The organism is Gordonia namibiensis NBRC 108229 (assembly GCF_000298235.1).
Taxonomy (GTDB): Bacteria; Actinomycetota; Actinomycetes; order Mycobacteriales; family Mycobacteriaceae; genus Gordonia; species Gordonia namibiensis.
Genome location: NZ_BAHE01000022.1, coordinates 1 through 162,705, shown reverse-complemented (window position 1 = coordinate 162,705; position 162,705 = coordinate 1). Strand labels below are relative to the sequence as shown.

Below are 162,705 nucleotides of genomic sequence, written 5' to 3'. Positions count from 1 at the left end.
GACGCCGTGGCGCCCGCACCTGCACCGGCTCCCGCGCCGGGTACCTCGGCCGCGCCGACCCAGCAGGCTGTCGCGGCCCCGACCGCGCTCACGCCCGGCCAGCTCAACACCAAGGTGAAGACGGTCATGAACTCGCGCGGCAACCGTGCCGCGCGTGCCGCCGAGCTCCAGGGCGGCGAGCGCGCCCTGCGTCAGCTCGACGCCGTCGCCCAGGCGATCACCACCTACGGCAACGTCGGACTCAGCTACCAGATGGTCGGTCCGGTGCAGGTCAGCGGCACCAAGATGACCGCCCCCCTGCAGATCAGCGTCGTCGGCCGGGGCAGCCAGAACCGTGCGATGACCTGGGTGTGGAGCGGCGACAAGTGGAAGCTGTCGAACAGCAGCGTCTGCCTCATCGCCAGCTTCGTCCTGCTGCCCTGCTCGCTCTGACCTCGACCGTTCTGGAGAACTGACGTGAAAACACGACTTCGTCTGGGTGCGCTCCTCGCGGGTGCGCTGATGTCCGCCGGCCTCCTTGCCGGATGCTCGAGTTCGGATGAGTCGACCGGTGGTTCGGTGCAGCTGAATCTGCCCGACGGGCGCTCGGTGACGATCCCGGAGACGCCGAAGCGCATCGTGACCCTGGGTGACCAGTGGACCGACGTGGCGCTCTCGTTCGGTGTGACCCCGGTCGGTTACTACGACTACTCGAAGTCGGCCACCGGCGAACTGCAGCCCTGGTACGGCCAGAAGCTCGCCGACTCGACGTTCATCGACCCCACCAAGGGCGACGACGCGACGTCGATCGCCAAACTCGACCCGGACCTGATCTTCGCTCCCGGATTCGCCTCCGACAGCCCGGAATTCGAGCAGATCTCCAAGCTCGCGCCGACGGTCAACGCGATCAGCGGCCAGGAGATCGACCCCTGGCAGGACATGGTCACCGTCATGGGCACCGTGCTGCACCAGCCCGACAAGGCGACCGAGATCATCGACGACACCAACGCGAAGGTCGCCGCCGTCGGCAAGGAGTTCCCGAAGCTGGCCGGCAAGACCTACGCGTTGGCCTTCATGTACGGCAACGACCAGCTGTCGGTCCTCGGCGACCCGAACGACGGTGCGGCAAAGCTGTTCACCGAGTTGAAGATGCAGATGGCGCCGAAGCTCGTCGCCGAGTACCACCGCACCCGCAATCCCCGGTTCGGGCTGAGCACCGAGAACATCCCGATGCTCGACGCCGACGTGCTGGTCGTCGCCACCGCGACGCCGGAACAGGCCGAGACCCTCAAGAAGCTCCCGGGTTACAAGAATCTGAAGGCGGTCAAGAACGGTGCCGTGACCTTCATGACCCAGTCGCAGATCACCGGCCTCAACGCGCCGACGCCGAATTCGGTGCCGTACGTGCTGGACCTGCTCAAGCCGAGCTTCGCAGCCGCGACCAGCTGACACGCAACACGATTCGGCCCGACCCACTGCTGTGGGTCGGGCCGTTTTGTGTTCGGTGATCTCGGCCGGCGCAGATGTCGCGCTTCGTATCGGTGCGCGACACGAAGCGCGACATCTGCAGCGACAGCAAGGGTTCAGCGTCTAGCTGACGACGTCGTCGAGGTCGTCAGCGCCGAAGGCGGTGAACGCGGTGTCCTTCGGGAGGCGGTACACCTCGCGGCCCGTGACGGCGTTGAGGATTCGGGCGTTGCGCACCGCGCCGATGTCGAGGTTGGGGGCCGAGACGCCGACGGCGTGCTCCTCGGCGTTCGCGACGAACAATCGGTTGGCCAGTGCGGGTTCGGCTTCCACCTGGTGAGCGGCTCCGATGACGAGCCGGCCGCGCGAGTCACGGTGCAGCCGTGAATCGATGGGGTCCAGGAACGGCGTGGGCCGGGGCTGGTAACCGGTGCAGGCGATGACCATGTCGGTGGTGTGAGCGAGCTGGGTGCCGGTGTCGAGGTGGCGTCCGCGGACCCTGAGCTTGCCGTCGGCGAGGGTGTCGATGGCGTCGACCTCGGTGGAGATGCGCAACTGGACCGGATTGAGCTTCTCGCGCAGCTGGCGCTGGTACATCAGCTCGTGCACCCGCTCGAGGGTGTCGCTGGAGACGCCCTTGTGGAACTGCCAGTGCTGCGGGCGGATCCGATCACGGGCCTCCTCCGGCAGACTCTGGAAGTAGTCCATGTACGCCGGGGTGGTCATCTCGAGCGACATCTTGGTGAAGTCGAGCGGGGCGAACCACGGCGTGCGGGTCCACCAGCGGACGGACGGACCGCCGCGGAGATTGGCCTCGAGTAGGTCGATGACGATCTCGGCGCCCGACTGTCCCGATCCGATGACGGTCACCGTGTCCGCGGCATGGGCCTTGTCCTGGTGGTACAGGTAGTCGGAACTGTGGACGACCGCCGAGGAGTCCGACGACAACGAATCGGGCACAAAGGGTTCGGTACCGACGCCGACGACGACGTGGCGCGCGGTCACGGTCGAGGTGATGCCGCCGGAGACGATCGTGACGGCGAAGGCGTCGGCGGCGTCATCCCAGGTGACCTCGGTGACGGTGGTGCCCCATCTCAGGGTGTCGAGCCGGTCGATACACCAGCGCAGGTACGCCTCGTACTCGACGCGTGTGGGATAGAAGTTCTCCCGCACCAGGAACCGGTACATCCGGTCGGTGTCGGCCATGTAGTTCAGGAACGACATCGGATGCGTCGGGTCGACCAGGGTCACCAGGTCGGACAGGAAGCCGACCTGCAACCGGGCCTCGTCGAACATGAGGCCCGGATGCCAGCGGAACTCGTCGCGGGAGTCCACGACGAGCACGTCGAGGTCGTCGACGGTCGATGCCAGCGCGGCGAGCCCCAGGTTGAACGGACCGCAACCGATCGCAAGGACATCCACGTTCTCTACACGGGTCATTCCGACACCTTCACCATTTCTTCACTGTGGGCCTGGTCGCTCGCGACCGAGGTGCTCTCTGATTCCACTTCGATTGCGAGACGGAGAAGTTCGTCGAACAGTTCGTCGATGTCACTCTCGGCGGTCTCCGGGTTCAGAAGGGTCAGCTTGAGGCAGGTCCGGGGTTCGTCCTCACCGGGGACCCGCACCTGGGTGCGTCCGATGAGCGCCTTGCCGTCGGTGATGAGGCGGCGGCGCAGTTCACCGTTGACGGCGTCGAGGTCGGCGCAGCGGTAGCGGAAGACGATGGTGGTCAACGTGACCGGTGCGATCAGCTCGAGCTGCAGCTCGGTGGCAACTCGCTGTTCGGCGTACACGGCGAGGTCGTTACACCGGTCGAGCATCCCACCGAGTTCGCGGCGCCCGTACGCCAGCAACGTCGCGGCGACCTTGAGGACGTCGGGTCGACGGGTGGTCTGCAGGGTCTGCCCGAGTAACCCGCTGTAACCGGCCTCGACGTCGTCGTCGGGGTTCAGGTAGGCCACTGAACGGTTCAGCGACGCGAATCGACCGGCGTCGGAGAGCAGCATGAGGCTGGCCGCGGCAGGCTGCCACCCCACCTTGTGCAGGTCCAGGGTCACCGAGTCGGCGCGGTCGATGCCGGACAACAGCCCGGACAGGCGGTCGGAGAACAGGGTGCCGAAGCCGTAGGCGGCGTCCACGTGCAGCCAGATCTCGTGACGTTCGGCGATGTCGGCGATATCGGGCAGCGGGTCGACGGTGCCGAAGTCGGTGGTTCCGGCCGTGGCGACGATCGCGAGCGGGGTCACGTCGCCGGCCTTGCGGACCGCGCTCTCGAGCGCCTCCGGGATCATCCGGTGATGTGCGTCGACCTCGACGGGGACCACCGCCGACTCGCCGAGTCCCAGTGCGGCACAGGCGCGATGCACCGAGAAGTGGGCAACGCGCGAACAGAACACCACCGGCCGGCGCAGTGCGCTGACGCCGTCCTGGCGGACGTCGATGCCCCGCCGGGCCGCGGTGTGATCGCGGGCGATCATGAGCGCCAACAAGTTCGAGATGGAGCCGCCCGGACTGAAGACGCCACCGGCCCGTGGGCCGAATCCGGCCATGCGGGCCAGAGACTGAACGGTCCAGGTCTCCAGGGCGAGGGTCGCGGGACCCGAATCGTAGGTGTCCAGGGAGGCGTTGGTGGCGCTCGCCAGTGCATCGGCGGCAACCGCGACCGACAGGGGTGCCGGCTGCAGATGAGCCGCGGTCAGCGGGTGGGTGAGGTCGAGTCCGAACTCGGCGACCAGGCGCGCCATCCGCGACAGGGCCTCGGACTCGCCGATCCCGGATTCGGGGATTCCGGGCGTGCCCAGCGATCCGGTGACCGCCGCGAGAACCGACACCGGATCCCCGGTTGGCAACGGTGCGCCGTGGTGGTGGTCGGCGACCGATTCCGCTGCTTCGGTCAGGCCACGACCGATCTCCGCCCAGCCCGTACCCGGTCGCGCGAAACGAGAAGCGGTCCACGCAGAGTCGCGGTCTTCGGTCACTGATCTACCCCCTGGACGTGCGGTGGTCGTGTGGTGGAGTGAGGAGCCGTGTGGGTGTCGGTCGGTCACGCCGGGACCCGCCTGTCGAGCTCGGCGACGAGTTCGGCGACCGTCGTCCCCAACGCGGAAGGGATGAGATCGACGAGTGTGGTCAGCACCCCGGTGGCGCGTGCGGCGATGTGATCGGGAACGACCCCCGGCTGGTGATCGACCTCCACGTGGGTGAAGTGGTCGTCGGCCTCGAAGGCGATCGACAACGGGTAGTTGGCGATCCCGTTGAAGACCGAACGGCAGGTGACCGGGGCGTCGTCGCGTTGGGCGATGCCGCGTAGCGGAGCGGGCCGCACCGAGGCCATGATCTCCATGATCGGGAACCGTCCACCCTGCTGACGGAGCGCGGTCAGGATCGGCCCGAAGTCGGTGCCGGAATATTCCATCGCCCGATAGATCACCGTGCCCGCGTCGCGCAGGGCCTGCTCGACGGTCCCGGTCGGATCGACGCGGAACCGCATCGGGATGATGTTGCCGCAGTAACCGATATGCTGCGGCGACTGTGGTCGTCGTCGGTTGTCGGCCGGGACGACGAGCACATGGTCGGGTGAGCCGGTCAGCGCATAGGCGGCCAGCGAGCACACTCCGATGAGCAGCGCGTTGGGGGTTGCGCCGACGGTCTGGGCGACTCGGTTGAAGGCGGTGAGCGACCCGCCGTCGACCGGGGCGGTCACCTTGATGCCCGCGCGGTCGTCCATGGGGGACAGCCAGCTCTCCGCGGCGCTCTCGGTGGGCAGTTGGCCCGAGAGCGGGTACCGGACGTCCTCGGCCGCCCACGTCGACAGCGCATGCCGCACTGCGGAGTCCGCTGCCTCGGTTGCTGGGGTGGCATCCGGGGTCGTGGGCCGGGATTCGGCGTCGGCGTCGGCGACCCACTCGCCGGACACGAGCGTGCCCAGCAGTGACGGCCAGGAGGTGTCGTCGACGGCGAGGTGGTGGACCACCAGGATCACCGTCACCTGCCCGTTGCACCCCGACACCCGAAGCCGCAACGGCGCGTCGACGTGTAGGTCGAACGGGGTACGAGTCATCCGGGTGGCCACGGTGTCGGTATCGGCCGACTCCCCCTCGACGTCATCGACGCCCCAGGTCCAGACCGAATGCGCTGCATCCCAATGCCCTTCGCGTTGCACCCGGACGCGGTGGGGTACGCCCTGGTCATCGACCTCGACGACCGACTGCAACACCTCGAAACGCTCTACGAGCACTTCGGCCGCGGCGACGACGGACTCGACGGTGCGGTCGCCACCGAACTCGAGGACGAGACCGATGTTGTGCGAGACCGATTCGGGGTCGAGTTCGTAGATCTTCCACATCCGGCGCTCGGCGATGCCGAACTGTCCGAACGAGGCCGAGGTCTCGGGGGCCGAATCGGTACCGGACCCGGCTGCCCCGGACAGCGTGGCACCGGACTCCGCGATCCGCCGGCGCAGCAGTGTGAGTCGCGCTTCGGTCAGCGTGGGCACGGTTCCCCCTTCGTCGGAATGGCAGGCGAAGTGGCCTGGTGGGTGGTGTCGTCGTCCGGTGCGCGTAGGGCCTCCCAGTCGCGGGCGACGGGGATCAGCCGGCCGTCGGCCCACAGGGGGGCCTGGTCCTGGAAATGTTCGGAGGCCGGGTCGCCGGAGGCGCCGAGCGGAACCACCCAGCGGCTTGCGTGTGGATCATCGAGGTCCCAGACGTAGCGGGCTGCGGAGCCGGTGATGCAGACGTGGGTGCCGACCGCGGATGCGTTGGCGAAGACGCACTCCGAATCCCCGGCAAGGGGCAGCGGGGTGGGTCGCAGCGTTGCGAACAGCCCCGGGTGGCGGGGCGACGCACCGACGAGATCGAACCCGTGGATCGGGGCGAGCACATGCACGGTGCCCCAGTTCGGAACGTGCCCGATCGTCTCGATGCGAGTGACGACGGCGTCGAGCGCACCGACTGCGACCTCGTCGATGTCGACGCCGATCAGCGCGCAGTTGGCGATGACCGTGGTGATCGCGCTCGCGAGGCGGGGTTCCGGTACGAACCACGGCTGGAACACGGCGGGGAAGCCGTGCGGGCCGCGCAGCGGCGCCAGGACATCCGTGCGCGCAACACCGAGCACGAGCTGGCTGCGGAACTCCGCGAAGAGATATGCGTCGGGGCTGTCGGCGGCCATGGTGCGATCCCAGGCGAGGATGCGCTGCCGGATGTCCTCGGCGGCAGGGGTGTTGCCCACGACGCGGGCGAGGAGTTGCTGCACCACCGCGGCCTGCTCGAGGACGACGTCGCGGTGGATGTCCGCGCAATCCTCGGGATCAACAGTGTCGAGGGCATCGAGGCGGGCGGTGATCCGGTCGGCCCGGAACGCCTCCACGCACTCGGTTGTGATCGGTTGCAGCGCGGGCGTTCCGGAGATCCGCTGGTTCGCGGTCACGCTCACACCGCCGTCGGCGACCGTCGCGTCGAAGTCCGGGTCGCCGAGCGAACCGGTTTCGTGGCCCCGCCACTGGTATCGCTCGTCCCAACCGGGAACGGGGAGCCAATAGTTCTCCGGGGCGCGGACGGGAACGCGGCCGGCCACATGGGTGACCGTGGTCCCGTCACTATGTGCGATGACGGCGCGGTTGACCGGTTCGACCCACGTCGAGAGCGCGGCTTCGACGTCGTCGATCGTCCGGGCGAACAGCAGGTCGAGCGGGGCGTCGAAGGTGACGTCCTCGGAGAGCAGCGGCGACCGGAGGCTGATCGTGAACGGCTCGTCCGGGCCGCCGAACACGACGGCACCGTTGTGGGTGGTGATCACCTCGACTGCAACGGGTTCGGAGTCGCGGACGCCGATGTGCTCGGTGTGGACGGTGGCCGGGACGTGGTTGCCTCCGGGGGCCTCGACCAGAAGCGTTCCGTCCCCGTCACGGGTCAACCGCTCGACGTAGAGGTCCTGGTAGTCGGCCATCGCATTCGTGATGCCCCAGGCGATCTCGGGGCCCTGTGCGAAGTGTGGGACGCCGGGGACACCGGCGAAGGCGAAGCCCACGACGTCGAAGGGCTGTGCCGGATCGGTCGAGGCGAGATGGAACTGCTCGTAGATGCCGGGCAGCTCGAGGAATCGGTGGGGATCACCGGCCACGATCGGGGATCCGGTCGTGCTGCGCGCGGCGGACACTCCCCACGCGTTGCTGCCGGACATCGGATCACCCAGGTCGACGGTCTCGCCGACGGGGGCGTCGGCGGCCGGAGCGGGCCGGGTGAGATCGAGGATCTCGCGTACGAACTGCTCGTCCGGCATCGGCGGCACGGTCGGATCGTTCTCGCTGCCCTCGAACGCCCAGAACCGCAGCGCATCCGGTCCCGTGGTCCGGCAGGCGTGCAACCGGAACAGTTTCGTGGTGAATCGGCCGAACAGCACGTGGTGCATGATGAAGACCGAGATCGGCGTCCACGGCCGCCACGGATCCGGCTGGTGTCGGAGTGCCTCGAGTTCCGGCGCCGAAGCCACGGTTTCGGTGTCGGACAGAGTGCTGTTCACGCCGCCGGCATAGGCGCGCAGCAGGCTGCGGGTGCGGTCCGAAGATGCGTGGTACATCTGCTCGGCGACCGCGTCGAGACGGGCGCGCCGCGCGAAGGTGTCCCACTCGACGCAGGAGTCGCCGAACACCTCGGCGGTACGCCCCTCGGCGCGCAGCCGCATGAACTCGATCTGCCAGCGGCGGTCCTGCCCGCAGGCGCGACCCTGTCCGTACAGTGCGTCGGTCGCCGTGGCGGCCAGCACGTGCGGGATGCCGTGCGCATCGCGCAGGATCTCGGGGGTGGGCGTTCCGGAGGTCGTGACGGTCATCGTCGTCCCCGATCGGCGACGGGATTGACGAGCATGTGTCCGGCGTCGATGAGCGAGGCGTAGGAGTCCTCGATGTCGACCATGCGCTTGTTGTTCCGCAGCTGCAGACCGTTCATGTGTACCGCGCCGAATTCCGGCGCGAACAGATCCCATTTCGCGAACTGGTCGTCGAGATCGGGGTGGGCCGCGACGAACTCGCGCAGACTCTCGGCCACCAGGTCCCAGAACTCCTCGTCGGTCACCAGACGGTGGGTGTGGAGGACCTCGGCCAGCGGCCGCAGGTAGTCGTCGAAGATGTCCGAGAGGATCCCGAGGTTGCGGATCTCGTCGGGTTCGGTGGTGAGGACGCGGGCACAACTCTCCGGGAAACCGGCCGGCTCACCGAAGACCGACACCTCCTCACCGATGTCCTTGAGGATCGCGCGGACCGGGATCCCGTTGTCGAGGACGAGGATCAGGTTCTCGCCGTGGGGGGAGAACTTCAGTTCATACCGGTAGAGCAGGTAGGCGATCGGGTGGAGATACGTCCGCAGGTAGCGCCGGACCCACTCGGCGGCCGGAATACCCGATCGTGCGATGAATGCGCCGACGAGCGGGTCGCCGTGGTGGTCGAGGTGCAGGAGAGCGGCCATCGTGGAGAGCTGCTCACCACGTACCAGCGCGACGGGGCTCTGACGCCACAACGCCGAGAGGATCTTGCGGTACTCCGACCCCGGCTGGGTGATCGGGGTGAAGGTGGGGCTGCGGTAGCCGATGGCCGCGACCTCGAAGATCATCTCGAACCCGATGGCGGCCAGGTAAGGGTCGTCGGCGACGAGCCCGCGGACCCAGTTGTTGATCAGCGGGGTGGTGCGCATGTAGTCCGCCGACATGCCCCGGGTGAAGCCCATGTTCACGATCGACAGCGCGCCCTTCACGTAGTGACGGGTGGGCGTGGTCGCGTTGAAGACCGTGCGGATCGACTGCTGCGCCTGGTAGAGATCGGGGCTCTCGCCCACGAACACGATGCGGCGGTCGGCGAGATCCGCCGAGTAGAGCTTCCGGACCTTCTCCGTCCACTGCCACGGATGAACGGGCATATAACGGTAATCGTCGGGTTCACAACCGGATTCGCGGAGGACGGCATCGAACTCCGCCAGGGTCTCGGTGCCGAGTTCGTCGACGAGCATGGCGTCGTAGTCGACGCCGGTCACCGTCGCGACATCGCAGTCCTCGCGGCGGGCGGCGACCCAGACGAGCCGGAAGTGGTTGCCGACCTCCGGTGCGTAACGGTCGATGTCGTCGGCGCTGAAGCCGAGGCGCCCGGCGTTCGCCACGATGCACGGGTGACCCTCGGTCATCGTCTTCTCGATGGTCTGAAAGTCCGCATGCGCGAGATCGGTTGCCGTGATGCGTCGTTCGTCAGGCCGGTCGGCGCTGATCGCGAGAGTGTTGATGAACTCCTCGAGGTACTCCGGCAATGCCTGTGGACCGATGCCGAGCATCGGGGCGAGGTCGACGACCAGCGCGACGGCGTCGACGGGCAGTTCCTCCCCGTCGCGCACACGGCGCAACGAGGTCTCCTCGATGGCCCAGTTCTCCAGGGAGAGGACTTCGGCACGGAAGTGGTACTCCGTGCGGCCGTCGGCGGAACCGACCAGGTAGCGACCCGGGCCGGTCTCGACCGGACGCAAGGCGCGTTCGTGGGAGAACTCGGCCAGGATCTTCCGCGCGATCCGGCGGTGATACACCTGCCGATACGACACGGTGGACTGCTGCGCGGTCCGTACCGGGCGGATCTGTTCGATGGTCAACGGAACTACGCCCCCAGGTCCGTCACCTCGACGGAGCCGACGCTGGTGCCGTCGGCGGTGACGCGGAGGAAGTCGTCTCGGGTGCAGTAGCTCAGGTGCGCGGTCTTGTTGCCGACCGGGTAGTCGCCGTCGACCCGGAAGCCCACGCTCGCGTTGAGGCGGTGGACCGCGGTGTTGCGGACATCGGGTTCGACGACCACCCGCGCGGCACCGACCTCGAGGATCGCCGTCCGCATGATGTGCAACATCACCGCGCCGGTGAAACCGGGCAGCGCCTGCTCGGAGTGGGCCACGAGGAGGTGCATCCCGATGTCGCCCTCGGCGTGGACGTAACCGCTTGCCGGGTCGGCGAGTTCGCTGGTCTGCGGGTCGTACAGTTCGAACAGGAACTGCGGCCGGCCGTCGTGGTAGCCCAGACGCATGCCGTAGGGCGTGCCGGCGGTCGCCGCTGCGGTGTCCCGGATCATCTTCTCCACGTCCGCGACGGAGCTCTCCAGCATGTCCCAATACTTGGCCTTGGGATGGGTCAGCCACCCGTGGACCGTGACGGCGTGCGACTCGTCGTCGAGATCGACCGAGTGCAGGTCGTACGTGCGTGCCGGTGAAGTGGTCATGATGCCTTTGCTGTCGGGGTGTCTGGTGGATGCGGCCGGGCCGGTTGCGTCAGGTGCCGGCGAGTTCGACATCCACCTGTTCGTCGGAGAGGGCCACGACGTCGAGGAGGATCTCGGCGACCCGCGCGACCCGGGGGCCTTCGAGGGCGGTGAGCCGCTCGGCGAGGCCCGCGATCGTCCGGTGGCCGAAGATGTCGGCCACCGACAGGCGCGGTGCGTCGAGCCAGGTACGGGACAGGGCCACGAGCCGGGTGGCCTGTACCGAGTCGCCGCCGAGCGAGATGAAGTCCTCGGTGACGCCGATCGGCCGGACGGGCAGGACCTCGGAGAAGATCACGACGAGCGCCTCCTCGAGCGGGGTGCGCGGTTCGACGACCTGCGGGCCGCCCTCGGCGGTGTCGACGAGAGCCGCCAGGGCCTTGCGGTCGTATTTGCCGTTCGCGGTCAGCGGGAGGGCGTCGAGGACGGCGATCGACCGCGGGACCATGTGCGGCGGAAGGGACTCGGCGAGACCGGCGCGGATCGTGTTCTCGTCGACCTGGGTTCCGGCGACGACGGCGGCATGAAGATCGCGGCCGTCGGACCAGGCGACCGCCGAGGCGACCTCGTCGAGGGCGAGAAGTCCGGCCTCGACCTCGCCGAGCTCCACGCGGTAACCGCGGACCTTGACCATGTGGTCGGCGCGGCCGAGGAAGTCGAGGAACCCGCCGGGCAGGTACCGGGCGAGATCTCCGGTGCGATACCACTTCTCGCCGTCGTGGTGGACGAAGCGATCGGCCGTGCGCTCGGGATCGCCGCGATAGCCGTCGGCGACACCGGCGCCGCCGATCCACAGCTCGCCGGGTACGAGGTCGGGGCGATCGCGGCCGGTCTCGTCGACGACCCGGCAGCGGACGCCGCGCAGCGGGACACCGTAGGGCACGAACGCCATTCCGGCCGGGACGTCGTCCGCCTCGCAGATGGTGGAGTGGATGGCGGTCTCGGTGGTACCGCCCAGGCCGGCGACACGGCAGTCGGGGAGTTGCGCGGCAACACGTTCGAGCAGGGAGACGTCGACCTTGTCGCCGCCCATGATGATCATCCGCATCGAGGCCGGCAGTGAACCGAGATCGAGGATCATCCCGAGGATCGACGGCACGCAGTTGAGCACGGAGACCGAGTGTTCGGCGAGGAGGCGCACCCAGTCGTCGACCTTGGTGCGCTCGTCGTCGCCGGGTACGACGACCGCGCCGCCGACCGCGAGGAGTCCGAAGATGTCGAAGACGGAGAGGTCGAACTCGAGTGAGGAGACCTGCAGGCTGCGGTCACGGGTGTTGATCGAGTAGCGGTCGACGAGGTCGGTGATGGTGGCCACCGCGGCGCGATGAGGGACCTGAACGCCCTTGGGCAGCCCCGTCGATCCGGAGGTGAACAAGATGTAGGCCAACTCCTCGCCGGTGACCTTCACCGGGACCACCGGTACCGCGGTGCGTGCCGTCTCGAGGTCGATGACGGCGGGGGTGTCGGAATCCGCCCAGGCGTCGGCGTCGGCGGTGAGCACGGCGTGCGGTCGGGCGATGGCGACGATGCGATCCCGACGGGTCGCGGGCTGTGTCGGCGCGATCGGTACGTAGGCGGCGCCGACGGCGAGGACGGCGAGTGCGGCGACGATCTGGTCGCCGCCCTTGGGCAGGTTGACGACGACGGTGTCGCCGGTGCGGACGCCCGCAGCCGTGAGCGCGCCCGCCACACGCAAGGCCTCGTCGGTGAGGTCGCCGTGCGTCCAGGTGCGAGTGTCGGTGATGACCGCCGGGGTCGAGGATCGCTGCGCCGCGCGAGCGAAGACGGTGCCGTGCAGGGTCCCGTCGAAGGTGTCGGAGTCGGGCAACGGTTCTTCGACCGAAAGCCGCTGTGCGCGAACGTCATCGTCGACCGGATCGGGCGCCGGGACATCCCATTCGCCGTCGACGAGCAGTCCGAGGAGCCGGACGTAGTAGTCGAACATCGCGCGGGCGGTGGTCTCGTCGAGGTCGGACACCCGGACGTCCCAGTTGAGGAGGAGACCGCCGGCGATCTCGGTGACCTGCGCGTCGAGCAGCACCTGCGGGCCCTGCGACACGATCCAAGCGGGGTCGCCGAGGACGTCGGTGGCCTCTGGAGAGAACAGGTCACCGAGTCCGAGCGCACTGGTGAAGACGACCGGGGAGACCACGGATTCGCCTCGGGCCCGGCCGAGTTCGCGGAGCACGTCGAGACCGCTCATCGATCCGTGGGCGGCGGCGTCGTGCATCGCCGAACGCATCTGGCGTGCGCGGTCGGCCAGGGTCGCCGAGCGGCTCAGGTCGACGTCGACGAGGATCGACGACGTGAAGTCGCCGACCACGCGCTCGACGTCGGCGTGGATCTGGGGACGATCGAACAGCGGAACAGTCAGCAGGAAGCGGGAATTCGCCGCATGGGTGCCGACCGACTCGGCGAAGGCCGCCGCCACCGCGGCCGCGGGGGTCACCCCTCGACGATGGGCGTGTTCCTCGAGGCGCTTCCACTCGGAGGCCGAGACGGAATGGTGCAGGCGGACGCTGCGGGGTTCGACCTCGCCGCGGGCGGCGCGATCGTCGAGCGGCAGCTCCGGTGGCCCGGGCAGGTGCGGGATCCGCTCGCGCCACCAGGCGAGGTCGTCGTCGCGGATCTCACGGGAGGTCCGGTCGGCGGTGATCGTCGCGAAGGTGACACCCAGTTCGGGCAGCGTCTCCCCGCGGTAGAGGCGAGCGAGGTCGTCGACGAGGACGCGATAGCTCATGGCGTCGGCCGCGATCATGTCGACGTCGAGATGCACCCGGGTGGAGTCGTCGGGCAGCAGGCTCAGTTCGGCGCGGATGACCGCACCCTCTTCGACCGGGAGTGTGCGATGTGTTCCATGGGAACGCTTTTCGGCGAGGATCGCCTCGATCATCTCGGGCGGCTGGTTGCGCAGGTCGTGGACGGCGATCGCGTCCGGGTGCGCCGGCCCGACAACCTGGGTGCCGTCGGGGAGTACGCGGATCCGGAGCATCGGATGACGCTGGAGCAGTTCACCCATGGCGGTGGTGAAGCGGTCGGGATCGACGTCGTGGCCGTCGAACTCGATGTAGAGGTGCGCGGCCACATTGCCGAACGCATGGCTGTCGGATCGCCCGATCCAATAGGCGTGCTGCATCGGCGCCAGAGGGAAAGGTGAACTGGGATCGACGATTTCCGGCGATGTGCTCGTCTCCGCGGGAGTCGACGATCCGCCGAGGAGGGCGGTCCAGGCGTCGAGGGTGGGGGAGGCGGCGAGGCGGGCGAAGTCGATGTCGATGCCTCGTTTGCGCCAGGTGCCTGCCAGTCGCATCATGCGCAGGGAGTCGAGTCCCTGGGCGATGAGGTCCTGGCTCGGGTCGAGGGACTCGGGTGTGACCCCGAGCGCGGCGGCGATCTCGCCACGGATATCCGGCAACTCGGGCGCTTCGCTCTGAGGGGAGGCGGCTTCGGGAACCGACGGAGCCGGCGCGGCGTCGGCGGCGATCATCTCGGTCCAGGCGTCGAGGGTGGGGGAGGCGGCGAGACGGGCGAAGTCGATGTCGATGCCGCGCTTGCGCCAGGTGCCTGCCAGTCGCATCATGCGAAGGGAGTCGAGTCCCTGGGCGATGAGGTCCTGGCTCGGGTCGAGGGACTCGGGCGTGACACCGAGCGCGCCGGCGACCTGGCTCCGGATCTCGGCGGGGCTGACGAGGTCCGCGATGGGGTCAGTCATCTCAGAATTCGTGGCCACAGCCGATTGCCTCTCGCGGTTCGGGAACGTCTTTACTCGAGCAAAATACGCAATTTAGGGTAGGTTATACTAACTACTTGCTGGTTGAAACGCCTGCATCGCCTTCAAACTTAGGTAAGCCTAAGTTAGTGAGCGTCGACTGGCTAGATGATCTGGGTCACGCCATAGTTCGGCCGCTGCCGACCCCTTGCGCGCTATGAAGATTAGGCTAACCTACCCAAGGGCTGCGAGCTGAGTCCGGTCCCAGCGACCCGTGATCGACGAGCGGGCCGGACGCATCCACACGAACACGACGGCCGACTCCTGGGGTCGGAGAGAACGGGGAACGAACATGTCGCAGAGCAGCGTGGTCCTGGAGGAAACAGGGTCGACCAACACCCTCGCAGCAACCGTCCGCGAGGCGATGCTGGCCGGGGACACCACGCTGTCCGTGCTCGACTCCGAATCCGGCGAATGGGTGACCGCGCCCTGGCGCGAGGTCCACGCACGCGCCGAACAGATCGCGGTGCAACTCCTCGCCGACAGTGACCTGCACGAGCCGCTGGCCGTCGGCCTCATCGGCGATCCCACCGTCGACCTCATCGCCGCGATCCAGGGCGCGTGGCTCGCCGGCGTCCCGGTGAGCATCCTGCCCGGGCCCATCCGCGGAGCCGACGAGAGCCGTTGGGCGGAGACCACCTACGCGCGCTTCGTCTCGATCGGCGTCGGCACCGTCCTCGGCAGCGGCTCCCAGCTCGATCTGCTCGCCAAGGTCGACGGGCAGCTTCGTATCGCTCGAGTCGCCGAATTCGGGATGGCCGCCGACACCACCGGCTTCGTCGCCCGCAACGTGAACGCCAACACCGTTGCCGTTCTCCAGGGCACCGCCGGGTCGACCGGTGATCCGAAAACCGCGGTGCTCACGGCATCGGCGGTCTACTCCAACGCGATCGAACTGGTCAGCCGCCTCGGCCTCCACCGCACCCGCGACACCGGCTTCACCTGGCTGCCGCTCTACCACGACATGGGACTGATGTTCCTCCTCGCCGGCATGACGACGGGCATCTCCGCCTACGTCGTGCCGAACACCGCATTCGCGGCCGCACCATTCAAGTGGATGCAGTGGCTGACCGAGACGAAGGCCACCGTCACCGCCGCCCCGAACTTCGCCTACGACATCCTCGGCCGCTACGGAAAACTCCTGCGCGACGTCGACCTGTCGAACCTCCGTGTCGCGATCAGCGGCGGCGAACCCATCGACGCCGACGCCTTCGACAAGTTCCTGGAGGCCACGGCGCCGTTCGGCTTCGAGCGCTCGGCCGCGGCTCCCGCCTACGGAATGGCCGAATCCGCCTGCGCTGTGACGATGCCCGCGGTCGGCGAAGGCGCACACTACGACGAGGTCACCGTGACCCCGCCCGGCGGTGGCGAGCCCATCCGCCGGCGGTACGCGATCCTCGGAAAGCCGCTGGGCGGCATGCAGGTTCGGATCGTCGAACCGAATGTGGACGTTCCGGTCATCGACGGGCGTTCGGTGGGGCACGTGGAGATCCGAGGTACCTCGATGATGCGCGGTTACCTTGGCGGCCCCGACCTCGGTGCAGGGGAATGGTTCGCCACCGGAGATCTCGGTTACCTGGTCGACGACCGCCTGGTCATCTGCGGTCGTGCCAAAGAGGTCATCATCGTCGCCGGACGCAACCTGTTCCCGATCGAGATCGAGCGTGCCGCCGCAGAGGTCGCGGGTGTGCGCCGGGGTGGCGTGGTCGCGATGGCCCGCGGTGAGGGCTCGTCGCGACCGGGTTTGGTGATCCTTGCCGAGTACAAGGGTGCGGATCCGGAAAAGGCTCGCGCCGAGGTCAACTCGGAGGTGGCATCGGCGTGCGGGATCATGCCCGCCGACGTGATCTTCGTGGCGGCCGACTCGGTCCCGCGCACCACCTCGGGCAAGATCCGTCGCCTCGAGACCCGGCAGATGGTCGAGGACGGCGCGTTCGAGATCATCGGACAGAAGTAAGTGGGTCAGGTTGCGACGAAAGGTCGAGGCTGGCAGGGCGCTGTCCTCAAGCTGCTCGGCGGCGACGACTTCGAGCTGACCGTGACCGGCACCGAGGTCGTCACCGATCACTATGTGCGCCTGGAGTTCACCGGGGGTGGCCTCTTGGCGAAGCGGGCGCTGCATCCGACGATGTGGATTCGGATGTGGTTCGACGACGCCGGGAAGCTCCATCAACGCGGGTACACCCTGGTCGATGCCGATCCCGCCGCCGACACCTTTGGTATCGAGTTCGCGATCCACGACGGTATCGCCGCCCGCTGGGCGCAGCATGCGGAGGTCGGGGACACGATCACCGCCACCGTCATGGGTTCCAAGTTCACGATGCCCGGCGATGGGGTCCGTGGCTGGATCATCGCCGGCGACCCCGCCTCGCTCCCGGCGATCAACTCGTTACTCGATGCCATCGAGGCGTCCGATTGTCCGCAGACTCCCGCGACCCTGTGGCTGGAGTATCAGCACGAGAGCGACAAGACGCTGCCCCTGCGGGCCCGTGCACAGGACACCGTCCATTGGGTCGCGCGTGAGCACGACGGAGCCGCACTCGTCGACGCGGTGCGCTCCTCGGCGGTCCCCGCGGCAGACCACTTCGGTTGGGTCGCACTGGATTCGGTGAGTACCCGCGCGGTTGCGGCGTCGCTGAGAAATGACTACGGCATCCCCAAGAAGTCGGTCAAGGCCCAGGCCTATTGGATTCCGGGCAAGTCCTTCGCCTGATCCTCTGCTTGGGTGGGAAGCGAGCCACGAATCCGCTCCCTGAGGTGCGAGCGAAGCGAGCCACGAATCTGTTCCCTGAGGTGCGAGCGAAGCGAGCCACGAAGGGCTCGCGACTCGACTCACCAGGCCTTCGTGGCTCGTCGCTTGCGCTCCTCGCACCTCAGGCAGCGGATGGGTTGCGCTCCTCGCGCCTCAGGCAGCTAGGGGAGTCAGCCGATTTCGAACACCACCGGAGCATGATCGCTGGCGCCCTTGCGTTTCCGCGCGTCGCGGTCGATGTGTGCGCCCAGAACGCGGGTGTCGAGCGCGGGTGAGCAGAACGCGTAGTCGATGCGCATCCCCTCGTTGCGGGGGAACCGCAGCTGCGTGTAGTCCCAGAAGGTGTAACCCGAGGCGTAGGGGAGGGCGGAGTCGACCAACCCGACGTCCAGGAAGCGCTGCACTGCAGCACGTTCCGGTGGTGTGACGTGGGTTCGTCCGTCGAAGCACTCGCGGTCCCAGACGTCGTCGTCGGTCTGCGCGACGTTCCAGTCACCGGCCAGCATCATCTCCGCGGCCGGGTCATGGGCCAGACGTAACGCGATGTGGTCGGCGAGGGCGTCGAGCCAGCGGAGCTTGTACTCGTAGTGCGGGTCCTCGGGTGTCCGCCCGTTGGGCACGTACAGGCTCCACACCCGGATGCCCGCGCACACCGCGGAGATCGCGCGGGCCTCCCGGATCGGTTGGTTGTCGACCGGATAGGTGGGTACCCCGTCGAAGGCGATCTCGACGGCGTCGAGTCCGATCCGCGACGCAATTGCCACACCGTTGTAGGCGCCCTGCCCGACATGGGCGACGTCGTAACCGGACGCGAGGAAGCTCATCAGCGGGAAGGCGTCGTCGTGGCACTTCGTCTCCTGCATGGCGAGGACGTCGACGTCGGTGTTCTCCATCCACTCGACCACCGCTTCCGAGCGAGCGCGGATGGAGTTGACGTTCCACGTGGCGAACCGCATTCAGCGCTCCCCGAAGTTGTCGAGGTCGGCGACGGGCACACCGGCGCCGTCCCAGCGTGCTCGCACAGCCGAGACCTGCGAGGCCGACGTCGACAGGATCAGTGCAAAATTCCGGCCGACCCCGCGATAGTGATCGCGGTAGAAGTCGATCGAGTCGGCGAACCAGGTGAAGGTCGCGTCGTCCTCTTCGAGGAGGCGGTGAGCCTGCGTGATGTGGGTGATGATCGCCGCCGGTGTGCGTCCGGCGGCGTCAGGGGTGTCGAGATCGCGCATACAGTCGTCGAACGCATCTCGGTTGCGGCCGAAGTGATCCGGGAAATCCCAGACGCGCGCAAAGGTGGAGTACATCGTGCCGGTGGTGGTCGCCGCCGTACCGCTGATGGTGCGCAGACGGGTGTCGGGGCCGAGATCGGGCAGGTCCGCGACCACCGTGAGCCCGACGGCCGGGCCGTCGTGTCCGGCGGCGTCGAGGAAGCGGCGGAGGTGCGCGCCGGAATCGTCGTGCGAGGTCATGACGGTCCTCGAATCAGGATGAACGATCGGTAGTGATCGGCTGTGTACCAGGCGGTTCCGTCGCTTCCGGTGACGATCCGCTCGGCGTCGCGACTGCGACCGGGCTCCTTGGGGTTGACGTCCCATTCCCGGTAGGCGACCCGGCGGCCGTCGGCATCCGTGACCGGCAGACGACGCTCGTTGTTACGGAAGGTGATCCCGCCCTTTGTTCCCGGAGCGCGGGCGGCCTCCGGCCATTCACCGGCGTCGATCAGGGCGAGCGTGCGCGTGACGCGGGCGGGGACGGCCGCAGTTGCAGGTGCCGTGGACGTTTTCTTCTTGCTCGACCGTGCTGCGGGCTTGGGCGTCGTGCTCTTCGAAGCTGTGCTCTTGCGGGCCGTCGACGTGGGAGTCGTCGTCTTGACCGCAGACGTCCGGACGGTCGAACTCTTCGACGAGACGGCACTGGAGGATTCGTCGGCCCCGGAGTCGCCGCCGCTGTTGATGAACCAGGTGATCGCGAACACGAGCGCGATGACCACGAATGCCACGGCGGTGATCGCGGCCTGCCGACGGCGTTGGGCGACGGTCGGCGTCGAGCGTGAACGGCTTGGCATCAGGGTTCCTGGGGTGCGGCGGCGGAGGGGGTGTCGAGCGTGACGTAGCGGTAGCTGTGGTGCAGACCGAAGCCGAGCCGCCGGTACCAGGCGCCGGCGAGGCGGTTGGTGGTCTCGACCTGCAGGTAGGCGTGATCGGCGCCGTGTTCGGCACCCCACGCGACCAATTCGGCGAGGACCTGCGAGGACAACCCCGTCCGGCGTCGCTCCGGATCGGTCCACAACGCCGACAGGCCGAGCCATCGTCGACCATCCGGGGACTCGGTGACCACGCCGCGACCGATCGCGACGGCCGCCGATGACTCGGCGTCACGGATCGTGGCGAAGACCGGCGGCCCGTCGCCTGCGGTCACCACCTGCCGCACAGCGTCGGTGTGGTCGAGGTCGGTGTCGTCGCCGGCACGGTGCCCGGTGTAGGCGGTCAGCCAATCGGTGTCCGGATGGTCGGCGAGATGGACTGTGTCGGAACGGTATTCGGTCAACCGCTCCGTCAAGGGCGCCATCGCGGAGGTGAGCATCTGCACCTCGATGTCCTCGGTGCCTCCGACGGTGGCGGCCTTCAGCAGCCGCTCGGGAAGTGCGAGGAGGGGCGGGAGTTCCCTTTCGGCGTACCACTGCGTGATCCGGGCGAGCGTCGTCGCATCCGGGTGGGCCGACATGTCCAGTGGGATGGCGGAGTTCGCGCGACGGGTGAACCCGTGTCCGGCGCGGACGAACCATCCGGCGATCCACGCGGTCTCCACGCCCGGCCAGAATCGGGCCGCGACACCCTCCAGGGTGCGGATCTCCTTGTTACGCACCGGCGTCGCCGAGAGGAGCTTCACCGAGGTGATGGCAGTGGCCGGGATCGAGACCACCTCGCCGTCGCGTTCGAGGCGGAGCGGGTCGGTGTCGTCGAGCAGGATGCCGGTCACATCCGATTGCGCCGCATCGGGATTGCCGCGCCAGTCGGCGGGAGTCGCCTCACCGAGCAGATAGCGCACGACGACGCGGTCGCCGATCACGGCGCCCGACTTCGTCGTGTGCGGTTGGGACACTGTCGTCCGGTGTGACCTGATCAGTGGCGGTCAGTCGTCGTCTTCGTCGTCGTGCCCGAACGGGTCGGCGACGGCGCCCGGCAGCCAGGTCAGTCCGGGGACTCCCCACTTGTTGCGCTTGATGGCCTTCTTCGCGGCACGCGCATTCCGGCCGACGAGAACGTCGACGTAGAGGAACCCGTCGAGGTGGCCGACCTCGTGCTGCAACATCCGGGCGAAGAAGCCGTTGCCCTCGATGACGACCTCGGCGCCGGTGCGGTCCACCCCGGTGACGCGCGCCCAGTCGGCGCGGCCGGTGGGGAACTGCTCACCCGGCACCGACAGGCAACCCTCGTCGTTGTCGTCGGGATCGGGCATGGTCTCGGGGATCTCGGAGGTCTCGAGGACCGGGTTGATCACCTCGCCGCGGCGGCGGGTCGCCATGCGGTCACCGTCCGGGCAGTCGTAGACGAACATGCGGGACCCGACCCCGACCTGGTTCGCGGCCAGACCGACGCCGTGTGCGGCGTCCATGGTGTCGAACATGTCGTCGAGGAGGGTGATGACCTCCTGTGACGGACGGCCGTCCGCGTCGAGTGGGACCGGGGAGGTGGGCTGGTGCAGCACCGGCTCGCCCACGATGCAGATCGGGAGAATCGCCATGTCGATCACCCTATCGCTGCTCAGGGCCCCGGAACGACTCCGGGTACGGCGTCGCGGACGGCATCGCCCGCCGGACCGGGGATGCCCGGGAAGAGGGTCGACTGCCAGTCGAAACCGTCGACGGGGTCGCTGACGACTCGACCGGCGCAGCCGCCGCGCAGGGACGTGACGACCCGCGAGACGATCGTCGGGTCACGCATCTCGATGGCATGGTCGAAACCGGTGTTGGCCAGCGGAACCGGTGAGTAGGCGCGGCATTGAGCGGTGCCGTCGAGCCGGCCGTCGGTCCACTCGCCGTCACTCTGGACCACCGAGTACCGGGTTGGCCCGGGGGCGTCGGGGCCCGCGTTGAGCCGCTTGATCGCGTCGGCGTACATGCAGGTGTCGTAGCCGGCGTCGCGCGGCTGCGAGCATCCGCCGGGGGAGCCGTACTGGGCCGTGCCGATCGCCACGTACTCGCCGACCAGGACTGCGCCACCGAGGAACTTCAGATAGTGGCGCGCGCCGAGACCGCCCGCGCTGTGCGCGACGATGTCGATCGACTCGGCGTCGGCGGCGAGCGGATCGACGACGTCCTTGATCAGGCGGGCGTCGTCGGCCACGTTCTTCCCGCCGGCGTGCGCGTACACGACACGGTGTCCGGCGGCCCGGATCGCGTCCGCGAGCGGGCGGAAGGTCTCCTCGTTCTGACCCTCGTCGGCGTACAGCTGCTGACCGGGGACGATCACCACCACGCGGGTGCTCGGTCCGCCCGGTTCAGCCGTCGTCGGGGCGGCGAGTACCGTCGACGCGGCGAGTGCCAAGGCCGTCATCCCGACCCCACCGGACAGAGCGGTGAGACCGCGTGTGAGCACTGCGAACATCCGATTCCCCCGGATCGACGCGAACGTGGTGAGGCGAGGCTAACAGCGACAGCTCACACACACTTCCGACCGACCGTGCGTCGTGGCGAGTCACAGCGCGATCGGACGGTGAGACCGTGGTTAGATTGTCTCCGAACCACACCGTTGTGATTCGTCGTCGTGTCCCGGTTGTCCGATTCGGATTCGGACAATCGGTCCGGCACATCAGCGGCGGTGTGAGTGTCATCAGGTTTATCGGTGAGGGAGTGAGATGGACGGCGCAACCGCGCGTAGCCAGAACGACGGCGATCAACCCACCCCCGACAACGGAGCCCAGCTCGACCCACACGAGGTCGGCGCAGACGGCTTGACGCGCAGGGAACACGACATCCTGGCCTTCGAGCGGCAGTGGTGGAAGTACGCCGGTGCCAAGGAAGAAGCCATCAAGGAATTGTTCGGTCTGTCGGCGACCCGGTACTACCAGGTGCTCAACGCGCTGGTCGACCGTCCGGAGGCGCTGGCAGCGGATCCCATGCTCGTGAAGCGACTCCGCCGTCTGCGTGCGTCGCGCCAGAAGGCCCGCGCAGCGCGCCGTCTCGGCTTCGAGATCACCTGAGACGCTGACCCCGGTCAGCCACCCGAGGTGCGTTAAGGTCGTCGGTGATGAATGCAGACCGTGAGCCCAATCGCCTGCCGCTGCGCGCGGGGGCGATGATGCTCTTCGCAGTGGCCGTCGTCTTCATCGGGCTCGGCTGGCATTCCGCGGCAACGTCGGGAAGCGAACCCCAGGCCACGGAGACCACCGCGACCGCCACCCAGACACCCGCCTCAACCACCTCGTCGTCGACCTCGGCGGCGTCGACGACGAAGCGGGTGTGCGTGATCAACGCCGGCCAGGTGTCCGGACTCGCCTCGGATGTGAGCGACCTGCTGAAGGAGAAGGGCTACACGATGGCCCAGCCCGGCAACTACACCGCCGGCGGGTTCAGCGAGAACACGATCTTCTACGACTCGGACTCAGACAAGGCCCAGGCCGACGAACTCGCGGAGGCATTGGGCGGCACGGTCTCCGTCGAGGAACGTCCCAGTTCGTTCACCCGGTGCAAGGGCGGGGTCCCGGTGATCGTGGTGACCGCGGTCAGTGGATCGTGACGTACGCGGCCGGACTATCGTCATAGCAATCACACAACTTCAACGCGCGCGGTGTAGTCGTCGCGCACCGTTGGGCCGACGCCCAGTGAACCGCCCCGAACCGGGCGCAGCCCCGGTGACAGTGATCAAGGAGTGACATGTCCGGACGTTCGAACATCACCGCGTCGCGCGCGCTCGCCGCGCTGGCTTCCGCGGGCCTGATCGGGCTGGCCCTGGCCGGTTGCAGCCCCGACCAGAACCCCACGGATGTCCCCGGCACGACGCCGCCGGTGGTCTCCGACAAGCCGCTGCCCCCGGGCGCTGCCGACGACGTCGACGGTGAGCCCAGCGGTCAGATCGCGGTCGCCGAGATCAAGGACACCTCCGGCGATGTCGTCGGCGAGGCCACCTTCTCGGCCGAGTCCCAGAGCGACGGTCCGGTCACGGTCAGCGTGCGCGTCACCGACGGCGACCTCCCCGCCGGTTTCCACGGCATGCACATTCACGAGAACGGCACCTGCGACGCCGGTTCCGGTGGCGCACAGGCCTTCACCTCGGCGGGCGGACACCTGCAGGTCGACGGCAACACCAGCCACCCGTCGAGCGGTGACCTGGTCTCGATCAACATCCTCGAGGACCACACCGGTCGTACGGTCACCACCACCGACGCGGTGAAGCTGGAGCAGATCTTCGGCAAGGCCATCATGATTCACGAGAAGGCCGACAACTTCGGCAACATCCCGGCCGACAAGTACCCGGGCGGACCGAAGGAAGACACCCTGAAGACCGGTGACGCCGGCTCCCGCATCGCCTGCGGCGTCATCGAAGAGAAGAGCTAGGCCCCGCGGTCCGGCAGCGATCGCGGCCGTCCATGTCACCGATCGAGTTCGACGGATCGCCGACCCCCACACTCGGGGTCGAATGGGAATTCGCGCTGACCGACAAGGTCACCGGCGATCTGTCGAACTCGGCGGCAGCGCTCTTCGCCTCGGTCGAGGAGCATCACCCTGAACGTCTGGGGAAGATCCACAAGGAGTTGCTCCGCAACACCGTCGAACTGGTGACCGGCGTCTGCCGGACCACCGGAGAGGCCGTCGCGGACCTCACCGACACGCTCGGCGTGGTCCGCGTGCTCACCGAGGAACTCGGCGTCGACCTCTACGGCGCCGGCACCCACCCCTTCGCCGAGTACTCCACGCAGCTGTTGACCGAGGGTCACCGCTACGCCGAGCTCATCGAGCGCACCCAGTGGTGGGGTCGGCAGATGCTCATCTGGGGCGTCCACGTCCACGTCGGGATCAGCCACCGCGACAAGGTGCTCCCGATCCTCGACTCCCTGCTGAACTACTATCCGCACCTGCTGGCGCTGTCCTCGTCGTCGCCGATGTGGGCCGGCCAGGACACCGGCTACGCCAGCAACCGCGCGATGATGTTCCAGCAGCTCCCCACCGCGGGACTGCCCTTCCAGTTCGAGACGTGGGACCAGTTCGAGGCCTTCGTCGCCGACCAGAAGACCACCGGCATCATCGACCAGCTCAACGAGATCCGCTGGGACATCCGCCCGTCACCGCATCTCGGCACCATCGAGGTCCGCGTCTGCGACGGCATGACCAACCTCGGTGAGCTCTCCGCGATCGTCGCGCTGATCCACTGCCTCGTCGTCGATCTCGACCGCCGGTTCTCGGCGGGGGAGACCCTGCCGACGATGGCACCATGGCTGGTCCAGGAGAACAAGTGGCGCGCAGCGCGATACGGCCTCGACGCCATCGTCATCCTCGACGGGCAGTGCCGGGAGGAACTCGTCACCGACGATCTGCACCGGCTCCTCGAACGCCTCCAGCCGATCGCTCGCGACCTCGGATGCGTCGACGAACTCGCCGGCGTGGAGCGCATCATCGCGCAGGGCGCCAGCTACCAGCGGCAACGCGCGGTGTACCGCGACACCCATTCGATGCGTGACGTCGTCGCATCGGTTGTGTCCGAGCTGGACTGACCCTTCGATACGCCCCTCCGCAAGCTTCGGGGCTACTCAGGGAGCAGAGGGTAAGCGCCCTCCGCAAGCTCCGGGGCTACTCAGGGAGCAGAGGGTAAGCGCCCTCGGCAGGCTCCGTGGCTACTCAGGGAGCGGGGGAGGAGCCCTGCGCAAGCTCCGGGGCTACTCAGGGAGCGGGGGGTAAGCGCCCTCGGCAGGCTCCGTGGCTACTCAGGGAGCGGGGGAGAGCCCTGCGCAAGCTCCGGGGCTACTCAGGGAGCGGGGGGGGGGTGAGAGCCCTCCGCAGGCTCCGTGGCTACTCAGGGAGCAGGGTCAATCCCGGTCGGGTGACTCCAGGTCGCGCTCTTCCATGAGGCCGTCGCGGGCGCGCTGCTCCTGGTAGGCGAGGCGACCGATCCGGTGTGCGACCACCGGCGCAGTGATCAGGGCGAAGAGTCCGGCCAGGATGAGCATGCCGCTGTCGACGTTGTCGCCGAGGCGGACCACCGCGCCGATCAGGATGCACAACAGACCGAAGGTCTGCGGCTTGGTTGCGGCGTGCATGCGGCTCAACGTGTCCGGGAACCGCACCAGGCCGATGGCCGCGGTGACGGCCATGAGGCAGCCGGTGAGGATCAGCGTCCCGCTGATGATGTCCACAATCATTTCTGCACCGTCATGTCTGGTCATCCCGCACTCGGAATCGGGCGATCGCCACCGATCCCACGAAGCTCAGCAGCGACAGCGCGACGATGGCCGGCACGACCGTCGAATCGAGGCTGTAGGCCGCCCACACACCGAGACCGCACATGCACAGCGCGATGAGGACGTCGAGCGAGACCAGACGGTCCAGCGTCGACGGTCCGCGCAGGATGGCGACCATCGTCAGGATGGCGGCGACGAGAAGCATCGTCGCCGCGATCGTCCACACGACGCTCATGATTCACCTCGTTCCGGGCGGGAGGTCTCCGTCGTCGCGGCCGGGATGTCCGCCGACTGCGCGCCGGTGACCGGTTGGATGGGCCGCACGTGATGGAAGTCCTCGTCGATGCCGTGGTACGGGCTGGGATGCCATTCGCTGTCGCGCTCGAAGGCCTTGATGAACATGCGCTCGACGTAGGCGACCTGGTCGTAGAACGCGCGCACCTTCTTCTCCGACCGGACGTCGAAGACGTGGACGTACAGCATGCGACGGCGGTGGTCGATCTCGAGCACCATCGTGCCGGGCACGAGGTTCAGGTAGTCGACGGCCAGGGTGAGGACCATGTCGGACTTGATCGCGACCCGCACGCGCACGACGGCCCCGAGCGGCGGCCGGCCGGGGCGGATGGCCATCCAGCCGATCTGCAGGCTCGAGACGAAGAAGTCGACGACGAGCCGGACGACGAGCTGGGCCACCGAGAGCGGGTGGATACGACCCTCGACGGGGACACGCGGTAGCGGCAGCACAGTGAGCACGGCAACCGCGAGGACCACTCCGCCGATGATGTTGGCCCAGGAGACGGTGCCCCACAACAACACCCAGACAAAGGTCAGCCAGGCGATGGTCCACAGCCGGACGCCGACCTCACGGCTGTCGCTGCCGAGCCACTTCGGCAGGCGTGTGTGATTGCGCAACCACACCAGCGCACTGACGAAATGCCAGAAGATGAACAGCAGTGACACCCGCCAGGTGTTGATCACCAGCGACAAGACGGGTCCCTTGGTGGACACCACCGGCGCGCGTCGTTTCGGTGCCGTGGTCCGAGCACTCTGTTCGGGCTTCCCGGTGGGCTGTTCTCCGGAAGTCATCGTGATTCACCTCCGCCCAATACGGCCTCGACATACACGCCGCGGTGGACGACGTCGGTCGCGGCGCTGTCGGTGAAGTCGAAGATCGGTCCGGCCCACACGGTGAGCACCAGACCCGCGAGGACCATCGCGAACGTGGGGAGAACCATCATCGCCGGCATGCGGCCGACGTCCTCGCGTTCGGAGAAGGCGCCGTCGTCGCGTTCGTCGATCAGTGCGGACGGTCCCTGGTCGGCGAGCTCGCCCTCGGGGGCGTCGGCACGCGGCCGCCAGAAACCCTTCGTCCAGATGCGGGCCACCACGTACAAAGTGAGGAGGCTGGTGACGACCGAGCCGGCCACCAGAATCCAGGCGAGCACCGATCCGTTCTGGGCGCCGGCCTCGAGGAGCGCGACCTTGCCGATGAACCCGGAGAACGGTGGGATGCCGCCCAGGTTGAGCGCCGGGACGAGGAACAGGATGGCGAGGACGGGGCTGGCGATGAGGCCGCCGAGACGGCGCAGCGACGCCGATCCCGCCTGGCGTTCGATGAGTCCCACCACGAGGAACAACGTGGTCTGGACGAGGATGTGGTGGGCGACGTAGTAGATCGCCGCCGACATCCCCAGTTCCGACGACAGGGCGACGCCGAAGACCATGTAGCCGATGTGGCTGACGAGGGTGAACGACAGCAGACGTTTGATGTCGGACTGGGCGATCGCACCGAAGATGCCCACGATCATCGTCAGCAGACCCGCGACCATCAGCACCGTGTCCATCGACCCGCCAGGGAACAACAGGGTGTGGGCGCGGACGATCGCGTACACGCCGACCTTGGTGAGCAGGCCCGCGAACACGGCGGTGACCGGGGCCGGTGCGGTCGGGTACGAGTCGGGCAGCCACGTCGACAGCGGGAAGACCGCGGCCTTGATGCCGAATGCCACGAGCAGCACGGCGTAGAGCGCGTTGCGGGTGCCGCTGGAGACGTCGTCGAGCCGGACCGCCATCTCCGCGAGGTTCAGCGTGCCCGTGGTCGCATAGGCGAAGGCGATGCCGGCCAAGAAGATGAGCGACGACACCATCGACACCATCACGTACGACGCACCGGCTCGGACGCGTTCCTCGCTGGCGCCGAGCGTGAGCAGCACGAAGCTCGCGGTGAGGAGCACCTCGAAGGAGACGTAGAGGTTGAACAGGTCGCCGGCGAGGAAGGCGTTGCAGACACCCGCGGTCAGGATGAGGTAGGTCGGCAGGAAGATCGATGTCGGCTGCTGGGCTGTGCCGTCGCGGATACCCTGACCGATCGCGTACACGATGACGCAGAGCAGCACGATCGTCGAGACGACCAGCATCAGGGCGGCGAGCTGGTCGACGACCAGCGTGATACCGAGTGGACCGTTCGGGAAGCCCTTGTCACCCCAACCGCCGATGGCGACCGCGAAGGTGCCGTGTCGGTCGGTCAGGAAGAGCAGCAGACACGACGCGATGAAGGCCACGGAGATCGCGGCGATGGCGACCACGCGCTGGAACCGCGGGCTGCGGCCGAGCAGCAGCGACAGCGCAGCGGCGCCGAGGGGGACCAGCGTCGGCAGCGTGATCAGGACGGGAATCCAGGACGGCTGCGGAATCATCGGTCACCCCCTTCGGAATCGTGTTCGGCGTCGTCGGTGTCGACCTGCTCCCCGGAGCTCCCGATGACCTTCGGGTCGTCGGACTCGTCTTCGGGGATCTTGTCGCCCACGAGGTCGGGGTCGTCCTCGAGGTCGTCGGACCCGATCTCGTCGATGACGTCGGAGTCGGTCGGCATGATGTCGGTCTCGTGCAGTGCCGCGTGCCGTTCGGCGACCTCCTCGGGGGAGAGGGGGTTGCCCGAGTCGTCGAAGTAGTCGCCGCTCGCGGTGTCGGACAGGGTGACCGGGTCGTCGCTGCGGTCGCGGTCGGGGGCCGTGTCGAGGGTGCCGGTCTTGATCTTGACGTCCTCGACGTCGTCCTCGAGGTCGTCGTCGTCGCGGTTGATCACGAACAGCCGGTAGACCAGGGCGAGCACGAAGGCCGCGACGCCCATGGTGATGACGATCGCGGTCAGGACCATTCCCTGGGCGAGCGGGTCGGCGTCGGCGGCACGGTTCTCCGACGATCGGCCCAGGATCGGCGGGTTACCCATCCCGCCGGACACCACGATGATCAACAGGTTGAGCGAGTTGCCGGCCAGGAGCAGACCGAACAGCATCCGGACCAGGCTGCGTTCCATCAGCAGGTACACGCCGCAGGCGGCCATGATCCCGACGACGAGGAGGAGCGGGAGGTTGGTGCTCATCGGGCCACCTCTTCCTCTCCGGTCGGAACGTTCTCGGCGGTCGGTTCGTCGGATTCGGCCGGGATCGCTGTCGGGTCGTCCTGGATGCGGGCGGGTGTGCGTGCCATCGTCGTCTCGACGTCGAGGCGGGCGCCGAGGCTGCGCAGCACGTCGAGCACCAGGCCGATCACGATGAGGTAGATGCCGAGGTCGAAGAACAGCGCGGTGACCAGCTTGATCTCGCCGAGGACCGGGACGGTGATCTCGAAGACCGCCGACGAGAGCGCGGGTGCCCCGAAGAACATCGAGGTGACGGCAGTGGCCGCGGAGATAGCCAGACCCGCACCGAGGATGCGGCCCGGTTCGATGGGCAGGGCCTCACCCAGTTCGTAGCGGCCGCCCGCCAGGTAGCGCAGCACCAGGGCGAGACCCATGGTCAGACCGCCTGCGAAGCCGCCGCCGGGCGAGTTGTGGCCGGCGTAGAAGAAGTAGACCGAGAGGATCACCATCGTCGGGAACAGCAGTCGGGTGGTGGCCTCGAGGACCATCGACCGATGCCGTGGATCGCGCAGACCCGAGCCGAGCAGCCAGGTCGTGCGGTCCGGTGGGATCTGATCCTCGTCGTCATCCGGGTCGCTGCCGCTGATACCCGCCTGCAGGCGGGCCGCGTCGGCGACGCGTGGAGCAGCGCCGAAGCGTCGGTTGCGGAACACCATCGAGGCGACGCCGGTCGCGGCGGCGATCAGCACCGACACCTCGCCGAGCGTGTCCCAGGCGCGGATGTCGACCAGCAGGACGTTCACCGCGTTGGCGCCGTGGCCGTACTTGTAGGCGGCCTCGGGGAGGTCGACGTGCAGCGGTTCGGTCGAGCGTGCAGAGGCCGCGTACAGGCCGATCACGACGAGCATGGCGCCGAAGGCGAGACCGATGAGCGCGCGCAGGGGCTTGAAGCCGGTGGCGTGCCGCTTCTCGGGTTCGGCCGGCAGTTTGCGCAGGACGAGCACGAAGATGACCAGCGTCAGCGTCTCCACCAGGAACTGGGTGAGCGCGAGGTCGGGGGCACCGTAGAGGGCGAAGAGCATGCCGCAGCCGTAACCGGTGATGCCGACGAGCAGCGTCGCGGCGAGGCGGTTGCGCAGGACGACCGCCGCGATCGCCGCGGCGATCATGATGCCGCCGATAACCAACTGGGGCGCGGTGGCGGCGTAGTCGATCTGCAGTTGGTCGCGGGCGCCGACGAACAGCACGATCGTCGGCAACAGGATCGCCGTGCAGAGGATGATGCCCTGGGTGACCGGCAGCGAGCCGCGCTGGGTGTTGCGCGTGAGCAGCAGCGAGATGGTGTCGGCCGACCGCAGCGCGGCGTCGTAGATGCGGTCGGCGTTGAGCACCGGCCGGAAGCCGAAGACGCGGTCGCGGATCCTGCGGATGCCGAGGAAGGCGATGACGCCGCCGACGATCACGATGATCGAGAAGATCACCGGGAGTCCGAAACCGTGCCACAGAGCAAGGTGTTCGAGCTCGTGCCCGTAGCTGTTCAGGGTCTCGGCGTAGGGCTCGAAGAGGCCGCCGATCGGCCCGCTGACGAATCCGGCGATTACACCGGCGACCGCGAGGACGACCGGGGAGATGTAGAAGGCCCAGGCGGGGGCGTGCATCTTCGCCACGGCCGGGCTGGGGGTGTTGCGGACCTTGCGTCCGAACGCACCCCACAGGAAGCGGAGCGTGTATGCGCAGGTGAGGATCGATCCGACCAGCAGGACGATGTCGACGGTGTGGGCCTGCCAGGAGTCGAGGGCCCCGGTGTCCCAGACCGACGCGAAGGCGGTCTCCTTGCCGATGAACCCGAAGGTGAACGGGATGCCGGCCATGCTGGCGCCGGCGAGCGCCGCGGTGGCGGCGAGCACCGGCAGGCGATGTCCGAGGCGCGCGAGCTTGCGGATGTCGCGGGTACCGGTCGCGTGGTCGATGATGCCGACGACCATGAACAGCGACGCCTTGAACATGGCGTGTGCGACGAGCATGGCGAGACCGGCCATGGCCACGTTCGCGTCGCCGATGCCGACGAGTACGGCCATGAATCCCAGCTGGGACACGGTGCCGAAGGCGAGGATGAGCTTCAGGTCGAGTTCACGCAGTGAACGCCAGCCGCCGAGGACCATCGTCAGCGCACCGAGGCCGACGACGGCGATCTGCCAGCTGGCGGTGGCCGAGAACCCGGGGGCCAGGCGAGCGATCAGGTAGATGCCGGCCTTCACCATCGCCGCGGCATGCAGGTACGCGCTGACCGGGGTGGGGGCGGCCATGGCGCCCGGGAGCCAGAAGTGGAACGGGACGATGGCCGACTTGCTGAGCGCGCCGATGAGCAGCAGGACGATCGCGATGTCGACGTAGACGCCGGTCGGCGGTGCCGAGACGATCTCGGAGAGCAGGTAGGTCCCGGACCGCTCGCCCAGCATGATGATGCCGACGAGCATGGCCAGACCGCCGAACGTGGTGACCAGCAGGGCCTGGGTGGCCGAGCGGCGGGCCGTCGCGCGGACGTTGTAGAAGCCGACGAGCATGAACGACAGGACGGTCGTGAGCTCCCAGAACACGTAGAGCACGAGCATGTTGTCGGCGATGACCAGGCCGAACATGGCGCCGGCGAAGGCGACCATCTCGCCGCCGAACAGTGCGACGCGCGGGCGGGCGTCGTCGAAGTAGTGGGCGCAGTAGCAGAGTACGAGGGCGCCGACGCCGAGGATCAGGACCGACAGGATGGCTGTGAGGGTGTCGAACCGGGTGACGATGTCCATCTGCAGCGACGGAACCCAGCTCACCGTCTCGACGACGGCGTGGTCGGCCTCGGGGGCGGGCCAGTGGGAGATCACCCAGATCAGGGCGCCGAGGGGCGCGAGCGCGAGGATGTAGAAACCTCGGGTGCCGATCCAGTGGATGACTGCGGGCGCAATCAGTGCGCACACTGCCAACGCAGCCAACACAGAAATCAAAAGGGCACTCCGTCTTTCTCCCGGCGGGGTGTCACGGGCGATCACCCGCGGGGACTACTTTACCGTTGCCCGTATGTTCCGGTTCGACTGGCTCTGGCGCCTACTTGTGGTACTCGCATCGATCGTCATGGTCGGAGGCGTCCTGGCGGGGTGCGGCGACGAGGAACAAGCAGGTCCGGACGGTGTCCCGCTGCCTTCTGACTTCCCGGTCACACAGGTGCCGCTGATCGACGGTCACGTGCTCTCCGCCAGTGGTACCCGGGCCGACGGCTGGGAGGTCACCGTCCAGGGACCGGCGAACGCCGGTAACCAGCTCGAGGCGGCGACGAAGAAGCTGACCGACGCCGGCTTCGTCGAATCACATCGTTCGACCGAGGGCGGACAGTCCGTTGCCGTGCTGTCCGCGGCCAAGGGCGGATCGACCTACTGGGTCCAGATCGGGGCCTCGCCACAGGCTGCCGGTGGCGGCGCGTCGGTGTTCTATCTGGTCAACGCCGAGTAGGTGCTTGCGTCGAGGCCTGACCGCAGGGCCTGTGGGGACTCTCAGTCCAACCGACGCTCGGCATAGGCCCGGAGGTTCTCCACCTGGTCGGGGTCGAGCGACGGGCGGACCCGGCTCCTTGCCTCGGCGACGTCGTCGGCGGTGACTGCCGCGGCGTTGATGTCGCGACGCATCGCCGACAGTGCGGCTTCGCGGAGCAACGCCGAACAGTCGGCGGCGGAGTAACCCTCGAGGTCGGCGGCGAGCTCGTCGAGGTCGATGTCGGCGAGGGGGACGTCGCGGCCGCTGGTCCGCAAGATGTCCCCGCGGGCAGCGGCGTCCGGCGGCGGCACGAAGACCAAGCGCTCGAGGCGTCCGGGCCGCAGCAGTGCCGGGTCGATGAGGTCGGGCCGGTTGGTCGCGCCGAGTACGACGACGTCCTGCAGTGGTTCGACGCCGTCGAGTTCGGTGAGCAGCGAGGCGACCACACGGTCGGCCACCCCGGAGTCGGTGGACTGCCCACGACGCGGCGCGAGCGCGTCGACCTCGTCGAGGAAGATCAGCGACGGCGCCGACTCGCGGGCGCGGGCGAACAGGTCGCGGACCGCCTTCTCCGACGAGCCGACCCACTTGTCCATCAGCTCGGCACCTTTGACGGTGTGCACCGACAGCTGCCCGGACGCGGCGAGCGCGCGGACGACGAAGGTCTTGCCACATCCGGGAGGACCGAAGAGCAGCACACCGCGCGGCGGGTCGACGCCGAGCCGGGCGAAGGTGTCGGGATGCTGCAGCGGCCACAGCACCGCCTCGGTCAGGGCCTGCTTGGTCTCGACCATGTCGCCGACGTCGGCGAGGGTGATCGAACCGAGTGCCACCTCGGGAGAATCCGACCGGGACACGGGCCGGATGACGTCGAGCGCGCCGACGAGATCCTCGGTGCGGAGGGCCGGTTCGGACTTGCCGGCACTCGCGCGGGTCGCGGCACGCAGGGCAGCCTCACGGGTGAGTGCGGCGAGGTCGCCGGCGACGAAACCGGGGGTGCGGGCGGCAACCGAGTCGAGGTCGAGGTCGCCCTCGGTGGGCACGGTCGACAGGATCGCCGACAACAGTCGTGCGCGTGTCGCGGCGTCGGGCAGGCCGATGATCAGTTCGCGGTCGCACAGCGACGGGTCGCGCAGGCGCGAGTCGAGGCGAACGGGTTCGGCGGTGGTCGCGACGAGCGCGATCCGGCCGTCGGAGATGCCCGAGCGCAGCTCGTCGAGGATGAGGGTGGCGACCGGTTCCGGTTCGGACGGCAGCAGGGCGTCGATGTCGGTGATGAGCAGGACCCCACCGGTCGCCCGGGCGCGGGCCACCGCGTCGGCGACCGTGCGCAGGCGGGTGTTGGGTTCGGTGGCGCCGGTCGTCGGGCCGTCGACGGTGACGAGGGTGCGCTTGGCGCAGACCGATCGGACCAGCGTCGCCTTGCCGCCGCCCGCGGGCCCGGTCACCAGGACGCCGAGGCGCGGTGCGGCGCCCAGGGTTCGCAGGACATCGGGCTCGTCGAGCGTGATCGCCAGCCATTCGGTGAGCTTGGTGATCTGCGAGTCGACGCCGACCAGTTCCGACACCGGCCGGACCGGGACGTCGGGTTCCTCGACCGGGACCACCCCGACGGGCGTTGCGGTCGTCGTCGGTGACGGTGAACCGACCGGCGCGTCCGGCACGATGCCGAGGGCGCCCGGGATACGCGGGGAGCCGGCGCGGTCGCCGAGTGGGGGCACCTCGCCGGCGGTCGTCGACCACAACACGGCGGTGTTGGTCTGGACGCTGACGGGCGAGCCCGGATCGGTGCCGGTGACGGTGAGCAGCTCGGTGGTCCAGGTGATGCCCACCGAGCGGGCGAGGGCGCGCGTCGCCTCGGTCGCGGCGAGTTCGGGTCCGAGGTCACGGGGCAGCAGCGACACCGCGTCGCCGACCGAGAGCACCTTGCCCAGCAGCGCGCGTCGGAGCGTGGACTCGGTGATCGACTGCGTGGCCAGCACCGAACCGTTCACGACGACCCGGCTCGCGCCGTGCACGACGACCGGCGCGAGGACGACCGAGGCGTTCTCCTTGACCCCGGCGTTGGAGAAGAGGATCTCGTCGAGCAGCGCGACCCCGGTCGGCGCCGACGATTCGGTCGCCGCGACCACCGCGGCGGTCACACGGGCGCCGGTGATCGACACGGCGTCCCATTCGCGCAGGGAGAGCGCGGTCAGCACCTCGGGGTGGACCCGGATGATGCCTCGGCGTGCCTCGGCGGCGGAGGTGTTGAGCCGCGCGGTCAGCGTCAGGGACACCTGTGAGCTCATTCGGTCTCGCTTTCGGTCTGATCGGCAACCGGCTCGGAGGACTGCGTGGCGACCGGCGCGCCGGTGGGTCGGTTGAGGCCCAACCTGCGCTGCGACTTCAACACCGGGCGTCGTCGGCGGCCACCCGGCGCGGCCTTCGACGCCTTGCGCTGTGCACGCCGTTCGGAGGGCTTCTCGTTCCAGTACTCCGGTCGGGAGGCCACCCAGCGCCGCGACCGCCAGGCGAACGGGATGTGAATCGCGTAGGCGAGGATGCCGATCATCATCAGCACGTACGGGTAGGTGAGCAGGAGGGCGGCACAGACCGCGACGAGGACCAAGAGGCCGGCGATCGCGCGGGACGGGATCGACGCGGTCTTGAAGGACGCGGTCGGGACGCGGCTGACCGCGAGGAAGGCAACCAGGACGAGCCAGCCGCCGACGGCCGGCAGCGAGGTCCACCAGCCGTCGCCGAACTGCTGGGCCAGGCCGATCGGAAGCAGCGCACAGATCGCGGCCGCGGGCGCGGGGATGCCCACGAAGAAGTCCCGCGTGTACGCGGGCGCCTCGTCGTCGTCGAGCAGGGTGTTGAACCTCGCCAGCCGCAGCACGATCGCACAGCAATAGATGAGCGCGAGTGCCCAGCCGAGATCCTGGCCGTCAAGCAGGAAGAAATAGACGATCATCGCCGGTACGACGCCGAAGTTGATGGCGTCGGCGAGGGAGTCGATCTCGGCACCGATCCGACTCGTCGCACCCATGAGGCGGGCGACCCGTCCGTCGATCCCGTCGAGAAAAGCCGCGGCCACCAACAGACCCATGGCGGCGTCGATGTCGCCGGTGGTCGCCGACCGCATCGCCGTCAGTCCCGCGCAGATCGCGAGGATCGTCAGCGACGACGGGATGATGATGCGGCCGGCCTGAGCCTGCTTCCGGAGGCGACGCCGCTCGGGTTCGCGCGGTTCCGCTGGTGTCGGGGCGTGGGCCTGCGCCTGGCGTCGCGCCGACCGTGCGGTGGGGTTCTTGGAGGGCCGGCGGATTCCGGTGCCACCGACCCGGCGCCCGGCGGGGCCGTCGGATGAGTTCGCAGCTTGGGGGTTCACGGGCCGGATCAGAGGTCGAGGTGGGCGAAGGGGGTCTCGCCGCCGACGGCGCGCTGACCCACCGAGACGCGGGGCGTGGTGCCCTTGGGGAAGTAGACGTCGACCCGGGAACCGAAGCGGATCAACCCGTAGGTGTCGGCGAGCCGCAGGGTGTCGCCGACCTTCGCGTCGCAGACGATACGGCGCGCGATGAGTCCCGCGATCTGCACGACTGCGAGGTCGGGTCCGGCGTCGCCGCCGGTCTTCGTCGTACGGATGGTCATGGTGGTGCGCTCGTTGTCACGGCTGGCCTCGGGCAGGTCCGCAGACAGGAACGCGCCCGGAGTGTGCTTGACCGCGGTGACCGTTCCGGCGATGGGCACACGCTGTACATGGACGTCGAAGATCGACAGGAAGGTCGAGACGCGGGGCAGCGGATCGGTGCCCAGACCGGCTTCGGCCGGTGGGACGGCCTCGTCGACGAGTGCGATCGTGCCGTCGGCAGGTGCGACGACCACGCCCGGCTCGGTCGGCGGGACACGACTCGGGTGCCGGAAGAACGCAGCACATGCGCCTGCAGTCAGAGCCGCGGGTCGCGCGATCCAGCGGTGGCGGCGTCCGAGGAGTGCGACCGCCGCGGGGGCGGCGACGAACGGGATACCGGCCGGATGGATCGGCGGGACGGTCTCACGGGCCAGGTCGAGGAAATGGGCGACACGACCGACGTTGCCCTCGTCCGGACGCGGACGTCTGGCCACGATCTACCTCCTGTTGTGCCCGATGCGGGCCGCTCGATGAATGTGGCGCACCACGGGTCGGGTACGACTCCGGTCCAGCTTAGAGCTCAGCGCAGGACGAGCACGTCGACTGCGGATCCGACGGCCAGACCGTCGACCTCGGTGGGCACGTCGATCAGTGCATCGGCTTCGGCGAGGAAGCGGAGGTGATGGGAGCCGGGCGGGCCGATCGGGTCGACGACGCCCGATCCGTCTTCGTCGGTCCGGAGGACTCCACGGAGGAACTGCCGCTTGCCCTGCGGTGACCGGATGTCGGCACCCAGTCGGGCGGTCACCCGACGTCGCTGTGGCGGCAACCCCATCGCGGCACGGAGTGCCGGCCGGATGAAGACCTCGAAGGACACCAGGGCACTGACCGGGTTGCCCGGGAGTGTGATGATCGGCACGGTGGGCCCGGGCGTTCCGTCGGGCCGGTCGGATGCGGTGTGGTGACCGCACCCCTGCGGCATGCCGGGTTGCATCGCGACCTTCACGAACTCCACCGAACCGGTGGCCGACAGCGCGTCCTTCACGACCTCGAAGGCGCCCGCGCTGACACCCCCGGAGGTGATGATCAGGTCGGCCTCGCCGGCGACCTGATCGAGCCGTGCGAGGAAGTCGCCGGTGTTGTCCGGCACGAAGTGCACGTGCCGGCCGATCGCCCCGGCCTCGATGGCGGCGGCGGTGAGCATCGCCCCATTCGACTCGTAGATCTGCCCGTGCCGCAACGGTTTTCCGGGTTCGACGAGTTCCGAGCCGGTGGACAGCACAACAACGTGCAGTGGGCGGGCGACGGTGATCTCGGCGATCCCGAGCGCGGCGAGCAGCCCGACCTGCGGTGCTCCGATGACAGTGCCGGCAGGTAGTGCACGCTCGCCCCGCGCGATGTCGGAACCCGCACGTCGGAGGTGTTTTCCGGATTCGACCGGTGCCGTGAAGGTGACCGTCTCCGCGGCCGCCACCGGGCCGACGACCGCGTCGGTCAGTTCCACCGGGACGATGGCGTCGGCGCCGGCCGGCGACGGGGCGCCGGTCATGATGCGGTGCGCGGTTCCGGGTGTCAGTGCGAGGGCGTCGGTGCGCCCGGCCGGGATGTCCGCGGCGACGGGCAGCGTGACGGGGGAGTCAGGGGAGGCGCCCGCGAGATCGTCGGCGAGGACGGCGAATCCGTCCATGGCCGAGTTGTCGAAACCGGGCAACGACAGCGGCGCGTCGACGTCGTCGAACGTCGCCCTGCCCAGCGCCTCCGACAGGGACAACCGGACGGGAACGGGTGGGCCGAACAAGGCGGAGACGACGGCCTGATGCTCTGCGACGGTACGCATGCGCTCAGGATGCCAGGTGAGTCGACGCGTCCGGTCGGGGTACCCGGTTCGAGGGATGCCTGCACTGCGTCGCCGGGGACCGCAGACTACATTCGTGCGCATGGCATTGGGTCTGCTTCTCGACATCGACGGGGTGATGGTCACCTCGTGGAAGGCTCTGCCCGGCGCAGTGGAGGCCGTCTCCCGACTCGCCGACCGCAAGATCCCGCGGATGTTCCTCACCAACACCACCTCGCGCTCGCGCAACGAGATCGCGGAGTTGTTGAACGACTGCGGGTTCTTCGTCGATGCCGACGAGATCCTGACGGCCGCGAAGCTGACCGCCGAATACGTCGGGACCACCTTCCCGGGTAAGCGGGTGTGGGTTCTCAACCAGGGCCCGATCGCCGAGGACATGACCGGCGTCGAGCTGACCGACGACCCGGCGGACGCCGAGGTCGTGGTGCTCGGTGGGGCAGGCCCCGTGTTCACCCACGATGCGTTGTCGAAGGTCCTCGAGATGCTGCTCGACGGAGTGCCCGTGATCGCCATGCACCGGTCGATGACGTGGTCGACGGCCGACGGGCTGTCGATCGACACCGGGGTCTACCTCGAAGGGCTCGAGAAGGCGTCGGGCAAGAAGATCAAGGCGATCGGCAAACCGTCGCCGCTCGGATTCCGTGCCGCCACCGACATGCTGGGACTCGAGCCCACCCAGGTGGTGATGGTCGGCGACGACATGCACAACGACGTCCTGGGTGCGCAGGCGTCGGCGCTGATCGGTGTGCTGGTGCGCACCGGCAAGTTCCGCGAGGAGGCGCTCGATGCGCTCGCGCGTGACGAGTTCGGGCCCTACCCGGACCACGTCATCGACTCGGTGGCCGACCTCCCCGAGCTGATCGACAAGATCAGCGGAACCTGACGGGCGTCACCGGTTCTCAGACGCGGTCGAGCTGGCTCTCCGCGGCGCGCTTGATCTTGCCGAGGGTCTCGGCCATCCCCAGTTTGAGTTCGGCCTCGAAGGAATCGGCACCGCCGAACAGCTTGTCGACGAGCAGCGACGACACCTTGGTGGTGGAGCCGTTCACCTCGCGGCGCTCGGTCACGGTCACGCCCGACCCGTTCGGGGTGATGGCGTAGCTCCAGACGGTGTGGTTCTCGGCCACGCGGAAGGCGATCTCCTGGTTGGGCGTGAAGCGCACGACCTTGGAGGTGGTGGGCCACACCAGCGGGCCACGGCGGTTGATGTTGATGGTCTTGGTCCCCAGGCCGACGGTGCCCCCGCGGATGATCATCTTCTTGCACTGCGGGCTCCACTCGCCCATGCGCTGGAGATCGGAGATCACCGACCACACCTGCTCGGCGGATGCGTCGATGTCGATGGACTCTTCGATGAGTGATGCGGTCATGGTCGCCAACACTATGGGCTTGTTGGCGCACCGTCAATAGGTTGTTGGCGGACCGTCAATAAGGCTGGGTCGCGCCTCCGAAACGGGCTCAGACCAGCAGTGTCATACCGATGACGGCACCGATGCCGACGAAGACCGCGGCGGTGATCCAGCCGGCGGGATGCTCGTCGTTCTCCAGCAGCAGCGTGCCGAGCTTGCCCGGGGTCAGCCAGTCGATGAGCACGAACGACCACATCATCACCGCGATCGTCAGGACCACATATGCGACGGTGTAGAGCAGCGCCCGCCACAGCTCGAGGAGTTCGGTGTCGATGACCGAGCAGACCAGCACGATCGACAGGCCGATGACCATCGAGGTGGTGAGGATGACGGCGTTGCGGTTGTGGTCGATCCACACCAGCTGCCGCAGCCGGCCCGGGGTCACCAGGTCGAGCGCCACGAAGCCGACGACGAGCAGGGCGATCCCGACCAGGCTGAACGACGCCCCAGCGGCCAGATTGTCACGCAGCAATTCCATCCGAGTCCCTCTCTCCTCACCGACGTTCGCAGATGAACACTATCGGTGGGCAGGGCAACGGGGTGGGAGGCGAAGCTCATCCCTTGCTCCCTGAGGTGCGAGCGAAGCGAGCCACGAAGGGCTGGTGACGATTTCTCACCAGGCCTTCGTGGCTCGTCGCTATCGCTCCTCGCACCTCAGGCAGCGGGGGGCGGCTGGCTATGTCAGCCGACGCTGAGCATGTCGTAGGACGCGAGGTTCTTCGACAGCTTGGTGACGTGGGCGTCCGCGTCGCCGAGGGTGTGGCTGATCGCGGTCAGGCGGCTGACGTAGTGCGCGATCGGGTACTCGGCGGTCATGCCGATACCGCCGTGCATCTGGATGGCCTCCTGGCCGATCAGGCGTGCCGAACGCACGGTCTGCAGCTTCACGCGCGAGGCGATGGCCGCGTCGGCGATACCGTCCGAGAGCGCGACCGTCGCGTACAGCACCATGCTGCGGGCGAGCTCGAGCTGGACGTACATGTCCGCGGCGCGGTGGGTGAGCGACTGGAAGGTGGCCAGCGGAACGCCGAACTGCTTGCGCGACTTCAAGTATTCGACGGTCAGCTCGAGGCTGCGCTCCATGGCGCCGAGGGCCTCGGCGCACAGTGCGGTCTGGATGCCGATCTCCGCGTTGGCGATGAGCTCGGTTGCGTCGCCGCTGCCGAGGCGGGTGGCCTTGGCGTCGTTGAACGTGAACTCGGCGCCGCGTCGACGATCGTGGGTGCGGTACGCGGTGCGGGTGACACCCTCGGCGTCGGCGTCGATGAGGAACAGACCCACCTCGTCGCCCACGCGTGCCGAGACGATCAGCTTGTGTGCGGAATCGCCGTGTCCGACAAGCGTCTTGGTGCCGTTGAGCACGCCCTCGGCGGTGGCGGTGGTGGCCACCGCGGCCAGCGGCCAGCGGTCGCCGGGCTCGTTGTGGGCGAAGGCCATCAGCAGCTCACCGGAGGCGAGACCGCCGCGCAGCTCGGCGCGGGTCGCGTCGTCGGCGGCGTCGAGCAGCGAGCCGGGGACCAGCACCGAGTCCAGGTACGGCTCGGGGGCGAGTGCGCGACCGAGTTCGGTCATCACGCTGGTGAACTCGACCGGTCCGGCGTCCATGCCGCCCTCGGACTCGGGGAAGGTCAGGCCGAGGATGCCGATCTCCGCGAGTGACTTCCACACCTTCTCGCTGTAGCCGAGATCGGTGTCGGTCACCTTGCGGAGGGTCTCCACGTCGTAGGTCTTGGTGAGGACCTCGCGCACGGTGTCGCGCAACATCCCCTGTTCTTCGGAAAGCTCGAAATCCATTGTCGTCCTTGGTCTGTGAAGTCGAAGTGAGGTCGGAGGGGCCGGCGGTCAGAGACCGAGGACCGCCTTGTCGATGATCTGGCGCTGGACCTCGGAGGAACCGCCGTAGATCGAGACCTTGCGGTAGTTGAGGTACTCGGGTGTGGCCAGCTGGGCCCACTCGGGTGCGTCGACCTGGGCGCTGCCGTTCGGCGCGTCGGCGGCGACCTCGGCGACCGGGAGCGAGTCCGGGCCGGCGATGTCGGAGAGGAGCTCCTTGGCGGCCTGCTGCAGCTGGCTGCCCTTCAGCTTCAGCAGCGACGAGGCGGGGTTCGGCTTGCCGTCGGCCGACGACGCGGCCACGCGCAACTGGGTGACCTCGAGGGCGAGCAGTTCGTTCTCGATCTCGGCGAGGCGCGTGGCGAACAGCGGGTCGTCGAGGAGGGTCCCGTGGGCGGTCTTGGTCTGTGCGGCAAGACGCTTCGCGCGGGCGAGGTTGGTCTTGGTGTAGCCGACGCGGGCGATGCCGCTGCGCTCGTTGCCCAGCAGGAACTTGGCCTGGGTCCAGCCGCTGTTCTCCTCGCCGACCATGTTCTCGGCGGGCACCTTGACGTCGTTGAAGAAGACCTCGTTGACCTCGTAGCTACCGTCGATCAGCTGGATCGGGCGCAGTTCGATGCCCGGGGTGTCCATCGGGATCAGGAACATGCTGATGCCGGCCTGCTTCTTGACGTCCGGGTTGGTGCGGGCGAGCAGGAAGATCCAGTCGGCGTACTGGCCCAGCGTGGTCCAGGTCTTCTGACCGTTGATGACGTAGTGGTCGCCGTCGCGGACCGCGCGGGTCTTGAGGGATGCGAGGTCGGAGCCGGCCTCGGGCTCGGAGAAGCCCTGGCACCACCAGATGTCGAGGTTGGCGGTCTTCGGCAGGAAGCGTTCCTTCATCTCCTGCGAGCCGAACTGGGCGATGACCGGGCCGATCATGCCGGCGTTGAACGGCAGCGGGTCGGGGACGAACGCCAGGCTCATCTCCTCGCGGTAGATGTGGAACTGGATCGGGGTCCAGTCCTTGCCGCCCCACTCGACCGGCCAGTTCGGGGTGTGCACGCCGTGCTCGTTGAGGATGCGCGCCGAGGTGATGATGTCGTCGGGGTAGTTGAGCTTCCCCTCTTCGTTCCGCTTGCGGAGGTCCTCGGGGACCTTCGCGAAGATGCTGCGCAGTTCCTCGCGGAACGCCTCTTCCTCCGGACTGAACTTCAGGTGCATGGGTTCTTCTCTACTCCTGTCGGGGGTTGCCGGGTGTTCGGCGACACCAATCACGGACCGTCTACCTGGGAGAACCCTGAGAGACCGGCCGCTGACTAAGCGCTTGCTTAGTGATATCTTGCACTATGCCGCGCATCAGAGGCGGTGTCAATCGGCTGGAACAGGCGCGAGGTCGCCGAGTGAACGAGGGGGTGGACGTGGTCTCGTCAACGGAACCGACGACCCGTGCGCAACCGGTCGCTGCCCGACAGCGGTTGTTGCTCGCCGCGGTCGAGGCGTTCGCAGCGAAGGGCTTCAACGCCACGACGACCCGTGACATCGCCAACGGCGCGCAGATGAGTTCGGCCGCGGTCTACGTGCACTTCCGGTCCAAGGAGGAGCTGCTCTTCGAGCTCTCCGACGCCGGGCATCGACGCATCCTGGCCATGATCGACGAGGTCGACGATCCGACGGCCCCGCCCGGAGAACGACTCGAGACGGTCATCGGCGCCTTCACCGAGCACCATGCGCGCGAACACGTGCGCGGCCGCGTCGTGAACTACGAACTCGCATCGCTCGCCCCCGAACACCTCGAGCCGGTCATGGAACTGCGTCGGGAGATCACTCGGCGAGTGCGTGCCATCGTCGACGCCGGGATCGAGAACGGCGACTTCGACGTGTCCGATTCCCAGGCCACCACCAACGCGATGCTGTCGATGGGCATCGACCTCGCACGCTGGTACCGCGCCGAGAACTCACTCCCGCCCGAGAAGATGGGCGAGTTCTATGCGCAGCTGGCCACCCGGATGGTGGGGCTGCGGGACCGGGGCTGATCTCGGCGTCCGTTCAGGACTCGCCGACCGCCACCGGCTCCGTCGCGTCTTCCGGTTCAGGAGTTGCCGACTCGGTCCTGGCGGCGGCGCGCCGCATGACGACCGCCAGCCCCGCCCCGAACAGTGCGACGGCGAGGACGTAGCCGACGTATCCGATGACCGTCGCGCGTAGCCCGATGTGGGACACGACGATTCCCGCGATCACGGCCGGCATGCTGAACGCGAGGTAGCTGGCGACGAACACCGAGGAGTAGACCTGTCCGCGCTGGGCGGGAGGTGTCGCGGCGGTGATGTTGTCCATGGCGCTGAGGAAGGTCGCCGCCCAGCCGGAGCCGGCCACGAGCGAGCCGAGGATGTAGAGCGGCAGGATCTCGGTCAGGACGCCGGACAGCGAGATCAGGACGCCGATGGCGAGGGTCGGGTAACCGTAGGCCTGTTTGAACGTCGCCGGTCGTCCGGTGATGAACAGCGAGGTGATCGTCGCGCTGGCGAAGAAGGTGAAGAGGATGAGCCCGGCCTCACCGTGGTTGGTGACCCCGAAGACCCGTGCGACGACCGAGGAGCCGAGCGACAGATACAGCCCGCCGAGTGACCAGGTGGCCACCAGGGTGGGTACCGCGGCGAAGAACACCGGGCGGACCTCGCGGGGCACCCGAACCTGGGGTGCGAGAGTCGTGGCCAGGTGCCGGCGCGAGGTGAAGCCCACGCGTTCGCGGGTCTCCGGGACCACGAGGAGTGCGATCAGCAGCGCCGCGAACAGTCCGAGAATGACCTCGTAGACCAGAATTCGGGGCGCGGGTGCGTACTCGACGAGCAGTCCGGCGACACCGACACCGGTCGCGAGACCGAAGGCCGGGGCGGCGCCGATGATCGTCGAGCCGAGTCGGGCAGTGGGCTGGAGGTCGACGGTCGTCGCGGTGAGCGTGCCCATGGCCGCGCCGGTGGCGAGGCCCTGCAGCGCGCGTGCGGCGAGCAATGTCCCCACGTCCCCGGCGACGACGAAGAGCACCATGCTGACGATCAGCAGGACGAGTGCGACCGCAAGCACCGGGCGACGGCCGATGTGGTCGGAGAGCGACCCCACCGTCAGCAGACTCAACAGCATCGTGACCACGTAGACCGCGAAGACCAGGGTCAGGGTGAGCGACGAGAAACCCCAGAGCTCCTGGTAGACGGGGTACAGCGGCGACGGAGCTGCGGAGGCGAAGAGCACCATCACGTACGTGGCCGCGATCAGCCAGAACGCGCGGTGGGGATGTAGCGGCGCCATGTCGTCTCCTTAACGCAAATGCAGTTGCATTTAGAACGACGATAGCCCCGGATTCCTTCCAAAAGCAATCAGATTTGCAATAATGGCCGCATGGCTATGGGCAGCGCAACACCGCAGGCGGACACCGCGGACGCGACAACGCGCGCGAAGAGGCCCGGCGGTCGGAGCGCTCGCGTCCAGTCGGCGGTGTACGCCGCCGTCGGGCAACTCGTCGGTGCCGGCCAGCGCGACACGATGACGATCCCCGAGGTCGCCGACCTCGCCGGCGTCAACCCGACCAGCATCTACCGCAGGTGGGGCTCGATCGACGCGCTCCTGGGCGAGGTGGCGGTTGCCGCACTGACGCAGGGTGAACCGCTGCCCGACACGGGCGTGCTCCGCGACGACATCGCCGAGTGGGCGCGCGTGATCGCCGCCGACATCGGCCGGCCGAAGCGGCGGGCCTACCTGCGTGCGATGGTCGCGGCGCGCGACGACGTCGTCGAGGTGTGCCCGTGCTGGGAGATCCGCCGCGAGCAGGCCGAGGAGATGATCGCGCGGGCGCGCGAGCGCGGCGAGGCGACGCCGTCGGTGCGGCAGCTCCTCGACCATGTGATCGCACCCCTCTACCACCACGCGGTCTTCGGTCTCGCGGTCGACGACGCCTACGTCGCGGAGCTGGTCGACGATGTCGCCGCGATGCTGGGAGCGGCCCCGGGGTCCGCCGGAGGGCGATAGGGTCCGGGCATGAAGAAGGTTCACGCGTTCACAGACGACGCACTCGGTGATCTCGACGCCGTCGGCATCGCCGACGCCATCGCCGCCCGGGAGATCTCGGCCGCCGAGGCTGTCGAAGCGGCTCTCGCCCGGATCGACGCAGTTAATCCCCAGCTGAACGCGGTCGCCTTCGACGACCGCGAGCGTGCCCGCAAGCGCGCCGTCGACAACGACTTCCCGTCCGGATCGTTCGTCGGCGTGCCGTCGATCATCAAGAACAACACCGACTTCGCGGGCCTGCCCACCTGCCACGGGTCGGCTGCGGTCGCGCCGAACCCGGCCTCGGCGAACGAGGCCTTCACCAACCAGTTCCTGGCGACCGGCGTGAACCTCGTCGGGGCGTCGAACATGCCGGCTTTCGGGCTGACCGCGACGACCGAGTACGTCGACCGGGAGCCGACCCGCAACCCGTGGGACACCGACTACTCCGCCGGTGGCTCCTCCGGTGGTTCGGCCGCCCTCGTGGCGGCGGGCGCGCTGCCGATCGCGCATGCCAACGACGGTGGCGGATCGATCCGGATCCCCGCTGCCGCATGCGGTCTCGTGGGACTCAAACCGAGCCGGGGTCGAACCGCGCCGGCGAAGCAGACCGAGGATGCGCCGATCGACCTGGTGTGCAACGGGATCGTGAGCCGGTCGGTGCGGGACACCGCTCGCTTCCTCGACGACTCGCAGGGCTTCCGTCCCGGTCCCGGCCTGCCGCCGGTCGGTCTGGTGGAAGGGCCGGGGGAGAGGCGGCTGCGGATCGCGCTGATCACCGAACCGATAACCGGCCAGCTGCTCGACCGCGACACCCAGCGGTGCGTCACCGAGGTCGCCGAGCTCGTCGAATCTCTCGGTCACCGAACGGAGATGGTGCCGCTACCGGTCGACCGCGCCTACATCCGGCAGTTCATCGACTACTGGTCGCTGCTGGCCTTCGCGCTGGACCGTACCGGTAAGCGGTTGCACGACAAGGGCTTCGATCGTAAGCAGATCGACCCGTTGACCCGCGGTCTGTCGCGCAACGCCCTGCGGCACCTCTACCGCATGCCGTCGTCGATCCGCGGTCTCCGACGCTCCACCGCCGCGTTCCGGTCGCTCCACGAGCAGTTCGACGTGATCCTGTCGCCGACGCTCGCACACCTGCCGCCGGAGATCGGTTACCTCGACCCGGGCATCGACTTCGGTGAGGCGATGGACCGTCTCACGCGCTACGTCGCGTTCACGCCCGCGAACAACACGTCGGGCACCCCGGCGATCAGTCTGCCGCTGGGACAGGCGAAGTCGGGACTGCCCGTGGGTATCCAGTTCTCCGCCGACCTCGGTGACGAGCGGACCCTGCTGGAACTCGCGTTCGAACTCGAGGCGGCCCGGCCGTTCGCGCGGATCCAGGACGCCTGAGCGCTGGAACTCAGTCGCTCCGGACTGCCCTCCGCAAACCCACCACGAATGGCCAGGTCCACCACCTTTCGAGGTGGTGGACCTGGCCATAAGGGGTGGGTTTGCTGCGAAGGCTAGTGCTGCACGGCCTTCTCCGCACCGATGCCGGTGAGGGAGCGAACCTCCATCTCCGCGTTGCGTTCCGGGGTTCCGGCGTCGCTCGGCGAGGTCAGGGTGCCGATGATGCCGAGGACGAAGGCCAGCGGGATCGAGACGATGCCCGGGTTGGCCAGCGGGAACCAGGCGAAGTCGGCGCCGGGGATCATCGCGGTCGACGAGCCGGAGACGGCCGGCGAGAAGACGATCAGCAGGATCGTGGAGATCAGGCCGCCGTACATGCTCCACAGGGCGCCGCGGGTGTTGAAGCGCTTCCAGTAGAGCGAGTACACGATCGTCGGCAGGTTCGCCGCCGCGGCGATGGCGAAGGCCAGGGCCACCAGGAATGCGATGTTCTGACCGTTGGCCAGGATGCCGAGCACGATGCCGAGGACACCGAGCACGACGACGGTGTACCGCGAGACGCGGACCTGGTCGTCCTCACTCACCTTGTTGCGCTTGATGACCGACGCGTAGATGTCGTGGGCGAACGAGGCCGACGCGGTGATCGCCAGGCCGGCGACGACAGCGAGAATCGTGGCGAAAGCGACCGCGGAGATGATGCCGAGGAGTACCACACCGCCGAGTTCGAAGGCCAGTAGCGGTGCCGCGGCGTTCTGTCCGCCGGCGGCGGCGAGGATCTTGTCCGGTCCGACCAGAGCGGCCGCGCCGTAACCCAGGATGAGGGTGAACAGGTAGAAGGCGCCGATGAGCGCGATCGCCCAGACCACCGACTTACGAGCCTCTTTCGCGGTCGGCACGGTGTAGAAGCGCATCAGCACGTGCGGCAGGCCCGCGGTGCCGAGGACCAGGGCGATGGCCAGCGAGAGGAAGTTGATCTTGGACTCGAGCGAACCGCCGTACTGGGCGCCGGGTGCGAGAACGTCACGCGAGGCGACCTTTTCGCTGCCGGAGCTGCTGATGGCGTCCTGTGCGGCACCGAGGATCGACGACAGGTTCATGCCGAACTTGGCGAGGACGATGAAGGTCATGATCGCCGCGCCGCTGATGAGCAGCACCGCCTTGATGATCTGCACCCAGGTGGTGCCCTTCATGCCGCCGATGAGGACGTAGACGATCATCAGCGCGCCGACGACCGCGATCACGATCGACTGGCCGAGACGGCCCTCGATGTCGAGCAGGAGGGCGACGAGGCCACCGGCACCGGCCATCTGGGCGAGGAGGTAGAACAGCGAGACCGCAAGGGTCGAGATGGCCGCCGCGAGACGGACCGGCCGCTGCTTCAGGCGGAAGCTGAGGACGTCGGCCATCGTGAACTTGCCGGTGTTGCGCAGCAATTCGGCGACGAGCAGCAATGCGACGAGCCACGCGACGAGGAAGCCGATGGAGTAGAGGAAGCCGTCGTAGCCGTAGACCGCGATGGCGCCGGCGATGCCGAGGAAGCTGGCTGCCGACAGGTAGTCGCCGGCGATGGCGATGCCGTTCTGCGGGCCGGAGAAGCCACGGCCTCCGGTGAAGAAGTCCGCGGCCGAATTGTTGTTCTTGCTGGCCCGGATGACGATGTACATCGTGATCGCCACGAATGCGGCGAAGATCGCGATGTTGGCGACCGGGCTGCCGACGGTGGCGGCGAGCGTGGTGGTGTGGACGGAGGTGTTCACAGCGACGGGCCGCCTTCCATCTCGTTGCGGATGGCCTCGGCACGCGGGTCGAGTTCGCGGTTCGCGAAGCGTACGTACAGGCCGGTGATGACGAATGTGGTCACGAACTGGAGCAGTCCGAGGATCAGGCCGAGGTTGATGTTGCCCCACACCTGGATTGCCATGAAGTCATGCGCGAAGGCGCCGAGCAGCACGTAGATCGCGTACCAGATCAGGAAGAACGCGGTCATCGGGAAGATGAACTTGCGCAGGCGCGCCTTCAGCTCCTGGAACTGAGGGCTGTTCTGCATCTCGATGAACTGTTCGCCCGACGGCGCATGCGGTGGTGCCGCTGCTGGTTGGTCGATGTTCGACACGCTGTCCTCCAAGTCGATGGGGCCACGCGGCGGAGGCCGCTGTGATGGCACTTCGGGGAACAGCCTGATTGAGGCGCAGATCACACCGCAATCGGTGTCGTGGGTCACACGCCGAAGGTCGTCGACTGTGCGACGGGCGGTCGATCACATCCGACGAACGGTGAACGGTCAGGCGCCGGGAAGCCGGTCGACGCCCATCCCGACGCGTTCGGGGACGTGCATCCGCGCGAAGGTACGGGCGAGATCGCCGGGCAGCCGTCGTCGGGTCGCAAGGCTGACCAGCACCATCGTGCCGAAGGCAAGCGGCACGGTGACCGCGCCCGGATAACCGACCAGTGCGGCCGGCCAGCCGCCCAACACGTCGTCGTCGATCACCCCGGCGATCGCCAGGGAGGTGGCCGAACCCGACGACACCCCGCCGACGATCAGCCCGGCGATCGCGCCGGCGGACGTCAGGCCCCGCCACCAGATGCCGAGGACGAGCAGAGGACACAGCGTCGACGCGGCGACGGCGAACACCAGCCCGACGGTCCGGGACAGTTCCAGTGATCCCGCCGCCAGCGAGAGCGCGATGGGGATGGCCCCGCCGATGACCGCGGCGATACGGAAGTCGCGGACGCGTCCGCGGAAGACATCGGTCGCCAGCGCCCCCGCCACGGACACCAGGAGACCCGACGACGTGGCCAGGAACGCTGCGATCGCGCCGGCCGCCACCAGCGCGGCCAGGATCTGCCCGGCCAGGCCCCCGATGGCGGCGCTCGGCAGCAGGAGGACCGCGGCGTCGGATGTACCGGTGATCAGCAGCTCGGGCACGTAGAGACGCGCGAACACCCCGAGGAGGACGGGGAACAGGTAGAACAGCGACAGCAGTGCGATCGCGGCGAGCGCCGTTCGACGCGCCGTGCGGCCGTCCGGATTGGTGTAGAAGCGCACGAGGACGTGCGGCAGACCCATCACGCCGAGGAACGTCGCGAGGATCAGGGAGAGCACCCCGAACAGCGGATGGCGCCCGCCGAGACCGCCCCCGGGCGCCACCCAGTCCGACCCGTGGACCGGGGCTCCCGCCACGACCGGGGTGGCCGCGCCGGCGTCGAGGAAGATGACGGAGTCGGCGGAGATGACATGACCACCGGGGGACGGGATCGGGGCGTCGACCACCGGCGAACCGTCGAGCGTGCCGGTGACACGTACTCCCTTGGTCTCGGCGACGGTCACCGAGACGTCGGTGGTGACGTCGACGGTGGTGGCGGTCGTGACCCGCGGCGGTGCGGGTTCGCCGACACGCGCCGGATCGTTCGCGAACACCCCGATCAGCACGAGGGTGGGAATCGCGATGGCGGTCAGCTTGAGCCAGTACTGGAATGCCTGCACGAACGTGATCGACCGCATCCCGCCGCCGACCACGTTCACGATCACGATCAGCCCGACGCCGACCACGCCCGTCCAGACGGGTGCGCCGAGCAGGATGTTGAGCGTGAGTCCCGCGCCCTGGAACTGGGGGATGAGGTACAGCACGCAGACCACGACCACGACCACCATCGCGGTCTTTCGCACGACCGTCGAGGAGAGCCGGAACTCGGCGAAGTCGGGCACGGTGTAGGCGCCCGAACGACGCAGTGGTGCAGCGACGAACAGGAGTAGGCCGAGATATCCGGCGGTGAACCCGACCGGGTACCAGAGCGCGTCGGCGCCGTACTTCGCGACGAGTCCGGCGACACCGAGGAACGACGCCGCCGACAGGTACTCGCCCGACACCGCAGCGGCGTTCCATCGCGACCCGACGGCGCGTGAGGCCACCAGGAAATCCGACGTCGTGCGGGAGAACCGGCCGCCCCAGGCCCCGACCACGATGGTGGCGACGGCCGCGGTGAACAACCCCACGGCGGTCAGCACGTCGACGCCGCTCACGTCCCACCCGGATCGCCGGCGTCGTCGTCGACGAGACTCATGAAGTCACGTTCGGCGTGTTCGGCCAGCCGTACGTACAACAGCCCGGTCAGGTACAGCACCGGATAGGCGAGGAGTCCGAGGACGAGCCAGGTGATCCGGATGCCGAAGACGGTCGTCTCGGCCACGTTCGGGAGCAGCACGGCGAGCAGCGGGATCGCCACCACGACGACGAGCAGACTCCCGCCGAGACGCAACGCCAACCCGAGTTGTGCGCGCATCAGGCCGCGCACCAGCGCGTCGCCGACCTCGGTCTGTTCCTGGACCTCCACCCGGGTGCGCACCATCCGGGCGCCACGCCGAGAGGCGAGAACGACGCGCTCGCGTTGCGGATTCTCAGACATCGCCGCGACCGGCGGGGGAACGGTACTGGCGCAACGGGTCCCGGATGAGCCGGTCCTTCAGGTCGCGGACCTGACGACGGCTGACGGGCAGCTCCACCGCTTCCGACGCCCCGTTCGCGCGCACGCTGACGACGGTCCCGCCCCCGGTGGTCCGCAGGCCGGTGACCATCGGCAGGGCCACCAGATAGGACCGGTGAACCCGGGCGAATCCCTTGTCCTGCCAGCGTGACTCGAGGGTCGACAGCGGAATGCGGACCAGGTGGGCGCCGGAATCGGCATGGAGTCGGGCGTAGTCGCCGACGGCCTCGACCCACGAGATCGAATCACGCCGGACGAGCGAGGTCACCCCGCTCATCTCGACCGGGATCACCTCGTCGGAGGCGGCTCGCGGCTCACCCGGAGGCGTCGGGGTCGGACTGCCCTCGGCGGGCTTGGTACGGGCGTCGAGGCCGGCGCGGACCCGGCCGAGCGCCTGGGCGAGTCGTTCCTCGCGGAGCGGCTTCAGCAGATAATCGACGGCGCCGACCTCGAAGGCGTCGACCGCCTTGTCCTCGTGTGCGGTGACGAAGACGATCGCGGGAGGCCGCGCGTACTTGGCGAGAACGCCGGCGAGTTCGAGTCCGGACAGGCCCGGCATGTTGATGTCGAGGAAGATCGCGTCGACCCGGCGGGAGTTGAGTTCGCGAAGGGCGCCGGTCGCATCCGTCGCGGCGTACACCTCGGTGACGGCCTCCTGCCGGTCCAGGAGGTAGCGGAGTTCGTCGAGAGCAGGGGGTTCGTCGTCGACGGCGAGCACCACCAGCCCGGACATCCATCTCCTCCCGACTGCTGCGCTGACGCGCGACTCCCGCCGACCGCTGCGCTGACGCGCGACGACGGACATGAGGATCGTACCGCGTGGGCCGCGTCACAGACCGGAACCGGCCGTCTCCTTTGACAGCTGATTCACAGGCAAAAAGTCCGGTCGGGTGGGTGTGCCCGTCGGCTGTCTCGATACCCTGTCCACGACCATCCCGACGTCAGACGGACTCACCGAGGAATTCGCTGCACAGCGTCGCCTCGATGCGTTGGACGCAAGATAGGAAGAAAGTCACTGTGTTCTCCCGGTTCAAACCCAAGAACGATCTCTTCTACGGGTTGTTCACGTCCTCGGCCCAGTGCCTGGCCGAGGGGACCAAGACCCTCACCGGCCTATTGGAACCCGAACCGGACTTCGAGGAAATCGCGCGCCGGATGGTCGACCTCGAACACGACTGCGACCGCATCACCCACGAGATGTTCCGCACGGTCAACTCGAGCTTCATCACGCCGTTCGACCGCTCCGACATCTACGTCCTCGGATCGAGCCTGGACGATGTCATGGACCACATCGAGGCAGCGACCCACCTCATGGCCCTCTACGGCGTCACCGAGCTCCCGCAGCACCTGCGCGAGATGATCGAGATCCTCGACACCTCGGCGAGCGTGACCGCCGACGCGATGCCGCGGCTGGCCGGCATGAAGGATCTCGAACGGTACTGGATCGAGATCAACGCCCTCGAGAACCGCGCCGACCACACCTACCGGACCTTCCTGGCCTACCTGTTCGACGGCCACCTCGATGCGCTGAGCGTGATGAAGCTCAAGGACGTCGCCGACGAACTCGAGGATGCGGCCGATTCCTTCGAGAAGGTCGCCAACATCGTCGAGACCATCGTCCTCAAGGAGTCGTGACACACCCGTGTTCGCACTTCTCGTGGTGATCGGTCTTGCCATGGCCTTCACGTTCACCAACGGTTTCCACGACTCTGCCAACGCGATCGCGACCTCGGTGTCGACCCGCGCCCTGACGCTCCGCGCGGCGCTGGCGATGGCCGCCGTCGGCAACCTGGTCGGTTCCTTCTTCGGCGCCAAGGTGGCCAGCACGGTCGGCTCCGGCATCATCGACCTCAAAGAGGGGCCGGACGCGCTGATGCTCGTCGGGTGCGCCCTCGTCGGTGCCATCACCTGGAACCTCATCACCTGGTGGTTCGGCCTGCCGTCATCGTCATCGCACGCGCTGATCGGCGGCATGGTGGGCGCGGCCCTGGTCGCCGGGGTCACCGTGCTCTGGGCCGGCGTCGTGGAGAAGATCCTGCTGCCGATGGTGCTCTCGCCGCTCGCCGGCTTCGTGCTGGGCGCCGCGGCGATGCTGGCGATCATGTGGCTGTTCCGCAACGCCTCGCCGGCCATCACCGGACGGCGCTTCCGGCACGCACAGACCGTCTCGGCCGCGATGATGGCGTTCGGTCACGGCATGCAGGACGCGGCCAAGACGATGGGCATCGTGGTGCTCGCACTCGTCGTCGCCGGATACCAGGACGACTACTCGATCCCGCTGTGGTGCTTCCTGCTGACGGCTGTGGTCCTGGCCGTCGGTACGGCCACCGGCGGCATGCGCATCATGCGCACGCTCGGCCGCAAGATCATCGAGCTCGACCCGCCGCAGGGCTTCGCCGCCGAGGCCACCGCCGCCTCGGTGCTCTACGTCGCCTCGGCCGGCCTGGGTGCACCCATCTCGACCACCCACGTGATCTCCTCGGCGATCATGGGCGTGGGTTCGACCAAGCGCACCAGCGCCGTCCGGTGGGGCACCGCCGGCAACATGGCCGCCGCGTGGGTGACCACCTTCCCCGCGGCCGCCGCTTTCGCCGCTGCCACGTTCCTGCTCGCGAAGATGGTCTTCTAGCTCTCACGCCCGGATACCCGCCCGGAACTTCGGCACCCGCATGCCCACCTTGGTCCCGGCGCCCACCGCGGTCTCGACCACCAGCCCGTAATCGTTGCCGAACGCCGCGCGGAGGCGATGGTCGACGTTGGTGAGCCCGACGTGAGCGCCCTCGCTGTGGTCGAGGGCGTCGAGTGCGCCGCTGCGCAGGAGTTCGGGGTCCATGCCGACGCCGTCGTCCTCGACGGTGATGACGCAGTCGGTGCCCTCGTCGGCCGCGGTGATGATGATGGTGCCGCCGCCCTTCGACGCGAGTCCGTGCCGGACCGCGTTCTCCACGAGCGGTTGCAATGCGAGGAACGGTACGACGACGTTCAGGACCTCCGGCGCGACGTGCAGCTTCACGTCGAGGGAGTTGCCGAAGCGGGCCCGTTCGAGGGTGAGGTAGCGGTCGATGTTGCGCAGCTCGTCGGCCAGCACGGTGTACTCGCCGCTCGCGCGGAACGAGTAGCGCGTGAAATCGGCGAAGTCGAGGACGAGTTCGCGGGCACGGTCGGGGTCGGTGCGGACGAACGAGGCGATCGTGTTGAGGGCGTTGTAGATGAAGTGCGGACTGATCTGCGCGCGGAGCGCGAGCACCTCGGCACGGTCAAGGCGCGCGCGGGAGGCATCGAGTTCGGCCAACTCGATCTGGCTCGACACATAGCGGGCGACCTCGGCGACGGCGCCGAGCATGCCCGGCCCCGGACGGCGGGTCGTGGCGACGACGAGAACGCCGACGTTGACGTCGCTGGCGACGAGTGGCTGCGCGATGAGGGCCCGTACCGGCGACTCCGCGCCGCACGGGTCGGACACCAGGACACGTCGCTGGTCACCGGTCGCCGACGCCGCTGCCTTGGCGGCCTCGTGCAGCATGTCGGGGTCCCAGATCTCGTCGTCGTCCGGCTCGTGGGCGAGGCGCCGCGGCTCGTCGTCGAACAGGGCGACGGCCTCGGCGGAGGTCAGCGTGCGCAGGTGGGGGAGTGCCTCGGCCGCCGACTCCTCGGAGAGCCCGGTGCGTAGCGATCGCGCCGCCAGAGACGCGGTGTGCAGCGCCATGTGCACGGCGCGTTCGGTCGGTGTGGTGACCTGACGCCGCGTCCGGACCAGCGCGACGAGGCCGAGCACCATGATCAGCAGCAGGATCGACCCGACGATGGCCACTTCGCTCGACATGGTGTCACCCTAGTTGACATCGCAGGTCAGAGACGGCGCGTTCGGCCGCCGTGCATCGGTGTGGCCGGTGTCGCGAATCGTGTTGGGGCGCGCGACTATACGCGACTCCTGCGACGGGACTCGTTCAGTAGATGGCCCATTCGCCCTGCGCGTACCGCAGGATTCGCGGGTCCATCAGGGTCGACGGGGGAAGGTCGAGTGGTTGCCGGTCGAGCGGGAAAACGGTCGCCGCGGTGAGCTGTTCCGCACTCAGGAACCGCAGCGGCCCGGGGGCGTCGACGGTCGGGCTGATCGGCCCGTCGGCACCCGCGAGGTGGAAACCCCAGTCGCCGAATGCCGGGACGTCGACGTGGTAAGGGGTGGCCGGGAGCCCGGCCTCCCTCATGGTGGAGGCGATGCACCAGAACGACTTCGGCGCGAAGTACGGCGAACCTGCCTGCACGACGGCGCGGCCGTGCGCTGCGAGGTGTGCGCGCACGAGTGCGTAGAACTCGGTGGAGTACAACTTGGCGGTGGCGGAGTCGTCGGGATCGGGCATGTCGACGATGATCACGTCGAAACGGCGGTTCGTCTGCCGCAACCAGCTGAAGGCGTCGGCGGTCACCACCTCGGCCCGACTATCGGTCATCGACCCCTGGTTGAGCGAGGTCAGGCGGGAGTCGGTGCGTGCCAGCCGGATCATCTCCGGGTCGAGTTCGACGAGCGTCACGTCCTGCGCATCCGGGTAGCGGAGCACCTCACGCAGCGCCAGACCGTCGCCGCCACCGAGCACGAGCACCGAGGACCGGTCACCCGACATCGCCGGATGGACGAGTGCCTCGTGATACCGGTGCTCGTCGATCGAGGAGAACTGGAGGTCGCCGTTCAGGAAGAGGCGGATGTCCGGGCCTGCGCCGGTGGACCTCTCGGTGATCACGATGTCCTGGTAGGCGCTGCGGGCGGCGGCCACGATCGGGTCGCGGTAGAGGGCCTGCCGGGCGGTCACCTCGAACCGGGCGGACAGCATCAGGCCGGCCACGAGAGCCGCGACCACCGCCAGCGCCCCGGCGGACAGCAGGGCGAGTTGGCCGCGGCCCAACGACTTCCGGAAGATGACCAACACCAGGAAGCAACCCGCGGCCGCGTTGACGAGTCCGACCACGAGCGCCCCGCGCAGCTGACCGAACAACGGCAGCAACAGGAAAGGGAAGCAGAGACCGCCGATCAGCGCGCCGATGTAGTCGACGGCGAACATGTCCGCGACCGCCGCGCCCGGCTCCTGGCGTCGAATCCGTTGCAGCAGCACCATCAACAACGGGATCTCGGCCCCGATCAGGACGCCGAGGACGAAGGCCACCACGATGAGCGCCGGCGTGTACAGCTCCAGGTAGGCGAAGGCGGCGTAGAGGGCCATCACCGACAGTCCGCCGAGGAGGGCGAGCAGCAACTCGATGACCGCGAATGCGGCCACCGAGTGCGGTTGGAGCGGTTTCGCGGCGAGGGATCCGACACCCATCGCGAACACCATCACCGCGAGGACGATCGACGCCTGCGTCGCGGTGTTGCCGATCAGGAAGGAACCCAGCGACACCAGCGCCAACTCGTACACGAGACCGCAGGCGGCGCAGACGAACACCACGGTCAACAGGGCGGACCGCGCGAAACGTGGTCGCGCGGACAGCGGTTCGGTCGAGGTGTCGGTGAGCGTCACGGAAAGTCAGCTCTCACAGGAGCGCGTGCTCACAGGATGGAGGCGGCGATGATGACCGCGACCCCGATGTGGGCGATGCCCTGCACCCATACCGCCGGGTGGCTTTCCGGGTGGACGAGGATCTCGCCGAGCTTGCCGGGGGTCAGAGCGTCGATGACCAGGAAGGTCACGCCCATCACGATCAGGCCGATCGCGGAGTAGACCACCGTGTAGGTGAGGCCCTCGAGCAGGCGACCCTCGCTGGCGACGATTGCGGCGGTCACGATGATCGCCACCGCCAAGAGGTTGGATCCCACCAGGATTCCGGCGTTGCGGTTGCGTTCGGCCCAGAGCTGGTGACGCAACTTGCCCGGGGTCAGCAGGTCGACGATCGCGAACGACACGATCATCACGATCACCCCGACACCCGCGTAGGCACCTGCGGCGTAGGCGTTCTCGGTCATGTCAGCGAGCATGGTCATCTCCGTGGGTTCGGGCCGTGGTTTCGGTCTGGGGGATCGGTCGCGAGAACTGGGGTCCGGGCGTCACTTGCCGCCACCTCCACTGCCGCCACCGCGATTGCTGCTGCCGCTGCCGGAATAACCCGGCGTCGGAACCCAGAAGGCGCCGACGTAGTTGTGGTACCGGTTGTAACCCGACCGGTAGTCACGGCTCAGCATCACGCGGGTCTGGTTGGCGGCGTAGGGGAACAGGGCGACCATGTAGTCGCGGTACTGGAGGAACTGGGTGCCCGCGACATTGCCCGTCCCCGATGCGCCGGCGCGCTGATCGGTGGGGCGTTCGGCGTCACGGATGTCCTCGGCGACCTCGGTGGGGGTGCCCTCGGCGACGTAGGCGTCCACGTCCCCCTCGTCCAGGGCGGTATTGCGTTCGTAGTTCTGGGAGATGAAGTCGCGTGCCGACCCGCCCAGCCCGCCACGCAGGGCACGGGCGCCGCACGCGCCGAGCAGCGCGAAGATCGTGATCACCACGATGACGCCGATGATGATGTTGCGGATGCGGTTGAGCCGGCGGCGCGGGTCGGGCTGCGGTTGGCCGGGCGGGGGCGGATATGTCATGCGCGCATCGCTCCGCGGTGGATCACGCTGGTCGTGATGACCACGTCACCGGCCTGCGGATAGGTGTGCCAGGTGTGCCACGAGATCTGTTCGGCCGTCGATTCGGAGACGATCGCGGTCACCGCGTGGGGGTTGCCGGGGAACACACCCATCACGCTCGGGTTCCCCGACGCCATCTGTTCGGTGACGCGGACTCCGAGTTGTTCGACGAGCGCGGCCATCTGATCGTCGGTGGCACGCTCGATGCGGGAGCTGAAGAGATAACCGCTCTGCTGGAAGGTCTCCGGCAGCGCCGAGCTCACGTCGGGCAGGCATGCGACGGTCTCGCAGATGCGCTGGGCGCCGTCGTCGACGACGACCTGATGGCTCGCGCCCAGTAGGCGGACCGACACCGTGATGCCGTCGATCTCCCCGTCCTCCCGGGCGAGCGGCTCCTGCAGCGGGGCGTCGAGCGAGAAACCGAGCTGGTCGGCGCTCGTGTCCGCGTATGCGACGGGAAGGTGGGCGACAGTTGCGCCGGGCTGTTCTGACATGTGTCTCGCAGTCCTTCGCCGCTCAGATGTTCTGGTCGGAGGGGTTGCTGGGGAAGATGCGGTAGTCGGCGCGGGTGAGGAGTTCGCCGCGCGCACATTCCCAACCGCTGCCGTAGTCCTCGAACGACAACCGCTCGTTGCCGGCCTGATAGTCGTGGTAGGCCATCCGGCCCGACGCTGCGACGCCGGTGGTGCCCGCCGAGGTGAACCGGGCGGTGCCGGCCTCCTCGGAGTGGTAGCGGCGGCCGTCGACCTCGACCGTGCCGGGTCCGGGCTCGACGACGACGCCGGACAGTTCATGCCACAGCACGACCTCGAGGTCGGGATCGTCTTCGACCGAGATCCAGGCCTTGCTGCCGAGTCCCGTGTCGAGGAAGTTCTCTGTCCAGGTGTATCCGTCCTGGGTCAGCCGCACGGTGCCGCGGACCGCATAGGTCTCGCCGCGCAGCTCGACGAGGTCGCCGGGCTTGAGTTGGCGTGGGTCGCCGTAGACGGAGTCGTCGTCGGCAGAGGAGAACGGGTCCCCGGGCCGGTACGTGCGGTTGCGGAGGGCGTCCGCCTCGGCTTGGCGGGCCTTGCGGTTGCCCAGGTAGTTGAAGATGGCGACCACCGCGATGATCGCGAGCAGGGCCACGACGATGATCAGCAGGAACTCCACTTCGCCGACACTATCCGGATACTCCGGTGCCGTCAGCCGGGTTCGGCGAGGTGAATGACCCCGGAATCGATGACGCCGAGGTGAATGACGACGTCACCAGTCCGCGCGGGCATCGACGTCGCGCAGCAGGTCGATCACCGGTGCGAACTGCTCGAGTACCGGTTCGAGAACCGTGATGTAGCTGATCCCGGTGCGGTCCCGCAGCCTCACGAGCCGTGCGGCGATGTCCGACGCCGAGCCGATCAGGACCGACGGGAGTCCGGCGAACTCGTCGGGCTCCATCGTCAGCCCGTATTTCGCGATCAGCTCGTCGACGACCGTCCCCGGGTCGTCGGTGACCACGACGATCTGCATCAGCAGATTCCATTCGATGTCGTCTGCCCGGGCGCCGGCCGCGGCGCGGGCGAAGGCGACCCGTTCGTCGAACTCGGCCGCCGGCAACGGTTCCAGATCGCCGTCACGTCCCGTCCGCGCCGCGGTGAACCCGACGATGTCGGCCTGCTCGGTGGCCATCCGGAGCACCCGGTCGCCGTTCCCGCCGAGGAGTAGCGGCACGCGCTCCTGGACGGGGCGCGGCGTGTGGCCGGGATCGTTCAGCAGCGACGTAACCCGGGTCACCGTCTCGGCCAGGTGATCGACGCGGCGGCCCGCCGGCCGGAATTCGATTCCGGCCGACTCGAACTCCTCTTTGACGTAGCCGGTGCCCAGTCCGAGCTCGACGCGACCGTCGGAGAGCTGGTCGACGGTCGCCACATCGCGGGCGAGCAGCGCCGGGTTGGTGAACGCCGCGTTGAGGACGAACGGGCCCACGCGGAGTCGTTCGGTCGCGGCGGCCGCCGTCGCGAGTGCAGGCCAGGGGCTCGGGATGCCGAGGTGGTCCGGGACCAGCAGGACGTCGAAGCCGAGCTGTTCGACGTGCCGCGCGCGCTCTTTCCAGGACGAGCTGGTGTCCACGGCGAGCATGTTGACCCCGAACCGGAACGGCCTGTTCGCGAGAGACATGTCCACAACCTAGCCAGGGGCTCGGCGGCCGGCCAGGTGGATGCGGTGGAGTCCGGGCCGGTGCGACCTTGCACTCGCCAGGGGCGAGTGCTAAAACGGACGTTGGCACTCGCGAGCTGTGAGTGCCAGGTCGGGACGGTGAGATCGGTACCGAATGACACACCGGTCGTCCGTCGCGGGCACCGAGTTCCGGCCATACGAACCTAGTGTCACCCCCTTCGGAGGATCACTTACCCATGGCCAAGCAAATCGCGTTCGACGAAGAGGCCCGTCGCGGCCTCGAGCGGGGCCTCAACAGCCTCGCCGACGCCGTCAAGGTGACGTTGGGACCCAAGGGTCGCAACGTCGTTCTGGAGAAGAAGTGGGGCGCCCCCACGATCACCAACGATGGTGTTTCCATCGCCAAGGAGATCGAGCTGGAGGATCCCTACGAGAAGATCGGCGCCGAGCTGGTCAAGGAAGTCGCCAAGAAGACCGACGATGTCGCGGGCGACGGAACCACCACCGCCACCGTCCTGGCACAGGCTCTCGTCCGTGAGGGTCTGCGCAACGTCGCTGCCGGCGCCAACCCGCTGGGTCTGAAGCGCGGCATCGAGAAGGCCGTCGAGGCTGTCACCGAGTCGCTGCTGAAGAGCGCCAAGGAGGTCGAGACCAAGGAGCAGATCGCTGCCACCGCGGGCATCTCGGCCGGCGACCCCTCGATCGGCGAGCTCATCGCCGAGGCGATGGACAAGGTCGGCAAGGAAGGCGTCATCACGGTCGAGGAGTCCAACACCTTCGGCCTGCAGCTCGAGCTCACCGAGGGCATGCGCTTCGACAAGGGCTACATCTCGGGGTACTTCGTCACCGACGCCGACCGTCAGGAAGCCGTCCTCGACGACCCGTACATCCTGCTCGTCTCGGGCAAGGTCTCGACCATCAAGGACCTGCTGCCGCTGCTGGAGAAGGTCATCCAGGCCGGCAAGCCGCTGCTGATCATCGCCGAGGACGTCGAGGGCGAAGCCCTCTCGACCCTGGTCGTCAACAAGCTCAAGGGCACCTTCAAGTCCGTCGCCGTCAAGGCTCCGGGCTTCGGTGACCGCCGCAAGGCCATGCTGGCCGACATCGCCATCCTCACCGGTGGCGAGGTCATCAGCGAAGAGGTCGGCCTGTCCCTCGAGGGCGCCGGCATCGAGCTGCTCGGTACCGCTCGCAAGGTCGTCGTCACCAAGGACGAGACCACCATCGTCGAGGGCGCGGGCGATCCCGACGCCATCGCCGGTCGCGTGGCCCAGATCCGTGGCGAGATCGAGAACAGCGACTCCGACTACGACCGTGAGAAGCTGCAGGAGCGCCTGGCCAAGCTGGCCGGCGGTGTTGCGGTCATCAAGGCGGGCGCGGCCACCGAGGTCGAGCTCAAGGAGCGCAAGCACCGCATCGAAGATGCCGTGCGCAACGCCAAGGCTGCCGTCGAAGAGGGCATCGTCGCCGGTGGTGGCGTGGCCCTGCTCCAGTCGGAGCCGGCCATCGACGCACTCTCGCTCGAGGGTGACGAGGCCACCGGCGCCAACATCGTCCGCGTCGCTCTCTCGGCTCCGGCCAAGCAGATCGCCGTCAACGCCGGCCTCGAGCCGGGCGTCGTCGCCGACAAGGTCCTGAACTCGCCCACCGGCACCGGCCTCAACGCCGCCACCGGTGAGTACGAGGACCTGCTGGCCGCCGGCATCAACGACCCGGTGAAGGTCACCCGCTCGGCGCTGCAGAACGCAGCCTCGATCGCGGCTCTGTTCCTCACCACCGAGGCCGTCGTCGCCGACAAGCCGGAGAAGAACGCCGCACCGGCCATGCCGGGCGCCGACGAGATGGGCGGCATGGGCTTCTGATCCAGAACCTCTAGCTCCACCAGCTCTACAGCACACGAACCGGCCCACTCCCTTGCGGAGTGGGCCGGTTTCGTCTGTCCGTGTTCGAGTCGTCGGCCGGAATGGCGCGCGACAGAAGGGGGTTGAAGACCACATGGCTTCTCCCATCACCGTCGACATCTGGTCCGACATCGCCTGCCCCTGGTGCTTCATCGGGAAGCGCCGCTTCGAGGCGGGTCTCGCCGAGTTCGCCGGACGTGACGACGTCGAGGTGACCTACCGCAGCTACGAACTCGCACCGGACACGCCGGTCGACTTCGAGGGCTCGGAGATCGACTTCCTGGTCCGGCACAAGGGAATGCCCGCCGCCCAGGTCGAGGGGATGCTCGAGCAGGTCCGCGGGATCGCGGCCGACGTCGGCCTCGACTACGACTTCGACAACCTCCGGCACACCAAGACCTTCAAGGCTCACGAGGCGCTGCACTTCGCGCGCGCCCACGGCAAGCAGTCGGAGTTGGCGGAACGGCTGTTCCAGGCGTACTTCGAGCAGGGGCGGCACGTCGGCAGGCCCGCCGATCTCGCCGACCTGGCCGCGGAGGTCGGGTTGGACCGCGACGCCGTGCTCGCGGCGCTCGAATCCGGCGACCATGCCGAGGCGGTCGCCGCCGACATCGACCAGGCGCGCGCCTACGGGATCAGCAGCGTCCCGTTCTTCGTCTTCAACGGCAGATACGGCGTGTCCGGCGCGCAGCCCGCCGAGACCTTCACCCAGGTCCTGGAAAAGGTGCACGCCGACTGATCCTCGTGTGCGAACTGCCGGGTTTGGGTAGGCACCTTCGATGCAGACGTTCCTGCCCTACCCGGACTTCCGGCGGTCCGCCGAGGCCCTCGATCCCGCGCGGCTGGGCAAGCAGCGGGTGGAGACCCTGCAGATCCTGCGTGCCCTGGAGCTGTTCGACTACGGCTGGGGCAACCACCCGGCGGTCACGATGTGGCGCGGGCACACTCCCGCTCTCGTCTCCTATGGCCTGGCCTTCGTCGACGTCTGGCGTCGTGAGGGACGCGCGGACACCACCGCTGCGATGATCGCCGAGTTCGCACCGGAGGTGGTGGGCGCCTCCCAGTCGGATCTCGCCGACGCCGGTCTGATGCCGCCGTGGCTGGGCGACGACCGCCTCCATCGGAGCCATCGGTCGGCGTTGCTGCGCAAGGATCCCGACTTCTACGTCGCTGAGTTCGGCGACGTCGCCGACGACCTCCCGTATTTCTGGCCCGAACCGCCGGAAGCGGCGCCGGACCGGAATGACCGTGATCGCACGGTGTGGATCATCCGGCCGTCATCGAAGGAGCAGTTCGACGAGTTCCGTCGGCGCGACATCGTCGGCCTCGGAACCGAGTCCGGTGTCGACGTCGACGCCGCGACGGCCACTGCCGACGGGCTGCGCGCCCTGCTCAAGGAGTGCAGCCCGGGACGGCGACCGGGCAAGGACCTCCGCGTACTGGCGTCCTTCGTCGACGACCTGACTCCCGGCGACGAGGTGGCAGTCGTCGATGCCGACGACCCGACGGTGCTCCCGCTCGGGGTCGTCGAGAGCGAATACGAGTTCACCAGGCGTGGAAAGACTCTCGCTCCCCATCGACGGCGTGTTCGGTGGACCGGCACGGTGGCACGGTCGTCGGTGATCCCGCCTGCACTCCTGCAGAATCCACGAAGGATGTTCCCGGTCCAGGTGAACGCCTAGAAAGGCGACACACCGTGGGGTCGTCCGATCGGTCGAAATTTCTTCGCCGGCACGCGCAGGGAACGGTGAGACATTTCTGTGGAATCTATCTCAGCGTTGACTGACTGATTAGCAGAATCCCCGGTCACAACGATTTCGTCGGAGATGGACAATTGTCCTAATGATCACGAATTCATGATTGCCGAACGTTATTTCGCGATGACAGACCGGCGAATCGTGTCGAAAACGCGGAAGAAACCGTTGTTGTCGTTGCGGGTGAGTATCGTCGCGAAGTATTCGGATCGATACCTGAGCGTTGGGAATCTGTTGTCGGGCAGATACGACGTTTTACGACATATGAAGGGACGGAGATGTCCGTGACGCGCGGAAACCTCCAGCGGCGAACGGTTCGGGCTTTTGCCGCAGTCATCGTAGTCGTTCTCTCGCTGGCGATTTCTGCCACCGCGGTGGCAGATACCGGGGTGAAAGCGGAGCGGGCCGACCTGCTCGCCCGAGCGATGGCGGAAGGACGGGCCCTTGACCTGACCGTGCACTCACCGTCGATGAACCGTGATGTGCCGGTTCGCGTGCTCGTCGCGGCGGACACGTCGGTGCCCCGTCCGACGCTCTACCTGCTCAACGGCTCCGGTGGCGGGGAGGGTGACGCGCACTGGTTCGTACAGACCGACATCGTCAAGTTCGCGGCCGACAAGAACGTGAACATCGTGGTGCCGATGAGCGGCGGCTACAGCTATTACACGGATTGGGTGAAGGTCGATCCCAACTTCGGTATCAACAAATGGACGACGTTCCTCACCAGGGAGCTGCCTCCGGTCATCGACCAGAAGGTGAACGGTAGCGGGGCCAACGGCATTGCCGGGATCTCCATGGCAGGAACATCGGTGCTCGCTCTGGCCGAGAGTGCGCCGGATCTCTACCGCACGGTGGCTGCGTACAGCGGATGCGCCGAGACTTCCACCCGGCTCGGTCAGTTGGCCGTCCAGGCGGTGGTCGGCGAAAGGGGAGACGTCAGGAACATGTGGGGGCCGGTCGGTGGTCCGGGCTGGCGTGATCACGACCCCGTGATCAACGCTCACAAACTCCGTGGCAAGGCGATCTATGTCAGCAGCGGCACCGGCCTGCCCGGGAGGCACGATCGCTTGGCGAACGAGGCGATCGACGGCGACGTGGCCGAGTACGCCAGGATCGTCGGTGTGGGCGGCCCACTCGAGGCGGCGACCTATTACTGCACGCAGAACCTCGACAAGAGGCTCAAGCAACTGCGCATCCCTGCCACCTTCGACTACGAGCCCGGGACGCATTCCTGGCCGTATTGGCAGGACCAGCTGGCAAAGTCGTGGCCGATGCTCGAGCGGGCTCTGACCCGCTGATCGGCCGGCTGGGCTCTGATGAGGCGTGTTCATCTGCAACGATGTGTCGCGTGACTGTGACACCCGGTGCGCCGAGCCCGATCGGCAGCCTCCCGAATCTGCGTGACCTCGGCGGCTGGCGGACCGCCGACGGGCGAGTGGTGCGGTCCGGGCTGCTGTTCCGGTCGACGGACTTCTCGTCGCTCGCCGACTCCGACGTCGCCGCGCTCGAGGCGCTCGGCCTCCGCACGGTGTACGACCTCCGGTCGGTGCACGAAAGGGAGGCCATCCCGGACCCGTCCCTGCCCGATGTCACCGAGATCGGGCTCGATGTGCTGGCCGATGCGCAGATGTCGATCCCGGCCAACATCGGTGCCGTACTCGCGGATCCGGCCGTGGTCGCCCAGGCCGACAAGGTCCTGGCCGGTGGTAAGGCGCGGGAGATGATCTCGGGCACCTACCGCGAGATGATCACCCTGCCGAGCGCGACGGCCGCCTATTCGGAGTTCTATCGCGGACTTCTCGGCGACGCACCGAGCCCGATCCTCTTCCACTGCACGACCGGCAAAGACCGCACCGGCTGGGCCGCCGCCGCATTCCTCACCCTCGTCGGCGTGGGGAAGGAGGACGTCTACCGCGACTACCTGCTCACCAACGAGCGGCTCATCCCGGCGCTGAAACACATCTTCGACGGTTTCGCGGCTGCGGGCGGCGACCCGCAGCTCCTCGTCGGGGTGCTCGGTGTCGACGCGGGTTACCTCGACGCGGCCTTCGACGAGGTCCGGACCCGGTTCGGGGGCATCGAGGGGTATTTCAGCGAGGCGCTCGGCATCGGTACCCGCGAGCAGGACAAGATCCGCGAGCGTTTCCTCGTCGAGGGCTGATCGGGTCTACCGGAAGACGATGCATGTGGTCGTGCCGTGCGCGACCAGTTTCCCGTCGTCGGAGTACACCTTTCCCTCGGCCGTGGCCGTGGTGCGTCCGGCGTGGATGACGGTGCCGACGCCGGTCAGCTCACCGGCGTCGACGGCGACGGTACGGATGTAGTTCACCTTCAGTTCGAGCGTGGTGTAGCCGACGCCGGCCGGAAGCGTCGTGTGGACCGCACAGCCCATGACCGAGTCGAGCAGGGTCGCGCAGATTCCGCCGTGGACGGTGCCGAGCGGATTGGCGAAATCGGGCTGCGGGGTCACCGCGAAGGTCACCGTGCCCTCCTCGATCTGTTTGGGAACCATGCCCAGGAGTCGGCCGATGCTCGGCCTGTCGGTACCGGCCCCGCCCTCCTGCCAGGCGCGCAGCAGTTCCAGACCGGACATGGCGGTCGGATCGGTGGATTCGGTGGAAGTCGTCATGACTATGCATGGTTGCATAGAAGCCGACACTTATGAAGACCTGCATACTTGCTTGGTCGCGCGTTCGGAGCCGCGCGGCTATGTATAGTTGCATAGACCACCCGGAACGAGATGAAGGAGCAGGTCATGGCGCCGCATTCCGCCGAATCCGTCATCTCCGGATCGGATGAGCGTGGCCCCCGGGAACGGATGATCGTCCACGCCGCTGATCTGATCGGCCGCGACGGCGTCGCCGCGACCTCTATCGGCGACGTCATCTCCGCGAGTGCCGCGCCCCGCGGGTCCATCTACCACCATTTCCCCGGCGGCAAGACGCAGCTCATGACCGAGGCGGTCCAGTACGCGGGAGACTTCATCGCCGAGCGGCTCGCGCGGCGGGCCACCCTCACCCCTGCTGAGACGGTTCGCGAGATAGGCGGCGTCTGGCGGCGCATGCTGGTCAACACCGACTTTCAGTTCGGCTGCCCGGTCATCGCCGGCGGCCTGGCACGGAGGGGCGAGCCCCAGGTGGCCGACGCCGCAGCCGAGATCCTCCGTCGCTGGTCCGATCTCATCACCGCCCGGCTCGTCGTCGACGGCGTGGACAGTGAACGCGCCGATTCGCTGGCGAATCTGATCGTGGCCGCCATCGAGGGAGCGGTTGCACTGTGCCAGACGCAACGCAGCGTCGACCCGCTCGATCGTGTGATCGCCGAACTGGCCGCGCTCTGCGATGCGGCGGTCTACCGGTAGGCGCTTGTCGCCCTTACGCCGTTGGCTTGTGGCGAGCTCCGTAGTAGGTTCACGGTGGCGCCACCTCGGTGGCAGTACGCCGTGAAAACGACGCTGGGCCGAGTTCGGGAGGGGACGCGATGACGCCGGTCTTCCGGCATGTGCTGGGCTCGGACTTCGACCGCCTCCATCCCAACGTCGCCTGGCGTTACGGCATCGACTCCACCTCCGGAGTCGCCCAGATCTGCCACGGGATGTACGAGTCGGTGTACGTGTCGTCGGCGATGCCCCCGCCGGCTCTCTGGCATTACGCCAAGCGGAACGCCCTGCCGTCCAAAACCAGTCGGATGGTCCCGTTCACCCAGGCCTACTACTGCTACGTCGACGAACTCGAGCGCGAATCCCTGGCGGTGCTGCGGACCTTCCAGTACACGACCGGTCCGCGCAAGCTCAACTCCCTCCTCGTCGCGGGACACACCGGCCTCGTCGACTACTTCGGCGACGGACCCGAGTTCCTCTATCCGATCCAGCCGTCGGTGACCCCGGCCGGCGAGCTGCTCCTCGAGAGCGGGCCGATGCGGTGGCTGGGACGTGGACCGAAGGTGGGCATGAAGGGCCTCTTCACCGCGCAGATGAAGTACATCGAGGGATGGGACGAAAAGCGCGAACGCTTCCGTTGCGACATGACGGTACGGAACCCGGTCATCGGCGAGATCATGCATTTCCGTGGATGGTTCACCGCCGTGGACCAGGCGTGCACACTGCGCGACATCCCCGACGAGGCGTGGCCGGTGAATCTCGTCGACCGGGAGGGCTGACTCCCCTCCGCGTCCCTGTGGGGGCGTCCCGGGAGGGCTGACTCCCCTCCGCGTCCCTGTGGGGGCGTCCCGGGTCGCCCGACCAGCACGGATCTCGCCGGAGCGCGGTTCGGTGTGTGCCCGCGGAAGCCGGACGGTAGGTTCACCCCCATGGCAGTCTCCGCGAACATCGAATTCGACGTATCCGCCCCGGCCTCGGTGGTGATGGAAGTACTCATGGACATCGAGTCCCTCCCGGATTGGTCGGGCCCCCACAAGGAGGCCGAGATCGTCGACGAGTACGACGACGGCACTCCGAAGACGGTGCGCATGGTGGTCACCGCGGCCGGCATCTCCGACGAGCAGACCTGCACCTACGAGTGGACCGACACGACCTGCGAGTGGCACCTGCTCGAATCGAATCAGCTCAGCGAACAACACGGGAAGTACACCGTCACCGCCACCGACAAGGGCTCGCGTGTGCATTTCGACCTGGCCGTGGACCTCAAGATCAAACTCCCCGGGCTGATCGTGAAGCGGGCGCAGAAGATGGCCGTCGACACCGCCCGCAAGGGGCTCACCGCCGAGGCGGAGAAGCGCGCTGCCGGCTGATCCGAACCGCGTTAGAACCGGGCCGGCGTCATCCGAACGTGTAGACCCGCCGATCCCGCGGGTGGCCCGCGCAGGCCGCGGGTACCCTGGGATCGTCATCAGCCGAGCCGTTGCATCATGGAGGCCAAATCCCTTGAAAATGAACAAATTTGCCGTCCGGGCGTTGGTCTTCCTGGCGGGCGGCGCCGGTTGTGTCGCATTCGCCGGGTTGTCCGGTGAAGGGGTTGCGTCGGCTGTTCAGTGCACGGTGTCGAACGGGCACCAGATCGAACGGGTCGTGGGTGCGAGCGGTTGTGGCGCCAAGGCCGGACCGGGTAGCCGGGCGACCGCTGAGGACCGCAGTGGCAACGGCACCGCGATCTCCGTGTCGGACAACGGCGGCAACGCCTCGTCGTACAACCTCCAGCCGGGATCGTCGGCCCTGGCGGGAGCCAACTCGCGCGGCGTGGCGTACTCGGTGACCACCGGTCCCAAGGCGCTGTCGATCGCGCAGGCACGGCGTGGCGGTACCACCGTCGCGATCGGCGGCTGGGGAGGTCAGGCCTACGCCGGACCCGACGGCGCGGTGTGCAGCGGCGGCTTCGCGGCGGCTGTCGATTCGACCACCGGAAAAGCCTGCCTGCACTCGGGTTCCATCGATCTGCGCAACTGACCGGTCGGTTCGTCCGCCGATCTGAGACCGATCCCGCCCGACGCGGCGCGTCGTTCACCGGCGCGTCGGGCGTGGTCCACCCGGCCGTCCTATCGTGGGGATCGTGACCGACCTCCACGACGCAGACTCCCACGTCGGCCCGGACTTCAGTGTCCTGAACGGACGAGAGGCGCTCCAGCAACTCGTCGACCTGCACGACGTCACGCAGTTCACCGTGAACGACGACGATGACGACGACCCGGTCCTGCTGACGCTGCCGCATCGCAACGTGGTCGACACGTGGCGTCAGGACTATCCGTACGAAGAGCGCATGAGCCGGCGCGAGTACGAGGTCACCAAACGTCGCCTTCAGATCGAGTTGCTCAAGCTCCAGAAGTGGTCCAAGCAGACCGGGCAACGGCATCTGCTGGTCTTCGAGGGTCGCGACGCCGCCGGCAAGGGCGGCACGATCAAACGCTTCAACGAACACCTCAACCCGCGCGGAGCACGCGTGGTCGCCCTGGAGAAGCCGAGCGAGCGCGAGGCGACCGAGTGGTACTTCCAGCGCTACGTCCAGCACCTCCCGGCCGGCGGCGAGATGGTCTTCTTCGACCGCTCCTGGTACAACCGGGCCGGCGTCGAACGCGTCATGGGTTTCTGCAATCCGCAGCAGTACACGCAGTTCATGTCGCAGGTCCCGGCCTTCGAGAAGATGCTCGTCGACGACGGCATCAACCTGGTCAAGTTCTGGTTCTCGGTGACCCCGCTCGAACAGCGCACCCGGTTCGCCATCCGCCAGATCGATCCCGTCCGGCAGTGGAAGCTCTCGCCGATGGACCTCGCCTCGCTCGACAAGTGGGACTCCTACACCGAGGCCAAGGAGGCGATGTTCGCCGCCACCGACACCGACCACGCGCCGTGGACGGTGGTGAAGTCCAACGACAAGAAGCGCGCCCGCATCAACGCGATGCGACACGTGCTCAGCCTCTTCGAGTACGACGGCAAGAACCACGACTTCGTCGGCCGGCCGGACCCGCTGATCGTCGGACGTGCCGCCGACGTCGTCGGGGAGTAGCGGGCAGGAAGCAGCGGTCGGGGGCTCGGTAGCCTCGTGGGGTGCGAAGCTTTCTCAGTGCTCTGATGACGCTTGTCGCGATGGCGGCGACCGTGCTCGCGGTCCCGGCCCTGTGGCTGGACCTGCGCATCGTCGACCAGGACGGATTCGTCTCGACCGTCGCGCCGATGGCCGAGAACCAGAAGGTGAAGGACTACCTCGCCGACGAGATCGCCGCCCAGGCCACCGCTCGCACCGATCTCCCGATCGCGGGTGCGCTGGTGCGTCCCCTGGCCGCGCAGTACACCGACAGCGAGCAGTTCCGCCTCGACTTCGCCGACGTCGTCGGACAGCAGCACGCCTGGCTGTTCACCGAACCCGCACCGGGCGAGGACACGTCGGTCATGCAACTCGACATCACCGCGATGATCAACCGGGCCCTCAACCTGACCGGCACCCCGAACGCGATCTCGGGCCCGGTCGTCGTCGAATTGACCAACGGCGCTTCGGGTCTGGAGGCCGGTAGATACGCCGAGGTCGGCAACCAGATCACCGTGCTCGCCCGGATTTCGGCAGCGGTCGCGGTCATCACGGGACTCCTCGCCCTCCTGCTCGCCCACCGCCGTGGCACGGTCTTCGCCTGGCTCGGGTTTGGCGCCGTCGCGGCCGCGGTGGCGAGCTGGGCCATCGGCCTGTTCTTCGCCGACCGCGCCAAGCAGGAGGTCGCCGGCGCCGAATCCTCCGGTCGGCAGGTGGCCGAACTGATCATCGACGGGGCCTACTCCGATCTCACCCAGGTCGCGCTGATCGTCGGCGGGGTGGGCGTCGCGATGATCGTCGTGGGGTTCATCGGCCGGATGATCTTCGCGGGTCGGCGATAGACGCCGATCTCGCAACTCCTCGAACAAGAAAGAGTGCTCCCCATGTCGACGACCGGTACCGAGCGTTTCCAGCTGGGACTGTTCTCCGCCAACTGTTCCGGCGGTCTCGCCGTCACCAAGATCCCCGAGCGATGGTCGGCGTCCTGGGAGGACAACCTGCGGCTCGCGCGGATCGCCGACGAGGTCGGTATCGACTTCGTGCTGCCGATCGCCCGGTGGATCGGTTACGGCGGGGAGACGAACTTCCACGAGAGCGTGCTGGAGCCGATCCCGTGGGCCACCGCCATCCTTGCGACGACGACGCGGCTGCGGGCCTTCGCCACCGTGCACACCGCGTTCAACCATCCGGTCGTGACCGCCAAGCAGATCGCGACGATGGACCAGGTGGCCCCCGGGCGCGCCGGCCTCAACGTGGTGGCGGGCTGGAACCAGCCCGAGTACGAGGCGATGGGTTCGGAGTTGCCCACCGACCACGACGCGCGATACGAGATGGCCCAGGAGTGGTTCGACATCGTCGCCGACCTCTGGTCGCGTGAGGGACGCTGGGACCACGAGGGCAGGTTCTGGAATTTGCGTGGGCTCGAGGGGGCGCCCAAGCCGGGCGGTGGCCGGGTCCCGGTTCTCAATGCCGGTTCCAGTGCGCAGGGAAAGGCTTTCGCGGCCCGCAACGCGGACCTGGTGTTCACCATCGTCGGTAGTCCGGAAGAGGGCGCCGACGTCGTCAAGGCGATCCGCGCGGACTCCGCGGCACTCGGCCGCACCGCCGGCGTCGTCTCACCCACCCATGTGGTGTGCCGCCCGACTCGCGCGGAGGCGCAGGAATTCCTGCACTACTACGCCGAGGAGAACGCCGACTGGGAAGCCGTCGACAACCTGATGACCTTGCAGGGCATGCACGCCCAGTCGTTCACCAAGGAGATGCTCGCGACCTTCCGCAGTCGCTTCGCCGCGGGCCACGGCACCTGCCCCATGATCGGCACACCCGACGACGTCGCCGACGAGATCGCCAAGTTCGCCGCCGCCGGATTCGACGGCATCACCATGTCTTTCGTCGACTACGCAGGTGAACTGGAGTACTTCGCCGCCGAGGTGATGCCGCGACTCGAGAGCCGCGGCATCCGGGTGAACACCCCCGCTCCCTGAGCCCCGAGGGGTCAGTGCCCCGCGAACGCCTCGGCGAGCCACCAGGATCCGCCGTCGTTGGTGATCTTGGCATCGATGACGAGCGGCCCGGACGGTTCGGGGGAGTCCAGTGAGGCGACCCAGCGTCGGACCTCGTCGAGGTCGTCGAACCCGGCGACGGTCACCCCGGTCGCGCCGTGACCACGGGCGATGGCGGCGATGTCGACCTCCGGGAAGGTCACGGTCGTCATGTCGGCATCGCCGAAGTGGTGCACCTCGGCGCCGTACGCGGAGTCGTTGTAGACGATGACGACGAGCGGGAGCGCCAGGCGGACAGCGGTTTCCAGTTCGGAGATCGCCATGAGGAACCCGCCGTCGCCGGTACCGAGGACGGGTAACCGGGTGGGTTGGGCGATCGCCGCGCCGATGGCCGTGCCCAGTCCGAGGCCGACCGACTGGAAGGCCTGCGTGAAGCAGAAGCCGAACTCGTCGGGCACCGACAGATGCGTCGACGGATAACCCATGAAGTTGCCCGAATCGATCGACAAGACGCGGTCTGCGGGCAGGATCTCGTCGAGGGCGATGCTCAACGCTCGCGGGTCGATCCGTCCGTCGACGGGGTCGGCGGTGACCGGGACGTCCTGCCACCGCGCCGACCGGGCGATCCGGTCGGCCACCTCGGCGGTGCGGTATCCGTTGTGCGGCAGTGGGTTTGACGAGAGGGCAGTGAGGGCATCGGCGGCGGTGGCCGCACAGTCACCGACCACGCCGACGTCGGCCGGGCGATGCGCGCCGATCGCCTCGACCTCTACATCGACCTGGGCCACCACGGTCTGATCGCCGATGAGCCGGCCGTGCCGCATGGTCCACATGTTGAGTGCGCAACCCCAGCCGACGATGAGGTCCGCATCGCCGATGAGCTCGGCGACCGTCGGCGACGAGAAACCGCCGGAGATGCCCAGCGAGAAGGGCTTTCCTTCGAACAGTCCGTTGGCCACGGCCGACGTGGCGAGGAGTGCACCGCTCGCTTCGGCTAGCTCCGCGATCTGCCGACCCGCATCGCGGCCACCTCGCCCCGCGACGAACACCGGTCGGCGGGCCGCGCGGATGGCGTCGACGAGCGCCGCCACCGACGCGGCGTCCGGCCGGACACGCGGCGCCGCAGTCGAAGCGACGATCGGACCGGTGATCTCGGCGGGCGCCGCGGCCACGTCGATCGCGACGTTGAGGACGACGGTCCGGCGCCGGGTCACCGCGGTCCGGTAGGCCCGGGTCACATCCGCGACGACGGTGGTCGGACCGTAGACGCGGTCGCTGACCGCGCCGACGCTGGTCGCCAGCGCTTCCTGGTTGATCCGGAAGTTCGACTGCAGTGCGGAAGCCGGGGCGTCGGCGCTCAGCACGATCATCGGAGTACGACTCTTCGCCGCCTCGCCGATACCGGTGACCGCGTTGGTCAGACCGCAGCCCTGATGCACGGTGAGGACGCCGACCCGTCCCGACATGCGGGAGTAGGCGTCCGCCATGGATGCCGCGCCACCCTCGTGACGTGCTGCGGTGAACCCGACCCCGCCGGCACGCAGCGCGTTGGTCATCACGAAGTTGCCGCTTCCGACAACCCCGAAGGCATGGCCGACCCCCAGGTCGGCGAGAACACGGCCCACGACGTCGGCGACCGTGGGACCGTACGTGGTCGCTGTGTTCGTCACGCCGGTCAGCTCTCGACGATGGCGAGGACCCGCGACGGGCTGCCGGTGCCGCCGACGATCGGGAGCGGGCTGACGACGACCACGGCGCCGGTGGCGGGCAGCGAACCGAGGTTTCGCAGCGAGGTCAGGCCGTACTTGTCGTTGCCGAGGAAGTGGTAGTGGACGGGGAAGGCAGGGTCGAAACCGCCTGCGAGACCGGCGTCGACGCCGACGGTCTCGACACCGAGCCCGGTGATCTGCCGCTGCGTGGCCAGCCACTCGGCGCATTCGACCGAGACGCCGGGGGTGTGCGAACCGGTCTCGTCGGTGTTGAGGAACTCGGCCTCCGACCCGCCGCGTGACTCCCAACCGGTGCGCAGCAGCAGCCAGGCCCCCGGCAACAGTTCACCGTGCTCGGCCTCCCAGGCCTCGACGTCGGAGACCTCGAGGAGGTAGTCGGGGTTGTCGGCGACCTTCGCGGTCAGGTCGAGGACGGCTGCCGGACCGATCAGCCGCTGCACCGGGATCTGCGAGACGTCGTCACCGTCGCGACCGCTGATCCAGTGGATCGGCGCGTCGAGGTGGGTACCGATGTGCTCACCGGTGTGGATGTTGTTGTGCCGCCAGTACGGTCCGGGTTCGTTGTAGGCGCTGACCTCTTCGAGGCTGAAGTCGATCAGATTCGCGAACGGGGCCGGCAACCGCAGGGCCGGGGTCGAGCTGGACAGCGGGGTGGTCAGGTCGATCACCCGGAGGGATCCGTCGGCGAGGCCGGTGAGGAAACCGGACAGAGCGGTGGCGGTCATGGCGGGGGTCCTTTCGCGATTGTCCTTTTCACGGACTGCGACTGATGCTACGACCGCCGTGGCGCTACTTGCGGGCACCCCGCCAGTTCATGCCCCAGCCGTAGGCCTCGTCGACCTTGTCCTGCGCACCGCGGATGTAGCGCACCTCGCGGTTGATGACGAGTTCGCCGCCGCGGTTCTCCAGCAGCGCGATGGCGCACGAGATGGCGGACTGGTCGGCCTCGTCGAGGCGGACCTCGATCTGCGGGCCGCTGACCGGTGACAACGTGACGACGCCGTTGGCACTGGCCCAGTTCGGCGTGCCCTCGTAGATGTAGGCGAAGATCAGGATTCGACGGATCCGGTTGGTCGCGGCGAGGTCGATGTACATGTTCTCGCCGCCGGAGCCGCTACGGTCATCGCCGTCGAGGTAGATGATCGGCTGTCCGTCGCGGGGAGCCTGGAACGAATTGCCCAGCGCCTGGACAATTCCCTTGCTGCCGTCGGTGAACTCCCACAGGCAGGCGAGGTCGAGGTCGATGCCCTTGGGCTTGCGGAAGAAGCCGCCGCCGGAGGAGTTCGCGGTCCAGCTGAGGTTCACGCGCACCTGGCCGGTCGCCGCGCCCTGCTTGCTCAGCGAGATGCTCGGCGCCGACTTTGTCAGCGTGATCTTGGAGAGTGACACCGGCTGGGCCGGCGGGGTGGATGCAGGCGGGGTCGGAGGTTGCGGCGGTTGGGCTTTCGGGCGCTTGGTGTAGTCGATCCCCATCGGGTTTCCTCATCTCGTCGTGCGCGGCATCGTCGTCGGTCGCGTGATCTGCTGTCCAGGGTAGTAGAGCAGCGTCCTCAATCCGTCTCGGGAGCGAGCGTCCGCCACAGGAACTCGAATGCGAGCGCGGACTTGAACGCGGCCTGCTTGTTGTCCGCGGCACCGCCGTGACCACCCTCGATGTTCTCGTAATAGAGAACGTCGTGGCCCGTTTCCTCCAGCCGCGCAACGAGTTTGCGGGCGTGGCCGGGATGGACGCGGTCGTCGCGGGTGGAGGTGGTGACCAGGATCGGCGGGTACGCGGCGTCGGGTTCGATGTTCTGGTACGGCGAGAACGGCTTCATGAACTCCCACTGTTCGGGATCGTCGGGGTCGCCGTACTCGGCCACCCACGACGCGCCGGCGAGGAGCAGGTGATAGCGCTTCATGTCGATCAGCGGGACCTGACACACCAACGCGCCGAACAACTCCGGGTAGCGGGTGAGCATGACACCCATGAGGAGGCCGCCGTTCGAACCGCCTTGTGCGCCCAACTGTTCCGGGGTGGTGAGTCCGGCATCGACGAGGGCACGGGCCACGGCGGCGAAGTCCTCGTACACCTTGTGGCGTCCGGCCTTCTGCGCCTGGGTGTGCCACGACGGACCGTACTCTCCGCCGCCGCGGATGTTGGCGATGACGTAGATGCCGCCGCGTTCGATCCAGTTCTTGCCCGACAACGACAGGTAACCGGGGGTCAGCGAGTTCTCGAATCCGCCGTAGCCGTAGAGCAGGGTGGGGCCGCTGGTCACGTCCCGACGGCGGATCACGAAATAGGGGATCTGTGTCCCGTCGTCCGAGGTCGCGAAATGCTGCTCGGCGACGACCGATTCGGAGTCGAAGTACGTCGGGCTCCGCTTGATGACCTGCGGCGTGGAGCCGTTGCTGTGCAGCAGGCTCGGCGGGTCGGTGAACGAGGTGGCCATCCAGAACACCTCATCGCTCTCGTCCGGGTCGGTGTCCAGCACCGACACGGTGGCGAGGTCGGGGAGCCCGGGAAAGTCGATGACGTTCCAACTGCCCAGCTCGCGCACCTCGACCCTGGTGTGGACGTCGTGCAGCGTCACGATGATCAGTTGCGAACGCGTGTAGGCATAGTCGACGAGGCTCGTGTGGGCGTCCGGGGTGAACAGCACGGTCGCATCGCGGCCGCCGGCGCGGTAGTCGTCGTAGTCGAAGGCCAGCAGGGTGCCCGGTTCGTGGGTCGTGCCGCCGACCGTCCACTCCGACCGCGTCATCACCAGCAGCCAATTCATCCGCACACCCGCATGGGCATCGGTCGGGACGTCGACGAGTTCCGGTTCGCCGTCGCGCAATTCGTACATCAGCGAGTTGAAGAAATCCGTCGAGCGCGAGATGAAGTGTCGCTCGAACCCGGGGGTGTCGTCGTAGATCGCGTGCACCGAGACATCGCTCTTCTCACCGGCGAAGACGGTGGTCGCGGCCTCCAGCGGGGTGCCCCTCGACCAGCGTTTCACCACGCGGGGGTAACCGGAGTCGGTCAACGATCCGACACCGTCCGGTTGTTCGCCGAAATCGGTTCCGACATAGACGGTGTCGCGGTCGATCCAGCGCACGCTCGACTTGTTCTCCGGCAGCGTGAAACCGTCGGTGATCCACTGCCGTGTCGGGATGTCGAACTCGCGGATCACACTCGCGTCGGCGCCGCCCCGGGACAGCGAGACCAGCGCTCGTTCGTACTCGGGACGGAGCACCGTGGCCCCCGACCACACCCAGTTCTCGTCCTCGGTGTGCGCGAGTTCGTCGACGTCGAGGATGATCTCCCAATCGGGTGTATCGGTCACGTAGGACTCCAGCGTCGTCCGCCGCCAGAGCCCGCGGGGATTGGCCGCATCGCGCCAGAAGTTGTAGAGGAACCCGCCGCGGCGTCGGACGAACGGGATCCGGTCGTCGGTGTCGAGGATCGCCAGAGCTGATGCCTCCATGTCGCGGAAGCGGTCCGACGACAGCGTCTCGACGGTCGGTTCGTTGTGGGAGCGTACCCAGGCCAGCGCATCGTCGCCGGTGACGTCCTCGAGCCAGAGGAACGGATCGTCGGTGTCGGTGCTGGTGGAGATGCCGTCGGCCTGCTCGGTCATGGCGTCCAACTTACGCGGGACGGCTGCCGGTCACCGAGGATGCAGGCCCCGCTCACGTCACGTCTGTGCCCGTCCTGGCCGAAATCGTGCCGGTGAACCACGGAACGTGCATGTCAGGGCGTCCTTCGCGGTATCTTTCTCCCGCGAGGATGAGGAGATCCGCATGCCCACTTTCGATTCGGTCCCTGTCCGACGCTCCGCCGGCTCCACCGCAGGACGACGCCCACGACACCACGGTCCGAGATGGGGGCGCGTGTCACTCGCGGCCTGCTCGGCCCTCTCGATCGTCGCCCTCGTCGCGGCCTGCGACACCGCCTCGTCGGGTACCGGCAACCCGCCGACCGAACCGTCCGGGGCATCGGCGCTGGCGAACCCCAATGCCGTGGACGCGGTGCCGTTGCCCGAGGGCTCGGTGGACAAGGCCGTCGGACAACTCGACGGACTCGTCGGGTCGTTGATGTCGTCGACGGGGCTGCCCGGTATGGCGGTGGCCGTGGTGTCGGGCGGAGAGACCAAGTACGCGAAGGGGTTCGGGGTCAAGGATCTGACCACCGGTCAGAAGGTCGACCCCAACACGGTGTTCCAGCTGGCGTCCGTGTCGAAGTCGGTCGGGTCCACGGTGGTCGGGGCGGCCGTGACCGACAAGACCGTCGCCTGGGACATGCCGATCGTCGAGGGGCTGCCGTGGTTCGCCCTGTCCGACCCGTACGTCACCCGCACGGTGACCGTCGCGGACATGTACTCGCACCGATCCGGTTTGCCCGATCACGCCGGCGACAAACTCGAGGACATGGGTTACTCGCGAACCGAGATCCTCCAGCGGCTCCGCTTCATGCCCCTCGATCCGTTCCGGATCAGTTACGCCTACACCAACTTCGGTGTGACCACCGGCGGTGAGGCCGTCGCCGCGAAGGTGGGCAAGGACTGGCCGACGCTGTCTCAGGACCTCATCTACGGGCCGCTGGGCATGACCAGCACCAGTTCCCGCTACGCCGACTTCGAGAAGCGCGCCGACCGGGCCGTCGGGCACATCAAGATCGACGGGAAGTGGGCCAAGACCGACATCCCCCGTGATCCCGACGCGCAGACGCCTGCCGGCGGTGTCAGTTCGACGGTCAACGACATGGCCACCTGGCTGAAGATGGTTCTGGCGCAGGGCAAGCACGAAGGCGCGGAGATCGTCGCCCCGGATGCGCTGCTGCCTGCGACCTCGCCGCAGATCGTGTCGAACCCGCCGGCGAGCCCGAACGTTCGCGCCGGTTTCTACGGTTACGGGTTCAACGTCGGCGTGACCACCGACGCGCGTACCCAGTTCAGTCACGCCGGCGCGTTCGCGTCGGGAGCCGGCACCGCCTTCTCGATCCTGCCGTCGGCGGACACCGCGATCATCGTGCTCACCAACGCCGCCCCGATCGGTGCGGCCGACGCGCTGGCGGCGGAGTTCATGGATCTGGTGCAGTACGGCGAGATCCGCAGTGACTGGCGTGAGCTCTACGGGAAGGCCTACGCCGAGATGAGCCAGCCCGACGGTGAACTCGTCGGCAAGCAAGCGCCGGCGAATGCGGCACCGCCACAGCCTCTACCGACCTTCGTGGGAACCTACGCCAACACCGTCTACGGGCCGACCGAGATCGTCGAGCGCGACGGCAAACTCGTCCTCGAGATGGGGCCCGGCGGCGTCCGCAAACACGAACTGACGCACTGGGATGCCAACACCTTCACGTTCCCGCTGCACAACGAGAACGCCCAGATCGGCACCGTTTCGAAGGTCACCTTCGATGGACCGAAGATGACGATCGAGTACTACGACGACGAAGAGAGCGACGGGGTCTTCCTACGTAGCTGAGGCAGCTGTCGCGTATCGGGGCGGTGAGCGCCACGACACGCGACAGCTACCGCGGGCGTCAGCTCGCCGAACCGCTCACCGTCGGTGAGATCGCCAGCGGATCGGGCACCTCGCCGGTGCGGATCGGGCAGCGCGTGTGCGAGTAGATCGTCGGCATGCAGAGGTTGCAGTGCACGCACTTCGACGTCGTCGTCGGGTCCGCGGCAATCCGCAGCGGCAGATCCGGCTCCCGCAGGATCGCGCGGCCCATCGCCATGAACTCGAAGCCCTCGGCCATCGCGGTGTCCATCGAGGCCCGGTCGGTGACGCCGCCGAGCAGGATCATCGGCAGGTCGACGGCCTTCCGCAGTTCGCGCGCGAGCGGTAGCAGATAGCCGTCGTGGTACTGGTAGCGCTTGAGGAAGATCGGTGCGAAAGCCTTGAGTCCGTATTTCATCGGACCCGAGAAGGCGGCGGCGAACTCCTTGCGCGGGGCCTCGCCGTGGAACAGGTACATCGGGTTGAGCAGCGAGCTGCCCGCAGTGGGTTCGATGGCGTCGAGATGGCCGTCGGACTCCAGCAGCTGCGCCACCTGGCATGCCTCGTCGACGTTGAAGCTGCTCAGCTTGGCGCGGCCTTTCGCACGTGCTTCCGGCGACCGTTCGATGTCGGGCTTGCCGACGCCGTCGTAGGTGTTGAGCTTCACCCAGATCGCGGCCTCGTCGCCGACTTCCTCTCGCACACTCTCGACGACCTCGCGTGCCATGCGGGCGCGGTTGACGAGGCTGCCGCCGTAAGCGTCGCGGCGGTGGTTGAGCAGGGGAGACAGGAAGCTGGAGATGAGATAGTTGTGGCCGCAGTGGATCTCGAGTCCGTCGAAGCCGGAGTCGACGGCGATGCGGGCGGCCTGCCGGAACTTCACCCGCAGTTCGGCGATGTCGGAGACACTCGCCTTGTGCGTCAGGGACATCCCCATCGGTGCGGGGATACGGCCCGGCCCCCAGGCCTTCGCCCGGTTCGACACCGAGTTCGCGACCGCGCCGGCATGGCCGAGCTGCGCGGCGGCGAGTGCGCCCTCGGAGTGGATGGCGTCGGTCAGCTTGCGCAGACCGGGCATCGCCTCGGGGCGCATCCAGATCTGGTGGCGGTCGGTGCGACCCTCCGGTGAGACGGCGCAGTAGGCGACTGTGCTCATCGCGACCCCACCGGCCGCGACCTCGCGGTGGAACTCGACGAGTTCGTCGGTGACGAGTGCGTCGGGCGTCATTCCCTCGAAGGTGGCGCACTTGATCAGTCGGTTCCGCAGGGTGAGTGGGCCGAGCTTGGCCGGGCTGAACGGTCCGGCGTCGGGGCTGTCCACGTCGGTTCCTCTCATTCGTTTTCTTTCTCGGACGGGCTGGGATCTGGTGGTGCAGACAATCCCGCGGTGACGAACCCCGCGAGGGCGTCGACGGCCTGTGCGTCGAGCGGCTCGGTGCTGCCGAAGCGCAGGAGGATCAGCTGGAAGGCGAGTGCCCAGCGACGGCGTGCCGCGCGGGCGGGGAGTCCGGGGATGGCGTCGAGCAGGATGTCGGCGAACGGGTCGAGCCCGAACCAGCGGGCGGTCCAGTTGACGTTGGGATGGCTGAGCACGAACCGCGACAGCAGGCGCAGGTGCAGGTGGCCGGTCGGATCGGTCTGGAGTTCGACGAAGGGCGCGAGCAGCACGTCCACGATGTGCCGCACGGAGTCGGACCCGGGATCGATCGACGACATGGCGTCGGACCAGCACGGGGCCAGCCGTGACTCCAGCAGAGCGATGGTCAGATCGTCCTTGGTCCCGAAGTGATAGTGGACGGCGGCGGGGTTGGCGTCGGCGGCGGCGCAGATCGCGCGGACGGACACCTTGTCGTAGCCGTCGGCCAGGAAGAGGCGCTCGGCGACGGCGAGCAGGGCCTCTCGGGTGCCGGTCGACCCGGCCCCGGACGGCGTCGAGTCGGTGGTCTGGGTCACAGGTGGGATGAAACCACAGATCAAACAGCGTTTCAAACAGTGATTGAATCCGCCGAGAAGTTACCGGAGAGTAGTGGGACGGACTGCGGCGATCAACAGAGGAGACGTAGGGTGGCTGTCGTGGCTGAACACTTTCAAACAGTTGTATTGGGTGCAGGTCCAGGTGGGTACGTAGCCGCGATCCGGTCGGCTCAACTGGGCATGAAAACCGCCGTCATCGAGGAGAAGTACTGGGGCGGTGTGTGTCTCAACGTCGGATGTATCCCGTCCAAGGCGTTGCTGCGGAACGCGGAACTCGCGCACATCTTCAACCACCAGGCCAAGACCTTCGGCATGAGTGGTGACGTGTCCTTCGACTTCGGCGCGGCGTTCGACCGCAGCCGCAAGGTGTCGGACGGCATCGTCAAGGGCGTCCACTACCTCATGAAGAAGAACAAGATCACCGAGATCGACGGCTATGGCGTGTTCACCGACGCCAAGACCATCAAGGTCGGCGATCGCGAGATCACCTTCGACAACGTCATCATCGACACCGGCTCGACCGTGAAGCTGCTCCCGGGCGTCGAACTGTCGGAGAACGTGGTCACCTACGAGACCCAGATCCTCACCCGTGAGCTGCCCGAGTCCATCGTGATCGTCGGCGCGGGCGCCATCGGCATGGAGTTCGGCTACGTGCTCGCCAACTACGGAGTCGACGTCACCATCGTCGAGTTCCTCGACCGCGTCCTGCCCAACGAGGACGCCGACTCGTCGAAGGCCGTCGCCAAGGAATACAAGAAGCTCGGCGTGAAGCTGCTGACCTCCACCAAGGTCCAGTCGGTCACCGACAACGGCGACAGCGTCACCGTTACCTACAAGGACGCCAAGGACAAAGAAGGCGAGCTGACCGTCGACAAGGTCCTCATGTCCGTGGGCTTCGCCCCGCGCGTCGAGGGCTTCGGTCTCGAGAAGACCGGTGTCGAGCTCACCGACCGCGGCGCCATCGCGATCGACGATTACATGCGGACCAACGTCGAGGGCATCTATGCCATCGGTGACGTGACCGCCAAGCTGCAGCTCGCGCACGTCGCCGAGGCTCAGGGTGTCGTCGCCGCGGAGACCATTGCGGGTGAAGAGACCATGACGCTCGGCGATTACCGCTTCATGCCGCGCGCCACGTTCTGCCAGCCGCAGGTCGCCTCGTTCGGCCTCACCGAGGCGCAGGCCAAGGACGAGGGCTACAACGTGAAGGCCACCACGTTCCCGTTCAGCGCCAACGGCAAGGCGCAGGGCCTCGGCGAGACCGCCGGCTTCGCCAAGCTGGTCACCAACGCCGACACCGACGAACTGCTCGGCGGACACCTGGTGGGTGACAACGTCTCCGAGATGCTCCCGGAGATGACCCTCGCCCACAAGTGGGACCTCACCGCCAAGGAACTGGCCCGCAACGTGCACACCCACCCGACGATGTCGGAGGCACTGCAAGAAACGTTCCACGGCGCGATCGGGCACATGATCAACCTGTAGGCCATGTTCTCGAAGTGAGGGATTCGTACCGTATTCCGGTACGAATCCCTCATTTTCTTTGGGCCTATCCGGCGGGTGACAATTTCGTGCCAATTCCGCGGCGCAAATCTGCGCACGACCCCGCGACCTGCTGTGACGTTCGCTGTCTAATGTCAGGAAAACAATGAATACACGGTATAAACAAAGACTATGACGACAACCATCCTTCACAATGCTCGCCTGATCGACGGGACGGGTGCCGATCCGATCGCCGACGCTGTCGTCGTGATCGACGACGGCAAGATCACCTACGCCGGAGCAGCCGACGGCGCCCCGCAGATCGACGAGTCGACGAAGCCCGTGAAGGTGGATGTCGGTGGCAACACCGTGACCCCCGGATTCTTCGACTGCCACGTGCACCTCTCCCTGCCCGGAACCAAGGGCTCGCCGATCATGGCCGCGATGGTGCCGCCCTCATACCGCTTCTTCGAGCTCATCGACCGGCTCAAGACCACCATCGAAGCCGGTGTCACCACCGTCCGTGACCTCATGGGCATCGACGTGGGCGTTCGCGATGCCGTCGCCCACGGTCTGGTCGCCGGCCCGCGCCTGCTGGTCGCCGACAAGATGCTGAGCCAGACCGGTGGCCACGCCGATTTCCACATCCCGTCGGGCCTCAGCGGAACCAGCCTGATCGGCGGCGAGCTGGTCGACACCGTCGACGAGGCGCGCAAGGCCGTCCGCGAGTTGCTCCGCAGCGGCGTCGATGTCATCAAGGTCGCCTCCAGCGGCGGTGTGTCCTCGCCGAGTGACGATCCGGACTGGCTGGGCGCCCGCACCGAGATCGTCGCCGCGCTGGTCGAGGAGGCCGAGAACTACGGCGGACGCAAGGTCGCCGCGCACGCGATCGGTTTCCTCGGTATCCAGGCCGCCGTCCAGGGCGGCGCGCACTCCATCGAGCATGGTTACGCGCTCACCGATGAACTTCGTACGGAGATGGTCGAACGCGGCCAGTTCCTGGTCCCCACCTTGATCGAGACCCTGAAGCCGGACACCGCGACGCCGCAGGCGGTGGCGAAGTCCGAGAAGTGGCACAAGCTGGCCCACGAGTCCATCGCGGCGTCGATCGAGGCCGGTATCAAGGTCGCCGTCGGCACCGACGCCGGTCTGGTCCCCGATCACGGCGCCACCCTCGGCGAGCTCGGCTGTCTGGTCAAGTTCGGCGGCATGACCCCGATGCAGGCGATCGTCGCCGGCACCAAGACCTCGGCCGAGCTCTGCGATGTCGCCGACAAGCTGGGCACCCTCGAGGCCGGCAAGCTCGCCGACGTCGTCGTCGTCAAGGGCGATCCGCTCGCCGACATCGATTCGCTGGCCGACCACGACAACATCCTGCTCGTCCTCAAGGAGGGCAAGACCGCCTCCAACCGTGGCGGATACGCAGTCTGATCAACCCTCGCCGGACACCTCGGCAAGAGCCGGTGACCTGTTGGTCACCGGCTCTTGCCGTATCCGATGGGGGCTCGTTCCGATTTGTTCGCCGACGATCGGAATGCTCCGGGGAATGGTTCGACGCTTTGTTCCGGTCATTCTCGGCGAATTCGACGAGAAACGAACACTGCCGAGCGGGCTACGCTCGGAACGGTGAGTGCCGTCGAGCGGGTCCGGGAATGGGAGTTGCCGTGGCAACTCGACGTCCGGGGCACGGTCGGCCATCTCCGGCGCGGCGCCGGTGACCCCACGTTCGTCTACGGCAACGACGGGTCGATCTGGCGCGCCGTGCAGACCCCCGACGGTCCCGGCACCGTGACTCTGCGCATCGACGGTTCGCGGGTGCTGGGACGCGCGTGGGGACCCGGCGGCGACTGGCTGCTCGAGCAGTTGCCGGACTTCCTCGGCGCGTCCGACGAGCCGGAGGCGATGGCGGTGCACGACGATGTGGTCGCCGGACTCGTCCGTCGGTCGGCGGGCCTGCGGATCGGCCGCACCGACCGGGTGTGGGAGGCGCTGGTACCGGCGATCCTCGAGCAGAAGGTGGTCGGGGCGGAGGCCTTCCGTGCGTGGCGGTACCTGGTGCGGCGCTTCGGCGAGCCTGCACCGGGCCCGGTACCCGGCACGATGCGTGTTCCGCCGCCGCGTGCCGCGTGGGCAGACATCCCCTCGTGGGAATGGCATCGCAGCGGCATCGAACCGGTGCGGATGCGCACGATCCGCGGGGCGACCGCTATGGACGTCGAACGTCACCACGATCGTCTCCGGCTCCTTCGGGGAGTGGGGCGGTGGACCGAGGCGGAGACGCGGGCCCGGGCCGTCGGTGACACCGATGCGGTGTCGGTCGGCGACTATCACATCCCGACGCTGGTGGGCCTGACCCTCATCGGTGAACCGGTCGACGACGCGGGCATGCTCGAACTACTGGAACCCTATGCCGGGCAGCGGCGTCGGATCATCAGGATGGTCGAGCTGCACGGCGTCCGGCGAGAACGGCGCGGACCGCGGATGACGGTGCGCGACTACCGGTCCTTCTGAACCGGAACGACAGTGCGAGACCACCGAGCGCGAAGATGACCAGCGCGACCGCGCCGCAGTAGAGCAGCCCGCCGGTGGGCCCCCACGGAGGCATGAAGGCGAGTTCCTGTCCGGTGCCGAAGGTTCCGTTGAGGAAGGGCATGTACTGCTGCAGCGTGTAACCGTCGGGCACCAGGCTGATCGCGTTCTCGATGACATACGTCCAACCGAGCAGTGCCACAACGGTTCCCGCCGGATGCCCGATGATCGCCGCGAGTCCGATGCCGATCCCGACCGCGAACACCGCGAAGACCGGCACCGTGACCAGGAAGCGGACACCCTCGGGCGAACCGATGTCGACGCCGCTGTACACCTTCGGGAAGAAGGTGGGCAGGCTCGCCATCACCAGCGCGACCAGGGCGGCGCTGCACAACGCGGCACCGACGCCGTAGGCGATCCACCGGGACACCAGGCCGGTCCAGCGGCGCGGGTAGAGGTGGCGGGTGAGTTCCCCCAGCGCGCCGCGCTCGGCGGTCGCCTGGGCGTAGGCCGCGACGACGGCCCAGATCATCACGGTGAAGGTGATGACCCAGTAAACCGAGTTGGTCGTGGTGACCGAGGTGACCTGGATGCTCCCCGAGATCGACGCGAACCGTTCGGCGACGGTGGCGACGCCGAGGGTGATGACGAGGGGAAGCAGGACCGCCCCCGGGATCAACCCGTAGAGCAGGATGCTGCGTGCACCGCCGACGCGGGTGAGTTCGGCGCGTGCGCCGCGTCCGATCTGTCCCGCGACGGCCGTGAGGGTGGCGGTCATGCGGTGACTCCTGCGGGGGTCTGACCACCGACTGTGGCGAGGTAGGCCTCCTCGAGATCGGCTGAAACACCGACGAATTCGGCCAGCGGCGCGTCGGCGGCGATACGGCCGGAGTTCAGCACGACGACGCGGTCGGCGGTGCGGGCCACCTCGTCGAGGTGGTGTGAGGCGATGAGCAGACGCCGGCCGTCGTCGGCGAGATCTCGGAGAAGCCCGCGTAGCCAACGGATGCCGTTGATGTCCAGGCCGTTGACCGGCTCGTCGAGGACGAGGGTGCGCGCATCGCCCAGGAGGGCGGAGGCGATTCCGAGCCGCTGACGCATGCCGAGGGAGTAGTCGACGACCCGGCGGCCGGCCACGTCGGTGAGTCCGACGAGGTCGAGGACCTCGGCGACTCGACCGGTCGGGATTCCGCCGGCCCGGGCCAGCCAGGTCAGGTGGCGCCGTGCGCTGTGGCCGGGGTGGGCGGCGTCGGTGCCCAGATGCATGCCGATCACCGTGGGTGGCGCATCGAGTTCGCTGAATCGCTTGCCGTCGATCAGGATTCGGCCCGCCGCAGGATGTATGACGCCGCAGATGGTCCGGAGCAGCGTCGTCTTGCCGGTGCCGTTGCGTCCGAGCAGATAGACCAGCTCACCGTCGTCGACGCGGGTGGTGATGTCGTCGAGAACGGCCTGCCCGCCCATTCGGACGGACAGGCCGCTGATGTCGAGCACGGCTACTAGGAGTTGCAGTAGATGTTCAGGCCGACGGTCTTGACGCCCTGGCACAGCGAGCTCGCCGCGAGCTTCCAGTTGCCGTCGAGCTTCTTGAACTCGATGGTCATGCGGATCGTGGGGCGTCCGGCCGAGCCGCTGTTGAGCGTGGCGGTGACGCTGTTGCCCTTCTGGACCAGCGGACCGGTCACCTCGTTCCAGCCGCGGGGCGCACGGAAGAGACCGAGCGAGTACACCGTCTTGGGGACGATCACGGCGTTCATCCCACCCTCCACGTTGGCGGCCTTGGCCTGGTCCGACGCCGGGGTCTCGACCAGGAACTCGACGATGTCGTTGAGATCGGCGAGCGTCGGGCGGTCGGTGGTGACCTTGAAGTTCGGCGGGAAGGTCTTGGCGGCCGAAGCACCGCCGGTCGCCGCGACGAGCCCGACGACGGCCACGAGCGTCGCGAGCAGCGTGATGGTCATCCTGCGGATGAGATGCATGACGAGAGTCCCTCCTGTTCGACGATGGTCGTTCGCCACCGCCTTTGGAGAAACTTAATCCTTCAAATTAATTAAGGCAAGCCTCACCTGAGTGGGGTCTCGAAGTGGTTTGCGGTGCGCCGCAACGGCGCCAGCCGCAGCACGATCTCGCAGTCGCCGCCTGCCGGGTCCGGGGCGACGGTGACGGCATATTGCGAACTGAGGGCGGGGGAGCTGGCGGCGAGTGCCTGCTCGATGACGCCGCGGGCGACTCCTCGGGCGACCTCGGGGTGCGTCCGGGCGATGTCCTGCAGCGGGCACGAGCAGAGTCGTAGTTCGTGAGAGCCGAACGCGCTCATGACGTTCGAGACCTGGAATCCCAGCGCGCCGAGAGTGTCCGAGGCGACGGTCACCGGGTCGGGCAGATCGGCGGTCGGCGCCGGGCGCGCATGCTCCTCGGCCCACAGGCGGCCGGCCTCGGCGCCGGCATGTTCACGAGCGGCCCGCGTGCTGCCCAACTGGCCCAGGAGATGGCCCAGCAGTGCGCCGGTGGGCGCCCGGCGGACGAGCTGATAGCCGACGCGGGGACGGCCGACGCCCGGCGTCGGAACGGTCGTGGTCTCGACCCGCCCCTCCTCGACCAGCTTGGCGAGGTGGAAACGGGCCGTGGTCACGTGCAGGTCGAGGCGCGTCGAGATCTCCCCGGCGACCATCGGTTCGACCGATTCGGACAGCAGGGCCATGATCTTGTCGCGCTGCTTGGTCGCCATGGCTGGTCCTCTCGATCTCGACGCGCCCCGCGTGCTTCAGCTCCCGGAGGGTTGCTCCCCAGTGGGATTCTCCAACACCACCAGTGTGACGACCGCATCGGTCCGTGCCACGAGCGCGTGGGGGATGTTGGCGTTCACGTGGATCGCCACGCCCGTCTCGAGGCGGGTGGTGGATTCCTCGACGGTGAAGTCGATCTCGCCGGTCTGGCCGATGACCAGGATCGGGCGGCCGGCGCAATGGTCGGGCATCGTCTGACCGGCCAGGAACGACAGGCGGATGACGTTGCCGCCGTCGTTGCGGGCGAGAACGGAGATGTCGGGACGATCGCCTGCCTTGCCGGTGTTGTCGGCGAGGCCGGTGATCACGGTAGAGTCGCTCATCTCGCGGTCTCCGGCTTGGTGGCGATGACTTCGATGGCGGCCATGTGCGACTTGTACTTGGTGAACGTCGCACGCATGGCGAGGACGCGCTTGCGTGCATCGCCGTCGCGGATCACGTTGCCGACGAACTTCAATGCCCCGACGAGTCCCTCGTCGGCGATCACGCGACGCGGCTCGAGCAGTGCCATCTTGGCGAACTTGACCGTCGTGACCTCGAAGCCGGCGTCGGTCAGCAGCTTGCGCCACTCGGCTTCGGTCAGCGGACGGGCGTTGACCTTGATCGATCGCGCCAGCGACTTGCGGATCTCGGTCTTCTCCTCGTCCGGAAGGGTGTCGGGATTGATCGCGAGCTCATGGATCGCGTACCGGCCGCCGGGGCGCAGCACACGGAACGCCTCCTCGACGATCTTGGCCTTGTTGCGGTCGGACTGCATCGTCAGCATCGCCTCGCCGACGGCGACGTCGGTACTCGAGTCATCGAGTCCGGTGGCCGACGCGTCACCTGCGACGACCCGGCCGCGCTCACCGATGACGCCCTTGGTGAGGACGACGGCGTCCGGATCGTCGTCGACGCCGACGTAGCTCTTCGGCGATCGCTCGAGGATCGCGGTGGCCGTCTTGCCCAGGCCCGGTGCGATCTCGAGGACATCGGAGCCGCTGATGCGGGCGTCGTCGAGCAGGCTCTCGGTGAGCTCGAGTCCGCCCGGACGCAGGACGCGTTTGCCGAGTCGGGCGAGGAGCCAGTGGCCCGGCATGTCCTCGGTCTTGCGCTGGCCGAACGGCAGCTGATCCCCGGACGTGGTTTCGTTAGTCATACCTAACCTCCCTATTTCGAGGAGGACTTTACTGCAAATCCCCGGCAGTGCTCACCGGCCCCGGTTTCACGCCCAGGACGTACTGTCCGTGACCGGTGATCGTCTGCTCGACGTTGGCCGCGCCCGCGGCGCGCAGGCGGTCGGTGATGGAGTGCTCGTCGAAGATACGAAAGCCGGTCAGTCCGACGACCCGCTGGACGCCGGGCAGTGATGTCACCTCGGTCGTGACGGAGGTGAAGATGACGATCTCGCCGCCTGGTCTGGTGACCCGCACCAGCTCGTCGACGACGGGGAGTGGATCGGGGATGAGGTACAGAGCTGCCAGGCAGGTCACGACGTCGAAGGTGTTGTCGTCGAACGGGATCGCGTGGGCGTCGGCGCGGAGGAAGGCGGCGCGCTCGACGACGTTGGTGCGGGCCGCACGGGCCAGCATCGGGGCGGAGAAGTCGATCCCGATGCAGCGTCCGTCGCCGGTCAGTCCTTCCGCGATGAGACGCGTGTAATTGCCTGGGCCACAGGCAACGTCGAGGACGAGTCGGTCACCGGGGCGGGACAGGTAGGCGCGGAGTGCGCGGTCGTAGTCCTCGGTGGCACGCCCACCGAGACTGAACAACCTCGTGAACGTCGGCCGCCAGAGGTTCTCGTAGATCTCGGCGAACGCGGCGTTGCGCATCAGGCGCTGGCTGATCGACTCCATCACTCATCCGTCGTCAGGTGTGGTGGTCGCGCTGGATGCGCAGCGTGTGGATCGTCGTGGCCAGGCTGTCGTATTGGCCGACGAGCAAGGTGAACTCGATCAGCCGGCGATCGTCGAGATGCCGTGACAGTGCGGCCCAGGCGATGTCGGAGACGTCCTTGCTCTCGACCAGTTCGTCGACCGCGCGGAGGATGGCCCGCTCACGGTCGCCCCATCCGGCGTCGGGACCTTCGAGGATGCGCTCGAACTCGGCGTCACCGATGCCCGCCCGGCGTCCCAGTCGTCGGTGATGATCGAGCTCGTACTCACAACCGCGGAGATGTGCGACCCGGATGATGATCATCTCGGAGTCCTTGCGCGGCAACGTCCCGAAGGGCATCAGCCGGCCGCTGTAGTGCAGCCAGCCGCGGAACAGTCCCTTCGTCCGGCCGAGCGTGGAGAAGATGTGTGCGTCGTCGACGCCGATGACGCGCGCGGCTCCACGCGCGAAGGCGAAATTGAAGGGTCCGAGATCTCGGAGACCACCCGGTGAGACTCGCGGTGCGCTCATGGGGCCACGGTAGACTACGGCCACTATGACTAACAGCACACGAACGTTCACAAGTGTCGAGGAGCTCAAGGCGGCGATCGGCGAAGACCTCGGATCGGGCGAGTGGCTGGAGATCACGCAGGAGCGGATCGATGCATTCGCCGACGCCACCGGTGACCACCAGTGGATCCACACCGATCCCGAACGCGCGAAGTCGGGTCCGTTCGGTACCACGATCGCGCATGGCTACCTCACCGTGTCGCTGCTACCGATGCTCGCCGGCCAGATCTTCACCATCGAGGGCCCCAAGCTCTTCCTCAATTACGGCATGAACAAGCTGCGCTTCCCGAACCCGGTGAAGGTGGGCGCGCGTATCCGCTCCAACGCGGTGATCACCTCGATCGAGGAGACCCCCAAGGGCGTCAACATGGTCGTGACCAACACGGTCGAGATCGAGGGCGAGTCCAAGCCTGCATGCGTCGCCGAGAACCTGCGCGTCCTCGTCTACTGATCCACCCCTGACCGTCTCGCGGCGCTCGGCCTCAACCGGCCGGGCGCCGCGTGCATTCGTTCGGGGCCGGGCGGCCGGCCAGTCGGTTGTTCAGCCAGTCGAGCGCGACCGGGAATCCGAGGAGGGCGCCGGTCAGGTGTTCACCGAAGATCTCCCGGTAGGCGGCGGTGGCGCCGTAGCCGCACTGCTGTCGGTAGAGCGCGCGTGCGCCCGCCGCGGGAATCCACCACTCGTGGGTGCCGTGGTAGATCAGCAAGGGCACCAACGACTTCCGGTCCGCCATCGCGGTGAGCCGATAGATGCGTTCGGCGACAGGCGAGTGGAACGGGTCCGGGTCGCTCGACATCAGCTGCATCGGCATGAAGGTCCCGCCGCCCAGTGCCTCGGGGATGACGCAGACGTTCTTCAGCGGTGAGGTGGCCAGCCATCGCGCGGGGCGGTTGGCCAGCGCGAGGATCTCGGTGCGTTCGCGGGCGATGCCGAAGGTCGCCGCGTGGAACAGCCCGGTGGCCAGGTTCGCGTTCATGCTCCCGACCAGCATGCGGAAGTCCGCGGGAACCCCGCCGAGTGCGGCGCCGACGATCCGGTCGGACAGTTCGGGGGCGTAGTCGCCGGCCAGGTTCGACGCCCCGTGCGTCGCGATTGCACCTCCCGAGTAGCCCGCCAGGGCGATGCGACTGTGCCGCAACGTTTCCGGGCGTACGGTCAGGCCGGCGCGGATGGCGTCGAGGATGACATGCCCGGCCACCACGGGTTCGGCGTACGCCATCCGCGGCCCCTGATGGTCGGGGACGAGGACTGCATGGCCGTCGTTCAGGGCGAGCTGGGTGGCGGGCGGGATCAGGTCGGTGGGGTTCGTCGCGATCGAGAAGCCGTGCGCCAGCGTGTATCCGGGGGTGCAGGCGGCGCCGAGCGAGTCGATGGGGAGATTGTTGACCAGCAGGGGGCGGGGTCCGCGGGCGGGACGGTTCGGGATCAGCAGTGTCGCGGTGCCGAAGATCGGGGCGCCGGTCGCATCGGTGGTGGCGAACTTGATCAGGGTGGCCGACCGGAGGGGGACGGTGACGACCGGACCCGCGGTGGCCCTGACGTCGCGGACCGCGATGACCCGACCCGGTCGCATCGTCGACAGGTCCGCAGGCCAACGGTCGAACAACGGATCACCGGTGGGCGAGGGCAACAGCGCCTCCCGCAACTCCAGTGTGCGGTGGTCGAATCCGGCGGCCCGTGCCCGCGGCGGGATGTCTCGCAGTCGCGGGACCGGCGGCGGTGGCACGGCCGCGTCGACGGCCTCGGCGACCGGCGGCGGGACGGGCATCATGTTCGGCGGTTCACCGGGAGCGGACCCCGGCGCCACCGCGCACCAGACAACCACGAGTCCGGTGGCGATCCCCGAGATCAGCGTCCGGCGACCGGTCCGGTGTCGTCGACCGTTCGCGGTTGTCGCCATCGGGTGCCTCCGCAGCGTGTGAGTGCCTCGTCGCCTCACTGCGGTCGACACTAGGACAAGCGACCAGGTGTCGATGTCCGGCGCCCCGATGGTCGTTTCTTCGAGATCGAACCGTGATCCGAATTGGGCCGGACGATGGATTCTCCGGCGATGATCGGGGTGTGTCCTGCCGATGCCCGTGAGGCCGTTTAGCATGACGGAATCCGGACCGGAGGAGCGAGTCGGGCTGACCACTGGGGGTGAGCTCACCCGGAATCGCCCGCATGACAGGAGTGTTGGCGATGCATTCGATGGGCAGGTGGCGACCCCTGACGCTGCGCGCGACGGTGGTCGTCGGCGTCGCCGCGGCCGTGCTGGTCTCCGGTCTCGGGGGGATCGGGTCGAACCCCGTGGCAAGTGCCGAGCCCCCGAACCTGACCGCCATCCCGCCGAACATCCCGGGCGAGATCGATGCGGTCGTGCCGCCGCCCCCGGTCAAGAAGCTCGAGCGCATCCCGCAGAGGTCGAGGATCGAGGGTGGTTCTCGCGAGCTCCAGGAACTGCGTGAGGCCGTCATGCCGTCGCCGGTGGGTGACCGGTTCTTCGATCACTGGCCCGCCGACCTCGCCGGACGCAAGCCCGGCGACCTGATCGCGACCCGGGACGTGACGCCGGTGGCCGGCTTCCTCGTCACGGTGCCCCTGCGTTCGGCGAGGCAGGTCAAGTTCCGCACCACCGATGCCACCGGCGGACCGCTGTTCGGCACCGCGACCCTGTTCGTCCCGCGCAAGCAGTGGACGGGCCCGGGACCGCGGCCGGTCGTCATCAACAACACACCGATCGTCGCACTGGGAACCACCTGCACGCCGGGCTACACGTTCTCCCACGGCTACAACGACGACACCAACAGCACCGACCTGTTCCCGCCGTTGACGCAGCTGGCGCTCGACCGCGGATACGCGGTGATCGTGCCCGACCACACCGGCGCCCGAATGGCCTACGCCGAACCGTATGTGGGCGCCCATGTCGTCCTCGATTCCGTCCGGGCGTCCGCGAAACTGGACCCGAAGGAGTTCGGCCGGGGACCGATCGTCATGAACGGATACTCCGGTGGCGCCATCGCGACCAACGCGGCGTCGAGACTCGCCTCGTCGTATGCACCCGATCAGGCCGGGCGGTTCGTCGGCGCGGCCATCGGTGGAGTGCCGGCGGACTATCGGGCCCTGGCCGGCGCGATGAACGCCAACCTGGCCTCCGGGGTCTACCACTCCGCGATGCTGGGTGTGGCCCGGGAGCGTCCCGAGATCCTGGAGATGTCCAACCATGCCGCCCGTTGGCTCGCGACGTCGCCCCTGCGCGATCTGTGCACGGGTGACATGGGCATACTCGGCGTCTCCCACGTGCCCACGCAATTGCTCTCGGCTGACCCGGACCCGTTCCATTCGCCGGTCGCCGAACACATCTTCGACGTCACCTCGATGTCGGGGATGAAGGCGACGATGCCGCTGCTGATCTACCACGGGACCTACGAATGGTGGATTCCCGCATCCCAGGCGCGGGCCCTGTTCGCCGAACAGTGCAAGCTCGGTGCGACCGCGATCTACCGGGAGTACCCGGCCGAGCACATCACCGCGGTGTTCACCTCGTTCGGTGACGTGGCGACCTGGCTCGACCGTCGACTCCAGGGAATCCCTGCCCCGAACGAGTGTCGCTGAGCATCAACGATTCTCGGTGATCGCCATGTACGGCGACACCGTGGAGGAGTGCTCGTTGACGCGCAGGGTCGCGCCCAGTGCCGGGAACGCACGCTGTGCGCAGTTGGTGCGCTCGCAGACCCGGCAACCCGCACCGATCGGGGTCACGTGCGCCTGCGGGCCGATCTCGAGGCCGTCGGAGTAGATCACCCGGCCGGCATGGCGGAGCTCGCATCCCATGCCGATGGCGAAGGTCTTGCCGGGTTGCCCGTAGCGCGCCGCACGTCGTTCGACGGTCCGCGCGACCCAGAAGTAGTTGCGGCCGTCGGGCATCTCGGCGATTTGGGTGAGGATCTTGCCCGGCGAGGCGAACGTCTCGTAGACGTTCCACAGCGGGCAGGTGCCGCCGCTGGAGGAGAAGTGGAAACCGGTGGCGGACTGGCGTTTCGACATGTTCCCGGCGCGGTCGACGCGAACGAACGACCAGGGGATGCCCCGCAGGTTGGGGCGCTGCAGTGTCGAGAGCCGGTGGCAGATCGTCTCGTAGGACACCGCGTAGAACGCAGACAGTCGCTCGATGTCGTAGCGGAAATCCTCAGCGGCGCCGTGGAACTGGCTGTACGGGAGGACGACCGCCGCCGCGAAGTAGTTCGCCAGTCCGAGCAGCGCCAGCGACCGGGCGTCCTCGCTGGTGAAGTTGCCCTGGTCGACGAGTTCGTCGAGCAGGTCGTGGTACTCGAGGTAGCAGAGCTCGCTGGCGAGCTTGAAGGTCCGCTGTCCGGCGGAGAGCGCGGCGGAGAACTCGAGCCTGCGCTCCTCGGCGTTCAGGCGGTGGAGGGTGTAGTCGCCGAGGTCGACGCGACGCACGATGCTGATGCCGTGCACGTTCTCGATGCGGTTCATGATCTCGCGGCGGATGTCCGCCGAGTGCATACGCATCCGGTTCGTCATCTCCTCGGCGGCGATGTCGAGCTCATGGATGTAGTTGCGGCGCTGGTAGAAGTAGTCGCGCACTTCTTCGTGCGGCGCGCTGATCGTGCCGCGCATGCTGCGGTCGCCGCGTTCGTCGGTGGCCGCGGCGAGCTGATCGGTCGCGATCCGGTAGCGCCGGTGCAGGTTGACCATCGCCTGCGCGATCTCCGGATGTGCCGCGACCATCGTGCTGATCTGCGAGGCGTCGTGCGCGCCCGGCGCGGCCTCGATGTCGTCGTCGAGCAGCACCTCACGCAGTTCGGCGACGAGTCGGAGATCGTCCTGGGAGTCGAAGAACCCGGCGTCGACGCCGAACGCCTCGGTGATCTTGCGCAACACCGAGGGTGTCAGCGGTCGGGCGTCGTGCTCGATCTGGTTGAGGTACGACGCGGAGATCGACAGCGTCTGTGCAAGGGCCACCTGCGACAGTCCGCGTTCGGAGCGCAACTGGCGCAGCCGGGATCCGACGTAGGTCCTGCTCACTTGCCACCTCCAGAACAGGTGATGCCGGATCGATGATCCTCTACAGGGTACGGTGACCGCGTGCGCTCACCCGACGGCCGACTCCGCACCCCGATGCGGGTGACGGTCGGGGCGTTCGCGCTGGTGACCGGGATGATCGCGGTCACCGGGTGCTCGACCGGGTCCGCCGAGGCGCCTGCCCCGCGCACCCCGGCCGACCTGTTGCTCCCGGCATCCGACCTGCCTCCGGGATTCACCGCCGAGACGCTCTCCATCGACGACCTGGTCGCGGGGAACCGCGCCGGCATCGACGCCGCGCGCACCACCCGCGTCGCCCCCGAGTACTGCGCCCCCACGGCCGACGCGGACCTCAACGGGGAGCTGACCGCGGACAACTCAGCGGTGCTCGCCGCTCGAGGTGGCAGCGGGGTGCTCGTCGAACTGGTCACCAAGGCGCGACGCGACATCGACGCCGACCGACTCGCCACCACTGGGCGCTGTGCGCGCACCACCACCGAGATCACCACCGGCAACCTCGCCGGCAGTCGTGTGGTCACCGAGTACACCGAGATCCCGCCACCGGAGGTCGACGGCGGCCCCGGGGCCGGCGAGCAGATGCTGCTGACGCGGTCCGAGGTCACCACGACGCTGCCCGACGGTGGTGTGCGACGCCAGATCGGCTTCGCCGGATACGCCGCCGTGGACCGTCCGTCGTCCGGTCCGGTCACCGTCCAGTTGACGGTGTCGGGAGCTGCGACCCCGGCCGCTGATCCACCTCCCGAACCGACCGAACCGGTCGACTCCGCGGCCTTCGCGGAACTCTTCGACGCGGCCGTCGGTCGGGTCACCGCTCCCTGATCCGGTACTCGAGCGGACCCGACCGACCGCCTACTCGGTGTGAGTGTCGTCACTATGTGCTCCGTCTCCGCCAGGCGAGGTACCCGGAAATTCGCGCGCCGCTGCGCAGAAGTGTGCTGTACTCGGCAGTAGGAAATCCCAGTACGCGCGTACTTTTTACGATGAACGACCCCAGTCTTCACACGTGAAGATTTGCAAACTTTGCAAAGCGTCGTCAAAAAATAGCCCGGATTTACAGTCGTCGAGGGTTGGACCTGCAGGTTTGTCCTGTGGCACTCTTGCTTCAGGCACCACAGACGAAAGCCCAAGGGTTCGCAAAGTTCGGCCGACACCGATGCCGGACACGCGAGTACGACGCTCTCGGGAACGAGTCGGATGTCTGTCAGCACTCCAGGCCTCGGCGGCGCGCCGGGCCGGTCGTCCCGATCCGACCCGGTCGAGACGAGCAGGACAACGAAAGCGAAGCAGCCAATGAGCAACGTCGGAAAGCCCCGCACCGCCGCGGAAATCCAGCAGGACTGGGACACCAACCCCCGCTGGAAGGGCATCAAGCGCGACTACACCGCCGAGCAGGTAGCTCAGCTCCAGGGTTCGGTCGTCGAGGAGCACACCCTCGCCCGCCGTGGCGCCGAGATCCTGTGGGAGGGCGTGACCAAGGGTGACGGCTCCTACATCAACGCTCTGGGCGCCCTCACCGGTAACCAGGCCGTGCAGCAGGTCCGCGCCGGCCTGAAGGCCGTGTACCTGTCGGGTTGGCAGGTCGCCGGTGACGCCAACCTGTCCGGCCACACCTACCCCGACCAGTCGCTGTACCCGGCGAACTCGGTTCCGAACGTCGTTCGTCGTATCAACAACGCGCTGCTCCGCGCCGACGAGATCGCCCGCGTCGAGGGTGACGACTCGGTCGACAACTGGCTCGTCCCGATCGTCGCCGACGGTGAGGCCGGCTTCGGTGGCGCCCTCAACGTCTACGAGCTGCAGAAGGCCATGATCGCCGCTGGTGCCGCCGGTACCCACTGGGAGGATCAGCTCGCCTCGGAGAAGAAGTGTGGCCACCTCGGTGGCAAGGTGCTGATCCCGACCCAGCAGCACATCCGCACCCTGAACTCGGCTCGCCTGGCCGCCGACGTCGCCGGTGTCCCCACCGTCGTCATCGCGCGTACCGACGCCGAGGCCGCGACCCTCATCACCTCCGATGTGGACGACCGCGACAAGCAGTTCATCACCGGTGAGCGCACCGCAGAGGGCTACTACCACGTGAAGAACGGCATCGAGCCGTGCATCGAGCGTGCGAAGTCCTACGCTCCCTACGCCGACATGATCTGGATGGAGACCGGTACCCCGGATCTCGAGCTGGCTCGCAAGTTCGCCGAGTCGGTCAAGGCCGAGTTCCCGGACCAGCTGCTGTCCTACAACTGCAGCCCGTCGTTCAACTGGAGCAAGCACCTCGACGACAGCACCATCGCCAAGTTCCAGAACGAGCTGGGCGCCATGGGCTTCACCTTCCAGTTCATCACCCTGGCCGGCTTCCACTCGCTCAACTACGGCATGTTCGACCTTGCCTACGGTTACGCCCGCGAGCAGATGACCGCCTTCGTCGACCTACAGAACCGCGAGTTCAAGGCAGCCGACGAGCGTGGCTTCACCGCCGTCAAGCACCAGCGTGAGGTCGGCGCCGGCTACTTCGACAGCATCGCCACCACCGTCGACCCGAACACCTCGACCGCAGCTCTCAAGGGCTCGACCGAAGAGGGCCAGTTCCACTAGGAACCGACATCGGTCGCACCACGGTGTGACTTCGATCAGTGGCTGACAGATGACCCGGGGTGAGCAGGTCTCCCGACCCGCTCACCCCGGGCTCGTCATACCCACACCTTTCCGGTGCCGCGCGTTTTCAGGAGCCGACCATGCCAACGAGCCGAACCCCGGAGGTCCATCGGACCGCCGAGAAGACCTGCCGAGTCGGCGTCGTGGGAGCCGGACAGATGGGTGCCGGGATCGCCGAGGTGTGCGCCCGGGCCCAGGCCGACGTCCTGGTCTACGAATCGACCAGGGATCTTCTGTCGGCGGGACGCACCCGCATCCTCAGTTCACTCGACCGCGGCGTGTCGAGTGGCAAACTCACCGAGCGCGAACGCGATCAGGCGGCCGACCGCCTCTCGTTCACCTCCGATCTCAACGACTTCGCCGACCGGCAGCTCGTCTGTGAGGCCGTCGTCGAGGACGAGGCCGTCAAGACCGCGATCTTCGCCGACCTCGACAAGATCGTCGACGATCCGCACGCCGTCCTCGCGTCGAACACCTCCTCCATCGCGATCATGAAGCTGGCCGTGGCGACTCAGAACGCCGGCCGCGTGATCGGTCTCCACTTCTTCAATCCCGTACCCGTGCTCCCTCTGGTCGAGCTCGTCACCACCCCGGTGACCGCTCCCGAGGTGACCGCTCGGGCAGAGACGTTCGCGCATGACGTTCTGGGCAAACAGGTGATCCGTTCCGCCGACCGCTCGGGTTTCGTCGTCAACGCCCTGCTCGTCCCCTATCTGCTCTCCGCGATCCGCATGGTGGAGAGCGGTTTCTCGACGGTCGAGGACATCGACAAGGCCATGATGCTCGGTTGCGCCCATCCGATGGGGCCGCTGAAACTCGCCGACCTGGTGGGACTGGACACCGTCAAGGCCATCGCCGACAAGATGGTCGAGGAGTTCGACGAGCCGCTCTACGCGCCGCCCCCGTTGCTGGTGCAGATGGTCACGTCGGGTCGCCTCGGCAAGAAGGCCGGGCGCGGCTTCTACGAGTACGAGCGAGTTCTCGCCGGCAAGAGGTGAGCTGGGCCACAGGTGTTAGCAGAATGCTTGCATTTGCTAGCACGGCGTGGATACTGGACTACGGAAACACCAATACCGATGGCGCCGCGGTTCCCTAATCTCGCGCGGTGACGAGCTGGAAGATCATGGCGGCTTGCGACATCGCGTCGAACCGACGACAAACCGACATGCGCCCGGCGATGATGCCGAGATCAGCGAGACCGCATGTGCTGCAGCGCGATTGGTGCCAACAGAAGGAGTCACCAGTGACCACCACCCGTAATTACGCCCCGCTCTACGCCGCAGTCGGCGCCGGCGACTACGCCTTCGCGCAGGTCACCGAGAAGCTCACCGAGCTCCGTGAGCGCACCGAGGCCGCCGCCGAGACCGCTCAGACGCGTCTCGAGGCTCGCTACACCGAGACCAAGGCCCTCATCACCGAGCTGCCCGAGACGGCCAAGACCCGCATCGAGACGCTCTCCGAGGAAGTTCCGTCCGAGATCGACGAACTCCGCGGCAAGCTCACCGCCGACGAGCTCAAGAAGCTCGCCGACCCGTATGTCGAGAAGGCCACCGACTTCTACAACACGCTCGCCGAGCGTGGCGAGGCCACCCTCGAGCGCCTGCGCAAGAAGCCGGTCGTCCAGGAGAACCTGACCCGGGTGGAGAAGGTCTACAACGACGCTGTCGACCTGACCGAAGACGCACTCGGTGTCGTGTCCTCGCAGACCCGCCTCGTCGGTGAGCGCGCCGCCAAGCTGGCCGGTCGCGTGAGCGAAGAGGTCGAGGACGTCGCCGTTGCCATCGAGGAGATCGGCGGCGACATCAAGGAGCAGGCCGACGACGCGGCCAAGGAGATCGACGGCGCCGCAGGCACTGTCGAGGCCAAGACCCGCACCGCCGAGGCATCGCCGGCCAAGAAGGTCGCCGAGGCCAAGGACGAGCCGGTTCCCGCCGTGAAGAAGGCTCCGGCCAAGAAGTCGCCCGCCAAGAAGGCTCCGGCCAAGAAGGCGACCACCGCGAAGTAAGCACTCGCGCAAGTCGATACGACGCCCCCGCTACCCGGCGGGGGCGTCGTTGTGTTCTTGCTCAGGTGGCTCCTTCGCGCTTATCCGATTCCCTCCCGCGGGTGCCAGCCGATAAGCGCGAAGGAATCGGTCCCGCCACAGAGAAACCGTCACGCGGGAATGGGCCTCGACGGCACCAGATTCAGCTTCTCGAGCCAGGGTCGCAACAGCCCCACGACGGCGCCCTTCTCGAGATCCGTCCACGTCCATCTGACGACGATGGCGCCGAGAGCGCGCAGGTCATCCTCACGGCGCTTCTCCTGCATCACACAGTCTTCGATGGTGGTCCCCGGTTTGCGCAGACGCCCGTACTTGACCATTCCGTCGAACTCGCCGATGAGCCGCTCGTCCCAGTCGAAGTCGGAATAGTAGGTGCCGCGGCGTCCGCGGAACTCGTGCTGGAGTCGCGGTATCGGCAGACCCGCTTCGATCATCTGTGCGCGACTCCAGGATTCGGCCACGGTCTCGGCCAGGGGATCGCCGAGCTTCAATGCCCGCCGCGCAACGCGCACACCGCGGCGTCGACGATCCGCCAGGATCTGTGCGATCTTCTCGGGGCTCGCATCGGATCGTAGTGCCTGATCGAACGCGGCCAGTGCCTGTGCGAAGGTACCGCTCGTCGCGACGTCGACCGCAGTGCGTTCGAGGGTCGTCACCAGAATGCCGTCGACCTCGACGATGTCGTCCTCGCCGGCCGGAGCCGCGTGGACGTGGCGATGCCCTTGTATCGAGCCACCCGACTTCTTTCCGCTCACCACATGTACGTACTCGATGTCCGGTTTGAGGAGCGGCAGACCGTGGACGGCGGCAGCCGACGCATGACTCAGCGGCATCGTCTGCGTATCGGCATCGCCGACGGTCGCGACCGCGATCGCTTTGAGCCGGTGCAGCCGTTGGGCACCCTCATGCCCGTCGAACTGCGCCGACGCCGGTACGAACACGCCCGGGACGAGACGTATGAGATCGCGGCGGCGGACGGCGGCCGCGAGCTCGTTGTCGGAGATAGCGGCGTCGAGCGCGGCGGCCCTCCTGAGGAGACCGTACTGATCGAGTGGATAGACCATCACCCTTCTTTGACGCACTGGAGCGCCTCTAGGCTCCCGTCGATTTCATCGCCTTCCCGCGTGAGCCTTTCCGTCCCGCGGGACGCCTTCCCTTCCGCTTATCGGCTAGCGCCCGCGGGAGCGAATTCATCAGGCGGGAGGGAAAGAGCTCAGCGGGAGGGGGAGCGGATCGTCAGGACCGCGAGGGCGCCGTCGTCGGAGCGGTAGGTGTGGGAGACGTCGGAGATCCACTCGATGGACTCGCCGGGGCCGGCAGAGCGCTCCTCGCCGACGCGTCCGGCGACGAGATGTCCACTGGCGACGAGGATGTGCTCGACGACGCCGGGGCCGTGGGCGGGGGATTCGCGGACGCCACCGGGTGTGACGTGCAGCCAGAACACCTCGGTGGTGGTGCCGTCGGCGTGATGCTCGACGTGGAGGAGTCGGGCGGCGAGGTGTGGGCTCGTACCCTCGACCCCGGTCTCCTCGCCGAGTAGCGCGGTGAGCGGCACGCCGAGCGGTCCGGCCACCGCGTAGAGGGTGTCGAGTGTCGGATTGCGCTGTCCGGCTTCGAGTTCCGACAGCGATCCCTTGCCGATGCCGGCTTCGCGGGCCAGCGCGGACAGGCTCATGCCGCGCTGCTCGCGCAACGTCGAGATCCGGGTGCCGACCATGCGTCGACGCTCGTCGCCTGCCGTCATCCCGGTCGGCCTTCCATGGTCGGTGGTGTTCTGTTTACGGAACGATACCGCTATGCTCGCCCCATGACCAGTACCGCGCCGTCGACTCGTACCGAGCCGGTCATCGCCGGTGTCGTGACCTCGCTGGTCGGATTCACCTCGTCGTTCGTGGTGGTGGTCACCGGTCTGCGTGCTGTCGGCGCGACGCCGGTGCAGGCGGCCTCCGGTCTGCTCGTGCTGACCGTGATGTTCGCGGCCGGGACGATCCTGCTGTCCTGGCGGACCCGGCGGCCGGTCACCCTCGCGTGGTCGACGCCGGGCGCGGCGCTTCTCGCCTCGATGGCCGCCTCCTATGAGGGCAGCTGGTCATCGGCGGTGGGTGCGTTCCTGATCGTCGGTCTACTGGTCCTGGCAACGGGATTGGTGCCGGCGCTCGGCGATCTGATCGGGCGGATCCCGACGCCGCTCGCCCAGGCGATGCTCGCCGGTGTACTCCTCACGCTGTGTCTCGCGCCCATGCAGTCGCTCGGGGATCAACCCTGGTCGACGATCCCGATCCTCGTGGTGTGGTTGCTCGCGATGCGCTGGCTGCCGCGGTGGGCGCTCCCGCTGGCATTGGTGACCGCATTGATCGTGATCGGCGTGAACCTCGCCGTCGACGGCTACGACGGGTGGGCAGCCGAGACGTGGTGGCCGCGGTTGGCCTGGACCACCCCGACCTTCGACGCCGCCGCCGTCATCGGCATCGCGATCCCGCTCTACATCGTCACGATGGCCTCGCAGAACGTGCCCGGCGTCGCCGTGCTCAAGTCCTTCGGTTACGAAACGCCCTGGCGCCCGGCGATGTTCGTGACCGGCGCAGGGACGGTCATCGGCGCACCGTTCGGCGGGCACGCGATCAACCTGGCCGCGCTGTCGGCCGCGCTCGCCGCGGGGCCCGAAGCGGGTTCCGATCGCTCACGACGCTGGATCGCCGGAGTCGCCACCGGGTCGACGAGCCTCGTCCTCGCAGCGCTGTCCGGCGCGCTGGTGGTCATCACCGCCATCTCGCCGGAGGGATTGCTGGAAGCAGTTGCCGGACTGGCACTTCTCGCGACCTTCGTGGCAGCGATCATGGGCGCGTTCGAACAGGTCGAGTTCCGGATACCGGCCGCGCTCACGTTCGTCACGGCCGCATCGGGTGTGACCTTCGCCGGGATCGGCGGCGCATTCTGGGCGCTCGTCGTGGGCCTGGTGTCGTGGGGAGTGCTGCGGCTGGGTGGTTTCGATACGGCTCGTCGCTAACGCTCCTCACCTACTCAACCACCAGTTCCGGCTCGTCGCCGGCGCTCCTCACCTACTCAACCACCAGTTCCGGCTCGTCGCCGGCGCTCCTCACCTACTCAACCACCAGTTCCGGCTCGTCGCCAGCGCTCCTCACCTACTCAACCACCAGTTCCGGCTCGTCGCCGGCGCTCCTCACCTACTCAACCGGCAGTTCCGGCTCGTCGCTAGCGCTCCTCGCCTACTCAACCACCAGTTCCGGCTCGTCGCCGGCGCTCCTCACCTACTCAACCACCAGTTTCGATGGCCGAGTAGCGCCGACCGAGCGTAGCGAGGGCGCCGCGTATCGAGGTCAGTCGCTCGCGGCGAGCCGCTTCTTCTCGGCCTCGACGTCGAAATCGGCTTCCGGCCAATCGAGTTCGAGGCCGGCGAGGGTGGTGGTGAGCAATTCGCAGACGGCGAGCCGGGCAAACCATTTCCGGTTGGCGGGGATCACGAACCAGGGGGCCGAGTCCTTGTCGGTCAGCTCGAAGATGTCCTGGTACGCCTCGAGGTAAGCGTCCCAGTGGGCGCGCTCGTCGATGTCGCCCGGGTTGTACTTCCAGTACTTGTCCGGACGGTCGAGACGTTCGGCGAGACGCGCCTTCTGCTCGTCCTTCGACACCACCAGGCAGCACTTGATGATCGTGGTGCCGCCGGCGACCAGTTCGGATTCGAACTGGTTGATGATGTCGTAGCGCTTCTCCCACTCCGCCTTCGGGACGAGGTTGTGCACCCGAACGGGCAGGACATCTTCGTAGTGCGACCGGTCGAAGATCCCGATCCGTCCCGCGGGTGGGAGGGCCTTGTGGATGCGCCACAGGAAGTCGTGCTGCAGTTCCTCAGGGGTCGGTTTGCCGAAGCCCTTGATGCTCAACCCCTGTGGGTCGACGAGACCACCCACGTGCCGGACGATGCCGCCCTTGCCGGCCGTGTCCATACCCTGCAGAACCAGCAGAACCGAGCGGTGGTCACCGGAGCGACCGTTGGCGTACAACAGCTCCTGGAGGTCGGCAAGATCCTGTCCGCGAGAGGCGAGGAGCTCGGAGCCGGACTCCTTGTCGCCGTCGAATCCCGGCGTCGACTCGGGGTCGAAGGAGGCGACCGGTCCGACCGCGCTCGCGCGCAGGGCCTCGGCGGCGGGAGTGAACCAGCCTTTGCTCATGACACGTCCTCTCGCGACTCTGCTCGATCGACGACATCCGGGTCGGTGTGCGGCGGGAACAGCGGCCCGCCGCCGAATGCGCTGCGATGCGAATCCGGTGGTGTGCCATCGTTGTTGACGATCCCGTAGCGGGCGCCCAGTTCGGCGGTGACGAGGGTGTGGCCGTTGTGCGCGGCGAGGTCGGGGTCCTGCGCGAGGCGGGAGATCACGCGACCCACGAATTCCGGATCCTCGGCTCGCTGCAGCGAGAAACCGGCGAACTCGTCGATCCCCAGCGACAGCAGCAGCTCGGTGCGGATCAGGCCCAGCCACAACGAGATCGCGCTGACCCCGGTGCCTTTCAGCTCGACGGCCATGTCCGCGGCCATCTTGTCCAGCGCGGCCTTGCTCATCCCGTACAGCACCGAATGCAGGTGGCCGCGGGAACCGAACGACGAGATGTTCGTGATCAGCCCCCGTCCGGCCTCGGTCATCATTCGGGCCGCGTATACCGACGCGACGTAGTGCGCGCGCAGACCCACGCCGATCAGGGTGTCCCAGTCGTCGACCGGGCGCTTCCAGAACGGGTCCGAGAACCCGCCGAAGCCCTTCGGCGCCGCCCACGCGTTGTTGACGAGGAGGTCGAGTTGCCCACCGGAGGAGGCGATCTCGACGAACACCGCGGCCACCGCGGCATCGTCGGTGTGGTCACACGCGAGGGCGATGGCCCCGTCGGGTCCGGTGCCGTGGCGTGAGGTGACGTAGGTGGTCCAGCCGTCCTCGACGAGCGCGCGGGCGACCCCCTGGCCAACGCCCCGGCTGCCCCCGGTCACCAGCGCGACCCGACTCATGAGCCGCCTGCCGCGTCGGACGGTGTCTCACGCGCGGGTTCGGTCAGCGGCGGGGGAGAGGCGAGGAAGGCCTCACGCGAGCCATCGACGGCGGCGACGCCCACGACCGCGCTCCACACCATCATGGTCAGGTAGTCGACGACCTGGTCGGCGTCGAGCGTGCGGCTGGTCATCCACCAGTCGACGACGTGCTGGATGCCGCCGACGAGGGCGTGCGACCACAGTTCGGCGCCGGTGGTGTCCGCACCGCGCTCGGTCATGCGCATCACGATGCTGCTCATGACCAGTTGCGCGACCAGACGGACCGAGTCAGCGGGAGCCGGCGACGACGTGGGCGAGCTGGCGAGTGCGAAGCGGTACAGGTTGGGTTCGTCGTCGACCGCATGGACGTACACCCCGATGATCGTGTGGGTCAGCGTGTACTCGTCGACGTCGTCGGAGATCGCCTCCGTCAGCCGCGGCCAGATCGTGTTCTCGAAGAAGCGCACCGTGGTCGCGACGCCGAGGTCGCTCTTGTCGGTGAAGTACCGGTAGAGGACGGTCTTGGACACCCCGATGTGGGCGGCGATCTCGTCCATGCCGACATCGGCGCCGAGCTCGCGGACCGCGGCGATGACACCGTCGGTCAGTTCGGTGCGGCGGGCGAGTTTGTGCTTCTCCCAGCGCTGCTTGCGACCGTCCGGCTTGGCGCCGGTCTCGGTGACGGTGGTCAGGACCTGTTCGAGTCCGCGCGTCACGTTGGCCGCAGCCGCCATCGCTGCACGCGCCGCAGCTGCGGGATTGGGGCGGTTGGCCATCACGACGCCAGCGTAGTCGGTTGATGGGTGACACTGGTGCCATGGCATCGACAGTCATCGAAGGAGTCGCCGGGCAGCCCGAGGGCAAGCCCTCGGCGCCGTCTGCCCCCGGATTCGGTGCGGACAGCGCCGGAGACGCCGGCCGGCGCAGGGATCTCCGCAGGATGAAGGCGGTCGCGACCGGCTTCCTGATCTTCGCGGCGGTCGTCTACCTCTTCACCCGTTATCTCGAGCACCGCGACGGCGAAGACGTCGCCGCTTGGGTCGGCTTCGTGCAGGCCGCGTCCGAGGCCGGCATGGTCGGCGCGCTGGCCGACTGGTTCGCGGTGACCGCGCTCTTCCGGCATCCGCTCGGCATCCCGATCCCGCACACCGCGCTGATCCGCAAGAAGAAAGACGACATCGGCGACCAACTCGGCGGCTTCATCGAAGAGAACTTCATGACGCCCGAGGTCGTCGTCTACCGCGCGCAGCAGATCGATCTGCCACGACGGCTGTCGACGTGGGTGGCCGACCCCCGCAACGCCCCGCGGATCTCCGGCGAAGCGGCCCGGGCGATCCAACTCGCGTCGGAGATGCTGCGCGACGAGGACGTCGAGCAGCTCATCCAGGCTGCACTGAAGTGGGTCGCCGAGCCGCAGTGGGCGCCGCCGACCGGCCGCATCCTGGAACAGCTCATCGCCGAGGACCGTCTCGAACCGGTCTTCCAGATGCTCTGCGATCGCGCGCACGAATGGGCGATCGGCAGCCAGGACCTCATCGACCGCGTGCTCGACCGGGACGGCCCGCAGTGGACGCCGAAGTTCGTCAACACTCTCGTCGGCGACAAGATCCACCGCGAACTCGTCGAGTTCACCTACAAGGTGCGCTCCGACCCCGACCATGAAATGCGCCGGGCGATGCACGAATTCGTGGAGAAGTTCGCGAACGACCTGCAGAACGATCCCGAGATGATCGCCAAGTTCGAGGCCATCAAGTTGGAACTGGTGGGTCGCGACGAGGTCACCGGCGCGGCGTCGACCGCCTGGAAGACCGGCAAGGCCGTCATCGAGCAGATGCTCGACGACCCGAACAGCACACTGCGCAACACGTTGTCGGACTCGATCATCCAGCTCGCGACGAGGATTCGCGACGATCGTCCGCTGCAGGAGAAGATGAACGGCTGGGTCGCGCGGGTCGCGCACCACATCGCCGCGAACTACTCGCAGGAGATCATCTCCGTCATCACCGAGACCGTGCGCGGTTGGGACGCCGACGACACGAGTCGCAAGATCGAACTCCAGGTGGGACGCGACCTCCAGTTCATCCGGATCAACGGCACCGTGGTGGGTGCGCTCGCCGGTCTGGCCATCCACACGACGTCGGTGCTGATCTTCCATTGACGCCGAATCCCGGTGATCCGTCTGTGATCCGACATCCTGTATTAGCTGTGTGCTTGCACGTGCTAGCAGTGAAGCCGATACTTGGGAAAGACGATCGACCCTGGAACGGAGCGTGATGAAGCGCGACAAGGACGAGGCTGCCCTCGACGCCGTCGTGGACGGTGAGGCCGAGTCCGGCGACTCCGCGGATCAGGTGTCCGACGACGGTGACGGCACCACGACGATGGCGGTCGAGGCCGTGGAGGCCGTCGCGACGGCTGCGCAGGACGCGGTGGCGAATGCGGCGCAGGACATCGGCGCCTTCATCCGGTCCCAGCGGGTGGCCGCCAAGGTGTCGCTCCGGCAGCTCGCCGAACGTGCCGGGGTCAGCAATCCGTACCTCAGTCAGATCGAGCGAGGACTCCGGAAACCCTCTGCGGACGTCCTCGCCCAGATCGCCAAGGGTCTGCGGGTGTCCGCGGAAGTGTTGTACGTGCGCGCAGGAATTCTCGAAGAACGCCCCGCGAGCCCGGTCCGTGATGCTCTCATCGCAGATGACTCGATCAACGAGCGTCAGAAACAGATGTTGCTGGAGATCTACGAGTCCTTTCGCAAGGAGAACGCGATCTCCTCGACTGGTTCCGAGAAAGACGAGTTCCGAGAAAACTGAGGCAGGAGACCTGAATGAGCGAGAACCCGTTGACGACAGCCGTGGGACAGGTGGCCGCCTTGCTGGCCGAGGTCCGGGAGCGCGGGGAGGCGGCGAGCGAACAGGCCCAGTCGAAGCTCGCGGAGACTGTCGAGAACACCCAGTCGAAGCTCGCGGAGACCGTCGAGAACACCCAGTCGAAGTTGGTCGAGACGGTCGGCTCGACGCAGGCGAGGATCTCGGGTTCCCGGGACGACGCGCAGGCGAGGATCGACGAGGCGCTCGCGACCGCGCTGGCGCTCTTCGAGGAGGCCAAGTCGAAGCTGTCGACGCTGCCGGTCGAATTGCCCACCGAGATCGAGGAATTGCGCACCCGGTTCTCGCCGGACGAACTCCGTAAGGTCGCCGAGGCCTATCTCGCCGTCGCGGCCGGGCTGCTGACGTCGCTGTCGGAGCGGCGCGACGAGGCCGTCGGAAAGCTGTTGTCGCAGCCGGTCGTCGGGGAGAATCTGCCGAAGCTGGAAAAGGTCTACAGCGACGCCGTCGGTCTCACCGAAGAGGCGCTGGGGACGATTTCCGAGCAGACGCGCGCGGTGGGTGAGCGTGCGCTCCGGCTGGCCGGGCTGGCCGACGGCAGCGCTCCCGACGGGACGGTCCGCGACGCCAGCGCCGACGCACCGGTGCGAGCCGTTGCGGCGCCGGCTCCGGCCCCGGCGACCAAGGCCCCCGCCGAGGCGACCCCGGCCACCAAGGCTCCTGCGGACAAGGCCCCGGCGAACAAGGCTCCCGCGAAGAAGGCGCCTGCGAAGAAGGCCCCGGCCGCGAAGGCCCCCGCAGAGAAGGCACCGACCAAGCAGTCGGCGGCGAAGAAGGCCCCAGCCAAGACGACCCCGGCCAAGACGACCCCGGCCAAGAAGGCCCCTGCGAAGACGGCACCGGCGAAGAAGGCAGCTGCGGTGAAGGGTGCCGCGGAACGAGCTGCGGCCAAGAAGGCCCCGGCCCGTAAGGCCGCCCCCGCCAAGGCGACGAAGGCCACGCCGACCAAGGCGGCCGCCAAGAAGACTCCGGCCGCGAAGAAGGCCGCCGCGGCGAACAAGGCGACCGCAGCCAAGAAGACGACTGCGAAGAAGGCCCCCGCCAAGAAAACGCCCGCCAAGAAGGCCACTCCGCGCGCCGACTGATCGCTGCGCGCACGTTCCGCTCGTGCGTGGCGTCGTGGGCTGCTGCGGCAATCGGGGCGCACGGGACTAGAGTGTTCGGCGTGGACGTCTTCAGCGTGTTGGCCTATGGGCAGAGTCTGATCATGTTGGTCCTGACTGTGGTCGCAGGGATCGCGGCGGTCGTCGCGCTGATCCACGCGGCCATTCAGCGGCCCGATGCGTTCCCGGCGGTCGACCGGCAGAGCAAGGTGATCTGGGTGGCGATCCTGGCCGCCGCATCGCTGTTCATCTGGTTCTTCGGTGCGGTGAGCTTCCTGGGCATCATCGGCGTGGTCGCGATGCTCGTGTACCTGGTCGACGTGCGCAAACGTGTGGACGACATCCAGGGCAAATCCTGGTTCAGCAAAAAGGCCTGATGCATCGTGGCGGAGTATCGGATCAACGACCTCGCCGAGGCGTCGGGGGTCAGCGTTCGCAACATCCGGGTCTATCAGGACCGCGGACTGCTTCCGCCACCCACCATCCGCGGCCGTGCGGGCTGGTACTCCGACCAGCACCTGGTGCGGCTGAACCTCATCTCCCGCATGCTCGAACGCGGGTACACCTTCGCGACGATCAGCGAGCTGCTGCATGCCGCCCACCACGGCATGCGCGTCGAACAGATCCTGCGCGGGTCGCCGAAGGGCGGCCGGTTCCGCAACTTCAAGCGTGCCGCGACGATCACCATCGCCGAGCTGAAGAAGACGCTCAATGCCTCGGATCGGTCCATCGCGCTCAGCCAGAAACTGGGTCTGTTGGCCAAGGACGGCACGCATTACGCGATCCGCAACCCCGAGCTGCTCGAGGGGGCCGAGGTCCTGGTGAAGGCCGGTGTCGACCTGGAGTTCCTGCTCGACCGCTGGGTTCGGGTCCAGGACGACCTCGAGGACGTCGCGAAGAGCTTCGTCTCGATCATCACCGACACCTACTTCGACGAGAACCTGCCCGACCTCGGTGAGCAGGGTGTCAGCAAGATGGCGGACCTCATCCAGACCGTTCGGCCGATGGCCCACGAGATCGTCGAGACGACGTTCCGCCGGGCTCTCGACGAGCAGATCTCCCAGGCGATCGGGCGGGCGGCGACCTACTTCGATGCCGCCACCGGAGACGAAGAACCGGACTCCACGACGCCGGATTCGGCCGGTGACCAGCCGGGCGCCGGCTATGAGACAACGAATATTGGTACATTGAACACCGAGACGGGGCGCTGAACGAGGCGCCCCCGCACGGAGTCCCGATCTGAGGGGTTCCACGTAGCGAGGAGTGCCGGTGAAGCGGAAGTCATTGGTGAGTGTCGGCGGGGTCGCGACCGCCGTGGGTGCGGGCGTGATCGGCCTCGGGGTCGGTACGGTGCTCGCGGGGATCACCCGGGATGCGCTGCGGACCTCGACCGCGGTCGACGACGGCCCTGACGATCTGCTCTGCGAGCCCGAGATCGCCCCGCTGCGGCAGACTGTCCGGACGGCCGACGGCACGGCGCTGAACGTCGAGGTCTACGGTGCCGACGACGACGATCCCGCGGGCGACGTCATCGTGATGGTCCACGGCTGGACCTGTAACACGGCCTACTGGTACCCGCAGATCAACCACCTCATCACGCCCGACGCCGGTGACCGTCGCGTCGTCGTCTACGACCAGCGCGGGCACGGACGCTCTGAACGGGGGCGTGCCCGGCCGACGGTGGCGATGCTCGGACAGGATCTCGACGCGGTGCTCGAGGCCGCCGTCCCGAGTGGTCGTCGGGCAATCCTGGTGGGGCACAGCATGGGTGGCATGACCATCATGTCGTGGGCCGCTCAGTTCCCGGAGAAAGTGGGCGCCAAGGTGTCCGCCGCGGTGCTCGTGTCGACGGCGGCCAACGCCGTGATGGAGAACCACGGACTCGTACCCGTTGATCTGCCCGCGTACGCGCGGCCGTTCACCCCGGTCGTCACCAAGGCGATCACCTCGGTACCGGTTCCGATCCCGAAAACCCAGTACGGCGTGAAGTTCTCGCACTACATCGCCCTCGGTCCCAACGCGCGCAAGTCGCATGTCGACTTCGTCGACGAGATGGTCGGTTCATGTCCGCCGCGTGCGCGGGCCGGATGGGGTTCGGCGATGGGCAAACTGGATGTGACCGCAGGACTCGAGGCGCTGACGGTGCCCACGGTGGTGGTCGTCGGCACCGAGGACCGGCTCACCCCGCCACGGCACGCCGAGCAGATGGCAGAGGTGCTGCGCCGCAACGGTTCTCTGCGCGATCTGGTCGTCTACGAGGGTGTCGGGCACATGTCGAGCATCGAGGCGGCGGAACGCTTCAACGAGATGCTCGACGAGTTGGTCGCCGACGTGTCACGGACCGCGCAGCGGGCCGGCTGAATCACGGCGCCCGACCGGTCATCAGAGCGCGCAGTTGACGAAGACCGGCTCGGGTCGCAGTGTGACGCCGAAGGCGTCGAGAACGCCGTCACGGACCTCGCGCGCCAGTGTGAGCAGCTGCTCGGTGGTGGCCGAACCCCGATTGGTCAGCGCCAGAGTGTGTTTCGTCGACAAGCGGACCGGGGCGTCGGCCGATGGGTAGCCGCGACCGAAGCCGGCCCGTTCGATCAGCCAGCCCGCCGACAGTTTGATCGCGGTGGGGGCGTCGGCGTCCGAGGTGTTCGGTTGCGGGCCGGCGGGGTAGGACGGGATCGCCACATCGGCGCCGACCCTCGCCGCGATCCGTTCGAGAACAGCGGGGGCGTCCCCACCGTCGACGATCGGGTTGGTGAAGAACGAACCGGCACTCCAGGTGTCGAAGTCGTCGGCGTCGAGGACCATGCCCTTGCCGCGACGCAGGCCGAGGACCGCCGCGCGGGCGGCGGCGGCGTCGACGCGATCGCCGGGTTCGACGCCGACCGTCGTGGCCAGCTCGCGGTACCGGATCGGCTGGCTCGCGCGATCCTCGTTGAGCCAGAAGGACACCGCGACCACCACGAAGTCGTTGCGGTGCTTGAGGTTACTGGTGCGGTAGCCGAGTCCCAGCTCGGTGGGGGAGACCCAGCGCAGGTTGCCCGACCGGCGGTCGAGGACCTGGACCGACCGCAGGATGTCGGCGACCTCGACCCCGTAGGCCCCGACGTTCTGCACCGGCGTAGCTCCGGCCGCGCCGGGAATCCCCGACAGGCACTCCAGCCCGCCGAAGCCGGCCTCGACGGTCGCGGCGACCAGGTCGTCCCAACCCACGCCGGCGTCGGCGACGACGTGGGAACGGCCTGACTCGCGGCCCGAGCCGAACTCGATGCGGCTGCTCGCCAACACGACGGCGGTGCCGTCGAAGCCGGCATCGCCGATGACGAGGTTGGACCCGCCGCCGATCACCAGCACGGGTTCGGACCGTTCGTCGAGCTCCTGGATGGTCTCGACGATGCTGCGCGTGTCCGGGCAACGCACGATCTCGCGGGCGGGGCCGCCCAGACGCAGGGTGGTCAGCTCGGCGAGGGGTGCGCTCAGCGGCGTCTGCGTGTCGGTCACGCGTTAAACGTTAACCGGCGACCGGTAGCGTTCTCTTCATGGCGAGCAAGCTGCAGCACTCGGTGTCCTATCCGTTCTCCACCGAACGGCTCTGGGCGCTCTACACCACCGAGCAGTACTGGCACGATCTGGTGGAGCGGATGAACTCCGGGCACGGCCACGTCGAGAAGGTGGACATCGCGGGCGACACCGTGACCGTCGAGATGAATCAGGGCATCCCCGCGGAGAAGCTCCCGTCGGCGGTCACCAAGATCATGCCCGGCGATCTGCGGATTCCGCGGAAGAACACATATCGGCTGGTCGGGGGCCGGATCGAGGGCGAGATCCACGCCACGGTCGAGGGTGCCCCGGTGCCGGTGAACGTGAACGGGACCATCACCACCGCCGGTGATCCGGCCGCGAGCGACTGCTCTGCCGAGGTGTCGGTGAACCTGCCGATGTTCGGCGGGAAGATCGAGAAGGCCGTGGTCAGCGAGCTGGCCGGACTGCTCGATCACGAGCGTGGGCACACCGTCGATTGGGAGTCGGAAAATCCGCTGACGTAGCCTGGTCGTCATGGCACGACGGCTCAGCTACTCCGCTCGCTACACCCACCCCGCGGAGAAGCTCTACCAAGCGCAGAGCATCAAGCAGTACTGGGACGACATGATGGCGGGATTCCAGATGATCTCGCCACACTGCGAGGTCGCCTCCTTCACCTCTGACGAGACCGGGATCAAGGTCGTTCTCAAGCAGACGATCGGTCGCGACCAGCTGCCTCCGCTCGCGCAGACGGTGATGATGAAGGACATGGTCATCACGCGTGAGGAGACCCTCGGTCCGTTCGACCCGGACAACACCAAGGGCACCTACAACGCGTCGATCCCCGCGGGTCCGGGCAGCCTCAACGGCTGGCAGGAACTGTTTCCCACCGACGACGGCTGCACGATCCGCCGGACCAGTGAGGCGAAGGTCTTCGTCCCGTTCGTCAACGGCAAGCTCGAGCAGATGATCCTCATCAACCTGGTCGATCTGTTCCGAGCCGAGGCCGAGTACGCCAAGGACTGGATCGACAAGAACTTGTGAGTCGAACCCCCGGGCAGCAGTCCGGGCGACGACTGTCGAACAGCCCGATCGGCCGGGTGACGCGCGGGACGACCAACATCAACCGTCTGCGCCGGGTGGATCGATGGATGACGCATGAACCGGCCGTGATCGCCGCGCTCGACGTCGCGCACCCGCTGGTTGTCGACCTCGGTTACGGCGCACGCCCCGACACCACCGTCGAGATGGCCGGCCGGCTCCGCCGCGTCGCCCCCGATCTGGAGATGGTCGGACTCGAGATCGACCCGGCACGCGTCGTCGACCCGCGCGACGGTGTCCGGTTCGCGGTCGGCGGCTTCGAGATGGCGGGTCTGCGTCCCCGGGTGGTGCGCGCCTTCAACGTCCTACGCCAGTACGACGAGACCGAGGTCGACGCCGCATGGTCGCGGCTGCGGGCGGCCCTGTCGCCGGGCGGGGTGATCGTCGAGGGCACCTGCGACGAGATCGGGCGGCGCTGTACGTGGGTGCTGCTCGACGATGCGGGGCCGGTCAGCCTGACGCTCTGCTGGGCGCCGGAGCATTCCGAACGTCCCTCCGATCTCGCCGAGCGTCTGCCCAAGGCGCTCATCCACCGCAACGTGCCCGGTGAGAAGATCCACGACCTGCTCGTCCTCGCAGACCAGTGCTGGGATTTCGCCGCCCCGCTGGCGCCGTACGGGCCGCGTGTCCGCTGGCGTCGTGCACTGGACCTGCTGCGCGAGCGTGGCGTCGACTGCGTCGTCACCCGCCGTCGGACGTCGGACAACGTGCTGACCGTCCCGTGGGAGGCCGTCGCCCCGTCGGAGTAACCGCGGAGGAAGTCGGCGGTATCGCCGGTGGCGGGCACTACTGTGGCGGCTATGCGTGTGGCGATGGCTCAGATCAGCTCGACCGACGATCCGGGCGAGAACCTGGAGACCCTACGTGCGGCGACGCAGGACGCTGCGTCGCGCGGGGCACGCCTGGTCGTGTTCCCGGAGGCGACCATGTGCCGCTTCGGCGTTCCGCTGAAGCCGGTGGCGGAGGATCTCAACGGGCCGTGGGCGAGTGCGGTGTCGGAGGTCGCGGCGTCGGCGGGTGTGACCGTCGTGGCCGGGATGTTCACCCCGTCGGACGACGGGCGCGTGTTCAACACGGTGCTCGTCGCTCACCCTGACGGGTCGCGGCAGGGTTACGACAAGCTGCACCTGTACGACGCCTTCGGGTTCCGGGAGTCCAAGACCGTCGCGGCCGGTTCTGAACCGTTGACCTTCGAGGTCGACGGCGTCACCGTGGGGGTGGCCACCTGCTACGACATCAGGTTCCCCGCCCTGTTCACGAATCTGGCACGACGCGGCGCGCAGATCGTCGTCGTGCCGACGTCCTGGGGCGCCGGCCCCGGAAAGATCCAACAGTGGCAGGTGCTGGCGACGGCCAGGGCCCTGGATTCGACGACGTTCGTCGTCGCCGTGGGGCAGGCACTCCCTCCGGACGAGGCGGTCGCCGCCTCGGGTGCGCCCACCGGGATCGGACACAGCCAAATCACAGACCCCTTCGGTACCGTGGTCGCCGCGTACCCGGAGACGGTCGGTGTCGATGTCCACGACCTCGACCTGGACCTGGTCGAGAAGGCTCGTAAACAACTGGCGGTCCTCGCCAACGAGCGAGAGCTGCCTGCCGGCGGTGCGGTGCCCAGCAAGGTCGCACCCACCGGCGAACGGCTTCGAGAGTCCGACGACCGAGGACGGAATCCATGAGCGACAACAAGACTCCCGGTGATGACCCCCGCGACCAGGGCGAGTCGCACGATCCCACCGGAACCGCAGGACCCCCAGAGTCCACCGACAACACCGGAGCCACCGAACCGGCCGGCGACGACTGGCGCCCGGTGGAGGACGCCGACCCCGCCGGGGTGGGTACAGGTGTGCCCGAGACGGGCGTTCCCGAGTCGGGGGAGACCGAACAGTTCCCGACGACCCCGATCGCGCCCGGGGCACAGGCGTATTCGAGCGTGCCGCCCTCGGAGGCCGACACCACTGACCTGAGCGGTGGGCTCGGTCAGCCGGGCACCGCGCAGTTCGCGCCGGGGGAGACGCCCTACGGCGACGACTCGAGCGAACCCCTTCAGACGCCGGGCAGCGGTCCGGTGCTGACGTCGCCGCGAAAGCGACGCAGCACCAAGAAGATCGTGGCGCTCAGCACCATCGCCGTGCTGCTACTGGTGGTCATCGGTGCGGTCGGCAGCGAGCTCTACCTCCGCCACAAGGTGACGAACTGCCTCGAGGAGTCGTTCAGCGGTCTCACCGGCGTACCCACCTCGGTGTCGCTGAGCCGCAAGCCGATCATCCTGCAGGGCAGTGGCGACGTCCCGTACGTCCAGGTCGACACCAAGGACGGCTCCGATCCGCAGGGCGTGCGACTCCACATGCGCGCCGACGGCATCTCCGGTGACAGCAGCACCACCGACATCCGCAGCCTCAGGGGCGACGGCTTCATCCCCTTCGAGCGGATCGTCGAACTCAGCAAGGAGGGTGCTCCCGCCGGGGCCGGCGGCCAGAGCACCGGCAACGGCGCGAGCCCGGTCGGTTCGGTCGAGGAGATCACCGGCAACGCGGCCGACGGCACCTTCGAGGTCCAGGCCGGTTTCCCGGTCATGTTCTTCTCCGTCCCGGTCTCGGCGACGATCAAGCCCGTTCTCAAGGGCGGCCGGGTCGAGTTCGAGGTCGTCAAGGCCAGCGCGCTGGTGTTCGGCATCCCGCCGGACTTCGCACAGCAGATCGTCGACCAGGTCACCACGTCGGCACTCGGACCGTTCTTCGACGAGGTCCAGGTCGATCAGCTCCGGGTCACCGACACGGGTCTGGAGTTCGCGATCAGCGGCTCGGATGTCCAGCTGACCAACGAGATGACCGGCAACGACCAGCAATCGGGCTGCTCGGTCTGATCGGCGTCCGTTCGACTATCGGCGTTCTCCCGGCGGGGCGATGCGGTGAATCCAGATCGTCGGCCCGCCGGTGAGTGTGAATTCGCCGCGAATCGGTGCGTCCCACCTGCGGACGTAGACCTTCGACATGGTGGCGTCGGCGGTCCCGGCGACCACCGGTAGATCGTCCCGGCGCCCCATCTCGACGACCTCGTCGATGAGGCAGGCCAGGGTGCCGCCGCGTCGGTGATCGGGATGCACGAGCGCGAAGAGGATCTCGACCGCGCGATCGTCGGTCACGGCGTCTTTCTGAGTCCGGCGCAATTCGGTGAATCGCTCCGCGAACCCGTCGAGTGCTCTGACGAAATGACGAATTCGTGCCATGAGTTCGTCGTCGACACCTCCGGCCGGGCGGGTCGGATAGGCGAGAGCGATCAGGGCGATCAGAGTGCCGGTCTCGTCGAATACACCTCGGAGTCCGTGAAAGTTCTCGGCGACGAGGACTTCGCCGTACCACCGATAGGCCTCGGTCGGTGCATCGTCACCGAGTAACCATTGATACATCGGGGTTTCGCGCAGACCGTTCTCGAGCAGGTCGAGTGCACTTTCCCGATCGGACTCCGTCAGCGGGCGAGAGCCGTTCCGGGATGCCTGGATGCCTTGCGTCACCGCTACATATCAGCACACCGGCGAAACCGGTGCGGTGTTCTTCCGCCGCGTTCGGTCGGTGGGCGAGACGACGATATGTAGACTTCACAACCGCCTGGCGAACCTTTCCGGTATGTGAGGCAGCAATGGATCGGCGACCATATCCGACGCCGATTTCTTCCTGTTCCCGTCGAAGTCCGGAGTTGGTCTCGCCCGATGCCCGTCGCACCGTCGTTGAAAAGAGGTCAGGTGCGAGCGCTCGTCGGTCTCGTCGGCACCGCGCTGAAGGCGTCACCGTGGGTGGTCGCGGGATTCGTCGTCTTCCAACTCGCCAGCGTGTTCACGTCGTTGGCCCAGCCGGCGCTGAACGCTGCGATCATCGACGACGGAATCCTGCGCGGGGACGTGGGGACCATCAAAGTCGTGGGTGTGCTGATGGTCGCGGTGGCCGTGGTCAACCTCGCGGTCTCGCTCGGTGCCACCTACCTTGCCTCCCACCTGTCGGCGAGGTCTGCACGAGATCTGCGCTGCCGGGTCAACGGCCGGATCGGCTCGTTTTCCGACCATCAGGTCGCGCGGTTGGGCTTGTCCAGCCTCTTGACCAGATCCACCGGCGACGTGGGACAGATCCAGGGCTTCCTGTTCATCTTCCTCACGATCGTCGTGACCGCGCCGCTCATGCTCTTCGGTGCGTTGGTGCTCTCCCTGTCGCAGGCGTGGCAGATGGCCCCGGTGATCTTCGTGGCCGGGCTGATCCTCGTCGCGCTGGTCGGGGTGCTTGTGCGCCGCATCGTCCCGTGGGCCGCACGCCTGCAGCGTCGAGTCGACGTCATCAACCGCGTGCTGCGCGAACAGCTGCGCGGGATAGCGGTGATCAGGACGTTCCGGCAGGAGACCCGCGAGCGCGCGCGATTCTCGGTGGAGAACGACGAACTCACTGACGTCGCATTGAGGCTGGGACGGACTCAGGTACTGCTGCTCCCGACCGTCACCGTGGTGTCCAATCTCGCCGGGGTCGCGGTGGCCGCACTGGGCGCGATCTTCGTCGACCGCGGCCAGATGCAGATCGGCCAGATCGCGGCCGCGGTCGGATATCTCAGCCAGATTCTGCTCGCCGTGTCGTTGCTGACCGTGATCGCCGGCGTCATCCCGCGCGCGGTCACCAGCGCGGGCCGCATCGTCGAGGTCCTCGACACCGAGGTCCTCGAACCCGGTGACGCCGTGGCCGGGGCGGCGTCGACTGCACCTGCGGTGGTCTTCGACTCCGTCTCCGTCGGCTTTCCCGGCGCTGATGCCCCCGCTGTCGACGCCGTCTCGCTGACGTGTGCCCCCGGAACGGTCACCGGACTCCTCGGCGGAACCGGCAGCGGGAAATCGACGTTGCTGTCCTTGCCGCTGCGGTTCGCCGACCCCGACTCGGGCGTCGTCAGGTGGGATGGCGCGGACGTGACCGGGCTGGCACCGGCGTGGGTGCGCGCGCGGACCGCGTTCGTCGGACAGGGTGCAGCGCTGGTGACCGGCACGATCGCCGACAACCTGCGGATCGGTCGTCCCGACGCCACGGACGGCCAACTGTGGGAAGCGCTCGAGGTGGCCGCGGCGCGTGATTTTGTCGAGGCGCGGCCCGAGGGTCTCGAGGCTCGCGTCGCGCAGGAGGGCCGCAACTTCTCGGGGGGCCAGCGACAGCGTCTGGCGCTGGCCCGCGCGATCCTCCGACGTCCCGCGCTGTACGTACTCGACGATCCCTTCAGCGCCCTTGATGTCGACACCGAGCGCGAGGTCATCGCCAATCTGCGACGAGCCCACCCGGGGGCGACGGTGCTGATCGCGGCCCAGCGGGTCTCGGCGGTCCGGCACGCCGACACCATCGGCGTGCTCGAGGACGGCCGTCTCGTTGCCGTCGGCACCGACGAGACCCTCCGTGTCGAGAGCGAGATCTACCGCGAGATCGCCTACGCACAGGCGGTGACCAATGTCTGACGTCCGGCGAGACGGCTCGCTTCGGTGGCTGCTGCGGCAGCTCCACCTGGGTCGGGGACGCGCCGTGACGATCTCGCTGTGCGCGATCGTGGCGTCGCTGGGAGCGGTCGTCGGACCGATCCTGTTCGGTGTGGTCACGAACGTGATCGTCGACGGGACCACCGGCGCCGACGGCATGGACTGGCGACGACTCTGGACGGTGCTCGGCGTGCAGGCGGCCATCTATGTGGTCGTCGCCGGCCTCACGTTCGCGCAAGGTCAGATGCTGACCATCGCGGTGCAGCGATCCGTGGCCGGACTGCGTGCACGCATCGAGGACAAGATCCATCGGCTCCCGCTGCGCTACTTCGAATCGAACAACCGCGGTGTGCTCGTCAGCAAGCTCACCGCGCACACCGACAACGCCGCCACGGTGATCGCTCCCGTGCTGGTCACCGTCCCGACCAATGTGCTGACCCTTCTCGTGGTCACCGTCGTGCTGTTCGTCGTCTCGCCGCTGCTGGCGGTCATCGCGCTCGTCGCGGCGCCGGTGTCGGCGGCGGTGTCGATCGTCATCGCGCGTCGGGCACGGCCGTTCCTGGAGACCCGGTGGACCACCACGGCGGCGCTCACCGGCCACATCGAGGAGGAGTTGAGCACGCGGCGCATGCTGCAGGCGTACAACGCCGAACCCTTGGCCCGACGCCGCTTCGATGCCCTCAACGAGAAGCTGTTCGTGTCGACGCGCTCTGCTCAGTGGGCCGCCGGCACCCTCGGACCGATCCTGACCGCGATCAACGCCGTGGTGTTCCTGATCCTGGCGGTCCTCGGCGGGATCATGGTCGTCGACGGCACCCTGAGTCTCGGCGCCGCCCAGGTGGCGGTGATCTTCGCGCAGCAGTTGTCGTCGGCCGTGCGTGAACTGGCCGGATTCGTCACCAAGGTGCAGTCGGGCACGGTCTCGGCGGGAAAGGTGCGCGAGGTGCTCGACGAGCCGGAGGACGGTGCGTCGGAGACCGGCGAGGTGGAACCGGACCGCGCCGGGCGTCACCGTCGACCGCCGGAGATCGTCTTCGACGAAGTCGCCTTCGCCTACGACGAAAGCACGCCGGTGCTCGGCTCGGTGAGTTTCCGGATGGAGCCGGGGACGACGACGGCGATCGTCGGCTCGACCGGGGCGGGCAAGACGACCATCACCAACCTGCTGCAGGGCTTCTACCGTCCGACCGGCGGTTCGATCATCATCGACGGCGACGACACGCTCGACCTCGGACCCCAACGGGTGCGCGACAGGATGGCGGTCGTGACCCAGGAGCCGTGGCTGTTCACCGGGACCGTACGCGAGAACATCGCCTACGGGATGTCCGAAGACGACGCGGTGGACCGTGCGGTCCACGACGGTCACCTCGACCAGATCGTCGCGGCGCTGCCCCAGGGCCTCGATACCGTCATCGGCCAGGAATCCGAGAACCTCAGCGCGGGCGAGAAGCAACTCGTCACCGTCGCCCGGGCCATCGCGGTCTCGCCCCGCATCCTCATCCTCGACGAGGCGACCAGCGCCGCAGATCCCCGCACCGAGTTGCTCGTGCAGCGGGCGCTGCAACGTCTGCGTGCCGATACGACGACCCTGCTGATCACCCACCGGATGGCGACGGCCGCGCTCGCGGACCAGATCGTCGTCCTCGAGGAGGGGACGATCGTCGAATCGGGAACGCATCATGACCTGATCGGTGCCGGCGGGGTCTATGCGCGGCGCTGCGGCGTCGATTCGGCATCGCGTGCCTGAACAATCACCACAGGTCAGGGACCTTTTGCGTGCGTAATGATCGCTTTTCTGAAACGAATTGCCGAATTCGTCTCGTTTGAACAAACGCTTGACCCACTCGTCGGAATGGGTGGAATCGAAACTTACCGAGCGGAAAGTTACGGTAACGGAGGTTGGGGCACATTTTTGTCGATACGCCACCGAAACGTTGCATCGACGTTGCTAATGCTGATTCTTTTGCGGAGTTTAATGGACGATCGTCCCACTAGATTCCATTGTTCGTATTAGTGCAGGCGTTTGAGCTGGACTTTTGTGACATCGGCTGATGGCAGAAAGGAATATTCGTGACAAGTCCTCGGAAATAATGGAGACATTGTCGAGACGGATATGTAATCTCTGTCGCGAGTCGCCGCACTGGTGGGAGCAGGCGCTCGAATCGACACTTTCCCCCATGAACGAAGGAGTTCCCCCATGAGCTTTGGAATTGGCGATGCAATCGAAGGTGCCGTCACCGACGCGATCACCGAGGCGATCCTCGGCGTGTTCACCGGCTCGATCGAGGGTTCCTCCGAGTCGTAGTTCGACGGTCTTCTCGAATCGCCTCACGGCCCCGGCTGTGAGGCGATTCGCGTTGACGGGGCGGTGGCGCCGGCAGGATTGGCGCCGTTAGGGAGTCCGGGCAGGTGAATGATCCGCCGTGCGGGTCCGCCCGGTGGCTCGACACGATACGGTCCATCTGACAGAACCACGCCCGCCCGGGGCCAAGCGGGACTCGACGAGGAGGAATGTATGAACCAGCGTCTGCGCAGGTGCGGCGCCGCGATCGCGGTCGCTCTGGGCATCGGGCTCACGATGTCGGCCACCGGTACGACAGGCGTTGCAGCGGCGGCACCGAGTCTCGTGAGCGCGGGTTCGCCCACCGAGCGGGTCACCGACATCGTCGTGCACTCGGATGCGATGAAAAGAGACATCCCGCTGACGGTGATCAAGCCGGCCGACGAGTCCAAGCCGCGCGGTGTCCTCTATCTCCTCAACGGTGCGGGCGGCGGTGAGGACGGCGCGAACTGGCTCGCTAAGACCGACATCGTCGAGTTCACCAAGAACAAGAACCTCTACGTGGTCATCCCGAACCAGGGCCGGTTCAGCTACTACACCGACTGGGAGAAGCCCGATCCCGAGCTCGGTCTGTTCAAGTGGTCGACCTTCCTCGGCAAGGAATTGCCGCCGGTCTTCGACGCCAACTTCAACACCTCCGGGCGCAACGCGATCGGCGGGATCTCCTCGTCGGGAACCTCGGTGCTCAACCTCGCGATCGAACATCCCGGCCTGTACAAGGCCGTCGGTGCCTACAGCGGGTGCCCGACGACCGCCGACCCGTTCGGGCAGAACAACATCCGGCTGGTGGTAGAGGCGCGCGGCGGCGGCGACGCCAGGAACATGTGGGGGCCGTACAACGGGCCCGGATGGCGCAAGCACGATCCGGTGATCAACGCCCACAAGCTCCGTGGCACCAAGCTGTACATCTCCAACGCAACCGGTCTGCCCGGTGAGTACGACAACCCGGCGTACGTCAAGAAGGTCGACAAGCTCGCCGATCAGATCGTGGTCGGCGGCATCATCGAGGGCAGCACCATGACCTGCACCCTCCAGCTGGTGAACCGGCTGCGGCAGTTGAACATCCCGGCGACGGTCGATCTGCCGGCCACCGGCACCCATTCCTGGGGTTACTGGGAAGACCAGCTGCACCGCTCGTGGTCGTTCTACGAGCGCGCGCTGAACTAGTTGAAGATCACGGTCTTCCGGCCGTGCACGAGGACGCGGTCCTCGAGGTGCCAGCGCAGTCCGCGCGACAGGACCAGCGTCTCGATGTCGCGCCCCTGACGCACCATGTCGGTCACCGAGTCGCTGTGATCGACCCGGATCACGTCCTGTTCGATGATCGGTCCGGCGTCGAGATCGGCGGTGACGTAGTGGCACGTCGCGCCGATCAGCTTGACGCCCCGGGCGAAGGCCTGGTGGTACGGGCGGGCACCGATGAAGCTCGGCAGGAAGCTGTGGTGGATGTTGATCGCGCGGCCGGCCCAGGCTTCGCACAGTTTCGGCGGCAGGATCTGCATGAACCGTGCGAGGACCACGGCATCGGGCTGGTAGCCGTCGACGATCCGGGCGAGTTCGGCGAAGGCCTCGGCCTTGCGCTCACCGAACGGGATGTGGTGGAACGGGATCTCGAAACGTGTTGCCAGCTCTTCGAGTTGGGGGTGGTTGCCGACGACGGCCCGGATCGTCGCCGGTAGCTCGCCACGGTGCGCACGACCCAGAAGGTCGATGAGGCAGTGGGTTTCCTTGCTCACCAGCAGCACCACGGACTTGGTGTCACGGGTGTCGGTGAGGCGCCACTCGGTCTCGGGGCCGAGTTCGTCGGCGACCTCGGCGGCGAACCGCGCGCGGAGTTCGTCGGCGGTGAACGACACCTCGTCGGCGCGGATGGCCTGCCGGGTGAAGAACCAGCCGGTGTCGTCGTCGGAGTGGTACGCGGCCTCGGTGATCCAGCCCCCGACATCGGTCAGGAAGGTCGAGATGCGGGCGACGATGCCCGTGCGGTCGGGGCAGCCGAGCGTCAGCACGTAACGATGCTCGGTCTGGTCGGTGGGGGTCAGCTGTCCGCTTGTCACGACCCTCAGTGTGCCAAGCTCGTCGATGTGACGAACACGGACCTGCGGCGTAGCGACGTCGCCGCCATCATCGACCACACACTCCTCAAGCCCGAGGCCACCCGCGCCGACGCGGAGGCCGCGGTCGCCGAGGCCGCCCGGCTCGGCGTTTTCGCGGTGTGCCTGTCGCCGTCGATGCTCCCGATCGACACCGGTGACCAGCGGACCTGCGTGGTCGCCGGCTTCCCATCGGGTAAGCACCACTCCCTGGTCAAGGCCGCCGAAGCCCGGCTTGCGGTGGACTCCGGGGCGAATGAGGTCGACATGGTGATCGACGTCGGTGCCGCAGTCGACGGTCGGTTCGACGAGGTGTTCGCCGACGTCCTGACCGTGCGTGAGGCGGTCGGGGATTCGACGCTGCTCAAGGTGATCATCGAGTCCGCGGCGCTCCTACAGCTCGCCGGCCCCGACACGGTCACCGAGGTGTGCCGCCGTGCCGAGCAGGCCGGCGCGGGAATGGTGAAGACCTCCACCGGTTTCCATCCCGCCGGCGGCGCGAGTGTCGAGGCGGTGCGGCTGATGCGCGCCGCCGTCGGCGCCCGCGTCGGGGTCAAGGCGAGCGGTGGCATCCGGACGGCCGAGTTCGCCGCCGAACTCATCGCGGCCGGCGCGACCCGTCTGGGGCTGTCGTCGTCGGCGGCCGTGCTGGACGGTTTCCCCGAGTAGGTCAGCCGACCGGTGCCGGTTTCTGTTCGAGATCGGCCATCACCAGGCTTGCGTTCGCCGCGGCGCCGGCGGAGACACCCTCGCCCATCGCGACCGTCACCATCGCGTGAATGGTGGTGGTGTTACCCACCGCCCACACACCCGGAACGTCGGTCTCACCCATGGGCCCCGTCTCCACGAGCCCGCCCGCGGGTCCGTCGGTGAGGGTCCCGCCGAGACGCTCGAACAGCTCGCCGCGCACCACGAACCGGGGAGACACCACGACCGCATCGACGTCGAGCACGGTGCCCTCCGACAGCAGCACGCCGCCGAGGCGTTCGGAGTCTGCATCCTCGCGAACCAGAACCCGTTCGACGGTGTGGTCGATGATGTCGATGTCGGACGCAACCAGATGCGACCGATCGTCCTCCGACAGTGCGTCGGGAGCATGGGCGATGACCGTGACCTGATCGCTGAGCTGCCCGAACATGAGGGCCTGATGGGCCGACATGGGCGCGGTGGCGATCACGGCGATCCGCTTGCCGCGAACCTCGTAGCCGTGGCAGTACGGGCAGTGGAGGACATCGCGCCCCCAGAGCTCCGATACCCCGTCGATGGCGGGCAGCTCGTCGACGAGGCCGGTCGCGAGGATCACGCGGCGCGCGGTCACCGTGTCTCCCGAGTCGACGTCCAGGGTGAACCGGTCGCCGTCGGGGTCGCGCCGCGCGTCGACGACGGTGCCCGAGCGGATTTCGGCGCCGTACCCGATGGCTTCGGCACGCCCGCGAGCCAGCAATTCGAGTGGTGAGATCCCGTCCTGGCCGAGAACGTTGTGGGCGCCCGCGGCCGGGGCGTTGCGGGGCACTCCGGCGTCGATGACGACGACCTTGCGCAGTGAACGTGCCAGGATCGTGGCAGCGCTGAGGCCGCCGGCGCCACCCCCGACGATCGCGACGTCGTATTCGGTGGCCGCGGAGTCATTTCGATCGGTGCGGGGGTCTGTCATGACAGCTCACTCTCGAGGGGTCGGGTGTCGGACGGGGCGTCCATGAGGCCGGCGGAGCGCGGCCGGGTGATCCAGAGGTGACGGCCGGCCGTGAAGGTCAGGTCGGTACGTCGGTGGACTGAGCGGGGACTGCGCTCATCGATCAGTTCGTCGAGGACGGAGAGGTCGGCGGGGTCGAGAACGTCTGCCAGACGGTGCCGGAACTGGCCGAACCAGTGCCGGGCATAGCGCGCGACCGCCTGACTCGGGCCGCCGGGCCCGACGCGGATGGTCCGACGTTCGAGTACGTCGTGACCGGCTCGGTCGAGCGCGTCGGTCCAGTCTACGAGCGCTTCCCATCCGGCGGTGGCCGCCGCGGCGTGGCAGCGGTCCTCGATCCCGCGCAACTCCGAGTTCTCGGACGTGAAGCGCGGGAGGCCGTCCATCTCGATGATCGCCACGACGCCGCCCGGGGCCAGCACGGAGGCCGCCGCGCGCAACAGTGCCGTGGGGTCGGCGAGGTGATGCAGCGACATCGAGGCCCAGAGAACGTCCGGGGAGTGCAACGGTGGCAGGCCGTCGTCGAGGTCGGCGACCACCGTGGCCACCCGTGCGGCGAAACCGCCCGCGGCCGCCCGTTGCTCGACCAGCGCGGCCATCTCGGTGGAACTGTCCACCGCGAGGAGCTGCGCATCGGCGAAGTTGCGTGCGAGCGCCTCGGTGCCGGTGCCGGTTCCCGCGCCGAGATCGACGATCCGCTGCGGTGCTCGTCCGAGGCTGCGGGAGATGGCCGCGGCGGCGTCGTCGACGTGATCGCCGAGGAGCTTGGCGTCCAGGTCGAGCACCGAAGCCAGGTGCACCTGGTCGTGGTGGTGCTCGTTGTGATCGTGGGAATGGGTCATGAGATCGACGGTAGCGCGCCTATGCCTAAACGGCATACCATCTTGCCTATGACGCAAGAACTCGATGCGGTGGTCCGGCAACGCATTCGTGGACTCCGACTCGCCAAGGGTTGGACTCTCGATGCGCTGGCCGCACGGTGCTACCTGTCCCCGTCGACGCTGAGCCGCATCGAGACCGGGCATCGCCGGGTCGCGCTGGACCAGTTGGTCCCCATCGCGCGGGCCCTGGGGACGACGCTGGATCAGCTCGTCGAAGCCGCCGACGACACCGACGTCGTGATCCGTCCCCAGGCGCACGCCGCCGAGGGGATGACGATGTGGCTGCTCTCCCGGGAGAACAGCCCGCAAGGGGTGACGGTCGCGAAGATGCGCTTCGAACGCGAACAGCCGCTCGGTGACCTGCGGGTTCATCCCGGACGTGAGTGGTTCACGGTGCTCGCCGGCACGGTGCGGCTGCTCCTCGGCGACCGCGCGATCCTCGTCCCGGAGGGGGACGCCGCGGAGTTCTCGACCATGATCCCGCATGCGATCTGCGCACACGACGGTCCCGCCGAGGTGCTGTCGATCATGGACCATGCGGGCGAGCGCGCCCACATGCCGTCCGCGGCGGCCGTAGGCGACGACCCGCAACCGTGAGTCGTCAGCTCCGTGAACGATCACCGCAGATCGGTAGGCTTGTGCGGGTGATGACTTCTCAGGCCCCGGTGAACCGACGCGCTGTGCTCGCCGCGGCCGGGGTCGGCGTACTCGGTGTCGCGATCGCGGCGTGTACGGGTTCCGATGCCGGCCCGGGCGGCCGCGGCGGCAAACCAGACGAACCGAAGGTCCGTCTGACCTTCACCCCTCCGCTCGACGGGGAGGCGCCCAGCCCGATCGCCGAGATCTCGGTGCAGGCCGAGGACGGCACGCTCAACCCCGACGTGAAGCTGACGAACCCCCGCGGGCGGGTGGTCAACGGGCGGCTGTCGGAGGACCGCACGAGCTACACCATCGCCGAGCCGCTGGGGTACGGCACCGAATACACCTGGAGCGGAACGGCTCTCGGGACCGACGGGAAGACCGTGCCGGTCACCGGCAGCTTCACCACCCTCGAACCGTCGAGTCAGCTGAACGTCGTGGTCAACATCGGCGACGGCCAGGAGGTCGGCATCGCCGCGCCGATCATCCTGAAGTTCAACGGCACCGTCGAGGACAAGGAGGCGGTGGAGCGTGCGCTCACCGTCACGACGACGCCGCCCACCGAGGGATCGTGGGCGTGGCTCGGCGAGGACAACGGCTCACGCGTCCACTGGCGTCCCCGCGAGTACTGGGCTCCCGGCACCAAGGTGCACATGGACGCCAAGCTGTACGGCCTCGACCACGGTGGCGGCGCCTATGGGGCCGCGGACGTGACGAGCGACTTCTCGATCGGCCGCGCGCAGGTCGTGAAGGCCGTGGAGTCCTCGCACCGCATCGTCGTGGTGCGCGACGGCGCCGAACTGATGTCGTTGCCCTGCAGCTACGGCGGCGGCGACCTCGACCGCAACGTCACCCGTTCCGGTATCCACGTGGTCACCGAGAAGTACGAAGAGTTCTTCATGAGCAACCCGGCCGCCGGTTACTTCAACCTCCGGGAACGCTGGGCCGTGCGCATCTCCAACAACGGCGAGTTCATCCACGCCAACCCGGAGACGGTCAACGTGCAGGGTGCCGCGAACGTCACCAACGGGTGCATCAACCTGTCCGAGGCCGACGCCGAACGCTACTTCCGGGTGGCCGTCTACGGCGACCCGGTCGAGGTCTCGGGTACGCGAATCCCGTTGTCGGAGGCCGACGGTGACATCTACGACTGGATCTTCGACTGGGAGACCTGGCAGGGCATGTCGGCGATCAAGGGCGAGGTGACGGAGTCGTCGGTGCCGGCGACGCCGAGCGGCGCCCCGACCTCCAACGTCCCCGCACCCCGCTAGCCGGTCTTGATGTTCCGTCGTGCCGACGCCTGATCGCGCGGCTTGAGCACGATCTGGTCGAGGTTCACGTGCGGCGGGCGGGACGCGACGAAGCCGATGACCTCGGCGACGTCGTCGGCGGTCAGCGGGGTCAGGCCCTCGTAGACGGCGTCGGCGCGTTCCTGGTCGCCCTCGAAACGCACGAGCGAGAAGTCGGTCTCGACCATTCCCGGGCAGATCTCGGTGAGTCGCACCGGCTCGCCGAGCAGTTCGTAGCGCAGGGTGCGGTGGGTGATCGCCTGCGCATGCTTGGCCGAGGTGTAGCCGGCGCCGTTGTCGTAGGCCTCGAGTGCGGCGACGGAGGTGATGGCGACGATCAGTCCGTCCCCGGATGCGATCAGTGCGGGGATGAGGGCCTTGGTGATCCGCAGGCTCCCCATGACGTTGGTCTCCCACATCCAGCGCCAGTCGTCGAAGTTCGCGTTGGACACCGGGTCGAGGCCCTTGGCGCCGCCGGCGTTGTTCACAAGCACGTTCACGCGGTCGAGGCCCTCGACGAACGCGGCGACCGAGTCCTCGTCGGTGACGTCGAGCTGCTTTCCGGTTCCGCCGATCTCGGCGGCGAGCGCCTCGACGCGATCGACGCGTCGTGCGCCGAGCACCACGTGGTAACCCTGCTTCGCGAGTTGACGAGCAGTGGCGGCACCGATCCCGGAACTCGCGCCGGTGACGACGGCGATCGGTCGCTGGTCGGTGGTCTGGGCGGTGGCGGTGTCAGGGCTCATGGGCCCACCTTACGACGCCTACCGCACCTCGCCCATGAGGCTGCCGTGCGCCTCTGCGTGCACTCGCGCACTGCTACATTCGTCGCATGCGTGGGGGAGTGATCCCGGCGGCGCTGCAACTGACGTCCACTCCGGCGGCCGCGGTGTTGCACGCGATCCGGGTCGGTGGACCGGTGACCAGGGATCAGCTCGCCTCGACGACCGGGTTGTCCGCCGCGACGATCAACCGGCAGGTCCATGCGCTCGCCGCCCACGGTCTCGTCGCCGAACGGCCCGATCTCGCGGGACCGAAAACCATTGGCCGGCCCAAGAACCCGCTGACCATCGACCGGGATTCGCTGTGCGTCGCCGGACTGCACATCGGTGCGCGGCGCTCGGTCCTGGTCATCGCGGATCTCGGTGGACGCACGTTGCACAGCCACGCCGTGCTCACCCCGTCGGGTGACCAGCAGGAGGCGATCGAGCAACTGTGCACGCAACTCGCCGAGCTCGCCGGCCGGTTCAGCGGACGCCGCCTGCTGTGGGGTGGGGTGGCGCTCGGCGGTGCGGTCGACGCGGAGACGGGTGTGGTGGATCACCGAGTTCTCGGGTGGCATCAACTCCCGGTGGGCGAAACCCTTGCGGGCCGACTCGGCACCCCGGTGTCGGTGTGTGAACACGTTGAGGCGATGGCCGCAGCAGAACTGTTGCTGGGCGGGCCGCGGGACGCGACCGGCACCGGACTGTTCTTCTACGCCCGCGAAACCGCAGGCATGGCAATGACTCTCGAGGGCCGGGTGCACGTCCCGGAGCGAGGGGCCGGGACAATCGCGCATCTGCCCGTCTCCGCGCCGGTGCTCGCCCCGGGACACACCCGCGTCCGGTTGCAGAACGTCATCGGCGACGACGCCGCACTGGCGGCAGCCCATCGCCTCGGCATCGATCCGGACTCGTCGCGCATCGTCGACGAACGCGCGCGGGTGCTCGGAGAGGCGGTCGCGATGATCCGCGACGTGATCAACCCGGACACGATCGTCGTCGCCGGCGACGCGTTCGCGGCGCATCCGCACGGGCTCGCACCGGTGCAGGCAGCATTCGACGAGGCCTCGACACTCGACCGGCCGCTGGAGATCGCGCCGTCGAGATTCGGTGTGCACGTACAGGAGAGCGCCGCGGTCGTGGTTGCGCTGAGTGTCATCTACGCCGATCCGATCGCCGCCGTCGCCACCCTCTGACGGGCAGACCGTCTCCGAGCGGGAACCGCCCTGTGTGCCGTGCTGGGCTTCATCACCTACGGTGGGGGCATGACCCTGCCCCGCGATGTTTCCGCACGCCTCGAGGTGAGCATCGACGACCCGACCGAACTCGAGATGCAGATCACGGTGGCGAAGCTGCCCGGCCTGCAACTGGCCGAGGAACTCAAGATCGAGCTGGACGGCAGCCCGGTCGACGTCGAGGAGCTCGTCGCCGACCACGGGTCGCGCATCCACCGGATGCAGCTCGGCCGTGGACTGCTGACCATCGACTACACCGCCGAGGTCCTGACGGCTGCGAACCCGATCCCGGTGGAGAGCACCGACCGGTCGCGATACCTGCGTCCCAGCCGATATGCCGAGTGCGACAAGTTCTTCGGCTTCGTGGCCGGTCAGTTCGACCTGTCGTTGCCGGAGGGGGAACTCCTCAATCAGGTGGCGACGTTCGTCGAGCAGCGGCTCAACTACATCCCGGGTGCCAGCGATCCCATCGACGGAGCAGCCGACACCCTGCTCGCCGGGGCGGGCGTGTGCCGCGACTACGCACACCTCGTCGTGGCGCTGTTGCGTGCGCTGAACATCCCGGCGCGGCTCGTCGCCGTCTATGCACCCGGATGTTCACCGATGGACTTCCACGCTGTTGCCGAGGCGATCATCGACGGCGAATGGGTGGTCGTCGACAGCACGCGCCTGGCCCCGCGGCAGTCATTGGTACGTATCGCCACCGGGCGCGACGCCGCGGACACCGCATTCCTCGACAATCACCGCGGCACGATCACGCTCAACAAATACGAGGTGACCGCGACCGTTCGCGGTGAACTGCCCTACGACGACGCGACCGCCCGGGTCATGATCGGCTGAGCCGGTTCAGGCGTCGAGCGCGGCTCGGCGTTCGGTGGCCACGTGATCGAGGACGGCGGCGACGTCGTCGGTGTCCTCGATGCGGAATCCGGCTGCGGTGGCACCTTTGCCGACCTTGATGCCGATGTCTCCGACCTCGGGCCGCAGGTGCGCGAAGGCCTTCTCGTCGGTGACGTCGTCGCCGAGGTAGATGACCACATCGCAGCCGAGCTGCTCCCGCAGGGTGTCGAGCGCGTGTCCCTTGCTGGTCTCGATGACCGCGAGTTCGAGCACGCTCTTTCCCTCGGTGGAGTGCACACCCTCCCAGGAGCCGGGACCCGACCGTGCGGCCTCGAGTGCCGCCACGGCGTCATCGGGATCGGCGTTGCGTACATGCAGCACGGTGCTCGCCGGCTTCGTCTCCACCGTCGAACCCGGGAAACGTGCTGAGATGTCCCGCAATTCGCCGATGATCCGGACGAGGAGGGCGCGTGCGGTGTCGGTCACCTCGACCGCGAACCCGGTGTCGAACTCGCTCCCGTGGCTCCCGACCAGCGTCACCGGTGCGCCCAGGCCGGACAGGCTTGCGAGGACGGCGAGTTCGCGGCCCGAGATGACCGCGACCTCGGTGTCGGACAATGCTGCGGCCGCCTCGAGCGCGGTGATCGATGCCGGATTCGGGATCGCGTCCTCCGGGCGTGACACGATCGGCGACACGCAGCCGTCGTAATCCGACGCGACGAGGAGGCGTCGTGCGCGCGCGGCCGTGCCGAGAGCCTCACGCAGATCTGCGGGAATCCCGGTGTCGCTCATGAATTGTCGAGGGAGTCTTCGACCAGGTGAACACCGCGGTTCGGTTCCAACTCGGTCTCCGAGTTCTCCCCGAGCGTGCCGAGGAAACTCCGGGCCCACTTGTCGACGTCGTGGGCGAGCACCTGACGGCGCAGCGCACGCATGCGGCGTCGTCCTTCGTGTTCGCTCTGGTTCACCGCCGCCACAATCGCGTCCTTGACGCCGTCGAGATCGTAGGGGTTGGCCTGATAGGCCGAACGCAATTCAGCTGCGGCGCCGGTGAACTCGCTGAGGACCAGCGCACCGCCCAGATCGCTGCGGCAGGCGACGTACTCCTTGGCGACGAGGTTCATGCCGTCGCGCAACGGTGTCACCAGCATGACGTCGGCGGCGACGAAGAAGGCGATCAGCTCGTCGCGCGGCACCGGCCGGTGCAGATACTGGACGACCGGCCGGCTCACCGTGTGGCTGTGGTTGCCGTTGATGTTGCCGACCAGCTGTTCGATCCCGGCCCGCATCCGCTTGTAGCTCTCGACGCGCTCCCGGCTCGGCGTGGCGAGCTGGATCATCACCGTCTCGGACGCGTCGAGCCGCTCCTCGTCGAGCAACTCCGAGATCGCCTTGAGGCGGACGTCGATGCCCTTGGTGTAGTCGAGCCGGTCGATGCCGAGCATGATCGTCTTGGGGTTGCCGAGTTCGCGGCGGATCTCCGCGGCCCGGTCACGGATCTTCTTGGTCTTGGCCTTCGCGGCGAGCTCGCCGGAATCGATCGAGATCGGGAATGCGCCCACCCGCACGGTGCGGAAGCCGACCTGCACCACTCCGAAGCGCGAGCGGACGCCGACGGTGCCCTTGCTGGTGGCCTGGCCGGCGAGCCGGCGGGCGAGGAACAGGAAGTTCTGCGCACCACCGGGGAGATGGAAACCGATCAGGTCGGCGCCGAGCAGGCCTTCGACGATCTCGGTGCGCCACGGCATCTGCATGAACAGTTCCACCGGCGGGAACGGGATGTGCAGGAAGAAGCCGATCTTCACGTCGGGCCGCAGCATGCGCAGCATCTTCGGGACCAGCTGGAGCTGGTAGTCCTGCACCCACACCACGGCACCTTCGGCGGCCGCCCGCGACGCGGCCTCGGCGAACCGCCGGTTCACCTCGACATAGGTGTTCCACCACTCGCGGTGGTACTCCGGCTTGACGATGACGTCGTGGTAGAGCGGCCACAGCGTGGCGTTGGAAAAGCCCTCGTAGTATTCGGCGATCTCCTGTGTGGACAGGGGCACCGCATGGATGTCGATGCCCTCGATGTCCGGGGGATTGTCGTCGGAATCAGGGATACCCGACCAGCCGACCCAGGCGCCGGTGTTGGCGCGCAGGATCGGTTCGAGCGCGGTCACGAGGCCACCGGGACTCCGCTTCCAGTTGACCGTGCCGTCGGGCAGGACCTCCTTGTCGACGGGCAGACGGTTGGCGACGACGACGAACTCGGCGCCGTCGTGCGGAGCAGCCCGGTTCGGCCCCTCCCCGGACTCGTTGTCGTGGAAGGGGGCGGTCCCGGTTCCAGCCGGTCGCGGCGTCACCGGATCAGGCGTTCTCGCCCGGCGCGATCCCCAGCATTGCGAGCAGCATCCGGCACTCGTCGGCGTCGGTGGCGTAGGCGGCCACGACGCGACGCGCCGAATTGGCGGTCTCGTCGGCTACCGGTTCCAGTTCTTCGTCGGCGATGTCGGTGGTCTTCGCGGGCATGTGAGTCCCCTCGTAGTGCGTGCGGTGTCGCGGTGTGGCTCGAGGCCGTGCGGGCTGGAGCGGCCGATGGGTGGCGCGCCCGATTCGCCATTCTACCCGGGTCGCGGGGGTGCTCAGAACCGCCGCGGTGGGGGCGGCCACCGACGGTTCTGGCGGATCGTGCGGCTCTCCCGTGCCTCGCGCTGTGCGAGGAGGCGGCGCCGCAGACTCCAGTCGGGTCGCGGCGGTAGCTGGGGGCGGCGCAGCGACCGGGCGACGAACTCACCGAGGGTGACGCCGGCGGCCAGCGCGCAGCCGATGGCGAGGGCGTTGGCGATCCAGGTGAAGCCGCTGAGCGTCTGCTCGCTGAGGATTCCGTACAGGCCGCGGTAGACCGCGAGACCCGGGAGCAAAGGGGTGATGCCGGCGACCGCGACGACGAGCGGCGGCGTCAGCGCGCGACGGGCCAGGAGGCCACCGACCAGGCCGACGAAGGCCGCGGCGAGTCCGTTGGCGATCACGTCGCCGACGGTGGTGAAGGTCGCCGACGCCGCGACCGCGGTGCCGATGAGGCCGCCGAGGAAGGCGACTCCGAGCGCGCGGGTCTCGGCATAACTGGCAACTGCGTAGGCGCAGGCGGCGAAGGCGCCCGCGACCACCCGTACCGGCAACTCGACGGCCTCGAAGCTGGTCGAGGTGGTGATCGTGGGCAGGAAGATTCCGCCGGCCTCGAGCAGTCGGATCGCGACACCGACGCCGGCGATGATGCCGCCGGTCATGAGCAGGAGTTCGAAGAAGCGGGCGACGCCGGTGATCGGGGCGCCGGTGATGGCGTCCTGCACCGAACCGACCAGCGACAGTCCCGAGAGCAGGACGACGATGCCTGCCGCGATGACTTGTGAGGGCGCGATCTGGACACCGAGTGTCTCGGCCGCGCCGAAGACGAGGGCCGCCGGGACGACGGCGATGAACCCGCCGGTGAGCTGCTGGAAGAAGATCGGCGTACCGATCCGGTTCAGGTTCCGGTTGATGACGACGATCGCGACCGTGGTCAGGAATGCCAGTGCGGCGACGAGGTATTGGCCGCCGAGCAGGACGGAGATGCCCGACGCCATCGCGCCCCAGGCGACCGTCGCGACCCAGTGCGGGTACGGGTGTGGGGCCGTGATGATCTCGTCGACCATGCGGTGAGCGGTCGCCGGCGTGATACCGGAGTCGCGGATGCGCCGGACGAGGCGGTCCACCTGGGCGAGCCGGGTGAAGTCCATCGAGCGGTAGTAGACCTGCTCCATCGTGGTGATCGGCGGGAGCGTCGCGCCGCGTCGCGCGCTGACGACGATCGTGTTGTAGGTGACGTCGACGTCCACGTCCTCGAGGCCGTAAACACCTGCGACGAACTTGATCTGGGTCTGCGTGTCGATCGCGCCGGTACCCGAGTCGAGCAGGACCGCGCCGATCTTGGTGGCGAGGTCGAGGACCTCGGTGATCGCCGCGACGTCGAACGGTTCGATCGGCTTGCGCGGCGACACCATGATGCTGCCGGGTTCGATCGTGTCGATCGTCGCCTGCCGGGTTCCGGTGAGTCGACGAAGCGCACGGCCGATCTGTTCGCGCACGCAAGCCTCCTTGTGTCAGTCGAGCATTCGCGTTCGGTCGGAAGTCGTGGGTCATCGGTGACTGCCGCTTCGATCTTGGCACCGAATCGATCTCACATGTGAACTACCCAGACACGGCCGATGTCACGCGGAGTTGTAGGTACTCCACCGCCCTCTAGGATCGCGGCATGTCATCAGTGCAGATCAACGGTCCCCTCGAAGGTCACACCCGCAGTGCGACAGTGGCCCCCGGCAGTCTCGTCTTCACCGCGGGCGCCGCGCCGATCGACGAGCAGGGCGTCACCGTCGCCCCGGGGAACGTCAGCGAACAGGCACGGCAGTGCATGGCGAACCTCGAGGCGGCGCTGGCCGAGGCCGGTGCATCGCTGTCCGACGTCGCCAAGGTGACCGTCTTCGTCGCCGAACACCTCCAGGCCGACCTCGTGGTCGCCTGGGATGCGGTGACGGCGGCCTTCGGCGAGCACAAGCCGGCCGGCAGCCTGCTCGGGGTCTCGGTATTGGCCTACGACGACCAGTTGGTGGAGATCGAGGCGGTCGCCGCGATCCCGGGCTGACCGGGTCCGCTGGGACCGTCGCATGCGCGGTGGATATACTCGCGCACGCACGCCTCCTTAGCTCAGTGGTAGAGCACTCGCCTTGTAAGCGAGCGGTCGTCAGTTCAATCCTGACAGGGGGCTCCACGAGGGCCTCGGCCCGCGGGGGGAGCCAGATGACGAACGGTCACACCAGACCAGAGAGTCGATGGTCCTCGCCGCGGCCCGGGGCCTCTCCTGTCTCCGGGCCCGTTCCGTCCCCGTCGCGACACCGCGGCCGCACACCGTGGTGGCTGGTGGGTTTCGCCGCGGCAGTGGCCCTGCTGGTCGCCGAGATGGTCGTCTTCGCGGTGCGTTCGGACGAGCCGGAGGAGGAGACGCCGGTCGACGACGCGGCCGTCGTCGAGTACGCCCGCCGGATGATCGTCGATCTCCTGAGCTATTCGCCCACCGACACCACGCGCGTCGAATCGGCGCTGGACCGGTTGTGCGACGACTCGCCCGACGCCGGTTCCGCAGCGGGGCTCGTCGAGCAGCTGCGGAACTCTGGCGCCGGGTCCGAGGTCAGGGAATCGTCGATCGGTCAGATCGTCGCGCACACTCCGGACGGTGACCGGGTGGTGTCCTTCCGGATCATCACCCATGTCGGTGCGTTCGGCCGTCCCGCGGAGAAGACGAACCACGATCTGGTCACCGTCCGGCCCGAACCGACGATGTGTGTCTATCGCCTGGAGATGGTCACCAGATGACGGCGAGTCCGGCGGCGAGCAGCGACAGTGCGCCCGCCGTCCAGAACAGCGCCCGCGGAACGGGTTCGCCGGTGCGCTTCTGACGAGCGCTGCCGATACCCAGGATCGCGCCCAGCACGAGCAGGATCACCAGCTTGATGGCGATCTTCGGGTAGTTGAGTTCGATTCCGGCGGGCCACGGTGCGGCCAGTGCCAGACCGGTGAGCAGCGACAGCCCGATGCCGTAGTCCATGACCCGGGTGAAGCGGAACTCGCGGGCGGCCACCTGTGAGAACCAGGCACCGAAGGTCACGGCGAAGCCGACGATGTGGAAAAGAATTACGACGTGGCGTAGTACATCCATGCTCGTACTCTACCCAGCAGGTCCTCGACATTCCCGTCACGCGGGAACGTGTGCCCGGAAACGAACTGTCGGTGCAGGATGTACGGATGGAGCACGATGAACCGGGTACCTCTGCCGTGGCCGAGACGACCCCGACTCCCACCGGCGCGGAGCCGCTCGCGCGTACCGCACTCGGTACCTACCGCGGGGTCGCCGGCGACCGCGCCGACGTCTGGCGCGGAATCCGGTATGCGAGACCTCCGCTGGGCGAACTGAGATGGCGTCGCGCCCGGCCACTCACGCCCGACGAGGACGGGAGTCGGGATACCGTCGTCGACGCTTTCTCGTTCGGGGCCGTCTGCCCGCAGGAACTCAATCCCGCGGTCCGGCTCGGCCCGGATGTCGTGATGGACGAGGACTGCCTCTACCTCAACGTGTGGACGCCGCCGGGTGCCTCGACCCATGCCCACGACGCCGTCGCGCTGCCGGTCATGGTCTGGCTGCACGGCGGGGCGTACGTCCTCGGGTCGGGTAGCCAGCCGTACTACGACGGTGCGGCGCTCGCGTCCACCGGTGACGTGGTGATCGTGACGCTGAACTACCGGCTGGGCGTCCTGGGGTTCGCCGACCTGTCGTCGATCGATCCGCGCTTCGAGTCCAACGTCGGGCTCAGCGACGTCCTCACCGCGCTGGCGTGGGTCCGCGACCACATCGCGGCCTTCGGCGGGGACCCCGACAAGGTGACCGTGTTCGGCGAGTCGGCGGGCGCCGGCCTCGTCACCGCGCTGCTGACGATGCCCGCCGCCGAGGGGTTGTTCGGCCGGGCCATCGCCCAGAGTTCGCCGGTGACGTCGATGTACGGCGCCGACCGGGCCGCCCGCGTCGCGCGCATGCTGCTCGACGCCGCCGGGATCGAGGACACGGGTGACTCGGCGGCGGTGGTGGGTCAGCTCGAATCCCTGGAAGCCACAAGGTGTTCGACGCTCACCACCGAACTGTTCGCGAAGGTGCCCACCGAATCGCCCGGCACCATCGCCTTCGCCCCGGTCGTCGACGGCGACCTGCTGCCCGACCATCCCCTCGACGCCTACCGGGACGGTCGGGCACTGCCCGTGCCGCTGATCATCGGGACCAACCGCGACGAGGCGAATCTCTTCAAGTACATGAAGTCGCCGCTCATGCCGATCACCGCCGAGGAGATCGAGCGGATGTTCGCCGGCATGCGCGAGGAGTATCCCGACATCGTGTTACCCGAACGCGCGCAGGTGCTCTCGGCGTACTCGGGTCTGCGGCCGAAGGTCACCGGGCTGGGCGTGGCCCGCGACGTCGCCTTCCGCATGCCGACGCTGTGGCTCGCCGACGCCCACGCGCGCCGGGCTCCCGTCTACGTGTACCGCTATGACTGGACCACCAGGATGTTCCGGCTGCTGGGCCTCGGTGCCGCACACGCCACCGAGGTGCCCTATGTGTGGGGGAACCTGGGTGCGGGTCCGCGGGACATCACCTTCCTCCTGGGCGGCCGCAAACACGGAGAAGCCGTGTCGCAGAGACTGATCCGCCGCTGGACGTCCTTCGCACACGGTCGCGCACCCGACACCGGGTCGCCCGGCGACGAGTGGCCCACCTACGACACCGGCCGCCGTCCCGTGTTGCGCATCGACGCCGAGGACCGGGTGGTGCAGAACCTCGACGGCGATCTCTGGGAGGCCTGGGGTGATGAGGTGCTCAGCTTCCGCTGAGCGTCAGTCGCAATCGCCCTTGAGGTAGGCGTGGGGCAGGTACGCCGCCCGTTGCGCCTCGGTCATGGGAACCGTGTTCGCACAGACCCATTCGCGGGCGTCGGGAACGTCGAGGGTGTGCACATAGACGCTGCCGGTCGTGTCGCCGCCGGCGAGGATCTCGTCGTCCGCGGGCAACCGGACCGGGACCTGCCACGTCGTGGTGGTGTCGGTCGAATTGAGCAGCGTCCCCACCGACTGTCGATCGTCGAGTGTGCCGTCGTCGCCGAGCGCGAAGCTGATCAGCTCGTGCGTGGATGTGCCGACTGCGATCCGGTTGGGCGACATGGACAGCGTGTTGGCGAACATGTCCTCGTGGCGATCGATCAGTTCGGGCTCGCCGGCGGTGTCCGTCGTCGGTAGTCGCCAGGTGGACAGGTCGCGGGCCGCGACGACGAGGACCTCCCCGTCATCGTCGAAGGCCGCCTGGGTGACGGGGGTGTCGTCGGAGATCACCGTCACCGGGTCGGGGTTGCCGGACCCCAGGTCGTAGAGGTAGATCCGCTTGTCGTCGGAGGTCACCGCGGCGCGGGTGCCGTCGGGACTGAAGGCGACGCTGCGGATGAGGTCGGCGGGGCCGCGCAGGGGAGCGCCGATCCGACTCGGCGAGGTGGGATCGGATGTGTCCCACAGTGCGATCGTGGTGTCGGTGTCACCGGTCGCGAGGACGTCGCCGGTGGGGGCGAAGGCGACCGGGAACGAGTACCGCGTCGAGACGGGCAACCGGGCCGCGGCCCGTGGGGTGTCCGGGTCGCGGATGTCCCACAGTTCGACGAGACCGCCATTGTTGTTGGCCGTCGCCGCGAGGGTGCCGCGTTCGTTGACCGAGACGCGCGGGTGGTCGTTGACCCGCCGCTGGATGGGAGTGCGTGAACGCAACGACATCTCGCCGTCGTCCAGGGTCCACACGTTCAGGGTGGTGTCCGAGCCGACGGTCGCGAGGATGCGCTGCGCCGGGTCGGTGGCGACCCCGCTGATCGTGCCGCCGCGGTCGGGGACCGAACGGTCGGGCAGAGACCAGACGTCGATCGTCCCGTCGGAACGCCCGGACACCAGGTGCTCACCGGTCGGGTCGAAGGTGGCCGAGAAGGTACGGACCGAACCCTGCTCCGACGCGGTCTGCAGCGCCCACTGGGCCGTCGGTGAAGCCCGGTTTGTCGTGTTCCACACCCGCACCATGCCGTCGGCGCGGGCCGAGGCGACCTGCGAACCGTTCGGGTCGAAGGCGATGGACCAGGAACCCGCGGTCGCGGTCGGGAGCGAGGTGCTGAGCGGCAGCGGGGACTCCGGTTCGGTCACATCCCAGAGTTGAGCGTTCGGGCTGTCGCCGGTGACGGCCAGGGAACGGCTGTCCGGGCTGAATGCGACCGCGTGCGTGATGCTGGGGAAGCCGGTGATCGGCTCGCCGACGGGTGTGGGTTTCTCGCCGGTGGTCCACAGCCGTACGACGCGGTCGTCCCCGCCGCTCGCCAGCAGCTGCCCGTCGGGGCTGAAGGACAGTGTGCGTGCGGCGGCGCCGTGGCCCCGGAGCACGGCGGTTTCGCGCAGGGTTCCTGTCGGAGGCACCGCGAAAACGGTGATGGAACCGTCGTCCGACGAGGCGGCGAGCGTCCGGCCGTCCGCGGAGAAGCGGGCCATGTAGACGGTGCCGCGACCGAGCGATGCCGTGTCGCGCAGCACTGGGCGACCGGGGTCGGCGAGGTCCCACATCCGGACCGCGCCGTCGCCGCTCGAGGTGACCAACAACGGTCGGGTGGGGTGGAAGGCGGTGGAGGTGACGTAGTTGCCGAAGCCGCGCAGAATTGCCACCTCGCGATACCTCGGGGTGGCGTCGGTGCTCTCCCAGATGCGGACCGTGCGGTCGCCGCTCGCCGAGGCGAGGTGGCGGCCGGTCCGGTCGAAGGCCAGGTCGTAGACCGGTCCGGTGTGGCCGGTGACCTGCGTCGCGAGCGGGCTGGTGGCCGCGCCGCGCAGATGACCGGCGATCGTCGGGTCGTCGGGGTAGAGCTGATGGGCGACGAGCAGCAGGCGCGCGGCCAGCGACGGGTTGGAGTGCTCCGTGCTGTCGATGTGGGACAGCAGGGCCGCCCGTTCCGCGGCGTTGCGCTGTTGCCGGAGGTCGTGCGCCTGCCGGAACCCGAACACCGCGATGATCGACGCCGAGATCGCAAGGATCACGATCACCGCGACGGCACCCAGCTGCAACAGCCGGCGGCGTCGTTGCATCGCGACCGCGGAGTCGAGGAACTCGTCGTTCTCCCTGCTCAGCAGGTGTACGTAGTTGCTGCGCAGCGCTTCGCGGTGGCTCTTGGCGTCGTCGAGTCGCGAGCCGGTGTAGAGGAATGAGCGGCTGCGGCCGTTGGCCACCCACGACTGGGTGTCGGCGTCGAGTTGTTGCCACCAGACGTGGGTGTCGGAGTCGTCGGCGATCCAGGTGGCGAGACGCGGCCACGCGGTCAGCACCACGTCGTGCACGAGCATCACCGACTCCGCGGACACCGTCAGCAGGCGGGCCTGCGCGAACTCGTCGATGACGGTCGAGACCTCCGGCGGGAAGCGGCTGCTGAGGGTCGAGGTGGACAGCGGCACGCGCAGCGCGATCCCGGCCGGACCGACGTGGACCATCGACAGCAGGACCGCGCGGGCGAGGTCGCGATGTTCGGGGGCGATGGCCTCCCAGGCGGCCTCCGCCGTGTCGGCGACGGCGCGTGCGATGCCGCCGGTCGCGCGATAACCGGACAGCGTCATGCGGTTGCCGGAGCGTCGTGCCCAGGTGGCCTGCAGGACGTGGGCCAGCAACGGAAGCCGACCGGCGCGATCCCCGACCGTCGACGCCTCGTAGAGGTCGGTGATCATCACGTCGGCAAGGCCTGCCTCGATGCGCCCGCCGGCGAGGCGGACCGGGGCGGTGATGACCTCGCGGAGCTGCGTGCGCGTCATCTCCGAGACGATCACGCAGCGGTGCTGCCAGGCATCGGCCAGCACGGGGTACTCCACGCACTGGCTGAAGAAGTCCGCGCGGATGCCGACCACCACGACGGTGTCGGCGGAGAGTTCCTCGACCTCGCGCATCGTGGTCGAGCGCAGCTCGTCGGGGAGCGAGAAGACGTTCTCGAACTGGTCGATGACGACCACTGCGTCGATCTCGCCGTCGACGGGTGGGGCGATGGAGAGACCGTCCGGGGTGACCTCGGCGAGGCGCGGGGTCGAGATCCGCGGGTCGCGGGCCAGGCCGGCACGCAGCAACGACGACTTCCCCGAGCCCGACACCCCGGTGACGACGACCAGCCGGGAGGCCGGGGACAGCGGTGCGGGCTCCGAGCCGGCGGTGAGAATCGTGTCGACGAGCGTGCCGACGAGGTCGTCGCGTCCGAAGTACAGCTCGCTGTCGGCGGCGGTGAGGGGCGCCAGTCCGGCGTAGGGGCGGGAGTGCTGGGCGGGCGGCTCCGGGGTACCCGGCGCCTCCTGATTCAGGTGTCGGTCCCACAGGTCTCTCCACTGGGGGATCGTGAGGACCTCGACGACGCCCGCCGCCACCGCGCGGGACGTCAGCCAGACGAGGAGAGGTTCGACGGTCGCGAAGTCGCGGGGGAGGTGTCGGCCGTTCCGCCAGTCGCTGATCCGCTGCGCGGAGACCTTGGCCCGGGCCGCCGCCGCTCGGAGGGTAGGGCGTCCCGCTTGCACGAAAAGGCGCGCGAGCGCTTCACCAAAATCCACTCACCCGACTCCACGCTCTGACCGTCCGACTGATCGACCGGTCCATCATGCGACACGCGACCCCGGTGCGCCACTGCCGGCGGGGCGATGGTGGCGACGGCCACGTCGGGATCGAGTCATCAGGTCATCTGACCTGAACGCCTCCGGAACTGGGTTCGGCCGTGTCCGGACCGGATAGTCCGTTTGCCCGCTGACCTCGGTGTTCGTCTCTCGTTCCGGACCGGCGCTGTACTCCGGTCGCGGGGTGGGGTCTCCTTGGTGGGCGTTCCTGACGGGGGTCGGGAGCGCAAGGATGCGTTGGTCGCAGGACACACGGAGGTGTTCTCAGGCACTGCCCGTCGGGGGCTGTGTGTCGTCCGGCCCACGCAACCGGGCGGGTGCCGGGCACCGGGTCGATGGGGGTCGGCCGGTCTCCGGCACCCGCTTCCCCTCTTCTTCTCCGGGCTCGCCGCTGTTCCCGGATCCTCGCGTCGGCTCACTAGGATCGCGGCATGCCAGTGCGCCCCCGCATCACCGACACCGCGCGCCGATCCCGGTTGATGCGCCGCATGCACCTCGACGCCGCGTCGCGGGCCGGGTCCGTCGTCGAGGCGGCCGCGACGATGGTCGGTCTCCACGCCACCACCCCGTCGACGGTCTATCTGTCCGCGTGGGCGCGGGTCGACGGTCTGACCCGTGCCGATATCGACACCGCGCTCTACGACGACCGGAGCCTCGTCAAACATCTCGCGATGCGGCGAACTCTCTTCGCCTTCCCTCGTGACGTCCTCGCCGAGGCGATCGGCGCGCTCGGGCCCCGGATCACCGCCTCCGAGCGCACCAACATGCTTCGCGATCTGCGTCGCAGTCCCGACGTCGACGACCCCGAGGGTTGGATCGACACCGCGCGGGACGCGGTCCTCACCGAACTCGCCGGCGGTGAGTCGCTCACGTCGACCGAACTGCGTGCCCGGTTGCCCGTCCTGGAGGGCTCGATCACCTTCGGTGAGGGCAGGTCGTGGGCGGGGAAGAGTCACTTCGGCCCGCGGGTGCTCAACATGCTCGACGCATCCGGAGACATCGTCCGCGGACCCAACCGACTCGACTGGCATCTCTCCCGCCCGGCGTGGACGTCGATGAAGGTGTGGCTCGGCGAGACCCTGGATGCGCCGAGTGTGCATGACGGTCACCGGGCGCTCGTCGAACGCTGGCTGCGCACCTATGGGCCGGGGACCGAGACCGATCTCGTGTGGTGGCTCGGCTCCACCAAGACCGCGGTGCGGGCCGCGCTCGCCGATCTCGGCACCGTCGAGGTCGATCTGGACGGGGGCGGCATCGGACATGTGCTGCCCGACGACCTGGGCACCGACGAGGACTGCGAGCCACAGGCCGTGCTGTTACCCGAACTCGACCCCACGACGATGGGCTTCAAGGAGCGGGCCTTCTATCTCGGCGACCACGGTCCGGACATCTTCGACTCCGTCGGCAACGGCGGACAGACCGCATGGTGGGACGGCCGGATCGTCGGCGGCTGGTATCGCCGCGACGACAATTCGATCGCGATCCACCCGCTCGAGCCCCTGCCCGCCGACGCCCGGAGGAAACTCGACGAGCGGGCCGAGGAGCTCGCGGCATGGCTCGGCGACGGATCGATGAAGATCGGATACGCCGCGCCGTACATGCGGAAACGATGAGTTGAGGGCGATGAGTTGAGCCCCGAGCCGCGGTCTGCCTCTGCGGAAAACCCCGCGTCGAGCGAAAGGCACCGCGATGAGCGATCGACTCCCACCTGTGACCGACCATGACACCTGGGCGAAGGCCCTCGACGAACTGCGGGTCCGCGAGAAGGCGGCCACGCGCGAACTCGACGCGATTGCAGCACAGCGGCGGCGGCTGCCGATGGTCGAGATGCCCGAGTACACCCTGACCGGGCCCGACGGGCCGATCCGTCTCGTCGACGTCTTCGACGGTCGATCCCAGTTGATCGTCTACAACCACATGTGGTTTCCCGGTGAGACCTACCAGTGTTCGGGATGCACCGGATTCACCATGCAGTTCGACCGGCTCGACTTCCTCGGTGACTACGACGCCCGGTTCGTCATCATCACCCACGGTCCCTTCGACGAGGCCCTCGCCTACCAGAAGCGCGTCGGCAACCGCATGGACTGGTACTCGTCGGAGGGCACGACGTTCTCCGCCGACGTCGGCGCGGGGCCGGGCGAGGGATTCGCCGTCAACGTCTTCCTCCGCGACGGCGACAAGGTCTACCGCACGTGGCACACAACCGGCCGGGGGGTCGAGCAGCTCGGCTACACCTTCTCGCTCATCGATGTTCTCCCATGGGGAAGGCAGGAAGAGTGGCAGGACTCGCCCGACGGCTGGCCCCAGAGCCCCACATATTCACGGTGGCGTGAATCGGAGACCATCGCCGCCGCCTACGGTGACCCCGGCGCGTGATCCGCGGGCGACGCCTCCCCAGGTCAGGGCTCACAGCAACCTCCCAGCATCCGACCAGTGACGTGCCAGCGGGTTCTGCGACAGTAGGAGGGTGACCGGACCAGCCAGAAACGACGACGCGCGCGGCGCGAAGGTTCTCGTCGTCGACGACGAGGAGAACATCCGCCAGCTGCTGTCGGTGTCGCTGAAGTTCCAGGGATACGACGTCGACACGGCCGCGGACGGACCGGCCGCGATCGACAAGTGCCGCAGCAGCAAACCCGACATCCTGATCCTCGACGTGATGATGCCGGGCATGGACGGCTTCGGACTGTTGCGTCGTCTGCGCGCGGACGGGGTCGAGGCGCCCGCCCTGTTCCTGTCGGCGCGCGACTCGGTGGAGGACAAGGTCAACGGTTTGACGATCGGCGGCGACGACTACGTCACCAAGCCGTTCAGCCTCGAAGAGGTCGTCGCCCGCCTGCAGGTGTTGCTGCGCCGCAGCGGTTTCGGTGAGGAGCAGCAGGCCTCGTCCCGGATCACCTTCGCCGACATCGAACTCGACGACGAGACCCACGAGGTCTTCAAGGCCGGCAAGCCGGTACAGCTCTCGCCGACCGAGTTCACCCTGCTGCGTTACTTCATGGTCAACGCCGGCACGGTGCTGTCCAAACCCCGCATCCTCGACCATGTCTGGAACTACGACTTCGGCGGCGAGGTCAACGTCGTCGAGTCCTATGTCTCCTACCTGCGTCGGAAACTCGACAATGGCGAGAAGCGTCTCATCCACACCCTGCGCGGCGTCGGCTATGTGATGCGCGAGCCGCGCGACTGATGACCGCGTCCGAGGCCCGCAGACGCGGTGTGCCACTCCGGTTCTCCCTGGTTGCTCTCACGCTCGCGCTCGTGGTCGTCGGGTTGCTGGCCTCCGGGGTCGCGGTCACCTCGTCGATGCGCCAGGACCTCATCTCCCGCGCCGACGAGGGACTGGTCAACGCCACCCGCACCTGGGCCGATCCGCGCTCGCCGGCCAACGAGCCGCGCCCCGGTCCGCCGGGGCCGCGTCGTCCGCCGTCGCCGTACTACGTGGAGTCGATTCTCCACGGGCCGGCCGGTCTGTCCACGGTCAACGTCTACAACCAGTTCGACCACGCCCCGGACCTCGACGGACTCACCGGTGACAATGTCGGCCCGGTCACGGTCGGATCGGTGGAGTCCGGCGGCCCGCAGTGGCGGGTGATCAAGCGCAGCAACCAATTCGGCACGTCGATCGTCGCCACACCGATGTCCGACATCGACGCCACGATCAGCCGGCTGATCTGGTTGCAGTTCGCGATCGGTGCCGTGGTCGTGGTGCTCATCGGGGTGCTCAGCTACCTGCTGGTGCGGACGAGTCTCCGTCCCCTCCGCAGGGTCGAGGAGACGGCACATGCGATCGCGGCGGGCGACCTCACTCGACGGGTTCCGCTGGCCGCACCCAACACCGAGGTCGGTAGCCTGTCGGATTCGCTGAACACGATGCTCGGCCAGATCCAGCACGCCTTTGCCACCACGGCGGCCTCTGAACGGCAGGCCCGCGCCTCCGAGGAGGAGATGCGACGCTTCATCGCCGACGCCAGCCACGAACTGCGCACCCCGCTGACGTCGATCAAGGGATTCGCCGAACTCTATTCGCAGGGCGGCGTTCCCGACGTCACCGACGCGATGCGCCGGATCAACGACGAGGCCGGCCGGATGAACGTGCTCGTCGAAGACCTGCTGATGCTGGCGCGTCTCGACGTGCAACGCCCCATCGCCACCGCGCCCGTCGACCTGCTGAGCCTGGCCGCAGATGCCGTCCAGTCAGCGCGCGTCGCCGCCCCCGAGCGCGACATCGAGCTCGAGGTGACGACCGGCGACCAGCCGCCGCTGGTCTCCGGAGACGGGCCGCGACTCCTGCAGGTGCTGCGCAACCTCATCGGCAACGCGATCAACCACACGCCGGCGGAGGCATCGATCACGGTCGGGGTCTCGGTCGACACCGGCGCGAACGGCACCTCCGAGGCGGTGCTCACGGTCGCCGACACCGGACAGGGCCTGACCCCGGAGGACGCGGATCACGTCTTCGAGCGGTTCTACCGCGGCGACCAGTCACGCCACCGGGGGTCGGGCGGCGGAAACGGCTTGGGACTGTCCATCGTCGCCGCGCTGGTCGAAGCGCACGGCGGCCGGGTCGGTGTCGATTCGACACCCGGTGAGGGCGCAACCTTCTGGGTACGACTGCCGCTGTCCATCGCTCCCTGAGTAGCCCCGGAGCTTGCGGAGGGCGTCAGTTCCTGCTCCCTGAGTAGCCCCGGAGCTTGCGGAGGGCGTCGGTTCCTGCTCCCTGAGTAGCCCCGGAGCTTGCGGAGGGCGTCGGTTCCTGCTCCCTGAGTAGCCCCGGAGCTTGCGCAGGTCGTCAGTTCCTGCTCCCTGAGTAGCCCCGGAGCTTGCGGAGGGGCGTATCGAAGGGTCAGATCAGGCGCCGCAACCTGGCGAACTCGGCCACGTCGGTGCGGAACTGGTCGAGGGTGACGAGGGTGTACATGCCGTCGATCTGGCGGGTGGCCCACAGCTGGTGGATGCGTCGGAGATCGGATTGCCGTGACTTCCAGCCGATCCCGTCGATCACCGCGAGTACGAGCTGGGTGGGGAGGCGGACCTCGGCCATCTCCTCGATCTCGCGCACGGCGTCGGTGAGCTTCGAGCCGGTCGAGTCGAAACCCTTGGCTGCCACCACGATGTCGGCGGAGTTGGGGTCGCCCACGATGAGGTCGGCGGGGGCGGTGCGCCCGTTGCGGCCGACGAACCGCGATCGCGTCGTGTAGTCCAATCCGAGATCGCGTGCGATGTCCTCGATCTCGTCCTCGATGCGACGGCCCGATGCGCCGGCCCGGGTCGCGGTGGCCCGGGTCCCGGCGCGCGCCACGAGGATGTCGGCGAAGGTGTAGGTGCGTTCCATCTGGGCCCGCAGCATCCGGACGAGGTCGAACTCCGCGTCGAGCCAGGTCACCAGGTCGACGGGCTGGGTGCGCGCCAGTCCGTGCCATCCGCTGGTGTCGAACCGGTCGCGCAATGCGTTCTTGAGTTTCTCCTGCGACAACCCGACCGCGAGCCCGAGCACCGGGACGTCGTTGGGGTTGTCGCGCACCCACGCGGCGAGACCGGTGATGTCGGTGTCGAGGAGTCCGCCGAGGCTGGCGGTGGCCTCGACGATCCGCTCGGCCTCCGGGGTGGAGGCGGTGGGGTCGACGTGAGAGGTCAACCGTCCCAACGACTTCAGGTAGTCCTCGAAGTCAACTGCGTCACTCATGTGTTCGGCGTCAGTCCCGTCCGATGAACAGGAACTCGCTGACGTCACGACGGGTGGCGGCAGCGTGCGTGCCGAAGCTGTACTTGTGGTCGATGGCGATCACCTCGACCGAGGGCTTGACCTTGCCGAGCAGGTCGACGATGCGGTCCTTGCCCGGCAACGCATTCGACGAATACGACAACACGATCGCGCCTGCGTCCTCGAAATGTTCGAACGTCCGCAGCAGTGCGTCCTCGATGGTCCGTTTGTAGGCGAACGGCGTGAAACGCTTGGGCAGCTTCTTGGTTTTGGTGTTCTCCATGATGGTCATGCCGCGCCAGTACGCGGAGAGGCCCTCGAGGAAGTGATAGCGCTTGATGTAGTCGTTGTCGTCGGTGGGCGGCGCGTACGGAGGGTCGAGGTAGACGAGGTCCGGCGGCGCCGACCACGGCAGGTCGAGGTCGAAGATGTCGCCCTGGACGCTTCGGTTGCTGCAGCCGTTGCTGAACACAGTGCCGTTGTAGTCGGCCGCCGCGCGCAGCCGGAAGTGGTCGCGCAGGGACATCGTGAGGTCGCGGCGCCCGTCGGCATAGCGGGTGGAGTCGGTGAAGGTGAACACCCCGCGCGGCTGCTTGCGGGCAGCGGAGAGAACGAGCGCGGAGATGGCCAGGTCGCGGCGGTATCCACGCAACGCATCGATATGCGACCAGGCCGAGTCGAGGAATGCGCGGTCCTCTGCGGTGAAGTACAAGCCGTCGAAGGTGCTGGAGATGTAGTCGCGGTCGTCGGCGGCCGGCCCGCAGATCTGCTCGACGAGGTCCGGTTCGAGGCGGACGCTCGAATTCGCCACCGAGGCACGCGTGATGACGTGCGGGAAGTGGAGGAAGTCGTTGCTGAGGACTTCGAAACCCTGGGCCTTCAGCAGGTAGGACACCACGCCCGACCCGGAGAACGCGTCGACCGCGGTCGACCCGCCGATCTCGGCGAAGGTGCGCTCGAGGTGGGGGAGGAGCCGGTACTTCGATCCCATGTACCGCAGCCGCGGGAACCGCTGTGCGCGGGCCAGGACGTCACTGGATCCGACAGGTCTGCCGGTGCTGCGTCCCGATCGGGAGGATTCTGGCCCACTCACACCGAAAAGAATGTCATGGACCCCCGACAGCGCCGTGGAGAACACGGTTGCGGCAGGTGGTGCCGAACCCCACAACATCTAGACTCGGGCGCATGGCATCGGTCTTCAGCATGATCATCAACGGCGACATCCCGGGTCGATTCGTCTGGAAGGACGGCGAGGCCGTCGCTTTCCTGACCATCGAGCCGGTCACCCCCGGCCACGTACTGGTGGTGCCGCGCAACGAGGTCGACCACTGGGAGCAGATCGACAGCTCGCTGTTCGCCCACCTCAGCGGCGTCGCCCAGAAGGTCGGCCAGGCCGTCAAGGACGCCTTCGACGCACCGCGCATCGGTCTGCTCATCGCCGGCCTCGAGGTTCCCCACGTGCACATCCACGTCTTCCAGGGACTCTCGCTCGAGACCTTCGACCTCGCCAACGCGAACAAGAACGCCAAGCCCGAGGACCTCGACGCCGCGGCCGAGAAGATCCGCGCCAGTCTGCGCTCGCTGGGCTACGGCGAGTACGTCGCCGACTGACCCCTCTCGTGCTCCCTGAGGAGCGAGCTTGCGAGCGTCTCGAAGGGTCAGACCGTTCGGTGGATCAGCAGCGGTAGGACCGCGCCCGCCCCGGCTTCGCGGAGTGCCGCGGCCGCCAGGGTGATCGGCCAGCCGGAGCTGTTGGCGTCGACGACGAGCATCACGTTCTGTCCGGCGACGTCGGGCGGGTCGCCGAGGTGGTCGCGCCAGTAGGCGGCCTCGACCGCGCCGGTCGCGTCGGTCGGCGGGTCGCCCATGCGGACGGGGAAGGTTCCGCCGCCCCTTTTCCCGACTGTGCGCAGGTGCTCGGCGAGCGTCTCGGCCAGGTTGGTGCCGGTGAGGCGGAGAGACACGATGACGTCGGCGCGGACACCCGTCTCGCGGACCCAGGATGAGAGTGTCGCGACGGCGGCGTCGCCGAGTTCGGCCAGTGCACGCTCGTCGCCGTTGCGGGCGGCCGCCAGCACCTCCACCCATTCGGGTGCGTCGGCGTGCGCCAGGACGCGGCCCGGTTGGGCGAGGAGGTCAGCGGGAATCCTTCCGCGGCGGCCGAATTCGCCGCCCGGCCACATCTTCCGAGGATCGAGCGTAGATGCCTTGCGGCGCAGCGTCGACGTGACGGTGCGGACCACCTCGGCATCGACGGTGTCGGGGAGTCCCTCGCTCAGTTTGCCGCGGCAGACCGAGCAGCGGCCGCAGTCGGCGGCTTGCGGGTCGTCGAGCGATTCGGTCAGCAGCCGCATCAGGCAGGTGCGGCCGGCGATGTAGGAGCGCATGATGTCGGCCTCGCGACGACGAACGGCGAGTACCCCGTCGTAGTGTGCGGCGTCGTAGGTCCAGGGCTTGCCGGTGGCGACCCAGCCGTCCGGGGTGCGGTCGGTGATGCCGTCGACGGCGAGCTGCTTGAGCATCAACTCGATCCGCGTACGACGGAAGCGGGTGGCGGCCTCGAGCTGGATGGGCGACTGCGGTTCGTCGGCGGCCTCCAGCGCCGCCAGCAGGTCGCGCATCTTGTCGGGATCGGGGATGGTCGCGGTGGCGAAGTGATCCCAGATCCGGTCGTCGGTCTGCGAGGCCAGCAACATCACGACAGCGTCGTCGAGGGCGCGCCCGGCACGACCCACCTGCTGGTAGTAGGAGACCGGCGAGGGCGGCGAACCGACGTGCACGACGAAACCGAGGTCTGGTTTGTCGTAACCCATCCCGAGGGCGGAGGTCGCGACGAGCGCCTTCACCTTGTTGTGCAGCAACGCGTCTTCGAGCTCATGCCGGCGGTCGGCATCGAGCTGGCCGGTGTAGGCGGCGACGTCCACCGAATCCCCGTGTACCGCCCGGATGGCCTCGACGAGCCGGTCGGCGTCGGCGACGGTGAGGACGTAGACGATGCCCGAACCCGGGAGGTGGGGCAGGGCCTGCGCCACCCAGCCGTATCGCTGCACGGGCGAGAGTCCGTCGAGGACGTTGAGGTGCAACGACTTTCGGGCGAGCGGCCCGCGGAGGACGAGTGTGGGCGCGTCGGAACCGGAGTCGAGCTGCGCGGCAACGTCCTCGGTGACGCGCGCGTTGGCGGTCGCGGTGGTCGCCAGGACCGGCGTCGTCGGGTTGACCGAGCGCAGTACATCGGCGACACGACGGTAGTCGGGCCGGAAGTCGTGGCCCCAGTCGGAGACGGCATGCGCCTCGTCGATCACCAGCAGCCCGAGATTGCCGGCCAGCGCGTCGAGCACGCGGCGGCCGAAGCCGGGATTCGCCAGGCGTTCCGGTGAGACGAGCAGGACGTCGAGGTCGCCGGCCCGCAGCTGCGCCTCGATGGCCGACCACTCGTCGACGTTCGACGAGTTCAGCGTCGCCGCGGACAGGCCGCCGCGAGCCGCTGCGGCCACCTGGTCGCGCATGAGCGACAGCAGCGGGGACACGATCAGCGTGGGTCCGCCGCCACCCGCGCGGATGATCGCGGTGGCCGACCAGTAGACCGCCGACTTGCCCCACCCGGTCGCCTGAACCACCAGGACCCGCGCGCCGGGACTACCGGGCTCGCCACCGGCCAGTGCGGTCACGGCGCGCAGCTGGTCCTCGCGCAGCTGGGCACCCTCACCGGCCAGGCTGGTGATGACCCGATTGGCGGCGGTCAGCTGGTCAGGGGAGAGGGTGGGAGCCATGAGCCCAATGTAGTGGCGACGCCCGACACCACCGGTCGGCGGTGCACAGCGGCGACGACCCGGTCCGATCCGTTCACAGGAACCTCGCAGCGGGGTTCCAGAGAGGTTCGAGGGTACGGACCGATCGTGGTCCTCATGATCCCGCAAGCACCGCCGGGCCGGACGGCGCAGGTGTACACGCTCGCCGACAGCTCGGTGTCTACCCCGGTCCTCGACATCGTCGTCCCCGTCTACAACGAACAGGCCGACCTCGCGTCGTCGGTACGCCGCCTCGCCGACCATCTGCGGCGGCACGTGCCGTATTCGGCGCGCATCACCGTCGCCGACAACGCCAGCACCGACGACACGCTCGCGATCGCCATCGGATTGGTCGACGGGCTCGAGGGCGTCCGCGTCGTTCACCTCGAAGAAAAGGGGCGTGGTCGTGCGCTGAACGCGGTCTGGCAGCGCAGCGACGCCGAGATCGTCGCCTACTGCGACGTCGATCTGTCCACCGACCTCAACGCGCTGATGCCGCTGATCGCCCCGCTGGTGTCGAAGCATTCCGACATCGCGATCGGCACCCGGCTCAGCCGCTCCTCGCGTGTGGTCCGCGGACCCAAGCGGGAGTTCATCTCCCGCTCGTACAACCTCATACTCCGAACGGCCATGGGCGCCAGGTTCTCCGACGCGCAGTGCGGATTCAAGGCCATGCGCACCGACATCGCCCGCCAATTGCTGCCCTTCGTGGTCGACACCGGCTGGTTCTTCGACACCGAGCTGCTCGTGCTCGCCGAACAGATCGGGCTGCGGATCGCGGAGATCCCGGTCGACTGGGTCGACGACCCGGACAGCACCGTCGACATCGTGCCCACCGCCCTCGCCGACTTGAAGGGTTGTGCGCGAGTCGGTCTCGCGCTGGCCATGGGCCGGCTGCCGATCGCCCAGCTCCGAGCCTCCATCGGTCGCGACCGTGCGGCCGGACCCCAGATCGACGGCGTGCCCAAGGGACTGGTCGGGCAGCTCGCCCGGTTCTGCGTGGTGGGCGTGGCATCGACGCTCGCTTTCGCGGTGTTGTTCCTGGCGCTTCACTCGTTCCTGGGGGCGCAGGTTTCGAACCTGGTCGCCCTCGCGATCACCGCTGTCCTCAACACCGCGGCCAACCGCCGGTTCAGCTTCGGGGTCCGCGGACGCGACAATGCGCTGAGACACCAACTGTTCGGCCTCGCCGTGTTCCTGTTCGGTTGGCTGGTCACCGCCGGCGCGCTGCTGTTGCTGCACACCGTCGCCCCGGAGGCGACCAAACACATCGAACTGATCATCCTGGTGATCGCGAATCTGGTGGCCACACTCACCCGATTCGTCGGTCTCCGCTGGGTGTTCCGCAAGACACCGGAGATTGCCGCATGACGACAACGATCATCGACCCGCCCGCCACCCCGACGGAACCCATCGCAGCGTCAACCCCGTCGAAGAACCCTCTGTGGCAGCGTCTCTCGCTGGCCGCGCTGCTGATCGGCACCGGCGTCCTCTATCTCTGGAATCTCTCGATCAACGGTTGGGCCAACTCCTTCTACTCGGCGGCCATCCAGGCCGGTTCGGAATCGTGGAAGGCGTGGTTCTTCGGATCGTCGGACATGGCGAACTCGATCACCGTCGACAAACCGCCTGCCTCGCTGTGGATTCCAGGACTCAGTGCGCGCATCTTCGGCGTCAACTCGTGGTCCATCCTGGTACCTGAGGTCCTGATGGGCGTGGCGTCGGTCGCACTGCTCTATCTGATCACGCGAAAGTACTTCGGCCACCGGGCCGGAATCCTCGCCGGTACGGTGCTGGCGCTGACGCCGGTCGCGGCGTTGATGTTCCGCTTCGACAACCCCGAAGCCCTGCTCATCCTGCTGATGATCGCGGCCGTCTGGTCGTTGATGAAGGCCATCGACGACGGTCGGTGGCGGTGGCTGATCCTCACCGGCGTCTTCGTCGGGTTCGGATTCCTCACCAAGCAACTGCAGGTGATGATGATCGTGCCCGCGCTGTCGGTCACCTACCTGGCCTTCGGTCCGCATGGCTGGCTGCGGCGGTTGGGCCAGCTGTTCGCCGCACTCGGCGCGATGATCGTCAGTGCCGGCTGGTGGATTCTCGCCGTCGAACTCTGGCCGGCGTCCTCGCGGCCGTACATCGGTGGCTCGCAGAACAATTCGATCCTCGAGCTGACTCTCGGCTACAACGGCTTCGGTCGTCTCAACGGCAACGAGACCGGAGCGGTCGTGCCCGGCCGTTCCGGAATGGGCGAGATGGGTGGCGCCGGCGGTCCCGGCGGACCTGGCAGGCCTGGTGGTGGCGCGTGGGGTGAGACCGGATGGCTGCGGATGTTCGAACCCGCGCAGGGCGGTCAGATCGCCTGGCTCATCCCGACCGGTCTGCTGCTCGCGGTCGTGGCGGCAGTCCTGATCGGCAGGGCCCGACGGACCGATCCGCGTCGCGCATATCTGGCGGTCTGGGGACTGTGGCTCCTGGTCACGATGGGTGTCTTCAGCTTCATGGCCGGGATCTTCCACCAGTACTACACCGCAGCCCTCGCCCCGGCGGTCGCTGCTCTCGTGGCCGGTGGTGCGGCGGTCTGCTGGACGCACCGCGATCGGTTGTGGGTCCGGATCGCGCTCGGCGCATCCGTGTGGATCGCGGCCGTCTGGGGCTTCGTCCTGCTGAACCGGACGCCCGACTTCGTGCCGTGGCTGCGCTTCGCGGTCCTCGTCGTCGGCCTGGTCGCCGGTGCGGCGATGATCTTCGCAAACGTGCGCAGCGTAGCGGCGGCAGCGATCACCGGTGCGATTCTCGCCGGTCTCGCGGGACCGGTTGCGTACACGATCGACACGGTGGCAACCGAGAAGAGCGGATCGATCATCACCGCCGGCCCGCGGGTCGAGGGTGAGTTCGGTGGTCCGGGCGGACGCGGCGGCCCCGGTGGACGCGGCGGTCCCGACGGTCGGGGCATGCCCGGTGGGCCGGGTCAGCGCATGCCAGGCGCGCCCGGGCAGGCGATGCCAGGCGCGCCCGGCCAGGGCATGCCCGGCGGCCTGGGCATGCCCGGTGGACGCGGCGGCGACGGCCCCGGTGGCCTGCTGCGCGGTTCGACGCCGACGGCTGCCGTTGTCGAGAAGCTGAACGCCGACGCCGACCGGTACACGTGGGTCGCTGCGGCGATCGGGTCCAACTCGGCGTCGGGCTACCAGCTCGAGACCGGCCACTCGGTGATGCCGATCGGCGGGTTCAACGGCAGCGATCCGTCACCGACCCTCGCCGAGTTCCAGAAGCTGGTCGCCGAGAAGAAGATCCACTACTTCCTCGGCGGCGGAGGACCGGGGATGGGCGGACCAGGCATGGGTACGGACTCCGAACGCCCGGCGTCGCAGATCAGCGCGTGGGTTGAGGAGAACTTCACCGCGGTGACGGTCGACGGGGTCACGATGTACGACCTGACCCGGTAGAGCAGCCGGGCCTCCCCTGGCGATCTAGAGTTCACCCTGTGAAACCGGGGGACGGCACCAGCACGAGTGATGCGACCACGACTCGCTCACGATCGCGACTGACTCGGATGACCGGTCGCGACCCGCACCAGGACGGGCGGGTCGCGACCGGTCTCGAGTTGTTCTACGACCTCGTCTTCGTCGTCGGCTTCTCCGTGGCGACGACCCTGGCCGGTCATCAGTTCGCCGAGGCGCACTACACGGCGGCCTTCATCGGCTTCTTCCTCTGTACGTTCTCGGCGATCTGGGCGTGGATCAACTTCGCCTGGTTCGCGTCGGCCTTCGACACCGACGACTGGGTCTTCCGCGTCGTCACGCTCGTCCAGATGATCGGCGTCGCGATCATCGCCGTCGGTATGCCGCCGGTGTTCGACTCGGTGGCCGGCGGCGGTGACATCGACAACCGCATCCTGATCCTGGGCTACATCGTGATGCGCGTCGGCATGGTCATCCAGTGGCTACGTGCGGCGTCGCAGAGCGAACGCTGCCGGCGCGCGTGCCTGATCTACGCCGTCGCGACCGTCGTGGCCCAGATCTGGTGGGTGGCAGTCCTGATCGCCCACCTGCCGCTGGTGATGACCGTCGTGGCGATGCTCATCGGCGTCCTGATCGAGTTGACGGGTCCGGTGATCGCCGAGACCCGGACCGCCGGCACGCCGTGGCATGCCCACCACATCGCCGAGCGGTACTCCCTCCTCACGATCGTGACCCTCGGCGAGGGTGTCGTCGGTGTGGTCGCGCTGCTCGGCGCCCAGGTAGCCGTCGACGGGTGGACCCTGGACACCGCGATCCTCGGCTTCGCGACGATGACCACGACCTTCGCCATGTGGTGGATCTACAGCGCGGTGCCCACCGGCGACGTCCTGCACGCCCGCCGGGAGAAGTCTTTCGCGTGGGGTTACGGCCACATCGTCTTGTTCATGGCCGCTGTGGGTGTCGGCGTCGGCCTCCATGTCGCGGCCCTCTATCTGGAGCACCACGCCGTGCTCGACGACGCGCTCGTCGTCGCGAGTCTCGCCATCCCGCTCGTGGTGTTCTGTCTGGGCGTGGTCGCGATGGAGGGGTACCTCCTCGGCTTCGACGGGTTTTCGCTCGTACAGGCGCTCGCGGTCGTGGCGACGGTTGCCGCGGCCATGCTCCTGTGTCTGGCGGGTCTGTTGGTGATCACGACGATCGTGGTCGCCTCGCTGGCGCCGGTGGTGATGGTGATCGTCGACGAGGCGTTCGGGACCGCGCGTCGAGAGCGGGCCGTCCGGGAGCTCACCGGCGCGTGACGCGGGCCGTGTGCGCGGTCGTTTAGAGTCATGGTCGTGCGAGTACTCGTGATCGGCTCGGGCGGCCGCGAACATGCCCTTCTCATCGGCCTCAAGAACGATCCGTCGGTCACCGACCTGCATGTCGCTCCCGGCAACGCCGGAACCTCGGCGATCGCCACCAACCATGCCGTCGACGTGGTCTCCGGTGAGGCGGTCGTGGCCCTGGCGCAGAAGCTGGAAGCCGACCTCGTGGTCATCGGACCTGAGGTGCCCCTGGTCCTCGGTGTCGCCGATGCGCTGCGCGAGGCCGGTATCGCGACTTTCGGACCCGGTGCGCAGGCCGCGCAGATCGAGGGTTCCAAGGCCTTCGCCAAGGACGTGATGGCCGCTGCGGGCGTGAAGACCGCGCATGCGGAGATCGTCGACAACCCGGCCCATCTCGACGCCGCCCTCGACCGTTTCGGACCCACTTGGGTGGTCAAGGACGACGGTCTCGCCGCGGGTAAGGGCGTCGTCGTCACGCCCGACCGTGACGTCGCCCGCGATCACGCCGCGGAGTGTCTGGAGAGCGGACACCCCGTCCTGTTGGAGAGTTTCCTCGACGGCCCCGAGGTGTCCCTGTTCTGCCTCGTCGACGGCGAGACCGTGGTGCCGCTGCTGCCCGCGCAGGACCACAAGCGGGTCGGCGACAACGACGCCGGACCCAACACCGGCGGCATGGGCGCCTACACCCCGCTGCCGTGGCTGCCCGCCGAGATGACCGAACGCATCGTCGACGAGGTCGTCAAACCCGTTGCGGCCGAGATGGTCAAGCGCGGAATCCCGTTCTCAGGTCTCCTGTACGCCGGGCTCGCGATCGGCGCGGACGGCCCCGCGGTCGTCGAATTCAACTGCCGCTTCGGCGATCCCGAGACCCAGGCGGTCCTCGCGCTGCTGAAGTCGCCGCTCGGCGCGGCGCTCAACGCGACCGCCACCGGGACGCTCGCCGACCTGCCGGCGCTCGAATGGCACGACGGCGCCGCGGTCACCGTGGTCGTCGCCGCCGAGAACTACCCCGGCAAGCCGCGCACCGGTGACATCATCACCGGCGCCGACGCCGAGGGTGTGCTGCACGCGGGTACGTCCAAGAACGCCGACGGTGCGATCGTGTCTGCCGGAGGTCGTGTGCTGGCCGTGGTGGGTACCGGCGCCGACCTCGCCGAGGCCCGCGCGCAGGCCTACGCCCGGATCGAGAAGATCAAGCTGCCGGGCTCGCACTTCCGCACCGACATCGGACGCAACGCCCTCGAGGGCAAGATCAGCATCTAGCGAACCATCGCTCACATTCTCCGTTCCCGCTCACCGGATTTGCGTGAGCGGGAACGGAATGAGTGAGCGAAATTCGCGGAACCGGGTTCAGTCCGCGAGGTTGCGGCCGAGGAACTCGATCTGCTCGGGGAGCACGCTGCGCCAGTACCGGTTGGTGTGACCACCGGCGGCGGTGCCGAAGGCGGCCGGCGGGTGAAGACCCGCGGCCCACTGGCGGGTGTAGGTGTAGAACTGATCGCTCGAACCGATGTTGATCAGCAGCGGGATCTTCGCGAAACTCGGCTGCGCGCCGAACAGCGAGTTGGCCTGGTAGTCGGCGAGGCCGTCGAAGGCGCGCGGCGGGAAGTTGCGCGGGTCGGCCCACATCGCCGGCGAGCTGACGGCCACAGCGGCTACGCGCGGCGCGCCGAGCATCGATGCCAGACGCAACGCGCCGTATCCGCCCATCGACCAGCCGAAGAGGCCGATGCGCTCGGTGGACAGGTTGAGCTGCGGGTTGTTCGCGAGCATCGGTAGGAACTCGTCGAGGATCATCGCGCCACCGTCGGTGCCGTCGGTCCGCCGGTGGTAGTAGTTGCGACCCACGTCGGCAGCGGCGAGCGCGAACGGGGTGTTGCCGGCGTCCACGTACTGCTGCATCACGGTCTGCATCTCGAGCTTCGACCCGAAGATGGTCTTCTCGTTCGTGTTCAGCGCGTGCAGCACGACGACGACGGGCAGCTTGCCGGTCACCCCGTTGGGTCGGGCGACCGCCCAGCGGGTGTCGCGACCGCCCATGCGGGCGGACTTGAAGCTGCCGGTGATCAGCGGGGGACCGCTGGTGACCGGCGGCGGTGAGGTCTCGACCGGCAGTTCGTCGTCGGCTGCGCGGCCTTCGAGGTTGCGCGGCTGCACCGATGCCGACGGCGTCTTGTCCGAGCATGCGGCCAGTCCGAGGGCGGCGGCCCCGACGCCGGCGGCGAGCACGGCACGACGGCCCACGCGCGGGAGGTCGCGGTCGGCGTCGTCGGAGAATCGGGATCGCAGGCTGGTCATCGAAGCAACAGGGTAATCGGGGAACCCGGGCCCGGTGCAACGTCGAATCGGCCGACGCGCCGACGCTGTGAGAAATCTGTCTCTGACTTGACGCTCAGTCGAGCGCCGCGATGGCCTTCTGCAGGAGTTCGGCCGCGCCGGATGCCACTTCGGGGAGGCCGGGGGCGTCGGTCACCGCGACCATGATGTCGGGGTTCATCGCCTCGACGATGACGGTCCCCGGGTTGTCGGTGTCGTCGCGCACCACGACGTTGCAGGGGAGCAGCAGACCGATCTGCCGCTCGATCCCGAGTGCGCGATGGGCGAACTGCGGATTGCAGGCGCCGAGGATGAGGTAGTTCTCCATGTCCTCGTCGAGCTTCTTCTTGAGCGTCGCCTTCACGTCGATCTCGGTGAGCACGCCGAAGCCGACATCGCCGAGGGCTTCCCGCGTCCGCGCAACCGCGTCGTCGAAGTCGGTCTGCAGGGTCGTCCGGTAACCGAGTTTCATGATCATTCCTCTCGTGGGTGTTCCCGCTGCGTCAGGCGAGCGCCAAGAACAGCTTTTCCAGTTGGTCGATCGTCATCGGCTCCGAGTCCTTCGACTGTTCGCCGGTCATGCATTCGCGGAAGCCGGTCGCGACGATCTTGAAGCCGGCACGGTCCAGTGCACTCGACACCGCGGCGAGTTGGGTCACGACGTCCTTGCAGTCACGTCCCTGTTCGATCATCGAGATCACGCCGGCGAGCTGCCCGTGGGCGCGGCGCAGCCGGTTGAGTACGACGCCGATCGATTCTTCGTCACCAACCATGACGACCTCCTTGTGTTCGAACGCGAGGATTCACCCGACCAGTTCGACTATACCCCTAGGGGTATCAGGTCTGGTCTCGTGATGCAGGAGTCGAATCACTCGCGGTCGGTCGCCGTGGACGGCTTGGGCGGCAGTGACATTCGCGGGGAGGTGAGGACGTCGATGCTGAGACGGGCGCCCAGCCTTTAACACAGGAAGCCGACGAACGCGGACTGTCTCACGAGGTGTAGAGCGCCGCGTAATCGGCGACAGCGTGGAGGCCGTCGAACTGCGTGCGATCACGGTAGTGGGCCTTGAGCGGAGGAGATCCTGCCGTCCGATGATCGACCGCCGTCGACGTGAACCGGGCGCTCACCGCCGTTGTCCTCCTCTTATACGGGAATTCGACTGTGCTTGTACCGCTTTGGTCAAAAGCAATACGGCGGTACGGACGGCTTTGGCAGCATGAACCATATGATGACGTCGGCGGCGACCCCCAAGGGTGCGCGACGGCGGTCTCGCTTGATCGAGGCCGCCGGCGAGCTGCTGCTCGAAGGCGGCTTCGACGCCGTCCGTCATCGTGCGGTCGCCGAACGTGCCCAGTTGCCACTGGCGTCTACGACGTACTACTTCGCCTCCCTCGACGATCTGATGGCCGAGGCGGCGGCCAGTCTCTGCAGCCACGACGCGGAGGCGGTCACCGAGCGCTGCAACACACTTCCGCGTCGACGCCGCGGAAAGACCGCGACGTCGACCGCCCTCGCCGAGGTGATCGTCGGGGAGGACACGACGATGCAGCAGCTGTCCGCCCGCTACGAGATGATCGCGTTGTCGGCTCGGTACCCGATGCTTCGCGAGGTGGTCAGCGAACGATGGCAGGCGCTGTCGATGTGCCATCTCGACGTCCTTGCCAAATCCGGCCGGGTCGCCGACCCCGCCCACATCGCCCAGCTGATCGGGATCGAGGACGGCGCCATCGTCGGCGCCCTCGGACAGAACGGCGTCCGGCCCCTCGACGCGGTGCGCGACGCCCTGCTCGAGGTGATCGACGTCCTGGCACCGCGGGCGTGATCGCAGCGGAACAGAGAGAAGGGATCGGATGTCGGGGGATTCGATGAGCAGGCGCCGTACCCGCGCGGGTATGGCCGCCGCATTCCTGTCCATGGTCTTCGGGGTCACGATGCTCGTCGCCCCCGGTGCGCAGGCCGCTCCGGCCGGTCGCGTCGACGCGGGCGTTCCGTTGTCGTCGGTGGTCTACGGAACCGGGTGCACCTATCCGGTGACCGTCCCGGTCAACTCGTCCGGCTGGGTCGAGTTCTGGGAGGTCAAGCCGGGTCTTCCGGCCCGGTTCATCGGCCGCGATCTCCCCTCGGGTGCCCTCGCCTCGGTCACCTGGGTGCCCCGTCGCATCGGAGACAAGTACCTCTACGCCGTGCAGAACGGCAAGGCCTCGCAGCCCACTCTCGTGAAGGTGCGCCAGGGCTACGGGTCCAACGGGACCTGCTTCGCGTTCTGAGCGGGCGCGAGGGCAGGCACCGAGAATTCGGGATCCGCTCGCGATCGACCTACACTGAGCGGGTGTCGAAGCCCGCCATTGCCAACGTCCTGGCCAGCCGCTATGCCTCCACCGACCTTGCCGAGCTGTGGTCGGCCACCACCAAGATCGCCCTCGAACGGCGACTGTGGATCGCGGTGCTGAAGGCACAGGCCGACCTCGGGATCGATATCCCTGCCGGCGCCATCGCCGACTACGAGCGCGTCGTCGACCAGGTCGATCTCGCCTCGATCGCCGATCGTGAGCGCGTCACCCGCCACGACGTGAAGGCCCGCATCGAGGAGTTCAACGCCCTCGCCGGTCACGAGCAGATCCACAAGGGCATGACCAGCCGTGACCTCACCGAGAACGTCGAGCAGCTGCAGATCCTCCGTTCTCTCGAGCACGTGCACGCCCACGGTGTCGCCGTCCTGGCCCGCATCGTCGAACGTGCCGCCCAGTACTCCTCGGTCGTCATGGCCGGCCGCAGCCACAACGTCGCCGCGCAGGCCACGACCCTCGGCAAGCGTTTCGCGTCGGCCGCCGACGAACTGATGATCGCGCTCACCCGGCTCCGCGAGCTGATCGACCGCTACCCGCTGCGCGGCATCAAGGGCCCGATGGGCACCTCGCAGGACATGCTCGACCTCCTCGGCGGCGACGCCACCAAGCTCGCCGACCTCGAGGCCCGCGTCGCCGACCACCTCGGTTTCGCGCGGTCGTTCACCTCGGTCGGCCAGATCTACCCGCGGTCGCTGGACCACGACGTCGTGTCCGCGCTCGTGCAGGTCGCCGCCGCACCGTCGTCGCTGGCCCACACCATCCGGCTGATGGCCGGCCACGAGCTGGTGACCGAGGGCTTCCAGCCCGGCCAGGTCGGCAGCTCGGCGATGCCGCACAAGATGAACACCCGCAGCTGCGAACGGGTCAACGGTCTCGCCGTGGTCCTGCGCGGCTACGGCTCGATGGCCGCCGAACTCGCCGGCGCCCAGTGGAACGAGGGCGACGTCTTCTGCTCGGTGGTCCGCCGCGTCGCACTGCCCGATGCCTTCTTCGCCATCGACGGCCTGATGGAGACCTTCCTGACCGTTCTCGCCGAGTTCGGCGCGTACCCCGCAGTGATCGCCAACGAGCTCGACCGCTACCTGCCGTTCCTCGCTACCACCAAGGTGCTGATGGCGTCGGTGCGCGCGGGTGTGGGTCGCGAGACCGCGCACGAGGCGATCAAGGAGAACGCCGTCGCGGTGGCGCTGGCCATGCGCGAGGAGGGCCGTGAGCCCGACCTGCTCGACCGTCTCGCCGCCGACGACCGCATCCCGCTCGACCGGGCCCAGCTCGAGGAGCTGCTCGCCGACAAGTCGGTCTTCGTCGGTGCCGCCGAACAGCAGGTCGCCGACGTCATCGCCGCCGCGGAGAAGATCATCGGCCAGTACCCGGAGGCCGCCGCCTACACGCCTGCCCCGATCCTCTAGGGCTGGTTTC

Annotated in this window: 153 protein-coding genes and 1 tRNA gene; 73 read left to right on the top strand and 81 right to left on the bottom strand. The window is 67.9% G+C overall.

Annotated features, from left to right (window positions below):
• Positions 1-432 (top strand): MTB12 C-terminal domain-containing protein (locus GONAM_RS13695; RefSeq protein ID WP_006867349.1); only part of this gene is annotated, 432 nt, incomplete at its 5' end.
• Between the two features lie 24 nt (positions 433-456).
• Positions 457-1,428: an ABC transporter substrate-binding protein gene (locus tag GONAM_RS13690; protein ID WP_006867348.1), complete on the top strand. Its 972-nt coding sequence runs from the start codon at positions 457-459 to the stop codon at positions 1,426-1,428.
• Between the two features lie 141 nt (positions 1,429-1,569).
• Here the strand turns inward: GONAM_RS13690 and GONAM_RS13685 are convergent, their stop codons facing one another.
• From GONAM_RS13685 to GONAM_RS13655, 7 genes are all read right to left on the bottom strand, one after another.
• Complete coding sequence (locus tag GONAM_RS13685; protein WP_006867347.1) at positions 1,570-2,886, bottom strand: lysine N(6)-hydroxylase/L-ornithine N(5)-oxygenase family protein; 1,317 nt, start codon at positions 2,884-2,886, stop codon at positions 1,570-1,572.
• Positions 2,883-4,427, bottom strand: a complete 1,545-nt coding sequence (locus GONAM_RS13680; protein ID WP_006867346.1) for a pyridoxal phosphate-dependent decarboxylase family protein — start codon at positions 4,425-4,427, stop codon at positions 2,883-2,885. The genes GONAM_RS13685 and GONAM_RS13680 overlap by 4 nt, the downstream gene beginning before the upstream one ends.
• Before the next feature lie 65 nt (positions 4,428-4,492).
• Complete coding sequence (locus tag GONAM_RS13675) at positions 4,493-5,944, bottom strand: condensation domain-containing protein (RefSeq protein ID WP_006867345.1); 1,452 nt, start codon at positions 5,942-5,944, stop codon at positions 4,493-4,495.
• Entirely contained in the window at positions 5,932-8,280 is a 2,349-nt protein-coding gene (locus GONAM_RS13670; RefSeq protein ID WP_040536425.1) for a penicillin acylase family protein, read from the bottom strand. Before GONAM_RS13670 ends, GONAM_RS13675 begins: the two co-directional genes overlap by 13 nt.
• Entirely contained in the window at positions 8,277-10,073 is a 1,797-nt protein-coding gene (locus GONAM_RS13665; protein WP_006867343.1) for an IucA/IucC family protein, read from the bottom strand. The genes GONAM_RS13670 and GONAM_RS13665 overlap by 4 nt, the downstream gene beginning before the upstream one ends.
• 5 nt (positions 10,074-10,078) lie before the next feature.
• Positions 10,079-10,687: a GNAT family N-acetyltransferase gene (locus GONAM_RS13660; RefSeq protein WP_006867342.1), complete on the bottom strand. Its 609-nt coding sequence runs from the start codon at positions 10,685-10,687 to the stop codon at positions 10,079-10,081.
• Positions 10,688-10,736: 49 nt separating this feature from the next.
• Complete coding sequence (locus GONAM_RS13655) at positions 10,737-14,456, bottom strand: non-ribosomal peptide synthetase (RefSeq protein WP_006867341.1); 3,720 nt, start codon at positions 14,454-14,456, stop codon at positions 10,737-10,739.
• 331 nt (positions 14,457-14,787) lie between these two features.
• Between GONAM_RS13655 and mbtM the strand changes: the two genes are divergently transcribed.
• Positions 14,788-16,452: a long-chain-fatty acid--ACP ligase MbtM gene (mbtM, locus tag GONAM_RS13650; RefSeq protein WP_006867340.1), complete on the top strand. Its 1,665-nt coding sequence runs from the start codon at positions 14,788-14,790 to the stop codon at positions 16,450-16,452.
• Positions 16,453-17,208 carry a siderophore-interacting protein gene (locus GONAM_RS13645; protein ID WP_006867339.1) on the top strand — a complete coding sequence of 252 codons (756 nt, stop codon included), beginning with the start codon at positions 16,453-16,455 and terminating at the stop codon, positions 17,206-17,208.
• 209 nt (positions 17,209-17,417) lie between these two features.
• Here the strand turns inward: GONAM_RS13645 and GONAM_RS13640 are convergent, their stop codons facing one another.
• Genes GONAM_RS13640 through GONAM_RS13615 form a run of 6 tightly spaced genes read right to left on the bottom strand, consistent with a single transcriptional unit; the run spans position 17,418 to position 21,854 of the window.
• A complete protein-coding gene (locus GONAM_RS13640) occupies positions 17,418-18,203 on the bottom strand; it encodes an exodeoxyribonuclease III (protein WP_006867338.1) in 786 nt (261 codons plus the stop codon).
• A complete protein-coding gene (locus GONAM_RS13635) occupies positions 18,204-18,716 on the bottom strand; it encodes a barstar family protein (RefSeq protein ID WP_006867337.1) in 513 nt (170 codons plus the stop codon).
• Positions 18,713-19,312, bottom strand: a complete 600-nt coding sequence (locus GONAM_RS13630) for a guanyl-specific ribonuclease (protein WP_006867336.1) — start codon at positions 19,310-19,312, stop codon at positions 18,713-18,715. The genes GONAM_RS13635 and GONAM_RS13630 overlap by 4 nt, the downstream gene beginning before the upstream one ends.
• Entirely contained in the window at positions 19,312-20,349 is a 1,038-nt protein-coding gene (locus GONAM_RS13625) for an N-acetylglutamate synthase, CG3035 family (RefSeq protein WP_006867335.1), read from the bottom strand. Before GONAM_RS13625 ends, GONAM_RS13630 begins: the two co-directional genes overlap by 1 nt.
• A gap of 30 nt (positions 20,350-20,379) precedes the next feature.
• Positions 20,380-20,991: a peptide deformylase gene (locus GONAM_RS13620; protein ID WP_006867334.1), complete on the bottom strand. Its 612-nt coding sequence runs from the start codon at positions 20,989-20,991 to the stop codon at positions 20,380-20,382.
• A 20-nt stretch (positions 20,992-21,011) separates the two neighbouring features.
• Positions 21,012-21,854 (bottom strand): lipase family alpha/beta hydrolase, encoded by an 843-nt coding sequence (locus GONAM_RS13615; protein ID WP_040536421.1) that lies wholly within the window; start codon positions 21,852-21,854, stop codon positions 21,012-21,014.
• 250 nt (positions 21,855-22,104) lie between these two features.
• On the opposite strand from GONAM_RS13615, the gene napA reads away from it, so the two are divergent.
• The 4 genes from napA (at position 22,105) to GONAM_RS13595 (ending at position 24,957) form a co-directional block, all read left to right on the top strand.
• A complete protein-coding gene (gene napA, locus GONAM_RS13610; protein ID WP_005199114.1) occupies positions 22,105-22,449 on the top strand; it encodes a nucleoid-associated protein NapA in 345 nt (114 codons plus the stop codon).
• A gap of 47 nt (positions 22,450-22,496) precedes the next feature.
• Entirely contained in the window at positions 22,497-22,985 is a 489-nt protein-coding gene (locus GONAM_RS13605) for a LytR C-terminal domain-containing protein (protein WP_006867332.1), read from the top strand.
• A 137-nt stretch (positions 22,986-23,122) separates the two neighbouring features.
• On the top strand, positions 23,123-23,803 hold the full coding sequence (locus GONAM_RS13600; protein WP_006867331.1) for a superoxide dismutase family protein: 681 nt from the start codon (positions 23,123-23,125) through the stop codon (positions 23,801-23,803).
• A gap of 32 nt (positions 23,804-23,835) precedes the next feature.
• Positions 23,836-24,957: a glutamate--cysteine ligase gene (locus tag GONAM_RS13595; protein WP_006867330.1), complete on the top strand. Its 1,122-nt coding sequence runs from the start codon at positions 23,836-23,838 to the stop codon at positions 24,955-24,957.
• Positions 24,958-25,269: 312 nt separating this feature from the next.
• Here GONAM_RS13595 and mnhG read toward each other — a convergent pair whose 3' ends face one another.
• From mnhG to GONAM_RS13565, 6 genes are read right to left on the bottom strand one after another with little or no spacing between them, the layout of a single operon-like run.
• A complete protein-coding gene (gene mnhG, locus GONAM_RS13590; RefSeq protein ID WP_006867329.1) occupies positions 25,270-25,602 on the bottom strand; it encodes a monovalent cation/H(+) antiporter subunit G in 333 nt (110 codons plus the stop codon).
• 10 nt (positions 25,603-25,612) lie between these two features.
• A complete protein-coding gene (locus tag GONAM_RS13585) occupies positions 25,613-25,876 on the bottom strand; it encodes a monovalent cation/H+ antiporter complex subunit F (protein WP_006867328.1) in 264 nt (87 codons plus the stop codon).
• A complete protein-coding gene (locus GONAM_RS13580; protein WP_006867327.1) occupies positions 25,873-26,727 on the bottom strand; it encodes a Na+/H+ antiporter subunit E in 855 nt (284 codons plus the stop codon). Before GONAM_RS13580 ends, GONAM_RS13585 begins: the two co-directional genes overlap by 4 nt.
• Positions 26,724-28,337: a Na+/H+ antiporter subunit D gene (locus GONAM_RS13575; protein ID WP_006867326.1), complete on the bottom strand. Its 1,614-nt coding sequence runs from the start codon at positions 28,335-28,337 to the stop codon at positions 26,724-26,726. Before GONAM_RS13575 ends, GONAM_RS13580 begins: the two co-directional genes overlap by 4 nt.
• Positions 28,334-29,023 (bottom strand): Na(+)/H(+) antiporter subunit C, encoded by a 690-nt coding sequence (locus GONAM_RS13570; protein ID WP_006867325.1) that lies wholly within the window; start codon positions 29,021-29,023, stop codon positions 28,334-28,336. The genes GONAM_RS13575 and GONAM_RS13570 overlap by 4 nt, the downstream gene beginning before the upstream one ends.
• The gene (locus GONAM_RS13565) at positions 29,020-31,995 is read right to left on the bottom strand and encodes a Na+/H+ antiporter subunit A (RefSeq protein WP_006867324.1); all 2,976 of its coding nucleotides are present in this window, start codon (positions 31,993-31,995) and stop codon (positions 29,020-29,022) included. Before GONAM_RS13565 ends, GONAM_RS13570 begins: the two co-directional genes overlap by 4 nt.
• A gap of 73 nt (positions 31,996-32,068) precedes the next feature.
• Here GONAM_RS13565 and GONAM_RS13560 point away from each other — a divergent pair, with 73 nt between their 5' ends.
• Positions 32,069-32,497 carry a hypothetical protein gene (locus tag GONAM_RS13560; RefSeq protein WP_006867323.1) on the top strand — a complete coding sequence of 143 codons (429 nt, stop codon included), beginning with the start codon at positions 32,069-32,071 and terminating at the stop codon, positions 32,495-32,497.
• Positions 32,498-32,538: 41 nt separating this feature from the next.
• On the opposite strand, the gene GONAM_RS13555 is transcribed toward GONAM_RS13560, so the two are convergent.
• The 4 genes from GONAM_RS13555 to moeA all read right to left on the bottom strand — a co-directional run bounded on the left by GONAM_RS13555 (position 32,539) and on the right by moeA (position 37,971).
• The gene (locus GONAM_RS13555) at positions 32,539-34,809 is read right to left on the bottom strand and encodes an AAA family ATPase (protein WP_006867322.1); all 2,271 of its coding nucleotides are present in this window, start codon (positions 34,807-34,809) and stop codon (positions 32,539-32,541) included.
• Positions 34,806-35,891 carry a CDP-alcohol phosphatidyltransferase family protein gene (locus tag GONAM_RS13550; protein ID WP_006867321.1) on the bottom strand — a complete coding sequence of 362 codons (1,086 nt, stop codon included), beginning with the start codon at positions 35,889-35,891 and terminating at the stop codon, positions 34,806-34,808. The genes GONAM_RS13555 and GONAM_RS13550 overlap by 4 nt, the downstream gene beginning before the upstream one ends.
• A gap of 8 nt (positions 35,892-35,899) precedes the next feature.
• The gene (locus GONAM_RS13545) at positions 35,900-36,628 is read right to left on the bottom strand and encodes a phosphatidylserine decarboxylase (protein ID WP_006867320.1); all 729 of its coding nucleotides are present in this window, start codon (positions 36,626-36,628) and stop codon (positions 35,900-35,902) included.
• Between the two features lie 86 nt (positions 36,629-36,714).
• Complete coding sequence (moeA, locus tag GONAM_RS13540) at positions 36,715-37,971, bottom strand: molybdopterin molybdotransferase MoeA (protein ID WP_006867319.1); 1,257 nt, start codon at positions 37,969-37,971, stop codon at positions 36,715-36,717.
• Between the two features lie 100 nt (positions 37,972-38,071).
• On the opposite strand from moeA, the gene GONAM_RS13535 reads away from it, so the two are divergent.
• Complete coding sequence (locus GONAM_RS13535) at positions 38,072-38,872, top strand: HAD-IIA family hydrolase (RefSeq protein WP_006867318.1); 801 nt, start codon at positions 38,072-38,074, stop codon at positions 38,870-38,872.
• Positions 38,873-38,888: 16 nt separating this feature from the next.
• Here the strand turns inward: GONAM_RS13535 and GONAM_RS13530 are convergent, their stop codons facing one another.
• The 4 genes from GONAM_RS13530 to GONAM_RS13515 all read right to left on the bottom strand — a co-directional run bounded on the left by GONAM_RS13530 (position 38,889) and on the right by GONAM_RS13515 (position 42,434).
• The gene (locus GONAM_RS13530) at positions 38,889-39,359 is read right to left on the bottom strand and encodes an SRPBCC family protein (protein WP_040536417.1); all 471 of its coding nucleotides are present in this window, start codon (positions 39,357-39,359) and stop codon (positions 38,889-38,891) included.
• Between the two features lie 88 nt (positions 39,360-39,447).
• Positions 39,448-39,876: a DUF350 domain-containing protein gene (locus GONAM_RS13525; protein WP_006867316.1), complete on the bottom strand. Its 429-nt coding sequence runs from the start codon at positions 39,874-39,876 to the stop codon at positions 39,448-39,450.
• A gap of 203 nt (positions 39,877-40,079) precedes the next feature.
• Positions 40,080-41,192: an acyl-CoA dehydrogenase family protein gene (locus GONAM_RS13520; RefSeq protein WP_006867315.1), complete on the bottom strand. Its 1,113-nt coding sequence runs from the start codon at positions 41,190-41,192 to the stop codon at positions 40,080-40,082.
• A 48-nt stretch (positions 41,193-41,240) separates the two neighbouring features.
• Entirely contained in the window at positions 41,241-42,434 is a 1,194-nt protein-coding gene (locus GONAM_RS13515; RefSeq protein ID WP_006867314.1) for an acyl-CoA dehydrogenase family protein, read from the bottom strand.
• Positions 42,435-42,559: 125 nt separating this feature from the next.
• On the opposite strand from GONAM_RS13515, the gene GONAM_RS13510 reads away from it, so the two are divergent.
• The gene (locus GONAM_RS13510; RefSeq protein WP_174310919.1) at positions 42,560-43,246 is read left to right on the top strand and encodes a TetR/AcrR family transcriptional regulator; all 687 of its coding nucleotides are present in this window, start codon (positions 42,560-42,562) and stop codon (positions 43,244-43,246) included.
• A gap of 13 nt (positions 43,247-43,259) precedes the next feature.
• Here GONAM_RS13510 and GONAM_RS13505 read toward each other — a convergent pair whose 3' ends face one another.
• Positions 43,260-44,516 carry an MFS transporter gene (locus tag GONAM_RS13505; RefSeq protein ID WP_006867312.1) on the bottom strand — a complete coding sequence of 419 codons (1,257 nt, stop codon included), beginning with the start codon at positions 44,514-44,516 and terminating at the stop codon, positions 43,260-43,262.
• A 90-nt stretch (positions 44,517-44,606) separates the two neighbouring features.
• Between GONAM_RS13505 and GONAM_RS13500 the strand changes: the two genes are divergently transcribed.
• Together GONAM_RS13500 and GONAM_RS13495 are read left to right on the top strand one after the other, a co-directional pair.
• Entirely contained in the window at positions 44,607-45,233 is a 627-nt protein-coding gene (locus tag GONAM_RS13500) for a TetR/AcrR family transcriptional regulator (protein WP_006867311.1), read from the top strand.
• 9 nt (positions 45,234-45,242) lie between these two features.
• Positions 45,243-46,655: an amidase gene (locus GONAM_RS13495; RefSeq protein ID WP_006867310.1), complete on the top strand. Its 1,413-nt coding sequence runs from the start codon at positions 45,243-45,245 to the stop codon at positions 46,653-46,655.
• 113 nt (positions 46,656-46,768) lie between these two features.
• Here the strand turns inward: GONAM_RS13495 and GONAM_RS13490 are convergent, their stop codons facing one another.
• From GONAM_RS13490 to GONAM_RS13470, 5 genes are all read right to left on the bottom strand, one after another.
• Positions 46,769-48,412: a monocarboxylic acid transporter gene (locus tag GONAM_RS13490; protein WP_006867309.1), complete on the bottom strand. Its 1,644-nt coding sequence runs from the start codon at positions 48,410-48,412 to the stop codon at positions 46,769-46,771.
• Complete coding sequence (locus tag GONAM_RS13485) at positions 48,409-48,768, bottom strand: DUF485 domain-containing protein (RefSeq protein ID WP_006867308.1); 360 nt, start codon at positions 48,766-48,768, stop codon at positions 48,409-48,411. The genes GONAM_RS13490 and GONAM_RS13485 overlap by 4 nt, the downstream gene beginning before the upstream one ends.
• A 168-nt stretch (positions 48,769-48,936) precedes the next feature.
• On the bottom strand, positions 48,937-50,676 hold the full coding sequence (locus GONAM_RS13480) for a sodium/solute symporter (RefSeq protein ID WP_006867307.1): 1,740 nt from the start codon (positions 50,674-50,676) through the stop codon (positions 48,937-48,939).
• Positions 50,673-51,059, bottom strand: a complete 387-nt coding sequence (locus tag GONAM_RS13475) for a hypothetical protein (protein WP_006867306.1) — start codon at positions 51,057-51,059, stop codon at positions 50,673-50,675. Before GONAM_RS13475 ends, GONAM_RS13480 begins: the two co-directional genes overlap by 4 nt.
• Entirely contained in the window at positions 51,052-51,870 is an 819-nt protein-coding gene (locus tag GONAM_RS13470) for a LytR/AlgR family response regulator transcription factor (protein WP_006867305.1), read from the bottom strand. Before GONAM_RS13470 ends, GONAM_RS13475 begins: the two co-directional genes overlap by 8 nt.
• A gap of 284 nt (positions 51,871-52,154) precedes the next feature.
• Here GONAM_RS13470 and GONAM_RS13465 point away from each other — a divergent pair, with 284 nt between their 5' ends.
• Positions 52,155-52,772, top strand: coding sequence for a DUF47 domain-containing protein (locus GONAM_RS13465; RefSeq protein WP_006867304.1), 618 nt, complete (start codon positions 52,155-52,157; stop codon positions 52,770-52,772).
• A gap of 7 nt (positions 52,773-52,779) precedes the next feature.
• Positions 52,780-53,766 (top strand): inorganic phosphate transporter, encoded by a 987-nt coding sequence (locus GONAM_RS13460; RefSeq protein ID WP_006867303.1) that lies wholly within the window; start codon positions 52,780-52,782, stop codon positions 53,764-53,766.
• A gap of 3 nt (positions 53,767-53,769) precedes the next feature.
• Here GONAM_RS13460 and GONAM_RS13455 read toward each other — a convergent pair whose 3' ends face one another.
• From GONAM_RS13455 to GONAM_RS13425, 7 genes are all read right to left on the bottom strand, one after another.
• The gene (locus GONAM_RS13455; RefSeq protein ID WP_006867302.1) at positions 53,770-54,960 is read right to left on the bottom strand and encodes a sensor histidine kinase; all 1,191 of its coding nucleotides are present in this window, start codon (positions 54,958-54,960) and stop codon (positions 53,770-53,772) included.
• A 124-nt stretch (positions 54,961-55,084) separates the two neighbouring features.
• Positions 55,085-56,650 carry a polyamine aminopropyltransferase gene (locus GONAM_RS13450; RefSeq protein WP_006867301.1) on the bottom strand — a complete coding sequence of 522 codons (1,566 nt, stop codon included), beginning with the start codon at positions 56,648-56,650 and terminating at the stop codon, positions 55,085-55,087.
• A 29-nt stretch (positions 56,651-56,679) separates the two neighbouring features.
• A complete protein-coding gene (locus tag GONAM_RS13445; protein WP_006867300.1) occupies positions 56,680-57,105 on the bottom strand; it encodes a DUF350 domain-containing protein in 426 nt (141 codons plus the stop codon).
• 69 nt (positions 57,106-57,174) lie between these two features.
• A complete protein-coding gene (locus tag GONAM_RS13440; RefSeq protein WP_006867299.1) occupies positions 57,175-57,708 on the bottom strand; it encodes a DUF4247 domain-containing protein in 534 nt (177 codons plus the stop codon).
• Positions 57,705-58,241: a DUF2617 family protein gene (locus GONAM_RS13435; protein WP_006867298.1), complete on the bottom strand. Its 537-nt coding sequence runs from the start codon at positions 58,239-58,241 to the stop codon at positions 57,705-57,707. The genes GONAM_RS13440 and GONAM_RS13435 overlap by 4 nt, the downstream gene beginning before the upstream one ends.
• 22 nt (positions 58,242-58,263) lie before the next feature.
• Positions 58,264-58,899 carry a DUF4178 domain-containing protein gene (locus GONAM_RS13430; RefSeq protein WP_006867297.1) on the bottom strand — a complete coding sequence of 212 codons (636 nt, stop codon included), beginning with the start codon at positions 58,897-58,899 and terminating at the stop codon, positions 58,264-58,266.
• Between the two features lie 93 nt (positions 58,900-58,992).
• The gene (locus tag GONAM_RS13425; RefSeq protein WP_006867296.1) at positions 58,993-59,901 is read right to left on the bottom strand and encodes a TIGR03621 family F420-dependent LLM class oxidoreductase; all 909 of its coding nucleotides are present in this window, start codon (positions 59,899-59,901) and stop codon (positions 58,993-58,995) included.
• A gap of 236 nt (positions 59,902-60,137) precedes the next feature.
• On the opposite strand from GONAM_RS13425, the gene groL reads away from it, so the two are divergent.
• From groL to GONAM_RS13400, 5 genes are all read left to right on the top strand, one after another.
• Positions 60,138-61,763, top strand: a complete 1,626-nt coding sequence (gene groL / locus GONAM_RS13420) for a chaperonin GroEL (protein WP_006867295.1) — start codon at positions 60,138-60,140, stop codon at positions 61,761-61,763.
• Positions 61,764-61,896: 133 nt separating this feature from the next.
• Positions 61,897-62,541: a DsbA family oxidoreductase gene (locus GONAM_RS13415; protein ID WP_006867294.1), complete on the top strand. Its 645-nt coding sequence runs from the start codon at positions 61,897-61,899 to the stop codon at positions 62,539-62,541.
• A 40-nt stretch (positions 62,542-62,581) separates the two neighbouring features.
• Positions 62,582-63,484: an MSMEG_6728 family protein gene (locus GONAM_RS13410; protein WP_006867293.1), complete on the top strand. Its 903-nt coding sequence runs from the start codon at positions 62,582-62,584 to the stop codon at positions 63,482-63,484.
• Between the two features lie 350 nt (positions 63,485-63,834).
• Complete coding sequence (locus GONAM_RS13405; RefSeq protein ID WP_006867292.1) at positions 63,835-64,854, top strand: alpha/beta hydrolase; 1,020 nt, start codon at positions 63,835-63,837, stop codon at positions 64,852-64,854.
• A 50-nt stretch (positions 64,855-64,904) separates the two neighbouring features.
• Positions 64,905-65,717 (top strand): tyrosine-protein phosphatase, encoded by an 813-nt coding sequence (locus GONAM_RS13400; RefSeq protein WP_006867291.1) that lies wholly within the window; start codon positions 64,905-64,907, stop codon positions 65,715-65,717.
• Between the two features lie 6 nt (positions 65,718-65,723).
• Here the strand turns inward: GONAM_RS13400 and GONAM_RS13395 are convergent, their stop codons facing one another.
• Entirely contained in the window at positions 65,724-66,203 is a 480-nt protein-coding gene (locus GONAM_RS13395) for a PaaI family thioesterase (protein WP_006867290.1), read from the bottom strand.
• Positions 66,204-66,311: 108 nt separating this feature from the next.
• On the opposite strand from GONAM_RS13395, the gene GONAM_RS13390 reads away from it, so the two are divergent.
• The 7 genes from GONAM_RS13390 to GONAM_RS13360 all read left to right on the top strand — a co-directional run bounded on the left by GONAM_RS13390 (position 66,312) and on the right by GONAM_RS13360 (position 72,014).
• Positions 66,312-66,917 (top strand): TetR/AcrR family transcriptional regulator, encoded by a 606-nt coding sequence (locus GONAM_RS13390; RefSeq protein WP_006867289.1) that lies wholly within the window; start codon positions 66,312-66,314, stop codon positions 66,915-66,917.
• Positions 66,918-67,036: 119 nt separating this feature from the next.
• A complete protein-coding gene (locus tag GONAM_RS13385; RefSeq protein WP_006867288.1) occupies positions 67,037-67,714 on the top strand; it encodes a DUF4166 domain-containing protein in 678 nt (225 codons plus the stop codon).
• Between the two features lie 150 nt (positions 67,715-67,864).
• On the top strand, positions 67,865-68,305 hold the full coding sequence (locus tag GONAM_RS13380) for an SRPBCC family protein (protein WP_006867287.1): 441 nt from the start codon (positions 67,865-67,867) through the stop codon (positions 68,303-68,305).
• A 133-nt stretch (positions 68,306-68,438) separates the two neighbouring features.
• Entirely contained in the window at positions 68,439-68,957 is a 519-nt protein-coding gene (locus tag GONAM_RS13375) for a DUF6764 family protein (protein WP_006867286.1), read from the top strand.
• 103 nt (positions 68,958-69,060) lie between these two features.
• Positions 69,061-70,011, top strand: a complete 951-nt coding sequence (ppk2, locus tag GONAM_RS13370; RefSeq protein ID WP_040536449.1) for a polyphosphate kinase 2 — start codon at positions 69,061-69,063, stop codon at positions 70,009-70,011.
• 65 nt (positions 70,012-70,076) lie between these two features.
• Positions 70,077-70,871 carry a hypothetical protein gene (locus GONAM_RS13365; protein WP_051992567.1) on the top strand — a complete coding sequence of 265 codons (795 nt, stop codon included), beginning with the start codon at positions 70,077-70,079 and terminating at the stop codon, positions 70,869-70,871.
• 42 nt (positions 70,872-70,913) lie between these two features.
• On the top strand, positions 70,914-72,014 hold the full coding sequence (locus GONAM_RS13360) for an LLM class flavin-dependent oxidoreductase (protein ID WP_006867283.1): 1,101 nt from the start codon (positions 70,914-70,916) through the stop codon (positions 72,012-72,014).
• Between the two features lie 11 nt (positions 72,015-72,025).
• Here the strand turns inward: GONAM_RS13360 and GONAM_RS13355 are convergent, their stop codons facing one another.
• The 4 genes from GONAM_RS13355 to GONAM_RS13340 all read right to left on the bottom strand — a co-directional run bounded on the left by GONAM_RS13355 (position 72,026) and on the right by GONAM_RS13340 (position 77,370).
• On the bottom strand, positions 72,026-73,702 hold the full coding sequence (locus tag GONAM_RS13355) for a thiamine pyrophosphate-binding protein (RefSeq protein ID WP_040536411.1): 1,677 nt from the start codon (positions 73,700-73,702) through the stop codon (positions 72,026-72,028).
• Between the two features lie 5 nt (positions 73,703-73,707).
• The gene (locus GONAM_RS13350; protein ID WP_006867281.1) at positions 73,708-74,487 is read right to left on the bottom strand and encodes a cyclase family protein; all 780 of its coding nucleotides are present in this window, start codon (positions 74,485-74,487) and stop codon (positions 73,708-73,710) included.
• A gap of 64 nt (positions 74,488-74,551) precedes the next feature.
• The gene (locus GONAM_RS13345; protein ID WP_006867280.1) at positions 74,552-75,235 is read right to left on the bottom strand and encodes a TerD family protein; all 684 of its coding nucleotides are present in this window, start codon (positions 75,233-75,235) and stop codon (positions 74,552-74,554) included.
• Between the two features lie 77 nt (positions 75,236-75,312).
• Positions 75,313-77,370 (bottom strand): prolyl oligopeptidase family serine peptidase, encoded by a 2,058-nt coding sequence (locus tag GONAM_RS13340; RefSeq protein WP_006867279.1) that lies wholly within the window; start codon positions 77,368-77,370, stop codon positions 75,313-75,315.
• Between the two features lie 253 nt (positions 77,371-77,623).
• Between GONAM_RS13340 and GONAM_RS13335 the strand changes: the two genes are divergently transcribed.
• Positions 77,624-79,216 carry a serine hydrolase gene (locus GONAM_RS13335; RefSeq protein ID WP_006867278.1) on the top strand — a complete coding sequence of 531 codons (1,593 nt, stop codon included), beginning with the start codon at positions 77,624-77,626 and terminating at the stop codon, positions 79,214-79,216.
• Between the two features lie 58 nt (positions 79,217-79,274).
• Here GONAM_RS13335 and GONAM_RS13330 read toward each other — a convergent pair whose 3' ends face one another.
• Entirely contained in the window at positions 79,275-80,555 is a 1,281-nt protein-coding gene (locus GONAM_RS13330; RefSeq protein ID WP_040536408.1) for an NADH:flavin oxidoreductase, read from the bottom strand.
• 11 nt (positions 80,556-80,566) lie between these two features.
• Positions 80,567-81,187 carry a TetR/AcrR family transcriptional regulator gene (locus GONAM_RS13325; protein WP_040536405.1) on the bottom strand — a complete coding sequence of 207 codons (621 nt, stop codon included), beginning with the start codon at positions 81,185-81,187 and terminating at the stop codon, positions 80,567-80,569.
• 120 nt (positions 81,188-81,307) lie between these two features.
• Here GONAM_RS13325 and lpdA point away from each other — a divergent pair, with 120 nt between their 5' ends.
• The 3 genes from lpdA to GONAM_RS13310 all read left to right on the top strand — a co-directional run bounded on the left by lpdA (position 81,308) and on the right by GONAM_RS13310 (position 85,201).
• Entirely contained in the window at positions 81,308-82,693 is a 1,386-nt protein-coding gene (lpdA, locus tag GONAM_RS13320) for a dihydrolipoyl dehydrogenase (protein WP_040536446.1), read from the top strand.
• A 189-nt stretch (positions 82,694-82,882) separates the two neighbouring features.
• Positions 82,883-84,121: a metal-dependent hydrolase family protein gene (locus GONAM_RS13315; RefSeq protein ID WP_006867274.1), complete on the top strand. Its 1,239-nt coding sequence runs from the start codon at positions 82,883-82,885 to the stop codon at positions 84,119-84,121.
• A gap of 195 nt (positions 84,122-84,316) precedes the next feature.
• Complete coding sequence (locus GONAM_RS13310) at positions 84,317-85,201, top strand: DNA-3-methyladenine glycosylase family protein (RefSeq protein WP_006867273.1); 885 nt, start codon at positions 84,317-84,319, stop codon at positions 85,199-85,201.
• Here the strand turns inward: GONAM_RS13310 and GONAM_RS13305 are convergent.
• The 8 genes from GONAM_RS13305 to GONAM_RS13270 all read right to left on the bottom strand — a co-directional run bounded on the left by GONAM_RS13305 (position 85,122) and on the right by GONAM_RS13270 (position 90,390).
• Entirely contained in the window at positions 85,122-85,997 is an 876-nt protein-coding gene (locus GONAM_RS13305) for a hypothetical protein (protein ID WP_006867272.1), read from the bottom strand. The two genes, GONAM_RS13310 and GONAM_RS13305, sit on opposite strands and share 80 nt — an antisense overlap.
• Positions 85,994-86,713 (bottom strand): ABC transporter ATP-binding protein, encoded by a 720-nt coding sequence (locus GONAM_RS13300; protein ID WP_006867271.1) that lies wholly within the window; start codon positions 86,711-86,713, stop codon positions 85,994-85,996. Before GONAM_RS13300 ends, GONAM_RS13305 begins: the two co-directional genes overlap by 4 nt.
• 5 nt (positions 86,714-86,718) lie before the next feature.
• Positions 86,719-87,198, bottom strand: coding sequence for an MTB12 C-terminal domain-containing protein (locus GONAM_RS13295; RefSeq protein WP_005200319.1), 480 nt, complete (start codon positions 87,196-87,198; stop codon positions 86,719-86,721).
• A gap of 83 nt (positions 87,199-87,281) precedes the next feature.
• Positions 87,282-87,947, bottom strand: a complete 666-nt coding sequence (locus tag GONAM_RS13290) for a helix-turn-helix transcriptional regulator (RefSeq protein WP_006867270.1) — start codon at positions 87,945-87,947, stop codon at positions 87,282-87,284.
• Between the two features lie 36 nt (positions 87,948-87,983).
• Positions 87,984-88,328 (bottom strand): cupin domain-containing protein, encoded by a 345-nt coding sequence (locus GONAM_RS13285; protein WP_006867269.1) that lies wholly within the window; start codon positions 88,326-88,328, stop codon positions 87,984-87,986.
• A complete protein-coding gene (locus tag GONAM_RS13280) occupies positions 88,325-89,143 on the bottom strand; it encodes a class I SAM-dependent methyltransferase (RefSeq protein WP_005200312.1) in 819 nt (272 codons plus the stop codon). The genes GONAM_RS13285 and GONAM_RS13280 overlap by 4 nt, the downstream gene beginning before the upstream one ends.
• A 28-nt stretch (positions 89,144-89,171) precedes the next feature.
• On the bottom strand, positions 89,172-89,840 hold the full coding sequence (locus GONAM_RS13275; protein ID WP_006867268.1) for a class I SAM-dependent methyltransferase: 669 nt from the start codon (positions 89,838-89,840) through the stop codon (positions 89,172-89,174).
• Positions 89,841-89,853: 13 nt separating this feature from the next.
• On the bottom strand, positions 89,854-90,390 hold the full coding sequence (locus GONAM_RS13270; protein WP_005200308.1) for a carboxymuconolactone decarboxylase family protein: 537 nt from the start codon (positions 90,388-90,390) through the stop codon (positions 89,854-89,856).
• A 25-nt stretch (positions 90,391-90,415) separates the two neighbouring features.
• Here GONAM_RS13270 and GONAM_RS13265 point away from each other — a divergent pair, with 25 nt between their 5' ends.
• On the top strand, positions 90,416-90,880 hold the full coding sequence (locus tag GONAM_RS13265; protein ID WP_005200306.1) for a MaoC family dehydratase: 465 nt from the start codon (positions 90,416-90,418) through the stop codon (positions 90,878-90,880).
• A gap of 31 nt (positions 90,881-90,911) precedes the next feature.
• Here the strand turns inward: GONAM_RS13265 and GONAM_RS13260 are convergent, their stop codons facing one another.
• Positions 90,912-92,201 (bottom strand): lipase family protein, encoded by a 1,290-nt coding sequence (locus GONAM_RS13260; protein WP_006867266.1) that lies wholly within the window; start codon positions 92,199-92,201, stop codon positions 90,912-90,914.
• 410 nt (positions 92,202-92,611) lie between these two features.
• On the opposite strand from GONAM_RS13260, the gene GONAM_RS13255 reads away from it, so the two are divergent.
• Positions 92,612-94,024: a lipase family protein gene (locus GONAM_RS13255; RefSeq protein ID WP_006867265.1), complete on the top strand. Its 1,413-nt coding sequence runs from the start codon at positions 92,612-92,614 to the stop codon at positions 94,022-94,024.
• 3 nt (positions 94,025-94,027) lie between these two features.
• Here the strand turns inward: GONAM_RS13255 and ramB are convergent, their stop codons facing one another.
• Positions 94,028-95,458 (bottom strand): acetate metabolism transcriptional regulator RamB, encoded by a 1,431-nt coding sequence (gene ramB / locus GONAM_RS13250; protein WP_005200303.1) that lies wholly within the window; start codon positions 95,456-95,458, stop codon positions 94,028-94,030.
• A gap of 93 nt (positions 95,459-95,551) precedes the next feature.
• Between ramB and GONAM_RS13245 the strand changes: the two genes are divergently transcribed.
• The 4 genes from GONAM_RS13245 to GONAM_RS13230 all read left to right on the top strand — a co-directional run bounded on the left by GONAM_RS13245 (position 95,552) and on the right by GONAM_RS13230 (position 100,127).
• Entirely contained in the window at positions 95,552-96,295 is a 744-nt protein-coding gene (locus GONAM_RS13245) for a hypothetical protein (RefSeq protein WP_085949556.1), read from the top strand.
• Positions 96,296-96,766: 471 nt separating this feature from the next.
• A complete protein-coding gene (gene aceA, locus GONAM_RS13240) occupies positions 96,767-98,062 on the top strand; it encodes an isocitrate lyase (protein ID WP_006867263.1) in 1,296 nt (431 codons plus the stop codon).
• Between the two features lie 140 nt (positions 98,063-98,202).
• Positions 98,203-99,120 carry a 3-hydroxybutyryl-CoA dehydrogenase gene (locus GONAM_RS13235; RefSeq protein ID WP_051992562.1) on the top strand — a complete coding sequence of 306 codons (918 nt, stop codon included), beginning with the start codon at positions 98,203-98,205 and terminating at the stop codon, positions 99,118-99,120.
• Between the two features lie 245 nt (positions 99,121-99,365).
• Complete coding sequence (locus GONAM_RS13230) at positions 99,366-100,127, top strand: hypothetical protein (protein ID WP_006867261.1); 762 nt, start codon at positions 99,366-99,368, stop codon at positions 100,125-100,127.
• Between the two features lie 149 nt (positions 100,128-100,276).
• On the opposite strand, the gene GONAM_RS13225 is transcribed toward GONAM_RS13230, so the two are convergent.
• Both GONAM_RS13225 and GONAM_RS13220 read right to left on the bottom strand, forming a co-directional pair.
• Positions 100,277-101,230 (bottom strand): type IV toxin-antitoxin system AbiEi family antitoxin, encoded by a 954-nt coding sequence (locus tag GONAM_RS13225; protein ID WP_006867260.1) that lies wholly within the window; start codon positions 101,228-101,230, stop codon positions 100,277-100,279.
• 149 nt (positions 101,231-101,379) lie between these two features.
• Positions 101,380-101,910: a helix-turn-helix domain-containing protein gene (locus GONAM_RS13220; protein WP_006867259.1), complete on the bottom strand. Its 531-nt coding sequence runs from the start codon at positions 101,908-101,910 to the stop codon at positions 101,380-101,382.
• Positions 101,911-101,973: 63 nt separating this feature from the next.
• On the opposite strand from GONAM_RS13220, the gene GONAM_RS13215 reads away from it, so the two are divergent.
• Positions 101,974-103,173: a benzoate/H(+) symporter BenE family transporter gene (locus GONAM_RS13215; RefSeq protein WP_006867258.1), complete on the top strand. Its 1,200-nt coding sequence runs from the start codon at positions 101,974-101,976 to the stop codon at positions 103,171-103,173.
• Between the two features lie 331 nt (positions 103,174-103,504).
• On the opposite strand, the gene GONAM_RS13210 is transcribed toward GONAM_RS13215, so the two are convergent.
• Genes GONAM_RS13210 through GONAM_RS13200 form a run of 3 tightly spaced genes read right to left on the bottom strand, consistent with a single transcriptional unit; the run spans position 103,505 to position 105,983 of the window.
• Positions 103,505-104,356 (bottom strand): polyphosphate kinase 2 family protein, encoded by an 852-nt coding sequence (locus GONAM_RS13210; protein ID WP_006867256.1) that lies wholly within the window; start codon positions 104,354-104,356, stop codon positions 103,505-103,507.
• The gene (locus tag GONAM_RS13205) at positions 104,353-105,186 is read right to left on the bottom strand and encodes an SDR family NAD(P)-dependent oxidoreductase (RefSeq protein WP_006867255.1); all 834 of its coding nucleotides are present in this window, start codon (positions 105,184-105,186) and stop codon (positions 104,353-104,355) included. Before GONAM_RS13205 ends, GONAM_RS13210 begins: the two co-directional genes overlap by 4 nt.
• On the bottom strand, positions 105,183-105,983 hold the full coding sequence (locus GONAM_RS13200) for a TetR/AcrR family transcriptional regulator (protein ID WP_174310924.1): 801 nt from the start codon (positions 105,981-105,983) through the stop codon (positions 105,183-105,185). Before GONAM_RS13200 ends, GONAM_RS13205 begins: the two co-directional genes overlap by 4 nt.
• A 41-nt stretch (positions 105,984-106,024) precedes the next feature.
• On the opposite strand from GONAM_RS13200, the gene GONAM_RS13195 reads away from it, so the two are divergent.
• The 6 genes from GONAM_RS13195 to GONAM_RS13170 all read left to right on the top strand — a co-directional run bounded on the left by GONAM_RS13195 (position 106,025) and on the right by GONAM_RS13170 (position 111,553).
• Entirely contained in the window at positions 106,025-107,365 is a 1,341-nt protein-coding gene (locus GONAM_RS13195) for a DUF445 domain-containing protein (protein WP_040536399.1), read from the top strand.
• A 115-nt stretch (positions 107,366-107,480) separates the two neighbouring features.
• Positions 107,481-108,014, top strand: coding sequence for a helix-turn-helix domain-containing protein (locus tag GONAM_RS13190; RefSeq protein WP_006867253.1), 534 nt, complete (start codon positions 107,481-107,483; stop codon positions 108,012-108,014).
• A gap of 14 nt (positions 108,015-108,028) precedes the next feature.
• Positions 108,029-109,174 (top strand): hypothetical protein, encoded by a 1,146-nt coding sequence (locus tag GONAM_RS13185; RefSeq protein ID WP_006867252.1) that lies wholly within the window; start codon positions 108,029-108,031, stop codon positions 109,172-109,174.
• A gap of 71 nt (positions 109,175-109,245) precedes the next feature.
• Positions 109,246-109,569, top strand: coding sequence for a DUF2516 family protein (locus GONAM_RS13180; RefSeq protein WP_005200278.1), 324 nt, complete (start codon positions 109,246-109,248; stop codon positions 109,567-109,569).
• Between the two features lie 6 nt (positions 109,570-109,575).
• Positions 109,576-110,403, top strand: coding sequence for a MerR family transcriptional regulator (locus GONAM_RS13175; protein ID WP_006867251.1), 828 nt, complete (start codon positions 109,576-109,578; stop codon positions 110,401-110,403).
• Positions 110,404-110,461: 58 nt separating this feature from the next.
• Entirely contained in the window at positions 110,462-111,553 is a 1,092-nt protein-coding gene (locus GONAM_RS13170; protein ID WP_006867250.1) for an alpha/beta fold hydrolase, read from the top strand.
• 21 nt (positions 111,554-111,574) lie between these two features.
• Here GONAM_RS13170 and GONAM_RS13165 read toward each other — a convergent pair whose 3' ends face one another.
• Entirely contained in the window at positions 111,575-112,687 is a 1,113-nt protein-coding gene (locus GONAM_RS13165; RefSeq protein ID WP_006867249.1) for a UDP-N-acetylmuramate dehydrogenase, read from the bottom strand.
• Positions 112,688-112,725: 38 nt separating this feature from the next.
• Here GONAM_RS13165 and GONAM_RS13160 point away from each other — a divergent pair, with 38 nt between their 5' ends.
• The 5 genes from GONAM_RS13160 to GONAM_RS13140 all read left to right on the top strand — a co-directional run bounded on the left by GONAM_RS13160 (position 112,726) and on the right by GONAM_RS13140 (position 116,672).
• Positions 112,726-113,232 (top strand): DUF2505 domain-containing protein, encoded by a 507-nt coding sequence (locus tag GONAM_RS13160; RefSeq protein ID WP_006867248.1) that lies wholly within the window; start codon positions 112,726-112,728, stop codon positions 113,230-113,232.
• Between the two features lie 10 nt (positions 113,233-113,242).
• Positions 113,243-113,752 (top strand): DUF2505 domain-containing protein, encoded by a 510-nt coding sequence (locus GONAM_RS13155; RefSeq protein WP_006867247.1) that lies wholly within the window; start codon positions 113,243-113,245, stop codon positions 113,750-113,752.
• 107 nt (positions 113,753-113,859) lie between these two features.
• Positions 113,860-114,558, top strand: a complete 699-nt coding sequence (locus GONAM_RS13150; RefSeq protein ID WP_245548616.1) for a class I SAM-dependent methyltransferase — start codon at positions 113,860-113,862, stop codon at positions 114,556-114,558.
• 51 nt (positions 114,559-114,609) lie between these two features.
• Complete coding sequence (locus GONAM_RS13145; RefSeq protein ID WP_040536397.1) at positions 114,610-115,485, top strand: carbon-nitrogen hydrolase family protein; 876 nt, start codon at positions 114,610-114,612, stop codon at positions 115,483-115,485.
• Positions 115,482-116,672 (top strand): hypothetical protein, encoded by a 1,191-nt coding sequence (locus GONAM_RS13140; protein WP_006867244.1) that lies wholly within the window; start codon positions 115,482-115,484, stop codon positions 116,670-116,672. Before GONAM_RS13145 ends, GONAM_RS13140 begins: the two co-directional genes overlap by 4 nt.
• Before the next feature lie 15 nt (positions 116,673-116,687).
• On the opposite strand, the gene GONAM_RS13135 is transcribed toward GONAM_RS13140, so the two are convergent.
• Positions 116,688-117,320 (bottom strand): hypothetical protein, encoded by a 633-nt coding sequence (locus tag GONAM_RS13135; protein WP_006867243.1) that lies wholly within the window; start codon positions 117,318-117,320, stop codon positions 116,688-116,690.
• A gap of 195 nt (positions 117,321-117,515) precedes the next feature.
• Here GONAM_RS13135 and GONAM_RS13130 point away from each other — a divergent pair, with 195 nt between their 5' ends.
• The 3 genes from GONAM_RS13130 (at position 117,516) to GONAM_RS13120 (ending at position 122,805) form a co-directional block, all read left to right on the top strand.
• Positions 117,516-119,279 carry an ABC transporter ATP-binding protein gene (locus GONAM_RS13130; protein ID WP_040536395.1) on the top strand — a complete coding sequence of 588 codons (1,764 nt, stop codon included), beginning with the start codon at positions 117,516-117,518 and terminating at the stop codon, positions 119,277-119,279.
• Positions 119,272-121,044: an ABC transporter ATP-binding protein gene (locus GONAM_RS13125; protein WP_006867241.1), complete on the top strand. Its 1,773-nt coding sequence runs from the start codon at positions 119,272-119,274 to the stop codon at positions 121,042-121,044. Before GONAM_RS13130 ends, GONAM_RS13125 begins: the two co-directional genes overlap by 8 nt.
• Before the next feature lie 768 nt (positions 121,045-121,812).
• A complete protein-coding gene (locus GONAM_RS13120; RefSeq protein ID WP_006867240.1) occupies positions 121,813-122,805 on the top strand; it encodes an alpha/beta hydrolase in 993 nt (330 codons plus the stop codon).
• On the opposite strand, the gene purU is transcribed toward GONAM_RS13120, so the two are convergent.
• Positions 122,802-123,695, bottom strand: a complete 894-nt coding sequence (gene purU, locus GONAM_RS13115) for a formyltetrahydrofolate deformylase (protein WP_006867239.1) — start codon at positions 123,693-123,695, stop codon at positions 122,802-122,804. The two genes, GONAM_RS13120 and purU, sit on opposite strands and share 4 nt — an antisense overlap.
• Before the next feature lie 27 nt (positions 123,696-123,722).
• Between purU and deoC the strand changes: the two genes are divergently transcribed.
• Positions 123,723-124,400, top strand: coding sequence for a deoxyribose-phosphate aldolase (deoC, locus tag GONAM_RS13110; RefSeq protein ID WP_006867238.1), 678 nt, complete (start codon positions 123,723-123,725; stop codon positions 124,398-124,400).
• A gap of 1 nt (position 124,401) precedes the next feature.
• Here the strand turns inward: deoC and GONAM_RS13105 are convergent, their stop codons facing one another.
• Positions 124,402-125,385 carry an NAD(P)/FAD-dependent oxidoreductase gene (locus GONAM_RS13105; protein ID WP_006867237.1) on the bottom strand — a complete coding sequence of 328 codons (984 nt, stop codon included), beginning with the start codon at positions 125,383-125,385 and terminating at the stop codon, positions 124,402-124,404.
• A complete protein-coding gene (locus GONAM_RS13100; RefSeq protein WP_006867236.1) occupies positions 125,382-126,266 on the bottom strand; it encodes a class I SAM-dependent methyltransferase in 885 nt (294 codons plus the stop codon). Before GONAM_RS13100 ends, GONAM_RS13105 begins: the two co-directional genes overlap by 4 nt.
• 48 nt (positions 126,267-126,314) lie before the next feature.
• On the opposite strand from GONAM_RS13100, the gene GONAM_RS13095 reads away from it, so the two are divergent.
• Both GONAM_RS13095 and GONAM_RS13090 read left to right on the top strand, forming a co-directional pair.
• Positions 126,315-126,902 carry a helix-turn-helix domain-containing protein gene (locus GONAM_RS13095; RefSeq protein WP_006867235.1) on the top strand — a complete coding sequence of 196 codons (588 nt, stop codon included), beginning with the start codon at positions 126,315-126,317 and terminating at the stop codon, positions 126,900-126,902.
• 50 nt (positions 126,903-126,952) lie between these two features.
• The gene (locus GONAM_RS13090) at positions 126,953-128,215 is read left to right on the top strand and encodes a L,D-transpeptidase (protein WP_040536389.1); all 1,263 of its coding nucleotides are present in this window, start codon (positions 126,953-126,955) and stop codon (positions 128,213-128,215) included.
• On the opposite strand, the gene GONAM_RS13085 is transcribed toward GONAM_RS13090, so the two are convergent.
• Positions 128,212-128,979 carry an SDR family NAD(P)-dependent oxidoreductase gene (locus tag GONAM_RS13085; protein ID WP_006867233.1) on the bottom strand — a complete coding sequence of 256 codons (768 nt, stop codon included), beginning with the start codon at positions 128,977-128,979 and terminating at the stop codon, positions 128,212-128,214. The two genes, GONAM_RS13090 and GONAM_RS13085, sit on opposite strands and share 4 nt — an antisense overlap.
• An 86-nt stretch (positions 128,980-129,065) precedes the next feature.
• Here GONAM_RS13085 and GONAM_RS13080 point away from each other — a divergent pair, with 86 nt between their 5' ends.
• Both GONAM_RS13080 and GONAM_RS13075 read left to right on the top strand, forming a co-directional pair.
• Entirely contained in the window at positions 129,066-130,193 is a 1,128-nt protein-coding gene (locus tag GONAM_RS13080) for an ROK family transcriptional regulator (protein ID WP_006867232.1), read from the top strand.
• Positions 130,194-130,262: 69 nt separating this feature from the next.
• Positions 130,263-131,072 (top strand): transglutaminase-like domain-containing protein, encoded by an 810-nt coding sequence (locus tag GONAM_RS13075; RefSeq protein WP_040536437.1) that lies wholly within the window; start codon positions 130,263-130,265, stop codon positions 131,070-131,072.
• 6 nt (positions 131,073-131,078) lie between these two features.
• Here the strand turns inward: GONAM_RS13075 and otsB are convergent, their stop codons facing one another.
• The 4 genes from otsB to GONAM_RS13060 all read right to left on the bottom strand — a co-directional run bounded on the left by otsB (position 131,079) and on the right by GONAM_RS13060 (position 135,181).
• Complete coding sequence (otsB, locus tag GONAM_RS13070) at positions 131,079-131,864, bottom strand: trehalose-phosphatase (RefSeq protein ID WP_006867230.1); 786 nt, start codon at positions 131,862-131,864, stop codon at positions 131,079-131,081.
• On the bottom strand, positions 131,861-133,420 hold the full coding sequence (locus GONAM_RS13065; protein WP_006867229.1) for an alpha,alpha-trehalose-phosphate synthase (UDP-forming): 1,560 nt from the start codon (positions 133,418-133,420) through the stop codon (positions 131,861-131,863). Before GONAM_RS13065 ends, otsB begins: the two co-directional genes overlap by 4 nt.
• A 4-nt stretch (positions 133,421-133,424) precedes the next feature.
• The gene (locus tag GONAM_RS22775; RefSeq protein WP_005200235.1) at positions 133,425-133,586 is read right to left on the bottom strand and encodes a hypothetical protein; all 162 of its coding nucleotides are present in this window, start codon (positions 133,584-133,586) and stop codon (positions 133,425-133,427) included.
• Positions 133,587-133,699: 113 nt separating this feature from the next.
• A complete protein-coding gene (locus tag GONAM_RS13060; RefSeq protein WP_006867228.1) occupies positions 133,700-135,181 on the bottom strand; it encodes a threonine/serine exporter family protein in 1,482 nt (493 codons plus the stop codon).
• Between the two features lie 167 nt (positions 135,182-135,348).
• Between GONAM_RS13060 and GONAM_RS13055 the strand changes: the two genes are divergently transcribed.
• The 3 genes from GONAM_RS13055 to GONAM_RS13045 all read left to right on the top strand — a co-directional run bounded on the left by GONAM_RS13055 (position 135,349) and on the right by GONAM_RS13045 (position 136,463).
• Positions 135,349-135,735, top strand: a complete 387-nt coding sequence (locus GONAM_RS13055) for a RidA family protein (protein ID WP_006867227.1) — start codon at positions 135,349-135,351, stop codon at positions 135,733-135,735.
• A gap of 51 nt (positions 135,736-135,786) precedes the next feature.
• A tRNA-Thr gene (locus tag GONAM_RS13050) sits at positions 135,787-135,861 on the top strand.
• 149 nt (positions 135,862-136,010) lie between these two features.
• Positions 136,011-136,463 carry a hypothetical protein gene (locus tag GONAM_RS13045; RefSeq protein WP_006867226.1) on the top strand — a complete coding sequence of 151 codons (453 nt, stop codon included), beginning with the start codon at positions 136,011-136,013 and terminating at the stop codon, positions 136,461-136,463.
• On the opposite strand, the gene GONAM_RS13040 is transcribed toward GONAM_RS13045, so the two are convergent.
• Positions 136,453-136,806 (bottom strand): hypothetical protein, encoded by a 354-nt coding sequence (locus tag GONAM_RS13040; protein WP_006867225.1) that lies wholly within the window; start codon positions 136,804-136,806, stop codon positions 136,453-136,455. The genes GONAM_RS13045 and GONAM_RS13040 overlap by 11 nt on opposite strands.
• An 86-nt stretch (positions 136,807-136,892) precedes the next feature.
• Between GONAM_RS13040 and GONAM_RS13035 the strand changes: the two genes are divergently transcribed.
• Positions 136,893-138,524, top strand: coding sequence for a carboxylesterase/lipase family protein (locus GONAM_RS13035; RefSeq protein ID WP_006867224.1), 1,632 nt, complete (start codon positions 136,893-136,895; stop codon positions 138,522-138,524).
• Positions 138,525-138,527: 3 nt separating this feature from the next.
• Here GONAM_RS13035 and GONAM_RS13030 read toward each other — a convergent pair whose 3' ends face one another.
• On the bottom strand, positions 138,528-142,280 hold the full coding sequence (locus GONAM_RS13030) for an NACHT and WD repeat domain-containing protein (protein ID WP_006867223.1): 3,753 nt from the start codon (positions 142,278-142,280) through the stop codon (positions 138,528-138,530).
• Positions 142,281-142,771: 491 nt separating this feature from the next.
• On the opposite strand from GONAM_RS13030, the gene GONAM_RS13025 reads away from it, so the two are divergent.
• From GONAM_RS13025 to GONAM_RS13010, 4 genes are all read left to right on the top strand, one after another.
• Positions 142,772-143,953, top strand: a complete 1,182-nt coding sequence (locus GONAM_RS13025) for a winged helix DNA-binding domain-containing protein (RefSeq protein ID WP_006867222.1) — start codon at positions 142,772-142,774, stop codon at positions 143,951-143,953.
• Between the two features lie 76 nt (positions 143,954-144,029).
• Entirely contained in the window at positions 144,030-144,716 is a 687-nt protein-coding gene (locus GONAM_RS13020) for a DUF899 domain-containing protein (RefSeq protein WP_006867221.1), read from the top strand.
• Between the two features lie 91 nt (positions 144,717-144,807).
• The gene (locus GONAM_RS13015; RefSeq protein WP_006867220.1) at positions 144,808-145,530 is read left to right on the top strand and encodes a response regulator transcription factor; all 723 of its coding nucleotides are present in this window, start codon (positions 144,808-144,810) and stop codon (positions 145,528-145,530) included.
• Positions 145,530-146,978, top strand: coding sequence for a sensor histidine kinase (locus GONAM_RS13010; protein ID WP_006867219.1), 1,449 nt, complete (start codon positions 145,530-145,532; stop codon positions 146,976-146,978). The genes GONAM_RS13015 and GONAM_RS13010 overlap by 1 nt, the downstream gene beginning before the upstream one ends.
• Positions 146,979-147,186: 208 nt before the next feature.
• On the opposite strand, the gene GONAM_RS13005 is transcribed toward GONAM_RS13010, so the two are convergent.
• Positions 147,187-148,026 carry a hypothetical protein gene (locus GONAM_RS13005; protein WP_006867218.1) on the bottom strand — a complete coding sequence of 280 codons (840 nt, stop codon included), beginning with the start codon at positions 148,024-148,026 and terminating at the stop codon, positions 147,187-147,189.
• A 10-nt stretch (positions 148,027-148,036) separates the two neighbouring features.
• Entirely contained in the window at positions 148,037-149,137 is a 1,101-nt protein-coding gene (locus GONAM_RS13000) for a DNA adenine methylase (protein WP_439644546.1), read from the bottom strand.
• A 92-nt stretch (positions 149,138-149,229) separates the two neighbouring features.
• Between GONAM_RS13000 and GONAM_RS12995 the strand changes: the two genes are divergently transcribed.
• Positions 149,230-149,655 (top strand): HIT family protein, encoded by a 426-nt coding sequence (locus GONAM_RS12995; RefSeq protein ID WP_040536386.1) that lies wholly within the window; start codon positions 149,230-149,232, stop codon positions 149,653-149,655.
• Between the two features lie 47 nt (positions 149,656-149,702).
• Here GONAM_RS12995 and GONAM_RS12990 read toward each other — a convergent pair whose 3' ends face one another.
• Complete coding sequence (locus tag GONAM_RS12990) at positions 149,703-151,814, bottom strand: RecQ family ATP-dependent DNA helicase (protein WP_006867215.1); 2,112 nt, start codon at positions 151,812-151,814, stop codon at positions 149,703-149,705.
• Between the two features lie 135 nt (positions 151,815-151,949).
• On the opposite strand from GONAM_RS12990, the gene GONAM_RS12985 reads away from it, so the two are divergent.
• From GONAM_RS12985 to purD, 4 genes are all read left to right on the top strand, one after another.
• Positions 151,950-153,203 carry a bifunctional glycosyltransferase family 2/GtrA family protein gene (locus GONAM_RS12985; protein ID WP_040536431.1) on the top strand — a complete coding sequence of 418 codons (1,254 nt, stop codon included), beginning with the start codon at positions 151,950-151,952 and terminating at the stop codon, positions 153,201-153,203.
• Entirely contained in the window at positions 153,200-155,281 is a 2,082-nt protein-coding gene (locus tag GONAM_RS12980) for an ArnT family glycosyltransferase (RefSeq protein ID WP_006867213.1), read from the top strand. Before GONAM_RS12985 ends, GONAM_RS12980 begins: the two co-directional genes overlap by 4 nt.
• Positions 155,282-155,388: 107 nt before the next feature.
• Positions 155,389-156,594, top strand: a complete 1,206-nt coding sequence (locus tag GONAM_RS12975; RefSeq protein WP_006867212.1) for a low temperature requirement protein A — start codon at positions 155,389-155,391, stop codon at positions 156,592-156,594.
• A 36-nt stretch (positions 156,595-156,630) separates the two neighbouring features.
• Positions 156,631-157,884 (top strand): phosphoribosylamine--glycine ligase, encoded by a 1,254-nt coding sequence (purD, locus tag GONAM_RS12970; RefSeq protein WP_174310916.1) that lies wholly within the window; start codon positions 156,631-156,633, stop codon positions 157,882-157,884.
• A gap of 87 nt (positions 157,885-157,971) precedes the next feature.
• Here the strand turns inward: purD and GONAM_RS12965 are convergent, their stop codons facing one another.
• From GONAM_RS12965 to GONAM_RS22685, 4 genes are all read right to left on the bottom strand, one after another.
• Entirely contained in the window at positions 157,972-158,919 is a 948-nt protein-coding gene (locus tag GONAM_RS12965; RefSeq protein WP_006867210.1) for an alpha/beta hydrolase, read from the bottom strand.
• Between the two features lie 94 nt (positions 158,920-159,013).
• On the bottom strand, positions 159,014-159,409 hold the full coding sequence (locus GONAM_RS12960; protein WP_006867209.1) for a DUF302 domain-containing protein: 396 nt from the start codon (positions 159,407-159,409) through the stop codon (positions 159,014-159,016).
• Between the two features lie 31 nt (positions 159,410-159,440).
• A complete protein-coding gene (locus tag GONAM_RS12955) occupies positions 159,441-159,710 on the bottom strand; it encodes a metal-sensitive transcriptional regulator (protein ID WP_006867208.1) in 270 nt (89 codons plus the stop codon).
• Positions 159,711-159,927: 217 nt separating this feature from the next.
• Positions 159,928-160,065, bottom strand: coding sequence for a hypothetical protein (locus tag GONAM_RS22685; RefSeq protein ID WP_157159161.1), 138 nt, complete (start codon positions 160,063-160,065; stop codon positions 159,928-159,930).
• Between the two features lie 101 nt (positions 160,066-160,166).
• On the opposite strand from GONAM_RS22685, the gene GONAM_RS12950 reads away from it, so the two are divergent.
• From GONAM_RS12950 to purB, 3 genes are all read left to right on the top strand, one after another.
• A complete protein-coding gene (locus GONAM_RS12950; protein WP_174310921.1) occupies positions 160,167-160,760 on the top strand; it encodes a TetR/AcrR family transcriptional regulator in 594 nt (197 codons plus the stop codon).
• A gap of 43 nt (positions 160,761-160,803) precedes the next feature.
• Complete coding sequence (locus GONAM_RS12945) at positions 160,804-161,205, top strand: hypothetical protein (RefSeq protein ID WP_040536428.1); 402 nt, start codon at positions 160,804-160,806, stop codon at positions 161,203-161,205.
• 62 nt (positions 161,206-161,267) lie between these two features.
• Positions 161,268-162,695 (top strand): adenylosuccinate lyase, encoded by a 1,428-nt coding sequence (gene purB / locus GONAM_RS12940; RefSeq protein ID WP_006867205.1) that lies wholly within the window; start codon positions 161,268-161,270, stop codon positions 162,693-162,695.
• The last annotated feature ends 10 nt before the right edge of the window (positions 162,696-162,705 follow it).

What these genes read in the sequence shown, in the direction of transcription:
- GONAM_RS13685 (WP_006867347.1), bottom strand. Translation starts at nt 2,886, where the DNA reads ATGACCCGTGTAGAGAACGTGGATGTCCTTGCGATCGGTTGCGGTCCG.
- GONAM_RS13670 (WP_040536425.1), bottom strand. Translation starts at nt 8,280, where the DNA reads ATGACCGTCACGACCTCCGGAACGCCCACCCCCGAGATCCTGCGCGAT.
- GONAM_RS13660 (WP_006867342.1), bottom strand. Translation starts at nt 10,687, where the DNA reads ATGACCACTTCACCGGCACGCACGTACGACCTGCACTCGGTCGATCTC.
- mbtM (WP_006867340.1), top strand. Translation starts at nt 14,788, where the DNA reads ATGTCGCAGAGCAGCGTGGTCCTGGAGGAAACAGGGTCGACCAACACC.
- GONAM_RS13640 (WP_006867338.1), bottom strand. Translation starts at nt 18,203, where the DNA reads ATGCGGTTCGCCACGTGGAACGTCAACTCCATCCGCGCTCGCTCGGAA.
- GONAM_RS13635 (WP_006867337.1), bottom strand. Translation starts at nt 18,716, where the DNA reads ATGACCTCGCACGACGATTCCGGCGCGCACCTCCGCCGCTTCCTCGAC.
- GONAM_RS13630 (WP_006867336.1), bottom strand. Translation starts at nt 19,312, where the DNA reads ATGCCAAGCCGTTCACGCTCGACGCCGACCGTCGCCCAACGCCGTCGG.
- GONAM_RS13620 (WP_006867334.1), bottom strand. Translation starts at nt 20,991, where the DNA reads ATGGCGATTCTCCCGATCTGCATCGTGGGCGAGCCGGTGCTGCACCAG.
- GONAM_RS13615 (WP_040536421.1), bottom strand. Translation starts at nt 21,854, where the DNA reads ATGTTCGCAGTGCTCACACGCGGTCTCACCGCTCTGTCCGGTGGGGTC.
- napA (WP_005199114.1), top strand. Translation starts at nt 22,105, where the DNA reads ATGGACGGCGCAACCGCGCGTAGCCAGAACGACGGCGATCAACCCACC.
- GONAM_RS13605 (WP_006867332.1), top strand. Translation starts at nt 22,497, where the DNA reads ATGAATGCAGACCGTGAGCCCAATCGCCTGCCGCTGCGCGCGGGGGCG.
- GONAM_RS13600 (WP_006867331.1), top strand. Translation starts at nt 23,123, where the DNA reads ATGTCCGGACGTTCGAACATCACCGCGTCGCGCGCGCTCGCCGCGCTG.
- GONAM_RS13595 (WP_006867330.1), top strand. Translation starts at nt 23,836, where the DNA reads ATGTCACCGATCGAGTTCGACGGATCGCCGACCCCCACACTCGGGGTC.
- mnhG (WP_006867329.1), bottom strand. Translation starts at nt 25,602, where the DNA reads ATGATTGTGGACATCATCAGCGGGACGCTGATCCTCACCGGCTGCCTC.
- GONAM_RS13585 (WP_006867328.1), bottom strand. Translation starts at nt 25,876, where the DNA reads ATGAGCGTCGTGTGGACGATCGCGGCGACGATGCTTCTCGTCGCCGCC.
- GONAM_RS13580 (WP_006867327.1), bottom strand. Translation starts at nt 26,727, where the DNA reads ATGACTTCCGGAGAACAGCCCACCGGGAAGCCCGAACAGAGTGCTCGG.
- GONAM_RS13575 (WP_006867326.1), bottom strand. Translation starts at nt 28,337, where the DNA reads ATGATTCCGCAGCCGTCCTGGATTCCCGTCCTGATCACGCTGCCGACG.
- GONAM_RS13570 (WP_006867325.1), bottom strand. Translation starts at nt 29,023, where the DNA reads ATGAGCACCAACCTCCCGCTCCTCCTCGTCGTCGGGATCATGGCCGCC.
- GONAM_RS13560 (WP_006867323.1), top strand. Translation starts at nt 32,069, where the DNA reads ATGTTCCGGTTCGACTGGCTCTGGCGCCTACTTGTGGTACTCGCATCG.
- GONAM_RS13555 (WP_006867322.1), bottom strand. Translation starts at nt 34,809, where the DNA reads ATGAGCTCACAGGTGTCCCTGACGCTGACCGCGCGGCTCAACACCTCC.
- moeA (WP_006867319.1), bottom strand. Translation starts at nt 37,971, where the DNA reads ATGCGTACCGTCGCAGAGCATCAGGCCGTCGTCTCCGCCTTGTTCGGC.
- GONAM_RS13535 (WP_006867318.1), top strand. Translation starts at nt 38,072, where the DNA reads ATGGCATTGGGTCTGCTTCTCGACATCGACGGGGTGATGGTCACCTCG.
- GONAM_RS13530 (WP_040536417.1), bottom strand. Translation starts at nt 39,359, where the DNA reads ATGACCGCATCACTCATCGAAGAGTCCATCGACATCGACGCATCCGCC.
- GONAM_RS13525 (WP_006867316.1), bottom strand. Translation starts at nt 39,876, where the DNA reads ATGGAATTGCTGCGTGACAATCTGGCCGCTGGGGCGTCGTTCAGCCTG.
- GONAM_RS13520 (WP_006867315.1), bottom strand. Translation starts at nt 41,192, where the DNA reads ATGGATTTCGAGCTTTCCGAAGAACAGGGGATGTTGCGCGACACCGTG.
- GONAM_RS13515 (WP_006867314.1), bottom strand. Translation starts at nt 42,434, where the DNA reads ATGCACCTGAAGTTCAGTCCGGAGGAAGAGGCGTTCCGCGAGGAACTG.
- GONAM_RS13510 (WP_174310919.1), top strand. Translation starts at nt 42,560, where the DNA reads ATGCCGCGCATCAGAGGCGGTGTCAATCGGCTGGAACAGGCGCGAGGT.
- GONAM_RS13505 (WP_006867312.1), bottom strand. Translation starts at nt 44,516, where the DNA reads ATGGCGCCGCTACATCCCCACCGCGCGTTCTGGCTGATCGCGGCCACG.
- GONAM_RS13500 (WP_006867311.1), top strand. Translation starts at nt 44,607, where the DNA reads ATGGCTATGGGCAGCGCAACACCGCAGGCGGACACCGCGGACGCGACA.
- GONAM_RS13495 (WP_006867310.1), top strand. Translation starts at nt 45,243, where the DNA reads ATGAAGAAGGTTCACGCGTTCACAGACGACGCACTCGGTGATCTCGAC.
- GONAM_RS13475 (WP_006867306.1), bottom strand. Translation starts at nt 51,059, where the DNA reads ATGTCTGAGAATCCGCAACGCGAGCGCGTCGTTCTCGCCTCTCGGCGT.
- GONAM_RS13470 (WP_006867305.1), bottom strand. Translation starts at nt 51,870, where the DNA reads ATGTCCGGGCTGGTGGTGCTCGCCGTCGACGACGAACCCCCTGCTCTC.
- GONAM_RS13455 (WP_006867302.1), bottom strand. Translation starts at nt 54,960, where the DNA reads ATGTCGAGCGAAGTGGCCATCGTCGGGTCGATCCTGCTGCTGATCATG.
- GONAM_RS13445 (WP_006867300.1), bottom strand. Translation starts at nt 57,105, where the DNA reads ATGCTCGCTGACATGACCGAGAACGCCTACGCCGCAGGTGCCTACGCG.
- GONAM_RS13440 (WP_006867299.1), bottom strand. Translation starts at nt 57,708, where the DNA reads ATGACATATCCGCCCCCGCCCGGCCAACCGCAGCCCGACCCGCGCCGC.
- GONAM_RS13435 (WP_006867298.1), bottom strand. Translation starts at nt 58,241, where the DNA reads ATGTCAGAACAGCCCGGCGCAACTGTCGCCCACCTTCCCGTCGCATAC.
- GONAM_RS13425 (WP_006867296.1), bottom strand. Translation starts at nt 59,901, where the DNA reads ATGTCTCTCGCGAACAGGCCGTTCCGGTTCGGGGTCAACATGCTCGCC.
- groL (WP_006867295.1), top strand. Translation starts at nt 60,138, where the DNA reads ATGGCCAAGCAAATCGCGTTCGACGAAGAGGCCCGTCGCGGCCTCGAG.
- GONAM_RS13415 (WP_006867294.1), top strand. Translation starts at nt 61,897, where the DNA reads ATGGCTTCTCCCATCACCGTCGACATCTGGTCCGACATCGCCTGCCCC.
- GONAM_RS13410 (WP_006867293.1), top strand. Translation starts at nt 62,582, where the DNA reads ATGCAGACGTTCCTGCCCTACCCGGACTTCCGGCGGTCCGCCGAGGCC.
- GONAM_RS13405 (WP_006867292.1), top strand. Translation starts at nt 63,835, where the DNA reads ATGTCCGTGACGCGCGGAAACCTCCAGCGGCGAACGGTTCGGGCTTTT.
- GONAM_RS13395 (WP_006867290.1), bottom strand. Translation starts at nt 66,203, where the DNA reads ATGCAACCATGCATAGTCATGACGACTTCCACCGAATCCACCGATCCG.
- GONAM_RS13390 (WP_006867289.1), top strand. Translation starts at nt 66,312, where the DNA reads ATGGCGCCGCATTCCGCCGAATCCGTCATCTCCGGATCGGATGAGCGT.
- GONAM_RS13385 (WP_006867288.1), top strand. Translation starts at nt 67,037, where the DNA reads ATGACGCCGGTCTTCCGGCATGTGCTGGGCTCGGACTTCGACCGCCTC.
- GONAM_RS13380 (WP_006867287.1), top strand. Translation starts at nt 67,865, where the DNA reads ATGGCAGTCTCCGCGAACATCGAATTCGACGTATCCGCCCCGGCCTCG.
- GONAM_RS13365 (WP_051992567.1), top strand. Translation starts at nt 70,077, where the DNA reads ATGACGCTTGTCGCGATGGCGGCGACCGTGCTCGCGGTCCCGGCCCTG.
- GONAM_RS13360 (WP_006867283.1), top strand. Translation starts at nt 70,914, where the DNA reads ATGTCGACGACCGGTACCGAGCGTTTCCAGCTGGGACTGTTCTCCGCC.
- GONAM_RS13350 (WP_006867281.1), bottom strand. Translation starts at nt 74,487, where the DNA reads ATGACCGCCACCGCTCTGTCCGGTTTCCTCACCGGCCTCGCCGACGGA.
- GONAM_RS13345 (WP_006867280.1), bottom strand. Translation starts at nt 75,235, where the DNA reads ATGGGGATCGACTACACCAAGCGCCCGAAAGCCCAACCGCCGCAACCT.
- GONAM_RS13340 (WP_006867279.1), bottom strand. Translation starts at nt 77,370, where the DNA reads ATGACCGAGCAGGCCGACGGCATCTCCACCAGCACCGACACCGACGAT.
- GONAM_RS13315 (WP_006867274.1), top strand. Translation starts at nt 82,883, where the DNA reads ATGACGACAACCATCCTTCACAATGCTCGCCTGATCGACGGGACGGGT.
- GONAM_RS13305 (WP_006867272.1), bottom strand. Translation starts at nt 85,997, where the DNA reads ATGACCGCCACCCTCACGGCCGTCGCGGGACAGATCGGACGCGGCGCA.
- GONAM_RS13295 (WP_005200319.1), bottom strand. Translation starts at nt 87,198, where the DNA reads ATGCATCTCATCCGCAGGATGACCATCACGCTGCTCGCGACGCTCGTG.
- GONAM_RS13290 (WP_006867270.1), bottom strand. Translation starts at nt 87,947, where the DNA reads ATGGCGACCAAGCAGCGCGACAAGATCATGGCCCTGCTGTCCGAATCG.
- GONAM_RS13285 (WP_006867269.1), bottom strand. Translation starts at nt 88,328, where the DNA reads ATGAGCGACTCTACCGTGATCACCGGCCTCGCCGACAACACCGGCAAG.
- GONAM_RS13280 (WP_005200312.1), bottom strand. Translation starts at nt 89,143, where the DNA reads ATGACTAACGAAACCACGTCCGGGGATCAGCTGCCGTTCGGCCAGCGC.
- GONAM_RS13275 (WP_006867268.1), bottom strand. Translation starts at nt 89,840, where the DNA reads ATGGAGTCGATCAGCCAGCGCCTGATGCGCAACGCCGCGTTCGCCGAG.
- GONAM_RS13270 (WP_005200308.1), bottom strand. Translation starts at nt 90,390, where the DNA reads ATGAGCGCACCGCGAGTCTCACCGGGTGGTCTCCGAGATCTCGGACCC.
- GONAM_RS13265 (WP_005200306.1), top strand. Translation starts at nt 90,416, where the DNA reads ATGACTAACAGCACACGAACGTTCACAAGTGTCGAGGAGCTCAAGGCG.
- GONAM_RS13260 (WP_006867266.1), bottom strand. Translation starts at nt 92,201, where the DNA reads ATGATGCCCGTCCCGCCGCCGGTCGCCGAGGCCGTCGACGCGGCCGTG.
- GONAM_RS13255 (WP_006867265.1), top strand. Translation starts at nt 92,612, where the DNA reads ATGCATTCGATGGGCAGGTGGCGACCCCTGACGCTGCGCGCGACGGTG.
- GONAM_RS13245 (WP_085949556.1), top strand. Translation starts at nt 95,552, where the DNA reads ATGCGGGTGACGGTCGGGGCGTTCGCGCTGGTGACCGGGATGATCGCG.
- aceA (WP_006867263.1), top strand. Translation starts at nt 96,767, where the DNA reads ATGAGCAACGTCGGAAAGCCCCGCACCGCCGCGGAAATCCAGCAGGAC.
- GONAM_RS13235 (WP_051992562.1), top strand. Translation starts at nt 98,203, where the DNA reads ATGCCAACGAGCCGAACCCCGGAGGTCCATCGGACCGCCGAGAAGACC.
- GONAM_RS13225 (WP_006867260.1), bottom strand. Translation starts at nt 101,230, where the DNA reads ATGGTCTATCCACTCGATCAGTACGGTCTCCTCAGGAGGGCCGCCGCG.
- GONAM_RS13220 (WP_006867259.1), bottom strand. Translation starts at nt 101,910, where the DNA reads ATGACGGCAGGCGACGAGCGTCGACGCATGGTCGGCACCCGGATCTCG.
- GONAM_RS13215 (WP_006867258.1), top strand. Translation starts at nt 101,974, where the DNA reads ATGACCAGTACCGCGCCGTCGACTCGTACCGAGCCGGTCATCGCCGGT.
- GONAM_RS13210 (WP_006867256.1), bottom strand. Translation starts at nt 104,356, where the DNA reads ATGAGCAAAGGCTGGTTCACTCCCGCCGCCGAGGCCCTGCGCGCGAGC.
- GONAM_RS13205 (WP_006867255.1), bottom strand. Translation starts at nt 105,186, where the DNA reads ATGAGTCGGGTCGCGCTGGTGACCGGGGGCAGCCGGGGCGTTGGCCAG.
- GONAM_RS13200 (WP_174310924.1), bottom strand. Translation starts at nt 105,983, where the DNA reads ATGGCCAACCGCCCCAATCCCGCAGCTGCGGCGCGTGCAGCGATGGCG.
- GONAM_RS13195 (WP_040536399.1), top strand. Translation starts at nt 106,025, where the DNA reads ATGGCATCGACAGTCATCGAAGGAGTCGCCGGGCAGCCCGAGGGCAAG.
- GONAM_RS13190 (WP_006867253.1), top strand. Translation starts at nt 107,481, where the DNA reads ATGAAGCGCGACAAGGACGAGGCTGCCCTCGACGCCGTCGTGGACGGT.
- GONAM_RS13185 (WP_006867252.1), top strand. Translation starts at nt 108,029, where the DNA reads ATGAGCGAGAACCCGTTGACGACAGCCGTGGGACAGGTGGCCGCCTTG.
- GONAM_RS13160 (WP_006867248.1), top strand. Translation starts at nt 112,726, where the DNA reads ATGGCGAGCAAGCTGCAGCACTCGGTGTCCTATCCGTTCTCCACCGAA.
- GONAM_RS13155 (WP_006867247.1), top strand. Translation starts at nt 113,243, where the DNA reads ATGGCACGACGGCTCAGCTACTCCGCTCGCTACACCCACCCCGCGGAG.
- GONAM_RS13150 (WP_245548616.1), top strand. Translation starts at nt 113,860, where the DNA reads ATGACGCATGAACCGGCCGTGATCGCCGCGCTCGACGTCGCGCACCCG.
- GONAM_RS13145 (WP_040536397.1), top strand. Translation starts at nt 114,610, where the DNA reads ATGCGTGTGGCGATGGCTCAGATCAGCTCGACCGACGATCCGGGCGAG.
- GONAM_RS13140 (WP_006867244.1), top strand. Translation starts at nt 115,482, where the DNA reads ATGAGCGACAACAAGACTCCCGGTGATGACCCCCGCGACCAGGGCGAG.
- GONAM_RS13130 (WP_040536395.1), top strand. Translation starts at nt 117,516, where the DNA reads ATGCCCGTCGCACCGTCGTTGAAAAGAGGTCAGGTGCGAGCGCTCGTC.
- GONAM_RS13125 (WP_006867241.1), top strand. Translation starts at nt 119,272, where the DNA reads ATGTCTGACGTCCGGCGAGACGGCTCGCTTCGGTGGCTGCTGCGGCAG.
- GONAM_RS13120 (WP_006867240.1), top strand. Translation starts at nt 121,813, where the DNA reads ATGAACCAGCGTCTGCGCAGGTGCGGCGCCGCGATCGCGGTCGCTCTG.
- GONAM_RS13105 (WP_006867237.1), bottom strand. Translation starts at nt 125,385, where the DNA reads ATGACAGACCCCCGCACCGATCGAAATGACTCCGCGGCCACCGAATAC.
- GONAM_RS13100 (WP_006867236.1), bottom strand. Translation starts at nt 126,266, where the DNA reads ATGACCCATTCCCACGATCACAACGAGCACCACCACGACCAGGTGCAC.
- GONAM_RS13095 (WP_006867235.1), top strand. Translation starts at nt 126,315, where the DNA reads ATGACGCAAGAACTCGATGCGGTGGTCCGGCAACGCATTCGTGGACTC.
- GONAM_RS13090 (WP_040536389.1), top strand. Translation starts at nt 126,953, where the DNA reads ATGACTTCTCAGGCCCCGGTGAACCGACGCGCTGTGCTCGCCGCGGCC.
- GONAM_RS13085 (WP_006867233.1), bottom strand. Translation starts at nt 128,979, where the DNA reads ATGAGCCCTGACACCGCCACCGCCCAGACCACCGACCAGCGACCGATC.
- GONAM_RS13080 (WP_006867232.1), top strand. Translation starts at nt 129,066, where the DNA reads ATGCGTGGGGGAGTGATCCCGGCGGCGCTGCAACTGACGTCCACTCCG.
- GONAM_RS13075 (WP_040536437.1), top strand. Translation starts at nt 130,263, where the DNA reads ATGACCCTGCCCCGCGATGTTTCCGCACGCCTCGAGGTGAGCATCGAC.
- otsB (WP_006867230.1), bottom strand. Translation starts at nt 131,864, where the DNA reads ATGAGCGACACCGGGATTCCCGCAGATCTGCGTGAGGCTCTCGGCACG.
- GONAM_RS22775 (WP_005200235.1), bottom strand. Translation starts at nt 133,586, where the DNA reads ATGCCCGCGAAGACCACCGACATCGCCGACGAAGAACTGGAACCGGTA.
- GONAM_RS13055 (WP_006867227.1), top strand. Translation starts at nt 135,349, where the DNA reads ATGTCATCAGTGCAGATCAACGGTCCCCTCGAAGGTCACACCCGCAGT.
- GONAM_RS13040 (WP_006867225.1), bottom strand. Translation starts at nt 136,806, where the DNA reads ATGGATGTACTACGCCACGTCGTAATTCTTTTCCACATCGTCGGCTTC.
- GONAM_RS13035 (WP_006867224.1), top strand. Translation starts at nt 136,893, where the DNA reads ATGGAGCACGATGAACCGGGTACCTCTGCCGTGGCCGAGACGACCCCG.
- GONAM_RS13025 (WP_006867222.1), top strand. Translation starts at nt 142,772, where the DNA reads ATGCCAGTGCGCCCCCGCATCACCGACACCGCGCGCCGATCCCGGTTG.
- GONAM_RS13020 (WP_006867221.1), top strand. Translation starts at nt 144,030, where the DNA reads ATGAGCGATCGACTCCCACCTGTGACCGACCATGACACCTGGGCGAAG.
- GONAM_RS13010 (WP_006867219.1), top strand. Translation starts at nt 145,530, where the DNA reads ATGACCGCGTCCGAGGCCCGCAGACGCGGTGTGCCACTCCGGTTCTCC.
- GONAM_RS13005 (WP_006867218.1), bottom strand. Translation starts at nt 148,026, where the DNA reads ATGAGTGACGCAGTTGACTTCGAGGACTACCTGAAGTCGTTGGGACGG.
- GONAM_RS12995 (WP_040536386.1), top strand. Translation starts at nt 149,230, where the DNA reads ATGGCATCGGTCTTCAGCATGATCATCAACGGCGACATCCCGGGTCGA.
- GONAM_RS12990 (WP_006867215.1), bottom strand. Translation starts at nt 151,814, where the DNA reads ATGGCTCCCACCCTCTCCCCTGACCAGCTGACCGCCGCCAATCGGGTC.
- GONAM_RS12985 (WP_040536431.1), top strand. Translation starts at nt 151,950, where the DNA reads ATGATCCCGCAAGCACCGCCGGGCCGGACGGCGCAGGTGTACACGCTC.
- GONAM_RS12980 (WP_006867213.1), top strand. Translation starts at nt 153,200, where the DNA reads ATGACGACAACGATCATCGACCCGCCCGCCACCCCGACGGAACCCATC.
- GONAM_RS12975 (WP_006867212.1), top strand. Translation starts at nt 155,389, where the DNA reads ATGACCGGTCGCGACCCGCACCAGGACGGGCGGGTCGCGACCGGTCTC.
- GONAM_RS12965 (WP_006867210.1), bottom strand. Translation starts at nt 158,919, where the DNA reads ATGACCAGCCTGCGATCCCGATTCTCCGACGACGCCGACCGCGACCTC.
- GONAM_RS12960 (WP_006867209.1), bottom strand. Translation starts at nt 159,409, where the DNA reads ATGAAACTCGGTTACCGGACGACCCTGCAGACCGACTTCGACGACGCG.
- GONAM_RS12955 (WP_006867208.1), bottom strand. Translation starts at nt 159,710, where the DNA reads ATGGTTGGTGACGAAGAATCGATCGGCGTCGTACTCAACCGGCTGCGC.
- GONAM_RS12950 (WP_174310921.1), top strand. Translation starts at nt 160,167, where the DNA reads ATGACGTCGGCGGCGACCCCCAAGGGTGCGCGACGGCGGTCTCGCTTG.
- GONAM_RS12945 (WP_040536428.1), top strand. Translation starts at nt 160,804, where the DNA reads ATGAGCAGGCGCCGTACCCGCGCGGGTATGGCCGCCGCATTCCTGTCC.